The organism is Variovorax paradoxus B4, from assembly GCF_000463015.1.
Taxonomy (GTDB): Bacteria; Pseudomonadota; Gammaproteobacteria; order Burkholderiales; family Burkholderiaceae_C; genus Variovorax; species Variovorax paradoxus_E.
Genome location: NC_022247.1, coordinates 1,800,134 through 2,021,343, shown reverse-complemented (window position 1 = coordinate 2,021,343; position 221,210 = coordinate 1,800,134). Strand labels below are relative to the sequence as shown.

Below are 221,210 nucleotides of genomic sequence, written 5' to 3'. Positions count from 1 at the left end.
GCGCTGCCGCAGGCTGAGCGCCAACGCGTCCTGCGCAACACCTACTGGCTGCTGGCGCTGAGCATGCTGCCTACCGTGCTGGGCGCGTGGATCGGCGTCGCCACCGGCATCACCCAGTCGCTCACGGGCGGGCTCGGCCTCATGGTTTTCCTCGGCGGCGCCTTCGGCTTCATGTTCGCCATCGAGAAAACCAAGAACTCGGCCGCCGGCGTGCCGGTGCTGCTGGCCTTCACCTTTTTCATGGGCCTGATGCTGTCGCGGCTGATCGCGATGGTGCTGGGCTTCAAGAACGGTTCCGAGCTCATCATGACCGCGTTCGGCGGCACCGCCGGCGTTTTCTTCGTGATGGCTTCGCTGGCCACCGTGATCAAGCGCGACCTGTCGGGCATGGGCAAGTGGCTCTTCGTGGGCGCCATGGTGCTGATGGTGGGCGCCATCATCAACGTCTTCGTCGGCTCGAGCGCCGGCATGATGGCCATCTCGGTGGCCGCCATCGGCATCTTCTCGGCCTTCATGCTGTATGACCTGAAGCAGATCATGGATGGCGGCGAAACCAACTACATCAGCGCAACGCTGGCGCTTTACCTGGACCTGTTCAACGTGTTCCAGAGCCTGCTGGCCCTGCTGGGCATCGCCGGCGGCGAACGCGACTGAGCGAGCAAGCGTCGCGGCGACGCGCCAAAGATGAAAAAAGGGCCCCGAGGGCCCTTTTTTCATGCCAGATCGAACACCGCAATCGACTCGACGTGCGCCGTGTGCGGGAACATGTTGATCACCCCCGCGAACGTGCAACGGTATCCGGCCTGGTGCACCAGCAGGCCGGCGTCCCGCGCCAGGGTGGACGGATTGCAGCTCACGTACACGATGCGCTTCGGCGGCGTCCAGCCATCGGTTCGAAGCTCGGGCTGCAGGTGCAGATCGGCCATGGCCTTGGCCAGCGCAAAGGCGCCCTCGCGCGGCGGGTCGACCAGCCACTTGTCGGCGCTGCCATCGGCCACCAGCATGGCAGGGGTCATTTCGAAGAGGTTGCGGGCCACGAACCGGGTTGCTGACAGCGCCCGTCTGGCGGATGTGGCAGGCTGGTTCTTCTTGAAGTTGTCGCTCGCGCGTGCGACCAGGGTGTCGCTGCCCTCGATGCCCAGAACCTCGCGAGCACGGCTGGCCAGCGGCAGGGTGAAGTTGCCGAGGCCGCAGAACCAGTCGATCACGCGCTCGTTCGCCTGTACGTCGAGAAGGCGCAGCGCCTTCCCCACCAGGGCGCGATTGATGTGCGGATTGACCTGCGTGAAATCGGTGGGCTTGAACGGCATCGTCACACCGAACTGGGGCAGCTCGTAGGACAGCGGCATACCGCCTTCTTCCAGCAGCTTCACCGTGTCCGGCCCCTTGGCCTGCAGCCACCACTGGACGCCGGCGTTCTGCGCTGCAAAGGCCTTCAGGCGGCCGACGTCCGCATTGGAGAGCGGCTCCAGGTGCCTCAGCACCAATGCAATCGTGCCGAGCGAGGTCGTACCGGGCGCATCGCCGCAGGCGAGCTCGATCTGCGGGCAGGTCTCGCGGGCGTCCAGCGAACCGATCAATGCGCGCAAGGGCATCAGCATGTCGCTGACCTGCTTCGGCAGCACCGGGCAGACCTGCATGTCGGCGAGATACCGGCTCTTGCGCTCATGGAAGCCGATCAGCACGGTGCCCTTCTTGACCACATGGCGCACCGAAAGCCGCGCGCGGTAGCGGTAGTGCCATGCCGGGCCTTCCAGCGGCCGCAGCACGTTGTCGGGCCGTACCTTGCCGAGGTGCCACAGGTTGTCCTCGAGGGCGCGCTGCTTCACCGCAACCTGCGCCGCCTCATCCAGATGCTGCATCTTGCAGCCGCCGCACGCACCGGTGTGCAAACCGAAATGCGGGCAGCCAGGCCGAACGCGCTGCGACGATTCGCGCCGGATGGCCGTGACCGTGCCCTGCTCCCAGTTGTTCTTGCGGCGATGAACGTTGAACTGCACCTCTTCGAAAGGCAGGGCGCCCTCGATGAACACGACCATGCCCTCGGCGTTGTGCGCGACGCCTTGCGCGTCGAGGTCGAGCGACTCGACCTTGAGCCATTCGTCACGCGCGGTCGCCGGGGTTTTCGCGGGGACTTTCTTTTCTTCGATGGATTCCGTCATCCCCCGATTGTCTCAGTGCCGGCGCCGGCTAGAACAAGGCGTCGCGCCCCACGCCGGAACGGGTCAGCTGGCGCCGCATCTTGGCCAGCGCCTCGTTCTGGATCTGCCTCACGCGCTCGCCTGTCAGCCCCAGTCGCACACTCAGCACCTCGAGCGTTTCGGGCTCGCGGTCGTGCAGGCCGTAGCGCCCCTCCAGCACCTCGCGCTCGCGTGCATCGAGGGCATGGACCCATTGATCGAGCAAGCGCGCGACCTCGTGGGTGTGCGTGACGTCGGTCGGATCGCCTTGGCCGTCCTCGGACGCCACGGTGTCGGCCAGGGTGAAGCCTTCGTCTCCATGTGCATCGCCGGCATCCAGCGAACGCGGCGCCTCGGCCAGCGCCAGCAGTTCCGCGACCGCCTGCACGTCAAGCCCCAGAAATGCCGCGACATCCTCCACGCGCACGCCATCGGGCCGATGCGCCAGGAACTGGGCATCGCCTTCGAGCGTGCGGCGGGCCCGCAGCACCTGCTGCAGTTCACGCACCACATGCACCGGCAGGCGGATCGCACGCGCCTGGGTCATCACTGCGCGCTCGACCGACTGGCGAATCCACCAGGTCGCATAGGTGGAAAAGCGAAAGCCCCGTTCGGGCTCGAACTTGGTGATGGCGTGCATCAGGCCGAGGTTGCCTTCCTCGACGAGATCGGCGAGCGGCACGCCCCGGCCCAGATAGGCCTTGGCGATGTTCACAACCAGCCTCAGGTTGTGCTCGATCATCGATTGCCGCGCGGTAAAGTCGCCGGAGCGCGCGGCGCATGCGGCCTGGTATTCCTCTTCGGGCGTGAAGAGCTCGGTACGCCGCACCTGGCGCAGGTAGATCGTCAGTGCATCGGCACCCTCGCCTCCGACCGAATCGGTTGCGGCAATCAGGTCGGCAGCGAGTGCAGGCCTTGCAGACGAGCCCTGTGGGTCGTTCTCTCCCGCCCTGCTCCGGCCCGCCGGCCGACGCACGGGCAGTGCGCGACGGGGGCTGGACGCGGCCATGGCATTACCGGCTCGGCAAGTAGCGCGCCGGATCGACAGGCTTGCCCTGGCGGCGGATTTCGAAATGCAGCTTGACGCGGTCAGCGTCGCTGTTGCCCATCTCGGCGATCTTCTGGCCCTTTTGCACCGACTGGTCTTCCTTCACGAGCAGCGTCTGGTTGTGCGCATAGGCCGTGAGGTAGGTGTTGTTGTGCTTCAGGATGATCAGGTTGCCATAGCCGCGCAAACCTGCGCCGGCATAGACCACGCGGCCGTCGGCAGCCGCGAGGACGGCGTCGCCCGCCTTGCCGCCGATGTCGAAGCCCTTGTTCTTGGCATCGTCGAACCCCGCGAGGAGCGTGCCGTGCGCCGGCCAGATCCAGCCGAGGTCCTCGTCGCCCGAGCTTGCTGCGGGCGCCGACGGCGACGCCGTGACCGGCGGCTTGCCGACCGCGGCACTCGCGGGCGCGGCGGGCACCACCACCGACGGCGGCGTGACGGGCTTGGTCACCGCACCCTCGAAAGAAGGGGCAGGCGCGGTTGCGACAGCGGTGGCCGGCCCCACCGGCGGCACCACGCGCAGCACCTGGCCGACTTCGATCAGGTCGGGATTTTCAAGATTGTTCCAGCGAACGATGTTCTGCCAGCTCTGGCCTGTTTCGTTTCCGATGCGGCGGATCGTGTCGCCGGGCCGCACTGCGTAATAACCCGGCTTGCCATAGTTCTCGATGCCTGGAAGCGGCTTGCCCGAGGCGTCGGTGGTGATGAGCGGGCCACCGGGTGCCGCATTGGGCGCACGCGTCATCGTGCCGCGGTCTTCGACCGGTGCCGGCCCTCGCGGTGCGGCGCAGCCCGCGATCACGAGCACAACTGCCAACGTGATACCAGCGCACCAACTCCGATTGCCAAAACCCTGCATTTGTTGTTCCTTCAAGCGATGCCCGATTTTAGGGGGACAAAGTGAACCGCCTCAAGAATGCGGCGCTCGAGTCCACGGGCGGTTTTATCGATGACGACGAGCGCCTGCCCGCCGCCCGCCGAATGGGTGGGCGCCACGATGCGCCCGCCGATGGCGAGTTGTTCGATCCAGGCCTGCGGCACCGCTTCGCCGCCTGCCGCGGCGATGATGCCGGCATAGGGAGCCCCCTTGGCATAGCCGACCATGCCGTCGCCCAGCATCAGATGAACCGTGGCCAGCCGGAAGTGCCGCAGGTTGGCGCGCGCGCGCTCGTGCAGTCCGCGCAGGCGCTCGATGCTGTAGACCTCCGTGGCCACGTGGTTCAGCACCGCGGCCTGGTAGCCGCAGCCGGTGCCGATTTCCAGCACGCGGCCGAGACGGTCCTGCGGCTTTCCGGCCAGCGCGGGCGCGCCCAGCAGGAGCTCGATCATGCGGGCCACCACGCTCGGCTTCGAGATGGTCTGGCCCAGCCCGATGGGCAGGCTCGTGTCTTCATACGCCTGGTTGACGAGCGCGCTGTCGACGAAGCGATGCCGCTCGACTGCGCTCAGCGCGCGCAGCACGCGCGGATCGGCAATGCCTTGGGCAGCGAGCTTCTGCACCATGCGCGCCCGCACGGCGTCGGAGGCCATCGAAGGCGTGGTCGGCACCATCGGCTTGGCAGGCACTGCGGGCAGGCGCCCGCGTGTGGCGGCCGAGGCGGTGGGTGTCAGGCGAACCGGAAATCCAGGCCGTTGCGTGGCCATGCTCAATTACCGAGACGGGCAACCGTCTCGCGCCATTGGCCCAGGTTGGCATGGTCGGTCAGGTCGATCTGCAGCGGCGTCAATGCAATGTGGCCGGCGGCAGTTGCATGGAAGTCGGTGCCTTCGCCGCTGTCCTTGGCGCCTCCGGCACCTGCAATCCAGTACATCGTCTCGCCCCGCGGGCTTTCCTGCGTGATGACCTTCTCCGCGGCATGGCGGCGGCCCAGCCGGCAAACCTTGATCGGCTTGAGCTCTTCGAGCGGCCGGTTCGGAACGTTCACGTTGAGCAGGAAGGCGCCTCCATCCAGCATGCGCTCGCGCTCGATCTGCTGCACCAGCCGCCGGGCCACCTGCGCGGCCGCATCGACGTGCGCCCAGCCTTTCTCGATCTGCGAGAACGCGATGGCCGGGATGCCGAACAGATAGGCCTCCATCGCCGCACCCACGGTGCCGGAGTAGATGGTGTCGTCGCCCATGTTGGCGCCGTTGTTGATGCCGGACACCACCAGGTCGGGCCGGTAGTCGAGCAGCCCCTTGAGCGCGATGTGAACGCAATCGGCCGGCGTGCCCGTCACATAGCGAAAACCGTTGTGCGCCTTGTGCACGTAGAGCGGCGCCGCCAGCGTGAGGGCATTCGACTTGGCGCTGTTGTTGTGCTCCGGCGCAACCACCTCGACGTCCGCGATGTCTTTCAATGCGTCGTGCAATGCGACGATGCCCGGCGCCTGAAAACCATCGTCGTTGGAAATAAGTATCTTCATGGTGCTTTTCAGTGCCCGGATTGTAGGCGCCGCGTGCGTCGCAGCAGGGACAACGCCGCCCCGCCGCGCCCCCTATCATCGCCTCGCATTCATTGCCCACACACGACTGATTCAAAGGAGACCCGAGCATGCACGCATGGCTTTGCGAAAACCCCACCGGCGTCGATGCGCTGACCTGGAAGGAACTGCCGACGCCGGCGCCGGGTCCGGGCCAGGTGCTGATCGAAATCAGGGCGGCCAGCCTCAACTTTCCCGATCTGCTGATCGTGCAGAACAAATACCAGATCAAGCCGCCGCTGCCGTTCGTGCCCGGTTCGGAATACGCCGGCGTCATTCAGGCGGTAGGCGAAGGCGTCACCCACCTGAAGGTCGGCCAGAACGTGGCGTGCCTCTCGGGCACGGGCGGATTTGCAACCCACACGCTGGCACCGGCAGCGCTCTGCATGCCGCTGCCCGAGGGCTTTGGCCATGTCGATGCGGCGGCGTTCATCATGATCTATGCCACGTCGTGGCATGCGCTGATGGATCGCGCACAGCTCAAGGCCGGAGAAACCGTGCTCGTGCTCGGTGCCGCGGGCGGGGTGGGCACCGCCGCGATACAAATCGCAAAGGCAGCAGGCGCAAAAGTGATTGCGGCGGCGTCTACCGACGAGAAATGCGAACTCTGCCGCTCCATTGGCGCCGACGCCACGATCAACTACACGACGCATGCGCTTCCAGGCGGTTTTCGCGACGCCATCAAGGCCGCCACCGACGGCAAAGGCCCCGATGTCATTTACGACCCGGTGGGCGGTGATTTCGCCGAGCCGGCATTTCGCTCGATTGCGTGGCGCGGACGCTATTTGGTGGTCGGCTTTGCCTCCGGGCCGATTCCATCGCTGCCATTGAACCTGACGTTGTTGAAAGGCGCCTCCCTGGTCGGCGTGTTCTGGGGCGATTTCGCCAAGCGCGAGCCCAAGGCCAATGCACAAATGATGGCCGAATTGGCGCAGTGGTACGGACAGGGAAAGATCAAGCCCGTGATCGACAGCACGATGCAGATGTCACAATTGAAAGCTGCCTATGCCCACATGGGATCGCGCGGCGTCAAAGGAAAACTCGTGATGGTGAACTGAGCGCACCGGGTTTGCCCGGATTCGCACCCAATAAAAAAAGCCCGCATTCGCGGGCTTTTTTTATTGGCCTGTGGCCTTCTCGGGAGCTTACTTGATCTCGAACTCGGAAAGCGACTTGCCCGCGGCCAGCGCCTCGGTCACCCAACGTGGCTTGCGGCCGCGGCCACCAGACCAGGTTTCGCCGGTTGGGCCGCGGTATTTGGCTGCTGCCTTGACCGCGGGAACCCCGGCGCTGCGCTTGACCGAGCCGCCGCGTGCGCTGAGTTTCAGATCGGAAGCCGTCAAACCGTATTCGGCGATCTTCCTGCGCACGTCTTCAATCACGCCCGCGCGCTCTTGGTTGCGAAGGTCTTCGGCCTGCTTGCGCAATTGCGCAATCTGCTCGTCGTACTTCTTGATCTGGGAATTGATATCGGCAAGGGTCGAAGCCATTGTTGGACTCCTGAAAATTGGGAACGGGGCGGATTTTAATTCAATTCCAATTTATTACAAGCAGGCCGTCCCGAGAAAAATGGCCCGGCACGTACAGGTTTGCGGCAGCGCACAATGCAGTGCGCACCGGTTTGGACGCTTTTTATGAAACCAAAGGAAGAGTGCTGCGCCGGCCGCAGGAGCCGGAAATGACAACGCCGGGACTGGCCCGGCGCTGTGTTCCCGTGGACGCTATTGCGCAATAGCAGTCGGGGAAAGAATTTTGGGGTGGCTGATGGGACTCGAACCCACGACGACCAGAATCACAATCTGGGACTCTACCAGCTGAGCTACAGCCACCGCAGAGCCTCGAATTGTAGCGGCAAAAACCCCGGTTTTCGCCACCGTGGCATGCGCATGGGCTTGAAATTCTTCTCAGCCCGTTGCCAGGGGGCCGGCCGGGGCTGCTTCCTTGATCTTGATCGAACCGTCCGGCCTTTCGCAGGTGCCGATCAGCAGGCCACTGGCAAGCGCGTGCTCGCGCAGGGCGTCGAATATCTCGTCCCGACCGGGTGCGGCGGAAAACACGGGCGTGTTCTCGAGCGCAAACAACTGAAAGGCGTAGCGGTGCGTGCCGTGTCCCGGGGGCGGATCAGGGGGTAGCCAGGCGGCCTGCAGTCCGGAATTGCGTCCCACATGCAGGCCGGCAGCACCGCCGTTGTCGCGGCTCGGAATAGCCGCTTCATCCAGCTTGCCTTCATTCGGCCGCAGCCCGACGACGATCGCGTGCACGAGCGGATTCGGCGTCGGAGAATCGGCGTCCTCGACCAGCAGCACCAGCGATTCGGTGCCAGCCGGAAGATCGGCCCATTGCAGCGGCGGCGACAGGCCCTCGCCATCGGCCGTATAGCGCGACGGCAATGGCGCGTGGTCCACGAAAGCGACGCTGCTCAAGGCAATCGACGCCATGCCCTGCCGCATACCCAGCGCATTGAAGACGATCTTGTCCAGGCCCGCGCGCATCCCCTGCAGCGCATGGCCGATGACTTCAGGCAATTTTTCCAGCATGGCTCCGGTATAGCGCTGTGCCGCGAAACACCCTGTAGGACGCTGCAGCAACCACGACATGGCAGTCTGCGCCAAAGTTCTCGAACTTCGAGCCCGATGTGCTTTACAAGGGGGTTCGCGCCAGTGTTGCTCCGCTATCATGAGCGCCGTTTGCATCGACGGTTCGCGCTTTTCGCCCGTGGCCTCCACCTTCCACTTCACCGCCAAAGGAATTTCTTCATGAGCATCGTCTGGACCATCCTGATCGGGTTCATCGTGGGTCTCGTGGCGCGGGCCGTCAAGCCGGGCGACGATTCCGCGGGCTTCATCGTGACCACGCTGATCGGCGTTGCGGGCTCCTTGATCGTGACCTATGTCGGCCAGGCACTCGGCTGGTACACCGCGGGCCAGGGTGCGGGCTTCATTGCGTCGGTACTCGGCGCGATCGTGCTGCTGATCCTGTACGGCCTGATCAAGCGCAAGGGCTGACCCGGCTGGCGATGCGCACCGATGCCGCGCAAACCACGGGCCAGGCATCACGTCTACGTGGTCGAACTCGATGACCGCGTCTGGAACCATGGCCGGTTCAGGCGGGCCAACCCCGACTACCAGCTCGGCAAGCCCTTCGTCTATGTGGGAATGACCGGGCTCGACCCCGACATCCGCTTCGACAAGCACAAGGCCGGCATCCAGGCCAACAGCTTCGTGCAGGCCTTCGGCCTCAGGCTGCTGCCTGCCCTCTACGAACGCTACAACCCGATGAGCTACGAAGATGCGCGCTCGATGGAGGTCGAGCTCGGCATCGCGCTGCGCAAGAGCGGCTACGGCGTCTGGCAGGCCTGAGGTCACCGCCTTTGCGGCACCGCTGCTTCAGGCGTAGGTGACCCAGCTCTCGTAGGCCGGGGCGTCCAGGTGCGGCAGCGTGTTGTACGTGACGAGCATGTGCCGCTTGGGCGTGAAGGCAAACTCCGTCACCGCGGTGTTCCGGATGCGCAGATTCAGTTCGATCGTCGTTTCGGGGCTCGTACCCAGCACATGGCCGACAGCCGTGCTGATAGGTCCGCCGCTCGACACCACCAGCACCTTGGCACCGTGGTGGCGGTCGCGCACATGGTCGAGCGCCGTCGTCACGCCCGCCAGGAAGTCGACATAGCTCGGCATGCCGACAGGCTGGGTCCGGCCCTGCATCCAGGCGCCGAGCCCATCGCGCAAGAGGCGGAAGTGGTGCCGGTACATCTCGGGCGAATCGGGCTTTTCGAGCTTGCCTTCGTGAATGGTGGCAATGACCGCTTCGCTGTCGTACTCGTTGAGCCCGGGCCATGGGAGCACATCGTCGCGCTTCAGCGCGAGCCCCTCGGCAATGCCTTCCCAGGTCTGGCGATGGCGCTTCAGGGTGCCGGTGATCACGGCATCGAAATGCATGCCGCGCTCCCGCCAGTATTCGCCGAGGCGCACGGACTGCCTGTGCCCGAGCTCGCTCAGGTTGTCATAGTCGGCAGCGCCGAAACTGGCCTGCCCGTGGCGCACGAGATAGAGGGTTCCCATGTACGGGATTCTGGCGACAAGCGCACCTTGAGCTTGTCCCACGTGCGACGAAATACGCGGCCGCGTCCTGGCTGCTGACCCGGACGCGACACGGTGCGCATCAGGCCCAGGTCAGCGGGCCACAGGCAGCGTATCCGCTGGCTTCGGCACGATGATCTCGGCCTTGAAGCGTTCCTTCAGCAGGTTGTAGTACGCAACTTCTTCCGCCGCGGTCACCGACTGGCCGACCTGCGCGTTCTCCTGCTGCGTTTGCTCGGGCGTCGACGGCGTGCGCGGAACGACCTTGGTCACGCGAACCACCGCATAGCCTTGCGTGCCCAGATCCACGCCCACCAGCGCGGGCAGCTTGGCCGCATCGGCGCGCAGCGCGGCGTCGATGACCGCAATGGGCTGGGCCTGCGCTTCGCGCCGCGAAACCGTGACCGGCGCGCCGAAGGTGGCGCCGTCGGCCTTGGCGGTCCAGGCGGCGAGCTTGGCTTCGCCCTCTGCCTTGGCCATGACGGCGGCACGCTCGGTGACGAGCTGCGCGCGGATCTTGTCCTTGACTTCGGCCAGGGGCATCGGATGCGCGGGCGTGTACTGCGTCACGCGGCCTGCCGCGAGCTGGTTGGAACCGACTTCGATCGCTTCGGTGTTCTGCTTGCGGTCCAGCGAATCGGCCGCGAACAGCGCGCTCAGGAAATTGCGGTTCGCCAGCACGCCGGTGGCACCCGGGGCCGGGGTGCGTGCGACGCTGCTTGCCGTCTGGATCGTGAGCTTCAGTTTTTCTGCCGCCGGCTTGAGGCTGTCGGGCTGCTGGTAGACCGCATCGGTGAAGGTCTCCGCGGCCTTCGCGAATTCCTGCGTCGCCTGCTGCGCGCGAACCTCGTTTTCGATGGTGGCGCGCACCTGCTCGAAAGGCGGCACCACGGCCGGCTTGATGTCGGCGAGGCGAATGATGTGATAGCCGAACTCGGTCTCGACCACGTCGCTGATGTCACCCTTCTTGAGCGCGAACATCGCGTCTTCGAAAGGCTTGACCATCGCGCCGCGCGTCACGAAGTCGAGGTCGCCGCCCTTCTCCGCCGATCCGGGATCTTGCGAATTCTTGCGCGCGACGTCGGCGAAGGTGGCGGGCGCCTTCTTCACTTCGGCGAGCAACTGCTCCGCCTTGGCCTTGGCTTTGGCGCGGTCGGCTGCCGATGCGCTCGCCGGCGCGGTGATCAGGATGTGGCTGGCGCGACGCTCTTCCTTGGCGCCGAAGCGCGCCGTGTTCTGTTCGTAGTAGCTCTTGAGATCGGCCTCGTTCACCGAGATGTTCTTCTTGGCCGCCTCGAGGTCGAGCACGAGGTATTCGATGCTGGCCTGCTCGGGAGCCTGGAACTGCGCCGCATGGTCCTTGTAGTAGGTTTCGACGTCGGCATCGCTGACCGTCACCTTCGACGCGAAGCTCTCGGGGCTGAAGCGCGCGACCTGGATCTCGCGGCGGTCGTAGAAGGCATTGATGGTTGCCGCAGCCAGCGCGGGCGGCGTGAACGCCGTGCCCGAGATGCCCAGCAGCATCTGCTGCGTGGCCAGTTCGGCGCGCATCGACGCCTCGTACTGCTCCGGAGTGCGCCCGGTGACGCGCTGGAAGCTCTCGCGGTCGAACTTGCCGTCCGGCGTGCGGAACGCCGCAAGACCCGTGTCCTGCGCAAAGATCCGTGACAGCCGCTCTTCGGAGATCGTCACGTTGGCCTTGGCTGCCGCAGCGGCCAGCACGCGATCGCGCACCATGCGCTCCAGCGTGGCATAGCGCATCACGTCGGATTCGAGCAGCGTCGGATCGACGTTGGGCGATTGCTGGCGGATGCGGTCGGTTTCGAGGCGGTGCTGTGCATCCCACTCGGGCCGGGTGATGGCCTGGCCGTCGACCCGCGCTACCTTCACTTCGCCGCCGGAGCCCTGATAGCGATCCACGCCAAAGAGGACGAACGAGGGAATGATCAGCAAGAACAAGAAAATCATGACGATCTTGTTGTACCTGCGGAAGAAATCAAACATGCTTGAACACTCTTTTGCGACGGATGTCGGGACGGCAATAAAAAAGGCGAACCTGTGTTCGCCTTTGCATCGGGTGGTGGTGGGTGCTGAGGGGCTCGAACCCCCGACCTACGCCTTGTAAGGGCGCCGCTCTACCAGCTGAGCTAAGCACCCCACCGGGAATACTCTCCGAGTCTACGTCTTAGTTCAGCGCGTCTTTCAACGCCTTGCCCGGACGGAACTTCGGAATCTTGGCGGCCTTGATTTTAATCGCGTCGCCGGTGCGTGGATTGCGGCCGGTGCGAGCGGCCCTTTTACCGACTGCGAAAGTGCCGAAACCGACCAGCGACACCGAGCCGCCTTTTTTGAGCGTGGTACGAATGGCGCCGATGGTGGATTCCAGCGCGCGGGTGGCGGCTGCCTTGGAAATATCGGCGTTCTTTGCGATGTGCTCAATCAGTTCGGTCTTGTTCACAAGGGCCCCTTGTAGAAGAAATAAAGTTGGTCGGCTTTCGTCAGCTGCGAGCTGGCCGCGAAATGACGCGGCTCGAGAAGCCTGGCAGGACTGACGCCTCGGCAGCGCACTGCCAGCGAGGATTACAACCACTGGTCTGCAGGGTGTCAATACGACACGAGGCCATGCAGAACAGCGGAGCGCGCGATTTTAGGGGCGTTTCGTGAAGTCGAATTTCAAAGGGCCTGCGCAATGGCCTTGCCGAGATCGCTGGTGCTCGCCTTGCCGCCGATGTCGGGCGTGCGCGGCGCTCCGCTTTGGGGCGCCAGCACCTTTTCGATGGTGGCCAGGATCGCGTCGTGCGCCTTCTTGTGGCCCAGGAACTCGAGCATCATCGCGCCGCACCAGATCTGTCCGATGGGGTTGGCAATGCCCTTGCCCGCGATGTCGGGCGCCGAGCCATGCACCGGCTCGAACAGCGACGGCATGGTGCGCTCGGGGTTGAGATTGGCACTGGGCGCGATGCCGATGGTGCCGGTGCAGGCCGGGCCCAGGTCGGACAGGATGTCGCCGAACAAATTGCTGGCCACGACCACGTCGAAGAAGTCGGGCCGCTGCACGAAGTGGGCCGTGAGGATGTCGATGTGGAACTTGTCGAGCTTCACCCCCGGGTAGTTCTTCGCCATTTCGGCCACGCGCTCGTCCCAGTAGGGCATGGTGATCGAGATGCCGTTCGACTTGGTGGCGCTCGTCAGGTGCTTCTTGGGGCGCGACTGTGCGAGCTCGAAGGCGAACTTGAGCACGCGGTCCACACCCACGCGCGACATCACGGTTTCCTGCACCACGATCTCGCGCGGCGTGCCTTCGTACATGCGCCCGCCGATGCTCGAGTATTCGCCTTCGGTGTTCTCGCGCACGATGTACATGTCGATCTCGCCGGGCTCGCGCGGCGTGCCGTCGCGCCGCACCACGGGGGCGATGATGCCGGGCATCAGCCGCGCGGGGCGCAGGTTGATGTATTGGTCGAACTCGCGGCGGAACAGCAGCAGCGAGCCCCAGAGCGACACGTGGTCGGCAATCTTCTCGGGCCAGCCGACCGCGCCGAAGTAGATGGCGTCATGCCCGCCGATCTGGTCCTTCCAGTTGTCGGGCAGCATCTTGCCGTGCTTCTCGCAGTAGTCCCAGCTCGAAAAGTCGAAGTGGTCGAACTTCAGGTCGATGCCGAACTTGCGCGCCGCGGCATCGACCACGCGCAGGCCTTCGGGCATGGTTTCCTTGCCGATGCCGTCGCCGGCGATGACTGCGATTCTGTGGGTGGTCATGGTCTGGTTCCTTCTTGCGGGAGAGGGGGAGTGAAAAACTGGAGTGCCTCGGCGAGAAGATCGCTCGGGGCTTCCTCCGGAACATAGTGGCCGCAGGGCAATGCGTGGCCCGAAACCTGAACGGCGCATTGGCGCCACAGCGCCAGCACGTCGAAGCAGCGGCCCACCGCGCCGTGCTCGCCCCAGAGCACGCGCAGGGGCTGCGCAAGCCTGTGGCCGGCGGCGATGTCGGCGCGGTCGTGCACGAGATCGATGGTGGCGGAAGCGCGGTAGTCGCCGCAGATGGATTCGGCCGTACCCGGAATGCCCGCACAGCGCTCGTATTCGGCCAGCACCTCGGGCGCGAACGGCGCGAGCCCCGCGTGGCGCCCACCCATCACGCTGCGCACGTAGCGCACCGGGTCGGAAGCGATCAGCGCCTCGGGCAGCGGCGGCGGCTGGATCAGGAAGAACCAGTGCCAGTAGGCGCGCGCAAACGCCTCGGTGGTGTTCTCGTACATCGAGAGCGTGGGCGCGATGTCCAGCAGCAGCATGCGGTCGACGGCCGCCGCCTGGTCGGCAGCCAGCCGATGCGCGACCCGCGCGCCGCGGTCGTGGGCCAGCACGCCGAAGCGCTCGAAGCCGTGATGGCGCATGGCGGCGAGTGCGTCGAGCGCCATTTCGCGCTTGCTGTAGGCCACATGGTCGGCATCGTCTGCGGGGCGGCCAGAGTCGCCATAGCCGCGCAGGTCCACCGCCACCACCGTGAAGTGCTCGGCGAGCGCCGGCGCCACGCGATGCCAGATCAGGTGCGTCTGCGGATGGCCGTGCAAAAGCAGCAAGGGCGCACCGCGCCCGCCGATGCGGCCATGCACGCGCACGCCATTGCGCTCGATGTCGAATTCGGAAAAGTCGAAGAAGGAAGCAGTCACGCGGCAATTGTGCGTTGCGCCCCATCGATCATCAAGCAACAATCGACCAATTCATACTTTCCAATCTGGCATGAATCCATTGTCGATGGACCGCGGCGATCTCGAACTGGTACTGGCCATCCGCGACCAGGGAAGCCTCGCCGGCGCATCCACCACCCTGGATGTGGTGCCTTCCGTCGTGACCAAGCGGCTTGGCGCACTCGAGGCACGGCTCGGCCAGCGCCTGTTCGAACGCACCACGCGTCGGCTCAGCGTGACCGCCGAGGGCGAAGCCGTCTGCCTGCACGCCAAGACGCTGCTGGAAGGCTTTTCGGCCCTCGAAAGCGAACTCGGCGAGCGGCAGAACGAGCTGGTCGGCACCATCCGGCTGGCGGCAACTTTCGGTTTCGGGCGGCGCTGGCTCGGCCCCGCCCTGGCCAGCTTTCAGGCGCGCCATCCCGGGCTGCAGATCGAGTTGCTGCTGACCGAGCGGCTCCCCGATCTCGGCGCCGAAGGCTACGACGGCGCGCTGTGGCTCTGGGCCGTGCAGCAACGCCGCGCGGCCGACTGGGTCACGCGCCGCATCGCGCGCAACCAGCGTGTGCTTGCCGCCTCTCCTGCATACATAGCGCGGCGCGGCCTGCCGGCCACGGTCGACGCGCTGCGTGCGCACGACTGCCTGGTGGCGCGCGAGAACGGCGAGGTCAACCAGCGCCAGTTCGCCCTGTGGACCCTGCGCCACGCGCGCGACGGCAGCACGGCGCGCGTGCGCGTCCAGGGGCCGTTGACGAGCAATTCGGGCGAGATGGTGCGCGACTGGTGCCTGGCCGGGCACGGCATCATGCTGCGCAGCCTCTGGGACATTGCGCCGCAACTGGCTTCCGGCGAACTGGTGCGCGTGCTGCCCCAGTTCGCCATGCCCGATGCCGACATCCACTGGATTGCGCCCTGGCGCCCCAAGACGCCGCGCCGCGTGCGACTGCTGCTCGACCACCTGGCGGAACAGTTTCGCGGCGAGCCCTGGAAACCGGGCAAGGCCGCTTCGCCGCGCTGAAGGAAGAAAAAACGCCGGGTCAGCGCCCGCTGCGCACCACCAGGCTCACTCCGACAGCCGTCAGCCCGATGCCCAGCAAGGTCACCAGGGTGATCGGCTCGGCGAACAGCAGCCAGGCCATGACCGCGGTACACGGCGGCACCAGGTAGAGCAGGCTCGTGACGGCGGTGGCCGTGCCACGCTGGATCAGCATGTAGAGCAGCGAGCTGCCACCGAGCGACAGCACCAGCACCGACCAGGCCATGGCGCCGGTCGAATGCGCGTTCCATTCGATGCCCTGCGACTCCATCGCCGCAAAGGGCAAGCTCACGAGCAGCGCCGCCGCCATCTGCACGGCGCTCGCACTGCGCACATCGCAGGGCGCAACGAAGAGCTTCTGGTACAGCGTGCCCGCCGTGATCGACAGGAGCGCCATCACCGCAAGCCCCATCGTCAACGCGCTGACCTCGGTGCCTTGCCCGAACTTGCGCGACACCACGAGCACCAGGCCCGCAAAGCCGAGCACCAGCCCGGCCCATTGGCGCTGCGAAATGCGCCCGCCGTTGAACGACAGCCAGATGGCGGTCAGCACCGGCTGGATGCCGACCAGGAGCGCCACCAGCCCCGCGCCCATGCCCGCATGCACTGCCGCCCACACGCCACCCAGGTAGCCCGCCTGCATCAGGATGCCCGTGACCGCCAGGTGTCCCCACTGCGCGCGCTCCTTCGGCCAGGCGACCCGCGCGAGCGCAACCCAGATGCCGAAGCACACGAGAGAGAGCGCATAACGCACGGCCAGGAACTTGAGCGGCGGTGCGTAGGGCATGCCGTAGCGCGCGACGATGAAGCCCGTGCTCCATATGAGCACGAAGACCGCCGGCATGGCCCGCAGCCAGCCCGCGTTGCGAGCCGCGGCCGCCATCGTCATTTGCTGTGGGCCCGGATCTCGGGAATGGCCTTCTGCAGGTAATAGACCATCGACCACACGGTGAGCACCGCCGAGATCCAGATCAGCCACTGGCCCCAGAGGCCCGTGTCGATGACTTTGAACAGACGCCCGTCATAGAGCAGGAAGGGAATCGCGATCATCTGCACGGTCGTCTTGACCTTGCCGATCATGTGGACCGCCACGCTCTTGCCGGCGCCGATTCGCGCCATCCATTCGCGCAGCGCCGAGATGGCGATCTCACGGCCGATGATGATCAGCGCCACGAACACATCGGCGCGCTGCAGGTGCACCAGCACCAGCAGCGCGGCGCACACGAGGAACTTGTCGGCCACCGGATCGAGGAAGGCGCCGAAGGCCGAGGTCTGGTTGAGCTTGCGCGCCAGGTAGCCGTCGAGCCAGTCGGTGGCGGCGAAGACGATGAACATCACCGTGGCGATCAGGTTGCGCATCGGCTCGGCCATCGGCAGGTAGAACACGCCGACGATCAAAGGGATCGCGACAATGCGCGTCCAGGTCATGATGGTCGGTAAGGTCCAGAACATCGCTTGATTGTGTCACGGCGGGATGACCTCGCCGTCTTGCTCATCTCTCGGTACCGGCCTTCAATGCAGGGCCTTGTAGATTTCCTCGGCGAGGTCCGTGGCAATGCCTTCGACCGATGCAATGTCTTCGACGCTGGCGGCCGCCACGCCGCGGATTCCGCCAAAACGCTGCAACAGGCGCGCCCGGCGCTTGGGTCCGATGCCCGGAATGTCTTCGAGCTGGCTGCCGCCCACGCGCACCTTCGCGCGCTTGGCCCGCATGCCGGTGATGGCAAAGCGGTGCGCCTCGTCGCGGATCTGCGCCACCAGCATCAGCGCCGCCGAGTCCTTGCCCAGGTAGACCTTCTCGCGGCCATCGGCGAACACCAGCTCCTCGAGCCCGACCTTGCGGCCCTCGCCCTTCTCGACGCCGACGATCAGCGACAGCGGCAGGCCCAGTTCGCTGAACACCTCGCGCGCCATCGACACCTGCCCCTTGCCGCCATCGACCAGCACCAGTTCCGGCATGCGCGCGGTCCGGGTCTTGGGCGATGCGTCGCTGCCATCGCTCTCGGCGTCGCCCGGCGGCAGCGCCCCGGTCTCGGCCGCCATGGCCTCGGCCAGCTTGCCGTAGCGGCGGTGCAGCACCTGGCGCATCGCGGCGTAGTCGTCGCCGGGCGTGATGCCCTCGATGTTGTAGCGGCGATATTCGCGGTTCTGCATCGTGTGGTGCTCGAACACCACGCACGACGCCTGCGTGGCCTCGCCCGCGGTGTGCGAGATGTCGAAGCATTCGACGCGAAAGTTGTCGAGGTCGTCCGGCGCGAGCTCGAGTGCATCGGCCAGCGCGCGGGTGCGCGCCTGCTGCGAGCCCTCCTCGGCCAGCAGGCGCGCCAATTGCAGGCCGGCGTTCGTCTCGGCCATTTCGAGCCAGTGCCGGCGCTGCTCGCGCGGCTGGAACACGGCTGTCACGCGCGCGCCGGCCTGCTGCGAGATGGCCTCGATCAGCTCGCGGCTCACCAGATGGCTCAGCACCAGCGTGGCGGGCACGGGCACGTCGATGTAGTGCTGGGCAATGAAGGCCTCGAGCACCTGCACCTCGACCGAGTCGGCCGGAATGGGTGCAGCGCCCTCCTCCGCATCGAGCTCGCCATGGTGGATCTGCGCGGCGTCTTCCACGTGCACGGGAAAATAGGCGCGATCGCCCAGGTGCCGGCCGCCGCGCACCATCGCCAGGTTGACGCAGGCCTTGCCGCCCTGCACCTTGACGGCGAGGATGTCCACGTCCTTGTCGGATGCGATCTCGATCGACTGCTGGTGCAGCACGCGCGAGATCGCCGACATCTGGTTGCGCAGCTCGGCCGCCTGCTCGAACTCGAGCTTCTCGGCATGCTCGGTCATGCGCGCCTCGAGCTTCGACAGCACGAGCTGGGTATCGCCCATCAAAAAGGCTTCGGCGCTGGCCACGTCCTGCGCATAGGCCTCGGGCGAGATGTAGCCCACGCAGGGCCCCGTGCAGCGCTTGATCTGGTACAGCAGGCAGGGCCGCGTGCGGTTGGCATACACCGTGTCCTCGCAGGTGCGCAGCTTGAAGACTTTCTGCAGCAGCTGGATCGACTCCTTCACAGCCCAGGCGCTCGGGTAGGGCCCGAAATAACGGTGCTTCTTGTCGACCGCGCCGCGGTAGTAGGCCAGGCGCGGAAACTCGTGCGACGCGATCTTCAGATAGGGATAGCTCTTGTCGTCGCGGAACAGGATGTTGTAGCGCGGCTTGAGCGTCTTGATGAGATTGTTCTCGAGCAGCAGCGCCTCGGCCTCGGAGCGAACCACCGTGGTCTCCATGCGCACGATCTTCGAGATCATGTGGCCGATGCGCGTGCCGCCATGGCTCTTCTGGAAATAGTTGGCGACCCGCTTCTTGAGATTGCGCGCCTTGCCCACGTAGAGCACCGCGCCGGCCGCGTCGAAATAGCGGTAGACGCCCGGCAGCTGCGGCAGGGCCGCGACTTCGCTGAGCAATTGATCGGAATGCACGTCTGACATGGCGGCTATTGTGGCGCGCGCGGACGGCGCGGCTGCGCACTACGGTCTTGTCGTTGCCGAGCGCGCATTCTCTGCATGGCCGACCGGCATGCCAGGCAGGCACCACGGCCTCGGGCCGCCGAAGACGGGCACACTGGCGCCCATGCAATGGGACATTTTCTGCAGGGTCATCGACAACCATGGCGACCTCGGCGTGTGCTGGCGGCTGGCCAGCCAGCTGGCGGCGCTCGGCGAGCGCGTACGACTGTGGATCGACGACGCCACGGCGCTGCACTGGATGGCGCCCGCGGGCTGCGAGGGCGTGAGCGTGATCGACTGGCTCGAGCCCGCCGCCATCCGGCACGCCGTGGCGGCCCCGCCGCCCGATGTGCTGATCGAAGCCTTCGGCTGCGAACCGGCACCCGAACTGATCGCGCGCTTCGCCGAGGCCCAGGCCGCGGGTGGGCCGGGCCGGGCATGGATCAATCTCGAATACCTGTCGGCCGAGCCGTACGTCGAACGCCTGCACGGCCTGCCGTCGCCGGTGTTCAAGGGACCCGGCGCGGGGTTGACGAAGCGCTTTTTCTATCCCGGCTTCACGCCCGCCACGGGAGGGCTGCTGCGGGAGCCCGGCCTGCTTCAGCGACGAGCGCGCTTCGACCGCGCGCAATGGCTGGCGGCGCAAGAAATCCCCTGGCGCGATGGGGAGCGCCTGGTTTCGCTCTTCTGCTATGAGCCCCCGGCGCTGGCGCCCCTGCTCGAGCAGCTGGCGGCAGATTCGCAGCCCACGCGGCTCCTGGTCACCTCAGGTCGCGCCGCGCACGCGGTCAGGGCGTTTTTTTCCGGCCGGGAACAGCCGGACCACGGGCTCTCGGGACTCGGCGCGCTATCAATTTCATACCTGCCCTATCTCACGCAGCCGGACTTCGACCACCTTCTCTGGGCCTGCGACCTGAATTTCGTGCGCGGCGAAGATTCGCTCGTGCGGGGCCTGTGGGCCGGCGCCCCGCTGGTCTGGCAGATCTACCCGCAGGACGACGACGCGCACCACGTCAAGCTCGGCGCCTGGCTCGACTGGCTGGGCGCCCCGCCGTCCCTGCGGCAGTTCCACCACGCCTGGAACGGATTCGACAGCAGCCCCCTGCCCCCTCTCGAAACGCAGGGCCCATGGCGTGAAACCGTGCTGGCCGCCCGTGAAAGGCTGGGCGCGCAAGAGGACTTGGTCACTCAATTGCGGCATCTGGTCGCCGGAAAAAGCTAAAATAGCGGGCTTTGCGGATTTCGGCCCGGATTTACACTGATCCGAGATGCTCTCCGCCAAACCTGCCGCGGGACATGTACCGTGGGGCCAATGATGCCGGCAAGACACGCCGGCAAGACCTTGCAAACCACATTGCAAACGTCGCCGATGGCTCTGCGCACCGAGCGGCCAACATCCAGAGAACCTGATATGAAAATCGCTCAAGAAATCCGCGCCGGCAACGTCATCATGCACGGCAAGGACCCGATGGTCGTCCTCAAGACCGAATACAGCCGCGGCGGCCGCAACTCCGCCACCGTGCGCATGAAGCTCAAGAGCCTGATCGCCAACTTCAACACCGAAGTGGTCTTCAAGGCCGACGACAAGATCGACCAGATCGTGCTCGACAAGAAGGAATGCACCTACTCCTACTTCGCCGACCCGATGTACGTCTGCATGGACACCGAGTACAACCAGTACGAAGTCGAGGCCGAGAACATGGGCGACGCCCTCAACTACCTCGAAGACGGCATGCCGGTCGAAGTGGTGTTCTACGACGGCAAGGCCATCTCGGTCGAACTGCCGACCAGCGTCGAGCGCGAAATCACCTGGACCGAGCCGGCCGTCAAGGGCGACACCTCGGGCAAGGTGCTCAAGCCCGCCAAGATCGCCACCGGCTTCGAAGTGCCGGTGCCGCTGTTCGTCTCGCAAGGCGACAAGATCGAAATCGACACCCGCACCGGCGAATACCGCAAGCGCGTCTGAGGCGATCCGGCGGTCGGATTCCCGCCGGCTGCCACCTCCGCAAAAGGCTCCGCAAGGAGCCTTTTCCGTTGATGGGCTTACCCTTGCGCCCATGAACACACCCGCCAGCGTCCGCACCGAGATCGATGGGCCGGTCAGCACCATCGTCATGAGCCGTCCGAAGCAGCGCAACGCCGTCGACCGGCCCATGGCCGAGGCGCTGCACGCCGCCTTCGAGCGCTTCGAAGCCGATGAAAGCCAGCGCGTTGCGGTGCTGTGGGGCGAGCACGGCACCTTCTGCGCGGGCGCCGACCTGGGCGCGGTCGGCGACCCCGCGCGCCGCAACGAACTCGACCTCGAGGGCGGCGGCCCGGGCCCCATGGGCGCGACACGCATGGCGCTCGCCAAGCCTCTGATCGCCGCCATCAGCGGCCACGCGGTGGCTGGCGGCCTGGAGCTCGCGCTGCTGGCCGATCTGCGCGTGGCCGAGGAAGATGCCGTGCTTGGCGTGTTCTGCCGGCGCTGGGGCGTGCCGCTGATCGACGGCGGCACGGTTCGGCTGCCGCGCATCGTCGGCATGGGCCGCGCGCTCGACCTGATCCTGACCGGGCGGCCCGTGAGCGCCCGGGAAGCGCACGCGATGGGCCTGGTCGACCGCGTGGTGCCACCAGGCCACGCGCGTCTCGAGGCCGAAGCGCTCGCGCGCGAGATCGCGTCGTTCCCGCAGCAGTGCATGCTGGCGGACCGGCATTCCGCCTACGCCCAATGGAACCTGCCGCTGGCCGATGCGCTGCGGCAGGAAGGCCGGCTCGGCGTGCCGATCGTCGCGGCCGAAGGCGCAGCCGGTGCCGAGCGCTTCGTTCGCGGCGCGGGCCGGCATGGCGCTTTCTGAGCCGGTCGGGCGTGACGCTGCACAATGTACCGAGTCTTCCTGTCCGATTTCCCCATGAACAATACGCACGACCTTCACGACAAGCGCCTCGCGGACGCCTGGGCCACCCTCAAGTCCCACTCCGAAAAAGGCCTTCCGCTCGACCCCGATCCTTCGCGCCTCGCCTTTGCCGATCCGGAGTTCCTGCTGCGCCGCGAAACCCGCGGCATCCGCATGCAGCTCGAGCTGATGAAGCCCGACCTGGAGCAGCGCGCCCACGGCATCGAGAACACCGTGGTGGTGTTCGGCAGCGCGCGCTTTCGCAGCGAGGACGAGGCAGCCGCGCTGGTCGCGCAGGCCGAAGCCGGCGGCGATGCCGTGGCGGCCGAGCGCTGGCGTCGCCTGGCGCGCAGTTCGCACTACTACGAGAAGGCACGCGCCTTCGGCAAGCTGGTGGCGCAATACAGCGGCGACAAGGAACCGGAAGACAAGCTTTTCGTCTGCACCGGCGGCGGCCCCGGCATCATGCAGGCGGCCAACCGCGGCGCGCACGAAGGCGGCGGCCTCTCGGTCGGCCTGGCCATCGCGCTGCCCATGGAAGAAGAAGCCAACCCCTACGTCACGCCGGCGCTGAGCTTCAAGTTCCACTACTTCGCGATCCGCAAGATGCACTTCATGATGCGTGCCAAGGCGCTGGTGGCGTTCCCGGGCGGCTTCGGCACGCTGGACGAGCTGTTCGAGGTGATCACGCTGGTGCAGACCCGCAAGTCGAAGCCGGTGCCGATCGTGCTGTTCGGCTCGGCCTACTGGAAGAAGCTGATCGACTTCGACTTCCTGGTCGAAGAAGGCGTGATCTCGCCGGCCGACGTCAAGCTCTTCGAGTACGTCGACGCTCCCGAAGACGCCTGGGATGCGATCAAGCGCTTCTACAAGCTGTGATGCTCAGAATGCACAGCTGAGGTGGATCCAGCCAACGACCAACGTCAGGAAAACGGCGCCCATCGGCATCGCGAAGTGAATCCACATGCCGGCCGGGAGTTCGGCCTTTGGCCATGGCTGAGCGGTCCCGGGCTCGAGCTCACCGCCGAGCCAGTGACTGGCCCGGCGATGGTCGTAGCTTGTGAAACGCGTCTCCATGGAGTTGAATTTTCTCAAGCTCTTTTGCGATAGCGGCTGGAGAGCGAATTCCATGGCCTCGCTGATGGAAACAACCGGCACCCAAAGCAGCGCCAGCGCGAACGGCAGCACCAGGAGACAGAGTAGCGCGAGGTCCACGCGCCACAGACCACCGCAGCTGTTCGACGAGGCAAGGAACACCCCCATTCCGACGCAGCAAATCGCGAAGCCGAGCGCAAACCATCCCGCTGCCAGTGCGAAACCAGCCGTGCGCAGGGCAAGCGCCTCATTCAGCGAACGCGCCCTGGGAAGAGGACGCTCGACTGCGTAGATCGTGCAGCCGCCTTTTCGGGTGGTGCTGCAGTAAAGACCCCAGGCAGAGAACACGCCTCTGGCCATATAGCCGGCAGCCTTGACTTCATGGCCCTTCAAAGCCTGCACGTCTGGTGCCCAGTCCTTGCATGGATCGCGGGCTTGGTCGATCTTGCAGAAGAGGCTGGTGTCGCTCTCGTTGTCAAGACAGATTTCAAACATCTGCGCACGGTGAAATACCGTCTGGCATTTGGTGACGCTGCTTGCCGCGTCTTCGTATGTGCAGTGCTCCACGTGCTCGATCGCCTCGAAGACCTGGACGCTGGAAACCCTTCCCGAAGCGACGCGCCGGATGGTCCGGTGCGACACCCCTATTGCTCGCGCAATCGTCCTCAGGCCATAGGTCCAGCGAACCCAGGCTTGCCACGCCCATTCGATCAACAACGGGTAGTCCGAAACGAGGTCACCGGCAGGGATCGAAGATCGCGGCGGCGTATCGCGCACTTCGCCCGGATCTGCCACGCGGGGTCTTCTCTGTTTTTTTTCCCATGCGATGTCTTGCAGGCTGGCTATGCCTGCGCCACCTTGCCGTTCTTCCTCATTGCGAAACCTTCAGCCCCCAGGTCGCCCGCGCCCCCAGCGCAACCACACCGCCCACCACCCAGAAAACGCCCGCGATGCCGATCAGCGCGCCGATCGAGCCGAACAGCATCGGCATGGCCACGCTCGATGCATTGATGGTCATGAGCCGCAGGCCCAGCGCCTCGCCGTGCCGCGCGTGTGGCGTGATCTGGTGCAGCATGCTCATCACCATCGGCTGCACCGCGCCGAGCGCGAAGCCGAGGATCACGGAACACAGGCCCATGGTCCAGGCCGAGTCGAGCAGCGGGTAGACCGCGAACACCGCAGCCGTGACGAGGGTGGAGCTCAGGATCACGCTGCGCTCCGAAGCGCGCGATGCAACCAGGGGCAGCAGCACCCGGATGGCGGCCGCGGCAATGGCGAAGGCGCCGAGGATGGAGCCGATCACCGAAGCGCTGATGCCGCGGTCGTGCCCCAGCACCGGCAGCACGAAGGCATGCACATCCCAGCTCGACGACTGCAGCCAGTTCACGAACAGCAGGCGGCGGAACATCGGTTCGCGCAGCAGGTCCCAGGCCCGCGTGGGCACGGCCCCGGCGGCGGGTGCGGTGCGCGGCGGCTCGTGCGCGCCGCGCGCAAGCAGCCAGCAGACGATGGGAAAAGCCGCCATCACCGCGAAGCAAACCCGGAACGCCAGCATGTCCGCGGGAGCGCGCCCCGCGTGATCGATGAGCAGGCCGGCAACGAACGGGCCGACGAAATTGGCGACCGCGGGCGCAATTGCAAGCCAGCTGAACACGCGCTTGAGCTGCGTGGCGTTGGTCGCGGAACGGCCCACATGGCGCTGCAGCGCAATGACGGTCGCGCCCGTGGCGCCACCGGTCAGCAGCGCCGCGACGCACATCATCGGAAAGGTCGGAAAAACGAGTACGAGTCCCGCACCGGCCGAGGCCGCAATGACCGACAGCCACAGCGGCCGCTTGAATCCGTGCCGGTCGGCAAAGCGACCGGCCGGCAGCGCCAGGAACACCTGCGTGAGCGCGAACAGCGCAATCAGCACGCCGACGGCCGCTGCGCTGTATCCCAATTGCAGCGCCAGCAGCGGGGTTGCGAGCCGCATGCCGGCCATGGTGGCGTGCAGGCAGACCTGGGCGCCGATCACGCGCAGCAGTTCGGAGCCCTTCACGGGGTGTCGTCGCCCTCGCTGTCGGCCGTGGGAGGCAGCAGCACCTGCGACTGCGCTTCGGGCAGCGCCTCGACCTTGCGCAGCGCGAGGCGCATCTGCTTGGCGCGCGTGTCGGCCTTGTCGAGCGTGTCGGAGGCCTTGGCCACCTGCTCCTTGATGCGCGAAACCCATTCGCCGTAGCGCTCGAACTCGGTCTTGACCGCCCCCAGCACCTTCCAGACCTCTGAGGCCTGCTGCTCCAGCGCCAGCGTGCGAAAGCCCATGTGCAGGCTGTTGAGCATGGCAAGCAGGGTGGTCGGGCCGGCCAGCGTCACGCGGTGCTGGCGCTGGATGGCGTCCATCAGGCCCGGACGGCGCAGCACCTCGGCATAGAGGCTTTCGACCGGCAGGAAAAGAATGGCGAAGTCGGTGGTGTGCGGGGCCGCCAGATAGTTCTCGGCGATCGAACGGGCCTCGACGCGGATGCGCGCTTCGAGCGCCTTGGCGGCGAGTTCGGCGCCGGGTGCGTCGGCACGCTCGTGCGCATCGATCAGGCGCTCGTAGTCGTCGCGCGGAAACTTGGCGTCGATCGGCAGCCACACCGGAGCGCCGTCGTCGCCGCGGCCCGGGAAGCGGATCGCGAAGTCCACGCGCTGTCCGCTGCGCGGCTTGGTCTCGATCTGCTTGGCGTACTGCTCCGGGGTGAGCACCTGCTCGAGCAGCGCCTCGAGCTGCACCTCGCCGAACACGCCGCGCGTCTTCACGTTGGTCAGCACGCGCTGCAGGCTGCCGACGCCGACGGCCAGCGTCTGCATCTCGCCCAGGCCCTTGTGCACCTGCTCGAGCCGGTCGGCCACCTGCTTGAAGCTCTCGCCAAGGCGGGCTTCGAGCGTGCTCTGCAGCTTCTCGTCGACGGTCTTGCGCATCTCGTCGAGCTTGGCGGTGTTGCTCTGCTGGAGCTGCGCCAGCTGCGCCTCCATGGTCGCGCGCACTTCGGACAGGCGGCGGGCATTGGATTCGCTCAGGCCCTGCAGCTGGGTGTTGAGCGTGTCGGCCAGGGTCTTCTGCAACGAGGCGAGCTGCAGCGAGAAGGCATCGAGCTGGGCGTTCTGCGTGCGCGTGGCTTCGGCGCCCTGCTGCACCAATGCCTGCTGGAAGGTGGCGAAGGCTTGCGCGGTTTCCTGCCGCGCGCCGCGCGAGCTTTCGCCGATTTCGTGGCGCAGCTCGCGTTCGGTGCGTTCGTTGGCGGTGCCCATCGCGGACAGCACGGAGAGCAGTTCGCTGTGGTCGGGCGCTGGCTGGCGGCGTGCCAGCAGCCAGACCGCGAGCACCAGCTGGACCACCGCAAGGGCGGCCAGCAGAAGAAGAATCGGGGAAGCGTCCAAGGTGGCGATGAGGGTCCGTATTAGTCTGTCGATTTAGCTGGCGGCGGGCGGAACGGGCGTGACCGGCGTCAGCGCCCCCTTGCCGCCGAACCAGGCGATGAGGTTGTCGGCCGCGAGGTCGGCCATGGCGCGGCGCGTGGGCACGGTGGCGCTTGCGATGTGCGGCGTCAGCACCACGTTGGGCACGGTCAGCAGATCGGGGTGGACCTTGGGCTCGCCCTCGAACACGTCGAGCCCCGCCGCGGCGATGCGCTTCTCGCGCAGCGCGACGGCCAGCGCCGCGTCGTCGACGATGCCGCCGCGCGCGATGTTCACCAGCGTGGCGGTCGGCTTCATCAGCGCGATTTCGGCCGCGCCGATGGTGTGGTGCGAAGCTGGCGAGTACGGCACCACCAGCACGACGTGGTCTGCCGTCTTGAGCAGCTCTTCCTTGCTCACGTAGCTGGCCTTGCATTCGGCCTCCAGGGCCGCATCGAGCCGTGAGCGGTTGTGATAGACCACCTTCATGCCGAAGCCGTGCGCGCCGCGCTTGGCAATGCCCTGCCCGATGCGCCCCATGCCGATGATGCCGAGCGTCGAACCATGGATGTCGGAGCCCGCGAACATGTCGAAGCTCCACTTCTGCCACTTGCCCGCGCGCAGGAAGTGTTCGCTCTCGGTGATGCGGCGGGCCGTGGCCATCAGCAGCGCAAAGCCGAAGTCGGCCGTGGTCTCGGTGAGCACGTCGGGTGCGTTGGTACCGAGCACGCCGTGCGCGGCCATGGCATCGACGTCGAAGTTGTTGTAGCCCACGGCCATGTTGGCGCAGATCTTCAAGTCGGGGCAGGCGTCGAGCACCGCGGTGTCGATGCGCTCGCTGCCGGTGGTGAAGGCGCCCTGCTTGCCTTGCAGTTTGGCGATCAGCTGCTCCTTGCTCCAGCTCTCGTCGGCCTGGTTCGACTCGACCTCGAAATGCTGCGAGAGGCGTTCGATGGTTTCGGGAAAGATCGCGCGTGCGACCAGGATCTTGGGCTTGCTCATGATGATGTCTGCGCCTAGCGGAAGAAGATGAAGGTGATGAGGACGAACAGCGGTACCAGGATGCCCACCGACCACGCCATGTAGCCGAAGAAGCCCGGCATGCGCACGCCGCGGCTCTCGGCAATGGCCTTGACCATGAGGTTGGGTGCGTTGCCGATGTAGGTGTTGGCGCCCATGAACACGGCGCCGGCCGAGATGGCGGCCAGCGTGGTGGCGTAGGTGGTCATGAGCGCGGCCGCGTCGCCGCCCGCGGTGTTGAAGAACACCAGGTAGGTGGGTGCGTTGTCGAGAAACGAGCTCAGCAGGCCGGCGGCCCAGAAGTACATGGCCGGATCGGGCTGGCCGTCGACCCGCGTCACCGCCGACACCACCGCCCCGAAGGGGCCGTGGACGCCGGCTTTCAGCATTGCGATCACCGGGATGATGGTCAGGAAGATGCCCGCGAACAGCTTGGCCACCTCGATCATCGGGCCCCATTCGAACTGGTTGTCGGCGTGCACCTTGTCGGAAGTGATCCTGAGCGAGAGCAGCGTGATGGCGATGAGCCCGGCGTCGCGCGCGAGCCCCGGCAATCCGACGTGCGTGCCAAGCACCTCGAAGCCGGCGGACGATTTCCAGACGCCGGAAAGCAGCACGAAGAAGATGATCCCGCCCAGCAGCCAGAAGTTGGCGGTGCCGTCGAAGCCGATGCGCGGGGTGTCCGGCGTGGGGTCGAACGGCAGCACGCCTTCCTTGCGGTAGTGATGGCGGTCGATGGCATAGAACAGCGCAAGCAGCGTGCCGACGAGAAACAGCGTTTCGGGCAGGATGTTCCGCGCGGTCCAGAAGAAATCGACGCCCTTCAGGAAACCCAGGAACAGCGGCGGATCGCCGAGCGGGGTGAGCGAGCCGCCCGCGTTCGAGACGATGAAGATGAAGAACACCACCACGTGCGCCTTGCTCACTCGGTTGTCGTTGGCGCGGATCAGCGGGCGGATCAGCAGCATCGAAGCGCCCGTGGTTCCCATGAGGCTGGCCAGCACCGCGCCGATGGCAAGGATGGCCGTGTTGAGACCGGGGGCGCCATGCAGGTTGCCGCGAATGTGGATACCGCCCGCCACCGTGAACAGCGCAGTGAGCAGGATGATGAAGGGGATGTATTCCTCCACCAGGGCATGCACGAACTGGGCGCCCGCAAGCGGCACGCCGAAGATCGCGGCAAACGGAAGCAGGAACGCCAGCACCCAGGCCGCGGAAACCTTGCCGTAGTGGTGATGCCAGAACGCCGGCGCAAGCAGCGGCATCAGCGCAATCGACAGCAGGATGCCCGCGAACGGAACGCCCCACAGCGGGGACAGCTTGCTGCCGTCGAACTCGGCAGCCATGGCAAGCGCGGGGAACATCATCGGCAGCGCTGCGGCTGCCGCGAGGCGGACTGTTTTTTTCATGGAGCGGTACCGTACCAGACGCGCGTCAGGCCGGCGGCTGCTCGATCTCGAACACCTGGCGCAGGTAGGCCAGGTATTTTTCGTCCTCGCACATGTTCTTGGAAGGCGTGTCCGACAGCTTGGCCACCGGCTGGCCGTTGCAGTTGATCATCTTGATGACGATCTGCAGCGGTTCGTAGCCGAGGTCGTTGGTGAGGTTGGTCCCGATGCCGAACGCCAGCTGGCAGCGGCCGCGGAACTGCTGGTAGAGCTCGATGGTGCGCGGCACGGTGAGGCTGTCGCTGAAGATCAGCGTCTTGGTGCGCGGGTCGACCCGGTTGGCGGCGTAGTGCGCCAGCATGCGTTCGCCCCACTGGAACGGATCGCCGCTGTCATGGCGCGCGCCGTCGAACAGCTTGCAGAAGTAGAGGTCGAAATCGCGCAGGAAGGCGCTCATGCCATAGACATCGGACAGCGCAATGCCGAGGTCGCCGCGGTATTCGCGGGCCCAGCTCTCGAAGCCGAAGATTTGGCTGTCGCGCAGCCGCGGACCGAGCCCCTGGCAGGCCTGCAGGTATTCGTGCGCCATGGTGCCGAGCGGAATCAGGCCGAGCTTCATGGCATAGAGCACGTTGCTGGTGCCCGCGAGCTGGGGCAGCCGCGCGCCGGGCTCGGCCTGCGCCGGCGGCGAGGTGACGGCGCCGAGCCTTGCGTTCAGCGTGCGCAGCACCTCTTCATGCCAGTCCTTGGAAAAGCGGCGGCGCGTGCCGTAGTCGGCAATCTTCAGGTCGGACAGGCCGGCATCCTGCAGTTGCCCGATCTTGGTCTCCAGGCGCCGCCGGCCTTCCTCGAAGTCGGGCTTCTTCTGCGTGTTGCGGAAGTAGACCTCGTTCACGATGGCCAGCACGGGAATCTCGAACAGGATGGTGTGCAGCCACGGGCCCTTGATGCGGATCTCGAGCTCGCCCGAAGGCTGGGGCGTGATGGTGATGTACTTTTCGTTGAGCCGGAACAGGCCCAGGAAGTCGACGAAGTCGCTCTTGATGAAACGCATCGAGCGCAGGTAAGCCAGCTCGGCGTCCCGGAACTGCAGCGAGCAGAGGCTTCGCACCTCTTCGCGGATCTGCCCGGCGAACTGCGCCAAGTCGATGCCGGGGTTGCGGCACTTGAACCGGTACTCGACCCGGGCTCCCGGGAAGTGATGCAGGACGACCTGCATCATGGTGAACTTGTAGAGGTCGGTGTCGAGCAGGCTGTGAATGATCATGGTGCGGCGCGCGTTGTCCCAAGCTTTTCGGCGTGCGTCCGATTATCACGGGCGCCGTCGGCTTGTGCCTACGGCGCCAACACTGGGCGTCCTACCGCCAGGGTGAATAGCCCCCGCGACAGTTCGTGCACGGCAGCCAACGAGCCCGCCGAATCATTTTTTCAAGGAGATTCGCATGAACAAGGACACCATCGAAGGCAACTGGAAACAGCTCAAGGGCAAGGTCAAGGAGCAATGGGGCAAGTTGACCGACGATGACTTCGACGTCATTGCAGGCAAGCGCGACCAGCTGCTGGGCCGCATCCAGGAGCGCCACGGCATCAGCCGCGACGAGGCCGAAAAGCAGGTCAAGGAATGGGAATCGCGCGACGGCCGCACGCCGGACGCCCTCTGGTACGAAAAATACTGAGCCCCCCGATTTCTCTGAACCGCAAAGAAAGAAAACAATGAAAAAACATCTGCTCATGCTCGCTCTTGCCTCCACCTGCTTCATGGCCACCCAGGCCGGCGCAATGACCAAGGACGAGTACAAGGTCGAGAAGGAAAAGATCGAAGCCGACTACAAGGTCGCCAAGGCCCAGTGCGATTCGATGAAGGACAACGCGAAGGACGTCTGCCAGAAGGAAGCCAAGGGCAAGGAAGACGTGGCGAAGGCCGAACTCGAGCAGCAGTACAAGCCGAGCGACGCCCATGCCCGCAAGGTGGCCGAAGAGAAGGTCAAGGCGACGTACGAAGTCGCCAAGGAAAAGTGCGACGACCAGACCGGTGACGCCAAGGCCGCCTGCGTGAAGCAGGCCAAGGCCGACGAAGCCCAGGGCAAGGCCGACATCAAGGCCATGAAGAAGGCCATGTAGGACCGACGCGGCTCACGGGGCCGCACGGCAAAAGACAAAACGGCGCCTTCGGGCGCCGTTTTTTCTGGCTCAGGCTTTCAGCGAGTCGACCACGCGCTGCAGCGCCTCGGGCAATGGCACCGGCCGTTGCGTGGCCCGGTCCACATACACGTGCACGAAGTGGCCCTGGGCGGCCGCGGTTTCCGCGCCCTGCGCAAAGAGTGCAATCTCGTAGCGCACGCTCGACCGCCCGGCCTGGGCCACCCGGATGCCGGCCTCCACCGTCTGGGGAAAGGCGATCGGGGCGAAATAGTTGCATTGCGTCTCGACCACGAAGCCGATGGTCTGCCCCTGGTGGATGTCGAGCGCGCCGCGCTCGATCAGCAGCGCATTCACCGCCGTGTCGAACCAGCTGTAGTAGACGACGTTGTTGACATGGCCGTACATGTCGTTGTCCATCCAGCGCGTGGGGATGCTGCGAAACGCGCGATAGCTGCTTCGGGAATGCGGCGTGGGCTTGTGGGCGGAACTCATCGCGCGGCATTCTGCCATCGGCGCCAGTAGTCGAAGGCCACCTTGAAGGTGCCCAGCTGCACCTGCACCGTCTCGGCAATGTCGCTGGCGTAGCCTCCGGCCATCGCGAAAGCCAGCGGAACGCGGCGCTGCCAGGCCCAGTCGAACACCCGCCGGTCGCGCGCCTCCAGGCCGTCGAAGGTCAGCTTGAGCCGGCCGAGCCGGTCGCGCTCGAAGGGGTCGGCGCCCGCAAGGTAGATCACCAGGCCCGGCGAGAAACGCCGGTCCAGTTCGTCGAGCGCGTGCTCGAGCGCGGTGAGGTAGTCGGCATCGCCGCAGCCGTCGGGCAGCTCGACGTCGAGGTCGCTCGCCTCCTTGCGGAACGGAAAGTTCTTCTGCCCGTGCAGCGACAGCGTGAAGACGCTCGGGTCGCTGCGGAAGATGCTGGCCGTGCCGTTGCCCTGGTGCACGTCGACGTCGATCACCGCGACCTTGAGCTGCCGGCCGCCGCGGCCATGCTCCGCCTGCATCAGCCGCGCGGCCACCGCGGCGTCGTTGAAAACGCAGAATCCGCCGCCCTTGTCGGCATAGGCGTGGTGCGTGCCTCCCGCCATGTTGGCCGCCACGCCGCCGGCGAACGCCGCGCGGCAGGCCGCAATGGTCGCCCCGGTGGAACGGCGCGAGCGCTCGACCATGGCCTCGCTCCAGGGGAAGCCGATCTCCCGCATGGCCTGCGGGCTCACGCTGCCGTCGCTGATGGCGGCGATCCACTGTGGGGTGTGGGCCAGCGCCAGTTCGCCATCGGTGGCGCGCGGAGCCTGGTCCATGTCCACCGCCGGCAGGTGCTCGAGCAGGCGGTCGCGCAGCAAGGCATAGCGGGACATGGGGAAGCGGTGGCCCGGGGGCAAGGGCAGTACGAACTGGCCGGAATAGAACGCGCGCATGGCCCGTATTCTGGATGCCGATGCGAATTTAGAAAGTGTGTTCTAAATTGCTGCAAAGCAGCAAAACCCCCTTGATCGCAAAGCTGTGCTGCCTATACTTGAGACCATGCTGCGCCGCAACATAAAACATGGACGACGAGGCAGCGCAACGTGAACCGACCACCCTTCATCCTTACCGGAGATTCCCAAATGGCCCTGACCGCTGACCAAATCCTCGCCGCCCAAAAAGCAAACCTCGAAACCCTGTTCGGCCTGACCACCAAGGCCTTCGAAGGCGTCGAGAAGCTCGTCGAACTCAACGTGACCGCTTCCAAGGCGGCCCTGACCGAAGCACAGAGCACCGCCCAAGCCGCCCTGAACGTCAAGGACGCACAGGAACTGCTGACGCTGCAAGCCAGCCTGTTCCAGCCCCTGGCCGAAAAGACCGCTGCCTACAGCCGTCACCTCTATGACATCGCCCAGGGCACCGGCGCCGAGTTCACCAAGGCTTTCGAAGCCAAGGCTGCTGAAGCCCAGCAAACCTTTGTCGGCCTGGTCGACAGCGCTTCCAAGAATGCACCCGCCGGCTCGGAAACCGCCGTTGCCGTGCTGAAGAGCGCCGTGGCTGCCGCCAACAACGCTTTCGAATCGGTCCAGAAGGCCGTCAAGCAGGCGTCGGACGTTGCCGAAGCCAACTTCAACGCCGTGTCGACGCAAGCCGTCGCCGCCGCGAAGACCGCGACCACCTCGCGCAAGCGCTAAGCCGCCGACCACTACCAGTTGTCTCCTTGGGTCCTCACGGATCCAATTCAGGGCCTCATCTTCGGATGAGGCCTTTTTTTTCGAGCACTTTTGCTCGCCCCCAGGCTGCGCGCACTTCGCGTCGCTTCTCCCTCCCCCTACCGGGGGCAACACCAGAGGCCCGGCAGAGCCGGTTCCTCGGTGTTTCTGGCTTGGATAATGCGGGTCTTATTTCAGGAGACTTGTAATGCAGATCGACGGCAAGGTTTTTATCGTGACCGGTGGCGCCTCGGGCCTCGGCGAAGGCGCGGCGCGCATGCTGGCTGCGAACGGCGGCAAGGTGGTGATCGCCGACATGCAGGCCGACAAGGGTGAAGCCGTCGCCAAGGACATCGACGGCGTGTTCGTCAAATGCGACGTGAGCCAGGAGGCCGACGGCCAGGCAGCGGTTGCCGCGGCGCAAAAGCTCGGCAAGCTGGTGGGCCTAGTCAACTGCGCCGGCATCGCGCCGGCCGAGAAGACCGTGGGCAAGAACGGCCCGCACGCGCTGGCGGTGTTCAGCAAGACCGTCACGGTCAACCTGATCGGCAGCTTCAACATGATCCGCCTCGCGGCCGATGCCATGAGCAGGAACGAGCCCGAAGCCACGGGCGAGCGCGGCGTGCTGATTTCGACCGCATCCGTCGCGGCCTACGACGGCCAGATCGGCCAGGCCGCCTACAGCGCCTCCAAGGGCGGCGTGGTCGGCATGACCTTGCCCATCGCACGCGACCTGGCGCGCAACGGCATCCGCAACATGACCATCGCCCCCGGCATCTTCGGCACGCCCATGCTCTTCGGCATGCCGCAGGAGGTGCAGGACGCACTGGCCGCCAGCGTGCCCTTCCCCTCCCGCCTGGGCACGCCCGAGGACTACGCCAAGCTCGCGAAGCACATCATCGAGAACGACATGCTCAACGGGGAGGTGATTCGTCTCGACGGAGCGATTCGACTTCCGCCCCGGTGATCGGCGGCACCGCCGTGCTGCCGGTGCGGTCCAGCCGCTCGTACTGGGCGATCACCTGGGCGCCCAGCAGCACGAGCGTGGCGGCGATCTCCAGGCTCAGCAGCACCACGATCGCCGTGGTGAGCGAGCCGTAGACCACGTTGACCTGCGACAGCGTCGAGAAGTACCAGATCAGCACGCGCCGCGTGGCCTCCCACAGCAGCGCGGCCGTCACGCCGCCGAGCAGCGCGTGGCGCAGCGACATCCGGCCGGCCGGCATCACCAGGTAGAGCGAGGTCAGCATGAAGATCTCGCCGCCCAGCCCCAGCAGGTAGAGCAGCAGGCCCGAAATACCCGACAGCGACCAGCTGCGACCCAGCAGGTCGACGCTTTCCTGCCCGACCAGCTGCAGCGCGCCCGACACCAGGGTGACCAGCAGCAGCCCCACACACAGGCACAGGATGTAGAGATAGGGCATGACCGCGGAGACCAGGAAATGGCGCCGGTGGTCCACCTTGCGGTGATGGAAAATCACCGCCATGGCGCTCTCGAGCACGCTGAAGGCCAGCGAGCTGAAGAAAATCATGGTCACGAGCAGCACCGGGCCCATCACGTCGCGATGGTCGAGAAAATTCGACAGCTCCGTCACGATGGCCTTCGACTGCCCCGGCAGCAGCCATTCGAGATACCGGCCGATGGTGCGCAGCAGTTCGGCCTGCTCGATCAGGTGAGACAGCGCGATCACGCTCACGATCAAGAGCGGCACGATGGAAAGCAGGGCGTAATAGGCCACGGCTCCCGCGAGCAGCAGCCCCTGGTTGGCGCGGAAAGCCTTGAGCGCATCCCAGACGAATCGGAGGGGATGGCGCAACAGCGGCGCGGCATGGTGCAATGGGTTGGGCGTCGTCATCCATGGATTCCAATTGCGGCCAGTATGGCGTCCGAGCACGGGCGTTCGAACGCTTGCGTATGATTTGCCGCTCTTCGCCTACATGACCATCCCCGCTTCTTTCATCCAGGAACTCATCGCGCGCGCCGACGTGGTGGAAATCGTCGGGCGCTATGTGCAGCTCAAGAAGGCCGGCGCCAACTTCATGGGCCTGTGCCCGTTCCATGGCGAGAAATCGCCCTCCTTCTCGGTCAGCCCCACCAAGCAGTTCTATCACTGCTTCGGCTGCGGGGTCCACGGCAACGCCATCGGCTTTCTCATGGAGCACGCGGGCATGGGTTTTGTCGAGGCGGTGCACGACCTCGCCGGCCAATACGGCCTGCAGGTGCCCGAGGACGATGCCTCCCCCGCCGAACGCGCCCGCGCCGCCAACCAGCGCCAGAAGCAGGCCACGCTGACCGACGTGCTCGAAAAAGCCGGCGAGGCCTACCGCAAGGCCCTGCGGCAGGCGCCGGGCGCCATCGAATATTTGAAGGGCCGCGGCGTCTCGGGCGAAGTGGCCAGGCAGTTCGGCATCGGCTACGCGCCCGCCGGCTGGCGCGCGCTGGCCAGCGTGTTTCCCGACTACGACGACCCCCTGCTGGCCGAAAGCGGCCTGGTGATCGTCAACACGGAAGACGGCGCCGAAGACGCCAAGCGCTACGACCGCTTCCGCGACCGCGTGATGTTCCCCATCCGCAACGTGAAGGGCGAATGCATCGGCTTCGGCGGCCGGGTGCTCGGCGACGAAAAGCCCAAGTACCTGAACTCGCCCGAAACGCCCGTGTTCAGCAAGGGACGCGAACTCTACGGCCTGTACGAGGCCCGCGCCGCCTTCCGCGAACGCGGCTATGCCCTGGTGACCGAGGGCTACATGGACGTGGTCGCCCTGGCCCAGCTCGGCTTCCCGAATGCCGTGGCCACGCTCGGCACGGCCTGCACCACGGAGCATGTGCAAAAACTCTTCCGGTTCACCGAATCGGTGGTGTTCAGCTTCGACGGCGATGCGGCCGGCCGCCGCGCCGCGCGCAAGGCGCTCGATGGTGCCCTGCCCTATGCCACCGACGTGCGCAGCATCAAGTTCCTGTTCCTGCCGGCCGAGCACGACCCCGACAGCTTCATCCGCGAATTCGGCGCCGATGCGTTTGCGCGCTTCATCCAGGAAGCCACGCCGCTGTCGCGCTTCATGCTCGAGGCCGCGCGCGAGGGCTGCGACCTGACCACCGCGGAAGGCCGTGCGCACATGACGAGCAACGTGCGTCCGCTCTGGAGCGCCATGCCCGACGGCGCGCTCAAGCGCCAGCTGCTGAGCGAGATCGCCGCGCTGGTGCAGCTCGACGCCGCGGCGCTTTCGGAACTCTGGGCCTCCACCCCGGGCCCGCGCAAGGCGGCTGCGGCGCCAGGACAGCGGCATGCCGAGCCGGGCCACGAGAGCGAATACCCGGACATGCCGCCGCCGGCCGAGTACGAGCCGCCGCGCTATGAAAGCGATAGCAAGCCGCGCAAATTCACCAAGGGCAAGCGCTGGGGCGGCAAATTCGAGGCGCCGATCGAGCCGCTGCGCGGCCGGGGCAAGCCGCCAAGCCGGCCGGACGTCGCTGCGCGGCTGCTGCTGTCGAACATGGCGCAGTGGGACGCGCTGTCGCACGAGCTCCACCTCATGCTGTGCGATCTGCCGGGCCCGCACGGGGCGCTTTTCACCTGGCTCGACAGCCAGCTGCACGAGCACGGCGTGCAGCCGTGGGCGGCGCTCCGCGAAGGCATGCGGGGCCTCGATTTCGAGGCGCTGGCGGAGCGCCTCATGAGCGTTTCCGAAAGCGCCCCGGTCCCCGAAGGCGAGGAAGAACAGCACCTGGCCGATGCCGCCAAGGAGCTCGCGAGCGTGCTCGATTTCATGCTCGACGACCGCCTGAAGGCCCAGCAAAGCGAGGCCATTGCCGCCGTCGGAAAGGACCCGAAGGCGCTTGAACGCTACAAGGCGCTGGAGGCCAGGCGGCTCGAATTGCGCAACCGATTGAACCCGCGTGGTGCAGAAACTGCTTGAAATTTGCGCAATAGGCTATAATGTAAGGCTTCGCAACTGGCGAAATTAGGCAAGAGCGACAGCAGCACCTCCGGGCCGACCCCTAGCGCAACGCACTCCAACGGAAAAAATCCCGCGGAAAGGGTCAATAACCGCAAGGACTGCACACCAAATGTTCGCCCGACATCTTGCCTGACGAGGAATTTCTTCCTCTTTCCCAATTGTTTCTGTCCGTGCCTGTGCGCGGACTTTGTGTCTTGCCCGTGCCTGTGACGGGTGTGGCGGCGCTGCCCGTGTGGCGGTGCGCCTGTGATTTCGCTTGGTCCATCTTGCTGTAACGAGGTCGTATGCCCAGTTCAAAGAAGCCTGCTCCTTCACTCGCCAAAAGCGTCGCCGCTAAGTCTGTTGCAGAGAAACCGTTGAAAGCTGGCGTTATGCCGGCAACTAAGTCGGGTGCCGCCGCGTCCAAATCGGCAGCCGCAACGAAAGTGAAAACCGTGCCCACGAAATCGACCTCCATCGACGATCCGAAAAAAGCTGCCGCCAAGGCAGTTGCCGCCGCCCCTGCCGCCAAGAAAGTAGGCCGCCCGCCCAAGGCCGCCGGCGCTGCCGCGCCCGCCACCGGCGCCAAGCGCGGCCGCAAGCCCAAGGCCGGCAACGAAGCGTCCGAGAGCGACATCGACCTGTCGGACATCGAGGAAGACCTGGCCGGCGACGAACCGGCGGTTGCCACGACCACCGAGGAAAAGGTCAAGCCGCTGCGCATGAAGATCAGCAAGGCGAAGGAACGCGCCTTGATGAAGGAGTTCGGCCTCGACGAGACCGTGCTGTCCGAGGAAGACCTGGCCAAGCGCCGCTCGCGCCTGAAGACGCTGATCACGCTCGGCAAGACCCGCGGCTACCTCACGCACGGCGAAATCTCCGACCACCTGCCCGACAAGCTGGTCGACGCCGAGACCATGGAAGTCGTGGTCACCATGCTCAACGACATGGGCGTGGCGGTGTACGAGCAAACGCCCGATGCCGAGACCCTGCTGCTGAACAACACCGCCCCCACCGCCACCACGGTGGAAGAGGCCGAGGAAGAAGCCGAAGCGGCCCTGTCCACGGTGGACAGCGAATTCGGCCGCACGACCGACCCGGTGCGCATGTACATGCGCGAAATGGGTACGGTCGAGCTGCTCACGCGCGAAGGCGAAATCGAAATCGCCAAGCGCATCGAAGGCGGCCTGATGGCCATGATGGAAGCCATCTCGGCGTCCCCCGCCACCATCGCCGAAATCCTGCGCCTGGCGGCCGACATCCGTGAAGGCAAGGTCGTCATCTCCACCGTGGTGGACGGCTTCTCGAACCCCAACGAGGCCGACGACTACGTGGCCGAGGAAGACTTCGACGAATTCGACGAGGAAGACGACGACGACGGCAAGGGCGGCTCCAAGGCCCTCACCAAGAAGCTCGAGGAACTCAAGCGCGATGCGCTCGAGCGCTTCGACCGCATTGCCTCGATGTTCGAGAAGGTCCACAAGATCTACGACAAGGAAGGCTACGGCACGCCGGCGTACGAGAAGGCCCAGCAGGCCCTGTCGGACGAGCTCATGACCATCCGCTTCACGGCCAAGACCATCGAGAAGCTGTGCGACCTGGTTCGCACCCAGGTCGACGACGTGCGCAAGAAAGAGCGCGAACTGCGCCGCATCATCGTGGACAAGTGCGGCTTCCCGCAGGACGAGTTCATCCGCGACTTCTCGGGCTACGACAAGAACGGCAATCGCGTGGCGTCGAACCTGCTGAACCAGAAGTGGGTCGAGAAGCAGGCTGCCGCCGGCAAGCCCTGGAGCGCCGTGCTGGCGCGCAACATTCCGCCGGTGCAGGAACTGCAGCAGAAGCTCGCCGACATCCAGTCGCGCGTGGTGGTGCCGCTGACCCAGCTCAAGGACATCAACAAGCGCATGAACGAGGGCGAATCGTCCTCGCGCGATGCCAAGAAGGAAATGATCGAGGCCAACCTGCGCCTCGTGATTTCCATCGCCAAGAAGTACACCAACCGCGGCCTGCAGTTCCTGGACCTGATCCAGGAAGGCAACATCGGCCTGATGAAGGCGGTCGACAAGTTCGAATACCGTCGCGGCTACAAGTTCTCGACCTACGCCACGTGGTGGATCCGCCAGGCCATCACGCGCTCGATCGCCGACCAGGCGCGCACCATCCGCATCCCGGTGCACATGATCGAGACGATCAACAAGATGAACCGCATCTCGCGCCAGCATCTGCAGGAGTTCGGCTTCGAGCCCGATGCCGGCATCCTGGCCGCGAAGATGGAGATCCCGGAAGACAAGATCCGCAAGATCATGAAGATCGCGAAGGAGCCGATCTCGATGGAAACCCCCATCGGCGACGACGACGATTCGCACCTGGGCGACTTCATCGAGGACAGCAGCAACACCGCGCCCATCGAGGCCGCGATGCAGGCCGGCCTGCGCGACGTGGTCAAGGACATCCTCGACTCGCTCACGCCGCGCGAAGCCAAGGTGCTGCGCATGCGCTTCGGCATCGAGATGTCGACGGACCACACGCTGGAAGAAGTCGGCAAGCAGTTCGACGTGACGCGCGAGCGCATCCGCCAGATCGAGGCGAAGGCACTGCGCAAGCTCAAGCATCCGTCGCGTTCGGACAAACTGCGCAGCTTCATCGATACTCTGTAATCCGGGTTCCCTGAAGCCACAAGCGCCCGCAGCGCCCCGTCATACGGGCGGCGGGCGCTCTCTTTTGTGCAACGCAAACAAGAAGAATGGAGCCATCGCCATGAATCCCGATGCAGACAAACTCTGGCAGGCCCCGCGCTGGGCACTGGCCGTGCTGCTCGCGGTGCTGGGCATGCTGGGCCCCTTCTCCATCGATACCTACATTCCGGCCTTCTCGGGCATTGCGCGCTCCATCGGCGCCACGCCCGCCGAGATGCAGCAGACGCTTTCGGCCTACCTGTTCGGCTTTGCGTTCATGAACCTGTTCCATGGCGCGCTGTCGGACAGCTTCGGCCGCCGGCCGGTGGTGCTGTGGGGCCTCGCGGTGTTCACGCTCGCCTCGCTGGGCTGCGCGCTGTCGCAGAACATCGCGCAACTGGTGCTGTTCCGCGGACTGCAGGGGCTTTCGACCGGCGCGGGCATCGTGGTGTCGCGCGCCGTGATCCGCGACATGTTCCCGCCCGCCGACGCGCAGCGCGTGATGAGCCAGGTGACCATCTACTTCGGCGTGGCACCGGCCATCGCGCCGATCGTCGGCGGCTTTCTCTTCGTGCATGCCGGCTGGCATGCCATCTTCTGGTTCCTGGTGGCGGTCGGCGTGATCCTGTTCGCGGCCAACTACAAGCTGCTGCCCGAAACCCTGCACCAGAGCCAGCGCCAGCCGTTCCAGGTGCGCCACCTGATGCGCGGCTACTGGGACCTGTGCTCGGACCCGCGCTTTCTGCTGCTCGCGTTCGCAAGCGGCGTTCCGTTCAACGGCATGTTCCTCTACGTGCTGGCCGCGCCTGCCTTTCTCGGCGACCACCTCGCACTGGCGCCGACGCAGTTCTTCTGGTTCTTCCTGCTGACCATCGGCGGCATCATGTCGGGCGCGTGGGCCAGCGGCCGCATGGCGGGCAAGGTGGTGCCCAAGCGGCAGATCCGCGACGGTTTCCTGATCATGCTGGTGACCTCGCTGGTCAACGTCGTGGCCAACGCGCTGTTCACCGCGCACGCGGCCTGGGCCTTGTGGCCGCTGGCGGTGTTCGCGTTCGGCTGGGCGCTGATGGTGCCGGTCGTCACCTTGCTGGTGCTCGACCTCCATCCGGAGCGGCGCGGCATGGCCTCGTCGCTGCAGGCCGTGATCGGCTCCACCGCCAACGGCATCGTCGCCGGCGTGGTGGCGCCGCTGGTCATGCATTCCACGCTGGCGCTGGCGCTCACCTCGATGCTGATGCTGGGCATCGGCCTGGTCGCCTGGGTCTGGCTGCACGGGCGCTGGCCCGAGATCGGCCGCCGGGTGGCTGCGGAGGTCTGACGCGATGGCACAGTTTTCCGCATTGCTGACGCATGCGCGCGCCTGGCTGCCAGGCCGCAACACCGTCGATGCGCGCGAGCGCATGCGCGCCGTGGCCGGCGCGGCCATCGGCATCGTGATCACCGCGCTGCTGTGTCGCTGGATGGCGCAGGCGGCAGGCATCAGCGTCTGGCTGATCGCACCGATGGGCGCGAGCGCGGTGCTGGTGTTTGCCGTGCCCGCGAGCCCGCTGGCGCAGCCCTGGTCGGTCATCGTCGGCAACACGCTCTCCACGCTGGTGGGCATCGCCTGCGTCCGCTGGATACCTGATCCGGCCTGGGCCGCGGCATTGGCTGTGGGCGCCGCCATCGGGCTGATGTTCGCCACGCGCAGCCTGCATCCGCCGGGCGGCGCCGCGGCGCTGCTGGCGGTGCTGACACACACCACGGATTTCTCGGCGGCCCTGTTCCCCACCCTCGTCAACTCGCTGCTGCTGGTGCTGGTGGGCGTGGCCTACAACACGCTCACGGGCAGGCGCTATCCGCATGTGCAGGTGGTGCGCCCGCCCTCGGCGGACGCCCGGTTCAGCCAGGCCGACATCGATGCGGTGCTGGCGCGCTACAACCAGGTGCTCGACATCAGCCGCGACGACCTCGAGTCGCTGATCCAGCAGACCGAACTCGAGTCGTACAAGCGCCGGCTCGGCACCTTGCACTGCGCCGACATCATGTCGCGCGACCCCGTGTCGGTGGAGTTCGGCACGCCTCTGCAGGAAGCCTGGATGCTGATGAACCAGCGCCGCATCAAGGCGCTGCCCGTCACCGACCGCACGCGCCGCGTGGTCGGCATCGTGACGCAGGCCGACTTCTTCCGCCAACTCGACCTGGAGCACCACGAAGGCATTGCCGGCCGGCTGCGCGACCTGATCCGCGCCACGCGCACCGTGGTGTCGAACAAGCCGGAGGTGGTGGGCCAGATCATGACGCGCCAGGTGCGCGTGGCCAGCGCGGACCGCCCCGTGGTCGACCTGGTGCCGCTGTTCTCCGAGGGCGGCCACCACCATATCCCCATCATCGACCATGAAAAGCGGCTCACCGGCATGATCACGCAGTCGGATTTCGTGCGCGCTCTCTACCGTGCCGTGCGGCCGGAGAACTGAAACTTTTCAAGGAGCGCGCATGGCGTGGATCGTTTTGCTGGTGGCGGGCCTGCTCGAAATGGGCTGGGCCATCGGACTGAAGTACACCGAAGGATTTACCAGGTTCTGGCCTTCCGTCGGCACGGCGATCTCGATGGTGCTCAGCGTGGTGCTGCTGGGCTGGGCGATGCGCTCGCTGCCCGTGGGCACGGCCTACGCGGTGTGGACCGGCATCGGCGCCGTGGGCACGGTGATCCTGGGCATCGTGCTGTTCCACGAGCCCGCCAACGCGGCGCGGCTGGTCTGCGTCGGCCTGATCGTCGCGGGCATCCTCGGCCTCAAGTTGACGAGCGCGGCCTGAATTCCGCGCTTCACTCCAGCACGACGTTCGCCTTCTTCACCAGCGCCGCATAGCGCGCCGCCTCGCTGCGGAAGTAGCTCAGGGCCTGCTCGGGCGAGGTGGGCTTGATGATGTTGCCCTGCTTGTCCATGGCCTCGCGGACCTCGGCGCTCGTGAAGGCCGCGGCCACGGCGTCGTGCACGCGCTGGACGTCGGCGGCCTGCATCTTCGGCGGTCCGATCACCGCAAACCAGCCGCCTTCCACGGCGTAGTTCGGCAGGCCCTGCTCCGCGATGGTCGGAATGTCGGGCGCGGCCGGCGAACGCGCCGGTCCGCACAGGCCGATGGCGCGCAGCGCGCCGCTCCTGAGGTGCGGCTGCACCGCGGGCAGCGCCACCACGCCCATCTCGACCTGGCCCGCGATCATGTCGGTGACCATCGGGCCGGTGCCCTTGTAGGGAATGTGGCGCGCCTTCACGCCGGCCTCGTCCATGAACATTTCGCCGGCCAGGTGGATGATGGTGCCGTTGCCCGACGAGGCGTAGTTGTAGCCCTCGGGCTTGGCGCGCAGCAGCGCCACCAGTTCCTTCACGTTCTTGGCGGGCAGCTTGGGATTGACCACCAGCACCAGCGGCGTCGCGCCCACCACGCTGATCGGCGTCACGTCGCCGATGGCGTCGAAGGGCATCTTCTTGTACACGGCCGGGTTGATGACGTGGTTGTTCGACACCATGCCGAGCGTGAGCCCGTCGGGCGCGGCCTTGACGAGCACCGAGGTGCCGGTGATGCCGCCCGCGCCGGGCAGGTTCTCGATCACCACCGGCTGGCCGAAGGCCTTGCCGAGCGCGACCGAGGCCGCGCGCACGATGGCATCCACGCCGGAGCCGGCGCTGATCGGCAGGATGAAGCGGATGGGCTTGTCGGAGCCCTGCGCGAGTGCGGGGCATGCCGCCGCTGCGGCGGCGCAGGCGCCGAAGCCCAGGACGGCGCGACGGGTCATCGGAGGAAGGATCGTGTGCATGGCTTGTCTCTCTTTGTGGTTCTAAAAAGGTGCTCAGGCGACGGCCGATTCGGCCTGCATCGCCGCCATCTGCGCGTCGGCGTAGCCGAGCTCGGCCAGCAGCTCGCGCGTGTGCTCGCCGAGTGTCGGCGGATCGAGGCGCACGCCCAGGCGCCGGCCGTCGAGCGTGATCGGGAACAGGGTCGTCTGCGCGGTCTGGCCGGCGCGCTCGCCGTCGGGCAGGCGGATGTCGGCGAGGCCGCCGGTCGCCTTCAGGTGCGGATCCTCGTAGAGGTCTTCGGGCCGCACGATGGGCGCGAAAGGCAGGCCACGCGCCTCGAAGATCGCCGACAGTTCCGCAGCCGGGCGGTCGGCCAGGCGCCGGCGCAGGTCCGCCAGCAGCGTGGGCCGCAGGCGGACCCTGTCGTTGTTGGTGCGCAGGGCCGGGTCGGCCTTCAGGTCGTCGAAGCCCAGCGCGTCGCAGAACACCGTCCATTGCGCGTCGCTCACCGCGGCCAAGAAGATCTGCTCGCCATCCTTCACGGTGAACACGTCGTACAGCGCCCAGGCCGAGATGCGCTCGGGCATCGGCGCCGCAGCCTGGCCGGTGATCGCGTATTGCAGCATGTGCTGGCCGACCAGGAACACGTTGTTCTCGAACAGTGCCGACTGCACTTCCTGGCCCTTGCCGGTCTGCGCGCGCTGCATCAGCGCGGCCATCGCGCCGATGGCGCCGAACATGCCGCCCATGATGTCGTTCACGCTGGTGCCCGCGCGCAGCGGGTCGCCGGGACGGCCCGTCATGTGGGCCAGGCCGCCCATCATCTGCACCACCTCGTCGAGGGCGGTGCGGTGCTCGTAGGGGCCGGGCAGGAAGCCCGTGTGGTTGACGTACACCAGCCGCGGATTGAGCTTGCCGAGCGCGGCGTAGCCGAGGCCGTACTTGTCCATGGTGCCGGGCCTGAAGTTCTGCGCCACCACGTCGGCGGTGGCGCACAGGCGCAGCGCCGCTTCGAGCCCCTGGGGATGGCGCAGGTCCAGGGCGATGCTCTTCTTGTTGCGGTTGAACATCGGGAAGAAACCGGCACCGGCACCCAGCAGGTGCCGCGTGCGGTCGCCGCCGATCGGCTCGACCTTGATGACCTCGGCGCCCAGGTCGGCCAGCACCATGCCGCAGGTCGGGCCCATGACCATGTGCGTGAACTCGACCACGCGGATGCCGGCGAGCGGCAGGCGTTTTTCTTCGGCCGCCGCGCTCATAAGGCCACTCCGGCAGTCGCCACGAAGGTCTTCGGAAAGCCCGCGCGCCAGACGGTGCCCTGCAGCGTTTCGCCTTCGAGCCACCCGGCCACGCGCTGGCGCAGTTCGAGCAGCTTCGGCAGATCGACGCCGGTCGAAATGCCCATGCTTTCGAGCATGAAGACGAGGTCTTCGGTGTCGACGTTGCCGCTGGCGCCGGGCGCGTGCGGGCAGCCGCCGATGCCGGCCAGGCAGGCGTCGAAGCGCGTGATGCCGACCTCCAGCGCGGCATACACGTTCGCGAGGCCGAGGCCGCGCGTGTCGTGGAAATGGCCGCACCACAGGCGGTCGCCCGCGATGCGCAGCGCGCGCTCGAACAGGCTGCGGACCATGGCGGGATCGGCATAGCCGACGGTGTCCGCCAGGCTCACGCGGTCGGCGCCCGCGTCGAGCAGCGCCTGCATCAGGCGCAGCACCTCGTCGGGCGCCACATGGCCCTGGATCGTGCAGCCGAAGGCCGTGCCCACGCCGCCATCGATCAAGGTCTTCGAACCCGCGGCGTCGCGCGCGGCGCGGATGCGGGCGACCTCGGCCACCACCTCGTCGGGCGTCTTGCGCAGGTTGGCCAGGCTGTGCGCATGGCTGGCCGACAGCGGCACCATCATGAGATCGGCCTCGCCCGCGATGGCGAGTTCCGCACCCCGCAGGTTGGGCACCAGCACCGAGGCGAAGAGCCCGGGCAGCGCCTTCGCATACGCCAGCAGTTCGGCCGTGTCGGCCAGTTGCGGCAGCAGGTGCGCGGGCACGAAGGAACCGACTTCGATCTCGCGCTGTCCGGCGGCATGCGCATCGCGGATCCATTCGAGCTTGCATGCGGTGGGCAGCACCCGGGCGATGCTCTGGAGCCCGTCGCGCAGCCCCACTTCGCGAACGACCGCGCGTGGCGGCAGGAAGGCGTGATTCAAAACTTGTCTCCGTCGTGAGGGTTGACGCCGATCTTAGAAGTTCCGATTTGGTCCAGAAGGTATATTTTGGAAGTCACTTGCTTCCATAACGGAACATCATGAGAGACCTCGACCTGACCACCCTCCGCCTCTTCGTCTCCGTCTGCGAGACCCGCAGCATCGCGCGCGCCGGCGAGCAGGCCAGCATCGTCGGCTCGGCCATCAGCAAGCGCCTGGCGCAGCTCGAGGACGCCGTCGGCACGCCCCTGCTGCTGCGCAAGCGCCGCGGCGTGGTGCCCACCCCCGCCGGCGAAACGCTGCTCGAGCACGCGCGCGCGATGCTGGGCAGCGCCCTTCGCATCGAGCGCGACATGGCGGCGTATGCGGGCGGCGCCCGGGGGCATGTGCGCATCCTCGCCTCGGCCTCGGCGCTGGCCGAATCGCTGGCCGAGGACGTGGCGAACTTCCTGCAGAACCCCGCGCACCGGAACATCCGCGTCGACATGGAAGAGCGCGTCAGCCCCGAGATCGTGCGCGGCATCCGCGAGGGCAGCGCATCGATCGGCCTGTGCTGGGACGCCGCCGACCTGGAAGGCCTGCAGCGGCGCAGCTACCGCACCGACCACCTGGCGATCGTCGCGCACCCCTCGCACCCCGTGGCACGCCACGGCGAGGTGCGCTTCCAGGACGTGCTCGGCCACGAATTCGTCGGCATGCCCGCGCTGAGCGCCGTGCAGCTGATGCTCGCGCGCGAGGCGGCGGTGGCGGGCAAGCCGCTGGTGTACCGCGTGCTGGTGTCCAACTTCGATGCCGCCCTGCGCGTGGTGCGGGCCGGGCTCGCGATCAGCGTGGTGCCGGCCGAAGTGGCACAGCCCTTTACCGACACCTACGGCCTTCGGCTGATGCCGCTCGCCGATGCCTGGGCACGCCGGCGCTTCGCGATCTGCTTCCGCGACGAAGCGACGCTCTCGCCGTCGGCGCAACTGCTGGTGGCGCACCTCGAACGGTGCGCGGCGGATCGGGTTTCCGTCGGCTGATTTGTCCAAAAATAGAAACTATTCATTGGCAAAACCAGGGTTTTTGTTTCTATTCGTGGAACCTAACATCCGGTCTGTTCACGTTGCCATCCCGCCAACGCCACGCCACCGAAAGACCCGAATGTTCCGCAGAACCCTTCTCTCCGCTGCCGCCCTTTCCGCCGCCTTGTCACTCGGCGCCCTGACGGCCCAGGCCGGCGAGCCGCTCAAGCTCGACGTGTACAACCCCGGCGCCAAGTCGATGTTCCCGGTGTCTTCCGAACTGGTCATGGGCCAGACCGATGCCGTGCTGATCGACGCGCAGTTCCAGCGCAACGACGCCGAAGCACTGGTGCAGAAGATCAGGGCCAGCGGCAAGAAGCTGACCACGGTCTACATCAGCCACAGCGACCCCGACTACTACTTCGGCCTCGACGTGATCCAGGCCGCGTTCCCCGATGCGAAGATCCTCGCCACGCCGCAGACCGTGGCCGCCATCCAGGCCTCCAAGGACGGCAAGCTCGCGCACTGGGGCCCGATCCTGAAGGACAACGCCCCCAAGGCGCTGGTCGTGCCCGAGCCGCTGGCCGGCGACAGCATCACGCTCGAGGGCCGCAAGATCCAGGTCGTCGGCCTCGACGGCCCCACGCCCGAGCGCACCTTCGCATGGATTCCCTCGCTCAAGGCCGTGGTCGGCGGCATCCCGGTCTCGGCCAACATCCATGTGTGGGTGGCCGACACGCAAACGCCCGCCTCGCGCCGCGACTGGATCAAGACGCTCGGCCGCATCGAGGCGCTGCACCCGAAGACCGTGGTGCCCGGCCACTTCGAGCCGAACGCCGATGGCAGCGCACCCTACTCGGTGGCCTCGGTGAAGTTCACGCGCAGCTATCTGCAGGCCTTCGAGACCGAGTCGGCCAAGGCCAAGGACTCGGCCGCGCTCATCGCCGCCATGCAGAAGCGCTATCCGAAGCTGGCACACGCCTCGTCGCTCGAGCTGGGCGCCAAGGTCATCAAGGGTGAAATGAAATGGCCGCAGTGAACGACAACACGTCGGCAGCAGGCGCCACGCTGCACTACGTCTTCGATCCGATGTGCGGCTGGTGCTATGCGGCCGCGCCGCTGGTCGAGGCAGTGCGCAACGTGCCGGGCCTGAAGGTCGAGTTCCACGGCGGCGGCATGATGACCGGCACCAACCGGCGCGCGATCACGCCGCAGTGGCGCGACTACGTGATGCCGCACGACCGCCGCATCGCCGAACTCACGGGCCAGCCCTTTGGCGAGGGCTATTTCGACGGCCTGCTGCGCGACACCGGTGCGGTGATGGACTCCGAGCCGCCGACCACTGCGGTGCTCGCGGCCGAGGCGCTGCGAGAGGGCGCTGGCCTCGACATGATCCATCGCCTGCAGCGCGCGCACTATGTCGAAGGCCGGCGCATCGCCGATGCGGATGTGCTCGGGGCGTTGGCGACGGATCTCGGTTGCGATGCAGACGCCTTCGCATCGGCCTTCTCGCGCCTCGCCGGCGAAGCGACCTCCGAGCACATCGCCGCAAGCCGCCGGTTGCTGCAACGCGCAGGCGGCCAGGGCTTTCCGACCTTTGTGCTGGCGCAGGCCGACGGCACCGCGAGCCGCATCGACATCGGTCCCTGGCTCGGCCGTGCCGAGGAATGGAAGGCGCAGCTCGCCAGGCTCGTGGTGCCCTCGCCCGCGACGACGACGATGGCGGCTGGCGCCGGTCCGATGTCATGCGGACCCGACAGCTGCGCGGCCTGAGCCGTTCAGTTCCTTTGCGCTACCTGCTGCACTGGAAACTGGCGGCCTGCAATGCATCGCCGCCCGTGTGGCGCGGCCACAGCGGCCATTCGCACAGCGGGCGCGCACGCACGACCTTGAACGGCGGCTGCACTTCCTGTTCGACCAGCTGCAGCCCGCTCGGCGCACGGCCGCGCTCGACCCAGTCGGCCAGCGCGCCGAGCATGTCGACGTTGGCCGGGGCGCCGCTGCCCACATGGTCGACGCCGGGCGCGGTGTAGAGGCGCATGAAGCGATCCACGTTGTCGCGGCCCATGCGGGCGACGACCGACTCGTAGTAGCGGATGCCCGCGAACGGACTCTGTGCATAGTCGGCCATGTGCTCGAGCATCAGCAGCCTGCCGCCGCGTGCCTGGAAGGCGCCCAGGTCGGGATTCGTCGAATCCATCAGCTGCGAGACGGCGGCAATGCGCGCAGCGAAGTCCTCCGCACGGTAGCTGCGCACGTCGATGGACGGATTGCGCGCATAGAAATACTGCAGCGCCCCGCTGCCGTAGAACCACGCGATGCCGTTGCTCGGCTGCGGCGGCACGGCCGGCGCGCTGGTGCCCGTCCACCACGCATTCCATCCGCCCATCGACGCGAAAGCCGGCGTCGCCTCGCCGCCGATGCCCCAGCCCGGGTACTCGGTGACACCGTTGGCCAGCGGCACGGGCGAGCGCCACGGCGAACGCAGCGTGCGCACCGCCTGCGCCTGCGCATCGTTCAGGCAGTTGTCGCCGCTCGTGCCCGCCGCGCAGCGCAGGCTCGCCGGATCGAAGCGCTGCAGGCAGGCCACCGGGTTCGACACGATCCGGTCCGCCGCGCCATCCGCGGCGTCGCACGATGCGAGCACGGCGTTGTGCACCAGCTGCACCTGCGCGGGCCGCAGCCACCCTTCGCCGAAGGTGACGATGCCGTTGCGCGTGCCGGCGTGCTGGAGCCCGGTCCAGTTGATGACCGGCACCCGGCTGAAGATGCCGTCGAAGTCCTGCGGATAGCGCTGCGCCATCGTGAGCGCCTCGCGTCCGCCTTCGGAGCTGCCCATGAAGTACAGCTTCTGCGGCGCCTGCCCGTAGGCGCGCTGCATCAGCGCCACGGCCACGTCGCGCACCTTCTTGTACGAGGCATGGGCGAAGTTGGCCAGTGCCTCGTCGTTGAGCGCAAAGGCCTGCGGCGGCTGGCCCGCCACGTTCTGGTGGCCGGAGTCGGTGCCGTAAGTGACGTAGCCCTGCGCCAGCGGCGTCGGCTGGTCGAAGCGCGCGGCCGGCACCAGCGCAAGGCCGGTGATCAGCGTGCCGTTGAAGCCGCCGCCGCCGTACTGCACGCTGCGCCCGTTCCATGCGAGCGGCAGGTTGACCCGGAACAGGATCGGCGGAGCCGCGGCGTCGAGCGGCGCGATGCGGCCGAGCACCTTGCAGTGCGCGGGTATCGCCGGCGTGATGCGCGCGGCGGGGCTGGGACCGCGCTCGGCGACGGCAAGCGCCGTGGCGGGAACGAGCGTGGCCGAGTCGATCGTCGCCGCGCCGCTCGGCAGGCCGATCGCAGTGGGTGCGACCGGCGCAACGAGGGCCGCGCAGGTCGCCACCGGATTGGCGCCGAGGCCGAGGTTCGTCGGGCCGGTGGTGCCGCAAGCAGCGAGCAATGCGGCGGCCGCCAACATGGCGCCCCCGCAAAACTTGGTTTTCGGGATCGCCATTTGTCTGTCTCCTGGTGGTTTGTCGTCAGGGGCCGGTTGCTATGCCGGGCACTGTGCGCTTCGGTGGGCGTTCATCAGCGCGCCACGCCCAGCAACCGTTCGAGCACCTGCGGCTGGCTGCGCAATGCCGCAGCACTGTCGGCATGCACGATGGTGCCGTGGTCCAGCACCACCGCGTGGTCGGAGATCGCGAGGATCGCCTGCGGATGCTGCTCCACGATGATCGCGGCCAGCCCCTCGTCCTGCGTGATGCGGCGGATCGCCCGCAGCAGCTCTTCCACGATGATCGGCGCCAGCCCTTCGAGCGGTTCGTCGAGCAGCAGCAGCTTCGGGTTCAGCACCAGCGCGCGGCCCACGGCCAGCATCTGCTGCTCGCCGCCGGAGAGCTGCGTGCCCAGGTTGGTCTTGCGCTCGGCCAGGCGCGGGAACATCTCGTAGACGCGCTGCGGGTTCCACTTTCCGGGCCGCTCCACCGCCGTGAGGTTCTCGTGCACCGTGAGCGACTTGAAGATGTTGCGCTCCTGCGGCACCCAGCCGATGCCGGCCGCCGCGCGCTGGTGCGGCGCGAGCTTGTGCAAGGCTTGCCCGCCGAGCGAGATGGTCCCGCCATGCTGCCGCGTCGCGCCCGCCAGCGTGTTGATCAGCGTGGTCTTGCCCGTGCCGTTGCGGCCCAGGAGCGCCAGTGTCTGGCCTTCGCCGAGCGTGAACGCCACGTCGTGCAGCACCACGGCCTCGCCGTAGCCGGCGCTCAGGTTCTCGATGCGCAGCAGCTCAGACATGAGCATGCTCCCCGTGGCCCAGATAGACCTCTTTCACCTTCGGATCGTTGGCGATGGTTTCGGGATCGCCCTCGGTCAGCAGCGTGCCGTTGACCAGCACCGTCATGCGGTCGGCAAAACTGAACACCAGGTCCATGTCGTGCTCGATCAGGAGCACCGACACATCGGCCGGCAATGCGGCCACCGTCTGCAGCAGCTCCTCGCGCTCGCCGGCGGGCACGCCCGCCACCGGCTCGTCGAGCAGCAGCACGCGCGGCTCGCAGGCCAGCGCAATCGCGATCTCCAGCAGGCGGCGCTTGCCATAGGCCATGAACCTGGTCTGCTGCTGCGCCACGTCGCCGAGGTGGAACTGCTCCAGCAGCTGCGCCGCGCGTTCCGTCACGGCCTTGCTCGCCCCCAGCGGACGCCACCATTGCGACGCGATGCCCTGGTGCTGCGACACCACCAGCGCCAGCGTTTCGAGCGGCGTCATCGAGTCGAACAGCTGGTTGATCTGGAAGGTGCGCACCAGCCCGCGCGCCACGCGCTTGTGCGGCGCGAGCGTGGTGATGTCTTCGCCGAGCAGCGAGATACGGCCTTCGGTGGGCACGAGCACGCCGGTCAACAGGTTGATGAGCGTGGTCTTGCCGGCGCCGTTGGGGCCGATCAGCGCATGGCGCGCGCCGCGCTTGAGTTCCATGGTGACGTTGTTGGTGGCCGTGATGCCGCCGAAGCGCATCACCAGCCCGTGTGTCGAAAGCACGGTTTCGGCCGTCATGCCGCACCCTCCTCTTCTTTCTTCTTTCCGGCGCCCAGCCACGTCCACGGCTTGAGCACGCGGTCGCGCCCCACGAGCACCAGCAGCACCAGCAGCAGCCCGATCCAGAACATCCAGTACTGCGGCGTCACGGCCGAGAGCCAGTTCTGCAGCAGCTTGAAGACGATGGCGCCCGCCACGCCGCCATAGAGCCAGCCCACGCCGCCGATCACCAGCATCAGCAGCACGTCGGCCGAGCGGTCGAAGGCCAGCACGTCGAGCGAGGCAAAGCCCGTGGTCTGCGCCAGCAGCGCGCCCGCAGCACCGGCAATGCCGGCCGCCACGGTGTAGATGACCACGAGCCGCGACACCACCGGAATGCCGATGGCCATGGCGCGCAGCCGGTTGTCGCGGATCGCCTTCAGCGTGGCGCCGAAGGGCGAATGCACGATGCGCCGCATCGCGAGGAACAGCAGCAGCATCACGGCCAGCGAATACCAGGCCGCCGTGCGGCCGTACAGGTCGAATTCGAACAGGCCGAGCACCGGCCCCATCACCACGCCCTGCAGGCCGTCGGCGCCGCCGGTGAGCCAGTCGAGCTTGTTGGCGAGTTCGAGCAAGAGCAGTGCGGTGCCCAGCGTGACCATCAGCCGCGTGAGGTCGCTGCCGCGCAGGATCGTCACGCTCGCCAAGAGGCCGAGCACGGCCGACAGCACGGTGGCCACCACCAGCCCCACGGTCGGGTCCGGCATCACGAGCTTGGCGAACAGCGCCGCGGCGTAGGCGCCGAAGCCGAAGAAGGCGGCATGGCCGAGCGAGACGATGCCGGTGTAGCCGAGGATCAGGTCGAGCGACATCGCGAACAGCGCGACGATGGCGATCTCGTTGACCAGCAGCGAATGCGAAGGCACGACGAAGGGCAGCGCGAAAGCCACGGCCCAGGCCACGAACTCGAGCGGGCGCCAGCGCGCCTTGCGCAGCAGGGCCGATTCGTAGGTCGTCGTTGTGGAAGAAGGCGCGCTCATTCAACGCCCTCCCTTGCGCGTGAACAGGCCCTGCGGCCGCCACATCAGGATCAGGATCATGAGCAGGTAGACGGTGAACGCACCCATCTTCGGAATGAAGTACTTGCCCGCCACGTCGGCAATGCCGAGCAGCAGCGCGGCCGCGAGCGGCCCGGTGATCGACGAGGTGCCGCCGACCGACACCACGATCAGGAAATAGATCATGTACTTGAGCGGAAAGGTCGGATCGAGACCGAGGATCTCCGCGCCCAATGCACCGCCCAGCCCCGCCAGCCCCGAACCGACCGCGAAGGTCAGCAGGAACACGATGTTGACGTTGATGCCCAGTCCCGCCGCCACGCGCGGATCGTCGACCGCGGCGCGCAGCCGGCTGCCGAAGCGCGTCTTCGACAAGATGAGCTGCAGCACCACCGTGAGCACGGCGCACACGGCGATGATGAAGAGCCGGTAGTGCCCCATGCCGAGCAGCAGCGCGCCGTCGCCGACTTCGGTGCGCCCGCGCAGCCATTCGGGCAACTGGATGTTCTGCTGCGACGAGCCGACGAAATAGTCGACGGCCGCCACCGCCATGAAGGCCAGGCCGATGGAGAACAGCACCTGGTCGAGATGCGGCTTGCCGTACATGGGCCGGTAGAGCGTGCGCTCGAGCAGCGCCCCGGCCAGTGCCACCACGATGAACGCGAGCGGCAGGCAGGCCAGGAACGGCACGCCCAGCTTCTGCATCGCAAACACCGTGAGGTACCCGCCCGCCATGGCGAAGGCACCGTGCGCGAGGTTGATGAAGTTCATCAGCCCGAGCGTCACGGCCAGCCCCACGGCGAGCACGAAGAGCAGCATGCCGTAGGCGATGCCGTCGAAAAGAATGGTCAACATGTCAAATTTCTTGCCGCGTGATGGCGTGGCTCTCGTTTCGGATGCTTCTGTTCAGGGCGCGTGCCCAGGCCACCGGGTACTCCCCTGCGCGCATGTCCCCCGCCTTCGGCTCCTCCTTGATTTCGCTGCGGGGAGCACCCGATGCCCTGTGCACTGGGCACGCTCTTTGTGTACCGCTGATCAACAACCGCTCTGCATAACGATCCCGCCGATGGGGTGCCTTGCGCAGCGAAATCAAGGGGGAGGCCGCAGGCCGGAGGACATTCGCTTCGCCGCGTACCCCGTCGGCGGGAGCGCGCCCTGAACAACAGCGCGCCGAACAAAGCACTTCATGCGCCCAGTCACTTTGCCTTGCCCGGATCCTTCACGCCCTTGATCACGTCGAACTCGACGTTGTAGAGCTGGCCGTCCTTCTTCTCGACCTTGCGCAGGTACACGTCCTGCACGATGTCGCGCGTCTGCGCGTCGATGTACACCGGGCCGCGCGGGCTCTCGAAGATCTGGCCCTTCATGGCGGCCAGCAGCGCGTCGCCGCCGCCCTGCCCCTTGGTGGCCTTGAGCGCTTCGTAGATCACGCGCATGCCGTCATAGCCGCCCACGGCCATGAAGTTGGGGCGCATCTTCGGGTTGGCCTTCTGGAAAGCCTCGACGAACTTCTTGTTCGCGGCCGACGGATGCGCGGCCGAGTAGTGGTGCGAGGTGACCACGCCCAGCGCGCCCTCGCCCATGTCGTTGAGCTGGTCGTCGTCGGTCACGTCGCCGGTGGCGATCATGCGGATGCCGGCCTTGTCCATGCCGCGCTCGAGGAACTGCTTCATCACGGCCGCACCCGCACCCGAGGGAACGAAGACGAACAGCGCGTCGGGCTTGGCGTCGCGCACCTTCTGCAGGAACGGCGCGAAATCGGGGTTGCGCAGCGGCACGCGCAGCTTCTCGATCACCTTGCCGCCGTTGAGCTGGAAGCGCTCGCTGAAGAACTTCTCGGCGTCGTTGCCCGGGCCGTAGTCGGCCACCAGCGTGACCACCGTCTTCACGCCGTTCTTGGGCGCCCAGTCGCCCATGGCCACCGACACCTGCGGCAGCGTGAAGCTCGTACGCACGATGTAGGGCGAGGCCTCAGTGATGCTGGAAGTGGCCGCAGCCATCACCACCTGCGGCGTCTTCGACTGCGTGGCCAGCGGCGCGGCGGCCAGTGCGGCCGGCGTGACGCCGAAGCCCGCGATCACGTTCACCTTGTCGTTGACGATCAGTTCCTGCGCGAGGCGCTTGGTGACGTCGGGCGTGGCCACGTCGTCCTTGACGATCAGCTCGATCTTCTTGCCCGCGACGGTGTCGCCGTTCTGCGCCATGTACAGCCGGGCCGCCGCTTCGATCTGCCGGCCGGTGGACGCCTGCTGCCCCGTCATCGGCAGGATCAGGCCGATCTTGAACTTGTTGCTGTCCTGCGCAGTGGCAAGCGACATGGAAAGCGCAAGCGCCGTGAGGCCTGCGGTCTGGATGAGGTGACGTCTTTGCATGAGGTTTTCCTTGGAGGGGCGGAATGCGAATCGGGGGCTATTTTCAACACTTTGCAACATCCGGCGGAGCAGGCAATCACCTACTCCATCGGCGGGGCGCGCCATTGTTGCGCGATGAACAAATGAACTGCGCGATGATCGCGCAGCGCAACGGGCTGCGCGCGTGCATCCATTGGCGATCGCTTTTCATCGAAGGGGCCGCTCAGCCGCGCCGGCGGATCAACTGCACGCCGGGCAGCGGGCGCTGCTCGGCGCTGGGCGTGCCATGCAGCGCCTCGCGCAGGTTGCGCCGTGCGAGGCGGCTGTGCTCGCGCATCAGCGCCTCGGCGCGCGAGCCTTCGCCGGCTTCGATGGCATCGAGCACCTGCAGATGCTGGTCCTGTGCGATCACGAGCATGTCGCGCGCGGCGGGCGAATTGGCCTGCACGATGACGAAGCCCGAGGGCGACGCGAACGGCAGGTTGACCACGCGCTCGAGCTGCTGCGCAATCACCGGACTGGCCGCCATTTCGCACAGCAGCGAATGGAACTTCTCGTTGTGCGTCACGTAGCGCGAGAAGGCCGCGTCGTCTAGCGCGGGCTCGCGCAGCAGTTCGTCGATGCGTGCCAGGCAGGCGCGCGCCTCGCGCAGCACCACCGGCGCCGCGCCGCGCTCGGCCGCGAGCCGCGCCACCAGGCCTTCGAGCGTGCCGCGCAGCTCGATGGCATCGGCCACGTCGCGCTCGGAAAAAGTGCGCACCGCGTAGCCGCCGTTGGGCAGCGCCTCGAGCAGGCCTTCCTGTTCGAGCCGCATGAGCGCGCTGCGCACCGGCGTGCGCGACACGCCGAGCTGCTCGGAGATGGCCACCTCGGCAATGCGTGCACCGCCGGGCAGTTCGCCGGCCAGGATCATTTCGCGCAGCCGCAGCTGCGCCTTCACGGCCTGCGAGCCGCCGCCGTCCACGGGCTCGGCGGGTGGCGCAGCTGCGGCCTTCATGCTGTTGCGGGCGATTTCATGAATACCCAATGTATACAGAATTCATGATGCTTTCGCGGGATAAGCGCCAAAACAAGGGTAAATACCAGGTCTGCTGTACACACTGATGCCGGTTCCTGAGGCGATACGATGTCCCATCGTTTTCAGCCATGACGGAGATCACCATGTCCCAGCACGCCGCCCTGCCCGCCCGCTACGACCACGTCGGCAGTTTCCTGCGCCCCAGATACCTGCTCGAAGCGCGCGAGCAAAAGGCCAAGGGCGAGATCACGCCCGAGCAACTGCGCGAGGTCGAAGACAGGGCCATCACCGAGATCGTCCGGTTCCAGGAAGACGTCGGTCTGAAGAGCATCACCGACGGCGAATTCCGCCGCACCTACTTCCACATCGACTTCCTCGACCAGCTCGGCGGCGTGAAGACCGACATTCCGGTCACGATCCGCAAGCCCGACGGCACCGAGGAACTCGCGCCGCCCGCGATGCGCGTGATCGACAAGGTGCGCCACATCAAGGACATCCAGCTCGCCGACTTCCAGTACCTCAAGAGCCAGGTCTCGGCCGGCCGCACGCCCAAGGTGACGATCCCTTCGCCGACCATGCTGCACTTCCGCGGCGGCCGCGCCGGCATCAGCAAGGAGGCGTACCCCGAGCTCGACCCGGTGTTCTACGACGACGTGGCCAAGGCCTACGGCGACGAGCTGCGCTCGCTGGCCGCCGCCGGCTGCACCTACGTGCAGATGGACGACACCAACCTCGCCTACCTGTGCGACGAGCACATGCGCGAGGCCGCCCGCAAGCGCGGGGACGACCCGAACGAACTGCCGCACCGCTATGCCGCCTTCATCAACAAGGTGGTGGCGCAGAAGCCGCCGGGCATGCTGCTGGCCATGCACCTGTGCCGCGGCAACTTCAAGAGCACCCACGCCGCGGCCGGCAACTACGAGCCGGTGGCCGAGGCGCTGCTGAAGGAAATGGACCTCGACGCCTACTTCATGGAATACGACGACGCCCGCTCGGGCGACTTCAAGCCGCTGCGCTACCTGCCCAAGGGCAAGACGGTGGTGCTGGGCCTCGTGACCACCAAGTTCGGCGAGATGGAAGACAAGGACGAACTCAAGCGCCGCATCGAGGATGCCGCCAAGTACGCCCCGCTCGAGCAGCTCGCGCTGTCGCCGCAGTGCGGCTTCTCGAGCACGGTGCACGGCAACAACATCGCGGTGGAGGCGCAGCGCGCCAAGCTGCGCCTGGTGATCGAAACCGCGCAGGAGGTCTGGGGCTCGACCTGAGGCGCCTTTCATGGTGAAGTCGGGGGCATGACGACTCAGATCTATTCCGCCCCCCTCAGCATGTTCGGCGCCAAGGTGCAGATCGCCGCGCTCGAAAAAGGCCTCGATTTCGAACTGGTGATGGTGCCGTTCACCAAGGACGACACCTACGAACCCAAGCACCCCGAGGTGCTGCGCGTCAATCCCGTCAAGCAGCAGGTGCCGATCCTGATCGACGGCGATGTCGAGCTGTTCGACTCGACCCAGATCTTCGAGTACCTCGAAGACCAATACCCGACGACTGCGCTGTGGCCCCAGGGCATTGCCGAACGGGCCCGCGCGCGGCAGCTCGAGCAGAAGTCGGACGAAGTGTTCTTCCCCAACGTGATCCGGCTCTTCGGCCTGCAGCACGACATGCAGAGCGCACCCGCCGTGGCGGCCTGCGCCGCCTGCGCGCGCTACTACGAGGAAATGGAAGGCCTGCTGGCCACGCGCGAATACCTGGCGGGCTCCTACTCCTTCGCCGACATTGCCTTCTACATGGCGCACGTGTTCGCCGACCGCAAGGGCGCCGGCATGACCGACGCGACGCCGCGGCTCGTGGCCTGGCGCGGCCGCGTGGGCGAGCGGCCCGCGGTGCGCGCGGCGGTCGACCCCATGATGCGGTTCCTGGCCTCCCAGGGGCGCGGCGTGCCCGCCTTCCTGCAACGCTGACCGGCGCGGACGAACCCTCGGGCCTCATTGCCACATGCCGAATACGAAGTTCGACTGGCTCCCCTCACCGTCCCAGCATTTTCTTGTCGTCACCTTTGCGCTGCTGGTCTATGTGCTGACCACGCGCGCGCGCCGCGAACAGCGCGCCCCCACCACGGCCATTGCCTGGGTCATGGGGCTGGTGCTGATGCCCTACGTCATCCTGCCGATGTACCTGCTGTTCGGCCAGCGCAAGCTGCGCCCCGCGGGCTCGCCGCGGCCCGCGCGCACGGCTGCGCCGGGGCACTGGGCCGCCGACCTCATCGAGAGCTTCGGCCTCGCGCCGCCGGGGCGCTGCGACATCCGGCTGCATGCCGACGGCGACGCCGCCCGCGAGGCGCTGTGGCAGGTGATCGACGGCGCGCGCGAACGCATCGACGTGTGCACCTTCATCATCGGCGACGACGCGCTGGGCCGCGCGGTGATCGAACGGCTGGCGCAGCGCGCGCGCGAAGGCATCAAGGTGCGCGTGCTGCTCGACGGCTTCGGCGCGCTGACCCTGCCGCGCCGCCACATCCGCCTGCTGCGTGCGGCGGGCGGCGAAATCGCCGTGTTCCGCCCCTTCTTCAGCCTGCGCCGCATCGGGCCGCGCAACCTGCGCAACCACCGCAAGTTCACCATTGCCGACGACGGCTGGCTGTGGTCCGGCGGGCGCAACCTCGCCGGCGAATACTTCACCGGCAACGACAGGCACCCCGAAGCCTGGCGCGATCTTTCGTTCGACCTGCGCGGCAGCGTGGCCGCCGCGGCGGCGCGCCAGTTCGACCACGACTGGAGTTCGGTGCGCGGGCGCAAGGCGCGCGCCGTCACGGCCGATGACGTGGAGGAAAGCCCGGGCAGCGCCATGGCGCAGTTCCTGCCGAGCGGCCCCGACCAGACCGAGGACACCGCCCATGCGCTGCTGATCGACGCCTGCTTTCGCGCCGAGCACCGCGTACTCGCCGTCACGCCCTACTTCGTGCCCGGCGACGGGCTGCGCGATGCGCTGCGGCTGGCCGCCCGGCGCGGCGTGCAGGTGACCATCGCCATGCCCGCGCGGTCGAACCACCGCCTGGCCGACTTCGTGCGCGCACGCGCCATGCGCGACCTGGCCCGCGCGGGCGTGAGCTTTCGCATGCTGCCCTTCATGGCCCACGCCAAGGCCGTGGTGGTCGACGACGAGCTGGCCATGTGCGGCTCCATCAACCTCGACCTGCGCAGCCTGCTGCTCAACCACGAGGCGGCCGTGGTGTTCTACGGCCCGCGCGAGATCGACTGGCTGGCCGAGTGGATCGACACCACCGCTTCCGCCGGCGAGCCCTACCGCGCGCGGCGTCCGGGCCTGGTGCGCGACGTGGCCGAAGGGCTGCTGCTCACCGTCGCTTTCCAGCTCTAGCAGGCGCCGCGGTCCTGGCCGCCTCCTTCGCGATGGCATCGAGGCCGGCGAACACGTAGCGCATCAGATCGTCCGCCAGGCCCTCGGCATCCTTCAGGGCCGGCAGCACCTTGCCGGCCAGGTCCTTGGGGGCCACGGTCATCACGATGCAGGGCAGCACCGCGAACAGCAGGGCCCGCTGCACCGAGGGATGGTCCTCGGGCAGGCCCATGATGCCGCCGATCAGGCCGCGGATCAGCCGGGCCTTGGGCAGCACCGCCTGCCGGATCAGCGCAGGCAGCGCCGGCGAAGGCGACAGCGCCTCGCGCAGCACCACCCGGAATCCCCAGGGTGCCCTGGGCTGGCTGCCCAGCTCGATCAGGTGCGTGAGGAACGCGCGCAGCTTGAACCGCGGATCGCCAGCCTCGCTGGCCAGGCTGACCAGTTCGTCCATGCTCACGAGCTGGCGGTGCGCCTCGATCAGCACGGCTTCATAGAGCCCGTCCCGGCTGCCGAAGTGGTAGTTGACCGCCGCCATGTTGGTGCCGGCGCGCGTGCAGATTTCCTTGCTGGTGCTCTCGGCGAAGCCGCGCTCCGCAAACAGCTGGCCCGCGGTTTCGAGGATGTGCAGGCGCGTGGTGCTGCCGTCGGTGCGCTGGATGCGCGCCGCACCCTCGCGCACAGCGGGGGAACGGGGATTGGAAGAGCGTGTCGCCATGCGCCGAGGTTAATCGAACTGAAAAAATACTTCAAATTCAAATTTCAATTTGATAACATCCGGCGAGCATCCGTGTGGAAACCGGCAGGAACCCGCCCATGAACAAGAGACCTCTCATTGCCGCTGCCCTCGTGGCGCTGGCGGCCGCTGCAGGCGGCTGGTGGTACTTCAGCCGCTCGGCCGCGCCGTCCGACCAGCTCGTGCTGTACGGCAACGTCGACGTGCGCCAGGTCTCGCTCGCCTTCAATGCCAGCGAGCGCGTGGCCGAACTCGCGGTGCGCGAAGGCGACCATGTGCGGGCCGGGCAGGTGCTGGGCCGGCTCGACACCCGCTCGCTCGTGCTGCGCGTGGCGCAGTCGCAGGCGCGCATCGGCGTGCAGGAGCAGGCGCTGCTGCGCCTGAAGACCGGCAGCCGCCCCGAGGAACTGGCGCAGGCCGGCGCCCAGGTGGCCGCGGCGCAGGCCGATGCCGACCTTGCCCGGCAGCAGCTCGCGCGCCTGCAGGCCATCGGCCAGACCACGGCCGGACGCGCGGTGAGCCAGCAGGACCTCGACAGTGCGCAGGCCCGCCGCAAGATGGCGCTCGCGCAGCTGGACAATGCGCGCAAGGCGCAGCAGCTCGCGGTGGCCGGCCCGCGCAAGGAAGACATCGCGCAGGCGCAGGCCCAGCTCGAATCCGCACGCGCCGACCTCGCGCTCATGAACCACCAGCTGGCCGAAGCCGAGCTCAAGTCGCCCATCGACGCCGTGGTGCGCGCCCGCCTGCTCGAGCCCGGCGACATGGCTTCGCCGCAGCGCCCGGCCTTCACGCTGGCCATCACCGATCCCAAGTGGGTGCGCGCCTATGTGGCCGAACCCGACCTCGGCCGCGTGCGGCCCGGCCAGCCGGCCAGCGTGGCCACGGACAGCCAGCCCGGCCAGCCGATCGCGGGCAAGGTGGGCTACATCTCGTCGGTCGCCGAGTTCACGCCCAAGACGGTGCAGACCGAGGAGCTGCGCAGCAGCCTGGTCTACGAGATCCGCGTGATGGTCGACGACAAGGAAGACCGGCTGCGGCTCGGCATGCCGGCGACCGTGCGGCTGCAGCTCGCTTCCTCCACCGCCAACGGCAAACCCTGATGCGCGACACCGGGCCCGCCGTGGTTGCACGCTCCCTGCACAAGCGCTTCGTGGCCAAGGGCTCGAAGCAGGTGGTGCGTGCGCTCGACGACGTGTCGCTCGAAGTGCGCTCCGGCACGCTCACGGCGCTGGTCGGCCCCGACGGCGCGGGCAAGACCACGCTGCTGCGGCTGATGGCCGGCCTGATGCGCGCCGACGCAGGCGAACTGCGCGTGCTCGGCATCGACGTGTCGGCCGACCCGCAGGCGGTGCAGGACCGCATCAGCTACATGCCCCAGCGCTTCGGCCTCTACGACGACCTGAGCGTGCAGGAGAACCTCGACCTCTACGCCGACCTGCACGGCGTCCTGGCCGGCCAACGCCGCGCGCGCTATGCGCGGCTGATGGAAATGACCGACCTCGGCCGCTTCACCGACCGCCCCGCGGGCAAGCTTTCGGGCGGCATGAAGCAGAAGCTCGGCCTCGCCTGCACGCTGGTGCGCTCGCCCGACCTGCTGCTGCTCGACGAACCCACCGTGGGCGTCGATCCGCTCTCGCGGCGCGAGCTCTGGCAGATCGTGCAGCAGCTGGTCGACGAGGAAAAGCTTTCGGTGATCGTGAGCACCGCCTACCTCGACGAGGCCGAGCGCTGCAGCCACGTGTTCGTGCTGCAGGAGGGCCGGCTGATCGCGCAGGGCACGCCGGACGAAATTCGCGGCCATGCAGAGGGCACCTGCTTTGTCGCGGCGCCGCCGGACGGCGAGGCGCCACGGCTGATGCAGGCGCGCCTGCTCGATGCGCGGCAAGAGATCGTCGATGCCGTGCCGAAGGGCGGCGAGGTGCACTTCATCCGCCGCCGAGGCACGGACGACGCGGCCCTCGAGAAGCTGCTCGCCGGTGCGCGCGCCGAGCCCGTGCCGCCTCGGCTCGAAGACGGCTTCATGACGCTGCTGCGCGCCCGGCAGGCCACCGACACGAACATCGCGCCATCAGCGGCGAGCGAAGGCCTTGCACCGGCCGAGGGCGAGCCCGGCGAAGTGGTCATCGAGGTGAAGGACCTGGTGCGCCGCTTCGGCGATTTCGTGGCCGTGGCGAGCACCAGCTTCTCGGTGCGGCGCGGTGAGATCTTCGGCCTGCTGGGCCCTAACGGCGCGGGCAAGACCACCACCTTTCGCATGCTCTGCGGCCTGCTGCCCGCGAGCGGCGGGCAACTGCGCGTGGCGGGCGTCGACCTGCGCCACGCGCGCGCGCAGGCCCGCCAGCGCATCGGCTACGTGTCGCAGAAGTTCGCGCTCTACGGCAATCTCACGGTGCGCGAGAACCTCTCGTTCTTCGGCGGCGCCTACGGCCTGCGCGGGCAGAAGCTGCAGGGGCGCATGGACACGGTGCTGCAGCAGTTCGGCCTCGAACGCGAACTCGACGCGCCCAGCGGCCAGCTGCCCGGCGGCTACAGGCAGCGCCTGGCCATGGCCACGGGCCTGCTGCACGAGCCCGAGATCCTGTTCCTCGACGAGCCCACCAGCGGCACCGACCCGCTCGCGCGCCGCGAGTTCTGGCGCCGCATCACGGCACTGGCCGAAGGCGGCACCACCGTCGTCATCACGACCCACTTCATGGAAGAGGCCGAGTACTGCGACCGCATCGTGATCCAGGACGCCGGCAAGGTGCTGGCCATCGGCACGCCGCGCGAGGTGCGGGCGCAGGCACTCGATGGCGAGGACGACGAAAAGCGCATCGACATGGAGCAGGCCTTCATCGGCATCGTCGAGAAGGCGCGGCAGGAAGACAGCTCGGCGGAAAGGCGCGCAGCGCCTGGGGTGCACCAATGAGCGGCTTCCGCACCCGGCTCGTCTCCCTCACGCGCAAGGAGTTTCGCCAGCTGCTGCGCGACCGCAGCAACCTGGCCATCGGCATCCTGCTGCCGATGGTGCTGATCCTGATCTTCGGCTACGGCATGTCGCTGGACGTGAAGAACGCACCGGTGGGCGTGGTGCTCGAAGACCCCTCGCCCACCGCGCATGAGGCCATGGCCGGCCTGCAACTTTCGCCCACCATCGCGCCCGTGCTGCTGGGCTCCATGCACGACGCCGAGGCGTTGATGCGCGAACGCAAGATCGACGGCATCGTGCGCGTGCCCTCGGATTTCTCGCGCGCGCTGGCTGCAGGCAACGCGCACGTGCAGCTCATCGTGCATGGCGCCGACGCCGGGCGCGCGACCATCATCCAGGCCTACGTGAGCGGCGCCCTGGCGCAATCGGCCGTGCGCCAGGCCGACCGCGGCGGCGGCAGCACCGGTGCCGACGCCCCCGCAGCGGGCCGCGTGACCGTGGAGCAGCGCATGTGGTTCAACGCCGCGAACACCAGCACCTGGTACCTGGTGCCGGGCCTCATCGTGCTCATCATGACCCTGGTTGGCGCCTTTCTCACCGCATTGGTGATGGCGCGCGAATGGGAGCGCGGCACGCTCGAGGCGCTGTTCGTCACGCCGGTGCGGCCAGTGGAAATACTGCTGGCCAAGATCATTCCGTATTTCGCTGTCGGCATGCTGGGCCTTGCGCTGTGCCTGCTGGCCGCGCGCTTCCTGTTCGCGGTGCCGATGTACGGCTCGCTGCTCGCGGTGGTGCTCAGCTCGATGCTGTACCTGATCGTGGCGGTGAGCCTGGGGCTGGTGATCTCGTCGGTCACGCGCAACCAGTTTCTCGCGAGCCAGGTGGCGCTGATCGTCACGTTCATGCCTTCGATGATGCTGTCGGGCTTCCTGTTCGACCTGCGCAACGTGCCCACCGCCGTGCGCGTGATCGGCCACGTGCTGCCGGCCACCTACTTCATGGACCTGATCAAGACGCTGTTCCTCGCGGGCGACGTCTGGCCGCTGATCTGGCGCAACTGCACGGTCCTCGTGGCCTATGCGGTCGGCCTGCTGCTGCTTGCCCGCGTGGTCACGCGCAAGAGCCTGGATTGAAGGACCGCCTTCCATGATCGACTTCCTGCTGCGCGTCGCCAACCTCTGCAAGAAGGAGCTGCTCGCCATCTTCAAGGACCCGGCAAGCCGCGTGATCCTGTTCGTTCCCGCCATCATGCAGAGCCTCGTCTTCGGCTATGCCGCCACCTACGACCTCTCGAACGTGCCCTATGCGCTGCTCGACCAGAGCCGCACGGGCGCATCGAGCGAGCTGATTGCGCACCTCGACAGCACCGGCGTCTTCCATCGCGTGGCCACGCTGCGCACGCAGGCCGACATCCGGGAAGTCATCGATACCGAGAAGGCGTTGCTCGTGATCCAGATCGCGCCGAACTTCGAGCAGCAGCTCAGCGCGGGACAGTCCGCGGCCATCCAGCTGATCCTGGATGCGCGCAACTCCAACACCGCGGGCTCCGCGGCCGGCTACGTGAGCGCGGTGGTCGAGCGCTACAACGCCGAGCTGCGCGCGCGCGCCGGCGCACCGCCGGCCCCGCTCACCATCGAATCGCGCGCCTGGTTCAACCCCAACCTCGAAACGCGATGGAACCTGCTGCCCGGCCTGATCGCCGCGCTCAGCATGCTGCAGACGCTGCTGCTCACCGCGCTTTCCGTGGCGCGGGAGCGCGAGCAAGGCACCTTCGACCAGCTGCTGGTCACGCCGATGTCGCCGCTCGAGATCATGATCGGCAAGGCGCTGCCGCCGGTGCTGGTGGGCCTCGCGCAGTCGACGCTGATCCTGCTGGTGGCGCTGTTCTGGTTCGGCATTCCGATGGCGGGCTCGCTGGTCACGCTCTACACCGGGCTGGTTTTCTTCACGGTGGCCAGCGTGGGCATCGGCCTCTCGATTTCGGCGGTGTCGGCCAACATGCAGCAGGCCATGCTCTACACCTTCGTGCTGTTGATGCCGATGATGCTGCTCTCCGGCCTGACCACGCCGGTGCGCAACATGCCGCACGTGCTGCAGGTGATCACCATGGCCAACCCGCTGCGCTTCGCGATCGACCTGGTGCAGCGCGTCTACCTCGAGGGCGTGGGCCTGGCCACGGTGTGGCACAACCTGATTCCGCTGTCGATCATCGCCATCGTCACGCTGCCGCTGGCGGCCTGGCTGTTTCGCCATCGCCTGGTCTGAACCCGGGAGCACCACATGCCTGCATCACGCACCCTCTTCGCATATTCCGTGCTTGCGCTTCTGCTGGGTGGATGCGCCGTGGGGCCCGACCACCGGCCCGCGCAAGTGCAGGCGCCCACCGATTGGTCCGCATGGCACGGCGGCTCGGCGGCGCTGCTCGGCGCCGAGCGCAAGGCCGCGCCGGCGGGCGTCGCATCCGGCGACTGGAAGGCCTTCGGCGATCCGCTGCTCGACCGCTTGCAGGCCCGCGCGCTGGCCGCCAACCATGACCTGCAAACCGCTGCCCTGCGCTTCGCGCAAAGCCGCGTCCAGCGCACCGCGGCGGCGGCGCAGCAGGCGCCGCAGCTCAATGCCAGCGGCAGCGTCAGCCGGCAGCGCCAGAGCGAGAGCGGCACCGCGACGCGGATGATCGATGCGCTGGGCTCGTCGGTCGCCAACCGCGACCAGCTGATCCGCACGCTCAGCGAGCCCTACAACCTCTACCAGGCCGGTTTCGATGCCTCGTGGGAAATCGACCTCTGGGGCCGCGTGCGGCGCAGCATCGAGGCCGCCGATGCGGACACCGGCGCATCGGCCGCGCTGCTGCAGCAGGCGCAGCTCAGCGTGCAGGCGGAGGTGGCGCGCAGCTACTTCGAGTTGCGCGGTGCACAGCGTGAACTGCGCCTGGCCCGGGCCGACATCGCGGCCGCGGCCGAGTCGCTCGAGCTGGTGCAGGCACGTGCCGACGGCGGACTGGTCACCGACCTGGACCCGACGCGCCAGCGCACGCAGCTGGCCGAGCTGCGCGCGCGCATTCCGATGCTGCTGCAGCAGGAGGCGCAGGCCATGAACCAGATCACGCTGCTGGCCGGCGCATCGCCCGGCACGCTGAACGCCGAACTCGCGCCACCTTCCGACGGCGCGGGCGACACGCTCGAAGCGCTGCAGGCATCACCGCTGCCCGACCTTGCGCTGGGCCTGCCTTCCGATGTGGCGCGCCAGCGCCCCGACATCGCCGCGGCAGAGGCGCAATTGCATGCCGCCACCGCGCGCATCGGCGTGGCCGTGGCAGACCTCTATCCGCGCGTCACGCTCGGTGCGGGCTTCGGCTACGAATCGGCCGGCAGCGAGCGCTTTGGCGAATGGGGCAGCCGGCAATGGCATGTCGGCCCCTCCATCAGCCTGCCCATCTTCGACAACGGCCGGCGCCGGAGCACGGTGAACCTGCGCGAGCTGCAGCAGCAGGAAGCCGCGGTGGCCTTCCAGCAGACCGTGCTCAAGGCCTGGCATGAAATCGATTCGGCGCTGAGCGCCTACACCGCCGAGCGCCAGCGCCACGCCGAGCTGGTCGAGCGCGAGCGCAGCAGCCGCGACGCACTCACGCTCGCGCATGCGCGCTATGCGAACGGGCTCACGGATTTCGGCGTCGAACTCGACGCCCGCCGCACGCTGCTGCAGGCCCGGCGCGACCAGGTGCAGAGCACGAGCCGCATGGCGGTCGGCATGGTGGCGGTCTACAAGGCGCTCGGCGGCACCATGCCGCCCGCCGTCGCTGCGGCACCGGGCTAGAAGGTGTTGGTGAAGCTCGCGTTGCCAAGGCCGGTGCCGATGGTCAGTACGCCCCAATGGCAGACGTCGCGCATGAAGGGCAGCTCGCTCAGCCCCTGCACCACCGCGTCGTTGTGCATCAGCACCAGCGTGGGGCCGGAGCCGATCATCGGTATGCGGCGCCACAGCGCGCTGGGCAGGTGAAACGCACGGCTCTCCCAATCGCCCGGCAGGTTCTGCGTCCCGCGCTCGATCGAGCCGTCCTTGCGTATCAACCCCGGACAGGCAATGCCGATGAAAGGTGCAAGCCTGATTTTCCTGCGCTCGCAATAGCGCACCATGTCCTCGAGCATGGCCGCGATGCGCTCGACCATGTCGGTGCGGTTCGGGTCGTCGTCCGCATGGCGCCACTTCTCCCGGCGCACCACCTTGGCACGCGACAGGTCGGGCGCCTTGCGCCGCCGCGTCTTCACGATGCCGCAGCGCACGTTGGTGCCACCGATGTCCACGGCCAGGATGGCGTCGTGCTTCTTCAGCATGGCCGGCGGCGCCAGGTGCACCCAACCGATCAGGCCGCCGTCGTCGACCTCGTGCGACAGCCGCCCGAGCTGGACGTGCACGCCCATGTCTTCCAGGATGGCCGCCGTCTGCAGGATGGCGCGCTCGCCCACGTCGCTCTCGGTGAAGCCGCCGCCCACCACGATGCGCTCCACCTTCTTCCATGAGGGCTGGCGCGTGAAGCGCCGGATCACGAAGGCCAGTTCTTCGGCGAATTCCTCGATGGCGCCATGCATCAGGTCGCCGGCGGCCGAGGTCTTCTGCAGCACGCGGTCGAGCTGCGCCTTGCTGAGGTCGCGCGAGTGCTCCCGCCCCAAGGGATCGCTGCCGGTCTTGCGGCGGCGCTTGCGCCAGCGTTCGAGTAGCTCCCTGAAGGCGGTCTGGCTGGCCTGGTCGCCGACGAAGCCGTCCTTGTCGCGCAGCTGCAGGCTGTAGCCCTCCACCCTGAGGCCCGGGAGCTCGCGCAGGCCGTGCACGTCGGGGCCGGGCAGGAGGTGGGTTTTCTTCTTCATGGCGGCCATGATCAGTGCGATTGAATCTGGCAAGCATCGGTAGCCCGCACCAGGTTTTGTAGGAGATTGGCGGGTGCGCCGATCGGGGCGATGTCTATACACTGGCCCCCGATGTGCCTGCCCCACCGCCGCATCCTGCGCGCCGCCTTGTTGTTGTTCGCCATTACCTGGCTCGGTGCCGCTGCGTCGGCGCAACCCGGTGAGGGCACGCTGCGTGTCGGCTCCAAGCGCTTCACCGAGTCGTACATCCTTGCCGAGCTGCTGGCGCAGACCGCGGCGCCGCACACCGCATCGCCGCCGGTGGTGCGGCAGGGGCTGGGCAACACGGCCATCGTGTACGAGGCGCTGCGGTCGGGCGCGATCGACCTCTACGCCGAATACACCGGCACCATCGCGCTCGAGATCCTCAAGGGCTCGCCGGCCGATACGCGCGAGGCCATGAATGCGGCGCTGGCGCCGCTGGGCCTGGGTGTGGCCATTCCGCTCGGCTTCAACGACGGCTATGCGCTGGCCGTGCGGGCGGCCGATGCCGAGCGGCTCGGCCTGCGCACGCTGAGCGATCTCGCGAAGCACCCCGAGCTCAAGCTCGGCCTGTCGAACGAGTTCCTCGGCCGTGCCGATGGCTGGAAGGGCCTCGCCGCGCGCTACGGCTTCACGCAGACGCCCACCGGCCTCGACCACGGGCTGGCCTACGAAGCCGTGGCCGCGAAGCAGATCGACGCCATCGACATCTACACCACCGACGCCAAGATCGACCATCTCGGCCTGCGCGTGCTGGAGGACGACAAGAAATACTTTCCGCGCTACGACGCCGTGGTGCTCTACAGGCTCGACCTGCCGGCGCGGCTGCCCAAGGCCTGGGCCGCGCTGCAGGCGCTCGAGGGCCGCCTCGACGAGCACGCGATGATCGCGATGAATGCGCGCGCCGAACTGCAGAGCGTGCCCTTCGACGCCATCGCGCGCGACTTCCTGGCCGGCACCGGCAAGGGCGCAAAGGCCGAGGCCCGGGAACCCCGGCGCGGCTTCGCCGCCAAGCTGTTCGGCCCCGACCTCTGGCAGCTCGCGCGCCAGCACCTGGTGCTGGTGGCGGTATCCGTCGGTGTTGCGATCCTGATCGGCGTGCCGCTCGCGATCCTGGTGTTTCCGCATGTGCGGCTGCGTGCGCTGGTGCTCGGCTTCGCGAGCCTGCTGCAGACCGTGCCTTCGCTCGCGCTGCTGGCCGTGCTGATCTCCATGCTCGGAGCGATCGGCGCGTTGCCCGCGCTGATCGCGCTCACGCTTTACTCGCTGCTGCCGATCATGCGCAACACCGTGACGGGCCTCGCCGAAGTGCCGAACGGCCTGCGCCTGGCCGGCACCGCCCTTGGCATGACGCCGCCGCAGAACCTGCGGCTGGTGCTGCTGCCGCTGGCGCTGCCCACGCTGCTGGCAGGCGTGCGAACGGCCACGGCCATCGCCATCGGCACCGCCACCATCGCGGCCTTCATCGGTGCGGGCGGATTCGGCGAGCGCATCGTGACGGGACTGGCCCTCAACGACCGCGAGCTGCTGCTGGCGGGCGCGCTGCCGGCCGCGGCGCTGGCGCTGCTGAGCGAAGGCATCTTCGAGCTGATCGAACTCGCGATGCGCCGTCGCCGAGGCACACCGCCGAGCTCGCTGCCGCTCGCCTGAACCTCAGGCCAGCGTGTAGGCCGTCTTCACCGTGGTGAAGAACTCCTGCGCGTACTTGCCCTGCTCGCGCGGCCCGTAGCTCGAGCCCTTGCGCCCGCCGAACGGCACGTGATAGTCCACGCCTGCGGTCGGCAGGTTGACCATCACCATGCCGGCCTGGCTGTGGCGCTTGAAGTGCGTGGCGTACTTCAGGCTCGTGGTGGCAATGCCGGCCGAGAGACCGAACTCGGTGTCGTTGGCCGTGGCCAGCGCCTCTTCGTAGTTCTTCACGCGGATCACGCTCGCGACCGGGCCGAAGATCTCTTCCTTGTTGATGCGCATGGCCGCCGCCGATTCGCTGAAGAGGGCCGGCGACATGTAGTAGCCATCGGTCTCCAGCTTCAGCAGCTCGCCGCCGGCCGCGAGCGTGGCGCCCTCGCCCTTGCCGATGGCGATGTATTCCATGTCCTGGTCCAGCTGCGACTTCGACGAGACCGGGCCCACGTCGGTGCCCTGCGCCAGCGCATCGCCCACCTTGATCTTGGCCATGCGCGCCTTCATGGCCTCGATGAACTTGGGATAGATGCCTTCGGTCACGATGAGCCGGCTCGAGGCCGTGCAGCGCTGGCCGGTGGAGTAGAAGGCGCTTTGCACGCTGAGCTCCACGGCCTGCGACAGGTCAGCGTCGTCCAGGATCACCTGCGGGTTCTTGCCGCCCATTTCGAGCTGCACCTTCTTGTGCCTGGTGACGCACTGCACGGCGATGTTGCGACCCACGCCGACCGAGCCCGTGAAGCTGATCGCATGGATGCCGGGATGGTTGACCAGCGCCTCGCCGATCACGCTGCCGCGGCCCATCACCAGGTTGAACACGCCCGCCGGGATGCCCGAGCGGCTGATGATTTCGGAGAGCGCCCAGGCGCAGCCCGGCACGAGGTCGGCGGGCTTCAGAACCACGCAGTTGCCGAAGGCGAGCGCAGGCGCGATCTTCCAGGCGGGAATGGCAATGGGGAAGTTCCAGGGCGTGATGAGGCCGACCACGCCGACCGGCTCGCGCGTGATTTCCACGCCGATGTTCGGGCGCACCGAAGGCAGCACCTCGCCCGACAGGCGCAGGCACTCGCCGGCAAAGAACTTGAAGATCTGGCCCGCGCGGGTGGCTTCGCCGATGCCTTCGGCCTTGGTCTTGCCTTCTTCACGGGCGAGCAGCGTGCCCAGTTCTTCCTTGCGCGCGAGGATCTCGGTGCCGATCTTGTCGAGCGCATCGGAGCGCACCTGGATGCTGCCGGTGGCCCAGGCCGGGAAGGCGGCGGTGGCGGCGGCCACGGCGGCCTCGACGTCCGCGGCACTGCCCTGCGCGTACTGGCCCAGCACGTCGGCCAGGTTGCTGGGGTTGACGTTGGGGCTGTAGCTTGCGCCGGCACGCCATTCGCCGCCGATCAGGTTGTCGAAGTTTTGCATGAGGATTCCTTGCTGTTCGATGGAAAGAACGAAGCCGGAGCACTGGGTGTCCGGCTGCGGAAATGGAAACGGGAGACTAAACCTTCAACGCACCATGCATGGTTTTTTGTTGTCGAAAGTCCACCCCGGGATCAAGTATTGCATCGCCTGCGCATCGTTGCGCGCGCCGAGGCCGTGCTTCAGGTACAGCTGGTGCGCCTTCTCGACCTCGTCCATGTCGAGTTCCACGCCCAGGCCACCGCGCGTCGGCACCTTCACGAAGCCGCCTTCGATCTGCAGCGGCGCCTTCGTCAGGCGCTGGCCGTCCTGCCAGATCCAGTGCGTGTCGATCGCCGTGACCTTGCCCGGCGCGGCCGCCGCCACGTGCGTGAACATGGCCAGCGACACATCGAAGTGGTTGTTCGAATGCGAGCCCCAGGTCAGGCCCCAGGCCTGGCACAGCTGCGCCACGCGCACCGAGCCCTGCAGGGTCCAGAAATGCGGATCGGCCAGCGGAATGTCGACCGACTGCAGCGAGAGGCTGTGCACCATCTCGCGCCAGTCGGTGGCGACCATGTTGGTGGCGGTCGGCAGGCCGGTGGCGCGGCGGAACTCGGCCATCACCTCGCGGCCCGAGAACACGCCTTCGGCGCCGCAGGGGTCTTCGGCATAGGCCATGACGCCATGCAGGTCGCGGCACAGGCGGATCGCGTCCTGCAGGAGCCAGCCGCCGTTGGGGTCGAGCGTGACGCGCGCCTTGGGAAAGCGCTCGTGCAGCGCGCGGATGGCTTCCACCTCTTCTTCGCCGCGCAGCACGCCGCCCTTGAGCTTGAAGTCGGTGAAGCCGTAGCGCGCGTGCGTGGCCTCCGCCAGGCGCACGATGGCTTCGGGCGTCATCGCTTCTTCATGGCGCAGGCGGAACCAGTCGTTGTCGGCACCGGGATCGCTCTCGTACGGCAGGTCGGTCTTGGTGCGGTCGCCCACGTAGAAGAGGTAGCCGAGCATCTGCACGGCATCGCGCTGCTGGCCTTCGCCAAGCAGTGCCGCCACGGGCACTTCGAGGAACTGGCCCAGCAGGTCGAGCAGCGCCGCCTCGACGGCGGTGACCGCATGGATGGTCACGCGCAGGTCGAAGGTCTGCTGGCCGCGGCCGCCGCTGTCGCGGTTGGCGAAGGCGCTGCGCAGGCTGTTGAGCATCGCGTTGTGGCGGCCGATGGGCTGGCCCACGATGAGGCCGCGCGCATCTTCGAGCGTCTGGCGGATCTTCTCGCCGCCCGGCACTTCGCCGACGCCGGTGTGGCCCGCGCTGTCGGTCAGGATCAGCAGGTTGCGCGTGAAGAACGGGCCGTGCGCGCCGCTCAGGTTCATCAGCATGCTGTCGTGGCCCGCGACGGGCACCACGCGCATGCCGGTGACCACGGGCGCGCCGGACACGACTTTGGAAGCGGATTCGGAATTTGTCATTTTCGGGCTCGGTGCCTCAATCTGCGGTGATGTGGCGAGTGTCGATCAATGTCTTCCAGCGCGTCCACTCGCGCAACTGGAAGGCGGTGAATTCTTCGGGGGTGCTGGCGACGATTTCCAGGCCCTGGTCGAGCATGCGCTTCTTCGTCTCCGGGTCCTGCATGGCGGCAACCACCGCGTCGCTGAGCTTCTTCTTCGTGGCGGGCGGCAGGCCCTTCGGCGCAGCCATGCCTTGCCACGAATAGACCTCCGCCCCCTGCACACCGGCCTCGGCCAGCGTAGGTACATCGGGCAGCACGGGCGAGCGCTTGTCGCCGGTGACGGCAAGGGCGCGCAGCTTGCCCGCGCGGACGTGAGGCAGCACGGCATTCACGTTCTGGAACGAAAAATCGACCTGGCTGCCGAGCAGATCGTTGATGGCCGGGGCACCGCCCTTGTAGGGCACATGCACGCCTTCGGTCTTGCTCTGCTGCCAGAACAGTTCGGCCGACAGATGGTCGGACGAGCCGTTGCCCGAACTCGCGAACGAGACCTTGCCCGGGGTCTTGCGCAGCAATGTCAGCACGTCGGCCACGGTGCGTTCGGGTCGCGCGGCATTGGCCACCAGCACGTTGGGCGCCTGCACGGGCACGCTGATGTAGTCGAAGTCCTTGGTGGCGTCATAGGGCACGCTCTTCTGCAGGTGCGGCGTGACGACGAAGGCACCGAGCGAAGACACCAGCAGCGTGTAGCCGTCGGGCGCCGCGCGCTTGACCTGTCCCGTGCCGATGGTGCCCGTGGCGCCCGGCCGGTTGTCGACGACGAAGCTCCCGCCGAGCTTCGCCTGCAATTGCAGCGCCAGGGCACGCGCCACCATGTCGGTGGAACCGCCGGCAGGGAACGGCACCACGATGGTCACCGGCTTCTGCTGCGGCCACGCATCGGCTTGGGCCAAGGCATGAAGAGGCAGCAGCGCGGCGGCGGCAAGCGCAAGGCCCGCTGCGACAAGTTCTTTTCTATTCATCCGGGCTTCCGATCAGGAGGTAATGCGCACGGCCTGGCGGGCCAGCAGCTTCCACTCGCCGCCCTGCTTCTGCCAGACGCCGAGGATCTTCAGCGCCACCTTGCCGGGCTTGCCCGAATCGTTGGTGTCGGCCGCGAGCGTGTGGCGCACGATCGCAACGTTGTCGACCACCTTGATGGCCTGGTCGGTGATCGTGATGCTCACGAAGTCGGACTTGCGCTCGAGCAGGTCGCCGATGAAGCTGGCCTTGGTGTCGACCTTGCCGCCCGAATGGCCGTAGCTCAGGTCGTCGGCCACCAGCGCGCCGAGGGCGGCGGCGGTGGGATCGACCATTGCAAGGCGCAGCCGCTCGGCGGCCGCGGCCACGGCCGGCTCGGCCGATGCGCCGCCGCCCCCGGGCGCCATCGCACAGCCCGTGAACAGAACGGCGGATGCGGCAATGAGAAAGAGCTTCTTGATGGACATGCCTTGTCTCCGTTGTTGTTGTTGTTGTTCTCGGCCCGACCGCTTACTGCGGGCCGAGCGCGTCGATCAGCGCCTTGAGCTGTTCCATCTCGGCGGGCTTCAGGTCAGTGAGCGGCGTGCGCACGGGGCCGGCGTCGTGGCCGACGATCTTGGCACCAGCCTTGACGATGCTCACCGCATAGCCCGGCACGCGGTTGCGCAGGTCGAGATAAGGCATGAAGAAGTTCTTCAGCAGGCGGTGCTGCGTCGGCAGGTCGTCGTTCGCGACCGCGTGATAGAAATCCATCGCCGTCTTCGGGATGAAGTTGAAGACTGCCGACGAATACACCGGCGTGCCCATCGCCTTGTAGGCCGCGGCATAGACCTCGGCCGTGGGCAGGCCGCCCAGGTAGGCGAAGCGGTCGCCCATCTTCTGGTAGATGGCGACCATGGCTTCGATGTCGCCCACGCCGTCCTTGAAGCCGACGAGGTTCGGATTGCGCTCGGCCAGGCCGGCCAGCGTGTCGGGCTTGAGGCGGCTGGTGGCGCGGTTGTAGACGATCACGCCGAACTTCACGCTCTTGCACACGGCTTCGACGTGCGCGGCCAGGCCTTCCTGGCCGGCTTCGGTCAGGTAGTGCGGCAGCAGCAGGATGCCGTGCGCGCCGGCCTTCTCGGCCGCCTGCGCGCACTGGATCGCAAAGCGCGTGGGGCCGCCGGCGCCGGCAATGATCGGCACCACGCCGCGGCAGGTGTCGACCGCGGTCTGGATGATGCCGGGGTACTCGTCGCCGGTCAGCGAGAAGAACTCACCCGTGCCGCCAGCCGCGAACAGCGCGCTCGCGCCGTAGGGGGCGAGCCACTCGAGACGCTTCTCGTAGCCCTTCTTGTTGAAGTCGCCGTTCGCGTCGAAGTCGGTCAACGGGAACGAGAGCAGGCCGGAGCCCATGATGGTTTTGAGTTCTTGAGGGTTCATCGAGACACCAATGAGAGTGGGTTGAAAAATGGATCCGTTCTTTTCGTGGACTACCGCGGAACCGGCTCCGCCGGGCCGCTGGTAGTGCCCCCGGAACGGGGGTGGCGAAGCGGCACGAAGTGCGCGCAGACTGGGGGAGAGACTTAATCCAGCTTGATGCCGGCGTCGGCAACCACCTTGGCCCAGCGCGCGCGCTCCTTGCCGAAGAACTGCTCTTCCTCGGCCGGTGCCATGGTCACGACCTCGGCACCCTGCCCCGCAAGGCGCGAGCGGATGTCGGCCGTGCGGATGACGGTGATCAGTTCCTTGTTGAGGCGCTGCACGATGGCGTCGGGCGTGCCCTTGGCAACCCGCACGCCCTGCCAGGTGCCGGACTCGAAGCCCGCCACGCCCTGCTCCGCGATGGTGGGCACTTCGCCGATCAGCGGCATGCGCGTCGATTTCGAAACGCCGAGCACCTTGAGCTTGCCGCTCTGCACATGCGGCAGGGTGGCCAGCATGCCGTTCATCAGGATCTGCGTCTGGCCGGCGACCGTATCCTGCACCGCCTGCACGCCGCCCTTGTAGGGCACGTACTGCCAGCGCGCGCCGCTGGCGCGCTCGAGCGCCACGCCGGCCAGGTGCGGCGCGCTGCCGGTGGCGGTCACGGCAAAATTGATCTCCGACTTCTTCGACAGCGCGACCAGTTCCTTCAGGTTGTTGGCCTGGACCGACGGGTGCACCACCAGCAGGTGTGGCGAATAGGCCAGCATGGTCACGCCGCGCAGGTCCTTCGAGGGGTCGAAAGGCAGCCGCGTGTAGACCGAGGGGCTGATGGCCAGCGCGCCGACGTCGCACAGCAGCAGCGTGTAGCCGTCGGGCTTGGACTTGGCGACGAAATCGGCGCCCAGGTTGCCGTTGGCACCGGGCTTGTTGTCGACGATGACCGGCTGGCCAAGCGCTTCCGACAGCGGCTGGCTGATGGAGCGGGCAATGATGTCGGACGAACCACCGGGCGGGTACGGCACCACGATGCGCACGGGCCTGGAGGGCCAGTTGTCGGCGGCATGCGCGCCACCGGCCGCAAGCACCCCGCCGCAGAGGGCGCCAAGCATCAGGTCACGTCGTTTCAAGCTCATTCAAGTCTCCTGCTGGTTGTGTTGTCAGTCATCGTACAACTGAGAACGACACTTGTCCAGCCTCCTGCCCGAAATTTCCTTCAGGACGCAGTCGGCGGCGTCTTGGCCGCAGCCTGCTGGGCCGCTTCCTGTGCCACGCGCAGCCGCTCGCGGCTGTTGGTCAGGTGGATGCGCATGGCCGCGCGGGCCGACTCCGGATCGCGGCGCGCAATGGCCGCATAGATCTCTTCGTGCTCGCGGTTCACGCGGCTCAGGTACTCGCCGCGCCGGTCGTAGTTGCGGATGGCGGTGATGCGCGTGCGCGGAATGATCGTGGTGCCCAGGTGGCTCATGATGTCCGCGAAATACGGGTTGCCGGTGGCCTGGGCGATCTGCAGATGGAAGCGGAAGTCCGGCGCCACGGTGTCCCCCGCCACCGCCACGTTGCGCTCGAAATCGTCGAGCGCCTGGCGCATGGCGAGCAGGTGCTCCTCGGTGCGGCGCGTGGCGGCCAGCCCTGCGGATTCGGTTTCGAGGCTGATGCGCAGTTCGAGCACCGCCAGCACGTCCACGGAGGTGGCGATGTCGGCGGAATCGAGCCGGAACATGCCCGCCGCGCGCGGCTGCAGCACGAAGGTGCCGACGCCATGGTGCGTCTCCACCAGCCCGGCGGCCTGCAGTTTCGACAGCGCCTCGCGCACAACGGTGCGGCTGACGCCGAAGGACTTCATGATGGCCGACTCGGTCGGCAGCTTGTCGCCGGGGCGCAGCGACTGACTGCGGATCTTCTCGCCCAGATCTTCCACCAGCCCATGGGCAAGGCCGCGCGGCCGCGGGCGCCCCACGAAGGGCGCGCCTGCGGCAACTTCTGTCGCGGCGTCGGAAATTGAGGGATTACCCGCAGTCGTCTGGACCATGGTCACGATAATAATCCCGCATTAGTTGTACGACAACAGATAACTTATCACCGCCACCAAAAATGTCGACGCACCCCCAAGCCTCCAACAACAAGCTCCCCCGGATCCTGCTGACCGGCGCCGCCGGCGGCCTGGGCAAGGTATTGCGCGAACGCCTGCGCCCCTTTGCCGAGATATTGCGCCTTTCCGACATCGCCGCGCTCTCCCCCTCCGAGGGAGTGCATGAGGAAGTGATGCCTTGCGATCTTTCGGACAAGGCCGCGGTCCACGCACTGGTCGAGGGCTGCAACGCCATCGTGCATCTGGGCGGCGTCTCAGTCGAACGCCCCTTCGAGGAAATCCTCGAAGCCAACATCAAGGGCATCTTCAACGTCTACGAGGCCGCACGCCGCCACGGCGTGAAGCGCGTGGTGTTCGCCAGCTCCAACCACGTGATCGGCTTCTACAAGCAGGCCGAGCACATCGACGCCCATGCCGCGCGCCGGCCCGACGGCTACTACGGCCTGTCGAAATCCTTCGGTGAGGACATGGCGCAGTTCTACTTCGACCGCTGGGGCATCGAGACGGTGAGCATCCGCATCGGCTCGTCCTTTCCCGAGCCGCTGAACCGCCGGATGATGAGCACCTGGCTCAGCTACCGCGACCTGACCGCGCTGATCGAGAAGTCGCTCTTCACGCCCGACGTCAAGCACACGATCGTCTACGGCATGTCGAACAACCGCGACGTCTGGTGGGACAACAGCGCCGCCGCCCACCTGGGCTTCGTGCCGCAGGACAGTTCCGAAGTGTTCCGCGACAAGGTCGAGGCGCAGCCGCCCATGGCCCCGACCGACCCCAACGCCATCTACCAGGGCGGCGCGTTCACGGCGCAGGGGCCGTTCGAGTGAACCACCGCATTCCCGATTTCTTTCGTTCGACCGACCTCACCCGCTTCCCCAGGAGACAACCCATGAAGCAGATCCAATCGTTGCGCGCCGCCTTCTCCGCCATCGCGGTGGCGGCCAGCCTTACCCTTTCCGGCTTCGCTGCCGCCCAGAGCATGACGCTCAAGGCCGCCGACGTTCATCCGGCCGGCTACCCCAACGTCGTCGCCGTGGAAAACATGGGCAAGAAGCTCGAGGCCGCCACCAACGGCCGCATCAAGCTGCAGATGTTCCCCGGCTCGGTGCTCGGCGGAGAGAAGGAAATGATCGAACAGACGCAGGTCGGCGCCATCAACATCCTGCGCACCTCGCTCGGCCCGATCGGCCCGGTGGTGCCGGAAGTGAACGTGTTCAACATGCCCTTCGTGTTCCGCGACGAAGCCCACATGCGCGCCGTGATCGACGGGCCGATCGGCCAGGAGATGCTCGACAAGATCACCGCGTCGCCGGCCAAGCTGGTCGGCCTGGGCTGGATGGACGGCGGCTCGCGCAGCCTCTACACCAAGAAGCCGGTTCGCTCGCCCGCCGACCTCAAGGGCATGAAGATCCGCATGATGGGCAACCCGCTGTTCGTCGACACGATGAACGCCATGGGCGGCAACGGCATCTCGATGGGCTATGGCGAAGTCTTCACCGCGATCCAGACCGGCGTGGTCGACGGCGCCGAGAACAATCCGCCCACGCTCTACACCGCCCACCACTACCAGGCCGGCGCCAAGTACTACAGCCAGACCAACCATCTGATCATTCCGGAAATCTTCGTGATGTCGAAGGTCACCTGGGACAAGCTGTCCAAGGACGACCAGGCCCTGGTCAAGAAGGTCTCGCGCGAAGCCCAAATGGAACAGCGCGCGCTGTGGGACAAGAGCGTGGCCGACTACACGGCCAAGCTCAAGGCCGAGGGCGTCGAGTTCATCAAGATCGACAACAAGCCCTTCTACGATGCGACCGCGCCGGTGCGTGCCAAGTACGGCTCGCAGTTTGCCGACCTGATCAAGCGCATCGAAGCCACCAAGTAAGCGGACGCCCGGCCCCGCGGGCCGGGCCTGCCTGGAACCGAACATGGACCCCTTCTTCATTCGCCTGTGCGATCGCCTCTACCTTGCCTGCATCTGGCTCGCGGGGACGGCGATCTTCCTGATGTCTCTCATCATTCCCTGGGGCGTGTTCACGCGTTACGTGCTCGGCACCGGCTCGCAATGGCCCGAACCGATTGCGATTCTCCTGATGATGGTCTTCACCTTCATCGGCGCGGCGGCCGCCTACCGCGCCGGAGCGCACATCGCCGTCACGATGCTCACGGACCCGCTGCCGCCGGCCCTGCGCGGCGCCATGGCGGTGCTGGTGAACCTGCTCATGGTGCTGATCTGCGGCTTCGTCGCCTATTACGGCACCCGCCTGTGCATGGAAACCTGGAACCAGTCGATCAGCGAGCTGAGCTGGCTGCCGGTCGGCGTCACCTACGCGGCGCTGCCGATCGGCGGTGCCGCCACGCTGGTGTTCGTGATCGAACGCATGATCTTCGGGTCACAAGCCGCGCGCGGCATCGTGCGCTATGAAGAATTGACCGACGCTGAGAAAGCTGCCTGATGGATGCATTGGTTTTGTTGGGCAGCTTCGTCCTGCTCATGGCGATCGGGATGCCGATCGCCTATTGTCTGGGCCTGGCATCGCTGATCGGTGCGTTCTGGATCGACATCCCGCTCGACGCCGTGATGATTCAGCTCGCCTCCGGCGTCAACAAGTTCTCGCTGCTGGCCATCCCCTTCTTCGTGCTGGCGGGCGCGATCATGGCCGAGGGCGGCATGTCACGCCGGCTGGTCGCTTTTGCGGGCGTGCTGGTCGGCTTCATCCGTGGCGGCCTGTCGCTGGTGAACATCCTGGCCTCGACCTTCTTCGGCGCCATCTCGGGCTCTTCGGTGGCCGACACTGCATCGATCGGCTCGGTGCTGATTCCGGAGATGGAACGCAAGGGCTATCCGCGCTCGTTCGCAACGGCGGTGACCGTCAGCGGCTCGGTGCAGGCCATTTTGATTCCGCCGAGCCACAACGCGGTGCTCTATTCGCTGGCCGCCGGCGGCTCGATCTCCATTGCCAGCCTGTTCGTCGCGGGCATCGTGCCCGGCCTGCTCATGGGGCTCACGCTCGCGGTGCTGTGCCTGATCATCGCCAAGCGCGAGAACTATCCGAAGGGCGAAGTCATTCCGCTGCGCCAGGCGCTGAAGATCTGCGCGGACGCCATGTGGGGACTGATGACCATGGTCATCATCCTGGGCGGCATCCTGTCGGGCGTGTTCACTGCCAACGAGTCGGCATCGATCGCGGTGGTCTGGGCCTTCTTCGTCACGATGTTCATCTACCGCGACTACCGCTGGCGCGACCTGCCCAAGCTGGTGCACCGCACGGTCAAGACGGTGACGATCGTGATGATCCTGATCGGCTTCGCGGCCTGCTTCGGCTACCTGATGACGCTGATGCAGATCCCGCTGAAGGTCACAGCCTTCCTCACGGGCCTGTCGGACAACAAGTACGTGATCCTCGCGCTCATCAACGTGCTGCTGATCATTCTCGGCACGCTGATGGACATGTCGCCGCTGATCCTGATCCTGACGCCCATCCTGCTGCCGGTGGTGAAGCTGCTGGGCATCGACCCGGTGCACTTCGGCATGATCATGATGGTCAACCTCGGCATCGGCCTGATCACGCCGCCGGTGGGCACCGTGCTGTTCGTCGGCAGCGCCGTCGCCAAGCTGCCGATCGGTGTCGTGACGCGGGCCTGCGCGCCCTTCTTCGCGGCGCTTTTCCTGGTGCTGCTCGCGGTGACCTACGTGCCGGCGCTCTCGCTCTGGCTGCCGCGCCTGCTCGGCCTGTGAGGAAGACGCCCGCATGACGATGCTTGCCTATGTTTCCTGCGCCGGCAGCGGCGAGGTCGATGTGCTTGCCATCGACGAGCGCAGCGGCGCGCTCGCGCTGCGCCAACGGGTCGAGCTCGGCGGCATGCTGATGCCGATGGCCGTCGCGCCCGGCGGGCGCCATCTGCATGTGGCGCGCCGCTCGGAGCCGCTGGCGGTGGTCACGCTGGCCATCGACGCCGGCACCGGCCTGCTCACGCGCGCCGGCGAGGCGCCCCTGCCCCACAGCATGGCCTACCTGTCGACCGATGCAACGGGGCGCCATCTGTTCAGCGCCTCGTACGGCGGCCACCGGATCGCCGTCAGCCCGATCGGCGAAGACGGTCTGCCGCAAGCCGCCCGACAGGTGCTGCCGACCGGCGACAACGCCCACTGCATCGTGCAGGCGCCGGCCAGCGGCCACGTCTATTCGACCTGCCTCGGCGGCGGCACCGTGCTGCACTGGCGCTTCGACGCCGCCGCCGGGCTGCTCTCGCCCGCCGAACCGGCGCAGCTCGCGTTTCCCGCGGGCGTCGGCCCACGGCATCTGGCCTTTCATCCGTCCGGCCGGCACTGCTACCTGCTCGGCGAACTCGATGCGTCCATCACGCTGCTCGACATCGATGCGCGCACCGGCGGCCTGTCGCCGCGCCTCACGGTGTCGGCGCTCCCTGCGGGCTTCACCGAGGGCGCATGGGCGTCGGACCTTCATCTCACGCCCGATGCGCGCTTCCTGTATGCCAGTGAGCGGCGCTCGAACACGCTTGCCGCCTTTGCGGTCGATGCGGCCGATGGCGCCTTGGCGTTGATCGGCCACGTGCCCACGGAGCTGCAGCCCCGCGGGTTCTCGATCACGCCGGACGGCCGCTTCCTGCTTGCGGCCGGCCAACTGTCCAACCGCGTGACGAGCTATGCCATCGACCCGGCCCGCGGCACCTTGACGCCGTGCCATTCCCTGGACGTCGGCCAGGACCCGAACTGGATCGAGTGCCGTCCCGCTCCCTGACCTCTTGCCCGCCATGACCACGACCACCGCCGCCCGAGCGCCACTCACCATCAGCATGCATCCGCGCGACAACGTCGCCATCGTTGCCAACGACGGCGGCCTGCCCGCCGGCACCGTGCTCGCGTCGGGCCTGACGCTGGTCGACAAGGTGCCGCAGGCGCACAAGGTGGCGCTGGAGGACATTCCCGAAGGCGGCGTGGTGCGGCGCTACGACGTGCCGATCGGCTATGCCTTGAAGCCGATCCCGGCCGGCAGCTGGGTGCACGAGCGCCTGCTGAAGATGCCCGCGGCGCGCGAGCTCGAAGGCCTGCCGATCGCCACCGTCCGGCCACCCGCTCAGCCGCCGCTCGAGGGCTACACCTTCGAGGGCTACCGCAATCTCGACGGATCGGTGGGCACGCGCAACATCCTCGCGATCACGCAGACCGTGCAGTGCGTGGCGGGCGTGGTCGACTTCGCGGTGCAGCGCATCAAGGCCGAGCTGCTGCCCAAGTACCCCAACGTCGACGACGTCGTGGGCCTCTCGCACAGCTACGGCTGCGGCGTGGCCATCGATGCGCCCGATGCGGTCATCCCGATCCGCACGCTGCGCAATATCAGCCTCAACCCGAACTTCGGCGGCGAGGTGATGGTCGTCAGCCTGGGCTGCGAGAAGCTGCAGCCCGAGCGCCTGCTGCCGCCGGGCAGCATTGCGCTGGTGGACGAGCGCAACGTGGCCGACGTCGGCACCAGCGCCGACAGCAAGCTCGACGTGGTGTGCCTGCAGGACGACGCGCACGTCGGCTTCATGTCGATGATCGACTCGATCCTGCGGCAGGCCGAAGAGCATCTGGAGCGGCTCAACGCCCGTCGGCGCGAGACCGTGCCCGCGAGCGAGCTGGTGGTCGGCGTGCAGTGCGGCGGCAGCGATGCCTTCTCGGGCGTCACGGCCAACCCGGCCGTCGGCTTCTGCACCGACTTGCTGGTGCGCGCCGGCGCCACCGTGATGTTCTCGGAAGTGACCGAGGTGCGCGACGGCATCGACCAGCTCACCTCGCGCGCCACCACCCCGGCCGTGGCCGAGGCCATGATCCGCGAGATGGCCTGGTACGACGCCTACCTGGACCGCGGGCGCGTCGACCGCAGTGCCAACACCACGCCGGGCAACAAGAAGGGCGGGCTCTCGAACATCGTCGAGAAGGCCATGGGCTCGATCGTCAAGAGCGGCAGCGCGCCGATCTCGGGCGTGGTCTCGCCGGGCGAGAAGGCCAGGCAGAAGGGCCTGCTCTATGCCGCCACACCCGCCAGCGACTTCATCTGCGGCACGCTGCAGCTGGCCGCCGGCATGAACCTGCACGTGTTCACCACCGGCCGCGGCACGCCCTACGGCCTGGCTGAGGTGCCGGTGATCAAGGTGGCCACGCGCAGCGACCTCGCGCGCCGCTGGCACGACCTGATGGACGTGAACGCGGGCCGCATCGCCGACGGCGACGCCACCATCGAGGACATCGGCTGGGAGCTGTTTCGCCTGATGCTCGACGTGGCCAGCGGCAGGAAGAAGACCTGGGCCGAACAGTGGAAGCTGCACAACGCGCTGGTGCTGTTCAACCCCGCCCCCGTGACCTGACCCACCCGACCTCGAAAGGAACATCCATGGAAGACCTCAAGGGCAAGACTGCGCTCGTCACCGGCGCCAGCACCGGCATCGGCGCCGCCGTGGCGATTGCGTTCGCTGCGCGCGGCATGTGCGTGGCGGTGCACTACAACAGCTCGGCCGATGCCGCGAACCAGGTGGCGGAGACGATCCGCAAGGCCGGCGGCGACGCCTTCACGCTGCAGGCCGACGTGCGCGACACCGCCGCGATCCGCGAATGCGTCAGGCAGACGGCATCGCGCTTCGGCCGCATCGACGTGCTGGTGAACAACGCCGGCAGCCTGGTGAAGCGCGTGCCCATTGCGGAACTGGACGATGCGCTGTTCGACGAAGTGATGCACATCAACGCACGCTCCGTGCTCGCGTTCTCGCGCGAGGTGGTGCCGCTGATGCGCACGCACGGCGGCGGCAACATCATCAACGTGACTTCGGTCGCGGCGCGCACCGGCGGCGGGCCCGGCGCCTACCTGTATGCGGGCTCCAAGGGCTTCGTGAGCACGGCGACGCACGGGCTCGCCCGGGAACTCGTCGGCGACAAGATCCGCGTGAACGCCGTGGCACCGGGCGTCATCCAGACGCCGTTCCAGGACCGCTTCTCCACGCCCGCAATGCTCGAATCGTTCCGCACCGCCATCCCCATGGGCCGCATCGGCTCGCCCGACGAATGCGTGGGCGCCTTTCTGTATCTGGCCTCGGAGCAGCTTTCGGGCTACGTGACCGGACAGGTGATCGAAGTGAACGGCGGGCAGTACATGCCCTGACGCGGGAACGCCCTCATGAAAAAAGAAACACTCCCTTGCGCGTCCCGGGCGGTCCGCTTCGGCATCGCACTGCTGTGCGCAGCTGCAGGCCACGCCTCGGCCGCCACCTGGGTCTACGTGTCCAACGCCGACAGCCAGGAGATCTCGGTGCTCGAGCTGGACCGCGCAGAGGGCGTGCTCAAGCCGGTGCAGACGCTCAACGTCGGCGGCACGGCCATGCCGATGGCCGTGAGCCACGACAAGCGCGTGCTCTACGCCGCGCTGCGCTCGCAGCCGTTCCGCGTGGTCTCGCTGTCGATCGACGCGGCCACCGGCAAGCTGCAGAAGCTCGGCGAGGCGCCGCTGGCCGACAGCATGGCCAACATCGACCTCGACGCGAGCGGCAAGTGGCTCTTCGCGGCCTCCTACCAGGGCGGCAAGATCTCGGTCAACGCCATCGGCAAGGACGGCGCTGTGGGCCCGATCCAGCAGTTGGTCCAGACCGGGCCGAATGCGCATGCGGTCCACGCAGATGCCGGCAACCGCTTCGTGCTTGCCACCAGCCTGGGCGGCGACAACGTGTCGAGCTGGCGCTTCGATGCGGACAAAGGGCTGCTGTCGCCCAACGATCCGCCGCTGACCATGGGCACCGCCAAATCGGGGCCGCGCCACTTCGTCTGGGACAAGGCGCAGCGCCACGTCTACCTGCTGGACGAGCTCGACGCAGCCCTGCACGTGTATGCGTGGGACGCCGCGCGCGGCACGCTCAAGCTGGAACAGAGCACCACCACGCTGCCGCCGGGCTTCGCGGGCAAGCCCTGGGCAGCCGACCTGCACCTGACGCCGGACGGGCGCTTCCTGTACGCCTCGGAGCGCACCTCGAGCACGCTCTCGGCGTTCAAGGTGGACGCGGCGAGCGGCCAGCTGCAGCCGCTGGGCCAGACGCCGACCGAGAAAGGGCCGCGCGGTTTCGCGATCGATCCGAGCGGCCGCTACCTGATTGCCGCCGGGCAGGAATCGCACGGCATTTCGCTGTACGCCATCGATTCCGCGACCGGTGCGCTCGGCAAGCCTTCGCGCATCACCGCCGGCAAGAACCCGAACTGGATCGAAATCGTCGACGCACCGTGACGCGACGACGGCCATCAACATCATCAAAGGAGACTTCGCAATGCAACGCCGCACACTGATTCGCACCGCCCTCGCCTCTTCGCTCGCCGCGGGCCTGCCCGCGTTCGCGCAGGGCCCCGGCAACTGGCCCACGGGCAAGGCCATCACCTACCTCGTGCCCTTTCCCGCGGGCGGCACGACCGACGTGCTGGCCCGCCTGATCGGCCAGAAGCTCGGCACGGTGCTGGGCACGAGCGTGATCATCGACAACAAGGGCGGCGCCGGCGGCAGCGTGGGCTCGGAGATCGGCTCGCGCGCGGCGCCCGACGGCTTCACGATGGTGGGCGGCACGATCAGCTCGCACGCCATCAACGTGAGCCTGTACCCGAAGCTCGGCTACGACCCGCAGAAGTCGTTTGCCCCGGTGACGCTGATCGGCACCAACCCGCTGGTACTGGTGGTGAACCAGGCCAGCCCCTACAAGACGCTGAAAGACGTGCTGGAAGCCAGCAAGACCAAGTCGGGCGGGCTGTCGTCGGCGTCGGCCGGCACGGGCACCTCGCAGCATCTGTCGCTCGAACTGCTGGCGTTCAAGTCGGGCGTGAAGTTCACGCACATTCCGTACAAGGGCAGCGGCCCGGCGATCCAGGACGTGATCGGCGGCCAGGTCGACATGATGTTCGACACCACCGTGGTGGCGGGCCCGCACGTCCAGAGCGGCAAGCTGCGCGCCATTGCCGTGACCTCGGCCAAGCGCCTGGCTTCGATGCCCGACGTGCCGACGGTTGCGGAGTCCGGCATCGCGGGCCTGCAGGACTTCGAGGTGCTGTCGTGGCAGGCGATCTTCGTGCCCGCGGGCACCCCGGCGCCCATCGTCGAGCGGCTGCACACCGAGATCCGCAAGATCCTTGCAACGCCCGAGATGCAGGAAAAACTCAAGGGCTTCGGCATGGAACCCGCCGACCTCAGCACGGCAAAGATCGCGGCCTTCCAGAAGGCCGAGGTCGAAAAGTGGGCGCAGGTGATCAAGGCAGCGGGCATCAAGGCCGACTGACGCCGGCCGGGGCGCCCGCAAGGCGCGTCCCGGATACGAAAAATGGAGTGCCGGATACAAGGGAAGCCTCCTACGTTCGGGGCCCCGGGCGCTTTATAGAATGCCCCTCCGATTCGCACTCCAGGCATTCCAGGCCTCCCACACGTGTCCGACCGCTCTGCCGTACTGCCCCAATACCTGTTTCCCAAGCAGGCCCTGACGAACTTCGCCGGCTGGGTCGCGGGCAAGGAACGCGGCGCCGTCACCACATGGATCATCCGGCGCTTCGTTGCCAAGTACGGCGTCGACATGGGCGAGGCGCTCGAATCCGACATCAACTACTACAAGAGCTTCAACCAGTTCTTCACGCGCGCGCTCAAGCCCGGCGTGCGGCCTCTCGCGCAGGCCGATCTCGTGTGTCCGGTGGACGGCGCCATCAGCCAGTTCGGCGCCATCGAGGGCGACCAGATCTTCCAGGCCAAGGGCCACAACTACACCACCACCGCGCTGGTCGGCGGCGACGCGGTGCTCGCGGCGCGCTTCGCGCACGGCAGCTTCGCCACGCTGTACCTGAGCCCGAAGGACTACCACCGCATCCACATGCCCTGCGAGGGGCGCCTTCTGCGCATGATCCACGTGCCCGGCGACCTGTTTTCGGTCAACCCGGTCACGGCGCGCGGCGTGCCCGGCCTGTTCGCGCGCAACGAGCGCGTGGTGTGCGTCTTCGAATCGGCGCGCGGGCCCTTCGTGCTGGTGCTGGTGGGTGCCACCATCGTCGGCAGCATGGCCACCGTGTGGCACGGCGTGGTCAATCCGCCGCGCGGCGGCGAGCTGCGCGAATGGCACTACGCCGATCAGCAGATCGTGCTCGGGCAGGGCGACGAGATGGGCCGCTTCCTGCTCGGCTCCACCGTCGTCATGCTGTTCCCGTCGCCCCCGCTGGCCTTCAACCCCGACTGGGCGCCCACCCGCGCGGTCCGGCTAGGCGAAGCCATGGCCAATTTCGCAAATTTGTGAAGCTTTGTCTCACGGCCCGCATGCAGCATGCAACCGTAGCTATAAAACTAGTAGCATCGTGATCCTTGCGCTATAGTCGCCGGCCAACGCGCGGTCCCTATAGCGAGCCAACAAGAAAAGAACGCGAGGCACCGGCCCTGCCCAGGATCGATGGCCCGCCCAGCCCCGAGGAGATGATGTCGATGAGTACCAAGGAAAACGCAGCCGTCAGCCAGCTGCTTGCGCTGCTCGAGGCCCGCTACGCGCTTCGCGTGCTCTGGGCGCTGCGCGACGGCCATGCCCAGACGTTCCGGCTGCTGCAGGACAGCGTCGGCAGCATCACCCCCAACACGCTCAATACCCGCATCAAGGAGCTGCGCGAAGCCGGCCTCGTGAGCCATGGCGGCGACGGCTACAGCCTCACTGCGAGCGGGCAGGACCTCCTCAAGCGGCTCTCGGATCTGCAGGCCTTCGCGGGCAAATGGCAGCTGGGCCAGGTCAAGAAGGCCGCGGCGCCCGCGCCCGCTGCGCCTTCATCGTCTTCGCCATCGGCGCCTTCTTCTTCCTCTTCCCCTGGCGCACCGCCCTCTCCCCCGCCTGCCGCATCGTCGCCGTCTTCCCCCGTCCCGCCTCTTGACACCGGCAATTGAGCAGGCCGGCCGGCCTCCTCCGGGGCGTCGGTAAACTCCGCGCCTTCGGTCCGTTTATCCATCCATCCTCCATTTCATTGACGCAAGGAGCGTTCGACATGCCTACCACTCCCTCCGGCCTGCAATACGAAGACACCACCGTGGGCGACGGCGCAGAAGCCAAGGCCGGCCAGCACGTGCACGTGCACTACACCGGCTGGCTCTACAACGACGGCGTGCAAGGCGCCAAGTTCGACTCGAGCCGCGACCGCAACGACCCGTTCGCGTTCTCGCTGGGCGCAGGCCAGGTCATCAAGGGCTGGGATGAAGGCGTTGCCGGCATGAAGATCGGCGGCAAGCGCACGCTGATCATTCCCGCTTCGCTGGGCTATGGCGCACGCGGCGCGGGCGGCGTGATCCCGCCGAACGCCACCCTGAAGTTCGACGTCGAGCTGCTCGACGCGCATTAAGGCTCGCCCCCCGGCTGCGCGCACTTCGTGTCGCTGCGCCCTCCCGTCGGCGCTTTTGTTCCCGTTGCGGCCCTTTGGGCCGCATTTTTTCGCTTGAAATGCCCCCGACCAGCCCCAAGTGGCTGGCTATCGCTTGTTTCCCGGCCTCGCGCCGGTTCTTTGAAAAATGTCTGACCCGCAACAATCCGCACAGAATTCGCAAATGCTGCAAGGCGAGCCAAGCCCCGAAGAACTGGAAGCCGCACAGGCTGCCAACGAAGCCGAGGCGCTGGCCACGGCCCAGGGCGAACTCGCTGCCCTGCAGGCCAGGAACGCCGAGCTGTCCGACCAGTACCTGCGCGCCCAGGCCGACGTCCAGAACGCCCGCCGCCGCGCCGACGACGAAATCACCAAGGCGCGCAAGTTCGCGGTCGAAGCCTTTGCCGAGAGCCTGCTGCCGGTGACCGACAGCCTCGAAGCCGGCCTGGCCATCAAGGATGCCACGCCCGAACAGATCCGCGAAGGCGCCGAAGCCACGCTGCGCCAACTGAAGAGCGCGCTCGAGCGCAACAAGGTGATCGAGGTGGCCCCGGCCCCCGGCGCCAGGTTCGACCCGCACCAGCACCAGGCCATCTCGGTGGTGCCCGCTCCCGAGCAGGAACCCAACACCGTGGTGAGCGTGCTCCAGAAGGGCTACACCATCAACGACCGCGTGCTGCGCCCGGCGCTGGTCACGGTCAGCGCCCCGAAGTAATCGTCGCGGCACACACGATTCCCACAGGAAATCCCCGCTTCATACCTTGAATCGCGCCGGGTTATCCACAAGTTCATAACAACATATTTTTCAGGCTTTCAGGAGTAAGAACATGGCAAAGATCATCGGCATCGACCTCGGCACCACCAACTCGTGCGTGTCGATCATGGAAGGCAACACCACGCGTGTGATCGAGAACTCGGAGGGTGCGCGCACCACGCCGTCGATCGTGGCTTACCAGGAAGACGGCGAAGTGCTCGTCGGTGCCTCGGCCAAGCGCCAGGCCGTCACCAACCCCAAGAACACGCTGTACGCGATCAAGCGCCTGATCGGCCGCAAGTTCGAGGAGAAGGAAGTCCAGAAGGACATCGACCTCATGCCCTACACCATCGCGAAGGCCGACAACGGCGACGCGTGGGTGGAAGTGCGCGGCAAGAAGATCGCGCCCCAGCAGGTCAGCGCCGACATCCTGCGCAAGATGAAGAAGACCGCCGAAGACTATCTCGGCGAGCCCGTGACCGAAGCCGTGATCACGGTGCCGGCCTACTTCAACGACGCCCAGCGCCAGGCCACCAAGGACGCGGGCCGCATCGCGGGCCTGGACGTCAAGCGCATCATCAACGAGCCCACCGCTGCGGCCCTGGCCTTCGGCCTCGACAAACAGGACAAGGCCGACCGCAAGATCGCCGTGTATGACCTCGGCGGCGGTACCTTCGACGTGTCGATCATCGAGATTGCGGACGTCGACGGCGAGAAGCAGTTCGAAGTGCTGTCGACCAACGGCGACACCTTCCTGGGCGGCGAAGACTTCGACCAGCGCATCATCGACTACATCATTGCCGAGTTCAAGAAAGAGCAAGGCGTGGACCTGGGCAAGGACGTGCTCGCACTCCAGCGCCTGAAGGAAGCGGCGGAAAAGGCCAAGATCGAGCTGTCGAACAGCGCGCAGACCGACATCAACCTGCCCTACATCACGGCCGATGCCTCGGGTCCGAAGCACCTGAACATCAAGCTCACCCGCGCCAAGCTGGAAAGCCTGGTCGACGAGCTGGTCGAGCGCACCATCGCGCCCTGCCGCCTGGCCATCAAGGACGCCGGCATCAGCGTGTCGGACATCAACGACGTGATCCTGGTCGGCGGCATGACCCGCATGCCCAAGGTGCAGGAAAAGGTGAAGGCCTTCTTCGGCAAGGAGCCGCGCAAGGACGTGAACCCCGACGAGGCCGTGGCCGTCGGCGCCGCCATCCAGGGCCAGGTGCTCTCGGGCGACCGCAAGGACGTGCTGCTGCTCGACGTGACCCCGCTGTCGCTGGGCATCGAGACCATGGGCGGCGTGATGACCAAGATGATCACGAAGAACACCACGATCCCGACGAAGTTCGCGCAGACCTTCTCCACCGCCGAGGACAACCAGCCGGCCGTGACCATCAAGGTGTTCCAGGGCGAGCGCGAGATCGCCTCGGGCAACAAGCTGCTCGGCGAGTTCAACCTCGAGGGCATTCCGCCGGCCTCGCGCGGCACGCCGCAGATCGAGGTGAGCTTCGACATCGACGCCAACGGCATCCTGCACGTCGGCGCCAAGGACAAGGGCACCGGCAAGGAAAACAAGATCACCATCAAGGCGAACTCGGGCCTCTCGGAAGACGAGATCCAGAAGATGGTGAAGGACGCCGAACTCAATGCGGCCGACGACAAGAAGAAGCTCGAGATCGTGCAGGCACGCAACCAGGGCGAAGCCATGGTGCACAGCGTGAAGAAGTCGCTCGGCGAGCACGGTGCAAGCCTGGACGCCGGCGAGAAGGAAAAGATCGAAGCCGCAATCAAGGACCTGGAAGAAGCCCTGAAGGGCGAGGACAAGGCCTCGATCGAGGAAAAGACCAACACGCTGATGACCGCAAGCCAGAAGCTCGGCGAAAAGATGTATGCCGACGCGCAGGCCGCGGCCGGCGCCGCCGGCGGCCCGGGTGCTGCTGCTGGCCCGGAAGCTGCAAGCGCTCCGGCCGACGACAACGTGGTCGACGCCGAAGTCAAGGAAGTCAAGAAGGACTGATCCTCAGCCCTTCGAACAAGGCTGGATCACCTGACGGGGTGCTCCAGCCTTTCTCGCTTCAAGTTACGGCTTCCCGCCTGCCCCGACCGAATCAGCCATGGCCACCAAACGCGACTACTACGAAACCCTCGGCGTTCCCAAGAACGCGAGCGAGGAGGAAATCAAGAAGGCTTATCGCAAGCTTGCGATGAAGCACCACCCGGACCGCAACCACGGCGACACCAGCAAGGACGCCGAGACCAAGTTCAAGGAGGTCAAGGAAGCCTACGAAATGCTGTCCGACGGGCAGAAGCGCGCGGCCTACGACCAGTACGGCCACGCCGGCGTCGACCCCAACATGCGCGGCGGCCCCGGTGCCGAAGGCTTCGGCGGCTTTGCGGAGGCCTTTGGCGACATCTTCGGCGACGTGTTCGGCGGCGCCCGCGGGCGCACCAGCGGCGGACGCCAGGTGTTCCGTGGCAGCGACCTCAGCTACGCGATGGAAGTCACGCTGGAAGAAGCGGCCGAAGGCAAGGAAGCGCAGATCCGCATTCCGAGCTGGGACGACTGCGGCACCTGCAAGGGCACCGGCGCCAAGCCCGGCACCAAGCCCATCACCTGCACCACCTGCCACGGCGCCGGCGCCGTGCAGATGCGCCAGGGCTTCTTCAGCGTGCAGCAGACCTGCCCCACCTGCCACGGCAGCGGCAAGATCATTCCCGAGCCCTGCACCGTGTGCCACGGCCAGGGCAAGATCAAGAACAACAAGACGCTCGAAGTCAAGATCCCGGCCGGCATCGACGACGGCATGCGCATCCGCAGCACCGGCAACGGCGAGCCGGGCACCAATGGCGGGCCACCCGGCGATCTCTACATCGAGATCCGCCTCAAGAAGCACGAACTGTTCGAACGCGATGGCGACGACCTGCACTGCGTGGTGCCCGTCAGCATGACCACTGCGGCGCTGGGCGGCGAGATCAGCGTGCCCACGCTCAAGGGCGCCGCCGCCATCGACATTCCCGACGGCACCCAGAGCGGCAAGCAGTTCCGCCTGCGCGGCAAGGGCATCAAGGGCGTGCGCTCGAGCTATCCGGGCGATCTGTACTGCCACGTGCGCGTGGAAACCCCGGTCAAGCTCACCGAGCACCAGCGCAAGCTGCTGAAGGAGCTCGACGAGTCGCTCAAGAAGGGCGGCGACAAACACAGCCCGACCGACAAGGGCTGGTTCGACAAGGCCAAGGAATTCTTCAGCTGAGGCAGAGCCCTCCTGCGTGAAGCACGGAGCACGTCGCGGCGCCGTGCTCCGCGCACGCGAACGGTGCCTGCCGACCTCGTTCGGTGCCGCGCACCATGACGGCCCCTCCCCGGAACCGCGCTGACTAAGCTCTGGCGCGCGCTCCCACGCCCACATGCGCGACACGCTCATCAAAAGATGGCGCGCAGATTGCTTTTATATATTTTTCGACTGAGCAATAAACCTAAACACGACCCGGCGCGTTATTGATGGTGTAACCGTTTTGAGCCGCCGGGGGCTCATTGGGAGGTGCTTTCGCCGGAAAAGATGCAATGACTGCATATGCCGATTGCCATAGGTATTTTCACTTGGCGGAGGGGTCGCGCTGAGTTCGATTGCCGAACCCTGAAATTTAGCTGGAATTGCCAAATGGTGCGGGTTTTTCTCAGGAACTTTACTCGGCACTGTGGTTCTGATTTAACAAAGAATTTTCCGGGTGCACTCTTTGCTTTATGCTGGTTGTGCAGATTGAGATTAAGGGAGTTTCGATGGCTTGCAGCCATGGGCGGCACACCTCTAAAAAAGTTGCGACGCAGTGCGGCTGCAGGCTTCGGGTCAATAAACCCGCAGACCTGATGGAGGCGTGACCATGGATGTGATCAGCAACTTTGCCGCCCGTTACGAGCGCACCCGCGAGGAAGTCCTCTCGCTGCAGGACTTCCTGGATATCTGCAAACGCGATCCCACCGCGTATGCCACCGCGTCCGAGCGGATGCTCAAGGCCATCGGCGAACCCGAGCTGGTCGACACGCGCAACGATTCCCGGCTTTCGCGGATCTTCGCGAACAAGGTCATCAAGATCTACCCGGCGTTCAAGGAGTTCTACGGCATGGAGGACGCCATCGAGCAGGTGGTGTCGTACTTCCGGCATGCCGCCCAGGGCCTCGAGGAAAAGAAACAGATCCTCTATCTGCTCGGCCCCGTCGGTGGCGGCAAGAGCTCGATCGCCGAGCGCCTGAAGCAGCTCATGGAGCACGTGCCCTTCTATGCCATCCAGGGTTCGCCGGTCAACGAGACGCCGCTGGGCCTCTTCGATGCCGTCGAGGACGGCGAAATCCTCGAAAAGGAATACGGCATCCCCCGGCGCTACCTGAACCGCATCCTCTCGCCCTGGGCCGTCAAGCGGCTCGAAGAGTACGGCGGCGACATCCGCCAGTTCAAGGTGGTGAAGCGCTACCCCTCGGTGCTGCGGCAGATCGCCGTGGCCAAGACCGAGCCGGGCGACGAGAACAACCAGGACATTTCCTCGCTGGTCGGCAAGATCGACATCCGCAAGCTCGAGACCTACGCCCAGGACGACCCCGACGCCTACGCCTACTCGGGCGGCCTCTGCCTGGCCAACCAGGGCCTGCTGGAGTTCGTGGAAATGTTCAAGGCGCCCATCAAGGTGCTGCACCCGCTGCTCACGGCCACGCAGGAAAGCAACTTCAAGGGTACCGAGGGCTTCGGCGCCATCCCGTTCGACGGCATCGTGCTGGCGCACAGCAACGAGAGCGAATGGAAGGCCTTCCGCAACAACAAGAACAACGAAGCTTTCCTCGACCGGATCTACATCGTCAAGGTGCCCTACTGCCTGCGTGCCTCGGAAGAAATCAAGATCTACGAGAAGCTGGTGCGCAACTCGTCGCTCGCCAAGGCGCCCTGCGCCCCGGGAACGCTGCGCATGATGGCCCAGCTCTCGGTGCTCACGCGGCTGAAGGAGCCCGAGAACTCCAGCATCTACAGCAAGATGCAGGTCTACGACGGCGAGAACCTCAAGGACACCGACCCCAAGGCCAAGTCGATCCAGGAATACCGCGACTATGCCGGCGTCGACGAAGGCATGAGCGGGGTCTCGACCCGGTTTGCGTTCAAGATCATCTCGAAGGTGTTCAACTTCGACAGCTCCGAGGTGGCGGCCAACCCCGTGCACCTGATGTACGTGCTCGAGCAGCAGATCGAGCGCGAGCAGTTTCCGCCGGAAACCGAGCAGAAGTACATCAGCTACATCAAGGAGCTGCTGGCACCGCGCTACGCCGAGTTCATCGGCAAGGAAATCCAGACCGCCTACCTGGAGAGCTACAGCGAGTACGGACAGAACATCTTCGACCGCTACGTCACCTACGCCGACTACTGGATCCAGGACCAGGAGTTCCGCGACGTGGACACCGGCGAGGTCTTCGACCGCGCCTCGCTCAACGCCGAACTCGAGAAGATCGAGCGGCCCGCGGGCATCGGCAATCCGAAGGACTTCCGCAACGAGATCGTCAACTTCGTGCTGCGCGCGCGTGCCGGCAATGCCGGGCGCAACCCGGCCTGGACCAGCTACGAGAAGCTGCGCGCGGTGATCGAGAAGAAGATGTTCTCCAACACCGAGGAACTCCTGCCGGTGATCAGCTTCAACACCAAGAGCAGTGCCGACGAGCAGAAGAAGCACGAGGACTTCGTGACCCGCATGGTCGAGAAAGGCTATACGGCCAAGCAGGTTCGCCTGCTCTGCGAGTGGTACCTGCGGGTGCGCAAGAGTTCATAGCGACAGTTCACAGCGGCGAGGCACACAAGGCTTCGCCCCCTTTTTGCAAGGAGCTTTGACATCATCGTGGCCATCCTGCAGCAGATCATCGACCGCCGGCTTTCGGGCAAGAACAAGTCCATTGGCAACCGCGAGCGCTTCCTCAGGCGCTACCGAGGGCAGATCCAGGAGGCCGTGCGGCGCGCTGTGAGCGGGCGCAACATCCGCGAACTGGAGCAAGGCGAGGATGTCACCCTGCCGCGCCACGACGTGTCCGAGCCCGTCTTCGGCCATGCGCGCGGCGGCGACCGTGAATACGTGCACCCGGGCAACCAGGAATACCTGAAGGGCGACCGCATTGCGCGTCCGGAGGGACAGGCCGGCGGCGGCTCGGGAAGCGGCGAGGCCGGGGATGGCGGCGAGGGCGAGGACGACTTCGTCTTCCGCCTCACGCGCGAGGAGTTCATGCGCGTGTTCTTCGACGATCTTGCGCTGCCGCATCTCATTCGCACCCAGATCGCCGAGGTGCCCGAATGGAAGAGCCACCGGGCCGGCTTCACGAGCGACGGCTCGCCCAACAACCTGCACGTGGTGCGCTCGATGCGCGGCGCCCTGGCACGGCGCATCGCGCTTGGCGGCGAGCCGCGCAAGGATCTGAAACGCCTCGAAGCCCACCTGCGGCACCTGAAGGCGCACCCGCAGGCCGAGCAGGCCCTGATCAAGAACGAAATCCGCGAAACCGAGGAGCAGATCGCCGAGCTGCGCCGCACCATGCGGCATGTGCCCTACATCGACCCCATCGACCTGCGCTACCGCAACCGCGTCAAGACGCCCGTGCCCAGTGCCAAGGCCGTGATGTTCTGCCTCATGGACGTGTCGGGATCGATGGACGAGGCGCGCAAGGACATGGCCAAGCGCTTCTTCATGCTGCTCTACATGTTCCTCACGCGCCACTACGAAACCATCGACCTCGTGTTCCTGCGCCACCACACGCAGGCGCAGGAAGTCACCGAGGAAGAGTTCTTCCATGCCACCGAAACGGGCGGTACCGTCGTTTCGAGCGCGCTGGTGCTGATGGATGAAATCATCAAGGCGCGCTACCCGAGCGGCGAATGGAACGTGTACGGCGCGCAGGCGAGCGACGGCGACAACTGGCACCAGGACAGCGGGCGCTGCCGCGAGCTGCTGGTCGACCACATCCTTCCGGTGGTGCGCTACTACGCTTATGTGCAGGTGGCCGAGACCGAGCAGAACCTGTGGCAGGAATACGCGCAACTCGAAGGCATCGAGCCCAATTTTGCGATGCGCAAGGTGTCGGACGCACGGGACATCTACCCTGTCTTCCGCGACCTCTTCAAGAAGGAGGGAGTGCCCGCATGACCTCCGACCACCCCCCCCTCCGAGCGCACGGACCGCCTGGAGCGCCTGCCCAGTCCGTCGGACTGGACCTTCGATCTCATCGAGACCTATCACGCCGAGATTGCGAAAACGGCCAAGAGCTTCGGCCTGGACGTGTACCCGAACCAGCTCGAGGTGATCACCGCCGAGCAGATGATGGATGCCTATGCCAGCGTCGGCATGCCCATGATCTACCGCCACTGGTCGTACGGCAAGCAGTTCATCGCCACGGAAAAGAACTACCGCCGCGGCCACATGGGGCTGGCCTACGAGATCGTCATCAACTCCGATCCCTGCATTGCCTACCTGATGGAAGAAAACACCATGGCCATGCAGGCCCTGGTGATCGCGCATGCGGCCTATGGCCACAACAGCTTCTTCAAGGGCAACTACCTGTTCCGGATGTGGACCGATGCGTCCTCGATCATCGACTACCTCGTCTATGCGCGGCACTACATCGCCGAATGCGAGGAACGCCATGGCCTCGACGCGGTGGAGCAACTGCTCGACTCCTGCCACGCGCTGATGAACTACGGCGTCGACCGCTATCGCCGCCCGCAGAAGCGCTCGCTGGCGCAGGAGAGTACGCAGCGTGCCGACCGCGAGCGCCACATGCAGCAGCAGGTCAATGACCTCTGGCGCACCCTGCCGCGCAAGAGCGAACACACGACCGAGTCCGACTCATCCCGCCGCTTCCCCTCGGAACCGCAGGAGAACCTGCTCTACTTCATCGAGAAGAATGCCGCGCTGCTCGAGCCCTGGCAGCGCGAGGTGGTGCGCATCGTGCGCAAGATCGCCCAGTATTTCTATCCGCAGCGCCAGACGCAGGTCATGAACGAGGGGTGGGCCACGTTCTGGCACTACACCCTGCTGAACACCATGTACGACCGCGGCCAGCTCGCCGACGGCTTCATGATGGAATGGCTCAGCTCGCACACCGGCGTGATCTTCCAGCCGCCCGTCGGACATCGCGCCTACAGCGGCATCAACCCCTACGCGCTGGGCTTCTCGATGTTCACCGAGCTGCGGCGCATCTGCGAAAAGCCCACCGAGGAAGACCGCCGCTGGTTCCCCGACTTTGCGGGCACCGACTGGGTCAAGACGCTCGACTACGCCATGCGCAACTTCAAGGACGAGAGCTTTGTCGGCCAGTTCCTGAGCCCGAAGACGATGCGCGATTTCAGGCTTTTCTCCATTCGCGACCACCAGAGCGAGCCCGAACTCGAGGTGTCCGCCATCCACGACGACAGCGGCTACCAGGCGCTGCGCGAATCGCTGTCACGCCAGTACGACATCGGCAGCAGGGAGCCCGACATCCAGGTGTGGAACGTCAACATGCGCGGCGACCGCGCCTTGACGCTGCGCCACACGCAGCGCAACAACCTGCCGCTGCACGACGATGCCGAAGAGGTCCTGAAGCACGTCGCCCGCCTGTGGGGCTTCGATGTGCATCTGGAAAGCGTCGACGCACAGGGCCACATCAGCCGCAGCTGGAAGGCCGCCGCCCCCCGGCAAACCGACTGACCGGCCGCGCCAGGCCCGTCAGGGCACCAGGGCCGCGATGGCCAGCGCGTAGCCCTTCACGCCAAGACCCACGATGATGCCGCGCGCCGCCGGCGAAATGTAGGAGCGGTGGCGAAACTCCTCGCGCGCGTGCACGTTCGAGATGTGCAGCTCGATCAGCGGCACGCTCGCGCCCTTGATGGCGTCGTGCAGCGCGATCGAGGTGTGGGTGTAGGCGCCCGGGTTCATCACCACGCCGAGCATGTTGCCGGCGGCAACCTCGCGGCCGGCTTCGTGGATCCAGTCGATCAGCACGCCCTCGTGGTTCGACTGGCGGCATTCGATCTCCACGCCGTGGCTGGCGCCGGCTTCCTTGCACAGGCGCTCGACGTCGGCCAGCGTGTCGCGTCCGTATTGCTCTGGCTCGCGAGTGCCGAGCAGGTTGAGATTGGGGCCGTTGAGGACGAGTATTTTCTTCATGATGGATGGCAACGTGCGATGCCGCCATTATGGTTGCGCTAAGGTGGCGCGCATCATGAGCACAGACAGCATTTCAACCTGGCACCCCGTGGCCCGCTCGGCCGAGCTGCGCCCCGGCGCCAACATCGTCGCGGGCTTTGCCGAAGGCCAGGAGCTTGCCCTCTGGCGTTCGGCCGGCGGCGCCGCGCAGGCATGGGAAAACCGCTGCCCGCACCGCAGCGTGCGCTTCACGCTGGGACAGGTGGTGGAAGACCGGCTCTCCTGCGCGTATCACGGCTGGCAGTACGACGCCGGAAGCGGCCAGTGCGCGGGCATCCCCGCCCATCCGGGCATGCCGGTGCCGCGCAATGTGTGCGCGAAGGTATTCCGCGCAGCCGAGGCTTCCGGCATGCTGTGGGTGAACCTCACGCCCGCGGCGCCGCCCTCTCCGCCCCCGGACGACGCCGTGCCTGCCGGCTGGTCGTTCTGCCGCACGCTCTGCGTGCGCGCCGGCGCGGCCGGTGCGCGCGATGCGCTCGCGGCACGTGGGTTCACGGCAGATGCGCCGTCGCCCGCCCTGCGCGGCGCGCTCGGCCACGTCGAAGCCGCCGCGCTGGTGCTCGATGCCCAGCCACACCTGGCCTTCATTCACCTCTGGACGCCCGCCGCACCCGGCAGCGACGCCATGAAGACCCTGCACATCGCCGCGCGCGCCCTGCGCGGCGAAATCGAACTGCGGCAGCAGGCGGCCTGACCGGAGGAACACCATGCCCTTCGCCACCGATGACTCCAACATGCTCGACGACTGGCTGGTCGCCGGGCCCGCGGCCGCGCTCGCCGGCACCTCCGAAACCCAGCCCCGCGCGGTTCGCCTGCTCGGGGAAACGCTGCAGTTGTGGACCGATGCCGCCGGCACGCCGCAATGCCGGCTCGGCACGCAGGCGCTGGCCATCCAGCCGCGCCATGGCTATCTCTGGGTCTGCCCCAGCGGCCGGCCGGCGCGGCCGCTGTTCGACTTCCCCGAATACGGCGAGCCCGGGCGCCGCATCGTCGACTGCGGCGGCATCGGCGTGGCGGCGTCGGGCTTGCGCGTGATCGAGAACTTCCTCGACATGGCGCACTTCCCCTTCGTGCATGCCGGCTTCCTGGGCCAGGTGCCGCACACCGAGGTGGCGAAGTACCAGGTGCAGGTCGACCCCGACACGCACGAGATCTGGGCCACCGATTGCCGCTTCTGGCAGCCCCGCGCCTCGGCCGCCCACGACAGCGGCAGCGAAGTGCTCTACAAATACCGGGTGATGCAGCCGCTCTCCGCCATGCTCTACAAGTCGAGTTCGCGCGCCGGCGCGCTCGATGCCATCGGCCTGTTCCTCCAGCCGCTGGACGAGGAGCACGTGATCGCCCACACGCTCCTGGCCTGCTACGACGACACGTCCACCGATGCCGAGCTCATCGCGTTCCAGCAGGCGATCTTCGGGCAGGACAAGCCGATCCTCGAGAACCACGCCTTCAAGCGCATGCCGCTCGAAGGCCGCGCCGAAACGCCGACACGGGGCGATACCTCTTCGGTCACCTACCGGCGCTGGCTGCGCGAGCGCGGCATGCGCTTCGGCGTGAGGGAAGCCGCATGATCCGGCTCTACGACTACGCCCTGTCGGGCAACTGCTTCAAGGTGCGGCAGATGCTCGCGTGGCTCGGCGTCGACTACCAGAGCGTGCCGGTCGACTTCCATCCCGGCCGCGAGCACAGGTCGGCCGCGTTCCTGGCGAGCATCAACCCGCTGGGCCAGCTTCCGGTGATCGACGACGACGGCTTCGTGCTGCGCGACGCGCAGGCCATCCTGGTCTATCTCGCGAGCAGGCACGACGCGCAGGGCCGCTGGTACCCGGATGATCCGCAGCTGCGCGGCCAGGTCGCGATGTGGTTCGCGATTGCCGACGAGCTCACCCGCACCGCCTCGGCCGCGCGGCTGCACGACGCCTTCGGCTACGAGAACATCGACATCGAGGCCTGCCGGCGCGGCGCACACGCAGCCTTCCGCCTGCTGGACGACCACCTGGCCGAGCGCGCCAGCGAGGGCCGTCAGTGGCTGGCCGGCCCGCAGGCGACCGTGGCCGACCTGGCCTGCTTTCCCTATGCGGCACTGGCCGGCGAAGGCGGTATTTCGCTGGACGAATACCCCGCCCTGCGAAGCTGGATCTGGAACTTTCGCCACCTGCCCGGCTTCATCGGAATGTCGGGTATCTTTGCTGCCGGGCCGGCCTGAACGCGAGCCTCGCTATCCTTCCTCCCTTTGCCCTGAAGCGCCATGAAAACCAAAGCTGCCGTCGCCTGGAAATCCGGAGCCCCGCTCACCATCGAAACCGTGGACCTCGAAGGGCCGAAATTCGGCGAGGTGCTGGTCGAGATCAAGGCCACCGGCATCTGCCACACCGACTACTACACGCTCTCGGGCGCCGACCCCGAAGGCATCTTCCCCGCCATCCTCGGCCATGAGGGCGCGGGCATCGTGGTCGACGTGGGCCCCGGCGTCACCACGCTGAAAAAGGGCGACCACGTCATTCCGCTGTACACGCCCGAATGCCGCCAGTGCAAGTTCTGCCTGTCGCGCAAGACCAACCTGTGCCAGCTGATCCGCGGCACGCAGGGCAAGGGCCTGATGCCCGACGCCACCAGCCGCTTCAGCCTGGACGGCAAGCCCATCTTCCACTACATGGGCACGAGCACCTTCAGCAACTACACGGTCGCGCCCGAGATCTCGCTGGCCAAGATCCGCGAGGACGCGCCCTTCGACAAGGTCTGCTACATCGGCTGCGGCGTCACCACCGGCATCGGCGCGGTGATCTTCACCGCCAAGGTGGAAGCCGGCGCCAACGTGGTGGTGTTCGGCCTCGGCGGCATCGGCCTGAACGTGATCCAGGGCGCCAAGATGGTGGGCGCCGACAAGATCATCGGCGTCGACCTGAACCCCGAGCGCGAGGCGATGGCGCGCAAGTTCGGCATGACGCACTTCCTCAACCCGAAGGAACACGAGAACATCGTCGATGCGATCGTGCAGCTGACCGACGGCGGCGCCGACTACAGCTTCGAGTGCATCGGCAACACCAAGGTGATGCGCCAGGCGCTCGAATGCACGCACAAGGGCTGGGGCCGAAGCATCATCATCGGCGTGGCCGAGGCCGGTGCGGAGATCAGCACGCGGCCGTTCCAGCTCGTCACGGGCCGCAAGTGGGAAGGCTCGGCCTTCGGCGGCGCGCGCGGGCGCACCGACGTGCCGAAGATCGTCGACTGGTACATGGAAGGCAAGATCAACATCGACGACCTGATCACGCACACCATGCCGCTGGAAGACATCAACAAGGGCTTCGACCTGATGAAGCGCGGCGAATCCATTCGCGGCGTGGTTCTTTACTAGCCCTCGAGGAGAACGCCCGCCATGAACCGCATGGAGCCCTTGCGCAGGATCGAGGCGGGCGTCCTCGAGGTCGCCTACTACGAAACGGGTCCCTCGGGCGGCCCGCCCGTGCTGCTGATGCACGGCTTTCCGTACGACGTCCACACCTACGCGGAAGTCGCGCCGATGCTCGCCGGGCAGGGCTGCCGCGTGATCATTCCGTACATGCGCGGCTACGGCGCCACCCGCTTCCTGAGCGATGCCACGCCGCGCTCGGGCGAGCAGGCGGCGTTCGGCGCCGACCTGCTCGCGCTGCTCGACGCGCTGAAGATCGAACGCGCGGTGCTCGCCGGCTACGACTGGGGCGGCCGCGCCGCCTGCGTGGTGGCGGCGCTGTGGCCCGAGCGCTGCGCGGGCCTGGTCTCGCTCAACAGCTACAACATCCAGAACATCGCCAAGGCGATGGAGCCGGACACGCCGGCAAACGAGCACAGCCTCTGGTACCAGTACTACTTCCACAGCGAGCGCGGCCGCGCCGGCCTCGCGAAGGACCGCAGGGCGCTCACGCGGCTGCTGTGGCAGCTCTGGTCGCCCACCTGGAAGTTCGACGACGCCACCTTCGAGCGCAGCGCCGCCGCCTTCGACCACCCCGATTTCGTCGACGTGGTGATCCACTCGTACCGGCATCGCTTCGGCCTCGTTCCGGGCGACCCGGCGTACGCGGACATCGAACGCCGCCTCGCAGCGCAGCCCGCGATCGCCGTGCCCGCCATCACCTTCGACGGCATCGACGACGGTGTGCGCCCGCCCGCCGACGCCTCGGCCCATGCGCTCCGCTTCAGCGGCTCGCGCTCGCACCGGCTGGTGCCCGGCGCGGGGCACAACATGCCGCAGGAGGCGCCGCGCATTTTTGCCGACGCCGTGCTCGAACTCGTGTCCGCACTGCACAACAACACCGCCCGATGACCGACACCCTCAAGACCCTTTCCGAGCACCACGCCTTCGGCGGCGTGCAGAGCTTCCACGAGCACGCCTCGCACGAGATCGGCCTGCCGATGCGCTTTTCGGTCTACCTGCCGCCGCAGGCCACGCACGAGCGCGTGCCGGCCCTGCTCTACCTGGCGGGGCTGACCTGCAACGAAGAGACCTTTGCAGTGAAGGCCGGCGCGCAGCGCATGGCCGCCAGCCTGGGCCTGGCGTTGATCGCGCCCGACACCAGCCCGCGCGGGAGCATTGCCGAAGGCCTGCCCGGCGCCACCGCCAACTGGGACTTCGGCATTGGCGCGGGCTTCTACCTCGATGCCACCGAAGCCCCCTGGTCCACCCACTGGCGCATGGAAAGCTGGATCGTGCACGAGCTGCTGCCCTTGGTGGGACGGCACTTCGCCATCGACGACCAGCATCTGGGCATCTTCGGCCATTCGATGGGCGGCCACGGTGCACTCACCCTGGCGCTGCGGCATCCGGGGCGCTTCAAGTCGCTGTCGGCGTTCGCGCCCATCTGCGCGCCCACGCAATGCCCGTGGGGCGAAAAAGCGTTGGGCGGCTACCTGGGCGAGCCCGGCGACGACCGCGCGCAATGGCTCGCGCACGACGCCAGCGCGCTCATGAAATCGCAGACTGCCGCGCCCTATCCGCAAGGCATACTGATCGACCAGGGGCTGGCCGACAAATTCCTTGCCGAGCAGCTGCTCCCCGAAGCCTTCGAGGCCGCCTGCTTTGCCGCCGGCCAACCGCTCACATTGCGCCGCCACGCGGGCTACGACCACGGCTACTACTTCATCCAGACTTTCATGGCGGACCACATCGCGCACCACGCGCAAACGCTGCGCGGCTGATCGACCGTGGCAGACGGGCGGCTTATCATGGGGCGTATGTCCGCAGCACAGATTCCCGCCTTCCAATTGCGGTCCCGCGACGGTGCCGCCGAAGAGAGCCTGGTGCTGGCCGGCATCTGGCGCCGCGCCTGGATTGCGGCCAACCGGAATGCCGCCGTCATCGAGCCGATCACGCATTGGCTGCGGCGCGTGCAAACCGAATTCGTGCCGCCCGCCGACGTGGTGCTGGCCGAACGCGAGGGCCAGGTGCTCGCCTTCATGGTGCTGCTGGCGCGGCGCGAATACGTGGCGCAGCTGTTCGTCGAGCCTCATCTTCGCAACCAGGGCCTCGGGCAGGCGCTGCTCGACGAAGCCAGCGTGCGCATGCCGCAGGGCTGGAAGCTCCACGTGGCCACCAGCAACACCGCGGCGCAGCGCTTCTACGAACGCTACGGCCTCGTGCGCGGCGCGGTCGACCGGCACCCGGCCAGCGGACGCGAACGGGTCGCCTACCATTGGTATCCGGCGCGCCCGCCACCACAGTCGCGACGTATTGGCTGAGCGCTCTCCTTCCCTCGGTTTCTTCATGCGCATCGATCACATTGCCCTCTGGACCACCGATCTCGAACGCTGCAAGCGCTTCTACACCGACTACTTCGGCGCCACGGCCGGTGCGGGCTATGTCAATCCGGCCAAGGGCTTTGCGTCCTGCTTCCTGAGCCTGGGCGATGGCGCCCGCATCGAGGCGATGACGACCAGCGCCCTCTCGCCTGTAACGGCCGAGGCCGGCGCGCAGCGCATGGGATGGACGCACCTGGCCATCAGCGTGGGGTCGGAGACTGCGGTCGACGAACTGACGCAACGGCTGAAGTCGGATGGCTACCCGCTGCTCGACGGCCCGCGCCGCACCGGCGACGGCTACTACGAAAGCGTGGTGCTCGACCCCGACGGCAACCGCATCGAGATCACGGCCTGAGCGCCGCGAGGAGCCACCATGCACCACCTGCTGATTTACGACACCGCACCCGACTACCTCGAACGCCGCGGCGAATTCCGCGATGCGCACCTTGCGCTTGCGTGGCAGGCCGTGGAGCGCGGCGAGCTGCTGCTCGGCGGCGCCACGTCCGACCCGCCCGATGGTGCGGTGCTGCTGTTCGAAGCCGGCTCGGCCGATGTGCCCGCAGCCTTTGCCAAGGCCGACCCCTACGTGCGCCACGGCATCGTCACGGGTTGGCGCGTGAACGCCTGGAACACCGTGGTCGGTGCGCAGACATCGACGCCCGTCAGGCCCTCCTCCGCAACCCCCGCACGATGAGCGCATTCGTACAGAGCCTGCACGAAATCTTCGAGCGCCTCGGCCGCATCGAAACGCGCCGCATGTTCGGCGGGCATGGCGTATGGCACGAGGGCCGCATGATCGCGCTCGTCGCCAAGGACACGCTCTACCTCAAGGCCGATGCCGGCAGCGCCGAGCATTTCGACAAGCAGAACCTGCCGCCCTTCACCTATGTGCGCGAAGGCAAGGCGATGCCGATGTCATACCGGCTGGCCCCGGCCGATCTTTTCGAAGACCGTGAGGAAGCCGCGCTCTGGGGCCGCCGTGCCTATGAAGCGGCTCTGCGTTCAGGCCAGCCTCCGAAGAAGAAAAAGACCGCGGCTGCCGCCCAAAAAACTCCTGCCAGGAAAGCCCCAGTGAAGAAGAAAAAGAAAGCAGCCTCCTCGTGAGCGACAACCCTCCCGCGTTGCCGCCCCTTCCCGAGCGCGAGCAGATCGCGCTGCTCGAACCCTTCGAGGGCCTGGGCCTGAAAGACATCGTGGTCATTTCCACGCTGCAGGACGCCGAACATGCCGCCGCCGCATTGCTGGCCGCCGGCGTCGCCGGCTTCGACACCGAATCCAAGCCCACCTTCGCGAAGAACGAGGTCTCGGGCGGCCCGCACGTGGTGCAGTTCGCAACGCGCGAGACAGCCTGGCTGTTCCAACTGCACCGCACCGAATGCAATCCGGTGGTCGCAACGCTGATTGCTTCCACCGAACTCCGGAAGGTCGGCTTCGGCCTTTCGACCGATCTCACGCTGATCCGCAACCGCCTCAACATCGAGCCGAAGGCGGTGTTCGACATCGACAGCGAGTTCCGCCACCGCGGCTACCGCAAGTCGGTGGGCGTGAAGGCGGCCGTGGCGCTGGTGTTCAACCGGCGCTTCGTGAAGTCGCGCAAGGCGACCACCTCGAACTGGGCCAACAGGCAGCTGACCGAAGCGCAGATCCGCTATGCGGCCAATGACGCCTACGCGTCCATTCGCGTGTTCGATGCGCTCTTCGGCGGCTGAAACGCCGGCGCCCCTGCGTCCCGCCCGGCCATAGGCGCCTGTGGCTGCGGCTGCGCGGCGCGCCCGGCACAATGTCAGCCACATCGACCGCATACGAAAGAAGGGCCATGAGCAACAAGAGCGATTTCGGATTGATCGGCCTGGCCGTGATGGGCCAGAACCTGGTGCTGAACGTGGAAAGCCGCGGCTTCCAGGTCAGCGTGTACAACCGCACCGAAGCCACCACCGAAGCCTTCGTGGCCGCCAATCCCGGCAAGAAGCTGGTCGGCGCGAAGACGCTCGAGGAGTTCGTGCAGAGCCTCGCCAGGCCGCGCAAGATCCAGATCATGGTGAAGGCCGGCGCACCGGTCGACCAGGTCATCGAGCAGCTGATTCCCCTGCTCGACAAGGACGACATCGTCATCGATGGCGGCAACAGCCTCTACACCGACACCGAGCGCCGCGACGCCTACCTCCAGGCCAAGGGCCTGCGCTTCATCGGCGCGGGCGTGTCGGGCGGCGAGGAAGGCGCGCGCAAGGGTCCGTCGATCATGCCGGGCGGCCCGCTCTCCACCTGGGAAGTGATGAAGCCGATCTTCGAGAGCATCGCGGCCAAGGTGGACGGCGAGCCCTGCGTGATCCACATCGGCCCCGGCGGCGCGGGCCACTACGTGAAGATGGTGCACAACGGCATCGAGTACGGCGACATGCAGCTGATCTGCGAGGCCTACAGCCTGTTCAAGGCCGCCGGCTTCAGCACCGACGAGATGGCGGCGGTCTTCAACCAATGGAACGACGGCGAGCTGCAGAGCTACCTGATCCAGATCACCGCCAAGGCGCTCGAACAGAAAGACCCGGAAACGGGCCAACCGATCGTCGACCTCATTCTCGACAAGGCCGGCCAGAAGGGCACGGGCCAGTGGACGCTCGTCAACGCGGCCGAGAACGCGGTGGTCATCAGCACCATCAACGCCGCGGTCGAGGCGCGCGTGCTGTCGTCGCAGAAGAAGGCTCGCGTGGCAGCCAGCAAGGTGCTGCAGGGGCCGAAGATCGAACTGTCGCTCGACAAGAAGGCGCTGGTGGCCAAGGTGCACGACGCGCTCTATGCCTCGAAGGTCGTCAGCTATGCGCAGGGCTTCGACCTCATCCAGACCATGGGCGAGAAGAAGGAGTGGAAGCTCGACCTGGGCCGTATCGCGGCCATCTGGCGCGGCGGCTGCATCATCCGCGCGCGCTTCCTGAACCGCATCACCGACGCCTACCGCACCGACCCGTCACTGGGCAACCTGATGCTCGATCCGTTCTTCAAGGATCTCCTGAACCGCACGCAGCAGAACTGGCGCGAAGTGGTGGCGCTGGCGGTGAGCAACGGCATTCCGGTGCCGGCGTTCAGCGCGTCGCTGGCCTACTACGACAGCTACCGCACCGAGCGGCTGCCGGCGAACCTGCTGCAGGCGCAGCGGGACTTCTTCGGAGCCCACACCTATGAGCGCGTGGACAAGCCCGCCGGCGAGTTCTTCCATACCAACTGGCCGGAAGTCATCGGCTAGCCCCGAACAAGTCAGCCGCCAGGCAACCAGGCCTTGACCTGCCCGACCAGCGCCCCCAGCGGCGCCGTCGCATCGACCGCGAGCACGCCCGGCTCGCCGACCGGGGACTCCAGCGTCGCGAACTGGTTGGCGACCAGGCTCGCCGGAAACATGTGCTCGCCCGCGCCGGCCCGTGCGGCCACGCGGCGTTCGGATTCGGCGCGTTCGATCTCCATGAACACGAAGCGCAGCCCCGGCACTGCCGCGCGCAACTGCTCCCGGTAGCTGCGCTTGAGCGCCGAGCAGGTCAACACCGCCCCCTGCGGCGCAGCGGCCAGCTTCTGCCCCAGCGTCGCGAGCCAGCCGGCGCGGTCCGCATCGGTCAGTGCGATGCCGCGGCTCATCTTTTCGACATTGGCCGGCGGGTGGTAGTCGTCGCCCTCGATCAGCGGCAGCCCGAACCCCACCGCCAGCGCAGCGCCGAGGCTCGATTTGCCGCAGCCCGAAACACCCATCACGACCAGCCATACCCCGTTCATACGTACCCCCTTTTGGTGCAGTCACGGGACATTCCCCGAGCATCAGCGGAACTTGAATCTACTTCCTTATGAAACCTTTATTCGCCGGGACAGACACCACGGTAGCGGCCGATCCTAGAACAGGCTGCCCTGCCCCGCTGCGCCAGGTGGCCGGAACGCGCTGAGGTCGAGCGCAATGCGCTCTCGGTTGAAGCCGATGCGGTTCGCCGCCTTCTCGAAGCGCTGGCGGATCAGGTCGGCCCAGAGGCCTGAGCCCTTCATGCGGGTGGCGAAGTCGGCGTCGTAGTCCTTGCCGCCGCGCATCTCGTGGATGCGCGCCATGATGCGGTCCGCGCGCTGCGGGTAGTGCAGTTCGAGCCACTCCTTGAAGAGCGGCGCCACCTCCCACGGCAGCCGGATCACCGTGTAGAAGGCGCTGCGCGCACCGGCGGCCCAGGCGGCTTCGAGCACCTGTTCCATGTCCTCGTTGACGAAGGGAATCTGCGGCGCCACGCTCACCCCCACCGGCACGCCCGCCTCGGCCAGCGTGCGTATGGTGCGCAGCCGCCGATGTGGCGCGGCAGCGCGCGGCTCCAGCTTGCGGGCCAGTTCGCCGTCGAGCGTGGTCACGGTCACGTACACCGCGGCCAGGTGCTCGGCGGCCATGGGGGCGATCAGGTCGAGGTCGCGCTCCACCGCGCTCGATTTCGTGACCAGCGCAAACGGATGGTGCGTTTCCTTCAGCAGCTCGATCACCGAACGGGTGAGCCGCAGTTCGCGTTCGATGGGCTGGTAGCAGTCGGTGGCGGTGCCGATGGCGACATGGCTGGGCCGGTAGCTCTTGCGGCCGAGTTCGGTGCGCAGCACCTCGACGATGTTGCGCTTGGCGATGAGCCTGGTTTCGAAGTCGAGCCCCGGCGAGAGATTGAGGTAGCTGTGCGTGGGCCGGGCAAAGCAGTAGATGCAGCCATGCTCGCAGCCGCGGTACGGGTTGAGCGAACGGTCGAATGAAATGTCGGGCGAGTCGTTCTCGTTGAGCACCGACTTCACGTCCTCGAAACGCACTTCGGTGGCGAGCGGCGGCAGCTCCTCGGCTTCGGCCGCGCGTTCTTCGAGCGTGCCCCAGCCGTCGTCGAAGGCATTGCGCTCGTCGCGCGAAAAGCGGTGCGCCAAGCGCGTGGCCGCGCCGCGGCCCTTGATGGCATGGATGGGAATGCGGGCCGCCGGCATGGCAGATCCTTTCTTTCGAGAACTGTATGTTTACACAGTATTCCAAACCCTTTCCGCTGGCAATTGGATTTTTCATTTCTCTCTTGACAGAAATTTCTAAAATCCTAGACTCCGAGGCATGGAACTCACCGACATCCAACGCAAGTTCGTTCTCCACTGGGGGGAAATGGGCTCGATGTGGGGCGTCAACCGCACGGTCTCGCAAATCCACGCACTGCTGTTCGCCCATGGCAAGCCCATGCATGCGGAAGAACTCTCCGACACGCTGGGCGTGGCCCGCTCCAACGTGAGCAACAGCCTGAAGGAACTGCAGGCGTGGAACCTGGTGCGCGTGACGCACATCCTGGGCGACCGGCGTGACTATTTCGAAACCAGCGTTGACGTCTGGGAGCTGTTCCGCACCGTGGTGCGCGAGCGCAAGGAGCGCGAGTTCGACCCCACCATCCGCGTGCTGCGCGAAATTGTCTCCAGCCCCGACTTCCAGAAGGAGCCTGCCGATGCGCAGGACCGCATCCGCTCCACCATGGATCTGATGAGCAAGCTCGCCACCTGGGCCGACGAAATGCTGCGGCTCTCGCCCGGCACGCTCGACAAGGTGCTGACGCTGGGCGCCAGCGTGCAGAAGTTCGTTCGCGGGGATGCGGCGCAGGCGGCAACTCCTGCGGCCCCGAAGAAGGACGACGACGACCCCGATGCCCACCACGCCAGCCTGCCGATGATTTGAGCTCTCTTTTTTTGCCTCATTATTTCTGTTTTGACAGAAATAACGAAAACAACCCTCATGCCCACCATCGCCGCCTACCCTCTGACCGTCTACTTCGATGCCGCCTGCGCCCTGTGCACGGCAGAAATGAGCGCGATGCAGGCGCGTGACTCCGCGGCCCGCCTGAACCTCGTCGACTGCTCGCCCGCCGGATTCGACGCCGGCCCGGCCCCGCGCGCGGCGCTGATGACCGCGATCCACGCCGTCGACGCAGCGGGGCAGGTGTTCGTGGGGGTTCCCGCCATCCGCGCCTGCCGCGACGCCGTCGGGTTGCCGAGCGGCAGTTTCCTGCTCGACCTGCCGCTGGTCGCGCCGCTGGCCGAGCGCGCCTATGCGGTGCTTGCGCGCAACCGCTACCGGCTGCCGCACTGGCTGGTGGCCCTGCTCGCCGGCAAGGCCGCGCGGTCGTCTCGCACCTGCGCCGGTGGCAATTGCCGGATCTGAAAAAAAGGAGCTCTCGTGCCCAACGTCTTCCAGCCCGATTTCCGTCCATCTCGCGCTCGCAGTGCGCCTCAGACACCCGCGGCGCCCGAAGCCTCCATCACCAAGGCCGATACGCGGGACTATTTCACCGAGGTGGCCGAAGACTATCGCGCGTGGAGCCCCAGCTACAACATGCACTTCGGCTTCTGGCGGCTCGGCCTGAACCCGCTGCGGCGCGAAGGCATGCTGGTGGAAATGAACCGCGCCGTCGGCCGCGCGCTGAAGCTCGACGAGCCCCGGCCATTGCAGGAAAGGGCGCCGCGCCGCTGCGTGGTCGACCTTGGCTGCGGCGCCGGCGCCACCGCGCGCACGCTGGTCGGCGACGACCCGTCTCTGTATGCCGTCACGGTCACCAACGTGGCGGTGCAGAACAGCATCGCCGTGCGGCTCGATGCCCGCGCCGGCGTGGCCGACCGCGTGGCGCACATCGAAGCCGACTACACCCGCACCGGCCTGCCCACCGCACAGGCCGATGGTGCCTGGGCGGTGGAAAGCGCCTGCTACGCGAGCGGCACGGCCAAGGCCGATTTCGTGCGCGAGGCGGCCCGCCTGCTGAAGCCCGGCGCGCGGCTCGCGGTGATCGACGGTTTCCTGCTGCGCCAGAATCCCGGCCGCACCGCCGGCTGGCTGCACCGCCTGTGGGCCGACAGCTGGGCCGTGCCCACCCTGGCCGTGCAGGGCGATTTCGTTGCCGCGCTGCGCGACAACGGATTCGACGAGATCGAGGTGCGGTCGCTGCGCTGGCGCGTGGCGCCCAGTGCGCTGCACATTCCGGTGCTTGCCACGCGCTTCGCGCTGGCCGAACTCTGGAAGGCGCGCGGCAGGCTCAGCCCCTGGCGCCGCAAGCACATCGTGGCCAGCTATTGCGCGCTGGTGCTGGGCCTTTTCTGGCGCGATTTCGACTACTGCATGGTGACGGCCAGGCGCAGCGGCTGAAGGCCTCCGAGTCAAAAGAACACACCGAGGAGAAGAAACTTCCATGAGCATCGAACCCGAAGAAACCAGGCCCCATGAACTCCCACCCATCGAGGCCGACGCTTCGCAGATGCGCGACATGCCCAAGCGCCGCATGCCCTTCGCGTGGTTCTGGCCGCTGCTCGTCGGCGCGGCGGTGGCCCTCGTTCTGCGCATTGCCTTCAGCGGCCTGCCGGGCCAGCGCTTCTCGGCCATGCTGGGTTCCTTCATCTATCTCGCTCCCGCGGTGTGCGGCGCGGTCACGGTCTACATGGCCGAGCGCACCGAGCGGCGCAGCTGGGGCTACTGCATCTGGGCGCCGTGGGTCTCGACCGCGCTCTTCGTCGTCGGCACGCTGCTGGTCTTCATCGAAGGGATGATCTGTGCCATCGTCATCGTGCCCTTGTTCAGTGTCATGGGCAGCCTCGGCGGCCTCGCGATGGGCATCGTCTGCCGCATCACCAACTGGCCCAGGCCGGCGCTCTACAGCTTCGCCTTGCTGCCGCTGGTCTTCGGCGCCATCGAGCCACGGTGGTCCAACCCCGAGCAGATCTCGAGCACCTCGCGCACCCTCTTCATCGCCGCGCCCGCCGAGCGCGTGTGGCACGAACTCAACGATGCGCGCGACATCCGGCCCGGTGAAGTCGGCGATGCCTGGGCCTACCGCATCGGCGTGCCGATGCCGGTGGCGGGCGTGACCGAAGACACCCCCGAAGGCCGCGTGCGCAAGGTGCAGTGGCAAAAGGACGTGCACTTCGACGAAATCATCACCGAGTGGCAGCCGCTGCAGCGCGTGAAGTGGCGCTACCGCTTCTCGCCCGACTCCTTTCCCGCCGGTGCGCTGGACGACCACGTGGTCATCGGCGGCCACTATTTCGACCTGCGCGATTCGGCCTACACGCTCACGCCGCGCGAGGGCGGCACGGAGCTTCGCATCGACGTTTCCTGGCGCGTGAGCACGCGCTTCAACTGGTATGCCGACCGCGTGGCGCAGTTCCTGCTGGGCGACTTCTCCGAGCACATCCTGCGCTTCTACAAGGCGCGCAGCGAAACCGCCGCGGCCGCCGCATGAAGGACACGAGGCCCGTCTTCCAGCAGGTGCTCGGCCCTGGCTGGGACCAGCTCGGCGAAGTGATCCGCCGGCACTACGCAATGGCGCCGTTCTCGAACGCCCACGTGTGCGTGCGCGGCACGATGGATGAAGTGCATCACGCGCCGTGGGCGCGCGTGCTGATGCCCTTCGGCCGCCTGTTCGGCGCACTCGTTCCCTACACCGGCACCGGCGTGCCGATCGAAGTGCACTACCGCTGCCGGCCCGGCAACGCCCGCCTCTACTGGGACCGCATCTTCAGCTTCGAAGGCCGCGCGCCGTTTCACTTCCGCTCGCACATGGCGCACGCGGCCAAGGGCGGCGGCGAGGTGATCGAGTACGTGCGCTTCGGCATCGGCATGCGCCTGGCCGTGAGCGCGGAAGAAGGCGCGCTGGTGTTCCGCGACCTCGGCTGCATCTGGCGCCTTGGCAGGCTGCGCGTGCCGCTGCCGCTGGGCCTGCTGCTGGGCACCGCCTACGTCGAGGAGCGGCCCGACCCGCACGATGCCGACCGCTTCACCATGAAGATGGTGCTGCGCCACCGCTGGTTCGGCGACGTGTTCCGCTACAGCGGGCGCTTCCGGTTGGGTCCACAATGACCGGATCATGCCGCGCCGCCCCGAAAACCTCTATCCGCAATACCACGCCCACGTCTACTTCGGCCCGGCCACCGTGGCGCAGGCCAGGCAGCTGTGCGAGCAGGCGGGCCGCGAACTGATGGTGGTGGTCGGCCGGGTGCACGAACGGCTGGTGGGGCCCCACACGCACTGGAGCTGCCAGCTGGCGTTCGACGCGGCCGAGTTCGACCAGGTGATCGAATGGCTCGAAGCCCATCGCAACGGCCTCGACATCTTCGTGCACGGGGTCACGGGCGACGACTTCGCCGACCACACGGCGCATGCCATGTGGCTCGGCGAGGAAAGCGCGCTCGACCTGCGGATGTTCCGGCGTTAGGGCCTGTTAATCAGAACTCGGCGTCGAGCTCGTCGATTTCCTCGGGTTCTTCCTTCGCGGCGGCCACCCACTCCTGCATGGCGGGCAGGTCCATCACGCGCTTGCAGTATGCGGCGCAGACGCTGTCGAGCGGCACGTCGTAGCTCAGGAAGCGCGTGACCACCGGCGCATACATCGCATCGGCCATGCCCGGCTGCTTGCCGAACAGGAAGGGGCCGCCGTAGGCCTTCAGGCATTCGCGCCAGATGGCGACGATGCGGTCGATGTCGGCCTGCGCGCGCGACCAGATCTTGAAGCCGCGGAACCGGGCCTTGATGTTCATCGGCAACGCGCCGCGCATGGAAGCGAAACCCGAATGCATCTCGCCGCAGATGGCGCGGCAGTGCGCGCGCGCCTGGATGTCGGCCGGCAGCAGCCCGCTCTTGGGCTTGATCTCGTTCAGGTATTCGCCGATGGCCAGCGTGTCCCACACCTTGACGCCGCCGTGCTGCAGCGAGGGCACCAGCATCGACGACGAGAGCAGCAGCATCTCGGCCTTCATGGCCGGGTCGTCGGGCGGAATGATCTTCTCGCTGAAGTCGAGCCCTGCCAGCCTGCACATCAGCCAGCCCCGCAGCGCCCAGGCGCCGTAGTTCTTGCTGCTGATCGTGAGAACGGGTTTGGCCATCGTGGATCTCCTTGACGGGCTGCCTGCTGCCGGTTGGCTCCCATGGGACCTGCAAGGCCTGTGCCACCGCTTGGCCCGCAACTTGCCTGTACTACTTTCATGTTGTACCGGGCCTACCAGAACCAAGCCGACCTGCTTTCGCCCTCCCGGCTCGCAGCCCAGTACCTCGGCCGGGCCCTCTGGAAGGACGGCACCGAACGCACCATGCTGCGGCGCATGGCCGCGCAGTTCGAAGTGTTTTCGCGCATGCGGCTGACCCATTCGCGCCCCGACTACGGCATTGCCAGCGTGCCGGTCGATGGCGTGGAAACCGCGGTGCACGAAGAGAAAACGCTGGTCTCGCCCTTCGGCACGCTGCTGCATTTCCGCAAGGACACGCAGGCCGTGCACCCGCCCGTGCTGCTGGTCGCACCACTGTCGGGCCATTTCGCGACGCTGCTGCGCGAAACCGTGCGCACCCTGCTGCGCGACCACGACGTGTACCTGACCGACTGGCACAACGCGCGCGACGTGCCGCTGTGGCAGGGCCGATTCGGCCTGGACGACTACACGCTGCAGCTCATGCGCTTTCTCGAGGCCGTGGGCCCGGGCGTGCACATGGTCGCGGTCTGCCAGCCCTGCGTGGCCGCGCTGGCCGCCACGGCGCTGATGGCCGAGGACGACAACCCGGCCACGCCGCGCAGCCTCACGCTGATGGCCGGCCCGGTCGATTGCCGCGTCAACCCGACCGGCGTCAACGCGCTTGCCACCAGCAAGCCGATCGAATGGTTTCGCCGCAACCTCATCAGCCACGTGCCCTGGCCGCATGCCGGCATGATGCGGCGCGTGTATCCCGGCTTCCTGCAGCTCTCGGCCTTCATGAGCATGAACCCCCAGCGCCACAAGAAGCAGTTCCAGGACATGGTCCACCATCTGGTCGAGGGCGACATCGAGAAGGCCCGCACCATCGGCGCCTTCTACGACGAATACCTGGCAGTGAACGACCTGCCGGCCGAGTTCTACCTGGAGACCGTGGAGCGCGTGTTCCAGACCTACGACCTGCCGCGCGGCGTGCTCACCGTGGGCGACCGCACGGTGAACCCGGCGGCCATCCGCCGCACCGCGCTGCTCACGGTGGAAGGCGAGCGCGACGACATCTGCTCGGTCGGCCAGACGGTGGCGGCGCAAGACCTCTGCACCGGCATCCGGCCCTACCTCAAGGTGCATCACCTGCAGGCCGGCGTGGGCCACTATGGCGTTTTCAGCGGCAGCAAGTGGAACGCGCAGATCTACCCACGCGTGCGCGAGACCATCCACGCCGCGGCCGAGCTGCACTGAGCATTCGGTCGAATGCCCGGCTTCAGCGCCGGCTGCGCTTCCCCTTCGTTGCCACACGCCGAACCGCGGCCTCGCCGGCCTGCGGCAACCGCTCGCGCAGGAACGCAATCAGTTCCTGCGCCGCCACGTTGCGCATCGGCCCCGGCAGGTAGGCCAGCACCACGCGGCGCTCGATGCGCGGCTTGAGCAGCGGCAGCACCACCAGTTCGGGGTCGCGCAGCAGCGAGGTGTAGAGCCGCGGCATCAACCCCAGAGCCTGGCCGCTGCGCACCAGCGCATAAAGCGTTTCGGAATAGCTCACGCGGTAGGGCTCGGGGCCTTGCTCGAACTGCGCGCGCGCCGGGTTGCCGAGCGCCGGCATGCTGCCGCTCTCGAACAGCACCAGCCGCTCCTTGCCGATGGCCTCCCAGCTCGCGTCTCCAGCCGGCGCCAGTGCATGGTCGCGGCGCACCACCAGCACCAGCGGGTCGCGGAACAGGTCGACGCAGACCAGCCCGCCGGGCGGCTCGGTGATGGCGGCCACCGCCATGTCGAGCTGGCCGCTGCGCAATTCGGCCAGCAGGTCGGTCGAAGGCGCATCGCGCCAGGCGATCTCGACCTCGCGCCGCCCGGCTTGCAGAAACTCGCTGGCCGCGGCCGTCACGCGCGCGCTGGCCGACGGGATCACGCCCACGCGCACGAAGGCCCGCCCGCGCTGCACGGTGCTCTCGATGTCGCGCAGCGCCACCTCGAAGGTGTTGACCAGGAAATCGGTGCGCGCCAGCACCTCGGCGCCCACCGGGGTGAGTTCGAGGCGGTGGGTGGAACGGGTCAGCAGTTCGGCGCCGAGCAGTTTCTCCATCTGCTTGATCGCGTTGCTCAGCGCCGGCTGGGTAATGGCCAGCCGGCGCGCCGCGCGGCCGAAGTGCCCTTCTTCCACCAGCACCGAGAAGAACTGAAGCTGGCGCAAGGTGAGCGCCCGAAGCGGCAAGGAGGCCATGGCGTTCCCGTTATCAATTCAATGAATCAAATTATAGAAATTCAAAATTTTGTTTATGAGATGACCTTCCCTAGACTGGCTGGCATGACCAGCCCCGCCTCGCCGCCCCTCACGCTGGAATCCATGCTGCATGCGATTCCCAAGGTGGAGCTGCACTGCCACCTGTTCGGCACGGTGCGCCACGAAACCTTCAAGCAGCTCAACCATCGCGCCGGCTCGCCGCTCGTGGCCGAGGAAGTCGAAGGCTTCTATACGCGCGGAGAAAAACCGGTGGGCGTGCTGCGTGTGCTGCGCGCGCTCGACGCGCAGCTGGTGCGCAGCCCCGGCGACCTCTACCAGCTGACGCGCGAATACCTCCAGGACGCGGCGGCCCACAACGTACGCTACGCCGAGTTCTTCTGGAACCCCACCGGCACGGTGCACGGCTCCGGCATCGCCTACCCGATGGCGCAGGGCGCGATCGTCCGCGCGATCCATGACGCGCAGCAGGAGTTCGGCATCACCGGCCGGCTCATCGCCGCCATCGACCGCGAGGCGAGCCCCGAGGCGGCCGTGGAGATGGTGGAGTGGGTCAAGGCCCACCGCTGCGACGAGGTGATCGGCATCGGCATCGACTACCGCGAGGTCGACCGGCCGCCCGAACTCTTCGCCCAGGCCTACGCCGAGGCGCGGCGCGCGGGACTCAAGGCCACCGCGCATGCGGGCGAGTTCGGCATGCCGTGGACCAACGTGCGCACCGCGCTCGACGTGCTGCAGGTGGACCGCATCGACCACGGCTATACGGTGGTCGACCAGCCCGATTTCGCGCGCCAGTGCGCCGAACGCGGCGTGATCTTCACCGTGGTGCCCACCAACTCCTACTACCTGCGCACGCTGCCTCCGGAGCGCTGGGCGCTCGACCATCCCATTCGCCGCATGCCCGGCCTGGGCCTGCGCATCCATCCCAATACCGACGACCCGACGCTGCACAAGGTCACGCCCACCCAGGCCTGGCTGATGATGGTGCGCGACTTCGGCTTCGGGCTGGACGACCTGCGCGGCTTCATGCACAACGGGCTCGACGGCGCGTGGATCGACGACACGCAGCGCCGCGCCTGGCGCACGCAATGGAGCCGCGAGTTCGACACGCTGCGCGCCGGCCTTGCGCAAGCGCCGCATCCCGCCCACCCGCAATGAACCACGCCATGAACCACCCTCGCCGCCTTCTTCTTGCCGCAACCCTCTGCTCGGTGCTGCCCGCCGCGGCGCTCGCACAGGGCGCCTGGCCCGCCGCCAAGCCGATCACGCTGATCGTTCCCTACACCGCGGGCGGCAGCGTGGACGTCAACGCCCGCCTCGTCGCCACGCGGCTGGGCGAACGGCTGAAGCAGTCGGTGGTGATCGAGAACGTGAGCGGCGCGGGCGGCGCCATCGGCGTGGCCAAGGCCGTCAATGCGGCGCCCGACGGCTACACGCTGGTGGTCGGGCCCGACAGCGCCATCGCCATCGGGCGGCTGGTCAACCCTTCGGCCTTCAAGTTCGATCCGCTCAAGGACCTGGCCCCGGTCGGCATGCTCAACACCGCGCCGATGGTGCTGGTGGCTCGGCCGGGCCTCGAGGCCCAGACCTATGCCGACTTCGTGAAACTCGCCAAGGCCAAGCCCGGCGCCTACAACTACGCCACCTCGGGCGTGGGCACGGTGCTGCAGCTGGCCATGGAGCTTCTCAAGCAGCGCAGCGGCATCTTCGTGACCCACGTGCCCTACCGCGGCGGCGCCCAGATTGCCACCGACGTGATCGGCAACCAGGTCGACCTGGCGATGCTGGTCAGCACCAGCGCCATTCCGCACGTGAACGGCAACCGCCTGAAGGCGCTGGGCATCACCGGCAGCCAGCGTCTCGCCGCGCTGCCCAACGTGCCCACCTTCAACGAGATGCCAGGCCTGAAGGGCTACGACATGGTGAGCTGGACCGGCATCTTCGCCCCCGCCAGGACCCCGCCCGCCGTCGTGGCCCGCCTCAACCAGGAACTGAACGCCGTGCTCGCCGAGGAGCAGGTGCGTGCCAAGCTCAACGAGCAGGGCGCCCTGCCCGGCAGCGGCACGCCCGAACAGTTCGGCCAGTTCGTCCAGGCCGAATACGCCCGCAATCAGAAGATCGTGCAGTCGGCCAACATCAAGGAATAAGCCGGCCCGGTCGACGCAGGCGTGCGGCCAGTTATTGCTCTTCTGGCCAGTCGCGGATGTAGGCCTTGAGCATCTTGTTCTCGAAGTTCTGGCTGTCCACCACCGCCTTGGCCACGTCGTAGAAGCTGATCACGCCCATCAGCATGCGCTTGTCCATCACGGGCATGTAGCGCGCATGGCGCTCCAGCATGATGCGGCGGATTTCGTCGAGGTCGGTTTCGAGCGTGCAGGTCACGGGCGCGTCGTCCATGGCCTTGCGCACCAGCGTGCCGCCCACCTGGCCGCCGTTGTCGACAATGGCCAGGATCACTTCCCTGAAGGTGAGCATGCCGACCAGGTCGCCGTGTTCCATGACCACCAGGGAGCCGATGTCCTTGTCCGCCATGGTGTTGACGGCTTCGGCCAGCAGGTCGTCGGGCGTGATGGTGAAGAGCGTATTGCCCTTGACGCGAAGGATATCGCTGACTTTCATCGTGTGCTCCTCTCGGAAATCGTTCTCGGCGGCGTGCCGAATTGAATATAGCCCACAATCGGCGCCGACTCCCACGCCCATGTTGCGCGCGCATGATTAGCAGACGTAACGGGGCATTGCGAACGAACCCAGAAAGGCTCCCATGCCCGGCTATTCCGACCCCGGCTTCGACACCCTGGCGCTGCATGCCGGCGCCGCGCCCGACCCCGCCACCGGCGCGCGGGCGGTGCCGATCCACCTCACCACCTCCTTCGTCTTCGAGTCGAGCGACCATGCGGCGGCGCTCTTCAACCTCGAGCGCGCGGGCCATGTCTATTCGCGCATCAGCAATCCGACCAATGCGGTGCTCGAGCAGCGCGTTTCGGCGCTCGAAGGCGGCATCGGCGCCATTGCCACGGCCAGCGGCCAGGCTGCGCTGCACCTGTCGGTGGCCACGCTCATGGGCGCCGGCTCCCACATCGTGGCGAGCACCGCGCTCTACGGCGGCTCGCAGAACCTGCTGCACTACACGATGCGGCGCTTCGGCATCGAGACCACCTTCGTGAAGCCCGGCGACCTGGATGGCTGGCGCGCCGCGATCCGGCCCGAAACCAAGCTCCTGTTCGGCGAAACCGTGGGCAACCCCGGCCTGGACGTGCTCGACATTCCGGCGGTGAGCGACATCGCGCACGAAGCCGGCGTGCCACTGCTGGTCGATTCCACGCTCACCTCGCCCTACCTGATCAAGCCCTTCGACTGGGGTGCCGACCTGGTCTACCACTCGGCCACCAAGTTCCTCTCGGGCCACGGCACCGTGATTGGCGGGGTGGTGGTCGACGGCGGCAGCTTCGACTGGGAGAAATCGGGCAAGTTCGCCGAACTCACGCAGGCCTATGACGGCTTTCACAACATGGTCTTCAGCGAGGAAAGCACGGTCGGTGCATTCCTGCTGCGCGCCCGGCGCGAAGGACTGCGCGACTTCGGCGCCTCGATGAGCCCGCACACGGCCTGGCTGATATTGCAGGGCATCGAGACGCTGCCGCTGCGCATGGAACGGCACATCGACAACACGCAGAAGGTGGTCGAGTTCCTCGCGAGCCACCCCTTCGTGTCGCGCGTGGGGCATCCGCTGATCGAATCGCATCCGAGCCACGCGCTGGCGCAGAAGCTGTTGCGCCACGGCGCGCGCGGCGCCGGCGCGGTGTTCAGCTTCGACATCAAGGGCAGCCGCGCGCAGGGCAAGGCCTTCATCGAGGCGCTCAAGCTCTTCAGCCACCTGGCGAACGTGGGCGACTGCCGCAGCCTGGTGATCCATCCGGCCAGCACCACGCACTTCCGCATGACCGACGAGGCACTGGCGGGAGCAGGCATTTCGCAGGGCACGATCCGGCTTTCCATCGGACTCGAAGACCCGGCCGACCTGATCGACGACCTGAAGCGTGCGCTCAAGGCTGCGGAAAAGGCGGGGGCCTAGGATGGAACCCTGCTATTCCGTTCGTCGCCGCGTGAGTCGTTCGGGGCGCGCTCCCGCCGACGGGGTACGCGGCGAAGCGAGTGTCCCCCGCCCTTCGGGCTCCTCCTTGATTTCGCTGCGCAAGGCACCCCATCGACGTGATCGTTATGCGCAGCGGTCGTCGATCAGCGATACACCCAGAGCGTGCCCTGTGCACAGGGCATCGGGTACTCCCCGCAGCGAAATCAAGGAGGAGCCGAAGGCGGGGGACATTCGCGAAGGGGAGCACCCGGTGGCCTGGGCACGCGCCCTGAACAACAGCGACAAGAACAGAAGCACCCCAAACACCGCCCCGCGGAGCAACTGACATGAACTACACCGTCAACGGCCACGCCACCTACTGCTACACCGGCGGCAAGGCCTTCGATGCCGCCAAGCCGACCGTGGTGTTCATCCACGGCGTGCTCAACGACCACAGCGTGTGGATCCTGCAGAGCCGCTGGTTCGCCAACCACGGCTGGAACGTGCTGGCGCTCGACCTGCCCGGCCACTGCAGGAGCGACGGCCCGCCGCCCGCCAGCGTGGAAGACGCGGCGCAGTTCGTGCTCGCGCTGCTCGACGCGGCCGGCGTACGGAAGGCCGCGCTCGTGGGCCACAGCTTCGGCTCGCTGATCGCGCTCGAAACCGCCTCGCGCGCGCCCGAACGGGTCACTCATCTGGCGTTGGTGGGCACGGCCTACCCGATGACCGTGTCGCCCGCGCTGCTCGACGGCGCACTCAACGACCCGCAGCGCGCCATCGCGATGGTCAATACCTTCTCGCATTCGCTGCTCGCGCCGCCGCCCTCCTCGCTCGGCCCCGGCACCTGGCTCTACGGCAGCTCGCGCGCGCTGATGCGCCGCGTGCTTGCGAGCAACCGTGACGCCAACGTGTTCCACATCGGCTTCAAGGCCTGCAACGACTACGCGAACGGCGAGAAGGCGATCGAAGCCGTGCAGTGCCCCGTGCTGTTCCTGCTCGGCGATGCCGACCAGATGACGCCGCCGCGCGCCACCAAGGCGCTGGTGGCAAAGGCAAGGAAGAGCAAGGTGGTGACCGTGCACGCGGGCCACTCGCTGATGAGCGAGGCACCCGACGAAGTGCTGTTCGCGCTGCGCGACTTCGTCGCTGCGCCCGCCTGAGCCGGCCGCCTTATTCCGCCACGATCCCCGCGCGGTGCGCGAGCGCGCGGTAACGCGAGATCTCGCCCTCCATCTGCGTGCGGAATGCCGCCGCGCCGATAGCCACCGGCTCCATGCCCTGCGCGCGCAGCTGCGCCTGCAGCGTCGGGTTGCCCATGGCCACGACGACCGTGCGGGCGAGCTTGTCGATCACCGGCGCCGGGGTGCGGGCCGGCGCGGCGAAGCCGTACCACCCGTCGAAGGTGGCATCGGGCAGCCCCTGCTCGGCCAGCGTGCGCACCTCGGGCAGCATGCCGGAGCGCGTCACGCCCACGATGCCGAGCGCGCGCAGCTTGCCCGAGCGCACGTGCGGCGCCACGGAAGCCACGGTGTCGATGCCGACCTCGATCTCGCCGCCGATCACCGCCATCGAACTCTGGCTGCTGCCCTTGTACGGGATGTCCTGGAGCTGGACGCCCGCGGCCAGCGCGAACAGTTCGCCGGCCAGGTGGGGGGCCGAGCCCGAGCCGAAGGTGGCGTAGCGGATGCTCTTCGGCCTGGCCTTGGCCGCCGCGACGAGCTCCGGCACCGAGTGCCACGGCGTGCCCTTGCCCACCACCAGCACCAGCGGCGTGCGCGCCACGATGGCGATGGGCGCGAGGTCGCGCAGCATGTCGTACGGCAGCTTCGCGCGCAGGGCCGGGTTCACGCTGAAGCTCGTCGAGCCCGACAGCAGCAGCGTGTAGCCGTCCGGCGCCGCCTTGGCGACAGCGTCGGTGCCGATGATGGTGGAGGCGCCGGGCTTGTTGTCGATCACGATCGGCTGGCCCAGGTGCTCGGACAGCGTCTGCCCCATTGCCCGTGCCACGAGATCGGTGCCGCCGCCCGGCGGAAAGGGCACGACCAGCCTGATGGGGCGATCGGGCCAGGCGCCTTGGGCAAACGCGGGCGTCTGCGCCGCCAGGGCAGCGGAAGCGGAAAGCAGCAGGCCGAAGCGGCGACGGGAAATGGCGAGGTTCATGGTACGAATCAGGAGAAAGAGGATGAAACGGATGCCGGAAGCCGCCCGGCGGCCCACGGTGCGAGCCCCGGCTCGCCCAGGTCCCAGTAGAGGCCGGCCATGATCTGCAGGCCCTCGCGCGCCAGCGGCGCGAGCAGGTGCTCGTTGGGCGCGTGCTGCGCACAGGCCGGGTACGAATGCGGCACCCACAGCGTGGGCAGGCCCAGCAGGTCGGCGAAGACGTCGTTGGGCAGCGAACCCGCGAGGTTGGGCAGCAGGTCGACGCGCTGGCCGCTGCTCTCTTCGATGGAGCGCCGGGCCCAGTCGACCCACGGGTTCTCCACGTCGAGCCGCGTCGCCGCGCCTTCCAGCGTGACCTGCACTTCCACATCGCCGAAGCCATGCGCATCGAGATGGGCGCGCACGATGTCCGCCAGTTCGCGCCACGGCGTGCCGACCACGAAGCGCAACTGGCAATGCGCCACCGCCTCGGACGGAATCGCATTGACGGGCCGCTGCGGCGAGCCGGCGCCGAGCGCGAGCACCTCGATGGTGTTCCACGCCACCAGCCGCTCGGCGGGGCTCAGGCCGGGCTCGCCCCAGCCTTCGTCGAGCGCGGGATCGTCGGCGCCGCCGCCGATGGCGATGTCGGCCAGCGCCTCGCGCACGCCCTGGGGAATTCCAGGCGGCCGCAAGGCCTCGACCCGGATGCGCCCGCGCGCGTCCACCAGCGACGCCACGGCATGGCTCAGCACGGTGGCCGGATTGGCGAGCACGCCGCCCCAGTTGCCCGAGTGGTAGCCCCGCGCCCGCGCGCGCAGCCGCAGGCTGAAGTTGACGGCGCCGCGCGAGCCCAGGAACAGCGTGGGCCGCTCGGCGCTCACGCGCGGTCCGTCGCTGGCGATGAACAGGTCGGCGCGCAGCCGGTCGCGCTGCTGCTCGCACACCGCGTGCAGGCCCGGCGACGCGGCCTCTTCGCCGGTCTCGATGAGCCAGGTGATGTTGTAGCCAAGGCGCCCGCCCCGCGCGCGCAGTACGGCGGCCAGCCCGCCGAGCGCGATGGTGTGCTGGCCCTTGTTGTCGGCCGTGCCGCGCCCGTACCAGCGGTCGCCGCGCACGGTGAGCGCCCACGGCCCGAGGCCTTCGTCCCAGTGCGCGTCCTGCCCGCTCACCACGTCGCCATGGCCGTAGCTCAGCACGGTAGGCAATGCAGGGTCTTCGATGCGGCGCGCGATCAGGAAGGGCCCGCCGCCGGCCACCGGGTTCTCGACGATTTCGCATTCGAAACCCAGCGCGGCCAGCGGCGGCACCAGCTCGTCCCGCAGGTAGGCGCCGAGGGCGGGCGTGGCGGCGCCGGTGTCGCTCTCGGTGCGAAAGGCGACGCGCCGCTGCAGGTCGGCGAAGAAGCCGCCGTCGTCGAAATAGGCGGCGGCCGCGGCAAGGCTCTCGGTACGTTGCATGAAGGAATTCCTGTGTGCGTGGGATGCAGCAAGTACAAGGCCTGGAGGGCAATGCTTCCAGCACCGATTTCGCAAGCTACCATTGCCTTCAAGGCAACGCTTCCATCGCCATGACACCACCGCTCCTCAGCATTCCGATGCGCCATTTCCTCGAAGTGGCGCGCAGCGGCTCGGTCAGCCAGGCCGCGGCGCGGCTGTTCGTGGCCTCGTCGGCGGTCAGCCGTCAGATCGCCAAGCTCGAGGACAGCCTGGGCACGCCCTTGTTCGAGCGCCACGCCAGGGGCATGGCGCTCACAGCGGCGGGCGAGCGGCTCGCGGCGCACCTGCGCAATGCGCAGCTCGACATCGAGCAGGTCATCGAGCAGGTGCGCGACCTCGGCGGCCGCAGCGCGCACCGCATCCGCATGGCATGCACCGAGGGGTTTGCCGCGCACTTCATGCCACAGGTCATGCGCAGCTTCGAGTCGGCGCATCCGGGCACGCAGCTCGAACTCCACGTGGGCTCGCCCGACGGGGTGAGCGCGCTGCTCGCGCGCGGCGAGGCCGACATCGCACTGAAATACGTGGTGGCGCCGGAGCCCGGCCTGAAGATCGAGCACTCGGCCAATGCGCCGGTGTTCGCGGTGCTGCGCCCCGACCACCCGCTGGCACGACAACGCGTGGTTTCCGTGGCGGATGCCGTGCGCTATCCACTGGCCGTGGGCGACAAGGGCGTGACCGCACGGCAGCTGTTCGACCAGGCGTGCAGCCTGCAGGGCCTGCAATACCGCGCGATCTTCGTCAGCAACTTTTCGTCCGTGCTGCTGCCGCTGTTGCGCACGCCGGACGTGATGCTTTCGGGGCACCTCACGGTGACGCACCTCATCGACGCGGGCACGGTGGTGGCGCGCCCTTTCGCCGAGGCGCCGCTTCAGCAGCGGCAGCTGCAGGTGCTGGCGCTCGAAGGCCGCACGCTCGCGCCATTGGCGCAGGAGTTCGTGCAACACCTGGTGCATGCCATTGCCAGCGCAGGGCGGCGCAAGCGGGGCCGCGCGCGTTCGAGCGCCTGAGCTTCAGCGGCCCAGCGCGTTGATGTCGGCCGGGTCGAGCAGCACCTTCGGCGCGCCGTGCCGCGCCACGGCCAGCATGGCGCGGCCGACCTTCTCGGTGGTCGTCACCTTGTCGGGCCAGAGCCGGTAGGCCAGCCCGAGCACCGGCTTGAGCACCATGATCGCGGCCTGGTAGAGCGGCGTCTTCGAGCGCACGCCATGCAGCGGCTGGATCATGCCGGGGCGGAACATGTAGGCGGCCTTGAACGGCAGCCTGAGCAAGGCGTTTTCGGTCGCGCCCTTCACGCGCGCCCACATGCGGCTGCCGCGCTCGCTGCTGTCGGTGCCCGCACCCGTCACGTAGGTGAAGGTCATGCCCGGGTTGAGCCGCGCGAGCACGGTGGCGGCGGCCATCGTGAGGTCGCAGGTGATGCGCTTGTACTCGGCCTCCTTCATGCCGACCGACGACACGCCGAGGCAGAAGAAGCAGGCATCGAAGCCCTGCAATTGCGGCTCGAAGCCGCTGTAGTCGGTCATGTTCCTGATGACCACGTCCTGCAGCTTCGGGTGCTGAACCCCGGTGGCATTGCGGCCGACCGCGACCACGCGCGCCACGTCGGGCGCAAGCAGGCATTCGCGCAGCACGCCCTGCCCCACCATGCCGGTGGCGCCGAAGATCAGGATGTTCACGGGATGGGGCGCGGTCAGACCGCGAATTCGGTCGGACGCTTCTCGAGCACCGCCAGCAGCAGGTCGACGTCGAGGCTGGAAGGCTGCGGCGCCTGCAGCGCGCCGAGCATGCGCGAGAGCGTCTCGGCATGCGGCAGCAGCGGGCCCAGGAAGCGGGTGCCGTCGGCACCGGCGATCAGCAATGTCGGAAAGGTCTCGACGTCGAACGCATCGGCGATCTCGGCGTGGTCCTCGATGTCGACCCAGGCGAAGCGGAACTGCGGATGCGCCCGCGCCACCTGCTCGAGCAGCGGCCGGTAGTCGCGGCAGGTGCCGCACCATTCGGCGCACAGGCACACCACCCACGGCGCATCGCTGGCCGGCTCGGCGGAAACGGGGGCGGCGGGAAGAGCGCTCAAGGCTGATACGGTGAAGGTGTGAATACGGAGCCCGGGGTGGTGCGGCCGGGAGGTCGTGGCTATTATGGACAAAGCGCCTCCGGCGTTCAGGAGACTCGCACGATGAACACCACGACTGCCCCGGAATCTGCTGTCGATCCGCGACGTTTCAAGAGTTTCGCGGAGTTCTATCCCTTCTACCTGACCGAGCACGCCAACCGCACCTGCCGGCGCCTGCACTTCGCGGGCTCGACGATTTCGCTGCTGTGCCTGGTGGCGCTGCTCGCCACGCTCAACCCGCTCTGGCTGCTGGCCGGGCTGGTCGCGGGCTACGGCTTTGCCTGGGTCGGGCATTTCGGGTTCGAGAAGAACAAGCCGGCCTCGTTCAAGCGCCCGCTCTACAGCTTCATGGGCGACTGGGCGATGTACCGCGACATCTGGCTGGGCCAGGTCAAGATCTAGGGCCTGGCCGCTCCTAAATCAGGAGCACGTCGCCCAGGCGCAACGAGTGCAGCGGGCCTTTCTGCCACAGGTCTTCGAGCGGCTCCGCGCGCGGCATCAGCAGCTCCCTGAGCAGCGGTTCGATCGGCGTGGACGGGTCGGCCAGCAGCACGTAGCGCGGATCCTCGTTGGCGGTTTCCTCGGCGAGCGGCGCAATCCAGTCCAACGCCACCAGCGTTTCGAGCACCGGCACCACTTGCAGCGCATCGACCCGCATGCGGGTGACGAGTTCGGTGGCGCCCATTCCCTTGGCCGGCGTGGCGCGCGCCCGCGCCAGGTGCTGCAGCACCTCCATGGCCAGCTGCAACGGCCACCCGGCCCGGCTGCCCCGGCGCGCAACACCGGTCAGCAGGCTCGGCAGATAGGCCGCGATGACCGCGCCCAGCAGCACGATCACCCAGGCCACGTAGATCCACACCAGCAGGATCGGCACGGTGGCAAAGGCACCGTAGAGCACCGAATAGGTCGGCACCAGGCTCAGGTAGTAGCCCAGCACGCGTTTCGCGATTTCGATGGCGGCCGCCACGAAGATGCCGCCGGCCCAGGCATGCGACCAGCGCACGGTGGTGTTCGGCACGTAGTGGTAGAGCGACGCCATGCCCGCCGCAAGCAGCACGAATTCGAAGGTGTCGAAGAACAGCTTGAGAATGCTTCCGCCCACCACGTCGCGCGATGCCGCGAACACGTACGAGGTGGTCGAGAGGCTCACCGCCAGGATCAGCGGGCCGAGCGTGATGGCGGCCCAGTAGATCAGCACGCGCTGCGCAAAAGGCCGGGGCGAGCGCACGCGCCAGATGTTGTTGAGCGTCTTGTCGATGGTGAGGATCAGCGCAATGGCGGTGATCAGGAGCACCACCAGGCCCGCGATGCCGAGCCCGCCGGCCTTGCTCGAGAACTGGTTCAGGTAGCCCAGCACCTGGCGCGCGATGTTGTCGGGAATCAGGCTCTCGATGAGCCAGCGCTGCAGCCGCCCCTGCAGCTTGGCGAACATCGGGAACACGGTAAAGAGCGCCAGCGCCACCGTGAAGAACGGCACCATCGCAATGGTGGTGGTGAAGGTGAGGCTGCTGGCCGTGAGGCCGAGCCGGTCTTCGCGGAAACGCTCGCCCAGCACCGCCGCGGTGTTGCCCCACGGAAAGCGCGAAAGATCCCTCCAGAGCTGCCGACGATTCATGGCCGGTATCATAAGAACCTGAGCCCTCCCCCAGTCTTCGCGCACTTCGTGTCGCAGGTTCCGCGGTGTTCCGCCCATGAAAACCATCACACCGCCAGCCTCTTCCTCCGTTCGCGCCACCCGATGGCTTGCCGTGGGCAGCCTCGTCGGCCTGATCGTGCTGGGCCTGGCCTGGGAGCTGTGGCTCGCGCCGCTGCGGCCCGGCGGTTCGCTGCTGGCGCTCAAGGTGCTGCCGCTGGTCATTCCGCTCGCGGGGCTCTACAAGAACCGCATGTACACCTACCGCTGGGTCAGCCTGATGATCTGGCTCTATTTCACCGAGGGCGTGGTGCGCGCCTGGAGCGACACCGACGGCTTGGGCCAGGTGCTCGCGCTCGTCGAGGTGCTGCTGTGCCTCATGCTCTTCGCGGCCTGCGCCTGGCATGTGCGGCTGCGCCTGCGCAACGCCAAGGCGGCCCGCCAACTGGAGGTTTCCACCCCATGACGACTTCTTCCTCCGCTTCCCTCGTCGATCAACTGCGCGCCATCGTGGGTGCGCAGCACGTGCTGAACGAAGGCGACCTCACGGCCTACGAGCAGGACTGGCGCAAGCGCGCGCGCGGCAAGTCTCTGGCGGTGGTGCGACCGGCCAATGCGCAGCAGGTGGCCGACGTGGTCAAGGCCTGCGCCGCGGCCGGCACGGCCATCGTGCCGCAGGGCGGCAACACCGGCCTGGCCGTGGGTTCCATTCCCGACGACAGCGGCACGCAAGTGGTGCTGAGCCTGCAGCGGCTGAACGCCATCCGCACCATCGACGCCGCCAACCTCACGATGACGGTGGAGGCCGGCTGCATCCTGCAGACGCTGCAGGAGGCGGCGGAGAAGCAAGGCTTCCTGTTCCCGCTGAGCCTCGCGGCCGAGGGCAGCTGCACCATCGGCGGCAATCTTGCGACCAACGCCGGCGGCACGCAGGTGGTTCGCTACGGCAACACGCGCGAGCTGTGCCTGGGCCTCGAAGTGGTCACGCCGCAGGGCGAGATCTGGGAAGGCACCAGCGGCCTGCGCAAGGACAACACCGGCTACGACCTGCGCGACCTGATGATCGGCAGCGAAGGCACGCTGGGCATCATCACCGCGGCGACGATGAAGCTCTACCCGCTGCCCGCCGCACAGCTCACGGCCTGGGCCGCGGTGCCCTCGCTCGACCACGCGGTCACGCTGCTGGGCCTTGCGCACAAGCAGCTGGGCTCGGGCCTCACGGGTTTCGAGGTGATGGGCAGGTTTGCATTGAGCCTGGTCGACAAGCACATGCCGCAACTGCGCGTGCCCTTCATCGGCGATGAGGCCGTGCCGTTCTGCGTATTGCTGGAGAACTCCGACAGCGAATCCGAAGACCATGCACGCGCCCGCTTCGAGGCGCTGCTGGAGACCGCCTTCGAAGACGGCTGCGTGACCGACGCGGTGGTGGCCGAGAACCTCGCGCAGGCGCACCAGCTCTGGCACATCCGCGAAAGCATTCCGCTCGCGCAAGCGGAAGAAGGCCTGAACATCAAGCACGACATCTCGATTCCCGTGTCGCGCATTCCGGCCTTCGTGGCGGAAACCGATGCGCTGCTGGCGCGCGAGATCGCCGGCGTGCGGCTGGTGAACTTCGGCCACCTGGGCGACGGCAACCTGCACTACAACGTGCAGGCGCCCGAGAACATCGATACCAAGGCCTTCCTGAAGAACGAGGAAGATCGCATCAATACGCTGGTGTATGACGCGGTCGAGAAGTTCGGCGGCTCGTTCTCGGCCGAGCATGGCGTGGGCTCGCTCAAGGTCGACAAGCTCGAGAAGCACAAGTCGCCGGTGGCGCTGGAGATGATGCGGGCGATCAAACGCGGGCTCGATCCGAAGAACATCCTCAACCCGGGCCGCGTGATCCGGGTCTAGGAAAAATCCTCGCCGCGCAGCTCGATGGGCCGGCCGTGCGGCGTACGGTCGGCCGCACGGTCCCAGGCGTGGCGGTAGCGCACCAGTTCGTCTTCGGAGCTGGCGCCCTTGCGCGCGACCAGGCTTTCGAGCGCGCCGAGCCAGTGGCGGTAGTAGGTGTTGCCGGTGTCCGGGTCGCCCGCCGCCTGCGCGGCCGCGATCTGCGCCGCAAGCACTTCGGCCCATTCAACCCAGGTGAAGAGCCCGCGCTCGTGCAGCGCCAGCGTCATCGCAAAGGCCTGGGCCTCCCAGGGTGCGTTGAACACCGGCCCGTCGGCATCGCGCGGCATGCCGGGGGCCAGCGCGAGCGGTGGCACACCGCTGTTCATGCGGCGGGCTCCAGGTAGCTTTCCCAGGCGTCGACCGACACCGCGAGGTTCTGGCGCGGCGCGCCTTCGCCCCAGAGTTCGGCTTCGTCGAAAACCACGGTGTAGAGCCACTGCGGCTGCTCGCCCTGGCCCTGCGCATGGGCATCGGCGAACACATGCGCGCCGTGGACATGCTCGATCACGCCGCGCTTGCCCTGCACATAGCCCGGCAGCCGCGTGTGGTGGTCGACCTTGCCGAGATGCATGCGCACCGGCTGGCCGACGGCAAAGCGCGCCGGCCCCGGCTCGGGGCGCTGGGTGGGCGAGCCCTTGGCCAGCACGGCCGGAACAGCGGCGGCCTGCAGCACACGGGCGACCGGTGCCGCGGGATGGCGCATCTCGCCGGATGCGAGCTCGTCCGGAAAAACCTGGCCACGCTGCAGCATCAGCTGCGCCAGCGCGCCGAGCCAGATCTGGTAGTAGCTCAGGTTTTCGTAGCCCGGCAGCGTCTCGCGCACGGCGCGGCTCGCATCGATGTTCCAGGAGCCGGTCGCGCCCATCGCGAGCGTGAGCGCCAGCGCACGCGGCTCCCACGCAGCATGGAACAGCTCGCCCTCGGGCTCGGGCGTGACCGGGCCGAAACCGGGCTGGCCGCCGAGGTCGGCATGCGTGAGATAGCTCATGCAGCGCTCCCCGGCGTTGCGGGTGCTTCCACCCGCCGCGTGCCGATCATCGAATCGCGCGTGACCAGTGCGGCAAGCTCTTCTTCGCCCATGCCTTCGGTGCCTTCCGGGCGCTGCGGTATGACGAGGTAGCGCACCTCGGCGGTCGAATCCCAGACCCGGATGCGCGTCGATTCGGGCAGCGTCGTGCCGAAATCGGCCAGCACGCCGCGCGGATCCTTCACGGCCCGCGAGCGGTACGGCGCGCTCTTGTACCAGGTGGGCGGCAGGCCGAGCACCGGCCAGGGATAGCAGCTGCAGAGCGTGCAAACGACCATGTGGTGCTGCTCGGCCGTGTTCTCCACCGCCACCATGTGCTCGCCCTGCCGGCCGGTATAGCCCAGCGAGGCAATGGCCGCGGTGGCATCCCGCAGCAGCCAGTCGTGGAACTCTTGATCGACCCAGGCCCTGGCCACCACGCGCGCGCCGTTGCGCGGGCCGATGCGGGTCTGGTAGGTGTCGATCAGCACGTCGAGTGCGGCCGGATCGATGTAGCCCTTCTGGGTGAGCACGCTTTCGAGCGCCCGCACGCGCAGGTCCATCTCGCCGAGCTCGCTGTGTTCGTGGCCGTCATGCCCATGATCGTGGTGCTGTTCGCTCATGCCTGCGATGCTACGCGCTGGCACTTAAAATTCGAACACCCGCTCGCCCGCCCCCTCTCCATGACCTCCATGCCCATCCGCCCCGTCCGCTCCCAGTACGAAGATTTCATGCGCCACGTCGACACCCATGGCGTCCACAAGAGCGACCGCACCGGCACGGGCACCAAGAGCGTGTTCGGCCACCAGATGCGCTTCGACCTGAACGAAGGCTTTCCGCTGGTGACCACCAAGAAGGTGCACCTGAAGTCCATCATCCAGGAACTGCTGTGGTTCCTGACCGGCTCCAGCAACAACAACTGGCTCAAGGAGCGCGGCGTCACCATCTGGGACGAGTGGGCGCGCGAAGACGGCGACCTGGGGCCGGTGTACGGCGTGCAGTGGCGCAGCTGGCCCACGCCGGACGGCGGCCACATCGACCAGATCTCCGAAGTCATCAAAACCCTGAAGACCAACCCCGATTCGCGCCGCATCATCGTGAGCGCATGGAACGTGGCCGAGCTCTCGAAGATGGCGCTCATGCCCTGCCACGCCTTCTTCCAGTTCTACGTGGCGCCGCCGCAGGCGCCGGGCGAGCGCGGCAAGCTGAGCTGCCAGCTCTACCAGCGCAGCGCCGACATCTTCCTGGGCGTGCCGTTCAACATCGCAAGCTACGCGCTGCTCACGCACATGGTGGCGCAGCAGTGCGAGCTCGACGTGGGCGACTTCGTCTGGACCGGCGGCGACTGCCACATCTACAGCAACCACGCCGAACAGGTGGCGCTGCAACTGAGCCGCGCGCCCTACCCGTATCCCACGCTCCACATCAAGCGCAAACCGGCCTCGATCTTCGAGTATGCGTACGAAGACTTCGAGGTGCTCGACTACAAGCACCACGAGGCCATCAAAGCGCCCGTGGCGGTGTGAGCGGACTGTTGGGCCTCATGACGACACCGCGCATCAACCTGATCTTCGCCCGCGCCGCCAACGGCGTGATCGGGGCCAATGGCACCATGCCCTGGCACCTGCCTGAAGACCTGGCGCACTTCAAGCAAACGACCGGCGGCGCGCCGGTCATCATGGGCCGCAAGACCTGGGACTCGCTGCCGCCGCGCTTCCGTCCGCTGCCGGGCCGGCGGAACATCGTCGTGACGCGGCAGGACGATTGGAAAGCCGAAGGCGCGCAGCGCGCGGGCAGCCTGCAAGAGGCGCTCTCGCTGTGCGAAGAATCGCAAGTGCCCGATGTATGGATCATCGGCGGGGCGCAGATCTATGCCGAAGCCGAGCCGCTGGCACAGCAGGCCGTCGTGACCGAGATCGCGCGCGACTACGAAGGCGATGCGCATGCGCCCCAACTCGATCCCTCCGCGTGGCGTGAAACGGATCGTGAATCGCACGTCTCGGCCAGGGAAGGCTTGAATTACAGCTTCGTGACCTACGAACGTATCGGGTCGTTGAATGCATGAGCGGTAACGCGGCGTAGCGCCCCCGTTCGCATCAACGGCATCCCGATACCGGTAACCGGCGAAGACACCGCAACCGGCCTGATCTGAGAATCGGCACCTTCGTTTCCGGCGGTCGTGACAGAAGAACACTTCGGTACACATACAAAAGTCATGCGGGTTGAAGGGACTAGGCACAACCGTGAATTTTTCCGCAAAATGCTCGTCCATATCTAGACAAGGAGACGGCTCATGTCCATGGAGTTTCTTCGGGTCCTCGCCGAGCAGAGATTGCCATACGTCGTCCACACGCCAGCAGACATCGACAGGCTGCGCGTGCTGCGGGCCGCCGAGCTGGTGACCGCTTTCATTCCTCCGTCCAGCCACGCGCCCGACGATCGCGCGATCCGTCATCTCGCCCAGGTGGAGTCGATCACCGCCAAGGGCAAGCTGGCGCTGAACAAAGCCACTTCGGCCTTCATCGAACTCTGAGCTTCGGCGCATCGCCAAGCCCTTCGGCCAGGGGCGGCATCAGCGTTTGCGTGCGCGCGCACTGGCTGCTTCGAATCCCAGCATCTTCATTGCAGCGCCCGGACTCTTGGCCGCCTTCGCATAGCCGGCCCACGGATCGTTGCCGCGGTCGAGCCGGGCATGGATGTTTCTCAAGGTCCACTGCGCACCACTCGTGAGCGTTGGCACCTCCTGCCATTCCACCGGCACCGACACACCCATCCCGGGACGCGCCCGCACCGACCAGGCGCAGATGGTGGTCGCGCCGAAACCATTGCGCAGGTAGTCGATGAAGATGCGGCCGACGCGGTTGCCCGGCCCGCTCTTGGCGACGAACATCTGCGGCAGGGTGCGCGCCATGTGCCGCACGATGGCCTGCGAGAAATCCTTGATGGTGTCCCAGTCGTACTGCCGCTTGAGCGGCACCACCACGTGCAGCCCCTTGCCGCCGCTGGTCTTGCAGAACGGCGCCAGGCCCAGTTCGTCGAGCACCACGCGCATCAGCTCCGCCGCCTGCAGCACCGTGGGCCAGCCGACCCCCTCTCCCGGGTCGAGGTCGAAGGTCATGCGGTCAGGCTTGCCGATGAGCGTCTTCACGCCGTTCCAGGTGTGGAACTCGATGACGTTCATCTGCGCCGCACTGAGGAGACCGAGCGGGCCTGCCACCTCGATCAGCTCGGGGTGGTCCGGCCACAGTGCCGCATCGAGCTGCCGCACGCCGGCCATCTGCCCCAGCTCGAGGTGCTTCTGGAAGAAGAGCGGCCCGTTGATGCCCTGCGGCGCGCGCACGAACGACACGGGCCGGCCCTTGAGGTGCGCCATCATCAGCGGCGCGACCAGGCCGTAGAAGCGCACCACCTCCACCTTCGTGATGCCCGTCGATGGATCGACCACGCGGTCGGCATGCGAGACCTTGAAGTTGGCGGGCATGGTGGCGGCTGGTTCGGGCTCGGGTTCGCGGTCGGCGCCCGCCTGGTGCACCGGCTTCTCGCGGACGATGGCCTTGGCGGGCTTGTCCGAGCGCACGGCGTGAAACACCGGGTGCCGCACATGGCCGTCCTTCGTCCAGTCGGAAAAAGTGACTTCGGCCAGCAGCACCGGCTTGACCCAGTGCGCGCGGCGGTCGTTCTCGGTCGGGTTCTTGAACGGCCGCTTGTCGACGCCGAGCGGCTTCAGCCTTTCGAGCATGTCGGCAAGCGCTCGGCCGTTGAAGCCCGCGCCCACCGCTCCGGCGTAGACGAGGTCGCCCCTGTCGTCGTGCACGCCGATCAGCAGGGCGCCGATGCCCACCCGCGAGCCCTTGGGATCGGTATAGCCGCCGATGACGAACTCCTGCCGCTGCGAGCACTTGAGCTTGATCCAGTCGGGCGAGCGGCGCGAGGCATAGGTGCTGTTCTTTCGCTTTCCGATCACGCCTTCGAGCCCGATCTTGCAGGCCGAGGCAATGATGTCTTCCGGCGGTGCATCGAAGATCTCGCTGAAACGGATTTCGGGCGGCGCCTTGGCAAGCAGCGCCTGCAGCAGGCCGCGGCGCTCCACCAGCGGCACGCCAGTGAGATCGAAGCCGCCGTAGTACGGCAGGTCGAACAGGAAGTAGACGATGTTGCGCGTCTTCTCGCTGTCGAAGGCGTTCTGCAAGGCCTGGAAGTCCGTGCCGCCGGACTCGTTGAGCACCACGATCTCGCCATCGAGCCAGCCCGGCTTCAGCTTCATGCGCTCGATCGCGCGCACCAGGTGCGGCATGCGGCCGCTCCAGTCGTGGCCGTTGCGCGTGAGCAGCTGCACGCCGCCTTTCGCATCGACGCGGGCGAGCAGCCGGTAGCCGTCGAACTTGATCTCGTAGAACCAGTTCTCGGGATCGGGCGGCGGGCCGTCGACCAGCGTGGCGAGCAATGGCGAGAGCTTGGCGGGCATGGCCGCCTTCACCGCATCGGCGGGCATGCCGCCGGCGGTCGACTTGCCGCGTTTTCTTGCCGGCACGGGTGCTGCCGCGCCATGCGCCGAAACGGCCGCAGCGGGCATCGGCATCTCCGCCACGCTGTCCGGGAACTGGTCGACCACGCTGAACTCCGTGGCTGCACGGGCGTACGCATCGTGCTCCTTGATCAGCAGCCACGCGTCCTGCTTGTCCTTGGCGTTGCCGTGCATGCGCACCAGGGCCCACTTGCCGCGCAGCTTGTAGCCGTGCAGTTCGAACTTGAGATGCCCCGCCTTGTAGCCCTTGCGCGGATCGCCGATGGGCGTCCAGGTGCCCTTGTCCCAGATCATCACCTTGCCAGCGCCGTACTGCCGGGGCGGTATCTCGCCCTCGAACCGGTTGTAGGAGATCGGGTGGTCCTCCACATGCACGGCCATGCGCTTGTCGTGCGTGTCGTAGCTCGGGCCCTTGGGTACGGCCCAGCTCTTCATCGCGCCGTCGAGCTCGATGCGGAAGTCGTAGTGCAGCCGGGTCGCCCAGTGCTTCTGCACCACAAACTGCAGCACGCCGGGCGCCGAGGCGCCGCCCTCCTCAGGCTCGGGCGTGACGCCGAAGTTGCGCTTTTCCTTGTAGCGCTTCAGCGGGTTTGCGCGCGCCATGGTGTGTCGGCCCCCGTGTGCAGCGGATGGCTGGCCGCGCAGCGTTCGAGCAGCAGGTAGAGCACCAGGCCGCCGACCAGCGGCAGCAGGTAGTAGAGCGCGCGGTAGGCCAGCACGGCCCCCATCAGCGCGCCCTGGCGCACGGAGCCCGAGAGCAGCGCCAGGTAGACGGCTTCGAGAACGCCGAGCCCGGCCGGAATCGGCGTGATCACGCCGACGATGGATGCAGCCAGCAGAACGCTCAGCGTGGTGGCATACGGCACCTGCCGGCCCAGCAGCAGGTACATGGCACAGCCCATCAACGCCCAGTTGGCGGTGGAGAGCGTGAGCTGGACGATCGCAAGCTGCGCCGAGGGGAGCCTCAGCCGCCGTCCCCTCACCTGCCATTGCCGTCCGCGCGAAAAGGCGCAGGCCACCACGTACGCCGCCGCGAGAAGCATCATCAGCACGCCGAGCACGCGCAATGCGTCCGCCCCGATGCTCGCCTGGCGCGGCGGCGTGATGATGCCAGCCGCGAACAGGCCGCCAGCCAGCAGCCCGTAGCCGAGCCAGTTGGTGGCCAGGCTCACGCCGACGACCTGCGCCACCGTGGCTTCGTCGAGGCCGGCGCGCGCATAGAGCCTGGCGCGCATCGCAATGCCGCCGACCAGCGAACCCAGGTTGAGATTGAAGGCATAGCTCGTCACGGCAATGGCCCAGGTGCGCCAGCGCGGCACCCGGTGGCGCGTGTGCCGCCGGCCGATGAGGTCGAAGCATCCATAGAGCGCATGGCTGGCAGTGGCAATCGCCCAGACCCCCAGGAGCAGCATCGCCGGATAGCGCTGGAGCGCGTCCCATGCGCCCGCCCAATCGACCTTGTGCGCGTGCGACAGCAGCAGGCCCAGCACCGCGACTCCCAGCAGCGGCAGCACCCATCGGCGGCAGCGGCGCCAGAGCGACGGCCTGCCCACCGGATGGCCCGCCGCCGAAAGCGTGGTCGCATCGTGGTTCATGGCGGCCTCAGGGTCGAGATCAGCGCCGGCAGGTCGAGCGGCTTGAGCAGATGGTGGTCGAACCCCGCCATCGCAATGCGCTCCTTGTCGCCGTGCTGGCCCCAGCCCGTCAGTGCGACGAGGATCAATCCGGCCAGCGCGGGATCGGCGCGCAGCCTGGTTGCCAGCTCGCATCCGTCCATGCCCGGCATGCCGATGTCGAGGATCGCGAGCCCGGGCGGCGGGCCCTCGGCCACCATGCGCAGCGCGGCATCTCCGCTGTAGGCCACGCGCGTCGAGACCCCCATCGAGCGCAGCAGCTCGCCCAGCGCATCGGCCGCATCCCTGTTGTCGTCGACGATCAGCACCGTGCCCGGCAACGACGCCGGCCAGCCGCGATCGGCCGGCGCCGGCGACTGCGGCATGCCGGTTTCGACACGGGTGAGCGGCAAGCGCACGCAGAACATCGCACCCTGGCCGAGTCCGGCACTGGTCGCCTCGACGCTGCCGCCATGGAGTTCGACCAGGCTCTTCACCAGCGTCAGCCCGATGCCCAGCCCGCCCTGCGCCGCCTTGGAGGTGCCGCTCACCTGCACGAACATCTCGAAGATCGACTTCAGCATCTCGGGCGCAATGCCGGTGCCGTTGTCCCAGACCTCGACCACGGCGTCACTGCCTTCTTCGCGCAGGACAATCCGGATCTTTCCGCCGGGAGCGGTGTACTTTGCGGCGTTGTTGAGCAGGTTGGAAAACACCTGCGTCAGGCGAACGCCGTCGCCTTGCACGACGAGCGGTTCGCCGCACAGTTCGGTGCTCAGCACATGCCTGGCACCTTCGAGCAGCGGCCGGCTCAGTTCGATGGCATCCTCGATCACCGCTTCGAGCGCGATCGCCTCCATGCGCAGCTCGATCTTGCCGCGCGTGATGCGCGAGACCTCCATCAGGTCGTTCACGAGCCGCACCATGTGGTCGATCTGCCGGCCCATCAGCTCGTAGTAGCGCCGGGCTTCCGCGGGCTCGTGCGGCTTTCGCATCAAGAGCGTGAGCGCGGTGCTCATCGGGGCAAGCGGGTTGCGCAGCTCGTGCGCCAGCGTTGCAAGGAACTCCGTCTTGCGCTGATCCGATTCGCGCAGGCCGTCGAGCAGCTCGCGCAGCTGGTACTGCCGGTTGCGCGCCCGCAGTGCCGTGCGAACCGTGCTGATCAGCGAGGCCACCCGCATCGGCCGTTCGATCACGGTGACATTGGCGAGCCGCTCCATGGCCTTGACGATGACGGGCGAGTCCGCGCCCTGGCGGGCAAGAACGAGCACCGGCAGATCGGACCACGGAGGCTGCGAGCCCAGCGCTTCGGTCAGGGCGGCCGCGGCCGGGTCGGCCAGCACTTCTTCCGCCAGCATGATGACGCCGGCGCCTTCCTGCAGCCCCCGCACGAGCTCGCACAGGCTGTCGCAGGTGTGGGCCGCGATTTGTGCGCGTGCCAATACGGCGCTAGCCATGAGGGCATCCCTGGAGGTCGCGGTCCGCAACAGGATGCGCTGCTCGACGGAAGCGGAGGGCGGGCTCACGATGCGAGCTGCACGCCGTCGGTGGGAATGGGGATGCCCGTCAGGATGCCTCTGAAATGGCGCAGCGGCTCGCCGACCCTGAGGCCTGTGGCCGTCATGGAGAAATCGCGGATGGTCCGCTCGTGCGCACCGCCGCGCTTCTTCAGCACCGAGATCGCCTGGCGCACTTCTCCGTCGAGTTCGAAATAGCGAAGCAGCACCACGGCGTCCGCCAGGTAGCTCGCATCCACGGGCGTCTGCATCTGCATGCCGATGAGGCCGTGCTGCGCGCCCACCAGCAGTGTGGCAACGCCGGCCTGCCCCAGGTAGGAAAGCAGTTCGTGCAGTTGCACGATCAGAAAGCGCTCGTCGGGCATGGCGTTGAGATAGCCATTGAGGCTGTCGATCACCACCACTGCCGCACCGCACTCCACCACCGCCAGCCGGATCAGGTGCACGAACTCGCCCGGCGACAGTTCGGCAGGGTCGACCTGCCGCACCTTGATGCGGCCGGATTCGATGTGCGGAGCCAGGTCCATGCCCATGCTCTCGCAGCGCGTACGCAGCGTGTAGATGCTCTCGTCGAAGATGAAGAGGGCCGCGCATTCGCCGCGCTGTGCCGCGGCCAGCGCGAACTGAACCGCCACCGTCGACTTGCCGGTGCCCGGCGCGCCGACGAACAGCGTGCTCGTGCCCCTCTCGAGGCCCCCACCCAGCAAGGTATCGAGCGAATCCAGGCCGCTGGGAATCCGCTCCTGCGTCAACGCCGAAGAATGCTCGGACGCGACCAGGCGCGGAAAGACGCGCAAGCCGCCGCGCTCGATCCGGTAGTCGTGGTAGCCGCCGCGGAACTGCTGGCCCCGGTATTTGCTGACGATGAGCCGGCGTCGCGCGGCGCCGTAGTCGGAGCTGATCTGCTCCAGCCTCACGACGGCGTGGGCGATGCTCTGCACCTGGAGGTCGTGCTTCATGGCCGTCATGTCGTCCAGCAACAGCACCGTGCATTGGCGGCCGGCAAAGAACTGCTTGAGCGCCAGGATCTGCCGCCTGTAGCGCAGCGAGCTGCCGGCCAGCAGGCGCAATTCGGACAGCGAATCGAACACCACGCGCGACGGCTTGAGCACATCGACATCGGAAAGGATCCTCAAGGTCGTCTCGCTGAGTTCGACCTCGGACGGATGGAACATGGTGTACTGCTCGTCCGGCTCGAGCGCGGCTTCCGACGGAAGCATCTCGCGCACCTCGATGCCGCTCAGGTCCCAGCCGTGGGAAAGCGCCACGCCCCGAAGCTCCTGGGCTGTTTCAGACAGCGTGACATACAGCACCGATTCGCCGCGCCTGGCGCCCTCGATCAGGAACTGAAGCGCGATGGTGGTCTTGCCGGCGCCGGGGGTGCCTTCGACAAGGTAGAGGCGATTGGACGTGAGCCCGCCGCCAAGAACGTCGTCGAGGCCGGGAACACCGACTTTCATCAGGCCGTCCTGCGTGGACGGCACTGCCGTGTCGTCGAGTTTCATCTCTTCCTCCGTCGTGGGGACAGCAGTCCTTTCTGCCCTGTTCTGTTTGCCATCTGCTTGCGGGAAGATTTTTACCAAGGGGTGCGGGCCCCGGGTTGTAGGGCATCACCCTTCTTCGAGACAAGACAACGCCACTGCCCCGCAGCGTCGGGCGCGGGCAGCGGGAACGGCTCATGATTTGTCGGGCGTCTTGCGTTCGGCATCACCCGGATCCTCGAGCTTCTTGTTGTCGACCTTCTTCATCAGTTCCTCGCCCTCGGTATCCCTTCCGTCCGTCGGCACGGATTCCTCCTGGGTGATCTCCGGTTCGTCGTGGGAGCGCTCGCGGCGCTTCGGCGATGGCGTGTTGTTCATGGCTGGCAACCTCCTGAATGAGCCCCGACAGTGAGATGCCTGCAGCACGAAAGCGCTCAGGCAATGGCGGCAGCGATCGTCAGCCAAGGCCGGCAATGGCGTCGGCCGCGTCGCCGGTGGCGGTGCTTTCCTTGAAATTCAGGTCGACCAGGATCTCGTCAGGGTCGATGTACATCGACAGCACGTGGCCGACGCCCTGCACGCTCGGCTCTTCCATGGCCAGGCTGCGGATGGCGCGCGCGCTTTCAGGGCGAATGACCTCCCTGATCAGCAGCCCGCGGGCCCGGCTGGCCGGCCGCGACGAACTTGGTGGCGGCAATGGCCGCGTTGGCGCCCCCGCGCGCCGTTCAGCGCTTGCCCTCAGGGAAGGCCGAGGTAGATCCGCAGATCGTCCTTGATGGTGCCCGCTGACGCGACCGCCATGCGCAGCCGGGCCTCGCTGACGCCGAACCACTTCGTCCAGTAGTCGACCTCTTTCAGGTCGGTGATGTCGATTCGCTCATCGTTCTGTGGAACGCGGATCTCCATGTCGTCCGGCATCGCGGGATCTCCAGGTTGGTTGGAGACGAAAGTTTCCCCGCCGATGGAAGCCACCATGCCAGCCCGATGCCATGGTTGATGCAGGACATGTTCTACATGCCGTGGCCTGGTGTGGTTTCGGGATGTTTCGCAGGCTGAAGCGTCACAGCCAACCGCAAAATAATTGAGGGTAAAGTGTTCGCTTGCCCGCTTGCCCGCTTGCCCGCTTGCCCGACGTGTAACCGGATTGTTCGGGTGCTTTCAAATCCATATCCTCGCGCTTTGATGAAAATAGCCACCTGGAACGTCAACTCCCTGACTGCTCGCCTGCAGCATGTGCTCGACTGGCTGATCGCCAATCCCGTCGACGTGCTCTGCCTGCAGGAACTCAAGATGAGCGACGACAAGTTCCCGCTCGATGTGCTCAAGTCGGCCGGCTACGAGGCCGCCGTGTTCGGCCAGAAAACCTACAACGGCGTCGCCATCCTGAGCCTCGCGCCGATGCGCGACGTGGCAAGGAACATTGGCGGCTTCACCGACGACCAGTCCCGCGTGATTGCAGCCACGGTCGAGACGCCGGCGGGTCCGCTGCGCATCGTGAACGGTTACTTCGTCAACGGCCAGGCGCCGGGCACCGACAAGTTCGAATACAAGATGGGCTGGCTGCGCGCCCTTCGCGAATGGCTGCGTGCGGAAATGGCCGCCCATCCGGGCTTGGTGCTTCTCGGCGACTTCAACATCACGCCGGAAGACCGCGACAGCTTCGACCCGGTGGGACTGGCAGAAACCATCCATCACACGACCGAAGAGCGCGAGCATTTCAAGGCGCTGCTCCAGCTTGGCCTGGTCGACAGCTTCCGCCTCTTCGAGCAGCCCGAGAAAAGCTATTCGTGGTGGGACTACCGGATGCTGGGCTACCAGAAGAACCGCGGCCTGCGCATCGACCACATCCTGGTGAGCGAGCCGCTGGTGCCGCGCGCAAAAGGCTGCATCATCGACCGCGTACCACGCAAGTGGGAAAAGCCAAGCGATCACGCACCGGTGGTGCTCGACCTCGACCAGGGTATTTGATGACCATGACCATCCGCACTCTCACGACGATCGCAGCGGCGCTTGCGCTCGCCGCCTGCTCGGCACTCAAACCCGCGGACAAGGCCGGCGACGGCAGTTCGCCCACCTCCGCCACCGACGAGGTGCCGGGCCCGAGGAGCGATGTGCCGACCGTGCGGCTGATCACCGCGCAGACGCCTGCCGTGCGGGCCTATCGCAAGACGGGGGCACGCCAGATCTACAAGGCCTACCCGCAGCGCATCTACAAGGGAAAGATTCCTCCGCTGGTCTATGCGGTGGTGGTGGTCGAGACCGACCTCGATGCCGAAGGCAACGTCAGGAACGTCACGTTCAGCCGCGTGCCGAGCCATGCGCCCGAGGTGCCGGGAAAGATTGCGGAACTCATCAAGGCGGCGTCGCCGCTGCCCAGCCCGGGGCGCCTGGGCGGCCACACGTACGTCGACACGTGGCTTTGGGACAAGAGCGGAAACTTCCAGCTCGACTCGCTGACGCTGGGGCAGCGCAGCCGATAGCTGCGCGAAGCGCGCCCTACTCGATGCCCAGCTCCTGGATTTTCCGGGTGATGGTGTTGCGGCCGATGCCCAGCTTCTGAGCGGCTTCGATCCGGCGGCCACGGGTGTTGGCCAGGGCCGTGAGGATCAGCCGCGATTCGAAACGGCGCGACAGCGCATCCCAGACGTCGGTGCGCCCGGCCGCGAGCAGCGCCTGGGCTTCGATCTCCAGGCCGCTCTCCCAGCTGCTTGCGCCCACCAGGCCTTCTGCGGCTTCCGGTGCAGCGCCGCTTGCCGGCGCCGCTTCGCGCTCGACGCTTGGCGACAGCAGCGGCGCGGCTTGCGCAGGCGCCGTGGCGGCGGCAGTTTCCGCGGCATGCACTTCTGCACCGGCGGCCGCGGCCATGACTTCGGGCGGCAGGTCCTTGGCCTCGATGAGCTGGGCCGGTGCCATCACGGTCAGCCAATGGCAGATGTTCTCGAGCTGGCGCACGTTGCCCGGAAAGCTGAACGAAGCAAGCTTGGCCAGGGCCGCATCGGAAATGCGCTTGGGTTCGACACCGAGCTGGCGCGCGCTCACCTGCAGGAAGTGGCGCGTGAGCGCCGGCACGTCTTCGCCGCGCTCGCGCAGCGCCGGCAGGCGCAGGCGAATCACGTTGAGGCGGTGGAACAGGTCTTCGCGGAAGCCGCCGAGCTTGACGCGCTGCTCGAGGTCCTGGTGCGTGGCCGCGATCACGCGCACGTTGGCCTTGACCGAGTTGTGCCCGCCCACGCGGTAGAAATGCCCGTCGCTCAGCACGCGCAGCAGGCGCGTCTGCAGATCGAAGGGCATGTCGCCGATCTCGTCGAGAAAGAGCGTGCCGCCCTCGGCCTGTTCGAAGCGGCCGCGCCGCATGGTCTGCGCGCCGGTGAAGGCGCCGCGCTCGTGGCCGAAGAGTTCGCTCTCGAGCAGGTCCTTCGGAATCGCGGCGGTGTTGATGGCCACGAAGGGGCCGTTGGCACGTGGCGAATGCTTGTGCAGCGCACGCGCCACCAGTTCCTTGCCCGAGCCCGACTCGCCCGTGATGAGCACGGTGACGTTGCTTTGCGAGAGACGGCCGATGGCGCGGAACACGTCCTGCATGGCGGGCGCCTGGCCCAGCATTTCGGGCGCGGCGACCATGCGCTCCTCAGCCACTTCCTCGCGCTGGCTCTCGTCGACGGCACGGCGGATGAGCTCGACGGCGCGCGGCAGGTCGAAGGGCTTGGGCAGGTATTCGAAGGCACCGCCCTGGAACGCCGAAACGGCGCTGTCGAGGTCGGAAAACGCCGTCATGATGATGACGGGCAGGCCGGGGTGCTTGGCCTTGATCTTGTCGAGCAAATCGAGCCCGGAGCCGCCGGGCATGCGGATGTCGCTCACCAGGACCTGGGGGCCCTGCTGTTCGTCGTCGGCGGCGAGTTCGAGGGCGGCCAGCACCTCGCGCGCGTTGGTGAAGCTGCGCGTGGGCAGGTCTTCGCGCAAAAGGGCCTTCTCCAGCACGAAGCGGATCGATTGGTCGTCATCAACTATCCAGATCGGCTTCATGCATCTCCTTGTTGCCGTGGCTGCTAGGGCAGCGGTATCAATATCTTGAAATCGGTTCGGCCCGGGACGCTGTCGCACTCGATCACGCCGTGATGCTGTTGCACAAAAGTTTGCGCAAGCGTCAACCCAAGCCCAGTTCCGCCTTCCCTGCCCGATACGAGCGGATAGAAGATGCGGTCCTTGATCGTGTCCGGCACACCCGGTCCATTGTCGATGACATGCAATTCCAGTGCCAATCGATACCACTGCTTGTTGAATATCACCTGTCGGGCGATGCGCGTCTTGAAAGTGATCTGTGCATCGCCCGCGGCGCGGCGCTCGGCCAGGGCCTGCGCCGCGTTGTGCACGATGTTGAGCGTGGCCTGGATGAGCTGCTCGCGGTCGCCGCGGAATTCGGGAATCGACACGTCGAAGTCGCGCTCGATGTGCAGGTCGCGCGGAAACTCCGCAAGAATGACCGAGCGCACGCGCTCGCAGACTTCGTGGATGTTCACGTCGCCCACCACGTGCGGGCGCCGATGCGGTGCCAGCAGCCGGTCGACCAGTGTCTGCAGCCGATCGGCCTCGTGAATGATGACTTGCGTGTACTCGATGAGGTCGCGCGACTCGACCTCCATCTGCAGCAACTGCGCCGCACCGCGGATGCCGCCGAGCGGGTTCTTGATCTCGTGCGCGAGATTGCGAATGAGTTCCTTGTTCGCCTGCGCCTGGTCGAGCAGGCGCTCTTCGCGGTCCTGGCGCACCTGCTGCTCGAGCGGCGACATCTCGATGATGAGTTCGCCCTGTTTGTCGCCCTGGGCCAGCGTGACCTGCACGGGCATCAGCTCGTGGTTGACGCGACGCAAGAAGGCTTCATAACGCAGCGTGGCGAAGTCGTTGCTGCGTGCACCATCGATGGCCGTGCGGAGCACGTGCGGCTCGTGAAAGCAGGCACCGAACTGAGAGCCTTCGAGCGTGCGGCGCGACGTGCCCAGCGCGTCTTCGAGGGCCGCGTTGGCAAACAGCACCGAGCCGTTGGTGCTGACCACCGCAATCAGCGTGGACAGCAGGTCGAAGGACTGAAAGCGCGGAGTGGCGCCGGCCGCCTTCTTCCCGAACGCCATGTTCTTACTGCTTGGCCGGCAGGCGGCCGAGTTCGCGGCGAATGCCCGCGATGTCGCTCTCGTTGCGGGCCAGCTCGGCCTTCATTTCAGCCACGCGGTCGAGGTACTTCTGGTAGTTGCGGCCTTCGCTGCCCTGCTTCTCGGGCTCGCCGTTGTTGTATTCCTTCTTGAGCTCCGCCTGGCGGGCCTCGGCCTTCTTGAGCTCGGACTCGAGCACCGAGCGGGCTTCGCCGTCGCGGGCGCGCTGGTCGACGCCTTCGACGCGCGGGCTGCCCGCGGGCGCGCGGGACGCCGCCGGGGCGGAACTGCCCCCGGCAGAACCACCGCCCGCAGGCTTGGTGCCCTGCACGACCGTGACGTTGCCGCCTTCCATGACCTTGCAGCCCTTTTGCTGCGCGATGGTCGAATTGTTGGTGTATTCATTGCCGCAGCGCCACACGCGCTCCTGGGCGGACGCGGGCAAGGCGGCCAACAATGAACCGGCCAGGAAAATGAGAGAAGCAGTCTTCATGAGAATCGGTGATGGCGCGACAAAGGCGCATTTTCCTGCAATTCGACTCCACTGGTGACAAGATGTTCCGCGCCAGCAAAAAGGACGGCCGAGGCCGTCCTTTTCGAGTTCATCCCAGCAACACCGCGGAACCGGCTCTGCCGGGCCGCAGGTGTTGCCCCCTCGAGGGGGAGGCGGCTACACGAAGTGAGCCGCTTCGGGGGTGGGCCAATTACAACGAGTAGTACATGTCGAACTCGACCGGGTGGGTCGCCATGCGGAAGCGCGTGACTTCCTGCATCTTCAGTTCGATGTAAGCGTCGATGTAGGCATCGGTGAACACGCCGCCCTTGGTCAGGAACGCACGGTCCTTGTCGAGGTATTCCAGCGCCTGGTCGAGGCTGTGGCACACGGTCGGGATCAGCGCGTCTTCTTCCGGCGGCAGGTGGTACAGGTCCTTGCTGGCGGCTTCGCCCGGATGGATCTTGTTTTCCACGCCGTCGAGGCCGGCCATCAGGAGTGCTGCGAAACCGAGGTACGGGTTCATCAGCGGATCGGGGAAGCGTGCTTCGACGCGGCGGCCCTTCGGGTTGGCCACGAACGGGATGCGGATCGAGGCCGAGCGGTTCTTGGCCGAATAGGCCAGCTTCACCGGCGCTTCGAAGCCGGGCACCAGGCGCTTGTAGCTGTTGGTGCCGGGGTTCGTGATGGCATTCAGGGCACGTGCGTGCTTGATGATGCCGCCGATGTAGTGCAGCGCGAAGTCCGACAGGCCTGCATAGCCGTCGCCGGCGAACAGGTTCTTGCCGTCTTTCCAGACCGACTGGTGCACGTGCATGCCGGAGCCGTTGTCGCCGACGATGGGCTTGGGCATGAAGGTGGCGGTCTTGCCGTAGGCGTGGGCCACGTTGTGGATCACGTACTTCTGCAGCTGGACCCAGTCGGCGCGCTGCACCAGCGTGCTGAACTTGGTGCCCAGTTCCATCTGGCCGGCGTTAGCCACTTCATGGTGATGCACTTCGACCGGGATGCCGAGCGACTCGAGCACCAGGCACATTTCCGAGCGCATGTCCTGGAAGCTGTCGACCGGGGGAACCGGGAAGTAGCCGCCCTTGACCGCGGGGCGGTGGCCGGTGTTGCCGTGCTCGTATTCCTTGTCGGTGTTCCACGAGGCTTCTTCGGAGTCGATCTTGACGAAGCAGCCCGACATGTCGTTCTTCCAGCGGACGCCGTCGAACACGAAGAATTCGGGTTCCGGACCGAAGTAGGCGGTGTCGCCCAGGCCCGAGGCCTTCATGTAGGCCTCGGCGCGCTTGGCGAGCGAGCGCGGGTCGCGCTCGTAGGCCTTGCCGTCGGCGGGGTCGATCACGTCGCAGGTCAGGATCAGCGTCGTTTCTTCGAAGAAGGGGTCGATGTTGGCGGTGTTCGGGTCGGGCATGAGCTGCATGTCCGAAGCCTCGATTCCCTTCCAGCCAGCGATGGACGAGCCGTCGAAAGCGTGGCCCGAAGTGAATTTGTCTTCATCGAATGCCGAAACAGGCACGGTCACGTGCTGCTCTTTGCCACGGGTGTCGGTGAAGCGGAAGTCGATGAACTTGACCTCGTTTTCCTTGACGAGCTTGAGTACATCGGCGACGGTCTTTGCCATCAGTTTCTCCTGAGTTGGATGGTGGTTAGGAATACAGGGACAGAGGATGCAGTTTCTATGCCATTGTCGCCGCTCATGAAGCGGCTTCGACGGCGGGCGCAAACCCCAAAACAAGGCAGATAATCACCAATTTGGTGCAATAAGAACTACCGCACCAATTCCGGGCCAAGCCTCGCATCATAGGCGTGCAGGCCCTCGATCAGTTGCGCATAGGCGGCATCCAGGCGAACTGGATCGCCCTTCACGCCGAGTTCGATGTGGCGGCCGTATTCGGGATGATCGACGCTCGGCAGGCTGAACACCTTGATGCCGGCATGCGCCGCTTCGATGGCCTGCATCAGCGGCGTGAGCGTTGCCTCCATGGCGCCAAAGACGATGACCGATTTCTCGCCCGACTGCCCACTGGAAAACATGTGCGCATAACGGCTGTCGAGCACCGATTCGATCATCGGCCAGGCCATGACCGGGAATCCCGGCACGAAATGGACGTGCCCGACGCTGAAGCCCGGAATCTTGTTGTACGGGTTGCGGATGATCGTGGCGCCCTTCGGGAACACGCCCATGTTGAGGCGGTGAATGTTGTCGGGCCGGTCGGGTTCGTAGGCGATGCCCTGCTCGCGCGCGGTGTCCTGCATGCGCTCGCGGATCAGCAGTTCCGCCTCGGGATGCAGCTCCAGCGGCACCCGCAGGGCCTGCGCGGCGCATTGCCGCGTGTGGTCGTCCGGCGTGGCGCCGATGCCGCCGGTCGAAAAGACGATGTCGCCCGAGCCGAAGGCCCGGCCGAGCGCGGCGGTGATGCGCGCGGGCACGTCGCCCACGTATTCGGCCCAGCCGAGCTGCAGGCCGCGCGCGGCGAGCAGCTCGATGACCTTGGGCATGTGCTTGTCGGCACGCTTGCCGGAAAGGATTTCGTCGCCGACGACGATCAGACCGAATGCGCGGGTCATGGGGATTTCCATTGGGAGAGAAGAGCCTGGTCGGCCTCGATGGCGGGTGCGCCGTCGGATGGGACGGAGGCGGCGGCGGCCCCGCGCCGGGCACGCAATTGCGCCAGGGCATCGAGGCAGTAGTGGCCGAACCAGAGCGCCGAAAACGCAAACACCAGCGTGTAGATCCAGATCGCGAGCGGCACCAGCACGAAGAAGGCGGCGGCAAACAGCAGGCCCGAGGCCCAGACGATGCTGGGTGCGGCCCCCAGATACCCGCACAGCACGCCGATGCACAAAAGCGGCAGCCGGTGCGCGCGCAGGATGGTGGCCCGCTCTTCGGGGCTCGCGTGTTCGGCCAGCGCATCGAAGCTCATCACGCGGTAGGTGAGCCAGCCCCAGATCAGCGGCGGCAGAACGAGCACCAGCGGAGGAATGAGCCAAAGCGGCATGGAAACCACGAGCGCCACCAGCGCCAGCACGGTCACGCCGAGCGAGCGCGCCACACTGCCGAAGAACGAGGCGCCCTTCTTGCGCTCGAGCGCGGGAAAGCGGCGCAGCGCCACCAGTGCAGTGAGCGGCGGCGCCATGAGGCCGGCCACGATCAGGAGCGAAACCACCACGATCAACGGCGTGGCGGCCACCACGACCACCAGCGGCGCCAGCACGGCCGTGACGTCGCCCGAGAAGAGCCGCCCGATCCAGCCCCAGAAGCTCGACAGCAGGGGCCAGGCATCGAGTGCCTCGCGGGTCCACGCGACGGTCGCGTCCCAGTAGAAATAGCCGAAGCCTGCAGCCAGCAGCACCATCAGGCCCAGTGGCAGCAGCGACAGCACGATCACGCGCGGCAGCATGCAATAGGCGACCGCGCGCCAGAAGGAATCGAGGAGCAGGCGCATTGGGTGCGAAGGATAACCGGCTCGGTTCGGGCCGGCGCTCAGCCGCGGCCGACCATCCGCTTCAGCCCGAGCCATTGCTGGGTCCAGAAGCCGCGCCCGTAGTCGCGCACCCGGCCGTCCGCGCCGGGCTCGACCTGGTCGCGAATGCCGGTGGGGTCGTAGCGCTCCTCGAAGTTCACGGTGCGAAAGAGCATGTCCCACCAGGGCAGCAGGACGCCGAAGTTGCACCCGCCCAGCGTGTGCGCGCCCCGCGATTCATGGCCCAGCCCGATGCTGTGGTGCAGCCTGTGAAAGCGCGGGCTGATCCACAGCCGCTCGCCAATGGCGCCGAAACCGAGCTTCAGGTTGGCGTGCTGCAGGCTTTCGCTGAGCTGCGTGAACGCCACGAACGCAATGAATTGCCCCGGCGCCACGCCGATCAATTGCGCAACGATGACGATGAGGGTGTCATGGACGATGTCGTCGAGCAGATGGTTGCGGTCGTCGCTCCACATCGTCATCTGGCGCTGCGAATGGTGCAGCGAATGCAGGCCCCACCACCACCTGAACTGGTGCTGGCCGCGATGGATCCAGTAGCCCACGAAGTCGAGCACCACGAGATAGATCGCAAAGGCCACCCACGGCACGTCGGTGACGCCGGGCCAGGCTTCATCGAGATGGAAAGTGCCCCAGCCCGCGGTACGCAGCATCCCGATGGCCTCGTCGAAGAACGGCTCGAGCGTGAAGAACATGGCCAGCCGGAACAGGCCGAGCCGATGGATCAGCGTGTAGAGCACGTCGATGCGGATCGCGCGGCGGTCGGTGACCGGCTCGACGGCACGCCAGCGCTGCAGCGGGCCGATGACCGCGAGCAGCACCACGACCTGGATCAGCCCGACCAGCAGCCAGCCGGTGGCGTCGAAGGCGTCCTCGGTCCAGCCGCCGAGGCCCACCGCAAACACCAGCGGCTGGACCAGCGTCTCGAAGAACCAGCCCTGCAGCGCGGAAAAAGCGTCCGTCAACCTATCGATCACGGCGGCAGCCTCAGGGGTGGGATGCGATCCAGGCGCGGTATTGCGGATGCTGGCGCAGCGTCTCGAAGCAGAAGCCCTTGGCCTTGAGGCCGACAATCAGCGGTTCGAGGTTGGCCGGCGCCCACGGATCCTTGCGCGACCAGATGCCCAGGTGGGCAAGCAGGATGTCGCCGGGGCGGATGGTTTCCAGCGCCTGCGCCAGGAGCTTTTCGTTGCTGAACTTCTCGCTCGGCAGCTCGTCTCCCAGGAAGCCCGCCGGCGACCATCCCACGTGCTCGAAGCCGCAGGCCTTGGCGGCCGCGAGCAGCCGGGGCGAGGTCTTGCCGCCTGGCGCCCGGTACAGCGGCAGCGGCTTCTTGCCGGTGATGAGGGCCAGCCGCTCGGAGGCCTTGCTGATATTGGCGCAGTATTCGGCCGCGCTCCAGGTGAACTCGCGTCCGGCCAATGCGCCCGCCGAAGGCTTGATGCGGAAGCTCGGCGCTACCCCCTTGAGGTCGCCGCGCCAGTACGCGTGGTCGTAGGTGTGCGAGGCGAATTCGTTGCCCTCGGCCGCCCTCGCCTTCCACCACGGCGCCCAATGGCTGTCGAGGCTGTCGCCGTCGGTCTGGGTGCGCTCGGCGGCGGCAAAGAAGGTGACGCGGACGTTCTGGCGCTTGAGCACCTCGGCCACCAGCGGGGCAACGCCCATGTGGCCGGTGTCGAAGGTCAGGTAGACCGGCTTCTCGCAGGAAGCGCCCTGCTGCGCCCAGGCGGCCGGCATCGCCGCGACGGCGATCGCCAGGGCCGCCGCCCGGCCGGTGCGGCTAGATGCGCTTGGCATGGTCCAGCGTCCAGACGCCGTGCGGCGAGCGGCCGACGTTGACCTGGCGCACGAGCTTGTTGTTCACCAGATCCACCACGCTGAGCTTCTTGGCCCAGCGCGAGGTGACATACAGCGTCTTGCCGTCGGCCGATACGTCCATGCAGTCGGGCCCGCCCGGCACCGGGTAGACGGCGCCGACCTTCAGGGTCGCCAGGTCGATCCGGCTGATGGTGTTGGCCACCCGGTTGCTCACGAACACGCTCTTGCCGTCGCCGGCCGAGCGGAAGGCATGGGCCCCCTTGCCGGTCGGGATCTTGCCGACCAGCTTCGGCTCGGCGCCAGCCACGTCGAACACCTGCACGCCGTCGCTGCCGGTCAGGCCCACGAGCAGGGTCCTGTCGTTGTGGATGCCGAAGATGTCGGCCGGCATGGCGCCGGTGGCCACGCGCCAGCGGATGGTCTGCGTGGGCAGGTCGATGGCGATCAGCTCGTCGCTGTCCTGCATGGTGACGTAGGCGATGGTGCTGGTGTTGTCGATCCAGATGTGGCTGGGCGTCTTGCCCGACGCGATGCGCTTGGCGAGCTTCAGGTCCTTGCCGTCCCAGCGATAGATGTCGACGTGGTTCAGGCGGTTGCCCGCGGTGACGAACCACTTCATGTCGCGCGAGAACTGCAGCTGGTACGGATCGATGATGCCGTAGACCACGCGCTGCACTTCAGCCGTCCTGGGGTTGAGAAAAGTGAGCGAATCGCCCGCCGAATTGGCCACGATGACCGACTTTTCGTCGGGCGTCATATAGATGTGGTGCGGTTCCTTGCCGGTGGCAATGCGCTGCTTTTCGATCCAGTCGGCCGGATCGATCACGCTGACGCTGGCGTCCAGCGAGTTGAGCACGAAGATCGGCGGGGCTTCGCGTGGTGCAGCGGTGGCGGCTTGCGCCACCCAGACTGCCAGGCATGAAAACAGGAAGGCCGAAAAGCGGCCATTCGGTCGGGCAGGAAATCGCAAGGGAAGGTTCCGAGAGAGAGCTGGGAATCTTAACGGCCGCGCCTGAAGACTGGCTGACCGGGAAGACGCGCCTTCTTCCCTTATTTCAGCGCTTTCCGGGCTTGGCGGGTGCCCGCAGCGCCGCGACCTGCTCGGCCGTGAGCCAGCGCCATTGGCCGGCAGCCAGGTCGCCCGGCAGCGCCAGGTCGCCGATGCGGGAGCGGTGCAGGCCCTCGACCCGGTTGCCGACCGCCGCCAGCATGCGCTTGACCTGGTGGTACTTGCCCTCGGTCAGCGTCAGCCGCAGGTGCAGCGGACTGTCGGATTCGCAGGCTGCCGCGCGCACCGGTTTCGGATCGTCGTCGAGCACCACGCCGGCCAGCAGCTTGTCGATCTGGAGCGCGTCCACCGGGTGCTTGGCCGTGACCTCGTAGACCTTGGGGACGTGGTGCTTGGGCGAGCCCATCTTGTGGATGAACTGGCCGTCGTCCGTCAGCAGCAGCAGCCCGGTGGTGTCCTGGTCGAGCCGGCCAATGGCCTGCACGCCCTGCACCGCGCCCTTGTTGGGCCGAAGCCGAAGCGGAGACGGCAGCAGCGTGTAGATGCTCGGGTAGGTCGAGGGCTTCTGCGAGCACTCGGTGCCCGCGGGCTTGTGCAGCATCAGGTAGGCCTTCTCGTGGTACGCCCACTCGGTGCCCTGGACGGTGAAAAGCAGGCCCTCGGGATCGAGGTCGGCGAACGGGTCGTCCACGCCCTTGCCCGCCACGCTCACGTGGCCTTGCTGGATCAGCCCCGCGCACACGCGCCGCGTGCCGAAGCCCTGGGAATAGAGGATGTCTTGCAAGTGCATAGGAAAGGAAAGGTCTTCGCGCGCAGAAGAGAAGTCTTCTCTTCTTCGTGGAACACCGCGGAACCGGCTTTGCCGGGCCGCTGGTGTTGCCCCCGGTGAGGGGGCAGGAGAAGCGACACGAAGTGCGCGAAGCCTGGGGGAGAGTCTAGTACCCGGCAGCCAGGCCGGTGTTGCGGCGCGGGTCGTTCGCGCCATAGAAACGGTTGGCGCCCACCGGCTTGCCGCCCAGCGACGGCGCGCCGACGATGATCGCCGCCGGGTGGTTGGCCGGTTGCGGCACGCCCAGGTTGTGGCCCATGTCGGTCAGGATCTTGCGGGTGTCGGGGCTGATGGCGAAGGTTTCGACGTTGGTCACATCCGGCAGCCACTGCTGGTGGAAGCGCGGCGCATCGACGGCTTCCTGCACGTTCATGCCGTAGTCGACCACGTTCAGGATGGTGTGCAGCACCGCCGTGATGATGCGGCTGCCGCCGGGCGTGCCGACCACGAACACCGGCTTGCCGTCCTTCGAGACGATGGTCGGGCTCATCGAGCTCAGCGGGCGCTTGCCCGGGGCGATGGCGTTGGCCTCGCCCTGCACCAGGCCGTACATGTTGGGCACGCCGATCTTCGAGGTGAAGTCGTCCATCTCGTTGTTCAGCAGCACGCCGGTCTTGTCGGCCGTGACCTTGGCGCCGAACCAGTCGTTGAGTGTGTAGGTGACCGACACCGCATTGCCCTGCTGGTCGGTGATCGAATAGTGCGTTGTATTGCTGCCTTCGTGCGGCGCGACGCCGGGCTTGATGTCCTTGGACACGCCGGCCTTCTTCGGGTCGATGGCTGCGCGGATCTTCTCGGCGTAGCCCTTGTCGAGCAGGCGGTCGAGCGGGTTCTTCACGAAATCCGGGTCGCCCAGGTAGCTGTTGCGGTCCACGTACGCATGGCGCATGGCCTCGATCTGGTAGTGCACCGCCTCGGCGGAGCGAAAGCCCAGGTCCTTGAGCGGATAGCCCTCGAGGATGTTGAGCATCTCGCAGATGATCACACCGCCCGAACTCGGCGGCGGTGCCGACACCACACGGTAGCCGCGGTAGTCGCATTCCACCGGTGCCAATTCGCGCGTCTTGTACTGGTCGAGGTCGGCCTGGGTGATGATGCCCTTGCCGGCCTGGCTCGATGCCACGATCGCCTGCCCGACCCAGCCCTTGTAGAAACCGTCGACACCCTTGGCGCTGACGGCGCGCAGCGTCTTGGCGAGGTCTTTCTGCACCAGTTTCTGGCCGACCGCGAAGGGCTCGCCCTTGTTCAGGAAGATGGCGCCGGAAACGGCATCTTTCTTGAAGTCGTTGGTGGAGGTGCGCAGCATGTCGACGTCGCCCTGCTCCAGCGCAAAGCCTTTTTCGGCCAGCTGGATCGAGGGAGCGATCAGCTGGTCGCGCTTCATGGTGCCGTATTTCTCGCGCGCGTACTCCATGCCCGAGACCGTGCCCGGCACGCCGACGGCAAGATGCCCGTTCGTGCTCAATCCCTTGATGACATTGCCATCCTTGTCGAGATACATGTTGGCCGTGGCAGCCAGCGGGGCCTTCTCGCGGAAGTCGAGGAAAGTCTTGCGGCCATCGGCCAGCTGCACGGTCATGAAGCCGCCGCCGCCCAGATTGCCTGCCGCCGGATAGACCACCGCCAGCGCATAGCCCACGGCCACCGCCGCATCGACGGCATTGCCGCCGCGCTTGAGCACATCGACACCGACCTTGGTGGCCAGGTGCTGCGCGCTCACGACCATGCCGTGCTCGGCCGCGACCGGCGCCTGCGAGGCGGCATTCGAGGCGCTTGCGCCTGCGAGCAAGACTGCTGCCGCTACCGCGGCGCGCAGGGTCGGAGTCCAGTGAAGTTGCTGCATCGGTGGATTTCCTCTTTGGGTTCGATGGGGACGGTAACAGTCACGCGACGAGCAGCGCCTTGCGCCGCAAGGCCGTCAGGCCAAGCACCACCTGCTGCCGTGCGAATTCCTTCAAGACCGATGGATCGGTCAGCGGCTTGTCGTTCTGGATGAAGCGCAGGCGGCCGGCGCCCACTTCGTCCGCAAGGTGGTCGGCCAGCATGCCGTGCGAATGCGCGCCGTCGAGCAGCGGCAACAGGCAGCGCTCCAGCGCGGAAAGCCCCACGGACTCGTGCCACTGGTTGCAGACGTTCGCGGAGCTTCCGGCCGACAGCGCCAGGCCGGGCGCACTGCGCACCGATGGCAGGGCCCGCGGCAAGGCAGAGACCTCCGCGGCGGCGTGCACCGGCGCGCGCCGGACGCGCACGGCACCGAGGATCACCAGTTCTTCGAGCATCGACAGCACGAGCGGCTCGGCCGACGAACGCGGCTCGCCCAGCAGCGCAAGAACCGCGGCCATCAGTGCCTCGAACGACACGCTGGCCGGATAGTGCGCATCGAGCACCTGCGCCAAGGCCTTGTGCACCGGCAGTCGCAACGTCACCGTCAGGTTGCGCAGCGCACTGCACGGCTGCTCGCGCGCGTCGAGCGTCAACGCACTGCCGTCCGCAACGGTGAACACGCCTGCAAATTCAAAGCCGCGGATGCGGGCCTGGTCGAGCCGATAGCGGATCTCCCTGCCGCGGCCCTGCTTCACCAGCAGCGTCTGGCGGAATGTGCGATTGACCAGGAAGTCGAGATACTGCTCCATCAGGATCTGGCTGCCGCCGCATTCGCGCAGCAGCGGCTCGCGAACCTTCTCGCCGTAGTTCTGGACGAACATGGTCGACGGTTCCGCCTCTGCCAGATAGCACAGCCCATTCGCCTCGGCGCGCGCCACGAACTCCTTGAAATAGCAAGGCGCGTTGCAAGGCTCGAGGAACTCGTGCAGCAGGTAAGAGCCGTTGGCACCGCGCACGATCGGCATCGTTTCCTCGAGCGTTTTTCCGAGCACGCTGTCGGGACGGGCCGACTGCTCGAGAAATTCGAGCATGCCGCGCGCGTAGGACAGCTTTTCCTCCGGCGTGTCGCGCGGGCCGCCGCGCAGGATCATCGCATCGCGCACGATCTCCCTCGCCTTCCAGCCCGGATACACGTTGTAGCTGACATAGGCGACGCCATCGGGGGCAAGATTCTCCGAGCACACGCGCAGGATCGCGTCCTGCACCGGTCCGGGCACCCAGCTGTAGACCCCGTGGCAGACGATGTAGTCGAACTGGCCGAACGATGCATCGACCTCCGCCAGGTTGAACGCCCGCAGCTCCACATTCGGCAGCCCGGCGCGCGCGATGGTCTCGCAGCCCTGCGCGACCTGCACCGTCGACAGATCGAGGCCCAGGGCGCTTGCTTCGGGGTGGCGCGCCGCAAACGGAATCAGGTTGCCGCCGGCCGCGCAGCCGAGCTCCAGCACCCGTGCCCGGGACGGAGCCGGTGCCTCGAGGCCGAACAGAAAGGCAATGGCCTCCAGGTGCTCGACGGCGGTTTGCGGGAACGGGTGCGACTCGTAGGGCACCGCGTCGTAGTAGCTCGTGAGCGTCGAAGTCAGTGAATCGGGCACGGCGTCCTTTGGAATCGAGGCGGGCAGCAGCACCCCTTTGCCAAGGGGAAGTCGCGGCCAGGGTGTGACAGTCCCCGCCGACTATAGCCCCGCGCCCGGGCAAAAAAAAGCCAACCCGTCGAAGGTTGGCTTTTTGGGATGGATGGTGGCGGACGGTTGACCAGGTGCCGACTGGCCTCCCGAGCTCATGAGCACTCGTGCGGGATGCTGCGGGTCAAGCGCCCAGAAGCCGACGAGCCAACACGGATTGCATATCTCGGCGGCCATCGACGATCAGGTAAATCACGACCTGGCTGCCCACGACGCGATAGATCACCCGGTAGGGTTTGAACGCTGTCTGGCGATATTCCTTGATGCCCAGCGCCACAAGCTCCTTCGGGTAGCTGCCACGCTCAGGGAAATGGGCAAGCCCCTCCACCACCTCCATCAACCGGTCAAGAACGTGGTTGGCGTTGGCCACACAGTCGAACTCGGAGATGTAGTCGTGGATGGACTCCAAGTCCTGCTCTGCGCCCTCGGTGAGCAGAACCTCGTAGCGGCTCGGTCTACCGACCATCACGCCGTCGGACGTTTCGCGCGCAGGCGGGCCACCACATCAGCCACCGGCTTGAGTCGACCACCCTCAACATCCTGCTGGCCGAGCGCTAGGATCTTGAGCAGGGCCAGCGTCTCCTGCGTTTCTTCATAGGACGCGACGTCCTGTAGCACGGCCTTGGCCTCGCCATTCTGCGTGATGACCAAGGGCTCCCGCTGTTCAGCGAGGTGCGTCAGCACCTCCGCAGCATTGGCCTTGAGGTAGCTGATGGGCTTGACTTGGGATGAGTAGCGCATGACCCTGCTCCTGAATCGAATAGGACCGAATATAGTCCTTTATCGGTCTCATCGCAAACCACTGCGCAGCTGCGCGCTCAACCAGCCAAACCCCACGCGCTCCTGTTCCAGCCGTACTCTGGGCTGAAGCCGATCGAATCTGAGCTCATCATAGACCGCCGTTCACACTCAGTCGTGAGGCGCGACAAGTCGTGGCGCGCGGGTTCGGGCTCCTCGCCCCAGTGCGAGCGGTGGACAAGAAGCGTTTCGTGGTCCATGAGGAACGATGTCGCGTGTGGAAAGTAGCCGCGTAGCTGAAGCGGTTAGCTATCCATGGCAAGCGGCCTTGTGATCCACAACTTAGTTTGACGCTAACCCGTGATCCGCATAGCCACCTGTACATCCATACAGGTCCGGTGACGCTGTCCGCGCTGCGCCAAGTCTCCAATTTCAGCGGGAAGATACCTTCCTCAAACGGCTGAACGGACGAGCGGACTTTGAGGACGGAAGTCTCCGAACCTGATACCAAGCACAGGTTCCTGCCCATGGGGATGCCACACCTCCCCCACCCTGCTTGCCTTGGCAAGTCGCTCGAGGAATAGCTGCGGTAGCTGCCCACCAGGGTGGAGGGCATCACCGACGAGGGCCTCGCCGAGATTGCCAAAATGGGCGACGCGCCCAGGCTCGCGAAGCCCTCGATGCGATTCGCACGAGGGTTGCGATTGATGTGACCTTGGCTGCTTCAGTGCCCTGACTGCACGGACGGCAGATTCAGTTGCGCCTCGGCAATGCCAACGTGAACAGTCGCTGTGCGGATGGCTCCTCTGCCGATTGATACCGCTCCAGCGCTGCGGTAGCATTTCTCACATGTGGAAACCCGGCAAGCCGATCGTGATCGACGGGATGACGTTGTCTCCTGCCGAAGCGTGGCGTCACGAGTTCATCAGCGAGTTGCACGATCGCTGCGACGGCTTGGTCGATCGCGAATGGTTGGAAGACCTTTTTTTAGCGCTTTTCCCGCTGGGTGGTGACCGGGCGCCGCGCGAGACAGCCCAGATTGCACTCGCCACGCTCAAGTTCCAACTTCCGAGCAATGACGAAAGCTAGGGCTTCTTCACCTTTCGGATTCGGTGCTGGGACCGTCTTCTGATTTGTTGCATTTGTAGCAGCATTTTTTCTCGATCAATGCTGCTCAAGGCTACCCCACCACGCTTTTCGGCTCCCAGAGTTGGACGAAGATCAGACCACCGAGCCCCAACAGGATCGGTAATGTTTTCTCGACCGCGACGCACGACAGCGCGGTGCTGGCCGAACGATCCAAGCCCGCCGAGAAGACCCTCAAAGCCTGCAGTGCCCAAAGCCTGGAGGCTTTGTTGTTTGAGAACTCAACCAGTCTCGAATTCGGGCACGCAGGCTGCAATCCACATGCTTCCGGGAGACGTTTTGTCGTGGGCGATTGTAGTGAGCAAGGGCATTTGTCCCCCTGGAGAAGGTGCGTACCGCTCATGCGCGCGTGCGGCGCAATTTCTACAGTGACTTCACGGCGAAACGCCTTGTTCCAAGATGGGCAAACAAGCGGCACCGGTTGACCACCTCACTGGAGAACGCACATGGCCAAACAATTCGCTCAGCTCTTGGTGTCTTCGTATTTGCTTGTGTTCCTCGCCTTGTGGTTCATCATCTGAACGTGAGGCGGCCGACTCAACCCATTGGCATCGTGCAGCCTATGGTCGGGGCGCAGACAGCTTGCGGTCGTTGCTGATCGTGGAGAGTAGTAGCTCTACTTCCGCGTCTCGCTGCTCAACGATGAATCGACCGCTTCGAAGTAGCTCTGCACCTCGCGCAGCCAGGCTTCCGAGGACCGCGGATCGATCTGAGACACGCTGGCAGGCAGCGGGGTCGCTTGCGGCTTCGCCCCGATCACGGGCGGCGTAGTCGGCGAACTGCTTGCGCAACCGCTCAGCATCGCCAGCAGCAGCGCGGCGGCGGCCATCGAGCACGGCCAGCTTCTTTTCGTAGGCATCCACATTCTCCTGTTGGGCTTGGGCGTGAGCCGCGACGAGCGCGACGGTGCGCTGCAAGTCGGCCAGCGCGGCGTGCGCTCAATGCCGGCAACACCGAGTGCAGCTATCAGCCCTACACTGAGCAGCCAGAGCAGCGGGGTTTTAAGGTCAGGTAGCACTGCGGAACCTCCAGATTTGCCGCTGGCAATCCACCGAGCGGTGCCCCTCCCTGCCGCGTGCGATGCACCTCACCTCGAGCCCCAGTGCAGGCACAGTTCTTCACCGGTGCCGCGGCGGTCGACCAAACCGTTCAGCGTCACGAGTTGGCCTTTCACGCGGCCTTTCACCCAGCGCGAAAGCTCATCGCAGCCGCCCTCGATTTCGCCGGCGTTGAACTTCGCGCGCAGCGTCGAATTGAGCGTCGAGGAATTGGCGCCCAGGTTGTAGAACCAATCGATCAGCGCGGCCTGCTGCCACTTGTTCAACTCGTCGTAGGTCGTGATGTAGCGGCGAGCATGGGCTTCGGCAATGTCCAAGTGCTTCGCCTCGAGCGCACGGCACTCGGCCGCGGTGTAGCGTTTCGCCGGGACCACTTCGGGACCGGTCACGCCGCGGCACACCGTCCAGATGCCGACCGGGTCCTTGTAGGGCACCGAGAGCACCGCGCCGCTCGGCTGCCGCACGGTTGGGCCTTCGCCCTCGTACCAAGCCTGCAGTACAGCAGCAATTGCCAAGGTGCCGCCGGCACCTGCAGCGATCAAGCGATTGCGAAGGGCTGCGTTCATTCGTCGACTCCCAACTCTGCAAGATCGGAGTCGCCGCGCTGACTGCCCTTGATGCGCTCGACGCGCAGCGCATACAGCTGCTCCGACCTTCGATCAGCCTTGGCCTTGTAGTACCAGTTGATCAGAAGGCCCGCGACACCAACGACCATGCCCAGCAGCACGACGAACTCGTTGGAGAGCATCCAACCAACAATCATCGAGCCGGCGCCGGCGTAGGTGGACTTCGATGCCACCGCTGCCGTGGCGGCTTCGACTGCTTCGTTCTTCATCGTGTGAGCCTTTCAGGCGATAAAAAGCCCGCCGAAGCGGGCTGTGGTGAGATGCGAAATGCTTTAGCCAACGACTTCGGTAAGGCTGATGGTTGCCACCCACTTGATGTTGGTCGCCGCGGCACCTGTCACGTTGACCTGCAGCGATCCCAGCGTCGTGTTGGCCGTCACAGTCACCACCCACGCGCTGGCACCCCCGATGGCTGCGAGCGTTGTCACCGTCGTAGTGCCGTCAATCTGAGTGGAGGCTGCATTGGCTCCGCGCGAGATTGCCCCAGTGATTTGGTACGCTGCGCGGTCGCCAAAGGTTGTGACTTTGGCCGACACCATGATCGTGAACGCGAACATGGAATTGTTCGGCAGCACCGCACAGGTATTGGCCCCTGGCGTGGAACCGTCCGCAGAGAGGGCCGTTGTGGTCGCGCCAGTCGTGAGCGCGCGTTGCACCAGCCGCTCGGTTTGCGCATCCCCAACGGTTGAAAAGTTTCCGCTGGCGCTGGCAACCGCCCCCCTGGTACGGGCCAGAGCATAGGCCCCCATTGCCGTCGACGCAGCCCCCACGGCTTGACTGAACGCGCCACCAGGCACGGTTGACGAATCGCCGCTTGCGATATTCTGCGTCCCGCCACCTACCGTGGCGTTGTAGTTCGACGCCTGATTCCGATCGCCGCCGCCAATGGTCGTGTAGTCCCCGACGGAGGTGATATTTCCCTCGCCTCCACCAACGCACGAACTACCGCCGCTTGCATTGTTCGAGGCCCCACCAGAGACGGTGTTTTGATTGCCACTCACGGTGTTTCCAGAGCCGCCACCCACCGTCGTTGCCGTGCCGCTGCTGATGGTGTTGCCAATGCCCCCAGAGATCACGGCGCTGATGCCGGCATTGGTGTTGTTGGCGCCTCCGGAGATGACGGATCTCGTGCCCGATGCCACCTGTGCTGCTGCTGACCGCACGGTTTGCCAGTCCACCGCATTGGCTCCGCGCTTGTTGCCCCCCACAGAAGACGCCGTAGGCAACTGGGCGAGAAGAGCGCCGACGCCCTTCGGCTGCAAGACAAAGTCGGTGTCGGTCGTCGCGCCCGCCGCGGAGACCAGCAGTCGAGCTGCGTTGATACTGGAGTTTGGTGAGGCAGTCTCGAGCGACTCGGTGAAAACTGTCAGCCCTCCGCCACCGCTCGGCACATATGCGGCCGTCTGGTAGTTGGTGCCATCGGAGACGATCAAGGCCCATTGTCCAGTTGCCAGCACCAGGGTCGCTGCGCCATCGATCGTCGACGTTGTGGGCGTGATGGTGAGAGCTCCGGCGCCGTTGTTCTTGACCCACATGTACCAGTTCGCAGGAAATGCCCCCGCGGCCTGCGGCAGCGTGGCAGCGATGCAGGAGCGCTTCGTCTTCTTCGAAGGACCGTACGACTTCGTGCAGCGGTCGAATGCCGGCGCGGCCGAGGTGCTCGAGAAGCTGCTCGCACTGGCTTGGAGCGCCGACACGACGGGCTGGTGCGAAGACGGCTACACCTACAACATCGCCCGCGAGCGCAACGTGCTCGGTCAAGGCATGGGCGAAGGTGACACGCGGCTGCTGGAGATCGGCTGGGGCGGCACGCCGCGCATCCACTACGCAAAGGCCGAGGACGTGGACCTGTTTGTCAGTCCGCGGCAGCTGAAGCGTCTGCGAGCTGTGCTGGTGGCCACCGCGTGCGCGAAGGTGGCCGCGTGATCGCGCTCGCCATTCTCCACCGCGGTGTCGCCCTCGCACGGCAGGCGCTGGTCGACGCCGCACTGTTCACCCTCTTCTGCTTCGGGCTGCTGCTGGGCTCGATTTGGAGGTGGGCTTGAGCATCGGTAGTCGCCTTAAAGAGACGCGGAAAGCTAGCGGCTGGAGCCAGTTGCAGTTGGCAACCAAGGCCGGCTTAACCCAGGGTGCGATCGGCAATATCGAATCCGGCTTGCGTCAGCGCCCACGGGAACTGGTATCCATCGCCAAAGCTCTGCGGGTTTCGCCCGAATGGTTGGAGATGGGTAAGGGTCCGAGGGCAGAGAGCGCCTCGCTCAAGCTCATAGGGGTCGACGCCGAGCCCTCAGTGAGGGCAGCGGTGGAATATCTTGCCGGCCTAGCCGCACGGCAACAGCCAACGCTCCGCAAGAACCTGGGAAATTTTCTCGTCCAACTGATCGAGAACCCGGAGGACACAGCGCTGATCGAGCAAACCATCGCCGACATCGAGCGGTTCGCCCTGCAGCACGTCACGCGCAAGCGGATGAGCAACCTGCTGTTGCCGCTGCGGAATGCGCTCTCCGAGGCCGTGGCCGACGAGGCCATCGCGTTCAACCCGCTGGACCGCCTCAAGATCGCGCGGATCCTGCCGCGGGACACGCTCTCGACCGACTACGCGCCCGACCCATACACGATGGAGGAGTTGCTGACCCTGCTGACCTCGATGCAGGACGCCGAGCGACACGCATTCCAGTTCTGGGCGTTCTCCGGCGTCCGCACCAGCGAGCTGATCGCCATCACCTGGCCGGACGTCGACCTGGTGGCCAAAACGGTACGAATCGACAAGGCGGTGGTCGAGGGGCAGGAGAAGGGAACGAAGACGAAGGCGGGGTCCGCACCATCCCCCTGTTGCTAGCGGCGCGGCAGGCCTTGCAGGCGCAGCTGGCCGCGATCTAAACCGCCCAGGGTCCGGTGTTCCTGAATCCCCGCACGGAGGGCGAATGGACCGACCAGTCCCTGCTGCGGCTGTGGCAACGCACCTGCAAAAGGGTCAAGGCGCGCTACCGCAATCCTTATCAAATGAGGCACACTTTTGCAAGCCACCTGTTGAGTCAGGGCGAGAACCCGGCGTACATCGCCAAGCTCCTGGGCCACGAATCGACCGAGATGGTGATCCGGCACTACGGCCGCTGCGTCGAGCAAGGCGCGGAGTTGGGCTTTGACCGGCCGGCCGTTCGCTATGGTCGCCGGTGCCTTCCGGGCCTTCCCGAGATCGACGACGCGTGCGATTCAGGTGCGAATCGCGTGTGAAAAACGTGTGAATCGGGGGACGGAAAGGGACGGTAGAGGACGGAGTGCCTTACCGTAAGTCCTTGATTTTATTGGACTTAGCCCTATGAATATGGTGGAGCTGGGGGGATTTGAACCCCCGTCCGCAAGCCTTCATCGCGCAGTTCTACATGTTTAGTGATCTGATTTGAGTCTCGCTTCCGGAGTCGCGCAGTCACACGCTAAACCGGACGCCAGCACCCTATTTTCTCGCCCCGACCCAAGGTACCCGGATCGAAGCCAGCCCATGTAATTATCCTTGCAGCCGGGAGGTCAGGATTGCTCCAGACCCCCTTGCCCAGCCCATCGGCCAACTGTTGCAAGGCTCACTGGCAATTAAGCAGCGAGTGCGAAACGTTCGTCGTTTGCAGTTAGTTTGTTTGAATCTGTTTTACGAGCGCATTCAGCTCGACATGCCCCGCTGCGACTCCGAACCCACGTCGAAACCAGTGCAGCCCCAAGCCCATCATTTTAGGCCCGGTTGAGGAATTGCAAGAGCTCCAGGGGCGAAGTAATTGCGGCATCGGCCTCCCAGAGGGTCGCGTCGGCCTGGGGCCCCATGTAACCATAGGTAGCCGCAATGGTCCGCATGCCGGCGGCCCGGCCCGCGATGATGTCGCGTTCGTCGTCCCCCACGTAGATGCAGGCGCCGGACGGAATTCCAAGCCGGCGTGCTGCTTCATGCAAGGGCTCGGGGTGTGGCTTGGCATATGGCGTGGTGTCGCCGCTCACGATCGCGCCGGCGCTGCTGAAAAGCGGAATGGCGCGCGTCAGCGGATCGGTAAAGCGGGCCGACTTGTTGGTGACCACCCCCCAGGCCAGGCCGCGCGCGCAGATGGCATCGATGAGCGCCCGCACGCCGTCGAACACCTGCGTGTTGAGCAGCATGCGGTTTTCGTAGGCAACGAAGAACTCCTCCCTCAACTCGGGGAACTCCGGCGACTCGGGCGTGATGCCGAAGGCCACGCCGAGCATGCCCCGTGCGCCGGCCCCCGCCATGAACCGATAGCGCTCCAGGGGGTACGGCTCGAGGCCGCGATCCGTGCGCATCTTGTCGGCCGCGGCGCCGAGATCGGGTGCGCTGTCGATCAACGTGCCGTCCAGATCGAACAGCACGGCCTGAATCGCCGCCGCCGTCACGTCTGCGCACCCGTCAAGACCGGCTTCTGCGTGGCAAACATGTAGTTGACGCTGGTGTCGGCGCTGAGCCAGTACCGCCGCGTGAGCGGGTTGTGCTCCATTCCGCGCGTGTGCCGCAGGTCGAGGCCGGCCGCACGGCAATGGGCCGCCAGCTCGCTGGGGCGCAGCAGCTTCGCGTATTCGTGCGTGCCGCGCGGCAGCATGCCCAGGACGTATTCGGCGCCGACGATCGCAAGCATGAACGACTTCAGGTTGCGGTTGATCGTGGAGAAGAAGACCCAGCCACCCGGCTTGACGAGCGTGGCACAGGCCTGAACGATCGAAGCGGGCTCGGGCACATGCTCGAGCATTTCCATGCAGGTGACGACGTCGAAACTGCCCGGCTGCTCCGCAGCCAGCGCCTCCGCGCTGACCTCCCGGTACTTGACGCCCCGGGTTCCGGCTTCGAGCGCATGCAGGCGCGCCACCTTGAGCGCCTTGCTCGCCAGATCGATGCCGAGCACGTCGGCGCCTTTTCGGGCCATCGAATCGGCCAGGATGCCGCCGCCGCAGCCGATATCGAGCACGCGTCGCTGCGAAATCGGCGCAATACCGTTAATCCATTCCAGGCGCAATGGATTGATTTCATGGAGCGGGCGGAATTCGCTGTCCAAATCCCACCAGCGGTGGGCCAGTTCCGAAAACTTGGCGAGTTCCGCCGGATCGGCATTCACGTGATCTGTCATGCCACGATTATGAAACGGAGAATGCGCCGCCGAACATCGACGGGCACTTCACGCCCGCCAGAAGGAATTCGGCAGGCATAAAAAAACCCCGCCGAAGCGGGGTTTCTTTTAGCGATTCAATCGAATCAGCGGGTGGCGCGGGTGCCGACCACTTCGATTTCCACGCGGCGGTTCTTGGCGCGGCCTTCCTTGGTGCGGTTGTCCGCAACAGGCTGCTTCTCGCCCTTGCCTTCGGTGTAGACGCGATTGCGTTCGATGCCCTTCGAGACCAGGAAGGCCTTGACGGCTTCGGCGCGGCGCACCGACAGACGCTGGTTGTAGGCGTCGGTACCGATCGAGTCGGTGTGGCCCACGGCGATGATCACTTCGAGGTTGACGTCGCGGATCTTGGAAACCAGGTCGGTCAGCTTAGCGCGACCTTCGGGCTTGAGAACCGACTTGTCGAAGTCGAAGAATGCATCAGCAGCGAAGGTAACCTTCGAAGCAGCCACGGCCGGCGGAGCAGCAGGACGCGCCGGAGCCGCGGGAGCGGGCGTCGCGGCAGCAGGAGCTGGCGGAACCAGAGCACCGTCGCAACCGGCAGCGGCAGTAGCCGGCGTCCAGTTGGCATCACGCCAGCACAGTTCGTTCGTGCCGTTCTTCCAAACCAGTTCGCCGGTGCCGTTTTGCCAGTTGTCGATCGTAGGACCGCCATTCGCAGCGGTGACACGGGTCTGCGCGCCGGCGGCAGTGGCGAGCGCAGCGACTGCAAACATCATCGCCACTTTATTCAGTTTCTTCATGGTTCTCCTCTTGGGGAAAAAGCCGCAGCCGCGCTGCGAATCAAGGACGCTTTAAGTGACCACCACCCAAAACGTTGAGGCGATTGTGCCATAGGGTCTTTGGCAAACAGGCCGCTGGACACCCCTGAAGCGTAGGACGGAGGCGGAATAGCGGCCTTGTGTTGCGGCGGTGCGACACCCCTCACAGCGTAAAATTTCGCCTTCCTGCCGCCAGCCTCTCGCTCAATGACCTCCTTCGCCAAAGAAACCCTGCCCATCAGTCTTGAAGAGGAAATGCGCAGCAGCTATCTCGACTACGCCATGAGCGTGATCGTGGGCCGGGCGCTTCCCGATGCGCGCGACGGCCTCAAGCCTGTGCACCGGCGCGTGCTGTATGCCATGCACGAGCTCAACAACGACTGGAACCGGGCCTACAAGAAATCCGCCCGCATCGTGGGCGACGTGATCGGTAAGTACCACCCGCACGGCGATCAATCCGTTTACGACACCATCGTGCGGCTGGCGCAGGACTTTTCCATGCGCCATATGCTGGTCGACGGCCAAGGCAACTTCGGGTCGGTCGACGGAGACAACGCAGCCGCAATGCGGTATACGGAAATCCGGCTGGCCAAAATTGCGCACGAAATGCTGGCCGATATCGACAAGGAAACTGTCGATTTTCAAGACAATTACGACGGCTCCGAAAAAGAGCCGAAGGTCCTTCCAAGCAAACTGCCGAATTTGCTGGTGAATGGCTCAGGCGGTATTGCGGTTGGCATGGCCACCAATATTCCGCCGCACAATCTCAATGAGGTGGTGGACGCCTGCCTGCATATGCTGCGCAATCCGCAGGCAACCATCGACGAACTGATGGAAATCGTGCCGGCGCCCGACTTCCCGACCGCCGGCATCATCTACGGCATCAATGGCGTGCGGGACGGCTACCGCACCGGCCGCGGCAAGGTCGTGATGCGCGCCAAGTGCCACTTCGAGGACATCGACCGCGGCCAGCGCCAGGCGATCATCGTCGACGAGCTGCCCTACCAGGTCAACAAGAAGACGCTGCAGGAGCGCATGGCCGAGCTGGTGCACGAGAAGAAGATCGAAGGCATCAGCCACATCCAGGACGAATCCGACAAGTCGGGCATGCGCCTGGTGATCGAGCTCAAGCGCGGCGAAGTGCCCGAGGTGGTGCTCAACAACCTGTACAAGCAGACCCAGCTGCAGGACACCTTCGGCATCAACATGGTGGCGCTGGTCGACGGCCAGCCCAAGCTGTGCAACCTGAAGGACCTGATCGAGGTCTTCCTGCAGCACCGCCGCGAAGTGGTCACGCGCCGCACCGTCTTCACCCTGCGCAAGGCCCGCGAACGCGGCCACGTGCTCGAAGGCCTGGCGGTGGCGCTGGCCAACATCGACGAGTTCATCCGCATCATCCGCGAATCGCCCACCCCGCCGGTCGCCAAGTCCGAACTGATGACCCGCAGCTGGGACAGCAAGCTGGTGCGCGAGATGCTGACGCGTTCGCGCGCCGACGGCGGCGTGGTCAATGCCGACGATTACCGCCCCGAGGGCCTCGAACGCGAGTTCGGCATGGGCTCGGACGGCCTCTACCGGCTGTCGGAGACGCAGGCGCAGGAAATCCTGCAGATGCGCCTGCAGCGCCTGACCGGCCTCGAGCAGGACAAGATCGTTGCCGAATACAAGGAGGTCATGGCAGAGATCGACGACCTGCTCGACATCCTGTCCAAGCCCGAACGGGTCTCGGTCATCATTGGCGACGAGCTCGGCACCATCAAGCACGAGTTCGGCCAGTCGAAGCTCGGCGCGCGCCGCAGCCTGGTGGAACACAGCGCCTACGATCTCTCGACCGAAGACCTGATCACGCCCACCGACATGGTGGTGACGCTTTCCCACAGCGGCTACATCAAGAGCCAGCCGCTGGGCGAATACCGCGCGCAAAAGCGCGGCGGACGCGGCAAGCAGGCAACGGTCACCAAGGAAGACGACTGGATCGACCAGCTCTTCATCGCCAACACGCACGACTACATCCTGTGCTTCTCCAACCGCGGCCGGCTGTACTGGCTCAAGGTGTGGGAAGTGCCCGCGGGTTCGCGCGGCTCGCGCGGCCGCCCCATCGTCAACATGTTCCCGCTGCAGGAAGGCGAGAAGATCAACGTGGCGCTCGCCCTGACCGGCGAGAAGCGCAACTTCCCGGCCGACCAGTACGTGTTCATGGCCACCTCGATGGGCACGGTCAAGAAGACCACCCTCGACGAATTCAACAACCCGCGCAAGGGCGGCATCATTGCCGTGAACCTCGACGAGGGCGACTACCTCATCGGCGCCGCCCTGACCGACGGCAAGCACGACGTGATGCTGTTCAGCGACGGCGGCAAGGCCGTGCGCTTCGACGAAGAAGACGTGCGCCCGCTGGGCCGCAACGCACGCGGCGTGCGCGGCATGTCGCTCGACCCCGGGCAAGGCGTGATCGCGATGCTGGTGGCCGAGGACGAGCAGCAAAGCGTGCTCACCGCCACGGAAAATGGTTACGGAAAGCGTACAAGCATTACCGAGTACACGCGCCATGGCCGCGGAACCAAAGGCATGATCGCGATTCAACAGAGTGAGCGCAACGGCAAGGTCGTTGCCGCCACCCTCGTGCATGCGGACGATGAGATCATGCTCATCACCGACAAGGGCGTGCTTGTGCGCACCCGGGTCGCCGAGATTCGTGAACTGGGTCGCGCAACGCAAGGCGTTACGCTGATCGGGCTCGACGAAGGCGCCAAACTCAGCGGACTACAACGTATCGTCGAAAACGACGCCAACGGCGAGAGCGAGCCTGGCGCGGACGATACTTCCTCATCTTCAACGGAGAACCCTCAGTGAAAAAATTCAAGCTCGCCCTTCTGACCGTCGCCCTGGCCGGCAGCTCGATGGCCGCCATGGCCCAGGACAAGGCTGCGCTCATCAAGCAGTTCATCGACGTGCAGCGCCCCGGCATCGAGTCGCTGGCCCGCGGCTTGGTCGAGCAATCGAGCGCTCCAATTGCGCAGGCAGGCTCGCAATACCTGCAGACGCAGGTGCCCGAAGCCAAGCGCGAATCGGCCGCCAAGGCCGCCGACGCCGAGCTCAAGAAGTACTTCGACGACGCCTACCCGATCGTGCGCGACAAGGCCGTGCAGCTGGCACCTGGCGCCCTCACCCCGCTGCTCGAGCAGAACTTCAGCGAAGAAGAACTCAAGCAGCTGCTGGCCTGGATCAACTCGCCGCTCAGCAAGAAGTACCAGGACCTCAATCCGAAGATGCAGACCGCGCTGACCGAGAAGCTCGTGAGCGACACGCGCGCCACCATCGAACCGAAGATGCGCGCGCTCGACGAGAACGTGGCCAAGGCCCTGGGCGCTCCGACCGGCGCGCCACAAGGCGCCGCTCCCGCCAAGGCACCTGCCAAGGCTCCCGCCAAGAAGTGACGTGAATCAGCAGCAGCCCCAGCCGGCCGGCACGCGCCCGTACAATTTTTCCGCAGGTCCGGCCGCCATGCCGGAGGCGGTGCTGCAACGCGCCGCCTCCGAAATGCTCGACTGGCAGGGCAGCGGGATGAGCGTGATGGAAATGAGCCATCGCGGCAAGGAATTCGGCGCGATCTGCACCCAGGCCGAAGCCGACATCCGCACGCTGCTGGCCGTGCCCGAGCACTTCCACATCCTCTTCATGCAGGGTGGCGGCCTCGGCGAGAACGCCATCGTGCCGATGAACCTGTCGCGCGGCACCACCGCCGACTTCGTCATCACCGGCAGCTGGAGCATCAAGTCGCAAAAGGAAGCGCAGCGCTACTGCACGGCGAACATCGCCGCGAGCAACGCCGGCGACCATCACACGCGGCTGCCCGATCCCTCGACCTGGCAGCTCAGCAAGGACGCCTCGTACGTGCACCTGTGCACCAACGAGACCATCAACGGCATCGAGTTCCAGCAACTGCCCGACCTGGCGGCCCTTGGCAGCAACGCGCCGCTCGTCATCGACTTTTCGTCGCACGTGGCTTCGCGCAGCGTCGACTGGCGCCGTGTCGGCCTTGCATTCGGCGGGGCGCAGAAGAACCTCGGGCCGGCCGGACTCACCCTCGTGATCGTGCGGGACGACCTGCTCGGACATGCGCTCGAGATCTGCCCCAGCGCGTTCAACTACAAGATCGTTGCCGACAACAAGTCCATGTACAACACCCCGCCGACCTGGGGCATCTACATGGCGGGGTTGACGTTCCAGTGGCTGCTTCGGCAGACCGAAGGCGCGCTCACCGGCGTGGCGGCCATGGAACAGCGCAACATTGCCAAGGCCAAGCTGCTGTACGACTTCATCGATACCTCTTCGTTCTACGTCAACAAGATCGACCCGGGCTGCCGTTCGCGCATGAACGTGCCGTTCTTCCTGGTGGACGAGAGCCGCAACGACGCCTTCCTGGCCGGTGCGCGCGAGGCCGGCCTGCTGCAGCTCAAGGGCCACAAGTCGGTCGGCGGCATGCGCGCGAGCATCTACAACGCCATGCCGCTGGAAGGCGTACGGGCCCTTGTGAGCTACATGCGAGAATTCGAGCGATCGCATGCCTAGGCGCATGCCCAGCTGCTCGCACCGATGACCGCCTCCGCACCAACACCGCCCTCCTCTCCCGACAACTCCGAAAGCCTTGCCGGTCTGCGCGTGCAGATCGATTCGCTCGACCAGCAACTGCTCAGCCTGCTCAATGAGCGGGCCCACGTGGCAGAGCTGGTGGGCGAGGTCAAGAAGCGCGAAGGCACCCCGTATTTCCGCCCCGACCGCGTGGCTCAAGTCATCGAGAAGATGCAAAAGAGCAATGCGGGCCCGCTCAAGGACCTGCATGTGGCCGCCATCTGGCGCGAAATCATGTCGGCCTGCCTGGCGCTCGAATCGCCGCAGCGCGTCGCCGTGCTGGGGCCCGAGGGCACTTTTTGCGAACAGGCCGCCATCGAATACTTCGGCGGCGCCGCCGACCTGATCTACTGCGCCAGCTTCGACGAGGTGTTCCACGCCACGGCGGCCGGCAGCGCCCAGTACGGCGTGGTCGGCGTCGAAAACTCGACCGAAGGCGTGGTCACGCGTTCGCTCGACCTGTTCCTGCATTCGCCCACCCACGTGGTCGGCGAAGTCAGCCTGCTGGTGCGCCACCATCTGCTGCGCAGCAGCAACACGCTCGACGGCATCGAGGCGGTGCTGGCCCACCCGCAAGCGCTGGCGCAGTGCCAGACCTGGCTGTCGAAGCACCTGCCCAACGCCGAGCGGCGTGCCGTTTCGAGCAATGCCGAAGGCGCGCGGCTCGCGGCCACCAACCCGGCCTGGGCCGCGCTGGCCGGCGAACGCGCCGCCACGCGCTTCGGCCTGCACATCGTGGCGCATGCGATCCAGGACGACTCGTACAACCGCACCCGCTTCTCCGTGATCTGCCTGCCCCAGACGCTGGCCATGCCGCCGGCCTCGGGACGCGACTGCACGAGCCTGATCGTCTCCGTGCCGAACCGGCCCGGCGCCGTGCACGACCTGCTGGTACCGCTGAAGGTCAACAACGTGTCCATGACCCGTTTCGAGTCGCGCCCGGCGCGCACCGGCCAGTGGGAGTACTACTTCTACATCGACCTGGACGGCCACCCCTCGCAGCCCAACGTGGCTGCGGCACTGGCCGAGTTGCGCGGCCTCTGCGCGTTCTACAAGGTGCTTGGCGCCTACCCCGTCAAAGCCTGAGCCGGACAAGCACCATGTTCGAGCAATTGGGATTGATCGGCTGCGGCCTCATGGGCGGCTCCTTTGCGCTCGCGCTCAAGCGCGCGAAGCTCGTGAAACGCGTGGTCGGCTACAGCAAGTCGCCCTCCACCACCGAACGGGCGCGCCAGCTCGGCGTGATCGACGTGGCGGCGCCTTCCGCGCTGCTGGCGGTCTCGGGCTCCGACCTCGTGCTGCTGGCGGTGCCGGTGGCGGCCTCGGAAGCCACCTTCAAGGCCATTCGCCATGGCATTTCGAGCGATACGCTGGTGATGGACGTGGGCTCGACCAAGGGCGACGTGATCGAAGCCGCACGCAACGGCCTGCAGGACCAGTTCGCCCACTTCGTTCCGGCCCACCCGATCGCCGGCAAGGAAGTGTCCGGCATCGAGCATGCCGAGGCTTCGCTCTACACGGGCCGCAAGGTCGTGCTGACGCCGGTCAAGGCCACGCTGCGCTCGAACGTGCAGCGCGCCTCGCAGATCTGGAGCGGCATTGGGGCCCACGTGGTCACCATGACCCCCGAGGAGCACGACGGCGCCTTTGCGGCCGTGAGCCATCTGCCGCATCTGCTGGCCTTTGCATATATCAACGCGCTCATCGCGCAGCCGCAGGGCGACCAATTCCTGCGCCTTGCCGGACCCGGGTTTCGCGATTTTTCGCGCATCGCGGCCGGCGACCCGGTCATGTGGCGCGACGTGCTGCTCGCCAACCGCGAGCAGGTGCTGCTGCAGTCGCAGGCATTCCGCAAGGCGCTGCTCGACCTGGAGGCGCTGATGACGGCCGTCGACGCCCAGGCGCTCGAGCACGCGATTGCCGCCGCCAGCAAGGCCCGCGCCGCCTGGCAGCCCAACACCGACGCGCCCCAGGACTCCTGACATGTTCTCGACGGCATTCCTCGACATTCCTGCGCTGGCCGGGGCTTCGGGCACCGTGCGGCTGCCGGGCTCCAAGAGCATTTCGAACCGGGTGCTGCTGCTGGCTGCACTGGCGAGCGGAATCACCACGGTCCATGACCTGCTCGACTCCGACGACACCCGCGTGATGCTCGATGCGCTGCGCGCGCTCGGCTGCGGCATCGATGCGGCGGGCAGCACACTGCGCATCACCGGCATCGGCGGCCAACTGAAGCCCAACGGGCCGTTGCTGCCGCTTTTTCTTGGCAACGCCGGCACCGCGATGCGTCCACTGACCGCCGCGCTGTCGCTGCTCGGCGGCGAATTCGAACTGAGCGGCGTGCCGCGCATGCACGAGCGGCCGATCGGCGATCTTGTCGACGCGCTGACCCAGCTCGGCTGCCACATCGACTATCTCGGCAACCCCGGCTACCCGCCGCTGCGCATCCGCCCGGCCGATCACGGCACGCTGGCGCTCGACACACCGATCCGCGTGCGCGGCGACGTCTCGAGCCAATTCCTGACCGCGCTGCTGCTGGCATTGCCACTCGCAGCGGGCAGTGCGCCCCCCACGCTCGGCACTGGCGTGTCGTCGCTGCCCCCCGAGGGGGTGGCCCCGCCTCGGGGCGGCCCTTCGGCGGGACGCGACATCGTGATCGAGGTGGTCGGCGAACTGATCTCCAAGCCCTACATCGAGATCACGCTGAACCTGCTGGCGCGCTTCGGCATTGCCGTGCGGCGCGAGGGCTGGGAGCGCTTCACCATCCCCGCCGGCAGCCGCTACAGCTCGCCGGGCGACATCCACGTCGAAGCCGACGCTTCGTCTGCTAGCTATTTCATAGCACTGGGTGCCATTGCCACGGGCGCTCCCGGTCAAAGCAGTATCCGGATCGAAGGCGTGGGCGCCGATTCGATCCAGGGTGACATCCGCTTCATCGAGGCGGCGCGACAGATGGGCGCGCAAGTCGACAGCGGGCCGAACTGGCTCGAAGTCCGCCGCGGCGCCTGGCCGCTCAAGGCCATCGACCTCGACGCGAACCACATTCCCGATGCCGCGATGACGCTCGCCGTCATGGCGCTCTATGCCGACGGCCCGAGCACCCTGCGCAACATCGCCAGTTGGCGCGTCAAGGAAACCGACCGCATCGACGCCATGGCCAACGAGCTGAGAAAGCTCGGCGCCACCGTCGAATCCGGCCCCGATTTCATCCGCGTGCACCCGCTCGCGCAGGCCGGCTGGCTGCCGGCCAGCATTCGCACCTACGACGACCATCGCGTGGCGATGTGTTTTTCGCTCGCGGCGTTCAACCCGGCCCGGGTGCCGGTGCGCATCCTCGAGCCCCACTGCGTCGCCAAGACCTTCCCGGACTACTTCGAAACCCTGTTCTCGGTGGCCGAGGCCTTCGAGGTTCCGGTGATCTGCATCGACGGCCCCACCGCCTCGGGCAAGGGCACGCTCGCGGCCGAAGTGGCGCGCCTGCTCGGCTACCACTACCTCGATTCGGGTTCGCTCTACCGCGTGACCGGCCTGGCCATGCGGCGCGCCGGGCTCAGCGCCGACCCGCAGCACGAGGCGCAGGTCGCCGCCCTGGCGGCGGCCCTGCCCCTGCATTTCACCGAAGGCAAGGTCCTCTTGGCCGGTGAAGACGTCAGCGACGAGATCCGCACCGAAGCCGCCGGCATGGATGCCTCCCGCGTCTCCACGCTTCCCGCGGTGCGCGCAGCGCTTCTGGCCCTGCAGCAGCGGTTTCGGCAGCTCCCGGGCCTGGTGGCCGACGGCCGCGACATGGGCACCGTGATCTTCCCCGACGCGGCACTCAAGGTCTTTCTGACGGCCAGCGCCGCCCAGAGGGCCGAACGCCGGCATAAGCAGTTGATTTCAAAGGGTATTTCAACTACACTTGACAGTCTTCGCTCCGACTTGGAAGCGCGCGACGCCAGGGACTCGTCCCGCAGCGTCGCTCCCCTCAAGCCGGCGCAGGATGCCCGCCACCTCGACAACTCCCAGCTGTCCATCGAGCAATCGATCGATCAGGTGTTGAACTGGTGGCAGGAAAAACAGCCGTTCAAGCCCGCTTGAGCGGTTGGAAGTCACAGCCTTTCAGGTCCGCTTGAAGGGCTCGCGCCAACCGGATTCCGGGGTAGCGCATACCGCTCCAGCAGGCTCCTCTCGCGCGACAGCGCACCGGCCTGCTGGTTGTTCAACCAACCGGGCACCAGCCCACAAAACCGCCGTCTCCAGACCCACAGCAGCCGCACGCAATTTCGCATGAGCGCCTGCCAACCCTGCCTGACGGAAGGAACCATAAATGTCTGAATCTTTTGCCGACCTATTCGAAGAGTCCCTGAAGCGTTCCGAAATGCGCACCGGCGAGGTCATCACGGCCGAAGTCGTGCGCGTCGAACACAACCACGTGGTGGTCAACGCCGGCCTCAAGTCCGAAGCGTACGTGCCGATCGAGGAGTTCAAGAACGACAAGGGCGAACTCGAAGTCCAGGCCGGCGATTTCGTTTCCGTTGCCATCGGCAGCGTTGAAAACGGCTACGGCGACACCATCCTCTCGCGCGACACCGCCAAGCGTCTGGCTTCGTGGCTCGCCCTCGAGAAGGCCCTGGAATCGGGCGACTTCGTCACCGGCACCACCAGCGGCAAGGTCAAGGGCGGCCTCACGGTGCTTGTCAACGGCATCCGCGCGTTCCTGCCGGGCTCGCTGATCGACACGCGTCCGATCAAGGACCTGACCCCGTACGAGAACAAGACCCTGGAATTCAAGGTCATCAAGCTCGACCGCAAGCGCAACAACGTCGTGCTGTCGCGCCGTGCCGTGGTCGAAGCCAGCATGGGCGAAGAGCGCGCCAAGCTGATGGAAACCCTGAAGGAAGGCGCAGTCGTGCGCGGTGTCGTCAAGAACATCACCGAATACGGTGCGTTCGTCGACCTCGGCGGCATCGACGGTCTGCTGCACATCACCGACATGGCATGGCGCCGTGTTCGCCACCCGAGCGAAGTCGTTCAGGCCGGCCAGGAAATCACCGCCAAGATCCTCAAGTTCGACACCGAAAAGAACCGTGTCTCGCTGGGTCTCAAGCAAATGGGCGACGACCCATGGATGGGCGTTTCGCGCCGCTACCCGCAATCGACCCGCCTGTTCGGCAAGGTCACGAACATTGCCGACTACGGCGCGTTCGTCGAACTCGAACCCGGCATCGAAGGCCTGGTGCACGTCTCCGAAATGGACTGGACCAACAAGAACATCGCTCCGAACAAGATCGTCTCGCTGGGCGACGAAGTCGAAGTCATGGTCCTGGAAATCGACGAAGACAAGCGCCGCATCAGCCTGGGCATGAAGCAGTGCAAGGCCAACCCGTGGCAGGAGTTCGCGCAGAACACCAAGCGCGGCGACCGCGTCAAGGGCCCGATCAAGTCGATCACCGACTTCGGCGTGTTCGTCGGTCTGGCTGCCGGCATCGACGGCCTGGTGCACCTCTCGGACCTCTCGTGGAACGAAGCCGGCGAAACCGCCGTTCGCAACTACAAGAAGGGCCAGGAAGTCGAAGCGATCGTGCTGGCCGTGGACGTGGACCGCGAGCGCATCAGCCTGGGCATCAAGCAGCTCGACAGCGACCCGTTCACCACCTTCACCACGGTGAATGACAAGGGCCAGATCGTGACCGGCAAGGTCAAGACCGTGGACGCCCGCGGCGCTGAAATCGACCTCGGCGAAGACATCATCGGCTACCTGCGCGCCAGCGAAATCTCCCGCGACCGCGTGGAAGATGCACGCAACGTGCTGAAGGAAGGCGACGAAGTCACCGCCATCGTCGTGAACGTGGATCGCAAGACCCGCAACATCCAGCTGTCGATCAAGCAGAAGGACATGGTCGACGAACAAGGCGCCATGGCCAACCTGAGCCAGCAGTCGGCACGCGAAAACGCGGGCACGACGAGCCTGGGCGCCCTGCTGCGCGCCAAGCTCGACAACAACGACAGCAAGTAAGCTGAGTCCGAAGACAGAGCAGGCCCTGGGGCCGCTCTGTCTTTTTTTTTCGTCCACGTTTTTGTTTGGCCTATGACCCGCTCTGACCTCGTCGAAGAACTCGCAGCGCGCTTCGCGCAGCTGACGCACCGCGATGCCGAATACGCCGTCAAGACCATCCTCGACGCGATGAGCGACGCGCTGGTGCGCGGGCACCGTATCGAGATCCGCGGTTTCGGCAGCTTCTCGGTCAACCGGCGTCCGCCGCGCATCGGCCGCAACCCGCGTTCGGGCGAGAGCGTTCAGATCCCCGAAAAGCGGGTGCCGCATTTCAAGCCCGGCAAGGCATTGCGCGAGGCCGTCGACGCCAAGACCGCCGAACTCGACGCCAAGGGCCGCAAGGCCTGATCGCATGGATGCAAACGTAGAATGCTCCCGGCAACGGGAACGGCTATGAAATACCTCCTGTGGCTGCTCAAGGCAGCCATTTTTTTTACGCTTTTTGCTTTCGCGCTGAACAACCAGCACGACGCAACCGTCTATTTCTTCTTCGGCACGCATTGGCGCGCGCCCCTGGTGCTCGTCGTGCTCGCAGCTTTCGCCGGTGGCCTGGTGGTAGGTGCGCTCGGCATGCTGCCTGGATGGTGGAAGCACCGTGCGGCGGCAGCACAGGTTCCGGCCACGCGCGGCGACGAAGCCGCGGCTCCTGCGCCATCCGTGCCTGCTCCGGCAGCAGCGCCGTCGTCCATTTCCGCCACCGACCTACCCACCGTACGCCAACATGGACTTTGATCCCAGCTGGCTGCTGATCAGCCTGCCCGTTGCCTTTGTCCTGGGCTGGCTTGCCTCGCGCTTCGATATCCGGCAGCTCAAGCTCGAGAACCGGCAAGCCCCCAAGGCGTATTTCCGCGGCCTCAACTTTCTTCTCAACGAACAGCAGGACCAGGCCATCGATGCCTTCATCGAGGCCGTGCAGAACGATCCCGACACGCAGGAACTGCACTTCGCCCTCGGCAACCTGTTTCGCCGGCGCGGCGAATACCAGCGTGCGGTGCGCGTGCACGAGCATCTGCTGGGTCGCGGCGACCTGAGCCGCAGCGACCGCGAACGCGCCCAGCATGCGCTGGCGCAGGATTTCCTGCGCGCCGGACTGCTCGATCGCGCCGAAGCCGCGCTGCAAAAACTCGAGGGCACGCGCTACGAGAACGAGGCGCGGCTTTCGCTTCTGGCCATCTACGAGCGTTCGCGCGAATGGGCCCAGGCCGCCGCCGTGGCGCAGAAGCTCGACGAGTCCGACCAGGCCAGCTACAGCACGCGCCGAGCCCACCACCTTTGCGAGCAGGCCTCCGAACAAGTGGCGGCCGGCGACCTGGCCGCGGCCGGCCGGCTGCTGTCCGAGGCGGTCGCGCTGGCCCCGCAGGCACCCCGCCCCGCCATCGATTCCGCCACGCTGCAGTTGCGCAACGGCGACGGCGCCAAGGCCTTCGGCACCCTTGTCGCCCTGAGCGACACCGCCCCGCTCGCCCTGCCGTTGTATGCCGCTGCACTGCAACAGGCCGCAGTGGCCGCCCACTGCGAGGGCGAAGCGCTCACGCTGCTGCAACGGCACTATGCCGAGTCGCCGTCGATCGACGTGCTCGAAGCGCTGATCGCGCTCGGCGGCTCGCCGACCAATGCGATTCCGGCGGCCAACGGCCAGCCACTCGCTCCGCGCGACGGCTACATCGCGCATCTCGCCCAGCAGCCCTCGCTGGTCGCCGCCTCGCGCTGGCTTGCGGGCGAGCGCTTCGAGCACGAGCAGTTCCACCCGCAGGTGCAGCGCGCGCTCGACCAGGCCACGCGGCCGCTCATGCGCTACCGCTGCGCCGCGTGCGGCTTCGAAGCGCACCAGCATTTCTGGCACTGCCCCGGATGCCAAGCCTGGGACAGCTACCCGCCGCGGCGCGTCGAAGAGCTCTGAGCCACATTCCGAGCACGTTTCTGAACAATGGTGAACGCAGCCCCTGCAGGGGGCGAGGGCGTCAACACGCCTTTCCCTGAACCGTTGAACGCGAGCCGGCGTCTTCTGCCGGCGAACTGTCATATCAACAAATCAGGGAGTTTGAAAATCATGTTGAAGAAAATCCTGGCCATGGCGGCCATGCTGTTCGCGGTTGTCTCGTTCGCTGCCGTCGACGTCAACAAGGGCACGGCTGCCGATCTCAACGGCATCAAGGGCGTCGGCCCCGCAATGTCCAAGCGCATCCTCGACGCACGCAAGGAAGTCGAGTTCAAGGACTGGCCCGACTTCATGCAGCGCGTCAGGGGCGTGAAGGAAAAGAAGGCCGAGAAGCTGTCGGCCGAAGGACTCACGGTCAACGGCAAGGCCTTCGGCGGCCAGGCATCAGCCCCCGCCGCCTCGAAGGCGGACAAGGTCGCCAAGGCGCCCAAGGCCGCCGATGCCGAAGCGAAGCCCACCAAGCCCTGATTGAATCGCCTCGGGGTCCGCTGCGACCCCGCAGTCAAAGCCGCCGCGAAGGCGGCTTTTTTGTCTGCGCTGCGGCAGGAGATCGGCGGCTGCACAACGCCGCGTGGCAGGGAAATGCCTCAGGAGTGGCCCGGAATTTGCACGTATGCTCGTTTTCGTTTTCACTTTCATACGTTCCGGAGCGCTCATGAATCACAAGTTCGGCATTGCCCTCGCTGGCCTCACCCTCGGCGCCGCGGCCTTCGCGCAAACCAAGTGGGACCTGCCCACGGCCTACCCCGCCGGCAACTACCACACCGAAAACATCACGCAGTTCGCCAGCGACGTGGAAAAGGCGTCCGCCGGCAAGCTCAAGATCACCGTCCATGCGAATGCCGCGCTGTTCAAGGCGCCCGAGATCAAGCGCGCCGTGCAAGGCGGCCAGGCCCAGCTGGGAGAGATCCTGCTGGTGAACTACCAGAACGAATGGCAGATGTTCGGCGCCGACGGCATCCCGTTCCTGGCCGACAGCTACGACGCCGCATGGAAGCTGTACCAGGCGCAGAAGCCGGCGCTTGAAAAGAAGCTGGCCGAGCAGGGCCTCGCGCTGCTGTACACCGTGCCCTGGCCGCCCCAGGGCATCTACGTGAAGAAGCCGATCTCCTCCGCGGCCGACCTCAAGGGCGTCAAGTGGCGTGCCTACAGCCCCGCCACCGCGCGGGTCGCCGAGCTCGTCGGCGCACAGCCGGTCACGGTGCAGCAGGCCGAACTCTCGCAGGCCATGGCCACCGGCGTGATCGAGTCGTACATGTCGTCGGGTTCCACCGGCTACGACACCAAGACCTACGAATACATCAAGAACTTCTACGACACCCAGGCCTGGCTTCCCAAAAATGCGGTGCTGATGAACAAGAAGGCCTTCGACGCGCTCGACAAGCCCACGCAGGAGGCCGTACTGAAGGCCGCCGCCGAGGCGGAGAAGCGCGGCTGGGATATCTCGAAGAAGAAGACGCTCGAATACATCGATCTGCTCAAGAAGAACGGCATGGCCATCCACGTGCCTTCGGACCAGCTCAAGGCCGACATGAAGAAGGTGGGCGACACCATGCTCAAGGAATGGCTTGAGAAGGCCGGACCCGATGGCCAGGCGGTGGTCGACGCATACAAGAAGATGTGACGCAACGCCGAACAGCCACCGATGCGAAAGACGCTTGATTTCCTCTACAACAGCGCCGCCGCCCTGGCGGCGCTTTTCATGGTCGGCCTGCTGGTGATGGTGCTGCTCTCCATCATCGGGCGGCAACTCCATTTCAACATTCCAGGCATCGATGCCTATGCCGGCTACCTGATGGCCGGTGCCGGTTTTCTTGCGCTCGCCCACACGCTCAAGCGCGGCGAGCACATCCGCGTGACCCTGGTGCTGCAGAACCTGCCGCCCGCGGCGCAGCGCTGGCTCGAACGCTGGGCAATGGGCGCAGGCGCCCTGCTCGCGGTGCTGTTCGCCTGGTACAGCGCGCGGCTGGTGTTCCAGTCGCACGACTTCCACGACATTTCCACCGGCAACGACGCCACCCCCTTGTGGCTGCCGCAGCTCTCGATGGCCGTGGGTGCGCTGGTGTTCGCCATTGCAGCCTTCGACGAGTTCGTGATCGAGTGGCGGGGAAGACCTGCCAAGCCGGTCGAGACGGAGGCATTGCGCCATGAGTGACATTGCCGTTGCAGGCCTGCTGATTGCCGCGCTCTTCCTGATCCTGGGCAGTGGCGTGTGGATCGGCCTCACGCTCTCCGGCGTGGCGTGGATCGCCATGCAGATTTTCTCGTCCCGCCCCGCGGGCGATGCCATGGCCGTGACCATCTGGGGCTCGGCCTCGAGCTGGACGCTCACCGCGCTGCCGCTGTTCATCTGGATGGGCGAGATCCTGTTCCGCACGCGGCTCTCGCAGGACATGTTCAAGGGTCTCGCGCCCTGGATGCAAAGCCTGCCGGGCCGGTTGCTGCACACCAACGTGGTGGGCTGTGCGGTGTTCGCGGCAGTGTCGGGCTCGAGCGCCGCCACCTGCGCCACCATCGGCAAGATGAGCCTGCCCGAACTGAAGCGGCGCGGCTACCCGGACGACATGGTCATCGGCACGCTGGCCGGGGCCGGCACGCTGGGCCTCCTGATCCCGCCTTCGATCATCATGATCGTCTATGGCGTGAGTGCGGACGTGTCGATCGCCCGGCTGTTCATTGCGGGCGTGATCCCGGGCATCCTGCTTGCGCTGCTGTTCTCGGGCTACATCGTGTTCTGGTCGCTGCGCCACCCGGACCGCATTCCGCCGGCCGATGCGAAGCTGCCCTTCATCGAGAAGCTGAAGGCCTCGATGTCGCTGATCCCGGTCGCGCTGCTGATCCTGTCGGTGCTCGGATCCATCTACGCGGGCATTGCCACCGCCACCGAAGCGGCCGCCGTGGGCGTGGTCGGCGCCATGGTCATCTCGGGCGCACAGGGCTCGCTGAACTGGCACAGCTTCAAGGAAGCGCTGCTCGGCGCCACGCGGCTCTACTGCATGATGGCACTGATCCTCGCGGGCGCGGCCTTCCTCACGCTCGCCATGGGCTACATCGGCCTGCCGCGCCACCTGGCCGAATGGATCGGCTCGCTCGGGCTCTCGAAGTTCCAGCTGATCGTGATGCTCGCGGCGTTCTACGTGGTGCTGGGTTGCTTCCTGGACGGCATCTCGATGGTGGTGCTCACCATGGGCGTCATCATGCCGACGGTCACCGCCGCCGGCATCGACCCGATCTGGTTCGGCATCTTCATCGTGCTGGTGGTCGAGATGGCGCAGATCACGCCGCCCGTGGGCTTCAACCTGTTCGTGCTGCAGGGCATGACCGGCAAGGACCTGCTCTACATCGCCCGCGTCACGCTGCCGATGTTCTTCCTGATGGTGGCGGCCGTGCTCATCATCTACTTCGTGCCGCAACTGGTCACCTGGCTGCCGCAGCAGATGGCGCCATAAACAGCACCGGGCGTGCCCCGACAATAGGCCGATGCTGCTTCCGATTCTTGCCATCTGCATGGGTGCCTCCGTGGGCGCGCTGGCGCGCTGGGGCCTCGCACTCTGGTTCGGCGCCAGCGGGCTCATGCCCTGGGGCACGCTGGCCGCCAACCTGATCGGGGGCTACCTCGTCGGCGTGGCCATTGCCTCGTTCCATCTGCTGCCCGACCTCGATCCGGCCTGGCGGCTCGCACTGGTCACGGGCTTTCTCGGCGGCCTGACGACCTTCTCGAGCTTCTCGGCCGAGGTCGTGACCATGCTTCTCGAAGGCCGGCTGGGCGTGGCACTGCTCACGGCAACGGCCCACCTCGGCGGATCGCTGTTCCTGACCTGGCTGGGCATACGCAGCGTGCAGGCCCTGGCCGCCTGATCGATCGACCCATCGCCAGGCGGCAAGGCCGTCGATTTTCACGGGTTTCCGGGAGAATTCTTCAAAGGGCCGGTCGATAGAATCGACCGCAATGCCCCTGGTCTTTCTCGTCGCACTTCCCTTCATTGCCAGCGTGCTGGCCGCGTTGATGCCGTCGAACGCGCGCAATCGGGAGTCGACGCTGGCGGGGCTCGTCGCACTGGGCTGCGCGGTGCAGACCGCATGGTTCTTTCCCCAGATCGCGCGCGGCAACGTGCTGCGCCAGGAGATCGCGTGGCTGCCCGAGCTCGGGCTCAATCTCGTGTTCCGCATGGATGGCTTCGCGTGGCTGTTCTGCATGCTGGTGCTCGGCATCGGCGCGCTGGTGGTGCTCTATGCGCGCTACTACATGTCGGCCTCCGACCCGGTGCCGCGCTTCTTCTCTTTCTTTCTCGCGTTCATGGGCGCGATGACGGGCGTGGTGCTCTCGGGCAACCTGATCCAGCTGGTGCTGTTCTGGGAGCTCACCAGCCTGTTCTCCTTCCTGCTGATCGGCTATTGGCATCACCGCCGGGACGCGCGGCGCGGCGCGCGCATGGCGCTCACCGTCACCGGTGCCGGCGGGCTCTGCCTGCTGGCGGGCGTGGTGGTGCTGGGCCGCATCGCGGGCAGCTACGAGCTCGACGTGGTGCTCGCCTCGGGCAACGAGATCCGCGCGCATGCCCTCTATCCCGCGGCCCTGGTGCTGATACTGCTCGGCGCCTTCACCAAGAGCGCGCAGTTCCCGTTCCACTTCTGGCTGCCGCGCGCCATGGCGGCACCAACACCGGTCTCGGCCTATCTGCATTCGGCCACCATGGTGAAGCTCGGCGTGTTCCTGATGGCGCGGCTGTGGCCGGTGCTGTCGGGCACCGAGCAGTGGTTCTGGCTGGTGGGCGGCGCGGGCGCGATCACGCTGCTGCTCGGCGGCTTTGTCGCGATGTTCCAGCGCGACCTGAAGGCATTGCTGGCCTATTCGACCATCTCGCACCTCGGTCTCATCACGCTGCTGCTCGGCCTGAACAGCCCGCTGGCGGCGGTGGCGGCGGTGTTCCACATCATGAACCATGCGACCTTCAAGGCATCGCTGTTCATGGCGGCCGGCATCATCGACCACGAGAGCGGCACGCGCGACATCCGCAAGCTCAGCGGCCTGCTGCGGCTGATGCCGATCACGGGCACGCTGGCGATCATCACGAGCGCATCGATGGCCGGCGTGCCGCTGCTCAACGGCTTCCTCTCGAAGGAGATGTTCTTCGCCGAGACGGTGTTCATCCAGGCGACGCCATGGATCAACCTGAGCCTTCCGGTCATTGCCACCGTTGCAGGCATCTTCAGCGTGGCCTATTCGGCGCGCTTCGTGTTCGACGTGTTCTTCGGTCCGCCCTGCGGGCCCGACGTGCCGAAGCAGCCGCATGAGCCGCCGCACTGGATGCGCGTGCCGGTCGAGCTGCTGGTGCTGGTCTGCCTGGTGGTGGGCGTGGCGCCGGCCTGGTCGATCGGAGCGCTGCTGGCGGCTGCCGCCGCGCCGGTGGTCGGCGGCGTGCTGCCGGAATACAGCCTGGCCGTATGGCACGGCTTCAACCTGCCGCTGGCGATGAGCTTCGTGGCGCTGGCCGGCGGCATGGTGCTCTACCTGTCGCAGCGCCGCCGCCGCGCGCAGGGCAAGCTCGAACACACGCCGCTCCTGCACCGCTTCGACGGCCAGGCCATCTTCGAGCACCTGCTCGCGCAGCTCAGCGAGGCCGGCCGGCGCAGCCGCCGCGTGCTGGGCACGCGGCGCATGCAGTCGCAGTTGCTGCTGCTGATCGCGGTGGCCGCGGCGGGCGCCGCGGCTTCGCTCTGGACGACACCCGTCGCCCGTGGCGCCCGCGAGCTGCTGCCCTTCTCGCCGATGTTCGCAATGACCTGGCTCATCGGCGGTGTCTGCGCGCTGGCCGCGGCGTGGCAGGCCAAGTTCCATCGCCTTGCCGCGCTGATGCTGGCCTCGGGTGCCGGGCTGGTGTGCTGCGTGACCTACATCTGGTTCTCGGCACCCGACCTTGCGCTGACCCAGCTCGTGGTGGAGGCCGTGACCACAGTGCTGATCCTGCTGGGCCTGCGCTGGCTGCCGATGCGCAGCAAGGACACGGTCCAGTCCGCGCGCGCCAGGCTGCGCCCCTGGGGCCGGCGCGGGCGCGACCTGCTGGTGGCGGCTGCCGCCGGCGGCGGCATGTCGGCGCTGGCGTGGCTGATGATGACGCGGCCGTTTCCGCAAAGCATCTCGCCCTTCTTTCTCGAGCATGCGCTGGCCGAGGGCGGCGGCACCAACGTGGTCAACGTGATGCTGGTCGACTTCCGCGGCTTCGACACCTTCGGCGAGATCACCGTGCTCGGCGTGGTGGCGCTCACGGTCTACGCCTTGCTGCGCCGCTTCAGGCCGGCCCGCGAATCGATGGCCCTGCCGGCGCAGCAGCGCGCGCAGGCCGACGATGGGAGCAGCGACTTGCTGAACCCGCGCCTCGCCAAGGACACGGCCGTGGGCTACCTGATGGTGCCGGCGGTGCTGGTGCGGCTGTTGCTGCCGCTCGCGGTGCTGGTGTCGGTCTATTTCTTCATGCGCGGGCACAACGCACCCGGCGGCGGCTTCGTCGCGGGGCTGGTGATGTCGGTGGCACTGGTGCTTCAGTTCATCGTCTCGGGCACCGAGTGGGTGGAAGAGCACCTGCGTATCTATCCGCGCCGCTGGATTGCCGCCGGCCTGCTGCTCGCACTGGTCACGGGCAGCGGCGCGGTGGTGTTCGGTTATCCGTTCCTGACCACCCACACCGCACACCTGCACCTTCCCGTCCTGGGCGAGCTGCACGTGCCGAGCGCCCTCTTCTTCGACATCGGCGTGTTCGCGCTGGTGCTGGGCGCCACCATGCTGATCCTCACCGCGCTGGCCCACCAGTCGATACGCAGCCACCGCTGGGCCGACGAGCAGCGCGAAAAGGAAGCCGAAGCCGCCGCGGCCGCCAGCGCAACGCCGGAAGGAGCGCACTGATGGAGATCGTGCTCGCCCTGGCCATCGGCGTACTCACCGGCTCGGGGGTGTACCTGCTGCTGCGTCCCCGCACCTTCCAGGTGATCATGGGCCTCACGCTCATCTCGTACGCAGTCAACCTGTTCATCTTCAGCATGGGGCGGCTCAAGCTCGACAGCGAACCCGTGCTGGTCAAGGGCATCACCGCCACGCTGACCAACACCGCCGACCCGATGCCGCAGGCCCTGGTGCTGACGGCGATCGTGATCGGCTTTGCGATGACGGCGCTGTTCCTCGTGGTGCTGCTGGCCTCGCGCGGCCTCACCGGCACCGACCACGTGGACGGCGAAGAGCAACAGGAGGCGGTGGAATGACGGGGCTGGTCCAGCTGCTCGACCAATTGCTCGAGTTCAGCATGCCGCACCTCGTCGCGGTGCCGATCCTGGTGCCCCTGCTCACGGCCGCATTGATGCTGCTGCTGGGCGAAAGCCGGCGCCGCACCAAGTCGGCGCTGAGCGTGGTCTCGGGGCTGGTGGGCCTGCTGGCGGCGCTCGCGCTGCTGCGCTGGGTGAATGCGCCGGAGACCGGCGACGGGCCGGGATCGATCGGCGTCTACCTGCCGGGCAACTGGCGGGCACCGTTCGGCATCGTGCTGGTGGCCGACCGGCTGTCGACCCTGATGGTGGCGCTCACGGGCGTGGTCGCCTTTGCGGCCTCGATCTACTCCACCTCGCGCTGGGACCGCGCCGGCGTGCATTTCCATCCGCTGCTGCAACTGCAGCTCATGGGCCTGAACGGCGCCTTCCTGACGGGCGACCTGTTCAACCTGTTCGTCTTCTTCGAGGTGATGCTCGCAGCCTCCTACGGCCTGCTGCTGCATGGCTCGGGCCGGCTGCGGGTACAGGCCGGGCTCCACTACATCGCCATCAACCTGGCCGCCTCGTCGCTCTTCCTGATTGGCGCGGCCCTGCTCTACGGCGTGACCGGCACGCTCAACATGGCCGACCTCGGCGAGCGCATCGCGCAGCTCGCGCCGGCCGACCGCGGCCTCGTGCATGCGGCCGCCGCCATCCTCGCGACCGCATTCTTCGCCAAGGCCGGCGCCTGGCCGCTCAACTTCTGGCTGGTGCCGGCCTACAGCGCAGCGGTGTCGCCCGTGGGCGCCGTGTTCGCGCTGCTGACCAAGCTCGGCATCTACACGCTGCTGCGGCTGTGGACGCTGCTCTTCGCATCGGATGCCGGTGCCTCGGCCGCGTTCGGGCAATCCGCACTCATCGCGATCGGGCTTGCGACGCTGTTCGCGGGCGCCATAGGCATCGTGGGCACGCAGCGGCTCTCCAACCTCGCGGGCTTCAGCGTGCTGGTGTCGGCAGGCACGCTGCTCGCGGCCATCGGCCTCGGGGAGCCGGCCGTGTGGGCCGGCGCGCTCTACTACCTGCTGAGTTCGACGCTGGCAGTCAGCGCCTTCTTCCTGCTCACCGACATGATCGAGCGCTGGCGCAATGCCGGCATGAGCGTCGCGCCGCACGAGAAGGCGGGCAATGCGCCGTTCCTGGCGGAAGACCTGCGCGTGCTCGACGACGTGAACCTCGACGACGAAGCGCAGGCGCTCTACGGCCGCGCGATTCCCGCCGGCGTGGCGTTCCTGGGGCTGAGCTTCATCGGCTGCACCCTGCTGCTCGCGGGCCTGCCTCCGCTGTCGGGCTTCGTGGGCAAGTTCGCGATGCTTTCGGGCGCCTTCTCCACCGGCGGCACATCGGTGCCCGCATGGATCTTCCTGGGGCTGCTGATCGCCTCGGGCCTGCTGGCGCTGATTGCGCTGAGCCGCACCGGCATGCGCCACTTCTGGACCCAGCCGCATCCCACCATGCCCGCCCTGCCCGCGCTCGAGGTGCTGCCGGTGGCCGGCCTGCTCGCGGCCAGCGTGGCGCTGACCGTCTGGGCCGGCCCCGTCATGCACCACGCCATCACCACCGCCGAAGGGCTGCGCACGCCCACCGCCTACCGCAACGCCGTGATGGGCGCGCGGCAGGTCGCCAACCCCGCGGCGCCCCCGAAAGGCCCGGCACCATGAAGCGCTGGATTCCCTCGCCACCGCTCTCGCTGGCGCTGTTTGCGGTGTGGCTGCTGCTCAACCAGTCGCTCGAAGCCGCAACGCTGCTGTCGGCCGCGCTGCTGGCCATTGCCGTTCCCCTGCTCACCAAGGGATTGCGGCCGGCCACCGTGCGCATGCGCAAGCCCTGGGTCGCGCTGCGGCTCGCGGGCCGGGCCTCGGCCGACATGCTGGAATCGGCGCTCTTCGTGGCACGGCGGCTGCTGACGCGCCGCACCTCGCGCATCGCCTCGCAATTCATCAACGTGCCGCTGGAGCTGCGCGACCCCAACGGGCTCGCGGTGCTGGCCATGATCATGTGCCTCACGCCCGGCACCGCATGGGGCGAGATCGCGTTCGACAGCAGCACGCTGCTGATCCACGTGTTCGACGTCGACGACGAAGCCGCTTTCATCGCCATGATCAAGCAGCGCTACGAGCGGCCCCTGATGGAGATCTTCGAATCATGACGCCTGTACTTTTCTGGGCCTTGAAGCTGGCGCTGCTGCTGCTGGCGGTGGCCATGCTCTGCGCGCTGGCCCGTCTGCTGGTGGGGCCCAGCGCGCAGGACCGCGTGATGGCGCTGGACTGCCTCTACATCAACGGCATGCTGATGATGCTGGTGCTCGGCATCGTCTATGCGAGCAACGTGTACTTCGAAGCCGCCATGCTGACCGCGCTGTTCGGCTTCGTCGGGTCGACGGCCATGGCCAAGTTCCTCTTGCGCGGGGAGGTCATCGAATGACGGATTTCATCGTGGGGCCGCTGCCCTTGTGGGCGGAAATCGTCACCGCCGTGTTCGCCGTGCTGGGTGCAGCCTTCGCCGCCATCGGCTCCTTCGGCCTCGTGCGGCTGCCCACCTTCTTCCGCCGCATCCACGCGCCGACGCTCGGCGCCACGGTGGGCGTGTGGTGCATGACGATCGCCACCATCGTCTACTTCTCGGTGCAGGGCTTCAGCCTCTTCCTGCACGCCGTGCTCATCGTCCTGTTCATTGCGCTCACGGCGCCCATCACCACCATCTTCCTGATGCGCGCCGCGCTCTTCCGTGAACGGCAAAAGGGCGGCGACGTGCCGCCGGCGGCGAAGTCGGGCTGACTGAACAGGAACTGGTCGCAGGAACCGGTCGGCGCCTCAGCCCATCGCCAGCTGCTGCATGCCCTTGGCGCGCGCCACTTCCATTTCGCGCGGCAGCGTGACCGCGTTCTTCACGGCCAGGATTTCCGCCATCACGCTCACCGCGATCTCGGGCGGCGTCTTGCTGCCGATGTAGATGCCGATGGGGCCGCGCAGCCGCGCGAGCGATTCGGCCGTCTGGTCGAAGTGCTCGATCATCCGGTCGCGCCGCGCATCGGCATTGCGGCGCGAGCCGATGGCGCCCACGTAGAAGGCCTCGCTCTGCAGCGCTTCGAGCAGCGCGAGGTCGTCGAGCTTGGGATCGTGCGTGAGCGCAACCACGCAGCTGCGGCGGTCGGGCTTGAAGGCCAGCACCGCATCGTCGGGCATCTCGGTCGTGATCTCCACGCCGGACAGCGACCATGCGGTGCGGTACTCGGCGCGCGGATCGCACAACGTCACGGCAAAGCCGCTGAACTTGGCCATGGTCGCGAGGTACTCGGCAAGCTGGCCGGCGCCGATCAGCAGCATGCGGTATTCGGGGCCGAAGGTGTTGGTGAGCTCGGTGTCGTTCACCTTGAGCGCGTCGGGCGCAGTGGCTTCGGCGAGCCGCACGGCGCCGGTCGCGAGCGTCACGGTGCGCTGCATGAGCCGGCCTTGTTCAAGCTCGGCCACCAGCGTGTCGAGCGAGGCCGCGTCGGGGTCGTATTCGAGCAGCAGCTCCAGCGTGCCGCCGCAGGGCAGCCCGAAGCGGTGCGCCTCGTCGGCCGTGATGCCGTACTTCACGAGCACGGGCGGCGCGCCCACGGGCACCTCTTCGCCGTTGCCGTGCGCATGGCTGTAGCGCGCGATCAGGTCGTCCTCGATGCAGCCGCCGGAGACCGAACCCACCACCGCGCCGTCGTCGGCCAGCGCCATGATCGAGCCGACCGGCCGCGGCGAGGAGCCCCAGGTGCGCACCACGGTCGTGAGCAGCGCGCGCTTGCCGGCGTGCCGCCAGTCGCGCAGCGTGCGCAGCACCATGACGTCGAGATTTTCCATCGCCTGATCCGTTCCTAGCTGCTGGCGTCGCCCGGTGCGGCAGACGCGTCCTTGTCGTCCTTCTTGCCGAGGCCGATCTTCCTCATGAGGCCGGACATCATGCCGGCCTTTTCGGCGGACGCCTCGGCCGGTTCCGACACAGCGGCAGGCGGGGGGCCGTAGCGGCTCTGCATCTCGGCCTCGAAGCGCTTGAAGAAGTCGTCGGCGGTCGACTTGGCGGCGCCGTCGATGAGCCGCTGGCCCAGCTGGGCGATCTTGCCGCCGACCTGCGCCTGTACGGTGTAGTCGAGCTCGCAGCCGGGTGCCGGCGCGGCTTCGGCGGCGCCGTCCAGCGGCCGCAGCGTCACGCTGGACGAACCCTTGGCAAAACCCGCCACGCCGCCCTGCCCCTCGAAGCTGAGCTTGTAGCCATCCGGCGCCACGATGTCCGACAGCGCGACCTTGCCGTTGAACTTGGCCGACACCGGGCCGATCTTGACCGCCAGCGCCACGCTGTACTGGTTGTCGCCCGTGAGCTCGAACTTGTCGCAGCCGGGAATGCATTTCTTGAGCGTCTCGGGATCGTTGAGCGCATCCCAGGCCTGTTGTTGGGTGACGCCGAGGCGGCGGTTGCCGAGCATTTCCATGGTGGTTTTCCTTTTTTCCTTCTGTGAGGCACTAGCGGCCGGACCGCATGAGGGCGGCAAGGCTGGCGGCCAGCTGTTCGAGGGCACTGAGATTGTGGACCGCCAGCATCGCATCCGCATGCCGGTGCAGCACACTGGCCCCACGCGCCAAAGGGGCGTAGCCCTCGAAGCGCAGCAGCGGATTGAGCCACAGCAGGCGGCGCGAGTGGCGCTTGAGCCAGAGCAACTCGTTTTCCAGCAGCGCCGGCTCGCCGGTGTCGAGCCCGTCGCTGATCACCAGCACCAGCGTGCGGCGGCCGGTCAGGCGGCGGGCATGGAAGCGCCGGAGTTCGGCGAGCGAACTTCCGAGCCGCGTGCCGCCCGCGAAATCGTCGATGGCGAGGCCGGCGGCCGCCAGCATGGCATCGGTGTCGGCCAGTCGGAAGGCCGGCGTGAGGTCGGTCAGGCGGGTGCCGAAGGCGAACACGTCGCGCCGCCCGGCCCGCCGCGTGGAGGCGTGCAGGAAAGCCAGCAGCAGCCGCGCATAGCGTTCCATCGAGCCCGACACGTCGACCAGCACCAGCAGCGGCAAAGGCCGCTCGCGCCGGGCCAGCCGCGGCAGGCGCAGCAATTCGCCGCCGGTGCGCGCAGCCTCGTGCAGCACGCCGGGCCAATGCATGCGCGCATGCTGCCGGCCGGCATCGTTGGCCGCGCGCAGCCGGCGCGACGGCACCGAAGGAATGGGCAGGCTGACGTCGCGCGCAAGCCGCTCCACCAGTTGGTACTCGGACGCGCCGAGCGCATTGAAGTCGGCATGCTGCAGGCGCTGCCGGTCGCTCGATGTCATGGCGGCATCGAACTCGACCTCCTTGTCGGGCTTGGCGACCACGGCCGGCCTGGCGGGATCGCGCGGCGCCGTGAGGGCTTCGCGCACGCGCGGGCGCCGCTTCGAGGGCTCGGCCTTGCCTTCGGCGCTCGGCAGCATCTGCGCGAGCAGCTTGTTGGCAAGTTCAGGGTCGCGGAACCAGGCGTCGAAGAGTTCGCGGAACACCATGCGGTCCTGCTCGCGGCTCACCATGACGGCCTCCATGGCGGCGCTCAGGTCGAGCCTGCTTTCCACCCCCACCAGCGCAGCCGCTTCGGCGGCCAGCGCAATGCGCATGGCATCGGTGCGAACGCCGGCGCGGCGCAGGGCGCGGCCGAAGGCCGTGATGTTGCCGGCCAGCTTGCCGCTGCGTACGTCGCCGAGTTGCTGGATGCCGGTCATGCGGGCGGCCGCTACCTTCGGCCGCGCTCAGGGCGCGACCGGCTCCTCGGGTTTCAGCAGATCCGATGCCAGCTCGTGCGTGAGCGCCGCCACGTCGTCGCGTTGCTTGAACAGGATGCCGGCGGTGTCGACCACCACTTCGGGGTCGAGCTCGACCGTGTCGAGCGCGATCAGCGCCCTCGCCCACTCGACGCTTTCGGCGATGCCGGGCGCGCGCTGGAAGGCGTTGACGAAAGGCGCATCGCGCAGCCGCGCGACAAAGGCGGCCACCTGGGCCGACAGCTTCTCGCCGGCCTGCGGCACCTGGGCCCGCACGATGGCAAGCTCGCGCTCGCGTTCGGGATAGTCGAGCCAGTGGTACAGGCAGCGCCGCTTGACCGCATCGTTGAGCTCGCGCGTGCGGTTGCTCGTGAGGATGGTGACCGGCGGCACCACGGCACGCACGGTGCCGAGCTCGGGAATGCTGACCTGGTATTCGCCCAGGTATTCGAGCAGGAAGGCCTCGAAGGGCTCGTCGGCGCGGTCCACTTCGTCGATCAGCAGCACGGCGCCGGGCGCGGGCGTCTGCAGGGCCTGCAGCAGCGGACGGCGGATCAGGTAGTGCGGCTGATAGACCTCGGCTTCGACGTCGCGCGCCGCGCCGGTGGCCTCGGCCGCGCGCATGTGCAGCAGCTGCGCGGCGTAGTTCCATTCGTAGAGCGCCTCGCGCTGCTCCAGCCCGTCGTAGCACTGCAAACGCAGCAGCTCGCGATTGAGCGCCTTCGACAGCGCCTTGGCCAGTTCGGTCTTGCCGACGCCGGGCTCGCCCTCGAGCAGCAGCGGACGCTGCAGCCTGAGCGCGAGGAACACGGCCGTGGCCAGGCGGCGGTCGGCAAAGTAGCCGGCCTGCATCAAGCCTTCGGAAAGGGAATCGATGGTCGGGAAGATCATGGCGAAGCGTAGCGGAAGACGCGGGGGTGTCGCGCCTTCCGGCCTGCGAGCGGTGGTGGCGCTGTCTCGTTCAGCCCAGCGCCCTGGTGACGGCGCGCTGCGTGAGCACGCTGATCAGGTTGGCGCGATAGGCCGCCGATGCGTGCAGGTCGCTGTTGAGGTCGCTCGCATCGATCTTCACGGCCGCGGCAGCTGCCGCGGTGAAGCTCTTGTTGAGCGCATCTTCGAGCCCCGCGTGGCGGAACACCCCGTTGCCCGCGCCGGTCACGGCCACCCGCACGCCGCTGTCGGACTGCGTGAGGAACACGCCGACGAGCGGGAAGTTCGATGCCTTCTGGCGCAGCTTCTCGTACACGGCGCGCTTCGGGATCGGAAAGCGGATCGCGGTGATCAGCTCGTCTTCTTCCAGCGCCGTGGTGAACAGCCCGAGGAAGAAATCGTCCGCAGCGATCTCGCGCTTCGAGGTGATGACCGTGGCACCGGAACCCAGCACCGCGCTGGGATAGCAGGCGGCAGGGTCGTTGTTGGCCACCGAGCCGCCGATGGTGCCCATCGCGCGCACCTGCCGGTCGCCGATGCGCGAGGCCAGGTCGGCCAGCGCCGGGAAGGCGGCTTTCACGTCGGCGTTGTTGGCCACGTCGAGGTGGCGCGACATCGCGCCGATGGTGATCGTGTTGCCATCTTTCTTGATGCCGGTGAGCTCCTTGATGTCGCCCAGGTCCACGAGCTGCTCGGGCGCCGAGAGCCTGAGCTTCATGGAGGCGAGCAGCGTCTGGCCGCCGGCCAGCGGCTTGGCGCCGGCGGCAACGAGCTTGACGGCATCGGCCACGGTGGCCGGTCGTTCGAGTGTGAAGGCGTACATGGTGTGGGTTCCTTCGTTGTTCTAGTGGGAGGCGGCAGCCTGCATCGCTTCCCAGACGCGGCTGGCCGATGCGGGCATGTCGAAGTCCTTGACGCCCAGCGGCGCCAGCGCGTCGAGCACGGCGTTGATCACGGCTGGCGGCGAGCCGATGGCCCCCGCTTCGCCGCAGCCCTTGGTGCCCAGCGGGTTGTGCGTGCACGGGGTGCACACGGTGTCGAGATTGAACTGCGGAAAATCGCCCGCCCTGGGCATGGCGTAGTCCATGAAGCTGCCGGTGAGCAGCTGGCCGGTTTCGTTGTCGTAGACGCAGTTCTCGAGCAGTGCCTGGCCGATGCCCTGCACCAGCCCGCCGTGCACCTGGCCCTCGACGATCATCGGGTTGATGATGGTGCCGAAGTCGTCCACCGCGGTGAAGCGGTCCACCCGCACCTCGCCGGTCTGCTTGTCGACTTCGACCTCGCAGATGTAGGTGCCGCCCGGGAAGGTGAAGTTGGTCGGGTCGTAGAACGCGGTTTCGTTCAGGCCGGGCTCGAGCTTGTCGAGCGGGTAGTTGTGCGGCACATAGGCCGTGAGCGCCACCTGGCCGAACGGGATCTTCTTGTCGGTTCCCTTCACCGTGAACTCGCCGTTCGCAAACTCGATGTCGGCATCGCTCGCCTCCATCAGGTGCGCGGCGATCTTCTTGGCCTTGGTCTCGATCTTGTCGAGCGCCTTCATGATGGCGGCGCCGCCCACCGAGATGGAGCGCGAGCCGTAGGTGCCCATGCCGAAGGGCACGCGGCCGGTGTCGCCATGGACCACGTCGACGTTGTCCACCGGAATGCCCAGGCGCGCCGCAACCACTTGCGCAAAGGTGGTTTCATGCCCCTGGCCGTGGCTGTGCGAGCCGGTGAACACGGTCACGCTGCCGGTGGGATGCACGCGGATCTCGCCGCATTCGAACAGGCCGGCCCGCGCACCCAGCGCCCCGGCGATGTTCGACGGCGCGATGCCGCAGGCCTCGATGTAGCTCGAGTAGCCGATGCCGCGCAGCTTGCCCGCGGCCTCGCTGGCCGACTTGCGCTTCGCATAGCCTCCGACATCGGCCAGCACGCGGGCCTTGTCCATGCAGGCGTGGAAGTCGCCCGTGTCGTACTGCAGCGCCACCGGCGTCTGGTAGGGGAAGGTGGTGATGAAGTTGCGCTTTCGGATCTCGTCCTGGCCCAGATTCATTTCCCAGGCGCAGCGCGACACCAGGCGCTCGAGCAGGTAGGTGGCCTCGGGCCGGCCCGCGCCGCGATACGCATCGACCGGCGCGGTGTTGGTGAACCAGGCATCGACCTCGACGTAGATCTGCGGCGTGGTGTACTGGCCCGCGAGCAGCGTGGCGTAGAGGATGGTCGGCACTGCGGTCGAGAAGGTCGACAGGTAGGCGCCGAGGTTGGCGTCGGTGTGCACCCGCATCGCGAGGAACTTGCCATCCTTGTCCAACGCCATCTCGGCGTGGCTCACATGGTCGCGGCCGTGCGCATCGGACAGGAAGCACTCCGAGCGTTCGGCCGTCCACTTGATGTTGCGGTTGAGCTGCTTGGCGGCCCAGGTCAGGCACACGTCTTCGGCGTACAGGAAGATCTTGGAGCCGAAGCCGCCGCCCACGTCGGGCGCGATCACGCGCACCTTGTGCTCGGGCAGGCCCAGCACGAAGGCCGTCATCAGCAGGCGCTCGACATGCGGGTTCTGGTTGGACACATAGAGCGTGTAGTCGTCGGTGCCGCGGCTGTAGCTGCCGATGGCCACGCGCGGCTCGATGGGGTTGGGGATCAGCCGGTTGTTGACGAGGTCGAGCTTGGTGACGTGCGCGGCCGTGGTGAACACCGCATCGACCGCCGCCTTGTCGCCCAGCGTCCACTTGTAGCACTGGTTGTCGGGCGCCTCGTCGTGCAGCGTGACGCCGCTCGCCTTCTTCGCCGCGTCGGCCACGCTCACGAGCGCGGGCAGCACGTCGTAGTCGACCACCACGGCTTCGGCGGCATTCTTGGCCTGCTCGACCGTCTCGGCCACCACCATGGCCACATGGTCGCCCACGTAGCGCACCTTGTTGATCGCGAGGATCGGGTGCATCGGCTCCTTCATGGGCGTGCCGTCGGGGTTGTTGATGAGCCAGCCGCAGGGCAGCCCTCCCATCTTGCCCTCGATGTCCTTGCCGCTGAAGATGCCGACCACGCCGGGCATCTTGAGCGCTTCGGCGGTGTCGACCGACTTGATGACCGCGTGGGCGTGCGGCGAGCGCACGAAGACCGCATGGCTCTGGTTGGCCAGCGTGATGTCGTCGGTGTAGTTGCCCGCGCCGGTCAGGAAGCGATAGTCTTCCTTGCGCCGCAGCGCTTCGCCGATGTGGGGCAGGTTCGAGAAGTCGGAAGCACCCATGATGTTGCTCCCTTCACGCCGTGACGGTGGTCTTGACCGGGGTGCCGGAGGCCATGGCCTCGCCACCCATCTTCACGGCCTTCACGATGTTCTGGTAGCCCGTGCAGCGGCACAGGTTGCCGTCGAGCAGTTCGCGGATCTCGGACTCGCTCGACTTGGGATGGTGGGTGCACAGGTCGATGGCGCTCATGACCATGCCGGGGGTGCAGAAACCGCACTGCAGGCCATGGCATTCCTTGAAGGCCGCCTGCATGGGGTGCATGGTGCCGTCGGGCTGGGCGATGCCCTCGATGGTGGTGATTTCCGCACCGGCCGCCTGCCCGACCAGGATGTTGCACGATTTCACCGCGCGGCCGTTCATGTGAACGGTGCACGCGCCGCACTGGGCGGTGTCGCAGCCGACATGGGTGCCGGTGAGATGGAGATGCTCGCGGATGGCGTGCACCAGGAAGGTATTGGGGGGCGCGTCGACCGTGGCCGGTCGGCCGTTGACCGTGAAAGCTACCTGCATTTGGCTGTCTCCGTTGAAGGTGATGGCTGGTTCAGCAAAAGGCATCTTGGATGCCGGCCCGGTGCACTATCCTAGGCAAAACCCTCGCCGCTTGCGCGGTGCGTACGAAATTCTCAAAATGAAACAACTTGCGGCCCGGCAAGTTTCAAAAAAGACGCCCCACCCGAGCGACCCGACCCGATGTCCGCCTCCATCGTCCTGCCCCTCCCCGAGCGTTCCGTCGCCATTGCGCAGGCCCGCCGGGAGCTGATCCATGGCGACGCCTCCCGCTCGCGGGGCACCGCGCGCGTCGAGCCATGGATCCTGCGTTCCTGGGAGCGCTGCATGGAAGCGGGGCGGCAGCCGCAGCAGCGGGTCAGCTTCGAACCGGTGGGCAAGTCGGCCGTGCGCGACGTGGCCGAGCGCAACCGCGCGCTGATCTTGGCGGCCAGGCCGGTGATCGAGCGGCTGTCCCGCGCCATTGCCGACACGCGCTATTTCGCCGTCCTGACCGATGCCGAGGGCATCGTGGTCGATGTGGGCCCGCTGCCCGACGGCACCGACACCGCCAGCCGCGACGCCCGCAACATCGCCCGCGTCGGCGTCGACCTGTCGGAGCGCGCGGTCGGCACCAGCGCCATCAGCACCGCACTGGCCGAGCAGGAATCGGTGTGGCTGCACCGCGGCGAACACTTCTTCGAGGACACCAGCGTCTACAGCTGCGCCGGCGCGCCGCTCTTCGGCCCCCAGGGCGACTGCATCGGCATGCTCGACCTGACCGGCGTGCAGGCGGTGGAGCGGCCGGAGCTGCGGCACCTGGCCACGCTTTCGGCGCGCAGCATCGAGAACATGCTGGTGCTGAACGAGCCCTGCGAGCTGCGGCTGCATCTCTCGTGGCCGGGCTGCCCGCGCGGCGAAGCCACCGACGGGCTGCTGTGCGTCGACGCCGGCGGCACCGTGACAGGCGCGAACGCCGCGGCGCGGCAGATGCTGCACCAGCCGCTGGCGCGCAGCCAGCATGCGCTGCACTGCAACGACCTGTTCGCGCTGCCGCTGGAGATGCTGTTCGATGCGGCCCGCCGCGGCGATGCCGTGCTCGAGGTGCCGCTCTGGTCGGGCCTGCGCGTGCAGGTCCGGCCCCAGCGCGGCGGCAAGGGCTCGCCGGGCGCGGTGCCCGAAGCCCGGCCGCGGCTGCGCGACGTCGAAACCGCGCTGATCCGCAAGGCCGTGGCCGACGCCCGCGGCAACGTGGCCGAAGCCGCCCGCACCCTCGGCATCAGCCGCGCCACGGTCTACCGCAAGCTGTGGCGCGGGCGCGCCTCGGGATCCGCGGACTGAAGCGTGTTCATGCTCCGACCGGCACCTTGTCCAGGAAACCGGTCACCGACTGCAGCTTGCCCGCGTCGAGCCGGGCGAAGTCGGTTCCCTGGATCAGGTCTTCGGCGCCGCTCGGGCCCAGGGTCCACGAGAAGCGCAGGTTGTCGCCATGCGCCTCGGGCTTGCCGAACAGGTTGAAGCGGAAACCCGGATAGCGCTGGTGCACGGCACCGATCAGCGCGCCGATCTGCTCGCGGCCGCTGGCCTGCGCCAGCGGGTCCACGTAGTGCGCATCGGCCGTCCAGGCGGCCGCGATCAGCTCGGCGCGGCGCGCGGCATCGGTTTCGTTCCAGGCCGCGATGTAGCGTTGGGCAATGGCGGCGGCGTCGTGTGCGGCGGTGTTCATGATGACCATTTCCTTTCGAGGGTTCGACCCGCAACATCGCGGGGTGAAGGAATGGTCGCGCCGGGCACGCGCGGCGTCGATGACCTCGCAGGTCATGCAACGATGCGCGGCGGCATGCGCCGCTCAGTTCGACCGTGCGTTGGGAAAGAACAGCTGCTCGCCGCCGATCTTGTAGGCGGCAATGGTCTGCTGCCCGGCCGGCGAGATCACCCAGTCGACGAACTTCTGCGCGCCCCGGCTGTTGAGCGAGGGGAATTTCGCCGGGCTCACCACCATCACGCCATATTGGTTGAACAGCCGCTTGTCGCCCTCGACCAGCACCGCCAGCCCGGCGCGGTTCTTGAAGCTGAGCCAGGTGCCGCGGTCGGCCAGCACATAGGCGCCGGACGAGGCCGCGATGTTCAGCGCCGGCCCCATGCCGCAGCCGCACTCCTTGTAGCCCGTGCCCTTGCGCTCGTCGGGCACCGGCTGCCCCGCCTCGGCCACGCCGGTCTGCGTCCAGAGGCGGCGCTCGGCCGCGTCGGTGCCGCTCTTGTCGCCGCGCGACACGAAAGGCGCATTGGCGGCCGCGATCTTCTTCAGCGCGGCGACGATGTCGCCGCCCTTCGTGGCAACCGGGTCGGCCTGCGGGCCCACCAGCACGAAGTCGTTGTACATCACCGGATAGCGCCTGGCGCTGAAGCCCTCGGCCACGAACTTCTCCTCGGCCGCGGTGTCGTGCACGAACAGCACGTCGGCGTCGCCGCGCTTGGCCATGTCGATGGCCTGGCCGGTGCCCACCGCCACCACCTTGACGTCGATGTCGCTCGCTTTCTTGAAAGCCGGCAGCAGGTGCGAGAACAGGCCCGACTGCTCGGTGGACGTGGTCGAGGCCATGGTGATGGTCTCGGCGCGCGCGGCGCCGGCCGCCACGAAGAAGACCGCAACGGCCAGCGAGGCGCGGATGCCCGCGCTTGCGCGGTGCTGCTTGAGGAACGGATTCATGCCAACTCTCCTTTGACGAACAGGCGGGCCTCTTCCGGCAGGGGCCCATGGAAGAAATCGTGGACGGGCAGATCGGCCAGCACACGGCCGTGCTCGAGGTAGACCACGCGGCTGGCCAGCCGCTTGACCTGCCCGAGGTTGTGGCTCGCGAACACCAGCGTGCGGCCGACGGCGGCTTCGGCGATGAGCGTCTCGACCTCGCGCTTGGCGGTCGGGTCGAGGCTGGCCGTGGGCTCGTCGAGCAGCAGCACCGCCGGATGCAGCGCCCAGGCGCGCGCCAGCGCCACCCGCTGCTGCTGGCCGCCCGACAGGGCGCGGGCGTTGCGGTCGGCCAGGTCTTCCAGGCCCACGCGCGCCAGCGCCGGAATGGCGGCGCGGCGGGCATCGCGCCAGCGCATGCCGCGCAGCCACAGCGCCACCGCCACGTTGACCACCACCGAGGCGCGCAGCATGTGCGGGCGCTGGAACAGCATGGCCTGGTGGCGGCGCGGCGCGGCGCTGGTGAAGCTTCCCGCCGCATGCGGGACCAGGCCGTGCAGCAGCCGCAGCAGCGTGGTCTTGCCGCTGCCGTTGGCGCCGATGAGGGCCACGCGCTCGCCGGCCGTGATGGTCAGGGTCGCGCCCTGCAGCGCCGCCACGCGCCCCAGGCGAACGTCGACGCCATGGAGCGCGAAGACGGTGGCGTCCACGCTCGCGAGCTGCGCGCGTTCGTTCACGGGCGCGCCTCCGGCCGCCACCAGGCCGCCATGCCGCCGCCTTCGCCGCCCCCGCCGTCGACCCGCTCGCGCCAGCCCCGCACGGCGGCAATCGCGAGGTTGAGCACCAGCACCACGCCCAGCAGCACGATGCCCAGGGCCAGTGCCAGCGGCAGGTCGCCCTTGCTGGTTTCGAGTGCGATGGCCGTGGTCATCACGCGCGTGAAGCCGTCGATGTTGCCGCCCACCACCATCACCGCGCCCACTTCCGATACCGCGCGGCCGAACGCCGCGATCAGCACCGTGAGCAGCGCGTAGCGCTCGTCCCACACCAGGAGCAGCGCCCGCACCAGCGGCCTGGCGCCGAGCGAGCTCAGCTGCTCGCCATGCGCACGCTCGGCATCCTCGATGGCCTGGCGCGTGAGCGCCGTCACCACCGGCAGCACCAGCACCGTCTGCGCCAGCACCATGGCCTTGAACGAAAACAGCCAGCCCAGGAAGCCGAGCGGGCCGGAACGCGACAGCAGCAGATAGATCACCAGCCCGACCACCACCGACGGCAGCGCCAGCAGGGTATTCAGCAGCGTGAGCAAGCCGGCGCGGCCGCGAAAGCGCGCCACGCCCAGCCAGGCCCCCAGCAGCAGGCCCAGGCCGCAGGCCAGCACGCAGGCACTGGCGCTGACCGCGAGCGAACGGCCGACGATGGCCAACAGCACCGGATCGCCGGACACGAGCAGCTGCCAGGCCGCGACGGCGCTCTGGGCAAAGGTGTTCACGCGGTGGGCTTCATGGTCGGAAGCGCCGCAGTATCGGGGTGTACCTCCAATTACCTATGCAATTTTTTTGCATAGGTAGACCACACCCCAGCTGGTCAGACCATGTCGAGCGGAAAGACCGGCCTGCGCACCTTGGAGAACGGGAACAGGCTGTAGTCCGAGCTGGTCACGCCCGGGCTGTCGCACTCGACCAGCGCCGCGGAGATCGGCTCGAACACCGGCCGGCAGTACATGCGCGACTTGAGCAGCAGGAAGCGTTCCTTGCGCGGATCGAGCCCCGCGCATTCGAAGACGCCGATGTCCCAGGGCTCCTGCGTGCGCTCGGTCACCACGATGCGCGCGGCGCCGATGTCGAACAGCACCGTGCGGCCCATGCTGCTGCGCTGGCCGGTGTAGGTGGGGCCGGTGATCACATATTCGCCGTTGCCGACGGTGCGCACCGTGCCGGTCAGCGTCACGGGCTTCTTCGACAGCCCTATGCCTTCGAGCGACACCTTGTTGCCGAGCGCCACCGTCACCTCGGCGCCCTCGCCCGCCGCGATCAGCTCGGCCACCGCGGCCGGATCGCACAGCGGGCCCACGCCGATGCCGTCGAGCCCCTGCGCCAGCGCCTCCTGCAGCACGTCCATGGTGTCGCAGCTGCCGCCCGACATGCAATTGTCGCCATGGTCCAGCAGCAGCACCGGACGCGTCGCGCCGTCGGCGATGGCCTTGGCCCGCGCGATCGACTCGGCCAGCGGCTCGCTGCGGTAGATGAACGCCTCGCGCTCGTCCCACATCTGCCTGGCGATCCGGTCGGCCGTGGCCTGCGCGCGCTCGGGCGCTTCTGCATCGACCACCACCACGCTCATGCAGGGCGCCTCGATGTCCGACAGCGAGAAGCCGGCAAAGATCGACACCGCGAGCGATTCCGATGCTTCGGCGGCGCGCGCCGCCTCGATGGCCCGCTGCATCGCACCGGTGAACGAGGCGCTGCGCAGCGTGTGCGCCATCAGGGGCAATGGGTGCCAGCGCATCGCGGGCCTGCTGCTTCCTGCGAGCAGGTCGAACAGCAGGCGGCCGGCATGCTCGCCGGTCTCGTACATGTCGATGTGCGGATAGGTCTTGAAGCCGACGATCACGTCGGCATTGCCGACCATCGCCGGCGTCACGTTGGCGTGCAGGTCGAGCGCCACGCCGATGGGCACGCCGGGCGCCGCGGCGCGCAGCCGCAGCAGCAGGTCGCCTTCGCCGTCGGCGCTGTTCTGCGCCACCATGGCGCCGTGCAGGTCGAGCAGGATGGCGTCGCAGCCCGGCGCGGCATCGACGATGCACTGCGTGAGCGTGGTGTAGGCCTGCGCATCGACCGGCCCGCTCGGATTGGCCGAGGCCGACACCGGCGTGACCAGCGTTGCACCGGCCTGCTCGGCCAGGTCGATGAAGGCGGACATCGCGGTGCGCATGCCCTTGTTGTCCTTGTAGGCCTGCTCTCCGAACGTAGGGCCGTCGGGGCCGAAGGCCGCGAGCGGCGTCGGCACCGGCGAGAAGGTGTTGGTCTCGTGGTTGAGCCGCGCAATCAGCACCTTCATGACGACGCCACTCCCGCGCTCTGCAGCATTGCCTGCAGCAGCACATTGCAGCCCGCCTCGAGGTGGCCGGGCTGCGCATCCTCGATCTCGTTGTGGCTGATGCCATCGAGACAGGGCACGAAGATCATCGCCGTGGGGCACACGCGCGCAAGGTACACCGCGTCGTGGCCCGCGCCGCTGATCACGTTCATCCAGGTCATGCCCTGCGCCTGCGCGGCCTCGCGCACGGCCGACACGAGCGTGGGCGTGAAGGGCTGCGGGGGAAAGTAGACGACCTGCTCCACCGTGGCCTCGACCTTGCCCTTGGCGGCGATGCGCTGCACCGTCTCCTTCAGCTCGGCGTCCATGGCCGACAGCACCACGTCGTCCGCCGCGCGCAGGTCGACGCTGAGCTTCACGCGGCCCGGGATCACGTTGCGCGAATTCGGATAGCTGTCGATCCAGCCGACCGTGCCGCGCGCATGCGGCGCATGGGCCAGCGCGATGCGGTTGACCTCGATCACCAGTTCGGAGGCCGCGAGCAGCGCATCCTTGCGCAGCTCCATGGGCGTGGGGCCGGCATGCGCTTCCATGCCCTGCACCACCACGTCGTACCAGCGCTGGCCGAGCGCGCCCTCGACCACGCCGATCACGCGCTCGTTGGCCTCGAGCACCGGCCCCTGCTCGATGTGCGCCTCGAAATACGCACCCACCGGCGACGCCGCGGCCGAAGCCGGTGCGGTGCCCGCATAGCCGATGGAAGCCAGCGCCTCGGCCACGCTGATGCCGTCGTTGTCGCGCTGCGCGAGGGCATGCTCGAGCGTGAAGGCATCGGCGAACACGCCCGAGCCCATCATCACCGGCACGAAGCGCGAGCCCTCCTCGTTGGTCCAGACGGCAATTTCCAGCGGTGCCTCGGTGACGACGTTCGCATCGTTCAGGCTGCGGAGCACTTCCAGCCCGGCCAGCACGCCATAGTTGCCGTCGAACTTGCCGCCCGTGGGCTGGGTGTCGATGTGGCTGCCGGTGACCACCGCGGGCCGCGTGTCGTCGCGGCCGGCGCGGCGCGCGAAGATATTGCCGATCCGGTCGACGCGCACCTCGCAGCCGGCTTCGCGCGCCCAGCGGGTGAAGAGATCGCGGCCCTGGCGGTCGAGGTCGGTCAGCGCGATGCGGCAGACGCCGCCCTTCTCGGTGGCGCCGAGCTTCGCCAGTTCCATCAGCGAGTTCCAGAGACGGTCGCCATTGATGCGGAGTTGGGTTGGTGAGTTCATGGCTTTGCAAAAAGAAGAAGGGATGCGCGAAGCCTCAAGCAAGGCCCACGCCCAAATAGCGGTCTTTCACATCGTGGTCGGCCATGAAGGCGGAGTTGCCCGCCTCGTGCACGATCACGCCCTGCTCGAGGATGTAGTGGCGGTCGGCCAGCTGCACGCAGACTTCCAGGTTCTGCTCGACCAGCAGGATGGCCACGCCGGCCGCCTTGATGCTCTTCAGCTGGGCGACGATTTCCTCCACGATGACCGGCGCGAGCCCTTCGACCGGCTCGTCGAGAATCAGCAGCCGCGGATGGTTCATGAGCGCGCGGCCGATGGCCAGCATCTGCTGCTCGCCGCCCGAGAGCTGGCCGCCGCCATTGCGGCGCCGCTCCTTCAGGCGCGGGAAGATGCGGTAGATGTCGCCCAGTTGCCAGGGCGAATCGCGGCGCTGGCCGAGCAGCAGGTTTTCTTCCACCGTGAGCAGCTTGAAGACCCCGCGGTGCTCGGGCACCAGGCACACGCCGCGCGTGGCAATGCGATGCGGCGGCAGGCCCGCGATGTCCGCGCCCTGGAAGCGCACGCGGCCGCCGCTGGGCGTGACGGCGCCGGCAATGCTCTTGAGCGTGGTCGACTTGCCCGCACCGTTGCGGCCCAGCAGCGTGACCAGTTCGGCCTCGCCCACCGTCATCGACACGCCCTGCAGCACGTGGCTCTTGCCGTAGTGCGCGTGCAGCGCCTCGACTTCGAGAATGTTCTTTGCGCTCACGCCTTGCCCCCGGTGATCATGTTGCCCAGGTAGGCCGTGCGCACGCGCGCATCGGCCCGGATGTCCCCCGGCAGCCCCTCGGCCAGCACGCGGCCCAGCTGCATCACGGTCACGGTGTCGGAGATGTCCATCACGATGTTCATGTTGTGCTCGATCAGCACCACGGTGTGCGCATCGCGCAGGCCGCGGATCAGCCGCTTCATGTCGTCGAGGTCGTCGATGCCCATGCCCGAGGTCGGCTCGTCCAGGAAGATGGCCTTCGGCTTCGCGGCCAGTGCCATGCCCACCTCGAGGCGGCGCTGCTGGCCATGCGAAAGCTCGCTGGCGGACGCGTCGGCCAGCCGCTGCAGGCCCACGCGTTCCAGCACCTCGGCCACCGTCTCGGCGCAGGCGCGTTCGCCGACCGGCGCGCGCCAGCAGTTCATGGCCTGGCGCGGCGCGATGCCCTGCGCCGCCACGCGCAGGTTCTCGCGCACCGAAAGGCTCGCGAACAGGCTGGTCACCTGAAACGAACGCGCCATGCCGCGCTGCACGCGCTTGTGGTCGGGCTCGTGCGTCACGTCGTGGCCGTCGAACAATATGCGGCCGCCCGTGGTGGTGCCGGTGCCTGTGAGCATGTGGAACAGCGTGGTCTTGCCGGCGCCGTTGGGCCCGATCACCGAGTGCACGGTGTTGCGCTTGATCTTCAGGTCGACCCCGCCGAGCGCGGCGAACTTGCCGTAGTGCTTGGTGACGCCGATGGCTTCGATCAGGATGGGTTGCGTCATGCCTTTTCTCCCTTCACGCCAGGCGCGGCCGCCACCGAAGGCGGCGCCTTGCGGAACACACGGCGCCATGCGCTTTCGCCCAGGCCCCAGAGGCCGCGCTGCATGCCGATGCTCACGCCGATCAGCAAGAGCCCCAGCAACAGCAGCCACCGCGGCCACAGCGTGGAGAGCCAGTCGGCCAGCAGCACGTAGAAGGCCGAGCCCAGCACCGAGGCAAACAGGTTGCCGGTGCCGCCGATCACGGTAATGACCAGGATCATCTCGCTCGTGTGGTACTCGGCATTCGACAGCGGCGCGATGCCGGTCATCATGGCGTGCAGCCCGCCCGCCAGGCCGGTGACGGCGCCCGAGATCACGAAGGCCAGCAGCTTGAAGCGCTTGAGGTCGTAGCCCACCGCGGCGGCGCGGTCCTCGTTGTCGCGGATGGCGAGCAGCGTGCGGCCGAAGACCGAATCGGTCACGCGCAGCAGCAGGCCGAAGGCGATGAGGAACATCACGGCCACGAAGGCGTAGTACTTCCAGGGCGTGTCCATGAAGGCGGGGCGCGGCACGTCGAGCAGCCCGTTGTCGCCGCCCGTGAGTCCCGAAGCGGTGTACGCCACGAAATAGAACATCTGCGCGAAGGCCAGCGTGAGCATCACGAAATAGGTGCCGCGCTGGCGGATCGCGACCCAGCCGACCACCGCCGCGCCCAATGCGCCCATGGCAATGGCCGCAAGCAAGGCAAGCGGCATCGGCAGAGAAAGCCGCGTGAGCAGGATCGCGATGGTGTAGCTGCCCAGCCCGAAGAAGATGCCCTGCCCGAACGACAGCAGCCCCGTGTAGCCCAGCAGCAGGTTGCAGCCCAGGGCCGCCAGCGCATAGATCAGCACCTCGCTCGCGAGCGAACCCGAGCGCAGCACCAGCGGCAGGACCAGCGCAACGACGAGCGCCAGCAGGAAAGTGATTTTTTTGGGCATGGCGGTGTTCATCCTCTGCGGCCGAGCAGGCCATGCGGGCGCAACAGCAGCACGGCCCCCATCGCGACATAGATCATCAGGCTCGCGCCCGGCGGCCAGATGGTGCTCATGAGGCTCTGCACGATGCCGATCAAGAGGCCGCCGACCAGCGCGCCGCCGAAGCTGCCGAGCCCGCCGATCACCACCACCACGAAAGCCACGCTGAGCGCCTCCACGCCCATGAAAGGCTCCGCGCCCCGGATCGGCGCGGCCAGCACGCCGGCCAGTGCCGCGGTGGCCGCACCCAGCGCGAACACCAGGCTGAACACCCGGAACACATTGATGCCGAGCAGCGACACCATCTCGGTCGATTCGCTGCCCGCGCGCACCGCGCTGCCCAGGCGCGTGCCTTCGAGCACCCACCACAGCAGCACCGCGAGCACGGCGGTGAAGCCGATCACGAACAGCCGGTACTTGGGATAGATGAAGCTGCCCCACATCACCACGCCCTGCAGCAGCTCGGGCGTCGCCACGCTGTTGCCGAGCGGCCCCCAGAACACGATGACGATCTCCTGCACCGCGAGCGCAAGCCCCACGGTCACGAGAATGTGGAACTCGTGCGCCTTGGCATAGACGCGGCGCAGCAGCAGCTTCTCGGCCAGCCAGCCCAGCGCGCCCACGCACAGCGGCACCAGCACCAGCGCGGCCCAGAAGTCGAGCCCCCATTGCATGGCCTGAAAGCACAGGTACGCGCCCAGCAGATAGAAAGCCCCGTGCGCAAAATTCACGAAGCGCAGCAGGCCGAACACGATGGACAAGCCAACGGCCAGCAGGAAATACAGCATGCCGATGCCGATTCCGTTGATGGTCTGGAGCAGGTAGACGGTCATGCGCGCGTCGGTGTCCTTTGCGGCCTCAGGCCAGCTTGCAGCCGGTCTTGTCTACTGCAAGGAAGGACTTGCCCGAACTCACCACGTCCACATAGTCGGCCGGGTTCTTCATCTTCGACTTGGCCTTGCCCTTGAGCAGGTAGTAGTCCTTGATGACCTGGTGGTCGGCCTTGCGGATTTCTTCCGTGCCCGTGAGCCCCTCGTACTTCATGCCTTCGAGCGCCGCGATGACGGCCTTCTGGTCCACGGTGCCCGCCTTCACGATGCCGTCGATGAGGATCTTGGTGCAGACATACGAGCCCGCCAGGCTGTAGTTGGGCACGATCTTGAGCTTGTCGGCCGTGAGCTTCACCAGGTCCTTGTTGAGGGTGGTGTCGGCGGTGTGCCAGTACTGCGCGCCGAAGTAGACGCCGTCGCACAGGTCGGCGCCCAGCTCGTCGAACTGCTCCAGGCCCGAGGCCCAGGCCATGAGGATCGTCATGTTCTTGTGCATGCCGAAGCTCACCGCCTGGCGCAGCGCGGCCGACGACTGTGCGCCGAAGTTCAGCAGCAGCAGCACGTCGGGCTTGGCGGCCATGGCGTTGGTGAGATAGCCGCTGAACTCCTTCTCATTGAGCGAGTGGTAGCTGTTGCCCACGTGCTCGATGCCCTTCTCCTGGAAGATGTTCTTGGCCGCGCCCAGCAGGCCTTCGCCGAACACGTACTGCGGCGTGATGGTGTACCAGCGCTTGGCCTTCGGCATGGTGGCGATCAGCGGGCGCACCGTCTGCTCGATGGCGCCGAAGGTGGGCACCGACCAGCGGAAGGTGGCCGGGTTGCAGTCCTTGCCCGTGATCTCGTCCGCACCCGCGGTGGTGATGAAGACGCCGCCGGCCTTCTCGGCCTCCTTGCCCATGGCCAGCGCTTCGGACGACAGGATGCCGCCCGCGAAGAACTTGGCGCCCTGCTGCTGCGAGGCTTCCTGCACCTTGCGCACCGCTGTGGCCGGCTTGCCTTCGGTGTCGAGCACCGTGTAGGCCAGCGGGCGCTTCAGCACGCTGCCGTACTGCTCGATGGCCAGCTTCATGCCCAGGTCGGCGAACTTGCCGTTGGCCGCGAAGGCGCCCGACATCGGAACCGGGCAGCCGAAGCGGATCGCATCGGCCGATTGGGCGAAGGCCGCGCGGCCGGCCAGGAGCGAGGCGGGAGCGGCCGACAGGGCGGCGAGCTGAAGAAGGTGTCTGCGTTGCATGGGATTCTCCGGACGTGGATGGGAGGGAAGAGAAAGGTGCTGCCTGAAGTCGGCAACGAATTTAAGCGGATAAATATGATTAATATGCTGGTAAAAACCCGCTAGCAATGGCCGTGCCAAAATCCGGCAGGTCCGGGCCCGATACCTGCTCAGAGCCCCTCATCACCCCGAAATGACCCTTTACGCATGAAATCGACGCAGGACGCCATGACCTTTGGACACACCCGTGCCAAACGGCAGAAGCTCTCCGACGTCATCGTCGAGGACGTCAAGCGCTGGATCGTTGCCGAGCGCAAGCAGCCCGGCGACCGGCTGCCGAACGAGAAGGAACTGATCGAGCTCTTCGGCTATTCGAAGAGCACGGTGCGCGAGGCGTTGAAGGCGCTGGAGGTGCGCGGGCTGGTCTCCATCCGCACCGGCCCCGGCGGCGGCGCCTACCTGCAGCAGGTGTCGGTCGACCATGCGTCGGAGCCGCTGCGCAACTTCCTGCACTTTCACCACCTGGACGGGCACCACATCTACCAGCTGCGCAAGGTGCTGGAGCCCGAGCTGGCCGTGAGCGTCGTCGGCAGGCTGACGCCCGAGCAGTTCGAGCGGCTCGAAGCCAACGTGCGCCTTTGCACGATAGAGCCCACCAACGAGGACGAACTGCGCACGCAGCGCGAGGCCGAGCTCGCGTTTCACACCATGCTGGCCGAGGCCTGCCCCAATCCGGTGCTGTCCTTCATGTGCCGCTTCCTCAACGACCTGCTGCGCGACCTCGTGGTCTACAAGAAGGCGCTGGACCACCACCATTTCGGCGAGGCCAACGTCGACTATCACACCCAGTTGCTCGACGCCTACCGCCGCGAAGACGCCGAAACCGTGCGCCGCCTGATGGCCGAGCACATGGTCGATGCCGAGGCGCACATGCACGAGATGGAGGCGCACATCGGCGCCAAGCATCTGTTGCTGCCTGGCGGCGGGCAGCGGTAGTCGAATCGGTTTTCAGGGCGGGTGCACGAGGCCACCGTGGGCACGCTGGTGGAGTACCGCCGATCAACGACTGCTCTGAATCACGCTCCCGTCCGGCGTGATCGCACCCCGAATTCAGGCATGCGCCTTCTCCAGGCACTCCTGAAACGCCAGCACCGCCCGTGAAGGCTTCGGCGACCGCCGCAGCAAGCTCACGAACCGGCACGCGTAGTTGAACCGCGCCGGCAGCACGGCCTTCATCAGCCCGCGCTGCTCGAACACCTGCGCATAGTGGTCAGGCAGAAAGCCCAGGAAGCGCCCCGAAAGAATCAGCGTCGCAATCGCCTCCTGGTCGAAGCCCGTGGCCCTGCGCGACAGCCTGGCGCGGTGGCTCAGTTCCATGTTGGGCGAGTGGTAGCCCAGGCCCGCGAAGTGATGCTCGCGCAGCTTCGCCCACGTGAGCTTTGCGTGGCTGCTGCCGAAGAGCGGATGCCCCGCGCCGCAATACAGCAGCATCGTCTCGTCGAACAGGTCGGCGTACACCAGGCTCTTCGAGGCGCGGTGCGCCGGGATGATGCCGATCTGGAAGTTGCCTTCGAGCACGCCCTGCTCTATGGCGTTGATCGAGCCCACATGCACCGCCAAGTTCACCTCTGGCGCAAGTTCGGTGAAGCGCGCGATGGCTTCGCCGATGCGCGCCTTCGGGTTGGTGGCCGTCTTGTCGAACAGCGCCACGTCGAGCTGGCCGCCCATGCGGTTGTGGATGTCGTCGATGCTGCCGCGAAAGGCGTCGACCGAGGCCAGCAGGCGCAGCGTCTCGTCGTACACGCGCTGGCCCTCGGCCGTGAGCGCGAAGCCGGCCCGGCCGCGCCGGCACAGCACCAGGCCGAGCCGGGTTTCCAGGTCCTTCACGTGCCGGCTCACGGTGGAGGTGCCGATGTTGAGCTCCAGCTCCGCCGCCGCCATGCCGCCGCAGTCGACCACGCTCTTGAACACCTTGAGCAGGCGCAGGTCCATGTCGCTGAGCTGCCCCAAGACGGCACGGTTGCGAGCACTGTTTTGGGCTTTCGCCTTTACTTGCATAAAGTGTCAAGTGAACATTGATATTGCGCCATTCTCCACACTGAAGGCTCTGCCAACAATCGGTGTACCTCATCACCCTTTTGGAGCCCGCCCTGCGCGGGAAGCGCCATGACCCTTGCAACGCCCGCCATCGAACCGACGCCCGCCCTGCGCACCGACGCCGCCTGGCTCGACGCGCACTGGATGCCCTACACCGGCAACCGCAACTTCAAGGCCGATCCGCGCATGATCGTGGAGGCCAAGGGCGCCTACTTCACCGATGGCGACGGCCGCAAGATCTTCGACGGCCTCTCGGGCCTGTGGTGCTCGGGCCTCGGCCACGGCCGCCCCGAGATCACCGAGGCGGTGAGCCGCCAGATCGCCAGGCTCGACTACTCGCCCGCCTTCCAGTTCGGCCATCCGCTCTCGTTCGAGTTAGCCAACAAGCTCAAGGAGCTCACGCCCGCGGGGCTGGACTACGTGTTCTTCACCGGCTCGGGCTCCGAAGCCGCCGACACCTCGCTCAAGATGGCGCGCGCCTACTGGCGCACCAAGGGTCTCGCGAGCAAGACGCGCCTGATCGGCCGCGAAAAGGGCTACCACGGCGTCAACTTCGGCGGCATCTCGGTGGGCGGCATCGCGGCCAACCGCAAGCTCTTCGGCCAGGGCGTGGAAGCGGACCACCTGCCGCACACGCAGATTGCAGGCAACGCCTTCACGCGCGGCATGTCGGAGAACGGCGCCGAGCTGGCCGACCGCCTGCTCGACCTGATCGCGCTGCACGATGCGTCGAACATCGCGGCCGTGATCGTGGAGCCCTTCGCGGGCTCGGCCGGCGTGGTGATTCCGCCCAAGGGCTACCTGAAGCGCCTGCGCGACATCTGCACCGCCAACAACATCCTCCTGATCTTCGACGAGGTCATCACCGGTTTCGGCCGCTGCGGCGCGCTCACGGGTGCCGAAGCCTTTGGCGTGACGCCCGACATCATGAACATCGCCAAGCAGGTGACCAACGGCGCGCAGCCGATGGGCGCGGTGATCGCCAGCAAGGAGATCTACGACACCTTCATGGCGGCCGGCGGGCCCGACTACATGCTCGAATTCCCGCACGGCTACACCTACGGCGCGCACCCGGTGGCCTGCGCCGCCGGCATCGCGGCGCTCGACGTGCTGCAGAAGGAAGACATGATCGGCCGCGTGCAGGCGCTCGCGCCACACTTCGAGAACGCGGTGCACAGCCTCAAGGGCAGCAAGCACGTGACGGACATCCGCAACTACGGCCTGGCGGCGGGCATCACGATCGCCGCCCTGCCGGGGGAGCCGGCACGCCGCCCGTACGAGATCGCCATGAACTGCTGGAAGAAGGGCTTCTACGTGCGCTACGGCGGCGACACGATCCAGCTCGCACCGCCCTTCATTTCCGAGAAGGCCGAGATCGACCGCCTCGTCAACGCCCTGGCCGACGCCCTCGCAGAAACAGCCTGACGCACGGCAGGCAGGCAATGGACGGCTCTGCATAATGAGCCGGCCTCCATTTCCCGCCAGCCCCCGTGCAACAGATCGACCTTTCCTACGCGATCCGGCCCCGCCGCAACGGATCGCGGCAGATCCGCAATCCGCTGATGCAGATCCTGCAGGCGGTGCGCGAGCACGGCTCCATCTCGGCCGCGTCGCGCGCGCTCGACCTGTCCTACCGCCACGTGTGGGGCGAGCTGAAGCACTGGGAACAGGCGCTCGGCCATCCCCTGGTGCAGGGTGAGCGGGGCCAGCGCGCGCAGCTTTCCGAATTCGGCGACAAGCTGCTGTGGGCCGAGCGCCAGGCCCAGGCCCGGCTGGCGCCGCAGATCGAGGCGCTGCATGCCGAACTCGAGCGCGCCTTCGCCCTGGCCTTCGACGACCGCACCCATGTGCTGAGCCTGCAGGCGAGCCACGACGATGCACTCGCGCTGCTGCGCACCCATGCGGCGGGCACCGCGCAGCTGCACCTGGACATCCAATTCACCGGCAGCGTCGATGCGATCCGCGCGCTCAACCAGGGCCGCTGCGTGATGGCGGGCTTTCACACGCTGGAGCATCCGCCGCGCGGCTCGCTGGCCCAGCGCACGTACCAGCCGCTGCTCAAGCCCGGGCAGCACAAGCTGATCGGATTCGCGCGGCGCACGCAGGGCCTGCTCGTGGCGCCGGGCAATCCGCTCAACCTGCGCTCGCTGGCCGACGTGGCGCGGCTGCGCGCGCGCTACGTCAATCGGGCCATCGGCACCGGCACGCGCGTGCTGCTGGACGAGCTGCTGGCGCAGGCCGGGCTCGATGCCCCTGCGCTCACGGGCTATGAACGCTGCGAAACCTCGCATGCCGCCGTCGCGCATGCCGTGGCGTCCGGGCAGGCCGATGCCGGGCTCGGGCTCGAGTCGGCCGCCCACGCCGAAGGGCTCGACTTCGTGCCCCTGGTGCGCGAGCGCTATCACCTGGCCTGCCTCAAGTCGGCGCTCGACCAGCCCGCCCTCCAGGCGCTGGTGGCGGTGCTGCGCAGCGCGAACTGGCAGCACCTGCTGGGGACGCTGCCCGGCTACGAAGCCGCCGACAGCGGCGAGGTGCAGTCGCTGCGCGCGCTGCTGCCCTGGTGGACCTTCCAGCGCGAGAAGGCACACGGGCATTGAAGAGGCCGTCCGGGCGCATGGGTTAAGGTTGAGCCCATGACAGCTGCGGTGCACAGCGACATTCCCGCCCGTCTCGACCGCCTGCCCTGGTCGCGCTGGCACTGGCGCGTGGTGATCGCCCTCGGCGTGGCCTGGGTGCTCGACGGCCTCGAGGTAACGCTGGTCGGCTCGATCGGCGCCGTGCTCGAGAGGCCCGACACGCTGGGGCTCAGCGCCGGCGAGATCGGCTGGTCGGGCTCGATCTACATCGCGGGCGCGGTGATCGGCGCCCTGCTCTTCGGCCGCCTGACCGACCGGCTCGGGCGCAAGAAGCTGTTCCTGGTCACGCTGGTGGTCTACACCCTGGGCACGCTGGCCACCGCGTTCTCGCCGAACTTCGCTTTTTTTGCACTCTGCCGTTTCATCACGGGCCTGGGCATCGGCGGCGAATACGCGGCCATCAACTCGGCCATCGACGAGCTCATTCCGGCGCGCGTGCGCGGCCGCGTCAACCTCGCAATCAACGGCAGCTTCTGGATCGGCGCGGCGCTGGGTGCCGGGCTCAGCCTGGTGCTGCTCGATCCGCGCGTGATCGGTCCGGTATGGGGCTGGCGCGTGGGTTTCGCGCTGGGCGCGGTACTGGCGGTGGCCATCCTGCTGGTGCGGCGCCACGTGCCCGAAAGCCCGCGCTGGCTGATGTTGCATGGCCGTGCCGACGAGGCGCTGCGCATCGTCGAGACCATCGAGGCCGAGGTTCGCGCACAGCACGGCCCGCTGGCGCTGGCGGAAGGCCGCGTGACGTATGCCGGCGGGCACCACCGCAGCCCGTCGATGGGCGAGGTGGCGCATGTGCTGCTGCGCCGCTACCGCGCGCGCAGCGTGGTCGCGGTGGCGCTGATGGTTTCGCAGGCCTTCTTCTACAACGCGATCTTCTTCACCTATGCGCTGGTGCTCACGCGCTTCTACGGCGTGGCCGAGGACAACGTGGCGCTCTACATCTTTCCGTTCGCGCTCGGCAACGTGCTCGGGCCGCTGCTGCTGGGTCCGCTGTTCGACAGCGTGGGCCGGCGCAAGATGATCGCGCTGACCTACGTGCTCGCGGGCGTGGGGCTCGCGTTCACCGGCTGGGCCTTCATGATGGGCTGGCTCGATGCGCGCAGCCAGGCGCTGTGCTGGTCGGCGGTGTTCTTCCTGGCCTCGGCCGCGGCGAGTTCCGCCTACCTCACGGTCAGCGAAGTGTTCCCGCTCGAGATGCGGGCCATGGCCATCGCGATCTTCTACGCCATCGGCATGGGCGCGGGCGGCTTCGTGGCGCCTGTGCTGTTCGGCGTCCTGATCGAAACCGGGAGCCGAGGCGCGGTGATGGTGGGCTACGCGATCGGCGCCACGCTGGTCATCGTCGCGGGGTTGCTGGCGCTGCGCTATGCGGCCGATGCGGAGTGCAAGCCGCTGGAGGAAGTGGCGCCGCCGCTGTCGTCAGACCCGCATCCTCGCTGACCCCATTCGGGAAACACCGCGGAGGCGGCTGCACGAAGTGTGCCGCTCAGGGGGTGAGTCACAGACTGCAGGTCCGGAAGCCGAAAAAACCGTCGTCACGGCCCGGCAGCGCAAAGCCCCGGCGGCGCGGCGAACGCAAACGCGAGCGGGTCGCGAACGAGGCACCGCGCAGCACGCGTGCTTCGCCGAATGCGGGCACGGGATCGAACTCGCTGCCCGCGCTCCACGGATCGGCGCGAAAGCCGGGCCAGGGCCGCAGCGTGCCAGCCGTCCATTCATGCACGTCGGCCCAGCGAAAACCGCGCCGGGCCGCCGTGTGCGCCGCAATCTCCCATTCGACCTCGGTCGCGATGCGCCGGCCGGCCCAGCGCGCCCAGGCATCGGCCTCCCACCAGCTCAGGTGCACCGCGCTGTGGTGGCCGGCCGCACGCACGGTGGCACCAAAACGGTGCTGCAGCACCGAGCCGCCGGTGCCATTTCGCGCGGCGCCGATCTGCTCGACATGGCGCGGCCCGCGGCGCCCTTCGATCTGCGAGGCCAGCCATTGCCAGCCTTCCGGATGCCAGAACTCCTTGCGGTCGTAGCCGCCTTCGTCGACGAATTCGATGAACTGGTTCCAGGTTACCGGCTGGGCGTCGATCTCGAACTCGGGCACGTCGACCCGGTGCGCGCCCTGCTCCTGCGCGAAGGCGAATCCGCAGCCATCGGGCAGGCCGAGCTCCCATTGGGTTGCCGGCAGCAGCAGCGGCTCGCGCGTGACGGCCGTGGGCATCGGCTCGATGCCCAGCGGCAGCCCCAGGGTCTGCGCCATCACGATGAACTGCTCGCCGCGCAGGTCTTCATGGAAGAGCGCGAGGCGGTAGAAGTACAGTCCCGGATCGGTCTCGGCCGCATGCTCGAGCAGTTCGAGCGTGCTCTCCAGCGTTTCGAGCAGGTAGGCCTTGGTCTGGCCAAGGTCCGGCAGGCCAGGCGACCAGCGCTGCGCGGGCGGTACCTGGGCCGGATTCCACCAGTCGTCGGCACCGGGCTCTATGGCGGCCAGCCGGGTCGGCCGCACCGGGCAATCGGCGCCGAAGGCGCGCTGGGTGTTGCGCCCGATCCACCACTCGGCAAACCAGCCGATGTGCCCGGCCAGCCAGACCGGCGGCACCACACCCGCATCGTCCGTGCGCGCCACCGCGAGCGCGGGCGAGCCCAGCGCCTCTTCGTAGAGCGACAACAGGTGAAGCGTGTGGTTGCGCGCATCGATCAGGGCCAGCGACAGCAGTTCCCGGCCCGCCCGCTGCATGTCGGGCGACTCGATGGAATGCGGCAAGCCCGCGGGCAGCAGGGGCGGCAACGACGACGGCATGTTTCATTATGGCGAGCCGCCGCACCATCGCGGCGCATTGCGCCCCGCGCCTACGGGAATACACCGCCCGGCCTGGTCCGAAAACGGCTTCCCGCGCCGATAAAATCGCGCGTCCGCCGAAAGCCCCCGGACCGCCGCTCGCCGGCGGGAGCCGGCCCGCTTTTGCATCCAAGCATCCATTTCCTCTCTGGAGAAGAGCATGAATTTCCTGCTCAGATTTTCGCGCGCGGTCGATTGGCTCAATGGCCAGATCGGCAAGTACGTGATCTGGCTCATCCTGGCGTCCACCGTCATCAGCGCCGTCAACGCGGTGGTTCGCAAGGTCTTCAATGTCAGCTCCAACGCGTATCTCGAAGTGCAGTGGTACCTGTTCGCCGCATCGTTCCTGATTGCCGCAGGCTACACGCTGCTGAACCAGGAACACGTGAAGGTCGACGTGCTTGTCAGCCGCCTGTCCAAGCGCGGACAGATCTGGGTCGACATCATCGGCTTCGTCTTCTTTCTCACGCCGTTCTGCTTTGCCATCCTCTGGTATGGCATTCCATTCTTCCTGCAGGGCTACCGCTCGGGCGAGGTGTCGAACAACGCCGGGGGCCTGCTGCGCTGGCCGGTCTACGCGATGATCCCGCTGGGCTTCTCCCTGCTGATGCTGCAGGGGTGGTCCGAGCTGATCAAGCGCATCGCCTTCCTCCAGGGCCGGATCGAAGATCCGACGTCGAAGCGGGGAGAAAAAACGGCTGAGGAAGAGCTTGCCGAGTCGATCCGCCGGCTGGCCGAAGCCCAAACCAAATCCAGCTGAAGCGGAACATCATGGAATTCATTGTTCAGAACTACGCCCCGCTGATGTTTGCGGGCCTGATCTGCTTTCTGCTGGTCGGTTTCCCGGTTGCCTTCAGCCTCGGCGCCTGCGGGCTGTTCTTCGGCTTCGTCGGCATCGAGCTCGGGCTGTTGCCCGAAGCCCTGTTGCAGGCCATGCCGCTGCGGCTCTTCGGCATCATGCAGAACGACACGCTGCTGGCGATTCCGTTCTTCACGCTCATGGGGCTGATCCTCGAGCGCAGCGGCATGGCCGAAGACCTGCTCGAGACCATCGGCCAGCTGTTCGGCCCGATCCGCGGCGGCCTCGCGCTGGCCGTGGTGTTCGTGGGTGCGCTGCTCGCGGCCACCACGGGCGTGGTGGCGGCTTCGGTGATCTCGATGGGCCTGATTTCGCTACCGATCATGATGCGCTACGGCTACGACCGGCGCCTGGCGACAGGGGTGATCGCGGCCTCGGGCACGCTGGCACAGATCATTCCGCCTTCTCTGGTGCTGATCATCCTGGCCGACCAGCTCGGCCGCAGCGTCGGCGACATGTACAAGGGCGCCTTCCTGCCCGGCTTCCTGCTGATGGGCATGTATGCGGGCTACGTGATCCTGCTCGCCCTGTTCAAGCCCTCGTGGGTGCCGGCCCTGCCGCCGGAAGCGCGCACGCTGCGCGAGGACAACGGCAAGAGCGGCGGCCCCTCGCTGCTGGTGCTCACCGCGGTCTGCGTCGTGGCCTCGGTATGGTTCGCCCGGCACATTGCCGACATCCATACCTGGTGGAAGGGCGAAGAAGTCACGAGCGTGGCCACCGACGAGACCATCGTGGTGTCGATGTGCGCCGGCGTGCTGCTGGCGCTGGTCATTGCCGTCATCAACCGCGTCACGCGCCTGGGCCTGCTCTCGCGCATGGCGGAGCGCGTGACCTTCGTGCTCATTCCCCCGCTGCTGCTGATCTTCCTCGTGCTCGGCACCATCTTCCTGGGCGTTGCCACGCCGACCGAAGGCGGCGCGATGGGTGCCATGGGTGCGCTCATCATGGCCACGGTGCGCCGGCGAATGAGCATGTCGCTGCTCAAGCAGGCGCTCAACACCACCACCAAGCTGTCGTGCTTCGTGGTGTTCATCCTGATCGGCGCCACGATCTTCGGCCTGGTGTTCCAGGGCGTGGACGGTCCGCGCTGGGTGGAGCACCTGCTGGCCAAGGTACCGGGCGGCCAGCTGGGCTTCCTGATCGTGGTGAACGTCATGGTGTTCTTCCTGGCGTTCTTCCTCGACTTCTTCGAGCTGTCGTTCATCGTGGTGCCGCTGCTGGCACCGGTGGCCGACAAGCTGGGCATCGACCTGATCTGGTTCGGCGTGCTGCTGGCGGTGAACATGCAGACTTCGTTCATGCATCCGCCATTCGGCTTTGCGCTGTTCTACCTGCGCAGCGTGGCGCCGACCAAGGCCTACAAGGACCGAGTCACGGGCAAGCAGATCGAGCCCGTCACCACCATGCAGATCTACTGGGGCGCCGTGCCGTTCCTGCTGATCCAGCTCACGATGGTCGGCCTGATCATTGCGTTCCCGGGCATCGTGTCGAGCGGGCTGGACAAGAAAGAGGTCTATGACCTCGACAAGGTCATGCGCGAGATGGAAGCCAACATGCCGGGCTCCACGCCCGAGGTGCCGGCGCCCGAAGTGCCGGCGCCCGATGCGGGTGGCGCACCGGCACCTGCGCCCGAAACCGGGGCCTCGGCACCCGGGGACGGCGTGGCGGCCCCGGCGGCCGAGGAGGATCCGATGAAGGCCATGCTGGAATCGATGGAGCGGGACAAGAAGAAGTAGCCCGTCCCCTGGTTCCAGGCCCGCGCAACGCGCGGGCCGCACACGAAAAAAAGCCCGCGTGACGCGGGCTTTTCTTTGGCCGGGCCGAAGCCCGCGGATCAGAGCTTCTGCTTGGACATGAAGCTGTCGAAGGCCGACTCGGCGAAGCGGAACCACAGCACCTGGTCGCGCTGGAACGTGCGCAGGTCGGCGTAGATCTTCTTCCACTCTGGGCTCTTGGCGTCGTTCTCCGCGAACACTTCCATCGAGGCCTTGAAGGAGGCGTCAAGCACGGCCTGCGAGAACGGCAGCACCTTGGTCTTGGACGCCACCAGCTGCTTCAGCGCGGTGGGGTTCAGCGCGTCGTACTTGGCGAGCATGTCGGACGAAGCCACGGCGGCAGCCGCTTCCACGATGGCCTTGTTCTCGGCCGAGAGGCCGTCGAACGCCTTCTGGTTGATGAAGAAGTCCACTTCCGGACCGCCTTCCCACCAGCCGGGGTAGTAGTAGAACGGTGCCACCTTGTTGAAGCCGAGCTTCTGGTCGTCATAGGGGCCGACCCATTCGGCGGCATCCAGCGTGCCCTTTTCGAGCGACTGGTAGATCTCGCCGCCGGGGATGCTCTGCGGCACCGCGCCCAGCTTGGTCATGACGTCGCCGATGAGGCCGCCGCCCAGGCGCATCTTCATGCCCTTGAAATCGGCCGGCGACTTGATTTCCTTGCGGTACCAGCCGCCCATCTGGCAGCCCGTGTTGCCGCCGGCAAAGCTCAGCATGTTGTACTTGGCGTAGAACTCGTTCATGAGCTTGCGGCCGTTGCCGTGCATCATCCACGCGTTCATCTGGCGCGAGTTCAGGCCGAACGGAATGGCCGAGCCCAGCGCGAATGCGGGGTTCTTGCCGTAGAAGTAGTAGGGCACGGTGTGGCACATCTCGACCGAGCCGTTCTGCACGCCGTCCACCACGCCGAAGGGAGGCATCAGCTCGCCGCCGGCATGAACCGAGATTTCGAACTTGCCGCCCGACATGGCCCTGACCGCCTTGGCGAAGACCTCCGCGCCGCCGTAGATGGTGTCGAGCGACTTGGGAAAGCTCGATGCCAGGCGCCAGCGGACGGCCGCCTGCGCATGAACTGCGGGCGCAATGCCGGCGGCCAGAACGCCAGCGATGCCGGCGTTTTTGATGAGGGAACGACGATCCATTGAATTCACTCCGAGTGCATTGGAAAAAACGAAACGCGGCTTGTGGCCGCGTCGAGGACTTTTGTAAGTCTTGCTTATTGTAAAAACGCGCTTACACGCGGCCGGCGGGGGTTTACCCTGCGGCGGCACCGAAGCGCTGCGTGATCGAGGCGGCAATGCCGGCCGCATCGAGCCCGATCGACGCGAGCAATTTGCCCGGATCGCCATGCTCGATGAAGCGGTCGGGCAGGCCCAGTTGCAGCACCGGCCTTTGCACGTTGGCCGCCTGCAGTGCCTCGAGCACCGCACTGCCCGCGCCGCCCATGACGGCCCCCTCTTCGAGCGTGACGATGGCGTCGTGCGTGCCCGCCACCTTCAGCAGCAGCTCGACGTCGAGCGGCTTGGCCCAGCGCATGTTGACCACCGTGGCGTCGAGCGATTCGGCCGCCGTGAGCGCCGGGTACAGCAGGGTGCCGAAGGCGAGGATGGCGATGCGCTGGCCCTCCCTGCGCACTTCGCCCTTGCCGAACGGCAGCGCGTCGAGCGCGAGGTGCGGCACCACGCCGGCGCCGGCCCCGCGCGGATAACGCACGGCCACCGGGTGGTTCTGCTCGTAGGCGCTCGACAGCAGCTGGCGGCACTCGCGCTCGTCGGCCGGGCAGGCAATGCTCATGTTGGGAATGCAGCGCAGGAACGGGATGTCGTAGGCGCCCGCGTGCGTGGCGCCGTCGGCGCCCACGAGGCCGGCGCGGTCGAGCGCGAACACCACCGGCAGGTTCTGGATCGCGACGTCGTGGATCAGCTGGTCGTAGGCGCGCTGCAGGAAGGTCGAGTAGATCGCCACCACGGGCTTCAGGCCTTCGCAGGCCAGGCCCGCCGCGAAGGTGACGGCATGCTGTTCGGCAATGCCGACGTCGTAGTACCGGTCGGGAAAGCGCTGCTCGAACTCGACCAGCCCCGAGCCTTCGCGCATGGCCGGCGTGATGCCCACCAGCCGGCCGTCGTGTGCGGCCATGTCGCACAGCCACTGGCCGAAGACCTGCGTGAAGGTCTGCTTGGCCACCGCGGTGGGCTTGATCAGCCCGACCTGCGGATCGAACTTGCCGGGCCCGTGGTAGGCCACCGGATCGGCCTCGGCCAGCTTGTAGCCCTGCCCCTTCTTGGTGACCACGTGCAGGAACTGCGGGCCGTCCAGGTGCTTGAGGTTCTCGAGCGTGGGCACCAGCGAATCGAGGTCGTGGCCGTCGATGGGACCGACGTAGTTGAAGCCGAACTGCTCGAACAGCGTGGCCGGCACCACCATGCCCTTGGCATGCTGCTCGAAGCGCTTGGCCAGTTCGAACAGCGGCGGCGCGGCACGCAGCACGCTCTTGCCGACGTTCTTGGCCGCGGCGTAGAAGTTGCCGCTCATCAGCTGCGCGAGGTAGCGGTTGAGCGCACCCACGGGCGGGCTGATCGACATGTCGTTGTCGTTCAGGATCACCAGCAGCTTGCAGTCGCACACGCCGGCGTTGTTGAGCGCCTCGAAGGCCATGCCGGCCGTGAGCGCGCCGTCGCCGATGATGGCCACGGAATGGCGGTCCTCGCCCTTCTGCTTGGCCGCCATGGCCATGCCGAGCGCAGCCGAGATGCTGGTCGACGAGTGCGCCGTGCCGAAGGTGTCGTATTCGCTCTCGCTGCGCTGCGGAAAGCCCGAGATGCCCCCGATCTGGCGCAGCGTGGGCATGCGCTCGCGCCGGCCGGTCAGGATCTTGTGCGGATAGGTCTGGTGGCCCACGTCCCACACCAGGCGGTCGTGCGGCGTGTTGAACACATGGTGCAGCGCGACGGTGAGCTCGACCGTGCCGAGGTTGGAACTCAGGTGGCCGCCGGTGCGCGAGACGTTGTCGAGCACGCAGGCGCGCACCTCGTCGCACAGCTGCTTGAGCTGGGCGCGGTCGAATTGGCGGATCGGGGATGGATCGTGAAGCGTGGGAAGCAGCGCAGCCATGGGAACGTCGTGGGTCTTCTTGTCCATCTGTGAGTTGTTCATCGGTCGCGGTCGACGACCATGTGGGCCAGCGCGCGCAAGGCCGCGGTATCGGCAAGGCCGCTGCGGTCCAGCGCCGCAAGCGATTCGGCCAGCAGCTGCCTCGCCTGCGCACGCGCGCCGTCGAGGCCCCACAGCGAAACATAGGTGGGCTTGTCGGCGGCCGCATCCTTGCCGGCCGTCTTGCCGAGGGTCTGCGAATCGGCCGTGACGTCGAGAATGTCGTCGACCACCTGGAACGCCAGGCCGATGGCGGCGCCGTAGTCGCGCAGGGCGGCCAGCGCATCGGATGCCACGGCACCGGCACAGGCCGCGCCCATC

At 66.8% G+C, this 221,210-nt stretch carries 221 protein-coding genes, 2 tRNA genes, 1 other RNA gene and 2 pseudogenes (2 of these 226 running past the window's edge); 113 read left to right on the top strand and 113 right to left on the bottom strand.

The genetic code is table 11. The annotated features are described in order from the left end of the window. Window positions 1-654: the 3' portion of a Bax inhibitor-1/YccA family protein gene (locus VAPA_RS09320; RefSeq protein ID WP_021006516.1), read on the top strand. The gene continues 48 nt to the left of window position 1, outside the view; only the last 654 of its 702 coding nucleotides appear in the window; its start codon lies beyond the left edge, outside the window; its stop codon occupies window positions 652-654. A gap of 59 nt (window positions 655-713) precedes the next feature. On the opposite strand, the gene rlmD is transcribed toward VAPA_RS09320, so the two are convergent. The 5 genes from rlmD to surE are packed head-to-tail and all read right to left on the bottom strand — an operon-like array spanning window position 714 to window position 5,633. Beyond that, window positions 714-2,162 (bottom strand): 23S rRNA (uracil(1939)-C(5))-methyltransferase RlmD, encoded by a 1,449-nt coding sequence (gene rlmD / locus VAPA_RS09315; RefSeq protein ID WP_021006515.1) that lies wholly within the window; start codon window positions 2,160-2,162, stop codon window positions 714-716. A 28-nt stretch (window positions 2,163-2,190) separates the two neighbouring features. Next, window positions 2,191-3,189, bottom strand: a complete 999-nt coding sequence (locus VAPA_RS09310) for a sigma-70 family RNA polymerase sigma factor (protein ID WP_021006514.1) — start codon at window positions 3,187-3,189, stop codon at window positions 2,191-2,193. A 4-nt stretch (window positions 3,190-3,193) separates the two neighbouring features. After that, window positions 3,194-4,087 carry a peptidoglycan DD-metalloendopeptidase family protein gene (locus VAPA_RS09305; protein WP_021006513.1) on the bottom strand — a complete coding sequence of 298 codons (894 nt, stop codon included), beginning with the start codon at window positions 4,085-4,087 and terminating at the stop codon, window positions 3,194-3,196. Between the two features lie 11 nt (window positions 4,088-4,098). Next, window positions 4,099-4,872: a protein-L-isoaspartate(D-aspartate) O-methyltransferase gene (locus VAPA_RS09300; RefSeq protein WP_021006512.1), complete on the bottom strand. Its 774-nt coding sequence runs from the start codon at window positions 4,870-4,872 to the stop codon at window positions 4,099-4,101. 2 nt (window positions 4,873-4,874) lie between these two features. Then, window positions 4,875-5,633 carry a 5'/3'-nucleotidase SurE gene (surE, locus tag VAPA_RS09295; RefSeq protein ID WP_021006511.1) on the bottom strand — a complete coding sequence of 253 codons (759 nt, stop codon included), beginning with the start codon at window positions 5,631-5,633 and terminating at the stop codon, window positions 4,875-4,877. 128 nt (window positions 5,634-5,761) lie between these two features. On the opposite strand from surE, the gene VAPA_RS09290 reads away from it, so the two are divergent. Continuing rightward, on the top strand, window positions 5,762-6,748 hold the full coding sequence (locus tag VAPA_RS09290) for an NADPH:quinone oxidoreductase family protein (protein WP_021006510.1): 987 nt from the start codon (window positions 5,762-5,764) through the stop codon (window positions 6,746-6,748). Window positions 6,749-6,835: 87 nt separating this feature from the next. Here the strand turns inward: VAPA_RS09290 and VAPA_RS09285 are convergent, their stop codons facing one another. From VAPA_RS09285 to VAPA_RS09275, 3 genes are all read right to left on the bottom strand, one after another. Next, complete coding sequence (locus VAPA_RS09285) at window positions 6,836-7,180, bottom strand: H-NS histone family protein (RefSeq protein WP_012746936.1); 345 nt, start codon at window positions 7,178-7,180, stop codon at window positions 6,836-6,838. A gap of 263 nt (window positions 7,181-7,443) precedes the next feature. Continuing rightward, a tRNA-His gene (locus VAPA_RS09280) sits at window positions 7,444-7,519 on the bottom strand. A gap of 75 nt (window positions 7,520-7,594) precedes the next feature. Then, the gene (locus VAPA_RS09275; RefSeq protein WP_230558984.1) at window positions 7,595-8,287 is read right to left on the bottom strand and encodes a YbhB/YbcL family Raf kinase inhibitor-like protein; all 693 of its coding nucleotides are present in this window, start codon (window positions 8,285-8,287) and stop codon (window positions 7,595-7,597) included. Window positions 8,288-8,446: 159 nt separating this feature from the next. Between VAPA_RS09275 and VAPA_RS09270 the strand changes: the two genes are divergently transcribed. Further along, on the top strand, window positions 8,447-8,695 hold the full coding sequence (locus VAPA_RS09270) for a GlsB/YeaQ/YmgE family stress response membrane protein (protein ID WP_021006508.1): 249 nt from the start codon (window positions 8,447-8,449) through the stop codon (window positions 8,693-8,695). A 21-nt stretch (window positions 8,696-8,716) separates the two neighbouring features. Next, window positions 8,717-9,049, top strand: a complete 333-nt coding sequence (locus tag VAPA_RS09265; RefSeq protein ID WP_021006507.1) for a hypothetical protein — start codon at window positions 8,717-8,719, stop codon at window positions 9,047-9,049. Window positions 9,050-9,076: 27 nt separating this feature from the next. On the opposite strand, the gene VAPA_RS09260 is transcribed toward VAPA_RS09265, so the two are convergent. The 6 genes from VAPA_RS09260 to VAPA_RS09235 all read right to left on the bottom strand — a co-directional run bounded on the left by VAPA_RS09260 (window position 9,077) and on the right by VAPA_RS09235 (window position 14,439). Further along, entirely contained in the window at window positions 9,077-9,751 is a 675-nt protein-coding gene (locus VAPA_RS09260; RefSeq protein ID WP_021006506.1) for a histidine phosphatase family protein, read from the bottom strand. 111 nt (window positions 9,752-9,862) lie between these two features. Then, window positions 9,863-11,773 (bottom strand): SurA N-terminal domain-containing protein, encoded by a 1,911-nt coding sequence (locus VAPA_RS09255; RefSeq protein WP_021006505.1) that lies wholly within the window; start codon window positions 11,771-11,773, stop codon window positions 9,863-9,865. A gap of 77 nt (window positions 11,774-11,850) precedes the next feature. Then, window positions 11,851-11,926 (bottom strand) — tRNA-Val (locus VAPA_RS09250). 28 nt (window positions 11,927-11,954) lie between these two features. Further along, the gene (locus VAPA_RS09245) at window positions 11,955-12,227 is read right to left on the bottom strand and encodes an HU family DNA-binding protein (protein ID WP_007830705.1); all 273 of its coding nucleotides are present in this window, start codon (window positions 12,225-12,227) and stop codon (window positions 11,955-11,957) included. 215 nt (window positions 12,228-12,442) lie between these two features. Next, window positions 12,443-13,528 (bottom strand): tartrate dehydrogenase, encoded by a 1,086-nt coding sequence (locus VAPA_RS09240; RefSeq protein ID WP_021006504.1) that lies wholly within the window; start codon window positions 13,526-13,528, stop codon window positions 12,443-12,445. Continuing rightward, window positions 13,525-14,439, bottom strand: coding sequence for an alpha/beta fold hydrolase (locus VAPA_RS09235; RefSeq protein WP_021006503.1), 915 nt, complete (start codon window positions 14,437-14,439; stop codon window positions 13,525-13,527). The genes VAPA_RS09240 and VAPA_RS09235 overlap by 4 nt, the downstream gene beginning before the upstream one ends. 70 nt (window positions 14,440-14,509) lie before the next feature. Between VAPA_RS09235 and VAPA_RS09230 the strand changes: the two genes are divergently transcribed. Then, entirely contained in the window at window positions 14,510-15,472 is a 963-nt protein-coding gene (locus VAPA_RS09230; RefSeq protein ID WP_080666794.1) for a LysR substrate-binding domain-containing protein, read from the top strand. Between the two features lie 19 nt (window positions 15,473-15,491). Here the strand turns inward: VAPA_RS09230 and VAPA_RS09225 are convergent, their stop codons facing one another. From VAPA_RS09225 to uvrC, 3 genes are read right to left on the bottom strand one after another with little or no spacing between them, the layout of a single operon-like run. After that, window positions 15,492-16,379 (bottom strand): DMT family transporter, encoded by an 888-nt coding sequence (locus VAPA_RS09225; RefSeq protein WP_021006501.1) that lies wholly within the window; start codon window positions 16,377-16,379, stop codon window positions 15,492-15,494. Beyond that, window positions 16,376-16,942 (bottom strand): CDP-diacylglycerol--glycerol-3-phosphate 3-phosphatidyltransferase, encoded by a 567-nt coding sequence (gene pgsA, locus VAPA_RS09220; RefSeq protein WP_021006500.1) that lies wholly within the window; start codon window positions 16,940-16,942, stop codon window positions 16,376-16,378. Before pgsA ends, VAPA_RS09225 begins: the two co-directional genes overlap by 4 nt. Window positions 16,943-17,002: 60 nt before the next feature. Then, on the bottom strand, window positions 17,003-18,964 hold the full coding sequence (gene uvrC / locus VAPA_RS09215; RefSeq protein ID WP_021006499.1) for an excinuclease ABC subunit UvrC: 1,962 nt from the start codon (window positions 18,962-18,964) through the stop codon (window positions 17,003-17,005). Window positions 18,965-19,052: 88 nt separating this feature from the next. Between uvrC and earP the strand changes: the two genes are divergently transcribed. From earP to VAPA_RS09195, 4 genes are all read left to right on the top strand, one after another. Beyond that, window positions 19,053-20,204, top strand: a complete 1,152-nt coding sequence (earP, locus tag VAPA_RS09210; protein WP_021006498.1) for an elongation factor P maturation arginine rhamnosyltransferase EarP — start codon at window positions 19,053-19,055, stop codon at window positions 20,202-20,204. 189 nt (window positions 20,205-20,393) lie between these two features. After that, on the top strand, window positions 20,394-20,948 hold the full coding sequence (efp, locus tag VAPA_RS09205; protein ID WP_012746921.1) for an elongation factor P: 555 nt from the start codon (window positions 20,394-20,396) through the stop codon (window positions 20,946-20,948). 91 nt (window positions 20,949-21,039) lie between these two features. Continuing rightward, window positions 21,040-21,819, top strand: coding sequence for a crotonase/enoyl-CoA hydratase family protein (locus tag VAPA_RS09200; protein WP_021006497.1), 780 nt, complete (start codon window positions 21,040-21,042; stop codon window positions 21,817-21,819). Between the two features lie 54 nt (window positions 21,820-21,873). Further along, the gene (locus VAPA_RS09195) at window positions 21,874-22,737 is read left to right on the top strand and encodes an LOG family protein (RefSeq protein WP_021006496.1); all 864 of its coding nucleotides are present in this window, start codon (window positions 21,874-21,876) and stop codon (window positions 22,735-22,737) included. A 3-nt stretch (window positions 22,738-22,740) separates the two neighbouring features. Here VAPA_RS09195 and VAPA_RS09190 read toward each other — a convergent pair whose 3' ends face one another. From VAPA_RS09190 to pncB, 6 genes are all read right to left on the bottom strand, one after another. Further along, a complete protein-coding gene (locus VAPA_RS09190; RefSeq protein ID WP_021006495.1) occupies window positions 22,741-23,748 on the bottom strand; it encodes a hypothetical protein in 1,008 nt (335 codons plus the stop codon). Between the two features lie 76 nt (window positions 23,749-23,824). Then, window positions 23,825-24,994, bottom strand: coding sequence for an MFS transporter (locus VAPA_RS09185; protein ID WP_021006494.1), 1,170 nt, complete (start codon window positions 24,992-24,994; stop codon window positions 23,825-23,827). After that, a complete protein-coding gene (locus VAPA_RS09180; protein ID WP_021006493.1) occupies window positions 24,991-26,358 on the bottom strand; it encodes a DNA recombination protein RmuC in 1,368 nt (455 codons plus the stop codon). Before VAPA_RS09180 ends, VAPA_RS09185 begins: the two co-directional genes overlap by 4 nt. A gap of 33 nt (window positions 26,359-26,391) precedes the next feature. Continuing rightward, entirely contained in the window at window positions 26,392-27,378 is a 987-nt protein-coding gene (locus VAPA_RS09175; RefSeq protein WP_021006492.1) for a 2-hydroxyacid dehydrogenase, read from the bottom strand. Window positions 27,379-27,392: 14 nt separating this feature from the next. Beyond that, entirely contained in the window at window positions 27,393-28,805 is a 1,413-nt protein-coding gene (locus tag VAPA_RS09170) for a sodium:proton antiporter (RefSeq protein ID WP_021006491.1), read from the bottom strand. Window positions 28,806-28,830: 25 nt separating this feature from the next. After that, entirely contained in the window at window positions 28,831-30,051 is a 1,221-nt protein-coding gene (gene pncB, locus VAPA_RS09165) for a nicotinate phosphoribosyltransferase (protein ID WP_021006490.1), read from the bottom strand. 175 nt (window positions 30,052-30,226) lie between these two features. On the opposite strand from pncB, the gene VAPA_RS09160 reads away from it, so the two are divergent. Continuing rightward, entirely contained in the window at window positions 30,227-30,460 is a 234-nt protein-coding gene (locus tag VAPA_RS09160; RefSeq protein WP_013540393.1) for a CsbD family protein, read from the top strand. 37 nt (window positions 30,461-30,497) lie between these two features. Further along, the gene (locus VAPA_RS09155; protein ID WP_021006489.1) at window positions 30,498-30,905 is read left to right on the top strand and encodes a hypothetical protein; all 408 of its coding nucleotides are present in this window, start codon (window positions 30,498-30,500) and stop codon (window positions 30,903-30,905) included. A 69-nt stretch (window positions 30,906-30,974) separates the two neighbouring features. Here VAPA_RS09155 and VAPA_RS09150 read toward each other — a convergent pair whose 3' ends face one another. Together VAPA_RS09150 and VAPA_RS09145 are read right to left on the bottom strand one after the other, a co-directional pair. Continuing rightward, window positions 30,975-31,418: an acyl-CoA thioesterase gene (locus VAPA_RS09150; protein ID WP_021006488.1), complete on the bottom strand. Its 444-nt coding sequence runs from the start codon at window positions 31,416-31,418 to the stop codon at window positions 30,975-30,977. Beyond that, the gene (locus VAPA_RS09145; RefSeq protein ID WP_021006487.1) at window positions 31,415-32,341 is read right to left on the bottom strand and encodes a histone deacetylase family protein; all 927 of its coding nucleotides are present in this window, start codon (window positions 32,339-32,341) and stop codon (window positions 31,415-31,417) included. Before VAPA_RS09145 ends, VAPA_RS09150 begins: the two co-directional genes overlap by 4 nt. A 189-nt stretch (window positions 32,342-32,530) precedes the next feature. Between VAPA_RS09145 and VAPA_RS09140 the strand changes: the two genes are divergently transcribed. Further along, window positions 32,531-33,082, top strand: a complete 552-nt coding sequence (locus VAPA_RS09140) for a phasin family protein (RefSeq protein WP_021006486.1) — start codon at window positions 32,531-32,533, stop codon at window positions 33,080-33,082. 226 nt (window positions 33,083-33,308) lie between these two features. Then, window positions 33,309-34,067, top strand: a complete 759-nt coding sequence (locus tag VAPA_RS09135) for a 3-hydroxyacyl-CoA dehydrogenase (protein ID WP_021006485.1) — start codon at window positions 33,309-33,311, stop codon at window positions 34,065-34,067. On the opposite strand, the gene VAPA_RS09130 is transcribed toward VAPA_RS09135, so the two are convergent. Further along, on the bottom strand, window positions 34,015-34,956 hold the full coding sequence (locus tag VAPA_RS09130; RefSeq protein WP_021006484.1) for a YihY/virulence factor BrkB family protein: 942 nt from the start codon (window positions 34,954-34,956) through the stop codon (window positions 34,015-34,017). The two genes, VAPA_RS09135 and VAPA_RS09130, sit on opposite strands and share 53 nt — an antisense overlap. A gap of 82 nt (window positions 34,957-35,038) precedes the next feature. On the opposite strand from VAPA_RS09130, the gene dnaG reads away from it, so the two are divergent. Then, entirely contained in the window at window positions 35,039-37,018 is a 1,980-nt protein-coding gene (dnaG, locus tag VAPA_RS09125) for a DNA primase (RefSeq protein ID WP_041946377.1), read from the top strand. Window positions 37,019-37,142: 124 nt separating this feature from the next. On the opposite strand, the gene VAPA_RS35090 is transcribed toward dnaG, so the two are convergent. Beyond that, complete coding sequence (locus tag VAPA_RS35090) at window positions 37,143-37,517, bottom strand: hypothetical protein (protein ID WP_230559052.1); 375 nt, start codon at window positions 37,515-37,517, stop codon at window positions 37,143-37,145. On the opposite strand from VAPA_RS35090, the gene rpoD reads away from it, so the two are divergent. From rpoD to sugE, 4 genes are all read left to right on the top strand, one after another. Next, window positions 37,432-39,699, top strand: coding sequence for an RNA polymerase sigma factor RpoD (gene rpoD, locus VAPA_RS09120; RefSeq protein ID WP_230558982.1), 2,268 nt, complete (start codon window positions 37,432-37,434; stop codon window positions 39,697-39,699). The two genes, VAPA_RS35090 and rpoD, sit on opposite strands and share 86 nt — an antisense overlap. A 100-nt stretch (window positions 39,700-39,799) precedes the next feature. Then, complete coding sequence (locus tag VAPA_RS09115) at window positions 39,800-41,035, top strand: multidrug effflux MFS transporter (RefSeq protein WP_021006481.1); 1,236 nt, start codon at window positions 39,800-39,802, stop codon at window positions 41,033-41,035. Window positions 41,036-41,039: 4 nt separating this feature from the next. Further along, window positions 41,040-42,173 (top strand): HPP family protein, encoded by a 1,134-nt coding sequence (locus tag VAPA_RS09110; RefSeq protein WP_021006480.1) that lies wholly within the window; start codon window positions 41,040-41,042, stop codon window positions 42,171-42,173. 19 nt (window positions 42,174-42,192) lie between these two features. Then, window positions 42,193-42,513, top strand: coding sequence for a quaternary ammonium compound efflux SMR transporter SugE (gene sugE / locus VAPA_RS09105; protein ID WP_021006479.1), 321 nt, complete (start codon window positions 42,193-42,195; stop codon window positions 42,511-42,513). Window positions 42,514-42,523: 10 nt separating this feature from the next. Here the strand turns inward: sugE and VAPA_RS09100 are convergent, their stop codons facing one another. The 3 genes from VAPA_RS09100 to VAPA_RS09090 are packed head-to-tail and all read right to left on the bottom strand — an operon-like array spanning window position 42,524 to window position 45,696. Further along, complete coding sequence (locus VAPA_RS09100; RefSeq protein WP_021006478.1) at window positions 42,524-43,513, bottom strand: tripartite tricarboxylate transporter substrate binding protein; 990 nt, start codon at window positions 43,511-43,513, stop codon at window positions 42,524-42,526. A 33-nt stretch (window positions 43,514-43,546) separates the two neighbouring features. Beyond that, the gene (locus tag VAPA_RS09095; protein WP_021006477.1) at window positions 43,547-44,752 is read right to left on the bottom strand and encodes a CaiB/BaiF CoA transferase family protein; all 1,206 of its coding nucleotides are present in this window, start codon (window positions 44,750-44,752) and stop codon (window positions 43,547-43,549) included. After that, complete coding sequence (locus tag VAPA_RS09090; RefSeq protein ID WP_021006476.1) at window positions 44,749-45,696, bottom strand: hydroxymethylglutaryl-CoA lyase; 948 nt, start codon at window positions 45,694-45,696, stop codon at window positions 44,749-44,751. Before VAPA_RS09090 ends, VAPA_RS09095 begins: the two co-directional genes overlap by 4 nt. A 98-nt stretch (window positions 45,697-45,794) precedes the next feature. Here VAPA_RS09090 and VAPA_RS09085 point away from each other — a divergent pair, with 98 nt between their 5' ends. The 3 genes and pseudogenes from VAPA_RS09085 to VAPA_RS09075 all read left to right on the top strand — a co-directional run bounded on the left by VAPA_RS09085 (window position 45,795) and on the right by VAPA_RS09075 (window position 48,467). Then, window positions 45,795-46,712, top strand: coding sequence for a LysR family transcriptional regulator (locus tag VAPA_RS09085; protein WP_021006475.1), 918 nt, complete (start codon window positions 45,795-45,797; stop codon window positions 46,710-46,712). Between the two features lie 121 nt (window positions 46,713-46,833). Then, window positions 46,834-47,727 (top strand): annotated as a pseudogene (locus VAPA_RS09080) (MBL fold metallo-hydrolase); the annotation flags it as partial. After that, window positions 47,721-48,467 (top strand): DsbA family protein, encoded by a 747-nt coding sequence (locus VAPA_RS09075; RefSeq protein WP_021006473.1) that lies wholly within the window; start codon window positions 47,721-47,723, stop codon window positions 48,465-48,467. The pseudogene VAPA_RS09080 and the gene VAPA_RS09075, both read left to right, overlap by 7 nt. Window positions 48,468-48,486: 19 nt before the next feature. Here VAPA_RS09075 and VAPA_RS09070 read toward each other — a convergent pair whose 3' ends face one another. The 7 genes from VAPA_RS09070 to VAPA_RS09040 all read right to left on the bottom strand — a co-directional run bounded on the left by VAPA_RS09070 (window position 48,487) and on the right by VAPA_RS09040 (window position 56,090). Then, on the bottom strand, window positions 48,487-50,184 hold the full coding sequence (locus VAPA_RS09070) for a tannase/feruloyl esterase family alpha/beta hydrolase (RefSeq protein WP_021006472.1): 1,698 nt from the start codon (window positions 50,182-50,184) through the stop codon (window positions 48,487-48,489). 74 nt (window positions 50,185-50,258) lie between these two features. After that, window positions 50,259-50,963, bottom strand: a complete 705-nt coding sequence (locus tag VAPA_RS09065; RefSeq protein ID WP_021006471.1) for an ABC transporter ATP-binding protein — start codon at window positions 50,961-50,963, stop codon at window positions 50,259-50,261. Continuing rightward, a complete protein-coding gene (locus VAPA_RS09060; protein ID WP_021006470.1) occupies window positions 50,956-51,720 on the bottom strand; it encodes an ABC transporter ATP-binding protein in 765 nt (254 codons plus the stop codon). Before VAPA_RS09060 ends, VAPA_RS09065 begins: the two co-directional genes overlap by 8 nt. Next, window positions 51,717-52,724: a branched-chain amino acid ABC transporter permease gene (locus tag VAPA_RS09055; protein WP_021006469.1), complete on the bottom strand. Its 1,008-nt coding sequence runs from the start codon at window positions 52,722-52,724 to the stop codon at window positions 51,717-51,719. The genes VAPA_RS09060 and VAPA_RS09055 overlap by 4 nt, the downstream gene beginning before the upstream one ends. Then, a complete protein-coding gene (locus VAPA_RS09050) occupies window positions 52,725-53,597 on the bottom strand; it encodes a branched-chain amino acid ABC transporter permease (RefSeq protein WP_012746890.1) in 873 nt (290 codons plus the stop codon). A gap of 341 nt (window positions 53,598-53,938) precedes the next feature. Then, entirely contained in the window at window positions 53,939-55,114 is a 1,176-nt protein-coding gene (locus VAPA_RS09045) for an ABC transporter substrate-binding protein (RefSeq protein WP_021006468.1), read from the bottom strand. Window positions 55,115-55,316: 202 nt separating this feature from the next. Next, window positions 55,317-56,090: a GntR family transcriptional regulator gene (locus VAPA_RS09040; RefSeq protein WP_021006467.1), complete on the bottom strand. Its 774-nt coding sequence runs from the start codon at window positions 56,088-56,090 to the stop codon at window positions 55,317-55,319. Window positions 56,091-56,254: 164 nt separating this feature from the next. On the opposite strand from VAPA_RS09040, the gene VAPA_RS09035 reads away from it, so the two are divergent. Genes VAPA_RS09035 through VAPA_RS09025 form a run of 3 tightly spaced genes read left to right on the top strand, consistent with a single transcriptional unit; the run spans window position 56,255 to window position 59,483 of the window. Continuing rightward, window positions 56,255-57,376 carry a 5-methyltetrahydropteroyltriglutamate--homocysteine S-methyltransferase gene (locus tag VAPA_RS09035; protein WP_021006466.1) on the top strand — a complete coding sequence of 374 codons (1,122 nt, stop codon included), beginning with the start codon at window positions 56,255-56,257 and terminating at the stop codon, window positions 57,374-57,376. Window positions 57,377-57,403: 27 nt separating this feature from the next. Then, window positions 57,404-58,069 (top strand): glutathione S-transferase family protein, encoded by a 666-nt coding sequence (locus VAPA_RS09030; protein WP_021006465.1) that lies wholly within the window; start codon window positions 57,404-57,406, stop codon window positions 58,067-58,069. Window positions 58,070-58,103: 34 nt separating this feature from the next. After that, window positions 58,104-59,483, top strand: a complete 1,380-nt coding sequence (locus VAPA_RS09025; protein ID WP_021006464.1) for a phospholipase D-like domain-containing protein — start codon at window positions 58,104-58,106, stop codon at window positions 59,481-59,483. Here VAPA_RS09025 and VAPA_RS09020 read toward each other — a convergent pair. Next, window positions 59,461-60,180: a TetR/AcrR family transcriptional regulator gene (locus VAPA_RS09020; protein ID WP_021006463.1), complete on the bottom strand. Its 720-nt coding sequence runs from the start codon at window positions 60,178-60,180 to the stop codon at window positions 59,461-59,463. The two genes, VAPA_RS09025 and VAPA_RS09020, sit on opposite strands and share 23 nt — an antisense overlap. Window positions 60,181-60,278: 98 nt before the next feature. Between VAPA_RS09020 and VAPA_RS09015 the strand changes: the two genes are divergently transcribed. Genes VAPA_RS09015 through VAPA_RS08995 form a run of 5 tightly spaced genes read left to right on the top strand, consistent with a single transcriptional unit; the run spans window position 60,279 to window position 66,919 of the window. Continuing rightward, a complete protein-coding gene (locus VAPA_RS09015) occupies window positions 60,279-61,298 on the top strand; it encodes an HlyD family efflux transporter periplasmic adaptor subunit (RefSeq protein WP_021006462.1) in 1,020 nt (339 codons plus the stop codon). Next, a complete protein-coding gene (locus VAPA_RS09010) occupies window positions 61,298-63,106 on the top strand; it encodes an ATP-binding cassette domain-containing protein (protein WP_021006461.1) in 1,809 nt (602 codons plus the stop codon). The genes VAPA_RS09015 and VAPA_RS09010 overlap by 1 nt, the downstream gene beginning before the upstream one ends. Then, complete coding sequence (locus VAPA_RS09005) at window positions 63,103-64,239, top strand: ABC transporter permease (protein ID WP_021006460.1); 1,137 nt, start codon at window positions 63,103-63,105, stop codon at window positions 64,237-64,239. The genes VAPA_RS09010 and VAPA_RS09005 overlap by 4 nt, the downstream gene beginning before the upstream one ends. Window positions 64,240-64,252: 13 nt before the next feature. Further along, entirely contained in the window at window positions 64,253-65,371 is a 1,119-nt protein-coding gene (locus tag VAPA_RS09000) for an ABC transporter permease (protein WP_021006459.1), read from the top strand. A gap of 15 nt (window positions 65,372-65,386) precedes the next feature. Then, complete coding sequence (locus VAPA_RS08995) at window positions 65,387-66,919, top strand: efflux transporter outer membrane subunit (RefSeq protein WP_021006458.1); 1,533 nt, start codon at window positions 65,387-65,389, stop codon at window positions 66,917-66,919. Here the strand turns inward: VAPA_RS08995 and VAPA_RS08990 are convergent. Then, the gene (locus VAPA_RS08990) at window positions 66,916-67,968 is read right to left on the bottom strand and encodes an ROK family protein (protein ID WP_021006457.1); all 1,053 of its coding nucleotides are present in this window, start codon (window positions 67,966-67,968) and stop codon (window positions 66,916-66,918) included. The genes VAPA_RS08995 and VAPA_RS08990 overlap by 4 nt on opposite strands. A 111-nt stretch (window positions 67,969-68,079) precedes the next feature. Here VAPA_RS08990 and VAPA_RS08985 point away from each other — a divergent pair, with 111 nt between their 5' ends. Then, entirely contained in the window at window positions 68,080-69,639 is a 1,560-nt protein-coding gene (locus VAPA_RS08985) for an ABC transporter permease/substrate-binding protein (RefSeq protein WP_196232550.1), read from the top strand. A 3-nt stretch (window positions 69,640-69,642) separates the two neighbouring features. Here the strand turns inward: VAPA_RS08985 and VAPA_RS08980 are convergent, their stop codons facing one another. The 7 genes from VAPA_RS08980 to VAPA_RS08950 form a co-directional block, all read right to left on the bottom strand. After that, window positions 69,643-71,079 (bottom strand): aldehyde dehydrogenase family protein, encoded by a 1,437-nt coding sequence (locus VAPA_RS08980; protein WP_021006455.1) that lies wholly within the window; start codon window positions 71,077-71,079, stop codon window positions 69,643-69,645. A gap of 84 nt (window positions 71,080-71,163) precedes the next feature. After that, window positions 71,164-72,522 (bottom strand): glucarate dehydratase, encoded by a 1,359-nt coding sequence (gene gudD / locus VAPA_RS08975; RefSeq protein WP_021006454.1) that lies wholly within the window; start codon window positions 72,520-72,522, stop codon window positions 71,164-71,166. A gap of 16 nt (window positions 72,523-72,538) precedes the next feature. Beyond that, on the bottom strand, window positions 72,539-73,525 hold the full coding sequence (locus VAPA_RS08970; RefSeq protein ID WP_021006453.1) for a Bug family tripartite tricarboxylate transporter substrate binding protein: 987 nt from the start codon (window positions 73,523-73,525) through the stop codon (window positions 72,539-72,541). Between the two features lie 12 nt (window positions 73,526-73,537). Beyond that, the gene (locus tag VAPA_RS08965) at window positions 73,538-73,990 is read right to left on the bottom strand and encodes a nuclear transport factor 2 family protein (RefSeq protein WP_021006452.1); all 453 of its coding nucleotides are present in this window, start codon (window positions 73,988-73,990) and stop codon (window positions 73,538-73,540) included. Between the two features lie 43 nt (window positions 73,991-74,033). Further along, window positions 74,034-74,945 carry a 5-dehydro-4-deoxyglucarate dehydratase gene (gene kdgD, locus VAPA_RS08960; RefSeq protein WP_021006451.1) on the bottom strand — a complete coding sequence of 304 codons (912 nt, stop codon included), beginning with the start codon at window positions 74,943-74,945 and terminating at the stop codon, window positions 74,034-74,036. A 143-nt stretch (window positions 74,946-75,088) separates the two neighbouring features. Next, window positions 75,089-76,063, bottom strand: coding sequence for a Bug family tripartite tricarboxylate transporter substrate binding protein (locus VAPA_RS08955; RefSeq protein ID WP_021006450.1), 975 nt, complete (start codon window positions 76,061-76,063; stop codon window positions 75,089-75,091). An 80-nt stretch (window positions 76,064-76,143) separates the two neighbouring features. After that, entirely contained in the window at window positions 76,144-76,959 is an 816-nt protein-coding gene (locus tag VAPA_RS08950; protein ID WP_021006449.1) for a FadR/GntR family transcriptional regulator, read from the bottom strand. Window positions 76,960-77,021: 62 nt separating this feature from the next. On the opposite strand from VAPA_RS08950, the gene VAPA_RS08945 reads away from it, so the two are divergent. The 18 genes from VAPA_RS08945 to VAPA_RS08860 all read left to right on the top strand — a co-directional run bounded on the left by VAPA_RS08945 (window position 77,022) and on the right by VAPA_RS08860 (window position 97,859). Next, window positions 77,022-77,846, top strand: coding sequence for an NAD-dependent epimerase/dehydratase family protein (locus VAPA_RS08945; RefSeq protein WP_021006448.1), 825 nt, complete (start codon window positions 77,022-77,024; stop codon window positions 77,844-77,846). Between the two features lie 62 nt (window positions 77,847-77,908). Beyond that, window positions 77,909-78,901 carry a TRAP transporter substrate-binding protein gene (locus VAPA_RS08940; RefSeq protein WP_021006447.1) on the top strand — a complete coding sequence of 331 codons (993 nt, stop codon included), beginning with the start codon at window positions 77,909-77,911 and terminating at the stop codon, window positions 78,899-78,901. Window positions 78,902-78,944: 43 nt separating this feature from the next. Next, the gene (locus tag VAPA_RS08935) at window positions 78,945-79,472 is read left to right on the top strand and encodes a TRAP transporter small permease (RefSeq protein ID WP_021006446.1); all 528 of its coding nucleotides are present in this window, start codon (window positions 78,945-78,947) and stop codon (window positions 79,470-79,472) included. Next, window positions 79,472-80,755: a TRAP transporter large permease gene (locus tag VAPA_RS08930; RefSeq protein ID WP_021006445.1), complete on the top strand. Its 1,284-nt coding sequence runs from the start codon at window positions 79,472-79,474 to the stop codon at window positions 80,753-80,755. The genes VAPA_RS08935 and VAPA_RS08930 overlap by 1 nt, the downstream gene beginning before the upstream one ends. Before the next feature lie 13 nt (window positions 80,756-80,768). Continuing rightward, window positions 80,769-81,779, top strand: coding sequence for a lactonase family protein (locus VAPA_RS08925; protein WP_021006444.1), 1,011 nt, complete (start codon window positions 80,769-80,771; stop codon window positions 81,777-81,779). A gap of 13 nt (window positions 81,780-81,792) precedes the next feature. Further along, window positions 81,793-83,385: a galactarate dehydratase gene (gene garD, locus VAPA_RS08920; RefSeq protein WP_021006443.1), complete on the top strand. Its 1,593-nt coding sequence runs from the start codon at window positions 81,793-81,795 to the stop codon at window positions 83,383-83,385. 26 nt (window positions 83,386-83,411) lie between these two features. Then, window positions 83,412-84,173 (top strand): SDR family NAD(P)-dependent oxidoreductase, encoded by a 762-nt coding sequence (locus tag VAPA_RS08915; protein WP_021006442.1) that lies wholly within the window; start codon window positions 83,412-83,414, stop codon window positions 84,171-84,173. 15 nt (window positions 84,174-84,188) lie between these two features. Beyond that, complete coding sequence (locus VAPA_RS08910; protein ID WP_021006441.1) at window positions 84,189-85,283, top strand: lactonase family protein; 1,095 nt, start codon at window positions 84,189-84,191, stop codon at window positions 85,281-85,283. A gap of 40 nt (window positions 85,284-85,323) precedes the next feature. Next, on the top strand, window positions 85,324-86,316 hold the full coding sequence (locus VAPA_RS08905) for a Bug family tripartite tricarboxylate transporter substrate binding protein (RefSeq protein ID WP_021006440.1): 993 nt from the start codon (window positions 85,324-85,326) through the stop codon (window positions 86,314-86,316). 144 nt (window positions 86,317-86,460) lie between these two features. Further along, window positions 86,461-87,312: an archaetidylserine decarboxylase gene (gene asd / locus VAPA_RS08900; RefSeq protein WP_021006439.1), complete on the top strand. Its 852-nt coding sequence runs from the start codon at window positions 86,461-86,463 to the stop codon at window positions 87,310-87,312. Window positions 87,313-87,494: 182 nt separating this feature from the next. Further along, window positions 87,495-87,941: a winged helix-turn-helix transcriptional regulator gene (locus tag VAPA_RS08895; RefSeq protein ID WP_021006438.1), complete on the top strand. Its 447-nt coding sequence runs from the start codon at window positions 87,495-87,497 to the stop codon at window positions 87,939-87,941. A gap of 98 nt (window positions 87,942-88,039) precedes the next feature. Then, entirely contained in the window at window positions 88,040-88,390 is a 351-nt protein-coding gene (locus tag VAPA_RS08890) for an FKBP-type peptidyl-prolyl cis-trans isomerase (protein WP_012746856.1), read from the top strand. Between the two features lie 166 nt (window positions 88,391-88,556). Beyond that, the gene (gene grpE / locus VAPA_RS08885; protein WP_080666793.1) at window positions 88,557-89,123 is read left to right on the top strand and encodes a nucleotide exchange factor GrpE; all 567 of its coding nucleotides are present in this window, start codon (window positions 88,557-88,559) and stop codon (window positions 89,121-89,123) included. 112 nt (window positions 89,124-89,235) lie between these two features. After that, a complete protein-coding gene (dnaK, locus tag VAPA_RS08880) occupies window positions 89,236-91,173 on the top strand; it encodes a molecular chaperone DnaK (protein ID WP_021006436.1) in 1,938 nt (645 codons plus the stop codon). A 97-nt stretch (window positions 91,174-91,270) separates the two neighbouring features. Continuing rightward, window positions 91,271-92,407: a molecular chaperone DnaJ gene (gene dnaJ / locus VAPA_RS08875; protein ID WP_021006435.1), complete on the top strand. Its 1,137-nt coding sequence runs from the start codon at window positions 91,271-91,273 to the stop codon at window positions 92,405-92,407. Between the two features lie 628 nt (window positions 92,408-93,035). Beyond that, a complete protein-coding gene (locus VAPA_RS08870) occupies window positions 93,036-94,958 on the top strand; it encodes a PrkA family serine protein kinase (RefSeq protein ID WP_021006433.1) in 1,923 nt (640 codons plus the stop codon). A 66-nt stretch (window positions 94,959-95,024) separates the two neighbouring features. Beyond that, complete coding sequence (locus VAPA_RS08865; RefSeq protein WP_021006432.1) at window positions 95,025-96,317, top strand: YeaH/YhbH family protein; 1,293 nt, start codon at window positions 95,025-95,027, stop codon at window positions 96,315-96,317. 36 nt (window positions 96,318-96,353) lie between these two features. Then, on the top strand, window positions 96,354-97,859 hold the full coding sequence (locus tag VAPA_RS08860; RefSeq protein ID WP_041946055.1) for a SpoVR family protein: 1,506 nt from the start codon (window positions 96,354-96,356) through the stop codon (window positions 97,857-97,859). Window positions 97,860-97,877: 18 nt separating this feature from the next. Here the strand turns inward: VAPA_RS08860 and aroQ are convergent, their stop codons facing one another. Then, entirely contained in the window at window positions 97,878-98,318 is a 441-nt protein-coding gene (gene aroQ / locus VAPA_RS08855) for a type II 3-dehydroquinate dehydratase (RefSeq protein ID WP_021006430.1), read from the bottom strand. A gap of 55 nt (window positions 98,319-98,373) precedes the next feature. Here aroQ and VAPA_RS08850 point away from each other — a divergent pair, with 55 nt between their 5' ends. The 12 genes from VAPA_RS08850 (at window position 98,374) to gnd (ending at window position 107,367) form a co-directional block, all read left to right on the top strand. Further along, window positions 98,374-99,051, top strand: a complete 678-nt coding sequence (locus tag VAPA_RS08850) for a Rieske 2Fe-2S domain-containing protein (protein WP_021006429.1) — start codon at window positions 98,374-98,376, stop codon at window positions 99,049-99,051. Window positions 99,052-99,064: 13 nt separating this feature from the next. Beyond that, window positions 99,065-99,928 (top strand): aromatic ring-hydroxylating oxygenase subunit alpha, encoded by an 864-nt coding sequence (locus VAPA_RS08845; protein ID WP_021006428.1) that lies wholly within the window; start codon window positions 99,065-99,067, stop codon window positions 99,926-99,928. Beyond that, window positions 99,925-100,563 (top strand): glutathione S-transferase family protein, encoded by a 639-nt coding sequence (locus VAPA_RS08840; protein ID WP_021006427.1) that lies wholly within the window; start codon window positions 99,925-99,927, stop codon window positions 100,561-100,563. Before VAPA_RS08845 ends, VAPA_RS08840 begins: the two co-directional genes overlap by 4 nt. Window positions 100,564-100,605: 42 nt before the next feature. Then, window positions 100,606-101,712: an S-(hydroxymethyl)glutathione dehydrogenase/class III alcohol dehydrogenase gene (locus tag VAPA_RS08835; protein ID WP_021006426.1), complete on the top strand. Its 1,107-nt coding sequence runs from the start codon at window positions 100,606-100,608 to the stop codon at window positions 101,710-101,712. A gap of 21 nt (window positions 101,713-101,733) precedes the next feature. After that, window positions 101,734-102,657 carry an alpha/beta fold hydrolase gene (locus VAPA_RS08830; protein ID WP_021006425.1) on the top strand — a complete coding sequence of 308 codons (924 nt, stop codon included), beginning with the start codon at window positions 101,734-101,736 and terminating at the stop codon, window positions 102,655-102,657. Continuing rightward, on the top strand, window positions 102,654-103,529 hold the full coding sequence (gene fghA, locus VAPA_RS08825; RefSeq protein WP_021006424.1) for an S-formylglutathione hydrolase: 876 nt from the start codon (window positions 102,654-102,656) through the stop codon (window positions 103,527-103,529). The genes VAPA_RS08830 and fghA overlap by 4 nt, the downstream gene beginning before the upstream one ends. Before the next feature lie 36 nt (window positions 103,530-103,565). Next, window positions 103,566-104,069, top strand: coding sequence for a GNAT family N-acetyltransferase (locus VAPA_RS08820; protein ID WP_230558981.1), 504 nt, complete (start codon window positions 103,566-103,568; stop codon window positions 104,067-104,069). A 25-nt stretch (window positions 104,070-104,094) separates the two neighbouring features. Continuing rightward, on the top strand, window positions 104,095-104,484 hold the full coding sequence (locus tag VAPA_RS08815; protein WP_021006422.1) for a VOC family protein: 390 nt from the start codon (window positions 104,095-104,097) through the stop codon (window positions 104,482-104,484). Window positions 104,485-104,502: 18 nt separating this feature from the next. Beyond that, a complete protein-coding gene (locus tag VAPA_RS08810; RefSeq protein ID WP_021006421.1) occupies window positions 104,503-104,823 on the top strand; it encodes a YciI-like protein in 321 nt (106 codons plus the stop codon). Further along, window positions 104,820-105,233, top strand: a complete 414-nt coding sequence (locus VAPA_RS08805) for a TfoX/Sxy family protein (protein ID WP_021006420.1) — start codon at window positions 104,820-104,822, stop codon at window positions 105,231-105,233. The genes VAPA_RS08810 and VAPA_RS08805 overlap by 4 nt, the downstream gene beginning before the upstream one ends. Then, complete coding sequence (locus tag VAPA_RS08800; protein ID WP_021006419.1) at window positions 105,230-105,838, top strand: 3'-5' exonuclease; 609 nt, start codon at window positions 105,230-105,232, stop codon at window positions 105,836-105,838. The genes VAPA_RS08805 and VAPA_RS08800 overlap by 4 nt, the downstream gene beginning before the upstream one ends. A 107-nt stretch (window positions 105,839-105,945) precedes the next feature. Continuing rightward, complete coding sequence (gnd, locus tag VAPA_RS08795; RefSeq protein WP_041946054.1) at window positions 105,946-107,367, top strand: decarboxylating NADP(+)-dependent phosphogluconate dehydrogenase; 1,422 nt, start codon at window positions 105,946-105,948, stop codon at window positions 107,365-107,367. An 11-nt stretch (window positions 107,368-107,378) separates the two neighbouring features. On the opposite strand, the gene VAPA_RS08790 is transcribed toward gnd, so the two are convergent. Further along, window positions 107,379-107,885, bottom strand: a complete 507-nt coding sequence (locus VAPA_RS08790) for a gluconokinase (protein ID WP_021006417.1) — start codon at window positions 107,883-107,885, stop codon at window positions 107,379-107,381. A gap of 114 nt (window positions 107,886-107,999) precedes the next feature. Further along, window positions 108,000-109,094 carry a PA0069 family radical SAM protein gene (locus tag VAPA_RS08785; protein ID WP_021006416.1) on the bottom strand — a complete coding sequence of 365 codons (1,095 nt, stop codon included), beginning with the start codon at window positions 109,092-109,094 and terminating at the stop codon, window positions 108,000-108,002. A gap of 118 nt (window positions 109,095-109,212) precedes the next feature. Between VAPA_RS08785 and VAPA_RS08780 the strand changes: the two genes are divergently transcribed. From VAPA_RS08780 to VAPA_RS08755, 6 genes are read left to right on the top strand one after another with little or no spacing between them, the layout of a single operon-like run. Next, window positions 109,213-109,818 (top strand): GbsR/MarR family transcriptional regulator, encoded by a 606-nt coding sequence (locus VAPA_RS08780; protein ID WP_021006415.1) that lies wholly within the window; start codon window positions 109,213-109,215, stop codon window positions 109,816-109,818. A 57-nt stretch (window positions 109,819-109,875) separates the two neighbouring features. Next, window positions 109,876-110,301: a thiol-disulfide oxidoreductase DCC family protein gene (locus tag VAPA_RS08775; protein WP_021006414.1), complete on the top strand. Its 426-nt coding sequence runs from the start codon at window positions 109,876-109,878 to the stop codon at window positions 110,299-110,301. Window positions 110,302-110,316: 15 nt separating this feature from the next. Further along, a complete protein-coding gene (locus VAPA_RS08770) occupies window positions 110,317-111,276 on the top strand; it encodes an SAM-dependent methyltransferase (RefSeq protein ID WP_021006413.1) in 960 nt (319 codons plus the stop codon). Between the two features lie 43 nt (window positions 111,277-111,319). Then, complete coding sequence (locus tag VAPA_RS08765; RefSeq protein ID WP_021006412.1) at window positions 111,320-112,366, top strand: SRPBCC family protein; 1,047 nt, start codon at window positions 111,320-111,322, stop codon at window positions 112,364-112,366. Continuing rightward, a complete protein-coding gene (locus VAPA_RS08760) occupies window positions 112,363-112,983 on the top strand; it encodes a DUF4166 domain-containing protein (protein ID WP_021006411.1) in 621 nt (206 codons plus the stop codon). The genes VAPA_RS08765 and VAPA_RS08760 overlap by 4 nt, the downstream gene beginning before the upstream one ends. Before the next feature lie 7 nt (window positions 112,984-112,990). Beyond that, the gene (locus tag VAPA_RS08755) at window positions 112,991-113,338 is read left to right on the top strand and encodes a DOPA 4,5-dioxygenase family protein (RefSeq protein ID WP_021006410.1); all 348 of its coding nucleotides are present in this window, start codon (window positions 112,991-112,993) and stop codon (window positions 113,336-113,338) included. A 10-nt stretch (window positions 113,339-113,348) separates the two neighbouring features. On the opposite strand, the gene VAPA_RS08750 is transcribed toward VAPA_RS08755, so the two are convergent. Next, complete coding sequence (locus VAPA_RS08750) at window positions 113,349-114,005, bottom strand: glutathione S-transferase (protein ID WP_021006409.1); 657 nt, start codon at window positions 114,003-114,005, stop codon at window positions 113,349-113,351. Between the two features lie 99 nt (window positions 114,006-114,104). Between VAPA_RS08750 and VAPA_RS08745 the strand changes: the two genes are divergently transcribed. Continuing rightward, a complete protein-coding gene (locus VAPA_RS08745; RefSeq protein WP_021006408.1) occupies window positions 114,105-115,322 on the top strand; it encodes a polyhydroxyalkanoate depolymerase in 1,218 nt (405 codons plus the stop codon). 22 nt (window positions 115,323-115,344) lie between these two features. Here VAPA_RS08745 and VAPA_RS08740 read toward each other — a convergent pair whose 3' ends face one another. Beyond that, the gene (locus VAPA_RS08740) at window positions 115,345-116,301 is read right to left on the bottom strand and encodes a LysR family transcriptional regulator (protein ID WP_021006407.1); all 957 of its coding nucleotides are present in this window, start codon (window positions 116,299-116,301) and stop codon (window positions 115,345-115,347) included. Window positions 116,302-116,385: 84 nt separating this feature from the next. Between VAPA_RS08740 and add the strand changes: the two genes are divergently transcribed. Continuing rightward, window positions 116,386-117,477 carry an adenosine deaminase gene (gene add, locus VAPA_RS08735; protein WP_021006406.1) on the top strand — a complete coding sequence of 364 codons (1,092 nt, stop codon included), beginning with the start codon at window positions 116,386-116,388 and terminating at the stop codon, window positions 117,475-117,477. An 8-nt stretch (window positions 117,478-117,485) separates the two neighbouring features. Then, window positions 117,486-118,466, top strand: a complete 981-nt coding sequence (locus VAPA_RS08730) for a Bug family tripartite tricarboxylate transporter substrate binding protein (RefSeq protein WP_041946052.1) — start codon at window positions 117,486-117,488, stop codon at window positions 118,464-118,466. Window positions 118,467-118,497: 31 nt separating this feature from the next. Here VAPA_RS08730 and VAPA_RS08725 read toward each other — a convergent pair whose 3' ends face one another. Next, on the bottom strand, window positions 118,498-118,938 hold the full coding sequence (locus tag VAPA_RS08725; RefSeq protein WP_021006404.1) for a CBS domain-containing protein: 441 nt from the start codon (window positions 118,936-118,938) through the stop codon (window positions 118,498-118,500). 142 nt (window positions 118,939-119,080) lie between these two features. On the opposite strand from VAPA_RS08725, the gene VAPA_RS08720 reads away from it, so the two are divergent. Both VAPA_RS08720 and VAPA_RS08715 read left to right on the top strand, forming a co-directional pair. Continuing rightward, the gene (locus tag VAPA_RS08720) at window positions 119,081-120,391 is read left to right on the top strand and encodes an O-acetylhomoserine aminocarboxypropyltransferase (protein WP_021006403.1); all 1,311 of its coding nucleotides are present in this window, start codon (window positions 119,081-119,083) and stop codon (window positions 120,389-120,391) included. 347 nt (window positions 120,392-120,738) lie between these two features. Beyond that, window positions 120,739-121,551: an alpha/beta fold hydrolase gene (locus VAPA_RS08715; protein WP_021006401.1), complete on the top strand. Its 813-nt coding sequence runs from the start codon at window positions 120,739-120,741 to the stop codon at window positions 121,549-121,551. A 10-nt stretch (window positions 121,552-121,561) separates the two neighbouring features. Here VAPA_RS08715 and VAPA_RS08710 read toward each other — a convergent pair whose 3' ends face one another. Continuing rightward, window positions 121,562-122,551, bottom strand: a complete 990-nt coding sequence (locus tag VAPA_RS08710) for a Bug family tripartite tricarboxylate transporter substrate binding protein (protein ID WP_021006400.1) — start codon at window positions 122,549-122,551, stop codon at window positions 121,562-121,564. Window positions 122,552-122,559: 8 nt separating this feature from the next. Beyond that, window positions 122,560-123,990 (bottom strand): M20 family metallopeptidase, encoded by a 1,431-nt coding sequence (locus VAPA_RS08705; protein WP_021006399.1) that lies wholly within the window; start codon window positions 123,988-123,990, stop codon window positions 122,560-122,562. A gap of 110 nt (window positions 123,991-124,100) precedes the next feature. Here VAPA_RS08705 and VAPA_RS08700 point away from each other — a divergent pair, with 110 nt between their 5' ends. Next, on the top strand, window positions 124,101-125,039 hold the full coding sequence (locus VAPA_RS08700; protein ID WP_041946374.1) for a LysR family transcriptional regulator: 939 nt from the start codon (window positions 124,101-124,103) through the stop codon (window positions 125,037-125,039). Between the two features lie 3 nt (window positions 125,040-125,042). Here VAPA_RS08700 and VAPA_RS08695 read toward each other — a convergent pair whose 3' ends face one another. Both VAPA_RS08695 and VAPA_RS08690 read right to left on the bottom strand, forming a co-directional pair. Then, window positions 125,043-125,708: a Rossmann-fold NAD(P)-binding domain-containing protein gene (locus VAPA_RS08695; protein ID WP_021006397.1), complete on the bottom strand. Its 666-nt coding sequence runs from the start codon at window positions 125,706-125,708 to the stop codon at window positions 125,043-125,045. 14 nt (window positions 125,709-125,722) lie between these two features. Then, window positions 125,723-126,106, bottom strand: a complete 384-nt coding sequence (locus tag VAPA_RS08690; RefSeq protein WP_021006396.1) for a thioredoxin family protein — start codon at window positions 126,104-126,106, stop codon at window positions 125,723-125,725. Window positions 126,107-126,208: 102 nt separating this feature from the next. On the opposite strand from VAPA_RS08690, the gene VAPA_RS08685 reads away from it, so the two are divergent. Beyond that, window positions 126,209-126,547: an Mpo1-like protein gene (locus tag VAPA_RS08685; protein ID WP_021006395.1), complete on the top strand. Its 339-nt coding sequence runs from the start codon at window positions 126,209-126,211 to the stop codon at window positions 126,545-126,547. Between the two features lie 13 nt (window positions 126,548-126,560). On the opposite strand, the gene VAPA_RS08680 is transcribed toward VAPA_RS08685, so the two are convergent. Beyond that, the gene (locus VAPA_RS08680) at window positions 126,561-127,772 is read right to left on the bottom strand and encodes a YihY family inner membrane protein (RefSeq protein WP_021006394.1); all 1,212 of its coding nucleotides are present in this window, start codon (window positions 127,770-127,772) and stop codon (window positions 126,561-126,563) included. A 64-nt stretch (window positions 127,773-127,836) separates the two neighbouring features. Here VAPA_RS08680 and VAPA_RS08675 point away from each other — a divergent pair, with 64 nt between their 5' ends. Together VAPA_RS08675 and VAPA_RS08670 are read left to right on the top strand one after the other, a co-directional pair. Continuing rightward, window positions 127,837-128,244, top strand: coding sequence for a DUF2069 domain-containing protein (locus VAPA_RS08675; protein ID WP_021006393.1), 408 nt, complete (start codon window positions 127,837-127,839; stop codon window positions 128,242-128,244). Further along, window positions 128,241-129,674, top strand: coding sequence for an FAD-binding oxidoreductase (locus tag VAPA_RS08670; protein ID WP_021006392.1), 1,434 nt, complete (start codon window positions 128,241-128,243; stop codon window positions 129,672-129,674). The genes VAPA_RS08675 and VAPA_RS08670 overlap by 4 nt, the downstream gene beginning before the upstream one ends. Here VAPA_RS08670 and VAPA_RS08665 read toward each other — a convergent pair. From VAPA_RS08665 to nthA, 3 genes are read right to left on the bottom strand one after another with little or no spacing between them, the layout of a single operon-like run. Next, on the bottom strand, window positions 129,671-130,042 hold the full coding sequence (locus VAPA_RS08665) for a nitrile hydratase accessory protein (RefSeq protein WP_021006391.1): 372 nt from the start codon (window positions 130,040-130,042) through the stop codon (window positions 129,671-129,673). The two genes, VAPA_RS08670 and VAPA_RS08665, sit on opposite strands and share 4 nt — an antisense overlap. Beyond that, entirely contained in the window at window positions 130,039-130,704 is a 666-nt protein-coding gene (gene nthB / locus VAPA_RS08660; protein WP_021006390.1) for a nitrile hydratase subunit beta, read from the bottom strand. The genes VAPA_RS08665 and nthB overlap by 4 nt, the downstream gene beginning before the upstream one ends. Beyond that, complete coding sequence (gene nthA / locus VAPA_RS08655; protein ID WP_021006389.1) at window positions 130,701-131,345, bottom strand: nitrile hydratase subunit alpha; 645 nt, start codon at window positions 131,343-131,345, stop codon at window positions 130,701-130,703. The genes nthB and nthA overlap by 4 nt, the downstream gene beginning before the upstream one ends. A gap of 60 nt (window positions 131,346-131,405) precedes the next feature. On the opposite strand from nthA, the gene VAPA_RS08650 reads away from it, so the two are divergent. The 3 genes from VAPA_RS08650 to VAPA_RS08640 all read left to right on the top strand — a co-directional run bounded on the left by VAPA_RS08650 (window position 131,406) and on the right by VAPA_RS08640 (window position 133,255). Next, the gene (locus VAPA_RS08650) at window positions 131,406-132,248 is read left to right on the top strand and encodes a thymidylate synthase (protein ID WP_041946051.1); all 843 of its coding nucleotides are present in this window, start codon (window positions 131,406-131,408) and stop codon (window positions 132,246-132,248) included. A 17-nt stretch (window positions 132,249-132,265) separates the two neighbouring features. Beyond that, the gene (locus VAPA_RS08645; RefSeq protein ID WP_041946373.1) at window positions 132,266-132,787 is read left to right on the top strand and encodes a dihydrofolate reductase; all 522 of its coding nucleotides are present in this window, start codon (window positions 132,266-132,268) and stop codon (window positions 132,785-132,787) included. A 228-nt stretch (window positions 132,788-133,015) separates the two neighbouring features. Continuing rightward, window positions 133,016-133,255 (top strand): hypothetical protein, encoded by a 240-nt coding sequence (locus VAPA_RS08640; protein WP_041946050.1) that lies wholly within the window; start codon window positions 133,016-133,018, stop codon window positions 133,253-133,255. Window positions 133,256-133,294: 39 nt separating this feature from the next. Here the strand turns inward: VAPA_RS08640 and ligD are convergent, their stop codons facing one another. The 7 genes from ligD to VAPA_RS08610 form a co-directional block, all read right to left on the bottom strand. Then, window positions 133,295-135,850 (bottom strand): DNA ligase D, encoded by a 2,556-nt coding sequence (gene ligD / locus VAPA_RS08635; RefSeq protein WP_021006385.1) that lies wholly within the window; start codon window positions 135,848-135,850, stop codon window positions 133,295-133,297. Then, window positions 135,829-136,842 (bottom strand): lysylphosphatidylglycerol synthase domain-containing protein, encoded by a 1,014-nt coding sequence (locus VAPA_RS08630; RefSeq protein ID WP_021006384.1) that lies wholly within the window; start codon window positions 136,840-136,842, stop codon window positions 135,829-135,831. The genes ligD and VAPA_RS08630 overlap by 22 nt, the downstream gene beginning before the upstream one ends. Continuing rightward, window positions 136,839-138,317, bottom strand: coding sequence for a hybrid sensor histidine kinase/response regulator (locus VAPA_RS08625; protein ID WP_230558980.1), 1,479 nt, complete (start codon window positions 138,315-138,317; stop codon window positions 136,839-136,841). The genes VAPA_RS08630 and VAPA_RS08625 overlap by 4 nt, the downstream gene beginning before the upstream one ends. A gap of 65 nt (window positions 138,318-138,382) precedes the next feature. After that, window positions 138,383-139,882, bottom strand: a complete 1,500-nt coding sequence (locus VAPA_RS08620; protein WP_021006382.1) for an ATPase domain-containing protein — start codon at window positions 139,880-139,882, stop codon at window positions 138,383-138,385. A 171-nt stretch (window positions 139,883-140,053) separates the two neighbouring features. Continuing rightward, window positions 140,054-140,236, bottom strand: a complete 183-nt coding sequence (locus VAPA_RS08615) for a hypothetical protein (RefSeq protein WP_021006381.1) — start codon at window positions 140,234-140,236, stop codon at window positions 140,054-140,056. Between the two features lie 79 nt (window positions 140,237-140,315). Then, on the bottom strand, window positions 140,316-140,453 hold the full coding sequence (locus VAPA_RS35085) for a hypothetical protein (protein ID WP_230558979.1): 138 nt from the start codon (window positions 140,451-140,453) through the stop codon (window positions 140,316-140,318). Between the two features lie 143 nt (window positions 140,454-140,596). Further along, window positions 140,597-140,776 carry a DUF3606 domain-containing protein gene (locus VAPA_RS08610; protein ID WP_021006379.1) on the bottom strand — a complete coding sequence of 60 codons (180 nt, stop codon included), beginning with the start codon at window positions 140,774-140,776 and terminating at the stop codon, window positions 140,597-140,599. Window positions 140,777-141,040: 264 nt separating this feature from the next. On the opposite strand from VAPA_RS08610, the gene xth reads away from it, so the two are divergent. Together xth and VAPA_RS08600 are read left to right on the top strand one after the other, a co-directional pair. Then, window positions 141,041-141,826 (top strand): exodeoxyribonuclease III, encoded by a 786-nt coding sequence (gene xth, locus VAPA_RS08605; protein WP_021006378.1) that lies wholly within the window; start codon window positions 141,041-141,043, stop codon window positions 141,824-141,826. A gap of 5 nt (window positions 141,827-141,831) precedes the next feature. Further along, window positions 141,832-142,338, top strand: a complete 507-nt coding sequence (locus VAPA_RS08600) for a hypothetical protein (RefSeq protein ID WP_230558978.1) — start codon at window positions 141,832-141,834, stop codon at window positions 142,336-142,338. A 16-nt stretch (window positions 142,339-142,354) separates the two neighbouring features. Here VAPA_RS08600 and ntrC read toward each other — a convergent pair whose 3' ends face one another. The 15 genes and pseudogenes from ntrC to VAPA_RS35590 all read right to left on the bottom strand — a co-directional run. Next, window positions 142,355-143,884, bottom strand: coding sequence for a nitrogen regulation protein NR(I) (ntrC, locus tag VAPA_RS08595; RefSeq protein WP_021006376.1), 1,530 nt, complete (start codon window positions 143,882-143,884; stop codon window positions 142,355-142,357). Between the two features lie 23 nt (window positions 143,885-143,907). After that, window positions 143,908-144,987 (bottom strand): nitrogen regulation protein NR(II), encoded by a 1,080-nt coding sequence (gene glnL, locus VAPA_RS08590; RefSeq protein ID WP_021006375.1) that lies wholly within the window; start codon window positions 144,985-144,987, stop codon window positions 143,908-143,910. A 4-nt stretch (window positions 144,988-144,991) separates the two neighbouring features. Further along, window positions 144,992-145,498, bottom strand: a complete 507-nt coding sequence (locus VAPA_RS08585; protein ID WP_021006374.1) for a hypothetical protein — start codon at window positions 145,496-145,498, stop codon at window positions 144,992-144,994. A gap of 211 nt (window positions 145,499-145,709) precedes the next feature. Beyond that, window positions 145,710-147,125: a type I glutamate--ammonia ligase gene (gene glnA / locus VAPA_RS08580; RefSeq protein WP_012746775.1), complete on the bottom strand. Its 1,416-nt coding sequence runs from the start codon at window positions 147,123-147,125 to the stop codon at window positions 145,710-145,712. Window positions 147,126-147,271: 146 nt separating this feature from the next. Next, entirely contained in the window at window positions 147,272-148,072 is an 801-nt protein-coding gene (locus VAPA_RS08575) for a competence/damage-inducible protein A (RefSeq protein ID WP_021006373.1), read from the bottom strand. Then, on the bottom strand, window positions 148,069-148,950 hold the full coding sequence (locus tag VAPA_RS08570; RefSeq protein ID WP_021006372.1) for an EI24 domain-containing protein: 882 nt from the start codon (window positions 148,948-148,950) through the stop codon (window positions 148,069-148,071). Before VAPA_RS08570 ends, VAPA_RS08575 begins: the two co-directional genes overlap by 4 nt. A 38-nt stretch (window positions 148,951-148,988) precedes the next feature. Next, window positions 148,989-149,963 (bottom strand): sterol desaturase family protein, encoded by a 975-nt coding sequence (locus VAPA_RS08565; protein WP_021006371.1) that lies wholly within the window; start codon window positions 149,961-149,963, stop codon window positions 148,989-148,991. 10 nt (window positions 149,964-149,973) lie between these two features. Next, window positions 149,974-150,783: a polysaccharide deacetylase family protein gene (locus VAPA_RS08560; protein WP_021006370.1), complete on the bottom strand. Its 810-nt coding sequence runs from the start codon at window positions 150,781-150,783 to the stop codon at window positions 149,974-149,976. Next, on the bottom strand, window positions 150,767-151,774 hold the full coding sequence (locus tag VAPA_RS08555) for a YncE family protein (RefSeq protein WP_021006369.1): 1,008 nt from the start codon (window positions 151,772-151,774) through the stop codon (window positions 150,767-150,769). The genes VAPA_RS08560 and VAPA_RS08555 overlap by 17 nt, the downstream gene beginning before the upstream one ends. A gap of 85 nt (window positions 151,775-151,859) precedes the next feature. Beyond that, on the bottom strand, window positions 151,860-152,603 hold the full coding sequence (locus VAPA_RS08550) for a pseudouridine synthase (RefSeq protein ID WP_021006368.1): 744 nt from the start codon (window positions 152,601-152,603) through the stop codon (window positions 151,860-151,862). A gap of 145 nt (window positions 152,604-152,748) precedes the next feature. Continuing rightward, window positions 152,749-154,485, bottom strand: a complete 1,737-nt coding sequence (gene ggt / locus VAPA_RS08545; protein WP_021006367.1) for a gamma-glutamyltransferase — start codon at window positions 154,483-154,485, stop codon at window positions 152,749-152,751. Between the two features lie 40 nt (window positions 154,486-154,525). Further along, window positions 154,526-156,121, bottom strand: a complete 1,596-nt coding sequence (locus VAPA_RS08540) for a class I SAM-dependent methyltransferase (RefSeq protein ID WP_021006366.1) — start codon at window positions 156,119-156,121, stop codon at window positions 154,526-154,528. A 214-nt stretch (window positions 156,122-156,335) separates the two neighbouring features. After that, window positions 156,336-156,677, bottom strand: coding sequence for a type II toxin-antitoxin system RelE/ParE family toxin (locus VAPA_RS08535; RefSeq protein WP_021006365.1), 342 nt, complete (start codon window positions 156,675-156,677; stop codon window positions 156,336-156,338). After that, entirely contained in the window at window positions 156,677-156,952 is a 276-nt protein-coding gene (locus VAPA_RS08530) for a type II toxin-antitoxin system Phd/YefM family antitoxin (RefSeq protein ID WP_021006364.1), read from the bottom strand. The genes VAPA_RS08535 and VAPA_RS08530 overlap by 1 nt, the downstream gene beginning before the upstream one ends. A gap of 48 nt (window positions 156,953-157,000) precedes the next feature. Next, window positions 157,001-157,069: pseudogene (locus tag VAPA_RS35590) on the bottom strand (hypothetical protein); the annotation flags it as partial. A 729-nt stretch (window positions 157,070-157,798) separates the two neighbouring features. Between VAPA_RS35590 and VAPA_RS08525 the strand changes: the two are divergent. Next, window positions 157,799-158,038 (top strand): hypothetical protein, encoded by a 240-nt coding sequence (locus VAPA_RS08525; RefSeq protein WP_021006362.1) that lies wholly within the window; start codon window positions 157,799-157,801, stop codon window positions 158,036-158,038. 673 nt (window positions 158,039-158,711) lie between these two features. On the opposite strand, the gene VAPA_RS08520 is transcribed toward VAPA_RS08525, so the two are convergent. From VAPA_RS08520 to VAPA_RS08505, 4 genes are all read right to left on the bottom strand, one after another. Next, window positions 158,712-158,954 (bottom strand): hypothetical protein, encoded by a 243-nt coding sequence (locus tag VAPA_RS08520; protein WP_021006360.1) that lies wholly within the window; start codon window positions 158,952-158,954, stop codon window positions 158,712-158,714. Between the two features lie 228 nt (window positions 158,955-159,182). Further along, entirely contained in the window at window positions 159,183-159,719 is a 537-nt protein-coding gene (locus VAPA_RS08515) for a lysozyme (RefSeq protein WP_021006359.1), read from the bottom strand. Beyond that, window positions 159,716-159,988: a holin gene (locus tag VAPA_RS08510; RefSeq protein WP_021006358.1), complete on the bottom strand. Its 273-nt coding sequence runs from the start codon at window positions 159,986-159,988 to the stop codon at window positions 159,716-159,718. The genes VAPA_RS08515 and VAPA_RS08510 overlap by 4 nt, the downstream gene beginning before the upstream one ends. 63 nt (window positions 159,989-160,051) lie before the next feature. Beyond that, complete coding sequence (locus VAPA_RS08505; RefSeq protein WP_021006357.1) at window positions 160,052-161,314, bottom strand: hypothetical protein; 1,263 nt, start codon at window positions 161,312-161,314, stop codon at window positions 160,052-160,054. Between VAPA_RS08505 and VAPA_RS08500 the strand changes: the two genes are divergently transcribed. Genes VAPA_RS08500 through VAPA_RS33530 form a run of 4 tightly spaced genes read left to right on the top strand, consistent with a single transcriptional unit; the run spans window position 161,313 to window position 163,013 of the window. Next, window positions 161,313-161,705: a hypothetical protein gene (locus VAPA_RS08500; RefSeq protein ID WP_155248055.1), complete on the top strand. Its 393-nt coding sequence runs from the start codon at window positions 161,313-161,315 to the stop codon at window positions 161,703-161,705. The two genes, VAPA_RS08505 and VAPA_RS08500, sit on opposite strands and share 2 nt — an antisense overlap. Then, a complete protein-coding gene (locus tag VAPA_RS35405) occupies window positions 161,702-161,824 on the top strand; it encodes a hypothetical protein (RefSeq protein ID WP_268977801.1) in 123 nt (40 codons plus the stop codon). Before VAPA_RS08500 ends, VAPA_RS35405 begins: the two co-directional genes overlap by 4 nt. After that, the gene (locus VAPA_RS33535) at window positions 161,815-162,618 is read left to right on the top strand and encodes a helix-turn-helix domain-containing protein (RefSeq protein ID WP_268977800.1); all 804 of its coding nucleotides are present in this window, start codon (window positions 161,815-161,817) and stop codon (window positions 162,616-162,618) included. The genes VAPA_RS35405 and VAPA_RS33535 overlap by 10 nt, the downstream gene beginning before the upstream one ends. 56 nt (window positions 162,619-162,674) lie before the next feature. After that, window positions 162,675-163,013: a tyrosine-type recombinase/integrase gene (locus VAPA_RS33530; protein ID WP_051255310.1), complete on the top strand. Its 339-nt coding sequence runs from the start codon at window positions 162,675-162,677 to the stop codon at window positions 163,011-163,013. Between the two features lie 92 nt (window positions 163,014-163,105). On the opposite strand, the gene ssrA is transcribed toward VAPA_RS33530, so the two are convergent. The 4 genes from ssrA to ompA all read right to left on the bottom strand — a co-directional run bounded on the left by ssrA (window position 163,106) and on the right by ompA (window position 165,678). Beyond that, window positions 163,106-163,490, bottom strand: a transfer-messenger RNA (tmRNA) gene (gene ssrA / locus VAPA_RS33805). Window positions 163,491-163,502: 12 nt separating this feature from the next. Further along, the gene (locus VAPA_RS08490; protein WP_021006355.1) at window positions 163,503-164,171 is read right to left on the bottom strand and encodes an HAD-IA family hydrolase; all 669 of its coding nucleotides are present in this window, start codon (window positions 164,169-164,171) and stop codon (window positions 163,503-163,505) included. After that, window positions 164,168-164,896: a bifunctional 2-polyprenyl-6-hydroxyphenol methylase/3-demethylubiquinol 3-O-methyltransferase UbiG gene (gene ubiG, locus VAPA_RS08485; RefSeq protein ID WP_021006354.1), complete on the bottom strand. Its 729-nt coding sequence runs from the start codon at window positions 164,894-164,896 to the stop codon at window positions 164,168-164,170. The genes VAPA_RS08490 and ubiG overlap by 4 nt, the downstream gene beginning before the upstream one ends. 125 nt (window positions 164,897-165,021) lie before the next feature. Continuing rightward, window positions 165,022-165,678 (bottom strand): outer membrane protein OmpA, encoded by a 657-nt coding sequence (gene ompA, locus VAPA_RS08480; RefSeq protein ID WP_021006353.1) that lies wholly within the window; start codon window positions 165,676-165,678, stop codon window positions 165,022-165,024. A gap of 225 nt (window positions 165,679-165,903) precedes the next feature. Here ompA and gyrA point away from each other — a divergent pair, with 225 nt between their 5' ends. The 21 genes from gyrA to mnhG all read left to right on the top strand — a co-directional run bounded on the left by gyrA (window position 165,904) and on the right by mnhG (window position 188,374). Further along, window positions 165,904-168,549: a DNA gyrase subunit A gene (gene gyrA, locus VAPA_RS08475; protein WP_021006352.1), complete on the top strand. Its 2,646-nt coding sequence runs from the start codon at window positions 165,904-165,906 to the stop codon at window positions 168,547-168,549. Further along, the gene (locus VAPA_RS08470; protein WP_021006351.1) at window positions 168,546-169,133 is read left to right on the top strand and encodes a DUF2059 domain-containing protein; all 588 of its coding nucleotides are present in this window, start codon (window positions 168,546-168,548) and stop codon (window positions 169,131-169,133) included. Before gyrA ends, VAPA_RS08470 begins: the two co-directional genes overlap by 4 nt. 1 nt (window position 169,134) lies before the next feature. Further along, window positions 169,135-170,268, top strand: a complete 1,134-nt coding sequence (gene serC / locus VAPA_RS08465) for a 3-phosphoserine/phosphohydroxythreonine transaminase (protein ID WP_021006350.1) — start codon at window positions 169,135-169,137, stop codon at window positions 170,266-170,268. Between the two features lie 24 nt (window positions 170,269-170,292). Continuing rightward, window positions 170,293-171,414: a prephenate dehydratase gene (gene pheA / locus VAPA_RS08460; protein ID WP_021006349.1), complete on the top strand. Its 1,122-nt coding sequence runs from the start codon at window positions 170,293-170,295 to the stop codon at window positions 171,412-171,414. Window positions 171,415-171,428: 14 nt separating this feature from the next. Beyond that, window positions 171,429-172,310 (top strand): prephenate dehydrogenase, encoded by an 882-nt coding sequence (locus VAPA_RS08455; RefSeq protein WP_021006348.1) that lies wholly within the window; start codon window positions 171,429-171,431, stop codon window positions 172,308-172,310. 1 nt (window position 172,311) lies between these two features. Next, window positions 172,312-174,408 (top strand): bifunctional 3-phosphoshikimate 1-carboxyvinyltransferase/cytidylate kinase, encoded by a 2,097-nt coding sequence (locus tag VAPA_RS08450; protein WP_021006347.1) that lies wholly within the window; start codon window positions 172,312-172,314, stop codon window positions 174,406-174,408. A gap of 229 nt (window positions 174,409-174,637) precedes the next feature. After that, a complete protein-coding gene (gene rpsA, locus VAPA_RS08445) occupies window positions 174,638-176,326 on the top strand; it encodes a 30S ribosomal protein S1 (protein WP_012746757.1) in 1,689 nt (562 codons plus the stop codon). A 72-nt stretch (window positions 176,327-176,398) separates the two neighbouring features. Next, entirely contained in the window at window positions 176,399-176,713 is a 315-nt protein-coding gene (locus tag VAPA_RS08440) for an integration host factor subunit beta (protein ID WP_021006346.1), read from the top strand. Window positions 176,714-176,758: 45 nt separating this feature from the next. Further along, window positions 176,759-177,097 (top strand): LapA family protein, encoded by a 339-nt coding sequence (locus VAPA_RS08435; protein WP_021006345.1) that lies wholly within the window; start codon window positions 176,759-176,761, stop codon window positions 177,095-177,097. Continuing rightward, complete coding sequence (lapB, locus tag VAPA_RS08430) at window positions 177,087-178,265, top strand: lipopolysaccharide assembly protein LapB (RefSeq protein ID WP_021006344.1); 1,179 nt, start codon at window positions 177,087-177,089, stop codon at window positions 178,263-178,265. The genes VAPA_RS08435 and lapB overlap by 11 nt, the downstream gene beginning before the upstream one ends. Before the next feature lie 150 nt (window positions 178,266-178,415). After that, window positions 178,416-178,772, top strand: a complete 357-nt coding sequence (locus VAPA_RS08425; RefSeq protein ID WP_021006343.1) for a ComEA family DNA-binding protein — start codon at window positions 178,416-178,418, stop codon at window positions 178,770-178,772. A 187-nt stretch (window positions 178,773-178,959) separates the two neighbouring features. Beyond that, the gene (dctP, locus tag VAPA_RS08420; RefSeq protein WP_021006342.1) at window positions 178,960-179,928 is read left to right on the top strand and encodes a TRAP transporter substrate-binding protein DctP; all 969 of its coding nucleotides are present in this window, start codon (window positions 178,960-178,962) and stop codon (window positions 179,926-179,928) included. Between the two features lie 21 nt (window positions 179,929-179,949). Beyond that, complete coding sequence (locus tag VAPA_RS08415) at window positions 179,950-180,459, top strand: TRAP transporter small permease (RefSeq protein ID WP_021006341.1); 510 nt, start codon at window positions 179,950-179,952, stop codon at window positions 180,457-180,459. Continuing rightward, window positions 180,452-181,753, top strand: a complete 1,302-nt coding sequence (locus tag VAPA_RS08410; protein ID WP_021006340.1) for a TRAP transporter large permease — start codon at window positions 180,452-180,454, stop codon at window positions 181,751-181,753. The genes VAPA_RS08415 and VAPA_RS08410 overlap by 8 nt, the downstream gene beginning before the upstream one ends. A 31-nt stretch (window positions 181,754-181,784) precedes the next feature. Beyond that, window positions 181,785-182,162: a fluoride efflux transporter CrcB gene (gene crcB / locus VAPA_RS08405; protein WP_021006339.1), complete on the top strand. Its 378-nt coding sequence runs from the start codon at window positions 181,785-181,787 to the stop codon at window positions 182,160-182,162. 91 nt (window positions 182,163-182,253) lie between these two features. Continuing rightward, window positions 182,254-185,205 carry a monovalent cation/H+ antiporter subunit A gene (locus tag VAPA_RS08400; protein ID WP_021006338.1) on the top strand — a complete coding sequence of 984 codons (2,952 nt, stop codon included), beginning with the start codon at window positions 182,254-182,256 and terminating at the stop codon, window positions 185,203-185,205. After that, a complete protein-coding gene (locus VAPA_RS08395) occupies window positions 185,205-185,558 on the top strand; it encodes a Na+/H+ antiporter subunit C (RefSeq protein ID WP_021006337.1) in 354 nt (117 codons plus the stop codon). Before VAPA_RS08400 ends, VAPA_RS08395 begins: the two co-directional genes overlap by 1 nt. Beyond that, the gene (locus VAPA_RS08390) at window positions 185,555-187,258 is read left to right on the top strand and encodes a monovalent cation/H+ antiporter subunit D (RefSeq protein WP_021006336.1); all 1,704 of its coding nucleotides are present in this window, start codon (window positions 185,555-185,557) and stop codon (window positions 187,256-187,258) included. The genes VAPA_RS08395 and VAPA_RS08390 overlap by 4 nt, the downstream gene beginning before the upstream one ends. Continuing rightward, window positions 187,255-187,746: a Na+/H+ antiporter subunit E gene (locus tag VAPA_RS08385; protein WP_021006335.1), complete on the top strand. Its 492-nt coding sequence runs from the start codon at window positions 187,255-187,257 to the stop codon at window positions 187,744-187,746. Before VAPA_RS08390 ends, VAPA_RS08385 begins: the two co-directional genes overlap by 4 nt. Then, window positions 187,743-188,021 (top strand): K+/H+ antiporter subunit F, encoded by a 279-nt coding sequence (locus VAPA_RS08380; RefSeq protein WP_021006334.1) that lies wholly within the window; start codon window positions 187,743-187,745, stop codon window positions 188,019-188,021. Before VAPA_RS08385 ends, VAPA_RS08380 begins: the two co-directional genes overlap by 4 nt. After that, entirely contained in the window at window positions 188,018-188,374 is a 357-nt protein-coding gene (gene mnhG / locus VAPA_RS08375; protein ID WP_021006333.1) for a monovalent cation/H(+) antiporter subunit G, read from the top strand. The genes VAPA_RS08380 and mnhG overlap by 4 nt, the downstream gene beginning before the upstream one ends. Window positions 188,375-188,410: 36 nt before the next feature. Here mnhG and VAPA_RS08370 read toward each other — a convergent pair whose 3' ends face one another. From VAPA_RS08370 to VAPA_RS08340, 7 genes are all read right to left on the bottom strand, one after another. Further along, window positions 188,411-189,433 (bottom strand): XdhC family protein, encoded by a 1,023-nt coding sequence (locus tag VAPA_RS08370; protein ID WP_021006332.1) that lies wholly within the window; start codon window positions 189,431-189,433, stop codon window positions 188,411-188,413. Window positions 189,434-189,447: 14 nt separating this feature from the next. Further along, window positions 189,448-190,059, bottom strand: a complete 612-nt coding sequence (locus VAPA_RS08365) for a CoxG family protein (RefSeq protein ID WP_021006331.1) — start codon at window positions 190,057-190,059, stop codon at window positions 189,448-189,450. A 31-nt stretch (window positions 190,060-190,090) separates the two neighbouring features. After that, window positions 190,091-191,305 carry a vWA domain-containing protein gene (locus tag VAPA_RS08360; protein ID WP_021006330.1) on the bottom strand — a complete coding sequence of 405 codons (1,215 nt, stop codon included), beginning with the start codon at window positions 191,303-191,305 and terminating at the stop codon, window positions 190,091-190,093. A gap of 27 nt (window positions 191,306-191,332) precedes the next feature. Next, window positions 191,333-192,235, bottom strand: coding sequence for an AAA family ATPase (locus VAPA_RS08355; protein ID WP_021006329.1), 903 nt, complete (start codon window positions 192,233-192,235; stop codon window positions 191,333-191,335). 70 nt (window positions 192,236-192,305) lie between these two features. Next, the gene (locus VAPA_RS08350; RefSeq protein ID WP_021006328.1) at window positions 192,306-193,097 is read right to left on the bottom strand and encodes an FAD binding domain-containing protein; all 792 of its coding nucleotides are present in this window, start codon (window positions 193,095-193,097) and stop codon (window positions 192,306-192,308) included. Between the two features lie 21 nt (window positions 193,098-193,118). Continuing rightward, entirely contained in the window at window positions 193,119-195,503 is a 2,385-nt protein-coding gene (locus VAPA_RS08345; protein WP_021006327.1) for a xanthine dehydrogenase family protein molybdopterin-binding subunit, read from the bottom strand. Window positions 195,504-195,516: 13 nt separating this feature from the next. Beyond that, window positions 195,517-196,014 carry a (2Fe-2S)-binding protein gene (locus VAPA_RS08340; RefSeq protein ID WP_021006326.1) on the bottom strand — a complete coding sequence of 166 codons (498 nt, stop codon included), beginning with the start codon at window positions 196,012-196,014 and terminating at the stop codon, window positions 195,517-195,519. A gap of 180 nt (window positions 196,015-196,194) precedes the next feature. On the opposite strand from VAPA_RS08340, the gene VAPA_RS08335 reads away from it, so the two are divergent. After that, entirely contained in the window at window positions 196,195-197,331 is a 1,137-nt protein-coding gene (locus tag VAPA_RS08335; protein ID WP_021006325.1) for a helix-turn-helix domain-containing protein, read from the top strand. Between the two features lie 7 nt (window positions 197,332-197,338). Here VAPA_RS08335 and VAPA_RS08330 read toward each other — a convergent pair whose 3' ends face one another. From VAPA_RS08330 to VAPA_RS08280, 11 genes are all read right to left on the bottom strand, one after another. Next, entirely contained in the window at window positions 197,339-197,716 is a 378-nt protein-coding gene (locus VAPA_RS08330) for a nuclear transport factor 2 family protein (RefSeq protein ID WP_021006324.1), read from the bottom strand. 123 nt (window positions 197,717-197,839) lie between these two features. Further along, a complete protein-coding gene (locus VAPA_RS08325; protein ID WP_021006323.1) occupies window positions 197,840-198,700 on the bottom strand; it encodes an ABC transporter substrate-binding protein in 861 nt (286 codons plus the stop codon). After that, window positions 198,697-199,416, bottom strand: coding sequence for an ATP-binding cassette domain-containing protein (locus VAPA_RS08320; protein WP_021006322.1), 720 nt, complete (start codon window positions 199,414-199,416; stop codon window positions 198,697-198,699). Before VAPA_RS08320 ends, VAPA_RS08325 begins: the two co-directional genes overlap by 4 nt. Continuing rightward, complete coding sequence (locus VAPA_RS08315) at window positions 199,413-200,171, bottom strand: ABC transporter permease (protein ID WP_021006321.1); 759 nt, start codon at window positions 200,169-200,171, stop codon at window positions 199,413-199,415. Before VAPA_RS08315 ends, VAPA_RS08320 begins: the two co-directional genes overlap by 4 nt. 95 nt (window positions 200,172-200,266) lie before the next feature. Then, window positions 200,267-201,739 carry a M81 family metallopeptidase gene (locus VAPA_RS08310; protein WP_021006320.1) on the bottom strand — a complete coding sequence of 491 codons (1,473 nt, stop codon included), beginning with the start codon at window positions 201,737-201,739 and terminating at the stop codon, window positions 200,267-200,269. Continuing rightward, entirely contained in the window at window positions 201,736-202,992 is a 1,257-nt protein-coding gene (locus VAPA_RS08305) for a Zn-dependent hydrolase (RefSeq protein ID WP_021006319.1), read from the bottom strand. Before VAPA_RS08305 ends, VAPA_RS08310 begins: the two co-directional genes overlap by 4 nt. Window positions 202,993-203,026: 34 nt before the next feature. Then, the gene (locus VAPA_RS08300) at window positions 203,027-203,740 is read right to left on the bottom strand and encodes an ABC transporter ATP-binding protein (protein WP_021006318.1); all 714 of its coding nucleotides are present in this window, start codon (window positions 203,738-203,740) and stop codon (window positions 203,027-203,029) included. Further along, the gene (locus VAPA_RS08295) at window positions 203,737-204,507 is read right to left on the bottom strand and encodes an ABC transporter ATP-binding protein (RefSeq protein WP_021006317.1); all 771 of its coding nucleotides are present in this window, start codon (window positions 204,505-204,507) and stop codon (window positions 203,737-203,739) included. The genes VAPA_RS08300 and VAPA_RS08295 overlap by 4 nt, the downstream gene beginning before the upstream one ends. Continuing rightward, window positions 204,504-205,466 (bottom strand): branched-chain amino acid ABC transporter permease, encoded by a 963-nt coding sequence (locus VAPA_RS08290; RefSeq protein WP_021006316.1) that lies wholly within the window; start codon window positions 205,464-205,466, stop codon window positions 204,504-204,506. Before VAPA_RS08290 ends, VAPA_RS08295 begins: the two co-directional genes overlap by 4 nt. Window positions 205,467-205,474: 8 nt before the next feature. After that, entirely contained in the window at window positions 205,475-206,335 is an 861-nt protein-coding gene (locus tag VAPA_RS08285) for a branched-chain amino acid ABC transporter permease (RefSeq protein ID WP_021006315.1), read from the bottom strand. A 25-nt stretch (window positions 206,336-206,360) separates the two neighbouring features. Next, on the bottom strand, window positions 206,361-207,566 hold the full coding sequence (locus VAPA_RS08280; protein ID WP_021006314.1) for an ABC transporter substrate-binding protein: 1,206 nt from the start codon (window positions 207,564-207,566) through the stop codon (window positions 206,361-206,363). 186 nt (window positions 207,567-207,752) lie between these two features. On the opposite strand from VAPA_RS08280, the gene VAPA_RS08275 reads away from it, so the two are divergent. Next, entirely contained in the window at window positions 207,753-208,541 is a 789-nt protein-coding gene (locus VAPA_RS08275; protein ID WP_021006313.1) for a FadR/GntR family transcriptional regulator, read from the top strand. Window positions 208,542-208,655: 114 nt separating this feature from the next. Here the strand turns inward: VAPA_RS08275 and VAPA_RS08270 are convergent, their stop codons facing one another. Continuing rightward, complete coding sequence (locus VAPA_RS08270; protein ID WP_021006312.1) at window positions 208,656-209,603, bottom strand: LysR family transcriptional regulator; 948 nt, start codon at window positions 209,601-209,603, stop codon at window positions 208,656-208,658. A gap of 108 nt (window positions 209,604-209,711) precedes the next feature. On the opposite strand from VAPA_RS08270, the gene aptA reads away from it, so the two are divergent. The 3 genes from aptA to VAPA_RS08255 all read left to right on the top strand — a co-directional run bounded on the left by aptA (window position 209,712) and on the right by VAPA_RS08255 (window position 213,715). Continuing rightward, a complete protein-coding gene (gene aptA / locus VAPA_RS08265) occupies window positions 209,712-211,067 on the top strand; it encodes an omega-aminotransferase AptA (protein WP_021006311.1) in 1,356 nt (451 codons plus the stop codon). Window positions 211,068-211,132: 65 nt separating this feature from the next. Then, window positions 211,133-212,239: a substrate-binding domain-containing protein gene (locus VAPA_RS08260; protein WP_021006310.1), complete on the top strand. Its 1,107-nt coding sequence runs from the start codon at window positions 211,133-211,135 to the stop codon at window positions 212,237-212,239. Between the two features lie 36 nt (window positions 212,240-212,275). Continuing rightward, window positions 212,276-213,715 carry an MFS transporter gene (locus VAPA_RS08255; protein WP_021006309.1) on the top strand — a complete coding sequence of 480 codons (1,440 nt, stop codon included), beginning with the start codon at window positions 212,276-212,278 and terminating at the stop codon, window positions 213,713-213,715. Between the two features lie 58 nt (window positions 213,716-213,773). Here the strand turns inward: VAPA_RS08255 and VAPA_RS08250 are convergent, their stop codons facing one another. Then, window positions 213,774-215,066: an SUMF1/EgtB/PvdO family nonheme iron enzyme gene (locus VAPA_RS08250; RefSeq protein ID WP_021006308.1), complete on the bottom strand. Its 1,293-nt coding sequence runs from the start codon at window positions 215,064-215,066 to the stop codon at window positions 213,774-213,776. A 199-nt stretch (window positions 215,067-215,265) separates the two neighbouring features. Between VAPA_RS08250 and VAPA_RS08245 the strand changes: the two genes are divergently transcribed. Beyond that, window positions 215,266-215,865 (top strand): TRAP transporter small permease subunit, encoded by a 600-nt coding sequence (locus VAPA_RS08245; protein ID WP_021006307.1) that lies wholly within the window; start codon window positions 215,266-215,268, stop codon window positions 215,863-215,865. 11 nt (window positions 215,866-215,876) lie between these two features. Further along, window positions 215,877-217,700 (top strand): TRAP transporter large permease, encoded by a 1,824-nt coding sequence (locus VAPA_RS08240; RefSeq protein WP_021006306.1) that lies wholly within the window; start codon window positions 215,877-215,879, stop codon window positions 217,698-217,700. A gap of 98 nt (window positions 217,701-217,798) precedes the next feature. Here VAPA_RS08240 and dctP (VAPA_RS08235) read toward each other — a convergent pair whose 3' ends face one another. From dctP (VAPA_RS08235) to VAPA_RS08225, 3 genes are all read right to left on the bottom strand, one after another. Further along, on the bottom strand, window positions 217,799-218,881 hold the full coding sequence (gene dctP, locus VAPA_RS08235) for a TRAP transporter substrate-binding protein DctP (protein ID WP_021006305.1): 1,083 nt from the start codon (window positions 218,879-218,881) through the stop codon (window positions 217,799-217,801). Between the two features lie 112 nt (window positions 218,882-218,993). After that, on the bottom strand, window positions 218,994-220,850 hold the full coding sequence (gene dxs / locus VAPA_RS08230) for a 1-deoxy-D-xylulose-5-phosphate synthase (RefSeq protein ID WP_021006304.1): 1,857 nt from the start codon (window positions 220,848-220,850) through the stop codon (window positions 218,994-218,996). Window positions 220,851-220,888: 38 nt separating this feature from the next. Further along, on the bottom strand, window positions 220,889-221,210 hold the final stretch of the coding sequence (locus VAPA_RS08225) for a polyprenyl synthetase family protein (RefSeq protein ID WP_021006303.1). It continues 596 nt past the right edge of the window; the window shows 322 of its 918 coding nt (coding positions 597-918); its start codon lies beyond the right edge, outside the window; its stop codon occupies window positions 220,889-220,891.

What these genes read in the sequence shown, in the direction of transcription:
- rlmD (WP_021006515.1), bottom strand. Translation starts at nt 2,162, where the DNA reads ATGACGGAATCCATCGAAGAAAAGAAAGTCCCCGCGAAAACCCCGGCG.
- VAPA_RS09310 (WP_021006514.1), bottom strand. Translation starts at nt 3,189, where the DNA reads ATGGCCGCGTCCAGCCCCCGTCGCGCACTGCCCGTGCGTCGGCCGGCG.
- VAPA_RS09305 (WP_021006513.1), bottom strand. Translation starts at nt 4,087, where the DNA reads ATGCAGGGTTTTGGCAATCGGAGTTGGTGCGCTGGTATCACGTTGGCA.
- VAPA_RS09300 (WP_021006512.1), bottom strand. Translation starts at nt 4,872, where the DNA reads ATGGCCACGCAACGGCCTGGATTTCCGGTTCGCCTGACACCCACCGCC.
- surE (WP_021006511.1), bottom strand. Translation starts at nt 5,633, where the DNA reads ATGAAGATACTTATTTCCAACGACGATGGTTTTCAGGCGCCGGGCATC.
- VAPA_RS09290 (WP_021006510.1), top strand. Translation starts at nt 5,762, where the DNA reads ATGCACGCATGGCTTTGCGAAAACCCCACCGGCGTCGATGCGCTGACC.
- VAPA_RS09285 (WP_012746936.1), bottom strand. Translation starts at nt 7,180, where the DNA reads ATGGCTTCGACCCTTGCCGATATCAATTCCCAGATCAAGAAGTACGAC.
- VAPA_RS09275 (WP_230558984.1), bottom strand. Translation starts at nt 8,287, where the DNA reads ATGTCGTGGTTGCTGCAGCGTCCTACAGGGTGTTTCGCGGCACAGCGC.
- VAPA_RS09270 (WP_021006508.1), top strand. Translation starts at nt 8,447, where the DNA reads ATGAGCATCGTCTGGACCATCCTGATCGGGTTCATCGTGGGTCTCGTG.
- VAPA_RS09265 (WP_021006507.1), top strand. Translation starts at nt 8,717, where the DNA reads ATGCCGCGCAAACCACGGGCCAGGCATCACGTCTACGTGGTCGAACTC.
- VAPA_RS09260 (WP_021006506.1), bottom strand. Translation starts at nt 9,751, where the DNA reads ATGGGAACCCTCTATCTCGTGCGCCACGGGCAGGCCAGTTTCGGCGCT.
- VAPA_RS09255 (WP_021006505.1), bottom strand. Translation starts at nt 11,773, where the DNA reads ATGTTTGATTTCTTCCGCAGGTACAACAAGATCGTCATGATTTTCTTG.
- VAPA_RS09240 (WP_021006504.1), bottom strand. Translation starts at nt 13,528, where the DNA reads ATGACCACCCACAGAATCGCAGTCATCGCCGGCGACGGCATCGGCAAG.
- VAPA_RS09230 (WP_080666794.1), top strand. Translation starts at nt 14,510, where the DNA reads ATGAATCCATTGTCGATGGACCGCGGCGATCTCGAACTGGTACTGGCC.
- VAPA_RS09225 (WP_021006501.1), bottom strand. Translation starts at nt 16,379, where the DNA reads ATGACGATGGCGGCCGCGGCTCGCAACGCGGGCTGGCTGCGGGCCATG.
- pgsA (WP_021006500.1), bottom strand. Translation starts at nt 16,942, where the DNA reads ATGTTCTGGACCTTACCGACCATCATGACCTGGACGCGCATTGTCGCG.
- uvrC (WP_021006499.1), bottom strand. Translation starts at nt 18,964, where the DNA reads ATGTCAGACGTGCATTCCGATCAATTGCTCAGCGAAGTCGCGGCCCTG.
- earP (WP_021006498.1), top strand. Translation starts at nt 19,053, where the DNA reads ATGCCAGGCAGGCACCACGGCCTCGGGCCGCCGAAGACGGGCACACTG.
- efp (WP_012746921.1), top strand. Translation starts at nt 20,394, where the DNA reads ATGAAAATCGCTCAAGAAATCCGCGCCGGCAACGTCATCATGCACGGC.
- VAPA_RS09200 (WP_021006497.1), top strand. Translation starts at nt 21,040, where the DNA reads ATGAACACACCCGCCAGCGTCCGCACCGAGATCGATGGGCCGGTCAGC.
- VAPA_RS09195 (WP_021006496.1), top strand. Translation starts at nt 21,874, where the DNA reads ATGAACAATACGCACGACCTTCACGACAAGCGCCTCGCGGACGCCTGG.
- VAPA_RS09175 (WP_021006492.1), bottom strand. Translation starts at nt 27,378, where the DNA reads ATGAGCAAGCCCAAGATCCTGGTCGCACGCGCGATCTTTCCCGAAACC.
- VAPA_RS09170 (WP_021006491.1), bottom strand. Translation starts at nt 28,805, where the DNA reads ATGAAAAAAACAGTCCGCCTCGCGGCAGCCGCAGCGCTGCCGATGATG.
- pncB (WP_021006490.1), bottom strand. Translation starts at nt 30,051, where the DNA reads ATGATCATTCACAGCCTGCTCGACACCGACCTCTACAAGTTCACCATG.
- VAPA_RS09160 (WP_013540393.1), top strand. Translation starts at nt 30,227, where the DNA reads ATGAACAAGGACACCATCGAAGGCAACTGGAAACAGCTCAAGGGCAAG.
- VAPA_RS09155 (WP_021006489.1), top strand. Translation starts at nt 30,498, where the DNA reads ATGAAAAAACATCTGCTCATGCTCGCTCTTGCCTCCACCTGCTTCATG.
- VAPA_RS09150 (WP_021006488.1), bottom strand. Translation starts at nt 31,418, where the DNA reads ATGAGTTCCGCCCACAAGCCCACGCCGCATTCCCGAAGCAGCTATCGC.
- VAPA_RS09145 (WP_021006487.1), bottom strand. Translation starts at nt 32,341, where the DNA reads ATGCGCGCGTTCTATTCCGGCCAGTTCGTACTGCCCTTGCCCCCGGGC.
- VAPA_RS09140 (WP_021006486.1), top strand. Translation starts at nt 32,531, where the DNA reads ATGGCCCTGACCGCTGACCAAATCCTCGCCGCCCAAAAAGCAAACCTC.
- VAPA_RS09135 (WP_021006485.1), top strand. Translation starts at nt 33,309, where the DNA reads ATGCAGATCGACGGCAAGGTTTTTATCGTGACCGGTGGCGCCTCGGGC.
- VAPA_RS09130 (WP_021006484.1), bottom strand. Translation starts at nt 34,956, where the DNA reads ATGACGACGCCCAACCCATTGCACCATGCCGCGCCGCTGTTGCGCCAT.
- dnaG (WP_041946377.1), top strand. Translation starts at nt 35,039, where the DNA reads ATGACCATCCCCGCTTCTTTCATCCAGGAACTCATCGCGCGCGCCGAC.
- rpoD (WP_230558982.1), top strand. Translation starts at nt 37,432, where the DNA reads ATGCCGGCAACTAAGTCGGGTGCCGCCGCGTCCAAATCGGCAGCCGCA.
- VAPA_RS35090 (WP_230559052.1), bottom strand. Translation starts at nt 37,517, where the DNA reads ATGGAGGTCGATTTCGTGGGCACGGTTTTCACTTTCGTTGCGGCTGCC.
- VAPA_RS09115 (WP_021006481.1), top strand. Translation starts at nt 39,800, where the DNA reads ATGAATCCCGATGCAGACAAACTCTGGCAGGCCCCGCGCTGGGCACTG.
- VAPA_RS09110 (WP_021006480.1), top strand. Translation starts at nt 41,040, where the DNA reads ATGGCACAGTTTTCCGCATTGCTGACGCATGCGCGCGCCTGGCTGCCA.
- sugE (WP_021006479.1), top strand. Translation starts at nt 42,193, where the DNA reads ATGGCGTGGATCGTTTTGCTGGTGGCGGGCCTGCTCGAAATGGGCTGG.
- VAPA_RS09100 (WP_021006478.1), bottom strand. Translation starts at nt 43,513, where the DNA reads ATGCACACGATCCTTCCTCCGATGACCCGTCGCGCCGTCCTGGGCTTC.
- VAPA_RS09095 (WP_021006477.1), bottom strand. Translation starts at nt 44,752, where the DNA reads ATGAGCGCGGCGGCCGAAGAAAAACGCCTGCCGCTCGCCGGCATCCGC.
- VAPA_RS09085 (WP_021006475.1), top strand. Translation starts at nt 45,795, where the DNA reads ATGAGAGACCTCGACCTGACCACCCTCCGCCTCTTCGTCTCCGTCTGC.
- VAPA_RS09075 (WP_021006473.1), top strand. Translation starts at nt 47,721, where the DNA reads ATGGCCGCAGTGAACGACAACACGTCGGCAGCAGGCGCCACGCTGCAC.
- VAPA_RS09070 (WP_021006472.1), bottom strand. Translation starts at nt 50,184, where the DNA reads ATGGCGATCCCGAAAACCAAGTTTTGCGGGGGCGCCATGTTGGCGGCC.
- VAPA_RS09065 (WP_021006471.1), bottom strand. Translation starts at nt 50,963, where the DNA reads ATGTCTGAGCTGCTGCGCATCGAGAACCTGAGCGCCGGCTACGGCGAG.
- VAPA_RS09060 (WP_021006470.1), bottom strand. Translation starts at nt 51,720, where the DNA reads ATGACGGCCGAAACCGTGCTTTCGACACACGGGCTGGTGATGCGCTTC.
- VAPA_RS09055 (WP_021006469.1), bottom strand. Translation starts at nt 52,724, where the DNA reads ATGAGCGCGCCTTCTTCCACAACGACGACCTACGAATCGGCCCTGCTG.
- VAPA_RS09050 (WP_012746890.1), bottom strand. Translation starts at nt 53,597, where the DNA reads ATGTTGACCATTCTTTTCGACGGCATCGCCTACGGCATGCTGCTCTTC.
- VAPA_RS09045 (WP_021006468.1), bottom strand. Translation starts at nt 55,114, where the DNA reads ATGCAAAGACGTCACCTCATCCAGACCGCAGGCCTCACGGCGCTTGCG.
- VAPA_RS09040 (WP_021006467.1), bottom strand. Translation starts at nt 56,090, where the DNA reads ATGAAGGCCGCAGCTGCGCCACCCGCCGAGCCCGTGGACGGCGGCGGC.
- VAPA_RS09035 (WP_021006466.1), top strand. Translation starts at nt 56,255, where the DNA reads ATGTCCCAGCACGCCGCCCTGCCCGCCCGCTACGACCACGTCGGCAGT.
- VAPA_RS09030 (WP_021006465.1), top strand. Translation starts at nt 57,404, where the DNA reads ATGACGACTCAGATCTATTCCGCCCCCCTCAGCATGTTCGGCGCCAAG.
- VAPA_RS09025 (WP_021006464.1), top strand. Translation starts at nt 58,104, where the DNA reads ATGCCGAATACGAAGTTCGACTGGCTCCCCTCACCGTCCCAGCATTTT.
- VAPA_RS09020 (WP_021006463.1), bottom strand. Translation starts at nt 60,180, where the DNA reads ATGGCGACACGCTCTTCCAATCCCCGTTCCCCCGCTGTGCGCGAGGGT.
- VAPA_RS09015 (WP_021006462.1), top strand. Translation starts at nt 60,279, where the DNA reads ATGAACAAGAGACCTCTCATTGCCGCTGCCCTCGTGGCGCTGGCGGCC.
- VAPA_RS09010 (WP_021006461.1), top strand. Translation starts at nt 61,298, where the DNA reads ATGCGCGACACCGGGCCCGCCGTGGTTGCACGCTCCCTGCACAAGCGC.
- VAPA_RS09005 (WP_021006460.1), top strand. Translation starts at nt 63,103, where the DNA reads ATGAGCGGCTTCCGCACCCGGCTCGTCTCCCTCACGCGCAAGGAGTTT.
- VAPA_RS09000 (WP_021006459.1), top strand. Translation starts at nt 64,253, where the DNA reads ATGATCGACTTCCTGCTGCGCGTCGCCAACCTCTGCAAGAAGGAGCTG.
- VAPA_RS08995 (WP_021006458.1), top strand. Translation starts at nt 65,387, where the DNA reads ATGCCTGCATCACGCACCCTCTTCGCATATTCCGTGCTTGCGCTTCTG.
- VAPA_RS08990 (WP_021006457.1), bottom strand. Translation starts at nt 67,968, where the DNA reads ATGAAGAAGAAAACCCACCTCCTGCCCGGCCCCGACGTGCACGGCCTG.
- VAPA_RS08985 (WP_196232550.1), top strand. Translation starts at nt 68,080, where the DNA reads ATGTGCCTGCCCCACCGCCGCATCCTGCGCGCCGCCTTGTTGTTGTTC.
- VAPA_RS08980 (WP_021006455.1), bottom strand. Translation starts at nt 71,079, where the DNA reads ATGCAAAACTTCGACAACCTGATCGGCGGCGAATGGCGTGCCGGCGCA.
- gudD (WP_021006454.1), bottom strand. Translation starts at nt 72,522, where the DNA reads ATGACAAATTCCGAATCCGCTTCCAAAGTCGTGTCCGGCGCGCCCGTG.
- VAPA_RS08970 (WP_021006453.1), bottom strand. Translation starts at nt 73,525, where the DNA reads ATGAATAGAAAAGAACTTGTCGCAGCGGGCCTTGCGCTTGCCGCCGCC.
- VAPA_RS08965 (WP_021006452.1), bottom strand. Translation starts at nt 73,990, where the DNA reads ATGTCCATCAAGAAGCTCTTTCTCATTGCCGCATCCGCCGTTCTGTTC.
- kdgD (WP_021006451.1), bottom strand. Translation starts at nt 74,945, where the DNA reads ATGAACCCTCAAGAACTCAAAACCATCATGGGCTCCGGCCTGCTCTCG.
- VAPA_RS08955 (WP_021006450.1), bottom strand. Translation starts at nt 76,063, where the DNA reads ATGAGCTTGAAACGACGTGACCTGATGCTTGGCGCCCTCTGCGGCGGG.
- VAPA_RS08950 (WP_021006449.1), bottom strand. Translation starts at nt 76,959, where the DNA reads ATGGTCCAGACGACTGCGGGTAATCCCTCAATTTCCGACGCCGCGACA.
- VAPA_RS08945 (WP_021006448.1), top strand. Translation starts at nt 77,022, where the DNA reads ATGTCGACGCACCCCCAAGCCTCCAACAACAAGCTCCCCCGGATCCTG.
- VAPA_RS08940 (WP_021006447.1), top strand. Translation starts at nt 77,909, where the DNA reads ATGAAGCAGATCCAATCGTTGCGCGCCGCCTTCTCCGCCATCGCGGTG.
- VAPA_RS08935 (WP_021006446.1), top strand. Translation starts at nt 78,945, where the DNA reads ATGGACCCCTTCTTCATTCGCCTGTGCGATCGCCTCTACCTTGCCTGC.
- VAPA_RS08930 (WP_021006445.1), top strand. Translation starts at nt 79,472, where the DNA reads ATGGATGCATTGGTTTTGTTGGGCAGCTTCGTCCTGCTCATGGCGATC.
- VAPA_RS08925 (WP_021006444.1), top strand. Translation starts at nt 80,769, where the DNA reads ATGACGATGCTTGCCTATGTTTCCTGCGCCGGCAGCGGCGAGGTCGAT.
- garD (WP_021006443.1), top strand. Translation starts at nt 81,793, where the DNA reads ATGACCACGACCACCGCCGCCCGAGCGCCACTCACCATCAGCATGCAT.
- VAPA_RS08915 (WP_021006442.1), top strand. Translation starts at nt 83,412, where the DNA reads ATGGAAGACCTCAAGGGCAAGACTGCGCTCGTCACCGGCGCCAGCACC.
- VAPA_RS08910 (WP_021006441.1), top strand. Translation starts at nt 84,189, where the DNA reads ATGAAAAAAGAAACACTCCCTTGCGCGTCCCGGGCGGTCCGCTTCGGC.
- VAPA_RS08905 (WP_021006440.1), top strand. Translation starts at nt 85,324, where the DNA reads ATGCAACGCCGCACACTGATTCGCACCGCCCTCGCCTCTTCGCTCGCC.
- VAPA_RS08895 (WP_021006438.1), top strand. Translation starts at nt 87,495, where the DNA reads ATGAGTACCAAGGAAAACGCAGCCGTCAGCCAGCTGCTTGCGCTGCTC.
- VAPA_RS08890 (WP_012746856.1), top strand. Translation starts at nt 88,040, where the DNA reads ATGCCTACCACTCCCTCCGGCCTGCAATACGAAGACACCACCGTGGGC.
- grpE (WP_080666793.1), top strand. Translation starts at nt 88,557, where the DNA reads ATGTCTGACCCGCAACAATCCGCACAGAATTCGCAAATGCTGCAAGGC.
- dnaK (WP_021006436.1), top strand. Translation starts at nt 89,236, where the DNA reads ATGGCAAAGATCATCGGCATCGACCTCGGCACCACCAACTCGTGCGTG.
- dnaJ (WP_021006435.1), top strand. Translation starts at nt 91,271, where the DNA reads ATGGCCACCAAACGCGACTACTACGAAACCCTCGGCGTTCCCAAGAAC.
- VAPA_RS08870 (WP_021006433.1), top strand. Translation starts at nt 93,036, where the DNA reads ATGGATGTGATCAGCAACTTTGCCGCCCGTTACGAGCGCACCCGCGAG.
- aroQ (WP_021006430.1), bottom strand. Translation starts at nt 98,318, where the DNA reads ATGAAGAAAATACTCGTCCTCAACGGCCCCAATCTCAACCTGCTCGGC.
- VAPA_RS08850 (WP_021006429.1), top strand. Translation starts at nt 98,374, where the DNA reads ATGAGCACAGACAGCATTTCAACCTGGCACCCCGTGGCCCGCTCGGCC.
- VAPA_RS08845 (WP_021006428.1), top strand. Translation starts at nt 99,065, where the DNA reads ATGCCCTTCGCCACCGATGACTCCAACATGCTCGACGACTGGCTGGTC.
- VAPA_RS08840 (WP_021006427.1), top strand. Translation starts at nt 99,925, where the DNA reads ATGATCCGGCTCTACGACTACGCCCTGTCGGGCAACTGCTTCAAGGTG.
- VAPA_RS08835 (WP_021006426.1), top strand. Translation starts at nt 100,606, where the DNA reads ATGAAAACCAAAGCTGCCGTCGCCTGGAAATCCGGAGCCCCGCTCACC.
- VAPA_RS08830 (WP_021006425.1), top strand. Translation starts at nt 101,734, where the DNA reads ATGAACCGCATGGAGCCCTTGCGCAGGATCGAGGCGGGCGTCCTCGAG.
- fghA (WP_021006424.1), top strand. Translation starts at nt 102,654, where the DNA reads ATGACCGACACCCTCAAGACCCTTTCCGAGCACCACGCCTTCGGCGGC.
- VAPA_RS08820 (WP_230558981.1), top strand. Translation starts at nt 103,566, where the DNA reads ATGTCCGCAGCACAGATTCCCGCCTTCCAATTGCGGTCCCGCGACGGT.
- VAPA_RS08815 (WP_021006422.1), top strand. Translation starts at nt 104,095, where the DNA reads ATGCGCATCGATCACATTGCCCTCTGGACCACCGATCTCGAACGCTGC.
- VAPA_RS08810 (WP_021006421.1), top strand. Translation starts at nt 104,503, where the DNA reads ATGCACCACCTGCTGATTTACGACACCGCACCCGACTACCTCGAACGC.
- VAPA_RS08805 (WP_021006420.1), top strand. Translation starts at nt 104,820, where the DNA reads ATGAGCGCATTCGTACAGAGCCTGCACGAAATCTTCGAGCGCCTCGGC.
- gnd (WP_041946054.1), top strand. Translation starts at nt 105,946, where the DNA reads ATGAGCAACAAGAGCGATTTCGGATTGATCGGCCTGGCCGTGATGGGC.
- VAPA_RS08790 (WP_021006417.1), bottom strand. Translation starts at nt 107,885, where the DNA reads ATGAACGGGGTATGGCTGGTCGTGATGGGTGTTTCGGGCTGCGGCAAA.
- VAPA_RS08785 (WP_021006416.1), bottom strand. Translation starts at nt 109,094, where the DNA reads ATGCCGGCGGCCCGCATTCCCATCCATGCCATCAAGGGCCGCGGCGCG.
- VAPA_RS08780 (WP_021006415.1), top strand. Translation starts at nt 109,213, where the DNA reads ATGGAACTCACCGACATCCAACGCAAGTTCGTTCTCCACTGGGGGGAA.
- VAPA_RS08775 (WP_021006414.1), top strand. Translation starts at nt 109,876, where the DNA reads ATGCCCACCATCGCCGCCTACCCTCTGACCGTCTACTTCGATGCCGCC.
- VAPA_RS08765 (WP_021006412.1), top strand. Translation starts at nt 111,320, where the DNA reads ATGAGCATCGAACCCGAAGAAACCAGGCCCCATGAACTCCCACCCATC.
- VAPA_RS08760 (WP_021006411.1), top strand. Translation starts at nt 112,363, where the DNA reads ATGAAGGACACGAGGCCCGTCTTCCAGCAGGTGCTCGGCCCTGGCTGG.
- VAPA_RS08755 (WP_021006410.1), top strand. Translation starts at nt 112,991, where the DNA reads ATGCCGCGCCGCCCCGAAAACCTCTATCCGCAATACCACGCCCACGTC.
- VAPA_RS08750 (WP_021006409.1), bottom strand. Translation starts at nt 114,005, where the DNA reads ATGGCCAAACCCGTTCTCACGATCAGCAGCAAGAACTACGGCGCCTGG.
- VAPA_RS08745 (WP_021006408.1), top strand. Translation starts at nt 114,105, where the DNA reads ATGTTGTACCGGGCCTACCAGAACCAAGCCGACCTGCTTTCGCCCTCC.
- VAPA_RS08740 (WP_021006407.1), bottom strand. Translation starts at nt 116,301, where the DNA reads ATGGCCTCCTTGCCGCTTCGGGCGCTCACCTTGCGCCAGCTTCAGTTC.
- add (WP_021006406.1), top strand. Translation starts at nt 116,386, where the DNA reads ATGACCAGCCCCGCCTCGCCGCCCCTCACGCTGGAATCCATGCTGCAT.
- VAPA_RS08730 (WP_041946052.1), top strand. Translation starts at nt 117,486, where the DNA reads ATGAACCACCCTCGCCGCCTTCTTCTTGCCGCAACCCTCTGCTCGGTG.
- VAPA_RS08725 (WP_021006404.1), bottom strand. Translation starts at nt 118,938, where the DNA reads ATGAAAGTCAGCGATATCCTTCGCGTCAAGGGCAATACGCTCTTCACC.
- VAPA_RS08720 (WP_021006403.1), top strand. Translation starts at nt 119,081, where the DNA reads ATGCCCGGCTATTCCGACCCCGGCTTCGACACCCTGGCGCTGCATGCC.
- VAPA_RS08715 (WP_021006401.1), top strand. Translation starts at nt 120,739, where the DNA reads ATGAACTACACCGTCAACGGCCACGCCACCTACTGCTACACCGGCGGC.
- VAPA_RS08710 (WP_021006400.1), bottom strand. Translation starts at nt 122,551, where the DNA reads ATGAACCTCGCCATTTCCCGTCGCCGCTTCGGCCTGCTGCTTTCCGCT.
- VAPA_RS08705 (WP_021006399.1), bottom strand. Translation starts at nt 123,990, where the DNA reads ATGCAACGTACCGAGAGCCTTGCCGCGGCCGCCGCCTATTTCGACGAC.
- VAPA_RS08700 (WP_041946374.1), top strand. Translation starts at nt 124,101, where the DNA reads ATGACACCACCGCTCCTCAGCATTCCGATGCGCCATTTCCTCGAAGTG.
- VAPA_RS08685 (WP_021006395.1), top strand. Translation starts at nt 126,209, where the DNA reads ATGAACACCACGACTGCCCCGGAATCTGCTGTCGATCCGCGACGTTTC.
- VAPA_RS08680 (WP_021006394.1), bottom strand. Translation starts at nt 127,772, where the DNA reads ATGATACCGGCCATGAATCGTCGGCAGCTCTGGAGGGATCTTTCGCGC.
- VAPA_RS08675 (WP_021006393.1), top strand. Translation starts at nt 127,837, where the DNA reads ATGAAAACCATCACACCGCCAGCCTCTTCCTCCGTTCGCGCCACCCGA.
- VAPA_RS08670 (WP_021006392.1), top strand. Translation starts at nt 128,241, where the DNA reads ATGACGACTTCTTCCTCCGCTTCCCTCGTCGATCAACTGCGCGCCATC.
- VAPA_RS08665 (WP_021006391.1), bottom strand. Translation starts at nt 130,042, where the DNA reads ATGAACAGCGGTGTGCCACCGCTCGCGCTGGCCCCCGGCATGCCGCGC.
- nthB (WP_021006390.1), bottom strand. Translation starts at nt 130,704, where the DNA reads ATGAGCTATCTCACGCATGCCGACCTCGGCGGCCAGCCCGGTTTCGGC.
- nthA (WP_021006389.1), bottom strand. Translation starts at nt 131,345, where the DNA reads ATGAGCGAACAGCACCACGATCATGGGCATGACGGCCACGAACACAGC.
- VAPA_RS08650 (WP_041946051.1), top strand. Translation starts at nt 131,406, where the DNA reads ATGACCTCCATGCCCATCCGCCCCGTCCGCTCCCAGTACGAAGATTTC.
- VAPA_RS08645 (WP_041946373.1), top strand. Translation starts at nt 132,266, where the DNA reads ATGACGACACCGCGCATCAACCTGATCTTCGCCCGCGCCGCCAACGGC.
- VAPA_RS08640 (WP_041946050.1), top strand. Translation starts at nt 133,016, where the DNA reads ATGTCCATGGAGTTTCTTCGGGTCCTCGCCGAGCAGAGATTGCCATAC.
- ligD (WP_021006385.1), bottom strand. Translation starts at nt 135,850, where the DNA reads ATGGCGCGCGCAAACCCGCTGAAGCGCTACAAGGAAAAGCGCAACTTC.
- VAPA_RS08630 (WP_021006384.1), bottom strand. Translation starts at nt 136,842, where the DNA reads ATGAACCACGATGCGACCACGCTTTCGGCGGCGGGCCATCCGGTGGGC.
- VAPA_RS08625 (WP_230558980.1), bottom strand. Translation starts at nt 138,317, where the DNA reads ATGGCTAGCGCCGTATTGGCACGCGCACAAATCGCGGCCCACACCTGC.
- VAPA_RS08620 (WP_021006382.1), bottom strand. Translation starts at nt 139,882, where the DNA reads ATGAAACTCGACGACACGGCAGTGCCGTCCACGCAGGACGGCCTGATG.
- VAPA_RS08615 (WP_021006381.1), bottom strand. Translation starts at nt 140,236, where the DNA reads ATGAACAACACGCCATCGCCGAAGCGCCGCGAGCGCTCCCACGACGAA.
- VAPA_RS35085 (WP_230558979.1), bottom strand. Translation starts at nt 140,453, where the DNA reads ATGGAAGAGCCGAGCGTGCAGGGCGTCGGCCACGTGCTGTCGATGTAC.
- VAPA_RS08610 (WP_021006379.1), bottom strand. Translation starts at nt 140,776, where the DNA reads ATGCCGGACGACATGGAGATCCGCGTTCCACAGAACGATGAGCGAATC.
- xth (WP_021006378.1), top strand. Translation starts at nt 141,041, where the DNA reads ATGAAAATAGCCACCTGGAACGTCAACTCCCTGACTGCTCGCCTGCAG.
- VAPA_RS08600 (WP_230558978.1), top strand. Translation starts at nt 141,832, where the DNA reads ATGACCATCCGCACTCTCACGACGATCGCAGCGGCGCTTGCGCTCGCC.
- ntrC (WP_021006376.1), bottom strand. Translation starts at nt 143,884, where the DNA reads ATGAAGCCGATCTGGATAGTTGATGACGACCAATCGATCCGCTTCGTG.
- glnL (WP_021006375.1), bottom strand. Translation starts at nt 144,987, where the DNA reads ATGGCGTTCGGGAAGAAGGCGGCCGGCGCCACTCCGCGCTTTCAGTCC.
- VAPA_RS08585 (WP_021006374.1), bottom strand. Translation starts at nt 145,498, where the DNA reads ATGAAGACTGCTTCTCTCATTTTCCTGGCCGGTTCATTGTTGGCCGCC.
- glnA (WP_012746775.1), bottom strand. Translation starts at nt 147,125, where the DNA reads ATGGCAAAGACCGTCGCCGATGTACTCAAGCTCGTCAAGGAAAACGAG.
- VAPA_RS08575 (WP_021006373.1), bottom strand. Translation starts at nt 148,072, where the DNA reads ATGACCCGCGCATTCGGTCTGATCGTCGTCGGCGACGAAATCCTTTCC.
- VAPA_RS08570 (WP_021006372.1), bottom strand. Translation starts at nt 148,950, where the DNA reads ATGCGCCTGCTCCTCGATTCCTTCTGGCGCGCGGTCGCCTATTGCATG.
- VAPA_RS08560 (WP_021006370.1), bottom strand. Translation starts at nt 150,783, where the DNA reads ATGCCAAGCGCATCTAGCCGCACCGGCCGGGCGGCGGCCCTGGCGATC.
- VAPA_RS08550 (WP_021006368.1), bottom strand. Translation starts at nt 152,603, where the DNA reads ATGCACTTGCAAGACATCCTCTATTCCCAGGGCTTCGGCACGCGGCGC.
- ggt (WP_021006367.1), bottom strand. Translation starts at nt 154,485, where the DNA reads ATGCAGCAACTTCACTGGACTCCGACCCTGCGCGCCGCGGTAGCGGCA.
- VAPA_RS08535 (WP_021006365.1), bottom strand. Translation starts at nt 156,677, where the DNA reads ATGGTCGGTAGACCGAGCCGCTACGAGGTTCTGCTCACCGAGGGCGCA.
- VAPA_RS08530 (WP_021006364.1), bottom strand. Translation starts at nt 156,952, where the DNA reads ATGCGCTACTCATCCCAAGTCAAGCCCATCAGCTACCTCAAGGCCAAT.
- VAPA_RS08525 (WP_021006362.1), top strand. Translation starts at nt 157,799, where the DNA reads ATGTGGAAACCCGGCAAGCCGATCGTGATCGACGGGATGACGTTGTCT.
- VAPA_RS08520 (WP_021006360.1), bottom strand. Translation starts at nt 158,954, where the DNA reads ATGCCTACGAAAAGAAGCTGGCCGTGCTCGATGGCCGCCGCCGCGCTG.
- VAPA_RS08515 (WP_021006359.1), bottom strand. Translation starts at nt 159,719, where the DNA reads ATGAACGCAGCCCTTCGCAATCGCTTGATCGCTGCAGGTGCCGGCGGC.
- VAPA_RS08510 (WP_021006358.1), bottom strand. Translation starts at nt 159,988, where the DNA reads ATGAAGAACGAAGCAGTCGAAGCCGCCACGGCAGCGGTGGCATCGAAG.
- VAPA_RS08500 (WP_155248055.1), top strand. Translation starts at nt 161,313, where the DNA reads ATGTACCAGTTCGCAGGAAATGCCCCCGCGGCCTGCGGCAGCGTGGCA.
- VAPA_RS08505 (WP_021006357.1), bottom strand. Translation starts at nt 161,314, where the DNA reads ATGTGGGTCAAGAACAACGGCGCCGGAGCTCTCACCATCACGCCCACA.
- ubiG (WP_021006354.1), bottom strand. Translation starts at nt 164,896, where the DNA reads ATGACAGATCACGTGAATGCCGATCCGGCGGAACTCGCCAAGTTTTCG.
- ompA (WP_021006353.1), bottom strand. Translation starts at nt 165,678, where the DNA reads ATGAAGAAACTGAATAAAGTGGCGATGATGTTTGCAGTCGCTGCGCTC.
- gyrA (WP_021006352.1), top strand. Translation starts at nt 165,904, where the DNA reads ATGACCTCCTTCGCCAAAGAAACCCTGCCCATCAGTCTTGAAGAGGAA.
- pheA (WP_021006349.1), top strand. Translation starts at nt 170,293, where the DNA reads ATGACCGCCTCCGCACCAACACCGCCCTCCTCTCCCGACAACTCCGAA.
- VAPA_RS08455 (WP_021006348.1), top strand. Translation starts at nt 171,429, where the DNA reads ATGTTCGAGCAATTGGGATTGATCGGCTGCGGCCTCATGGGCGGCTCC.
- VAPA_RS08450 (WP_021006347.1), top strand. Translation starts at nt 172,312, where the DNA reads ATGTTCTCGACGGCATTCCTCGACATTCCTGCGCTGGCCGGGGCTTCG.
- rpsA (WP_012746757.1), top strand. Translation starts at nt 174,638, where the DNA reads ATGTCTGAATCTTTTGCCGACCTATTCGAAGAGTCCCTGAAGCGTTCC.
- VAPA_RS08440 (WP_021006346.1), top strand. Translation starts at nt 176,399, where the DNA reads ATGACCCGCTCTGACCTCGTCGAAGAACTCGCAGCGCGCTTCGCGCAG.
- VAPA_RS08435 (WP_021006345.1), top strand. Translation starts at nt 176,759, where the DNA reads ATGAAATACCTCCTGTGGCTGCTCAAGGCAGCCATTTTTTTTACGCTT.
- lapB (WP_021006344.1), top strand. Translation starts at nt 177,087, where the DNA reads ATGGACTTTGATCCCAGCTGGCTGCTGATCAGCCTGCCCGTTGCCTTT.
- VAPA_RS08425 (WP_021006343.1), top strand. Translation starts at nt 178,416, where the DNA reads ATGTTGAAGAAAATCCTGGCCATGGCGGCCATGCTGTTCGCGGTTGTC.
- dctP (WP_021006342.1), top strand. Translation starts at nt 178,960, where the DNA reads ATGAATCACAAGTTCGGCATTGCCCTCGCTGGCCTCACCCTCGGCGCC.
- VAPA_RS08415 (WP_021006341.1), top strand. Translation starts at nt 179,950, where the DNA reads ATGCGAAAGACGCTTGATTTCCTCTACAACAGCGCCGCCGCCCTGGCG.
- VAPA_RS08410 (WP_021006340.1), top strand. Translation starts at nt 180,452, where the DNA reads ATGAGTGACATTGCCGTTGCAGGCCTGCTGATTGCCGCGCTCTTCCTG.
- crcB (WP_021006339.1), top strand. Translation starts at nt 181,785, where the DNA reads ATGCTGCTTCCGATTCTTGCCATCTGCATGGGTGCCTCCGTGGGCGCG.
- VAPA_RS08400 (WP_021006338.1), top strand. Translation starts at nt 182,254, where the DNA reads ATGCCCCTGGTCTTTCTCGTCGCACTTCCCTTCATTGCCAGCGTGCTG.
- VAPA_RS08395 (WP_021006337.1), top strand. Translation starts at nt 185,205, where the DNA reads ATGGAGATCGTGCTCGCCCTGGCCATCGGCGTACTCACCGGCTCGGGG.
- VAPA_RS08390 (WP_021006336.1), top strand. Translation starts at nt 185,555, where the DNA reads ATGACGGGGCTGGTCCAGCTGCTCGACCAATTGCTCGAGTTCAGCATG.
- VAPA_RS08385 (WP_021006335.1), top strand. Translation starts at nt 187,255, where the DNA reads ATGAAGCGCTGGATTCCCTCGCCACCGCTCTCGCTGGCGCTGTTTGCG.
- VAPA_RS08380 (WP_021006334.1), top strand. Translation starts at nt 187,743, where the DNA reads ATGACGCCTGTACTTTTCTGGGCCTTGAAGCTGGCGCTGCTGCTGCTG.
- mnhG (WP_021006333.1), top strand. Translation starts at nt 188,018, where the DNA reads ATGACGGATTTCATCGTGGGGCCGCTGCCCTTGTGGGCGGAAATCGTC.
- VAPA_RS08370 (WP_021006332.1), bottom strand. Translation starts at nt 189,433, where the DNA reads ATGGAAAATCTCGACGTCATGGTGCTGCGCACGCTGCGCGACTGGCGG.
- VAPA_RS08365 (WP_021006331.1), bottom strand. Translation starts at nt 190,059, where the DNA reads ATGGAAATGCTCGGCAACCGCCGCCTCGGCGTCACCCAACAACAGGCC.
- VAPA_RS08360 (WP_021006330.1), bottom strand. Translation starts at nt 191,305, where the DNA reads ATGACCGGCATCCAGCAACTCGGCGACGTACGCAGCGGCAAGCTGGCC.
- VAPA_RS08355 (WP_021006329.1), bottom strand. Translation starts at nt 192,235, where the DNA reads ATGATCTTCCCGACCATCGATTCCCTTTCCGAAGGCTTGATGCAGGCC.
- VAPA_RS08350 (WP_021006328.1), bottom strand. Translation starts at nt 193,097, where the DNA reads ATGTACGCCTTCACACTCGAACGACCGGCCACCGTGGCCGATGCCGTC.
- VAPA_RS08345 (WP_021006327.1), bottom strand. Translation starts at nt 195,503, where the DNA reads ATGGGTGCTTCCGACTTCTCGAACCTGCCCCACATCGGCGAAGCGCTG.
- VAPA_RS08340 (WP_021006326.1), bottom strand. Translation starts at nt 196,014, where the DNA reads ATGCAGGTAGCTTTCACGGTCAACGGCCGACCGGCCACGGTCGACGCG.
- VAPA_RS08335 (WP_021006325.1), top strand. Translation starts at nt 196,195, where the DNA reads ATGTCCGCCTCCATCGTCCTGCCCCTCCCCGAGCGTTCCGTCGCCATT.
- VAPA_RS08330 (WP_021006324.1), bottom strand. Translation starts at nt 197,716, where the DNA reads ATGAACACCGCCGCACACGACGCCGCCGCCATTGCCCAACGCTACATC.
- VAPA_RS08325 (WP_021006323.1), bottom strand. Translation starts at nt 198,700, where the DNA reads ATGAATCCGTTCCTCAAGCAGCACCGCGCAAGCGCGGGCATCCGCGCC.
- VAPA_RS08310 (WP_021006320.1), bottom strand. Translation starts at nt 201,739, where the DNA reads ATGAAGGTGCTGATTGCGCGGCTCAACCACGAGACCAACACCTTCTCG.
- VAPA_RS08305 (WP_021006319.1), bottom strand. Translation starts at nt 202,992, where the DNA reads ATGAACTCACCAACCCAACTCCGCATCAATGGCGACCGTCTCTGGAAC.
- VAPA_RS08295 (WP_021006317.1), bottom strand. Translation starts at nt 204,507, where the DNA reads ATGACGCAACCCATCCTGATCGAAGCCATCGGCGTCACCAAGCACTAC.
- VAPA_RS08290 (WP_021006316.1), bottom strand. Translation starts at nt 205,466, where the DNA reads ATGCCCAAAAAAATCACTTTCCTGCTGGCGCTCGTCGTTGCGCTGGTC.
- VAPA_RS08285 (WP_021006315.1), bottom strand. Translation starts at nt 206,335, where the DNA reads ATGACCGTCTACCTGCTCCAGACCATCAACGGAATCGGCATCGGCATG.
- VAPA_RS08280 (WP_021006314.1), bottom strand. Translation starts at nt 207,566, where the DNA reads ATGCAACGCAGACACCTTCTTCAGCTCGCCGCCCTGTCGGCCGCTCCC.
- VAPA_RS08275 (WP_021006313.1), top strand. Translation starts at nt 207,753, where the DNA reads ATGAAATCGACGCAGGACGCCATGACCTTTGGACACACCCGTGCCAAA.
- VAPA_RS08270 (WP_021006312.1), bottom strand. Translation starts at nt 209,603, where the DNA reads ATGCAAGTAAAGGCGAAAGCCCAAAACAGTGCTCGCAACCGTGCCGTC.
- aptA (WP_021006311.1), top strand. Translation starts at nt 209,712, where the DNA reads ATGACCCTTGCAACGCCCGCCATCGAACCGACGCCCGCCCTGCGCACC.
- VAPA_RS08255 (WP_021006309.1), top strand. Translation starts at nt 212,276, where the DNA reads ATGACAGCTGCGGTGCACAGCGACATTCCCGCCCGTCTCGACCGCCTG.
- VAPA_RS08250 (WP_021006308.1), bottom strand. Translation starts at nt 215,066, where the DNA reads ATGCCGTCGTCGTTGCCGCCCCTGCTGCCCGCGGGCTTGCCGCATTCC.
- VAPA_RS08245 (WP_021006307.1), top strand. Translation starts at nt 215,266, where the DNA reads ATGAATTTCCTGCTCAGATTTTCGCGCGCGGTCGATTGGCTCAATGGC.
- VAPA_RS08240 (WP_021006306.1), top strand. Translation starts at nt 215,877, where the DNA reads ATGGAATTCATTGTTCAGAACTACGCCCCGCTGATGTTTGCGGGCCTG.
- dctP (WP_021006305.1), bottom strand. Translation starts at nt 218,881, where the DNA reads ATGGATCGTCGTTCCCTCATCAAAAACGCCGGCATCGCTGGCGTTCTG.
- dxs (WP_021006304.1), bottom strand. Translation starts at nt 220,850, where the DNA reads ATGGCTGCGCTGCTTCCCACGCTTCACGATCCATCCCCGATCCGCCAA.